Raw genomic sequence first — 230,686 nt, forward strand, 5'->3', positions numbered from 1 at the left:
CAGCGAACTCAGGGGTGGTTTTGCGATTTCGATTTGGCTTGGGATCGGCCCCTCACCCTAGCCCTCTCCCCAGAGGGGCGAGGGGACTGACTGAGGTGTTTGTTCGACGTACATCGACCTGGAAGATTGCAGCGAACTCGGGGGTGGATTTGCGATTTGGGGTCGGCTTGGGATCGGCCCCTCACCCTAGCCCTTTCCCCAGAGGGGCGAGGGGACTGATCGGGGTGTGTATTTGACGTGCATCGACCTGAAAGATTGCATTGAGCTCGGGAGTGGTTTTGCGATTTGGAGTCGGCTTGGGATCGGCCCCTCACCCTAGCCCTCTCCCCAGAGGGGCGAGGGGACTGATCGGGGTGTTTATTCGACGTACATCGACCTGAAAGATTGCAGCGAACTCAGGAGCGGATCTGCGATTTGGAGTCGAACCCAGACTTCGAAAACCGCGAAGATCGGCTCCCTTTCCCCCTCTCCCCCATGGGGAGAGGGTTGGGGTGAGGGGTGGCTGTTGAGCGCACCGCTCATTTCAGATCAAAGGCTGAAGCGTCCAACCATGTTGTTCAGGTCCAGCGCCAGGCGCGACAGTTCGTTGCTCGCCGCGCTGGTCTGATTGGCCCCGGTCGCCGATTGCACCGACAGGTCACGGATGTTCACCAGGTTGCGGTCAACTTCGCGCGCCACTTGCGCCTGCTCTTCGGCGGCGCTGGCGATCACCAGGTTGCGTTCGTTGATTTCGACAATCGCGGTGTTGATCGTGTCCAGCGACAATCCCGCGCCACGGGCGATGCTCAGCGTCGATTCCGCGCGTTCGGTGCTGTTACGCATCGAATCCACCGCGTGCTCGGTGCCGCTCTGAATGCTGCCGATCATCCGCTCAATCTCGCTGGTCGACTGCTGAGTGCGATGCGCCAAGGCCCGCACTTCATCGGCAACCACGGCAAAACCACGCCCGGCTTCACCGGCACGCGCCGCTTCGATGGCCGCGTTAAGCGCGAGCAAATTGGTCTGGTCAGCCAAACCGCGAATCACATCCAGCACTTTGCCGATGTCACGGGATTCGTTCGCCAGGTCGCCGATCAGCGTCGCGGTGCTTTGCACATCAGCGCTCATGCGTTCGATTGCGCTGACCGTTTCCTGCACCAGATCACGGCCATCGCCAGCAGAAGTCGTAGCGTTTTTTGACGCTTCGGAAGTGCTCACCGCGTTGCGCGCCACTTCTTCAACGGCGCTGGTCATTTCATTGACGGCGGTTGCGGCTTGCTCGATTTCGTTGTTCTGCTGAGTCAGGCCCCGCGCGCTTTCGTCGGTGACGCTGTTCAGCTCTTCCGCTGCCGAGGCCAATTGCGTGGCCGAGCCGGAGATCCGTTGCAGGGTGTCGCGCAGTTTTTCCTGCATCTTCGCCATCGCTGCCAGCAAGCGACCGGCTTCGTCCTCGCCATCGACGATGATCGGGCGAGTCAGGTTGCCTTCGGCGATTTCTTCCGCCGCGCCCAACGCATTGGCGATTGGCTTGGTGATGCTGTTAGTCAGCAGCCAGGCAAACAGCACGGTCAGGCCAGTAGCGAAAATCAGCAACGTGATGACCAGATTAAAGGACGACGAATACTGATCAGTCGCTTCTTGATTGGTCTCGGCGATTTGCCGGGTGTTGATCTCCAGCAGTTTCGCCAGCGCGCTATTCACCGCTTCCGAATTGGTCAGCAATTCGGTGTTTAGCATTTTGCGCAGGTCATCGACCTGGTTGGCGCGCGACAGGCTTTTCATCCGGTCTTCGAGTTGGCGGTACTGCGCCAGCAGCTGCACGTATTGATCGTAAGCCGCGCGTTCTTCGGCGCCATCGATCAACGGCTCGTAAACCCGCTGCGCGTCGCGAATCTGCTGATTGCGCGCATCAAACAGGTCCATTGTTTTCTGCTGCACATCGGGTTCGCGGTTGATCAGCAAACGGTACGACAACACCCGCAGGCGCAGGGTCAGTTGAGTGAATTCGTCGAGGCTCTTGATGCTCGGCACGCTGGCGTTGGCGATGTCTTCACCGGCCGCGCGGATCTTGCTCATTTGATTGAGGGCGAACACCCCCAGAATCAACATCAGGCCGCCGATCAGGGCAAAACCGAGGAACGCGCGCGGCGCGATATTCATATTACGAAGGGACATGGAAGTTACCGGGGGAAAGCGCATCCGTGCGGGCTGAGACTGCTGTATGCAGGACTTATCGGTCCTGCGACTAAAGTCTTGAGGCCCTGTGCGTATTTGTCGCACGTGCGGCGCGGCGACGAAGTGCAGGAACCAGATCCGCCAATCACAGTCTTTAAAACTCGCGAGGAAGGTCGCCCGCCAGTGAAATCAAGGCCTTGCGGCCCAATAACCCTGGCATCCGTGGTGACTTTTCTTTATCGTACGCGCCCTTTGAAAAAGCTTGGAAAATCAAAATGTTGGAAGCATCCCTAAGTCAATTGGAACAACTGGTCAGCGACCTGGTGCAACAGAACCAGAGCCTGCTCGGCACCAACCAGACCCTGAGCGCAGAACTGGCCCAGGCCAAGGATGAAAACGAAAGCCTGCAACTGAGCCTGATGGAACAGGAAGAGAAACAAGGCGCCACCGCCGCGCGCATCCAGGCCTTGGTTGAGCGCGTCAGCGCCGGCCCTGTCAGCGCATGAATCCGGGCGCCGCAGGGGTGAAAGTCGTCTCGATCCTGGGGGAGGACTACTCGATCAAGGCACCGGCCGGGGAAGAGCAAACCCTGCTGGACGCCGCCATGATGTTGAAAGCCGCATTGGCCGACACCAAGCGCAAATACCCGACGCTGATCGGTGATCGCTTGCTGGTGCTGGCTGCGATGAACCTGTGCTCGCAGCAGATCGAAATGAAAAAGCAGCACCAACTCGAACTCGACCGTTACCAAGAGCAAGTCAGCGCCACGGTTGAAGTGATCGCCAAGACGATCAATCAGGCCTGATCGGCGTGAGCACAACCAAAGAATAAATTGTCGTTTGGGTTGTATACAATCGGCACGGCTGTTGCAGGGTTTCAGCCACTTATTCTTTGGGGGTGTTCCATGCAGTTCTGGCGACGCAGTATTCAGTGGCAGTTGATTTTGGGGATGGGCACCGCCCTGCTGGTCAGTATTCTGATCGTGATTGGCGTTTATACCCTTGTGGTCAATCGCCTCGCCCAGAGTTATCTGGTCGAGCAGGCCCTGCCGTCAAGCATCGAAGCGATGCGCAACGACATCGAGCGCATCCTCGTTCAGCCCCTCACCGCCGCCAAGGACATCGCCAGCAACAGCATGGTGCGCGACTGGTTGGCCGAGGGCGAAAACGGTGCCCAGACCGACACCTTCGCGAAATACCTGGAAAGCCTTCGCGCCGAGCACAAGGCGTTTACCGCGCTGATCATCGGCACCGCGACCAATCATTACTTCACGGAAAAAGGCCTGGACCGCACGCTCAGCCGATCCAACCCCAAAGACGCCTGGTTCTATACGTTCCTCGACAGCAACCAGCCGCGCACCCTGAATATTGATAACGACACCGCGACCGGAGAATTGGCCCTGTTCATCGACCTTAAAGTCGAGCAGGCCGGCAAAGTCGTGGGCGTTGCCGGGCTCGGTTTGAGCATGAAAGAGCTGTCGGAGCTGATCCACAATTTCAGCTTCGGTGAGCGCGGCAAAGTCTATCTGGTGCGTTCCGACGGTTTGATCCAGGTTCACCCGGAGGCGCAATTCAGCGGCAAGCGTTCTCTCGCCGAACAGATTGGCGCCCCCGCCGCACATGCGGTCATGGGCCATCCCGCGACCTCAAAAGCATCTGCCACCAGTAGCAGTTTTACCCGCGATGGCGAAGATTTCCTGGCGCTCAGCCTGCCGCTGCGCGACCTCGGCTGGACCCTCGTGGCCGAAGTGCCACAGTCGCAGATCTACGCCGAAGCACGCCGCGCCATGTGGATGAGCAGCACGATTGGCCTCGCGGTGGCGCTGGTGTGCCTGCTGCTGGTGGTGTTGCTGGCCCGTGGTTTGGTGCGGCCGATCCGCCAGGTAACAGCGGCGCTGGTAGCAATCGGTAGCGGTGGTGGAGATTTGACCCACAGGTTAGATTCCAGCCGCGCCGATGAGCTGGGCGACCTCGCGCGCGGCTTCAACCGCTTCCTCGACAGTCAGCGCGGCATGATCGGCGAAGTCCTCGCCACCAGCGAACAATTGCGCACCGCCGTCGGCCAAGTGTCGAAAGTGGTGGATAACACCGCCGAGCGTTCCGGGCGTCAGCAGGAAATGACCGAAATGGTCGCCACCGCCGTTCACGAAATGGGCCTGACTGTGCAGGAAATCGCGCAGAACGCCGGCAGCGCTGCCGTCGCCTCGCAAACCGCGCGCGATGAAGCGATGCAGGCGCGCGAAGTGGTTGGCGGCTCGATCCGCCATATCGAAAGCATGTCCGATGAAATCGGCGTTGCAGCGACGGCAGTGGGTGAGTTGGCGCAGCAAGTGGCGTCGATCGATCAAGTGTTGGCGGTGATTCGCGGCATCTCTGAGCAGACCAACTTGCTGGCGCTGAACGCGGCCATCGAAGCGGCGCGTGCCGGCGACATGGGCCGTGGATTTGCGGTAGTGGCGGATGAAGTGCGCACATTGGCGCGGCGCACGCAGTCGTCGACCGATGAGATTCAGCAGATGATCGGCAGCCTCAAGCAGGGCGCGGAGAATGCTGTTTCCTCAATGCATTCGGGCCAGGCTGCGACCGGCACTGGCGTTGAATCGAGCCAGCGCACCGGCACCTCGTTGACGGCGATTACCGGGCAAATCGAGCGCATCAGCGACATGAACCACCAAGTGGCGACCGCGACCGAAGAACAGTCGGCGGTGACCGAAGAGATCAACCGCAACGTGCAAGGGATTTCCGATCTGGCGCGAGCGACGGCCGGGGAAGTTCGCGCGTGTCGTGAGGATTGCCAGATGCTGCAGCGATTGGCCGATGACCTGGCGCGGCAGATGGGTGGGTTTCGGTTGAAGTGAGGTTTGCGGTGTGTCAGTAACGGCTGCCCCCTCACCCTAGCCCTCTCCCCGAGGGGCGAGGGGACTGGCCGAGTTGTTCTTTCGAGTTACATAGACCTGAAATATCGAGTCGAACTCAGGCTCTGAAAACCATGAAGATCGGCTCCCTTTCCCCTCTCCCCGAGGGGGCTGACCGGGTTGTTCTTTCGAGTTACATCGACCTGAAATATCGAGTCGAACTCAGGCTTTGAAAACCATGAAGATCGGCTCCCTTTCCCCCTCTCCCCAGCGGGGCGAGGGGACTGACCGAGTTGTTATTTCGAGTTACATCGACCTGAAATATCGAGCCGAACTCAGGCTTTGAAAACCATGAAGATCGGCTCCCTTTCCCCTTTCCCCGAGGGACTGACCCATGTGTTCTTTCGAGTTACATCGACCTGAAATATCGAGTCAAACTCAGGCTTTGAAGACCATGAAGATCGGCTCCCGTTCCCCTTTCCCCGAGGGACTGAACCATGTGTTCTTTCGATTTACATCGACCTGAAATATCGAGTCGAACTCAGGCTCTGAAAACCATGAAGATCGGCTCCCTTTCCCCCTCTCCCCTTTGGGGAGAGGGCTGGGGTGAGGGGTTGGTTTTCAAGGCAGACGACATTTCTGAAGGTCAGAACCACTCATCCTGCATTCCCAGGCACACATCATCGCGCGCCTCAAGAATCGCCAACTCATGGTGGCAACCCGGCACTTCCCACGTCAGGAAATAGCGCGCCGCTTGCAGCTTGCCTCTATAGAAGCTGACATCCGCCGCATTGCCTTTGGCCAATCCCTCCTCGGCGCGGATCGCCTGTTCCAGCCAACGCCAGCCAATCACCGTGTGCCCGAACACTTTCAGGTACAGCGCCGAATTCGCCAGGCTGCTGTTGACCTTGCCCTGGCCCAGATCGGTCAGCAAACCGATGGTCACCGTTTGCAGGCGCGCGACCAGTTTTTCCAGCGGCTCACGCAGCGCGGTCAGCGATTCATACGCCTGCGCGCGCTCGGCGGTATTGGCGATCAGGCGGATCAGCTGCTTGAGTCCAGCGCCGCCGTTCTGCGCCAATTTACGCCCGAGCAAGTCCAGCGACTGAATGCCGTGGGTGCCTTCGTGAATCGGGTTCAGCCGGTTGTCGCGGTAATACTGCTCCACCGGGTATTCGCGGGTGTAACCGTGGCCGCCGAGAATCTGGATCGCCAGTTCGTTGGCCTTCAGGCAAAACTCCGACGGCCAGGATTTGACGATCGGCGTGAGCAAATCCAGCAGCTCATGCGCCTGCTTGCGCGCCTCTGCGGTTTCCAGTGTGGTGGTGTCATCAAACAACCGCGCCGCGTACAGGCCCAGGTCGAACGAGCCTTCGACGTAGGCCTTTTGCGTGAGCAGCATACGCTTGACGTCGGCGTGCTGAATGATCGCCACCGGCGCGGTGTTCGGGTCTTTGCTGTCCGGCACCCGGCCCTGTGGGCGTTCGCGAGCGTAGTCCAGCGAGTACAGATAACCGGCGTAACCGAGCATTACCGCGCCCATGCCGACGCCGATCCGCGCCTCGTTCATCATCTGGAACATGTAGCTCAAACCGTGGTGCGGCTTGCCGACCAGATAACCCACGCACTCGCCGTTATCGCCGAAGTTCAGCGCGGTAGACGTGGTGCCGCGCCAGCCCATCTTGTGAAAAAGACCAGCCAGCAACACGTCGTTGCGCTGGCCGAGGCTGCCGTCATCGTTGACCAGAAATTTGGGCACGATAAACAACGAAATGCCCTTCACTCCGGCCGGCGCGTCCGGCAATTTCGCCAGCACCATATGCACGATGTTTTCCGAGAGCGGATGGTCGCCGCCGGAGATGAAGATCTTGTTGCCCTTGAGTCGATAGCTGCCGTCAGACGCCGGCTCGGCGCGTGTACGAATATCCGACAACGATGAACCGGCGTGCGGTTCGGTCAGCGCCATGGTGCCGAAGAATCGCCCGTCGATCATCGGTTGCAGGAAGCGCTGCTTCTGCTCCTCGGTGCCGAAACTTTCGATCAGGTTGGCCGCGCCCATGGTCAGGAAGGGGTAGGAGGTGGACGCCGCGTTGGCTGATTGAAAGTGCGCGAAGCACGCTTGCGAGAGCAATGTAGGAAGTTGCATGCCGCCGGCGTCGAAACTTCGCGCAGCGTTGAGGAAACCGGCTTCGAGGAAAGCATCCACGGCGGGTTTCACTTCCGGGATGAGGATCGCTTCACCGTTCTCGTAGCGCGGCTCGTTTTCGTCATTCTTGCGGTTGTGCGGGGCGAAGAACTTCTCGGCGATGCTGCGCGCGGTGCTGATGGCGGCATCGAACGTTTCGCGATTGTGCTCGGCGAACCGCTCACGCTGGGTCAGGCCCTCGGCATCGAGGACTTCATACAGCTCGAAAGCCAGATTGCGGGAACTGAGCAACGTCTCGGACATGTCGGCCTACCTTTTTTGGGAATGGACCGAGTCTAGGCGCGCGCGGGGAGGGCTGAACAGGATGATTGATGAGCGTGATGGTGTGTCGCGGGCAACGCTAATCAAATGTAGGAGTGAGCCTGCTCGCGATGACGGCGGCACATCCAGAACAGATGTGACTGACAGACCGCTATCGCGAGCAGGCTCACTCCTACAGGTTTTGCATTTGATCGTTCCCACACGCGTGGGAACGATCAGTGGCGTGTCAGCCGATAGTCATCAAGCTCGCGTTACCACCCGCCGCAGCCGTGTTAACACTCAACGCCCGCTCAATCACCAGGCGTTCCAGCGCGATGTTGGTTTCGCCTTGCGACAAACCGTGAACCCCGACAATCGCTCCGGCACGTTTGGCCACTTGCTGGCACGCCGCGCGCAATTGGTCGGAATGGCCGTGATGCAGCACCGCATCAAACACCACTTCGTCCTTGCTCCAGTCGGAAACCAGCTTGATCCGCGCCTGAACTTCCTTCGGCAGACGTGCGAACAATGCCTTGGTCAGGTCAGCTTCCGGCCATACTGCCGAACCGCCTACAGCCAAAACCGCCGCCAGTTGCGTGAGCAAATCGCCTTCGACTTCCGCCAGGCACAACACGTGTTCGCGCGGCAGGATCGCGTAGCTGTTGCGTTCGCCAGTCGGGCCGGCGAGCACACGGGTAATCCCGCTCTGCGATTGCGCCGCAAACTGCACGCACAACGCGCTCAGTTCCGCCAGTTTCTGGCTGTCGGCCCAGGCTTGCAGAGCGGTCAGCGGCTTGCTCATGGCATCGCGTAAACGCACGTCCGGGGCAACGATAGCGTCGCCGCGAGCGAAGGATTGTTCGATGGCATCCGTAGGACGAGTCGACAACAGACGGTACAGGTACAGCGGGCCGCCAGCCTTCGGACCCGTACCCGACAAACCTTCGCCGCCGAACGGTTGCACGCCAACCACTGCGCCGACGATGTTGCGGTTCACATAAACGTTACCGGCGTTGACGTTATCGATCACCTTGGCGATGGTCTCGTCGATGCGCGTGTGCACGCCCAGCGTCAGGCCGTAGCCGGAAGCGTTGATCTGGCCGATCAACTGGTCGAGGTCTTTGCGCTTGTAACGAACCACGTGCAGCACTGGACCGAAGATCTCGCGTTGCAGCTCATCGAAGCTTTCCAGTTCGATCAGCGTTGGCATCACGAAGGTGCCGCGTTTGACTTCTTCGCCATCGGCGATGGCCACCTGGTAGACATTGCGACCTTTGTCGCGCATGCCCTGAATGTGTTTCTCGATGCCAGCCTTGGCTTCGGCGTCGATCACCGGGCCGATGTCCACGGACAGACGCTCTGGGTTGCCGAGACGGCATTCAGCCATCGCGCCTTTGAGCATTTCGATGACACGGTCGGCGGAATCTTCCTGCAAGCACAGCACGCGCAGCGCCGAGCAACGCTGACCGGCGCTGTCGAACGCCGAAGAAACCACGTCGATGACCACTTGTTCGGTGAGCGCCGAAGAGTCGACGATCATCGCGTTCTGCCCGCCAGTTTCGGCGATCAGCGGAATCGGCCGACCTTGTGCGTCGAGGCGACCGGCGACGTTGCGTTGCAGCAAACGCGCGACTTCGGTGGAACCGGTGAACATCACGCCTTTGACCCGATCGTCACCGACCAGACGCGCGCCAACGGTTTCGCCACGGCCCGGCAGCAGTTGCAGCACGCCTTCGGGAATCCCGGCTTCAAGCAGCAGACGCACGGCTTGCGCGGCCACCAGCGGGGTTTGTTCGGCAGGCTTGGCGAGGACCGGGTTACCGGCGGCCAATGCTGCAGCGACCTGACCACTGAAGATCGCCAGCGGGAAGTTCCACGGGCTGATGCAGACCACCGGACCCAACGGGCGGTGCGCGTCGTTGCTGAAATCGTTGCGTGCCTGCACCGCGTAATAACGCAGGAAGTCCACGGCTTCGCGCACTTCGGCGATGGCGTTGGCGAAGGTCTTGCCGGCCTCGCGAGCCAGCAGGCCCATCAGCGGCTGAATCTCGCCTTCCATCAAATCGGCGGCACGTTCGAGAATCGCCGCGCGTTCGGCCGGCGGGGTGGCCTGCCAGATCGGCGCGGCGTTCAGGGCGCACTGGATCGCGTTATCAACGTCTTCGACAGTGGCTTCCTGCACATGACCGACCACGTCACGCAGGTCGGACGGGTTGAGCACCGGCGCCGGGGTTTCGGTGCTGGAAACGCAACCGAGCATCGGCGCGGCTTTCCAGTTGTTGTGCGCGGTGGCCAGCAGCGCGCAGGACAGCGAGGCCAAACGATGTTCGTTGGCCATGTCGATGCCGCTGGAATTGGCGCGCTCGGCACCGTACAGGTCACGCGGCAGCGGAATGCGTGGGTGCGGCAGACCGAAACCACCTTCCACGGTAGCCATCTGCTCGATGCTGGCCACCGGATCGGCGACCAACGCCTGAATCGAAATCGACTGATCGGCAATCTGGTTGACGAACGAGGTGTTCGCGCCGTTTTCCAGCAGACGACGTACCAGGTACGCCAACAATGTTTCGTGCGTCCCGACCGGAGCGTACACGCGGCACGGACGATTCAACTTGCCTTCGGAAACTTTGCCTACAACCTGTTCGTAGAGCGGTTCGCCCATGCCGTGCAGGCACTGGAATTCGTACTGGCCGGGGTAATAGTTCTGACCGGCGATATGGTAAATGGCCGACAGGGTGTGCGCATTGTGGGTGGCGAATTGCGGATAGATGACTTCCGGCACCGACAGCAGTTTGCGTGCGCAGGCAATGTAGGAAACGTCGGTGTACACCTTGCGGGTGTAGACCGGATAACCTTCCAGGCCTTCGACTTGGGCGCGCTTGATTTCGCTGTCCCAGTACGCACCTTTCACCAAGCGGATCATCAGGCGATGACGGCTGCGGCGAGCCAGGTCGATCACGTAGTCGATCACGTACGGGCAACGCTTCTGGTAAGCCTGGATGACGAAACCGATGCCGTTCCAGCCAGTCAGTTGCGGCTCGAAGCACAGGCGCTCCAGCAGATCCAGCGACAGTTCGAGACGATCGGCTTCTTCGGCGTCGATGTTCAAACCGATGTCGTATTGCTTGGCCAGCAAGGTCAGCGACAACAGGCGCGGGTACAGCTCTTCCATCACGCGCTCGTACTGCGCACGGCTGTAACGCGGGTGCAGTGCCGACAGCTTGATGGAAATGCCCGGGCCTTCATAAATCCCACGCCCGTGCGACGCTTTGCCGATCGAGTGAATGGCTTGTTCGTACGAGGCCAGGTACTTCTGCGCGTCGTGTTCGGTCAGCGCCGCTTCACCGAGCATGTCGTAGGAGTAACGGAAACCTTTGGATTCAAACTTGCTGGCGTTGGCCAAGGCTTCGGCGATGGTTTCGCCGGTGACGAACTGCTCGCCCATCAGGCGCATGGCCATGTCGACGCCCTTGCGGATCATCGGCTCGCCGCTCTTGCCGATGATGCGGCTCAGCGACGAAGTCAAACCTGTTTCATTGTGGGTGGCGACCAGTTTGCCGGTCAGCAACAAGCCCCAGGTGGCGGCGTTGACGAACAGCGACGGGCTGTTGCCCAGATGCGGATGCCAGTTGCCGGTGCTGATCTTGTCGCGGATCAACGCGTCGCGGGTGCCTTTGTCCGGGATGCGCAGCAGCGCCTCGGCGAGGCACATCAGCGCCACGCCTTCCTGGGACGACAGGGAAAATTCCTGCAACAAGCCCTGAACAATCCCTGCACGGCCGCCAGCACTTTTCTGATTGCGCAGTTTGTCGGCAATCGAGGAAGCGAGTTTGTTGGTGGCTTCAGCCATCGCCGCCGGCAGACGCGCCTGTTCGATCAGCATCGGCACGACTTCCGGCTCAGGGCGACGGTAAGCGGAGGTAATCGAAGCGCGCAAAACCGATTGCGGCAGGATGCTTTCAGCGAATTCGAGGAAGCACTGGTGGGCGTGATCCGTTGGCGCATCGACGGCATCGTCGGCGTCCTTGGTCAAACCGCTCAGCTCGGTCAGGGTTGCACCACCCTCGAGTTTTTCCAGGTAATTGAAAATTGCCTGTTTGATCAGCCAGTGCGGCGTGCGATCAATCGAGGTCGCGGCAGCCTTGAGGCGCTCGCGGGTTGGGTCATCAAGTTTGACCCCAAGGGTGGTGGTAGCCATATTTTTATCCTCATGTTTGCCACGATTGCGTGGCATCAGCTGGCCGCAAGATTAGCTGCGCGCTGTTCGAGGTGCAACCGGGTGCAACCCTTTTTTTGTCGGAATAATAAGCAGCTCGTCAGGAATTAAATTCCGGTACGAACGTACTGCTTCTGCTTGGTGCATTTGCTTCTAGTAAAACTGCCGGACTGCCTTAAAAGGGAGCAAAAACGGGGCATTCGGCGGTAATTCCGACTAGGTGCAACTTATTCTCAAGAAACTGGTTGCACCTTATTTGGATTGTTGAATAGGATTCGCGCCCAAGGTGCAACCGGTCCGATGAGACAGGTGTACCGGCTGATGGCTTTCCTGGGGAAACATCAGTCATAAATGCGCGGAGCTGGAAATCGTCTGATCAAACAGTGTCGTTTGTCGGCGTTTCACACTTCGCCGCTACATAAAAACAAAGCCAGGGCATCCTTCGTATGAGCGTTAGCAATCCAACCCTGATCACGTTCGTGATCTACATCGCAGCAATGGTGCTGATCGGCTTCATGGCCTATCGCTCCACCAACAACCTTTCTGACTACATCCTTGGCGGTCGCAGCCTGGGCAGCGTCGTGACAGCTTTGTCCGCTGGTGCTTCGGACATGAGCGGCTGGTTGTTGATGGGCCTGCCGGGCGCAATCTACATGTCCGGTCTTTCCGAAAGCTGGATTGCCATCGGCCTGATCGTCGGTGCCTACCTGAACTGGCTGTTCGTCGCCGGCCGTCTGCGCGTGCAGACCGAGCACAACGGCGATGCCTTGACCCTGCCGGACTACTTCTCCAGCCGTTTCGAAGATAAAAGCGGCCTGCTGCGGATCATCTCGGCAATCGTGATTCTGGTGTTCTTCACTATCTATTGCGCTTCCGGCATCGTCGCTGGCGCGCGTCTGTTCGAAAGCACCTTCGGCATGTCCTACGAAACGGCGCTGTGGGCCGGTGCTGCAGCGACAATTGCCTACACCTTTGTCGGCGGTTTCCTCGCAGTGAGCTGGACCGATACCGTCCAAGCCACGCTGATGATCTTCGCCCTGTTGCTGACGCCGATCATCGTGCTGCTGGCCACCGGTGGCGTTGACACCACATTCCTGGCCATCGAAGCGCAAGACCCAAGCAACTTCGACATGCTGAAAAACACCTCTTTCATCGGCATTATTTCGCTGATGGGCTGGGGCCTCGGCTACTTCGGCCAGCCGCACATCCTCGCGCGTTTCATGGCGGCGGATTCGGTGAAGTCAATTGCCAACGCGCGTCGCATCTCCATGACCTGGATGATCCTGTGCCTGGGCGGCACCGTCGCCGTCGGTTTCTTCGGTATCGCGTACTTCTCGGCGCACCCGGAAGTGGCCGGTCCTGTGACCGAAAACCACGAGCGCGTGTTTATCGAACTGGCCAAACTGCTGTTCAACCCATGGATCGCCGGTGTGTTGCTGTCGGCCATTCTGGCTGCCGTCATGAGCACCCTGAGCTGCCAATTGCTGGTGTGCTCGAGCGCGCTGACCGAAGACTTCTACAAAACCTTCCTGCGCAAAACTGCTTCGCAAGTCGAGCTGGTGTGGGTCGGTCGCGCCATGGTGTTGCTGGTTGCTTTGATCGCGATCGCGTTGGCGTCCAACCCGGACAACCGCGTACTCGGTCTGGTCAGCTACGCCTGGGCCGGTTTTGGTGCTGCTTTCGGTCCGGTTGTGCTGATCTCGGTGATCTGGAAAGACATGACCCGCAACGGCGCACTGGCCGGGATCCTGGTCGGCGCGATCACCGTGATCGTCTGGAAACACTTTGAATTGCTGGGCCTGTACGAAATCATCCCAGGCTTCATCTTCGCCAGCCTGGCGATCTTCTTCGTCAGCAAAATGGGCGCTCCGACTCAAGGCATGCTGCAACGCTTCGCTGCCGCCGAGAAAGATTTCCGCGTGAACAAGTGACCGGGCAGGGCGTAATGCCCTGATCGTTCGCCAAAAAACGGCCCGCTTCTTTAAAGGAGGCGAGCCGTTTTTTTATGCGCGGTGGCCTGCAAAACCTGTGGGAGCCGAGCTTGCTCGCGATGGCGTCATCCGCCTCGACACAGTCCACAAGCAGCGAATGTCTGTAGCCAAACGTACTGTTTCCTTCAGGAAAATCCTCTAGACAAGTAGGGCAAATCTGATTTCTCTGAGGTCCACTCAACCGCCCTTGATGCTCATGCAGAATCGCTGGCCTTCATTCTGCAGAGACACATCGGATGTTCGCGCCTGCCAATCAACCGCGTTTCACGTTGACCCTCGAAGGCGTCCAGAATGAGCTCAATGTGCTTGAGTTCACGGGCAAGGAAGCCATCAGCCAACCCTTCCATTTTGACCTTGAACTGGTCAGTGAACGGCCCGACCTCGAACTCGAAAGCCTGCTGCACCGTCAGGCATTTCTGAGTTTTGATGCACAAGGTTGCGGTATCCACGGTCAGATTTATCGCGTCGGTCAAGGTGATTCCGGGATACGTCTGACACGCTACCAGGTCACTCTCGTACCGCGCCTGACCTACCTTGGCCACCGCATCAATCAGCGAATCTTCCAGCACAAAAGCGTGCCGGACATCGTCGCGCAAGTTCTCAAGGATCACGGCATCCAGCGCGATGCCTTTGAATTCCAGCTCGGCAGCGACTACGCCGCGCGCGAGTACTGCGTGCAATACGCCGAAAGCGACCTGGCGTTCATCCAGCGCTTGTGCGCCGAGGTCGGCATTCACTTCCACTTTCAGCACAGCGCCGACGGCCATTTGCTGGTGTTCGGCGACGACCAGACGGTTTTCCCGCGCTTGCCCGAACCCACCCTGTACCTGCCCGGCAGCGGCATGGTCGCCAGTGAACCGGCGATCAAGCGTTTCAGCGTGCGAGTGGAAACCCGGACTACAGCCGTTACACGCCGCGACTACAACTTCAAAAAGCCTGGCCTGCAACTCGAAAGCCGCCTCGACAACGAGCAACTACCGGTGCTCGAGGACTACCACTTTCCCGGTCAATTCACCGACCGCGATTACGGCAAAAAACTCACCCAAAGAACCCTCGAACGCCACGGCGCGGACTTCCGTCAGGCTGAAGGCAACAGCGATCAATCGGCATTGGTTTGCGGACATTTCCTGCAATTGGCGGAGCATCCGCGCCAGGCCTGGAATGATCTGTGGCTGATCACACAGATCGAACATTTTGCTCGCCAACCGCAAGTGCTGGAAGAATCCGCCACCGACGACGGAGAATTCCAGGGTTACCGTAATACCTTTCTCGCGACGCCGTGGGACGTTGTCTTTCGTCCGCCGCTGGCGCCGGACAAGCCACGCATGCTCGGCTATCAACCTGCCGTGGTCACCGGCCCCGCCGACAGCGAAATCCATTGCGATGAATTTGGCCGAGTCAAAGTCCAGCTCGCCTGGGACCGCGACGGCCAGCTCAACGAGCACTCCAGTTGCTGGTTGCGTGTGGCCACCGGTTGGGCGCACGACCGTTACGGCAGCGTATTGATCCCGCGCGTCGGCATGGAAGTACTGGTCGGTTTCGTCGACGCCGATGCCGATAAACCGCTGGTAATGGGCTGCCTGCCCAACGCCGCGACGCCGGTACCGCTCGACCTGCCGGCCGACAAAACCCGCAGCATTTTCCGCAGCCAAAGCAGCCCCGGCGGTGGTGGCTACAACGAATTGCGCATTGAAGATCGCAAGGGCGCCGAGGAAATTTACCTGCGCGCCCAGCGAAACTGGACCCAGCACGTACTGAATGATCAACAGGTACAAGTCGATAACGCCCGCAGCATCGTAGTCACCGGCATCGCCCGCCATGAATTGAAGGCCGACGAGCAACGCATCACCCACGGCCAGCGGCAGACCGAAGTGAAACAGGACGACCACCTGCTGGTGAGCGGCGACCGGCACATCCGCGTGGCCAGCCAAACCCTCAGCGCCAGCCAGCAATTCCACCTCAGCGCCGGCCAGCAAGTGGTCATCGACGGCGGCGCCAGCGCAACCATTCAGGCCGGCGGACAGTGGATCAACATCGGCCCCGGCGGCATCTTCAGCAGCGTGCCGATCCAGGTCGGCGGCGCACCAATGGCGGCGCTGGCGGCTGCACCGATTTCACCGGACGTGCCGTTGAAACTCGCAGCGGCCCCGGCGGCGCTGCTGACTGCGGCGCAGGTGATGAGCTTGAAAAGCGATGCGCCGTTTTGTGAGGAGTGTGAGCGTTGCAAGGATGGGATGTGCCCTTCGCCGAACACTTTGACCAGTGGCTCGAAGGCCTCATCCATAGCCCCCGCTTCAACCGTCGAACCGGGTTTCCATATCGTGGAGCAGGGCATGTCGCGGTCTGCGCTTGAGTCGATTTTGTTTGCACAACCGGAGCCGGCGGTGCTGGAGAAATTCAGAAGCCTTAATCCACAGCTCTCCAACTTCACCAAACCCGGTCAATTGATCGTCCTCAGTGATCCGCGCAACACGCAATGCACCCGCGAAGAGGCTTTGCTGATGGAAGCCGCGCAGAAAGTCGATGCGGCACTTGAGCCGTTGAGCGATGCGGAAGCGGAGTTTATGGCGCGGCATCATGGGGAAATCGAATCTTTTCTTTCGCAGGGTTCGACTGGAGTGGGTATTGGGGCGGCGATGTTTGGTAAGCACTTGGGCAACTTGAAGGACACGCTCTTAGAGTTGGAAAACCTCCACAAACGCACTTTCGACAAACACGGAAAACTCCAGGGCGCGGACTTCTTTACCGAGCGCAAGAGATTGATGGGGCAGCTGGATAACAGCCTCGGACCATTGGTGCGCAAGGGTGTGGGTATTGCGGATCATCCAAAACTGAAAAATGCGTTGGGGATCTCAAACCGGAGTCTTGTGCATCACTGGAGTAAGGCTGGAACGGCGGGGGGGATTCCTGGGTATGCGACGCACATTGATGGGGTGAGTAAGGCTGGGAAGGTAATTAAAGTTGGTGGCTGGGTTGGCATTGCATTAGGAGCTTCTGCTTCTGGGCTAAAGGTCAAAGAAACCTGCAAAGTCGGGACGGAAGAAGCTTGCAGGAAGGTGAAGTTCACGGAAGACGGAAAGTTCGGCGGCTCTTTGGCTGGAGGTGCAATTGGGGGCGCGGTTGGTGGTGGGGCTTGTATAGCCATTGGCGCAACTACTGCAGGTATTGGTGGGATTATTTGTGGCCTTGTTTTAGTTGGAGTAGGAACCTCTCTTGGTATCACCGGAGGCGAACTTGTTGGAGAGGACTTGGGAGAGATAATTTATGAGGGAATACATCCGTGAGGACCGAAGCTGAAACGACGATCTTCTTGATTGGCGGTGGAGTGTTTTTTCTATTGGGCTTTTTTATGTTGGTCGTGCAATTGTATTTGTCATATTTCAAGATGAGCGAAATATTGCGCTCTTTGGCTAGGTCAAGAGCTGTCTTAAGTCGACGGTTTATTGTCGGGGGTGATCCTTTTACTAGGTTTTTCATATTGGTGTCGATTGCTCCGCTTCTGATGTTTCCACGGCGGGCCATAAAGCTTGGGGAATTAGATCAAGAAGATTACTTGGAGTTTTCTCCCCGCTTGTTACGAATCATAAAATGCTTTTATTGTCTTGCACATGTGGGTGCCGCAGTTTTGATTGCGTTGTGCTACCTAAGCTTGAAGAGGATTAGATAATGAGGTTTCGTGGTTTAAGTAAATCTCGGAAAGGAAGTCAGTTGGGTAAGGGGCGAAATCGTGCGTGAGGTCACCAAATGAGAACAATACCTGAAACAGTATTTCTATGGGGTGGTTTGGTTCTGATTGCTCTTATTTTGCTGGCTTCACTGGTCTTGCTGTATTTCGCTTATTTCCGTGCCGGAGAAATTGTGAAGAATTTGAGTAATTCTCCAGCTGTCGTTGCTAGAAGCAAATCTTTGGGGTGGGATCCGGCTGGTCGTTTTCTATTCATTAGTTGTGTAGGCACACTTTTCATTTTTTCTAAGAAATCTCTGAAGAGTGGTGATCTCAACACGAAAGATTACAAATGCTTTCCAGTGGGCCTGCGAAGGAGAATTGAAGTTATAAGTATGTTGATGCTTGCGCTCTGCGTGATTGCCATAATTGGCGTGATCATCGGTAAATATAACGGCTGGTTAAAGTAAGTCTGTTTGTAAGGCGCTGCACTGGCTAAGCGCTGGAAGCGCTTTCTAGAGTGGCATCTGCTGGTTCCATAAAGATACTTCTATTGATTGTTGATAACGGCGCACTCGATTCTTCGGGCGCTGCACGGGCGCTCGTCATGAATACAGTAACTCCCAGTCATTGGTTGCAACTTAGTCCTTTGGAAAATGATGAAAAACTGTTCGCAATATTCAGCAACGCCAGCGCGGCCGAGCCATTCAAGGCCTGGCGGCATTCAGTAACTGCTCAAGCCCCGAACCCGATCTGGGCCGGCACCCCCTATGCCGAGTGGGAAGAGGTGATGCCGTATGTAGGAATCGTCACCGCTGGCAGTGAGTTTTTGGAATGGGTCGCCGCTACTGAATCGCCTGACTGGGGCTGGTTGGCGATTTCTTCTGCAAGCCCTGAGGCGCTGGTCGAGCATTTTCGTTCGCTCACCCAGGCGCTGTTGCCCAACGGCGAACCAGTGTTTTTCCGCTTCTGGGATGGGCGTTATCTGCTGCCCATCCTGCAATCCACCGAGGTACGGGCGTCCGAGTTGATGCCGCTGATCGGGCGATGCCTGATCAATGGTCAGGCGTTCGACATCGGTGGTCGCGCGCTGAAAACCTCGCGCGTTTCTCCTTGGTGGCAAGTCCCCGAAAAGTTGCTCGAAGAACTTGCTGCGCAGTCCGCCATCACCCGCATCAACAACTTGCTGAAATGGCTGAGCGAAGACCGCCCGGACTTGTTTGAAGCATTTTCCGACAACGTGTTGCGGCGCAAAGTCGCGAGTTTTCTCGAGGCGCCGGAGCTGCCGCAAGTACCCAAACAAGCCTTGATCGACTACCTGACGGCGGAACTGGATTAATGGATCAGATCACTTATATCGAGCAGGAACTCGACAGCTTTCCGAACACGTTGACGCTCTATCGCGAACAGCTGAAACACTGGTTTATCCGCCTCGCAGACGCGGGAAGTCGCGCCAATGATTTGCCTTCGCTGATGAACATGGAGCGAGTCATAAAACTGGGGCACACCACCACTCTTGTCAGCAGTACCGACGACGACTTTCTCTCCAGTGTTGCGCAATGTCCGAACAGCGGAATTCTCGAAATCGAGAGCAAGTTTGAATCGGTCTACGACATTCCCGTCGGCAACATTCAGGTCGATGTCATCGCGATGGATGGCGGCGAAACAACGCCGATTACGCTCGATGAAAACGGCAAAGGACAGTTCGAAGGGATCGCCGGCAAGTTCTACCGCGTGCATGTTCACAGTGCGATAACGCCCGAGCACGTCGACGAACTTTTCTCTTCTTATGATGGGCTGAACAAGCAACTTGAAGGCTGGTTACGCAAGGAATGGGAGGGCTTCAAACCGCAGTGGTCGCAGCAGTCGGCGTCCGCCTCTCTGGCGGCGACGGGCAGGGGAATGCTCGCCGGTGGATGGGCGGCGATCGTCGGGGTCTGGGATGAAATCGGCGAACTGAGCGACATTCTCAAGGACCCGAATGCTTACCTCGAGAAGCTCGGCGAGAGCGCTGAACAGTTGGTCAAACTGGCTGAAAGTGCGCCGCTGATGATGGAAAAAGCCATGTTGCTGGCCAGCGACGAGGCTGCACTTTTCCTCTTGGTGCGTACAGCGGTTTTATGGCTCGACGCAGTACCGACATCGCAGCTGTTTGAATCGTCTGCCGAGGCAACTGGCAAGTTGATCGTCGGGCTGGTTATCGACTTGCTGATTGGTCTGGTCTTGAGTGTGGTCGGTATCGGCATCGCTTGGCTGACAGTGCGCCTGGTGAGGTACGGCGCGCGAATTTTCCAAGCGGCCATGGGCTTCGTAAGAGCGATGGCCACGATCATCGACAACTTCATGGATTACGTCGACCGCTACAAGAAAGTGGCTGCCCGAGGCGTGGCTGCCGGCCTGAAAAAAGGCCGGATGCAGTTGAACTGGAATGCGCGGCGCAATACGTCGCTAAAACAAGACCCGCGCCACGACGACGCTCCCGATCAAGCGAAAAACCCCAACGGTGACAGCGCTGATTGTGTGCCGCTTACTTGCACTAACAACTGCCCGGTATCGATGGTCACCGGCGAAGAGTTGCTCACGCTTACCGACGGTTCGCTGAATGGAATATTGCCGTTCGACTTCACCCGGCTTTACCGCACCAGTGCCGCTGAGATCGACAGCGGCCTCGGTTATGGTTGGAGTCACAGCCTCGCCCATCGCTTGGAAGTTGATGGCGAACAAGTCGTCTGGATCGACCACGAAAATCGCCGCACAACGTTTCCGCTGCCAAACAGCGCGCGCCCGACGATTCATAACAGCCTTTCGCGAGCGGCGATTTATCTCGGCAATCAACCCGAAGAACTGATCCTTGCCCAGGCCGGTGAAGAAACACGTTTCTTCCACTTCCAGAACGGTTTTCTTACAGCGATCAGCGACGGATACGACAACCGCTTGCGCATCAGTCGCGACCTTTCAGGCCGGATCAAACGCCTCGACAACGGCGCCGGTCGCGCCCTGCTGATGCGCTATGAACGCTCACATCTTGTTGCTATCGATTACCAACAGTTTCGCCCAGCTGAGACCCTCGATCAGGCGTGGCACACCGAACAAACGCTGGCGACTTACGGCTACGACGAGCGCGATCACCTGATCGAAGCCACTAACGCGGCAGGTGAAAGCGAGCGCTACGACTACGACGAGCAACACGTCATCCTCCAACGGCAATTGACCGGTGGGGCGAGTTTCTTTTGGGCGTGGGAAAAGTCGGGCAAGGCTGCGCGATGCGTCCGGCATTGGGCATCTTTTTCACAAATGGACACGCGTTACGTCTGGGATGACGAGGGCAGCGTCACCGTTACCAACGTCGACGGCAGCGAAGAGGTTTACGTCCATGACGACCGCGCGCGGCTGGTGCGCAAAGTCGAATTGAACGGTGGCGAACACCTCAAATCCTACGACGACCAAGGGCGCTTGATCGCCGAGCAGGACGCGCTCGGCGCCATTACTGAATATCACTACGACGAAGTCGGACATCTGGTGGCGCTGATTCCGCCGGCAGATGAACCAACAGCCTACGAATATCGCAATGGATTCCTACACGCACGCTATCGCGGCGACGCGGTGTGGAAGTACCGGCGCAATGCGCAGGGCGATGTCACCGAAGCCATCGACCCTGACGGGCAGATCACCCATTACCACTACGACCCGCAAGGGCGGCTGTTGTCGATCCGTTATCCGGACATTAGTCGTCATGTATTCGTGTGGGATGGCCTAGGGCAACTGTTGGAAGAGACGCTGCCAAATGGTGGTCAGCGGCACTATTCCTACGACGTGCTCGGGCGGCGTATTACTCGGCGTGACGAACATGGCGCTGTCAGTCGTTACCAGTGGGACGCCATTGGCCGACTTATCCACACGACATTTCCTACAGGCGCAACACGCGCCTACAGCTACAACGCCTACAGCCAGATCACCGCCGAGCAGGATGAACTGGGCCGCGTTACCCGTTACGAATACGCCGAAGACCTGCATCTGGTCAGCCGTCGTATCAACCCCGACGGCACTCAGCTCAAGTATCGCTACGACAATGCGCAGCTGCTTCTCACGGAAATCGAGAACGAATCCGGTGAAAAATATCTGCTGGACTACACGCCCAATGGATTGATCCGACAGGAAACCGCATTCGACGGGCAGCGCACGGCGTATGCCTACGACCTCAACGGACACTTGCTGGAGAAAACCGAATTCGGCGACGACGGCTCGACGCTCGTCACCACTTACGAACGCGATGCGGCCGGGCGCTTATTAGTCAAAACGCTGCCCGACGGCAGCAAAGTCGAATACCGCTACGACCGCCTCGGTCGATTGATCGGCGTCGACGACGGCCACGACCATCCGCTGGAATTCGAATACGACCGCCAGGATCGCCTCATCACCGAACACCAAGGCTGGGGCACCTTGCGTTATGGCTACGACGCCTGCGGGCAACTCAACCATTTGCGCTTGCCGGACAACAGCAAACTCGACTACCACCACGCCAAGGGCGGCGCACTCAGCGCCATCGACCTCAACGGCGCGCGGCTGACCACCCACCGATTTGCCTTTGGACGCGAGCACCAGCGCCAGCAAGGCCTGCTGCTCAGCGAATATTCCTACGACGATCAGGGACGATTGAAGGCCCACGCCGTCAGCCAGAAACACCAAGCGCTGTATCGCCGCGACTATGCCTACAGCGCCAACGGCAATCTCGACAGCATCGCCGACACCCGCCACGGCCAACGTAGCTATCAATACGATTCGCTGGATCGCCTGACCCGCGTGCGCCACACCCGCGACGATCCACCGGAAAGCTTCGCCCATGATCCGGCGTGCAACTTGCTGATGCAGGACCGTGCGGGCGCAGCAACAGTGCGGGGCAATCGGTTATTGATGCAGGGGGACCGGCATTACGACTACGACGCCTTCGGCAACTTGATCCGCGAACGTCGCGGCACCGGACTAAAACTCGTCAGCGAATATCGCTACGACTGCCAGCATCGCTTGATCGGCGTCACAACTGCGGATGGCCGCAGCGCAACTTATCGTTACGACGCGTTCGGTCGGCGCATCGCCAAAACAGTCGACGGCAAAACTACAGAGTTCTTCTGGCAGGGCGATCAAGTTGTCGCCGAAAGCAGCCGCGAACATTACCGCAGCTACGTCTACGAACCCGGCACGTTCCGCCCGCTCGCCATGCTCGACGGCAAAGGCCCGCGCAAGGCTTGTCCGTTCTACTACCAACTTGATCAACTAGGCACACCGCAGGAACTGACCGACTACAGCGGCGAAATTGTATGGTCTGCGAAATACAACGCTTACGGTAAAGTCACTCGCCTGACACACGGGGCAGGCGAACAACTTGAACAGCCGCTGCGCTTTCAGGGGCAGTACTTTGATCCCGAGAGCGGGCTGCATTACAACCGCCATCGGTACTATGATCCGGATGTCGGCCGGTACCTGACGCCTGATCCGATCAAGTTGGCGGGTGGGCTTAACCAGTATCAATACACGCCGAATCCGACGGGTTGGGTTGATCCGTTGGGGTTGAGCTGCCCGCCGCCGAAAGCGGCTGGTTGTAAGGTGCCGGGGGATACGACTGGCGCCAGGGTTGATGAGGGCGAGCCGAAGGTCCCAAGTCCAATCTCTCGCCCTCAGGATTTTGGAAACGAAGAAAAGCTAGTTGGGCATTATGAAAAACATGGCGCAGAATTTAAGGCTACGAGTAAGGAAGAGTATTTACTTATAGCGCGTGACGTTGTGAATCAAGGGTCTCGTGTGGAGTACGAGTACAAAGGTCAGCTTCGTGTTGGGTATTTGCAATTAATGGGGAATAATCGAAAAGGGGAGGCCAAATTTGCTTTTGTTGGAACAAATAATAAAAAGGAAATTACGACTTTGCATACGAAAAGTGGAAAAGAGTCTTGGAAAGCTATAAACGGTGATGCTCGTGATAAAACGGTGAGGCCAGTAAATGAATAGTAAATATGCGGCGGTTGTACTGGCAGTAGATCCAATCGTCGAGGAAGAGGTTTTACTGCTCGTAAATGGAATGAAAGTTAAATGCTTTGCGAGCTACTGCCCTGAAAAAGTCGAGGTGGGAGAATCCTATGACGTTGAATTAGATATAGTCCTTGCTGATGATAATCTTATCGTCGCTGCAGAAAAGCGCGCTGACAGATTCGTCGAAATAATAGGCGGCGGCTTCCCCTGCTTTCTGTATGGTTATTTGGACGGAAGTGTCTTCCGTTCCTTCGTTGACTTTATGGGTCAGGAAATCCACTACGACTATCCAGAGTTCAACGAGCAATTCGTAAAGATCAGGGTGGACAGAATTAATGTGTATTTCTGATCAACCAACGCATCTGGCTCTTTTCCGCTTTTATTTTATTTGTAGGCAAATGACAGGGTTTCCAGTTTAAGACGATTTCATTGAAAAGTGAGGGCTTTAGATCCACCCCTCACCCTAACCCTCTCCCCAAAGGGGTGAGGGGAATGAGTGTGATGATCTTCCGGCTGCCGTCGACCTGAACGATCAAGGTGAACTCAGGCTTAGCCAAGCCAAGAGCGCCGCCTAGTGGCCGGTCGCGGTTAACCATCCAAACAACTCGGTCAATCCCCTCGCTCCTTTGGGGAGGAGGTTGGGGTGAGGGGGGAATGGTTCAGGCGCCGTAAATACTAAGCAACATCAAAACATCGCAGCCTTCGGCAGCTCTACGGGCGATTGTGGCCTGGAGTAGCCCGCTCAGCCGCGAAGCCCTGACGTGCGGGCCGGTACAAGGTAAACTTCCCGGCCTTCGCAGGAGCAATCATGAATTATCGTCACGCCTTCCATGCCGGCAATCATGCCGATGTGTTCAAACACCTGACTTTGACCCGCATCATCGCCCTGATGTCGCGCAAGGAGCAGCCGTTTGCCTATCTCGACACTCACGCCGGGATTGGTCTGTATGACCTGCAGGGTGATCAAGCGAGCCGCACCGGCGAGTATCTGGAAGGGATCGCGCGGTTGTGGGATCAGCCGGATTTACCGGCGCTGACCGCCGATTACATGAAGGTGTTGCACGATATGAACCCGGATGGCCGGTTGCGCTATTACCCGGGGTCGCCGGAGTTGGCGCGGCGGCTGACGCGGCCGCAGGATCGGGTGATGCTCAACGAGAAGCATCCCGAGGATGGCGTGCTGCTCAAGGACAATATGGCCGGCGATCGTCGGGTCAAGGTTCACTTGGGCGAGGGCTGGCATGTGCCGCGCGCGATGTTGCCGGTGCAGGAGAAGCGCGCGGTGATGTTGATTGATCCGCCGTTCGAAAAGCTCGATGAGATGCAGCGTTGTGCGGCATCGCTGAAAGAAGCGATTGGCCGGATGCGCCAGACCGTGGCGGCGATCTGGTATCCGGTGAAGGATCAGCGTTTGTTGCGGCGTTTTTATCAGGACCTGGCCGGCACGGGCGCGCCGAAGTTGTTGCGCGTGGAGCTGCTGGTGCATCCACTGGACACGCCGAACAGTCTGAATGGCTCGGGGCTGGCGATTGCGAATCCGCCGTGGGGCCTGGAAGAGGAATTGCGTGAGCTGCTGCCGTGGTTGTCGCAAAAGCTTGGGCAGACCCAGGGCGGGTGGCAGATGGACTGGTTGATTGCTGAGAGCTGATCAGATGTTTTGATGGTGTCTGACCGGACGTCTTCGCGGGCAAGCCTCGCTCCTACAGGTTGAGTGATCTGTAGGGGCGAGGCTTGCCCGCGAAGCATTTCAGCGTCCGAAAATCAGATCGGGCAAGTCACGCCAGTACCGCCAATCCCGCAATACCCTTCCGGGTTTTTCGCCAGGTATTGCTGGTGATACGCCTCGGCGAAGTAGACCGTCGGGGCTTCTTCGATTTCGGTGGTGATTTCGCCTTTGCCAGCCTTGGTCAGCTCAGCCTGAAACACTTGTGCGCTGTGCTTGGCGGCGTCCAGTTGAGTCGGGTTGGTGGCGTAGATCACCGAGCGATATTGCGTGCCGATGTCGTTGCCTTGGCGCATGCCCTGAGTCGGGTTGTGCAACTCCCAGAACATTTTCAGCAGCTCTTGATAGCTGACTTTCGCCGGTTCGTAGACCACCAACACCACTTCGCTATGGCCGGTCAGGCCCGAGCAGACTTCTTCGTACGTCGGGTTTGGCGTGAAGCCGCCGGCGTAACCGACCACCGTGCTTACTACGCCTTCGCGCTGCCAGAACTTGCGTTCGGCGCCCCAGAAGCAGCCGAGGCCGAAGATCGCGAAATCCACGTCAGTCACGAACGGGCCCAGCAGCGGGGCGTCGTGGACGAAGTGGCGTTCCGGCAGGTTCATCGGAGTTTCGCGGCCGGGCAGAGCTTGTTCTTTAGTCGGGAGCACGTTTTTGTTCACCAGGATTTCCGAGCGCAAGACCATCATCAGTCCCCTCAGTCAGGTTGAATGTAAATTGTCAGACACGCAGTTTGCCCAATGATGCCAAGTAAATCACTACAACTGTGGGGGCGAACTGTGGCGAAAGGGCTTGCCCCGGTTGGGCGGGGAAGCAGCCCCAAAATATCTGAGGTAACAAAGATCTTGTGAGTGCTGCACACTCAAACGGGGGCAAGCCCCTCGCCACAGGGATTAGGGTGGTCCACAGGGATTTTGCGGTGTGCTGTCAGGCAATCGGGCCGCGCGGGTAGCGTCGGAGCTTTTCGATCAGCTCGGAGCCGGGGATTGGCCGGTCGAACAGGTAACCCTGGCCGACGTCGCAACGGTGGCGGCGCAGGAACGCCAGTTGCTCGGCGGTCTCGATGCCTTCCGCCACAACCTTGAGTTTGAGGTTGTGCGCCATGGCGATCACCGCTGAGGTGATTTCCATGTCGTCCTGGTTGTCCGGGATTTCGTGGATAAAGCTGCGATCGATCTTGATGATGTCGATCGGGAATTTCTTCAGATAGCTGAGCGACGAATAACCGGTGCCGAAGTCGTCCATGGCCAGGGTCAGGCCCAGACGCTTGAGCTGGTCGAGCTGCAAATGCGTGTCTTCGGTGGCTTCCAGCAGCAACCCTTCAGTCAGTTCCAGTTCCAGCAGATTGGCCGGCAGCGCTTCTTCCTTGAGGATGCTGGCGATGGACGCCACCAGGTCCGGGTCGGAGAACTGCTTGGGCGACAGGTTGATCGCCACTTGCAGATTGCCCAGCCCGGCGGCGCTCAGGTCTTTGCTCATGCGGCAAGCCTGGCGCGCGATCCATTTGCCAATCGGAATGATCAGGCCGGTTTCTTCGGCGACGCTGATGAACTGGTCCGGGCGAATCATGCCTTTTTCCGGATGATTCCAGCGCAGCAACGCTTCCATTCCCAGCAGTCGGCCGCTGCGCAGGCACAGTTTTGGCTGGTAGAACACGTCCAGCTCGTTCTGCGTGAGCGCGCGGCGCAGGTTGTTTTCGACGAACAATTTGTAGCTGGCTTCGGCATTCAGCGCTTCGGTGAACACCTGCACCTGATGTTTGCCGTTAGCTTTGGCCTTGTGCAGCGCCAGACCGGCGTTGCGCATCAACGTCTGCGGATCGCGGCCATGCAGCGGCGCGCAGGCGAGGCCGACGGAACCGGTGACGCTGATCAACTGGTTGTCGACGAACATCGGTTTGTCGAGCGTCGCCAGCAATTGGTTGGCGACTTGCTGGCCGGCGGCGAGGTCGGTGTTGTCGAGCAACACGGCGAATTCGTTACTGGCGAAACGCGCCAGGCTGCCGCTCGGGCTCAAGCTGTTGCGCAGCCGTCGGGACAGGCTGATCAGCAGTTTGTCGCCCGTCTGGTGGCCGAGGCTGTCGTTGATCCGCTTGAAGTTGTCGATGTCCACCAGCAACAGGCTGATCGGCGTATCGCTGTCGCGAGCGAAGCGTTCGTCAAGGTTGCGAATGAATGCAGGACGGTTGCCTAGGTTGGTCAGATTGTCGGTGTAGGCCAGACGCTCGATGCGCTGCTGCGCGAGTTTGGTCTGGGTGATGTCTTCGTAGATGCCGATGTAATGCGTCAGTTCGCGGTTGTCGCCATACACCTTGGAGATCGACAACTGACCCCAGTACGGTTCGAGGTTTTTGCGGCGGCTTTTGAATTCGCCCTGCCAACTGTTGCTTTTGGCCAGCGCCGAGGGCGCGTCGAACAGCAGTTCGCTGAGGTTTTCCAGCGCCGGCAGTTCCGAGAGCATCTGCCCGTGGACTTCTTCGGTGCTGTACTGGGTGATCGCGGTGAAGCTCGGATTGACGTACTCGACCACGCCATCGCAATTGACCAGCAAAAACGCGTTGGCGCTTTGCTCCACGGCACGCTGGAACAGGTGCAGGGCGCTGGTAGCGGTGCGCCGGTTGTGGTTGTTGATGACTTGGGCGAATTGGTCGGCGAGCTCGCCGGCGAAAGCGATTTCGTCCGACTGCCACGCGCGGGTCGCCCCGGTCTGCTCCAGGCACAACACGCCGACCACTTGGCCATCGACGCGGATACTGGCGTCGAGCATGGCGTTGACGTCACGCGGGCGCAGGCTTTCGGCCATGTCGCGGGTGCGCGGATCGCGGATCGCGTTGTGCGCGTCGATGGCGCGGCTGCTGTGCAAGGCTTCGAGGTAGTCGGGGAAGCTGCTGACGTCGATCGGCTCCGGCAGTTGGTATTCCTGCGTGGCGCGGTGATACGCCGAGATTGGCACCAGCATCGAACCTTCAAGGTTCCACAGGCTGGCGCAGTCGATTTGGTAAATGTCGCAGGCGCAGCGAGTGATCAGCTCGGCGGCTTCCTGCAACGAATTGTTGGTGGTGTAGCGCTGACGGGTCAGCAGCAGAATCAGGTCTTGCTGGGCGCGCACGCGGTCCAGGTGCTGCAGTTGTTCCTGCTGCGCACGCTGGTTGAGTTCGAGAGCGATTTGCAGGCGCGAGTTCTGGGTTTCGAGGTCCAGTGTCGGGAGCTGTATTTCACCGTCGAACAAGCCGTCGACAACTAACAGGTAGCCGCGCAACAGGTGTCGATTGTGTTGTTTGTAGGCTTCGCCGAGTTCCAGCAGGCTCAAGGTCCCGGCGGCGGTGTGCAAGGTGTAGCGGACCAGGTAATGCGGGCTTTCGGTGAGTTGTTGCTGGATCGCGTCGTGCAATTGATAGCGCGCTTCGGGCTCCATCAGGCTCGCGTACGGCGAACCGACCAGCGCACAGAGTTCCACCGCCGGCAGGCCGAATTGGCGTTCGCAATTGGGATCGAGGAACAGCAGCGCCCAGCTCGCTTCATTCAGCCGTTCGAAACGCAGCATGCCGAGCCGCGAGGGCACAGGCAACTGCGTCACTACCTCGGCCACCATACGGCTGGCGGCATCGGGTTGGCTCTTCATATGGAGGGAAACTCGCTTCGAATATGCTGATCGCGCCGGGCTTTCGCCCTCGTCACTGTTGCCTGCGGCAAGGTTGCATCATTGCGGCACCGACTGACAAGAGTGATGAAGGCCAAGTGCTATAAGAATATGTCGGCAGGACGAAGGATTTCTCCAGCACCCGGGTGAAAGTAATATTCAAAACGGCGATTTTTGCGACTGGAGAGGCGACCGTGCGGGCTGCTGGTGTAACGGTGTGAGCTAGTGATGCGACTGTGGGTTGATGATGCACCTTTGAATTGATGATGCACCTGTGGGTTGATGACGCACCTGTGGCGAGCGAGCTTGCTCGCGTTTGAGTGCGTAGCGCTCACCGGATTTTGGGGCCGCTGCGCAGCCCGGCGCGAGCAAGCTCGCTCGCCACGGGGTTTGGTTTTGATTACAGCATCTGCATCTGGCGCAATTTCAGTTTCAGCCCCAGTAAGTCACTTCACCGGGGTGTGCAACCTTAACGCAACGCAATACTGATCGATTGCAGCAGCTCGCCATCGCGATCGTGGTAGTTGACGCAGATCCGCTTCGCCTCAACCACCAAATGCGCGAAGTTATCCTGGCTGACCACTTTGCTGGTCAGTTCATGCCGATAGTCGCCGGCCGCCGTTTGCGCCAATGGCTTGTCCAGGATAAACGTCGATTCCCGCGCGTACGGCAGCAGTTTGCTGTTGCACAGCGGCGAGGAGACGATGGTGTGCACTTCGAAATCCGGGTCTGCGCTGTGGGTCAGGCGACTGGTCAGGGAGCCGTGGACATCTCCGGAAATGATGAAGACATTCGGGATGCGCTGCGTACGAATGGTCTCCAGCAGGCGTAGGCGCTGTTCCGGAAATGCCTTCCAGGCATCGTCGCCGAGGCTTTTGCGGTCGGGGTAAAACATCACGCTGGTGACCACAAACTTGACCCGTGCCGGACTGTGGATCAGCCATTTGAGCAGCGCCTCTTCCTGTTCTTTATCGAGAATTCGTCGATTGTCGGCAGACAGGTCGCGCCGGGTCCGGCTATCAGTGACAAACCATTCAATATCGCCCTCAGCAAATTGATACCAATACTGTTGTAGTTGCGGATTGACTTGCCCGTTGGCCAGTAGTCCATGCGCCGGGCTATGGCTGGCTTGATATAACTCGTAAGCGTTCATTGCGTTCTTATAAAGATAATCATCGCTTTTGTTTTTGTTGGCTGGCCAGTTATCTTCAATCTCATGATCGTCGAGGATCATGTAAGTCGCCGTGTTAGACATCAACTTGTTGATGTTCGGTTGGGCAAACGCCGTGCGGTATTTGCTGAGGATCTGTTGATAATCGCGGTCGGGAGCAAAACGGTTCAAGTCATCGACGTAGATCTGGTCGCCAGTCATCAGTGTGGCGCTGATCGGCGGATTGGCCTGTTCGACCAATCGCGAGATCGAGGCGAAAATCCGGTCGCCCAACTGCGGCGCCGACGGTATGCCAGCGGTCATGCGCAAATAGCGGCACGAACCGACGATGTAAGCACGGGGCAGGGTGTGCTTGCTGGAGCGGGTGCGAAAGCGATACACCTCGCGCGGCCATTGCAGTGGCAGTTCTTGCACGGTGTCCACGGTATGCACCGGGCTCATCGGGCTGAGCCAGCCGGTTTGATATTCGTACTCGGTGTCTTCATGCAGGTCATTCAATGCAATGACATCGGACATGTCCCGTTGTGTCCAAAGTCTGGTAAACACACTTTTGGTCCAACGCTCTTCACCTGATCGCCGATAACGTATGCCGGCAAATACCGCTGCATCTTTCTGAGTGTCGCCACGCAAGAATATACGTGCATGGTTAGTTGTAGTGTGACCAATAATCGGGCCGACAGTGGGTTTGAACATATTCGAATCCGTTCGAAGTTTGTGCTAACTAAGCAATTAAGGATGTGGAAGTTCATCTTGAACTTCATGCAACTAAGCCTAGTTACTGACTGGCAAAAAATATCGGGCAGAAGTGGACCGCGATTGTGGTCCAAGTAAGCAGAGGCTGTAGGAAGAAACCCGCATTTATTCAAGGCAAAAAAAAGCCCCGCCAAATTGGCGGGGTTGAGGTACGAGCGTGGCGCTCGGAAAACGTGGAACGCAACGAGCCCTCCGGTGAAGGAGGGCTCGTTTGGGTTTACAGCAGAATGGTGCGGATGTCGGCCAGCAGGTCGCTCAGGCGCTTGGTGAAGCGAGCGGCTGCGGCGCCGTTGATCACACGGTGATCGTAGGACAACGACAGTGGCAGCATCAGTTTCGGCTGGAAGGCTTTGCCGTCCCAGACTGGCTGGATGGTTGCCTTGGAAACACCGAGGATCGCCACTTCCGGCGCGTTGACGATCGGCGTGAAGCCGGTGCCGCCAATGTGGCCGAGGCTGGAAATGGTGAAGCAGGCGCCTTGCATGTCGTCAGCGGTGAGCTTCTTGTCGCGGGCCTTGGCGGCCAGCGCAGCGGCTTCGGCTGCCAGTTGCAACAGGCTTTTCTGGTCGACGTTCTTGATGACCGGTACCAGCAGGCCTTCAGGGGTGTCGACGGCGAAGCCGATGTTCACGTATTTCTTGCGGATGATCGCTTTGCCGCTTGGTGCCAGCGAACTGTTGAAGTCCGGCAGTTCCTTGAGCAGGTGTGCGCACGACTTGAGCAGCAGCGGCAGGATGGTCAGCTTGACGCCAGCCTTCTCTGCGACGGCTTTCTGGGCGATGCGGAACGCTTCCAGGTCGGTGATATCAGCCGAATCGAACTGAGTCACGTGCGGGATGTTCAACCAGCTGCGGTGCAGGCTCGACGCGCCGATTTGCATCAGGCGAGTCATCGGCACTTCTTCGGTTTCGCCGAAACGGCTGAAGTCCACGACCGGAATCGGCGGGATGCCCGCGCCACCGGTTGCGCCGCCAGCGGCCGGTGCTTCCTTGGCCTTCTGCATCATCGCTTTGACGTAAACCTGCACGTCTTCTTTCAAGACGCGACCGTGCGGACCGCTTGGGCTGACCGCGCTCAGCTCGACGCCGAACTCGCGCGCCAATTGGCGAACCGCCGGGCCAGCGTGAACCTTGGCGCCCGGTTTGGCCGGTGCTGCAACCGGTGCAGCGGCTGCCGGAGCAGCAGGTGCAGCGGCGGCTGGAGCGGAAGCAGCAGGTGCAGGAGCTGCAGCAGCCTGGGCCGGTGCAGTAGCAGGCGCAGCGCCTTTGACTTTCAACTTCAGGATCAGGTCGCCAGTACCGACTTCGTCATCCAGCTTGATGGAAACACTTTCCACCACGCCAGCGGCTGGCGATGGAATTTCCATGCTGGCCTTGTCGGATTCCAGAGTGATCAGCGATTGATCAGCCTCGACGGTGTCGCCAGCCTTGACCAGAACTTCGATGATCTTGGCTTTGCCCGACGAACCAATGTCCGGAACATGAATGTCCTGAACGGTGTCGGCGGCCGGTGCGGCAGGCGCGGCGGCTGGAGCAGCAGCGGCGGCCGGAGCCGGCGCAGCAGCCTGAGCTGGCGCGGCAGCAGCAGGGGCCGCAGCACCCGCCACTTCCAGGTCCAGAATCAGGTCGCCGGTGCCGACTTCGTCGTTGAGCTTGACGCTGATGCTCTTGACTACGCCAGCGGCTGGCGATGGGATTTCCATGCTGGCCTTGTCGGATTCCAGGGTGATCAGCGATTGATCAGCCTCGACAGTGTCGCCGACCTTGACCTGGATCTCGATGATCTGAGCCTTACCCGACGAACCGATGTCCGGCACGTGAACCTGCTGAACCGAAGCGGCAGCAGGCGCGGCAGCCGGAGCAGCGGCGGCAGGTGCAGCCGCAGGAGCCGCTTCAGCCTTGGCGGCCGGAGCAGCCGCCGGCGCGTCAGCCGCAGGAGCCGGCGCAGCGTCCCCTTCGACTTCCAGCTCCAGCAACTCGTCGCCTTCTTTCAGGCGATCGCCCAGTTTCACTTTCAGGCTTTTGACGATACCGGCCTTCGGCGCAGGCACTTCCATGCTGGCCTTGTCCGACTCAAGCGTCAGGATGCTCTGCTCGGCTTCGATACGGTCGCCGACCTTCACAAATAGTTCGATTACTTCACCTTCACCGCTGCCGATGTCAGGTACTCGAATGAGTTCGCTCACAGATTGTCTCCTCAGCAGTCCAGTGGGTTGAGTTTTTCCGGGTTGATCCCGAACTTGACGATAGCCTCGGCCACCACCTTAGGTTCGATATCACCACGGTCAGCCAAGGCTTCCAGGGCTGCCAACACCACGAAATGACGATCGACTTCGAAGAAGTGACGCAGCTTTTTACGGCTGTCACTGCGACCGAAACCGTCGGTGCCCAGGACTTTGAATTCCTTGGACGGGACCCACTGACGAATTTGTTCGGCGAACAGCTTCATGTAGTCGGTGGAGGCAATGACCGGACCTTTACGGCCGCTCAGGCACTCTTCGACGTAGCTCACCTGAGGCTTCTGGCCAGGCTTGAGACGGTTGCTGCGCTCGACGGCCAGGCCATCGCGACGCAGTTCGTTGAAGCTGGTAACGCTCCAGACGTCCGCGCCGATGTTGAACTCTTCGCGCAGAATCTTCGCTGCTTCACGGACTTCACGCAGGATGGTGCCGGAGCCCATCAGCTGAACGTGGTGCGCCGCTTCGCGGGTGTCTTCTTCGAGCAGGTACATGCCTTTGATGATGCCTTCCTCGACACCGGCCGGCATGGCTGGCTGCTGGTAGGACTCGTTCATCACAGTGATGTAGTAGAAAACGTCCTGCTGCTCTTCGGTCATCTTCTTCATGCCGTCCTGGATGATCACCGCCAGCTCATAGCCGTAGGTTGGATCAAAGGTGCGGCAGTTCGGGATGGTGCCGGCCAGGATGTGGCTGTGACCATCTTCGTGTTGCAGGCCTTCGCCGTTCAGCGTGGTCCGGCCGGCGGTGCCGCCGATCAGGAAACCACGGGTACGGCTGTCGCCAGCGGCCCAGGCGAGGTCGCCGATACGCTGGAAGCCGAACATCGAATAGAAGATGTAGAACGGCAGCATTGGCTGGTTGTGGCTGGAGTACGAAGTACCGGCAGCGATGAAGGAGCTCATGGCGCCCGCTTCGTTGATGCCCTCTTCGAGGATCTGGCCCTTCTTGTCTTCCTTGTAGAACATCACCTGGTCTTTATCGACCGGATCGTACAACTGGCCGACGGAAGAGTAGATGCCCAACTGACGGAACATGCCTTCCATACCGAAGGTACGGGCTTCGTCCGGGATGATCGGAACGATGCGCGAGCCGATTTCCTTGTCCTTGACCAGTTGCGCGAGGATCCGCACGAAAGCCATGGTGGTGGAAATCTCACGGTCGCCGGAACCGTCAAGGATTGCCTTGAGGGTGTCGAGCGGCGGCGTCGGAATATCGAAGCTCTTGGCGCGGCGCTGTGGCACGAAACCGCCGAGTGCGGTGCGGCGCTCGCTTAGGTAACGGGCTTCGGCACTGTTTGGCTCAGGCTTGAAGAACGGCAGGTTCTCCAGCTCTTCGTCTTTTACCGGGATGTCGAAACGATCGCGGAACAGCTTCAGGCTTTCAACATCAACTTTCTTGGTGTTGTGCGCAGTGTTCTTCGCTTCGCCGGCACCGGTGCCATAACCCTTGATGGTCTTGGCGAGGATGACGGTTGGTTGTTCTTTGTGGTTGACCGCTTCGTGGTAAGCCGCATAGACCTTGTACGGGTCGTGGCCGCCACGGTTGAGTTTCCAGATCTCGTCGTCGGACAGATCAGCAACCATCGCCTTCAGTTCAGGCGTGTTGAAGAAGTGTTCACGAACGAACGCGCCGTCTTTGGCTTTGTAGTTCTGGTACTCGCCGTCGATGACTTCGTCCATGCGACGTTGCAGGATGCCGTCGACGTCTTTGGCCAGCAGTGGGTCCCAGAAACGGCCCCAGATGACTTTGGTCACGTTCCACTGAGCACCACGGAACACGCCTTCGAGCTCCTGGATGATCTTGCCGTTGCCGCGAACCGGGCCGTCGAGGCGCTGCAGGTTGCAGTTGATGACGAAGATCAGGTTGTCGAGCTTCTCGCGGCCAGCCAGCGAGATGGCGCCCAGGGATTCCGGCTCGTCACACTCGCCGTCGCCCAGGAAGCACCAGACTTTCTGCTTGCCTTCAGGAATGAAGCCGCGCGCTTCCAGGTACTTCATGAAACGTGCCTGGTAGATCGCCTGGATCGGACCCAGACCCATGGAAACGGTCGGGAACTGCCAGAAATCGGGCATCAGCCACGGGTGTGGATAGGACGACAGGCCTTGACCATCAACTTCCTGACGGAAGTTGTTCATCTGGTCTTCGGTGATGCGACCTTCCATGAATGCACGGGCGTAAACGCCTGGCGAGGTGTGGCCCTGGAAGTAGATCAGGTCGCCGCCGTGTTCGTCGGTCGGGGCCTGGAAGAAGTAGTTGAAGCCGATGTCATACAGGGTCGCACTGGAAGCGAAGCTGGAAATGTGACCGCCCAGGTCCGAATCTCGCAGATTCGTGCGCATCACCATGGCCATCGCGTTCCAGCGCACCAACGAGCGAATGCGGCGTTCCATGAACAGGTCGCCAGGCATGCGTGCTTCGTGGGTAACAGGAATGGTGTTGCGGTATGGCGTGGTGATGGCGTAAGGCAATTGCGAACCGCTGCGGGTCGCCAATTCGCCCATACGGGTCATCAGATAATGAGCGCGGTCTTCGCCTTCTTTGTCGAGAACCGATTCCAGGGCGTCCAGCCATTCCTGGGTTTCGACGGGATCGAGGTCTTGCATGGCTTGCTCCAGGGCGGAAAGGCTTCCAGAATCGGTTGCCTGAGTTTGCGACTGGCCTTGTGGGCAGACGATATAAATTCTTGGATTGCCGAGAGGTATGTTCCGGCGGCGTGTAGTTTTACTACAAATCATCGGGCATTTCAGCCTTTCGAATGTATAGACGAGTAGTAAAACTACAGATGAATGGCTTGTGGCCTCCGGCTGCGTTGTGAGAATAATCGTTAAGGTTGGTCTTTTGCCAACCAGAAAAGGTGAAAGCTTGATGCTGGCTGCCAAAATAAAAGAAATTTCAGCTATTTCTAACCTTTGTTCGACAGTCGGTCACGTAGCGGCTTTCCAAGAATCACTACATGCAGCCCTTCACACGCCGATCAAGGATAGACCATGACCCTGCCTTCGCTTGCCCAACTGCCTGCCATTCTCCAGCCATTGGTCAGCCGTTCCGATGAGTCGTTCCGCGCGGCCGTCGCTTTATTGGACGACGAACAGGGGCTGTCCACCTGGACGCCTGAACGCTGGGCGCAATTTGCCCGCGTCACCGCCGCCAGCGATTTCGTGATTGAACAGAGTGTTCGTGACCCTTTGATGTTGCTGACGCTGGTGCAGTCCGGCGAATTGGACCGCAGCCTGGCGCCCGGCGAGTTGTGCGCGCAGATCGCCGCCTCGGTGAATGCGGCGCAAACCGAAGATGAACTCGGCCGCGCGCTCCGGCGCCAGCGCACCCGCCATCAAGTGCGCATCATCTGGCGCGACCTGACCCGCCAGGCCGACATGATCCAGACGTGCCGCGATCTCTCGGACATGGCCGATGCGAGCATCGATCAGGCCTATCAGTGGTTGTACGCGCGGCACTGCCAGCAGTTCGGCGTGCCGACCGGGCGACGCAGTGGCGAGCCGCAGCAAATGGTCATCCTCGGCATGGGCAAACTCGGTGCCGTGGAGCTCAATCTGTCGTCCGACATCGACCTGATTTTCGCCTACCCCGAGGGCGGCGAAACCGTCGGCGTCAAGCGCTCGCTGGATAACCAGGAATTTTTCATCCGCCTCGGCCAACGCCTGATCAAAGCGCTGGACCCGATGACCGTCGACGGTTTTGTCTTTCGCGTCGACATGCGTCTTCGCCCCTATGGTTCGGCCGGCGCGCTGGTGTTGAGCTTCAACGCGCTGGAGCAGTATTACCAGGATCAGGGGCGCGACTGGGAACGCTACGCGATGATCAAATCGCGCGTGGTGGCCGGCGATCAAGTGGCCGGCGCGCAGTTGCAAGAGCTGCTGCGGCCGTTCGTTTATCGGCGCTATCTGGACTTCTCGGCGATTGAAGCGCTGCGCACCATGAAGCAGTTGATCCAGCAGGAAGTGCGGCGCAAAGGCATGGCCGACAACATCAAGCTCGGCTCCGGCGGCATCCGCGAAGTCGAATTTATCGCTCAGGCATTCCAGTTGATCCACGGCGGCCGCGACTTGAGCCTGCAGCAACGTCCTCTATTAAAAGTGCTGAGCACGCTCGAAGGTCAGGGTTACTTGCCAACAGCGGTGGTCAGCGAGTTGCGCGAAGGTTACGAATTTTTGCGCTACACCGAGCACGCGATCCAGGCGATTGCCGACCGCCAGACGCAGATGTTGCCGGACACCGAGCAGGATCAGGCGCGAATCGCCTTTATGCTCGGATTCGCCGATTGGGCCGCGTTCCACCAGCAACTTATGCACTGGCGCGGCCGGGTCGCGTGGCACTTTGCGCAGGTGATTGCCGATCCTGATGAAGAGCAAGGCACCGAGGCTGAAGTGGTGGTCGGCGGCGAATGGTTGCCGTTGTGGGAAGAGGAGCAGGACGAAGAGGCTGCTTGCCGACAATTGCAGGAGGGCGGTTTCGTCGATGCCGCCAAAGCCTTGAAAACCCTGGCCGGATTGCGCGGCAGTGCGCAATTGCGGGCGATGCAGCGTCTCGGCCGGGAACGCCTTGATGCCTTTATTCCGCGCTTGCTGGCGCAGGCGGTCGAACACGCCAATCCTGATTTGGTGCTGGAGCGGGTCCTGCCGCTGGTTGAAGCGGTGGCGCGGCGCTCGGCGTATCTGGTGTTGCTCACGGAAAACCCTGGGGCGCTGCGACGTTTGTTGACGTTGTGCGCCGCGAGCCCGTGGATTGCCGAGCAGATCACCCGTTTTCCGCTGCTGCTGGATGAGTTGCTTAACGAAGGCCGTTTGTTCAAGCCGCCCTTGGCGCCGGAATTGGCCGCCGAATTGCGCGAGCGCCTGACGCGTATTCCCGAGGACGACCTCGAACAACAAATGGAAGCCTTGCGCCATTTCAAATTAGCCCACCGCTTGCGCGTCGCCGCCTCGGAAATCGCCGGCAGCCTGCCGTTGATGAAAGTCAGCGATTACCTGACCTGGCTCGCCGAGGCGATTCTCGAGCAAGTGCTGGCGCTGGCCTGGCGGCAGACGGTGGCCAAATACGGCACGCCGCTGCGCAATGACGGCACGTTGTGTGATCCGGGTTTCATCATTGTCGGTTACGGCAAAGTCGGTGGGCTGGAGTTGGGGCATGGTTCCGATCTGGACCTAGTGTTCATCCATGACGGCGATCCGCAGGCTGAAACCGATGGCCCAAAACCTATCGACGGCGCGCAATTCTTCACTCGCCTTGGTCAGCGAATCATTCATTTGATGACCACGCAGACCAACTCCGGGCAATTGTATGAAGTCGACATGCGCCTGCGCCCGTCCGGTGCTTCGGGGTTGCTGGTGAGTTCGCTCGGCGCGTTCGCCCGCTATCAGGAAAACGAAGCCTGGACCTGGGAGCATCAGGCGTTGGTGCGCGCGCGGGTGCTGGTCGGCAGCAAGGATGTCGGCCAGGCGTTCGAGAAGGTTCGCGCGTCTATTTTGGGCAAGGCGCGGGATTTGCCGACCTTGCGCCAGGAGGTCAGCGAGATGCGCGCCAAGATGCGCGATAACCTCGGCAGCAAGAGCACGGCCGCCGGCACTGCGGCAAATGCCTTCGAAGCCTCGGCGCCGTTCGATCTCAAGCAGGACGCCGGAGGTATCGTCGATATTGAATTTATGGTGCAATACGCGGCCCTGGCGTGGTCCGAACAGCACCCGTCATTGCTCCGCTGGACCGATAACATCCGCATTCTGGAAGGGTTGGAACAGGAAGGCCTGATGCCTGCCGAAGACGCCAGCCTGCTGCGCGAGGCCTACAAAGCCTACCGCTCCGCCGCCCACCGGCAGGCGTTGCAGAAGGATCCGGGAGTAATCCCGGGCGACCAGTTCGCGGACGAACGACGGCAGGTATTGCGGATCTGGAAAGAGCTGGGGCTAAGCTGAAACCGTTTATATGCAGCAACGAACACCCCTGCGGAATAGAAATTCAGGCAACACCGACAATCCCCTGTAGGAGTGAGCCTGCTCGCGATAGCGGAGTGACAGTCGACAGTCATGTTGAAGGTGATGACCCATCGCAGGCAGGCCCGCTTTTGCAGTGATTATCGAGGCGGGGAGGCGTATGCCTCCCCGGCTCGTTTTTGGAAACCACATGAAAATTCTGATCGTTGGGCCCAGTTGGGTCGGTGACATGGTGATGGCGCAGACACTGTTTCAGTGCCTCAAGCAGCGCCACCCGCAATGCGAAATCGACGTGCTGGCCCCCGAGTGGAGCCGGCCGATCCTTGAGCGCATGCCCGAAGTGCGCCAGGCCTTGAGCTTCCCGCTCGGCCACGGCGCCCTCGAGCTGGCGACCCGTCGGCGCATCGGCAAATCCCTGGCCGGCCAGTACGACCAGGCGATCCTGCTGCCCAATTCGTTGAAATCGGCGCTGGTGCCGTTCTTCGCCGGCATCCCGAAACGCACCGGTTGGCGCGGCGAATTCCGCTACGGTCTGCTCAACGACGTGCGCACGCTGGATAAAGAACGTTACCCGCTGATGATCGAGCGCTTCATGGCCCTGGCCTACGAACCGGGCACCGAACTGCCGCAACCCTATCCGCGCCCGAGCCTGCGAATCGACCCGGTCACCCGCGAAGCGGCGCTGGGCAAATTCGGCCTGAGCCTCGACCGTCCGGTGCTGGCGCTGTGCCCCGGCGCCGAGTTTGGCGAGTCCAAACGCTGGCCGTCCGAGCACTACGCCAAAGTCGCCGAAACCAAGATTCGCGAAGGCTGGCAAGTCTGGCTGTTCGGCTCGAAAAACGATCACTCGGTCGGCGAAGACATCCGCGCGCGGCTGATTCCCGGCCTGCGTGAAGAATCGGTCAACCTCAGCGGCGACACTTCGCTGGCCGAGGCAATCGACCTGCTGTCCTGCGCCGACGCCGTGGTTTCCAACGATTCCGGGCTGATGCATGTGGCCGCCGCGCTGAACCGGCCGCTGGTCGCGGTGTACGGCTCGACCTCGCCGGGCTTCACGCCGCCGCTGGCCGAACAGGTCGAAATCGTCCGGCTCGGCCTCGAATGCAGCCCGTGTTTCGACCGCACCTGCCGCTTCGGCCATTACAACTGCCTGCGCCAGCTCATGCCGCAACCGGTCAACGAAGCCCTGCAGCGGTTGCAGGGCACTGTGGTCGAGGTCAATTAGTTTGCGGGTTCTGTTGATCAAGACTTCCTCGCTGGGCGACGTGATTCACGCGTTGCCAGCGTTGACCGACGCGGCGCGGGCGATCCCCGGCATCACCTTCGATTGGGTGGTGGAAGAAGGCTTCGCCGAAATCCCGACCTGGCACCCGGCAGTGGGCACAGTCATCCCGGTGGCGATCCGCCGCTGGCGCAAAAACATCTGGCAGACGATCAAGAGCGGCGAGTGGAAACGCTTCAAACAAAGCGTGCGCGCGACGAAATATGACTTGGTGATCGACGCCCAGGGCCTGCTCAAAAGCGCCTGGCTGACCCGTTACGTCAAGGCCCCGGTGGCCGGGCTCGACAAGGATTCGGCGCGCGAGCCGATGGCTTCGCGGTTTTACTCGCGCCGCCTCGCCGTCGGCCGTGGCCAGCACGCGGTCGAGCGCGTGCGTCAGTTGTTCGCGTTGGCGCTGGGTTACGACTTGCCCAAGGGCCTCGGCGATTACGGCCTCAACGTCGAACGCCTGGTCGAATTGCCGCGCAAGAATCCTTACGTGTTGTTTCTGCACGGCACCACGTGGGACACCAAACACTGGCCGGAAGCCTATTGGCGTGAACTCGCCGAACGCGTCGGCCACCTCGGCGTCGCGGTGAAATTGCCGTGGGGCAACCCGGTCGAGAAGGCCCGCGCCGAGCGCATTGCCGCCGGTTTCCGACATGCCGAAGTGCTGCCCAAACTCAATCTCGCCGGGGTCGGCAAAGTATTGGCCGGCGCGCAGGCGTGCGTGGCCGTCGACACTGGTCTCGGTCACCTCGCTGCCGCGCTCGACGTGCCGACCCTGTCGCTGTTCGGCCCGACCAACCCGGGCCTGACCGGCGCTTACGGCAAGGCGCAGATTCACATCGCCAGCGACTTCCCGTGCGCGCCGTGCATGCAAAAGAAATGCACCTATCAACCGACGGCCGAAGACGCCCGTCAGTTTGACCTTAAACGCGAGTGGCCCCTGTGCTTCACGCGTCTGAATCCCCAGCGTGTCGCCAGCCGACTGAGCACGTTGTTACTGGCTGAGGAGCTGCGCTGATGCAATTGGCTTTTGTCCTTTATAAATATTTCCCGTTTGGCGGTTTGCAGCGCGATTTCATGCGCATTGCTCTCGAATGTCAGCAGCGCGGACACCAGATCCGCGTGTACACGCTGATTTGGGAAGGTGACGTGCCGCCGGGTTTCGAAGTGTTGGTGGCGCCGGTCAAGGCGTTCTTCAATCACCGGCGCAACGAAAAACTCAGCGAATGGATGGCCGCCGATCTGGCCAAACGTCCGGTCGATCGCCTGATCGGCTTCAACAAAATGCCCGGCCTCGACGTTTATTACGCCGCCGACGGCTGCTTTGAAGACAAGGCGCAAAACCTGCGCAATTCGCTGTACCGGCGCTGGGGCCGCTACCGGCACTTCGCCGAGTACGAGCGTGCGGTGTTCGCCAAGGACGCCAAAACCGAAGTGCTGATGATTTCCGAGGTGCAGCAGCCGCTGTTCATCAAGCATTACGACACGCCGCTGGAACGCTTTCATTTGCTGCCGCCGGGGATTTCCCAGGACCGTCGCGCGCCGCCGATTGCGCCGCAGATTCGCGCCGAGTTCCGCGCTGAATTCGCACTCAAGGACGACGATCTGCTGCTGGTGCAAATCGGCTCCGGGTTCAAGACCAAAGGTGTCGATCGCAGCCTCAAAGCGCTGGCCGCCTTGCCCGCTGATCTGAAGAAACGCACACGGCTGTTTGTAATTGGCCAGGACGACCCCAAATTGTTCCAGATGCAGAGCGCCACGCTAGGGCTCGGCGACAACGTCACGTTCCTCAAGGGCCGCAGCGACATCCCGCGTTTCCTGTTGGGCGCCGACCTGTTGATCCACCCGGCCTACAACGAAAACACCGGCACCGTGCTGCTTGAAGCGCTGGTCGCCGGGTTGCCGGTGCTGGTCAGTGCGGTGTGTGGTTACGCCCATTACATCGCCGAGGCCGATGCCGGGCTGGTGCTCGATGAGCCGTTCGATCAGGCGCAACTCACGCACTATCTGAGCGACATGTTGAACGACGCAGATGCACGGGCGGCCTGGAGCCGCAACGGTCTGGCCTTCGCCGAGACGGCCGACCTCTATAGCATGCCGCAGCACGCGGCCGATGTGATTCTGGCGGAGCACGCTTAATGAAGTTGATGCTGGCTGAACCGTTCAAAAGCCTGTGGGCCGGACGCGATCCGTTTGCCGAAGTCGAAGGCTTGCAGGGCGAGGTGTACCGCGAGCTCGAAGCGCGCCGGACCTTGCGCACCGAAGTGAACGGCAACGGATTTTTCGTGAAAATCCACCGCGGCATTGGCTGGGGCGAAATCTTCAAAAATCTGCTGACCGCCAAACTGCCGGTGCTCGGCGCGGGCCAGGAATGGAAAGCCATCCAGCGCCTGCAGGAAGTCGGCGTGCCAACCATGACCGCCGTCGCCTATGGCGAGAAGGGCAGCAACCCGGCGGATCAGCATTCGTTCATCGTCACCGAAGAACTGGCGCCGACCATCAGCCTCGAAGACTTCAGCATCGACTGGGTGAAAAACCCGCCGGAGCCGAAACTCAAGCGCGCGCTGATCGCCGAAGTCGCGCGCATGACCGGCATGATGCACCGCGCCGGGGTCAACCACCGCGACTGCTATATCTGCCACTTTCTGCTGCACACCGACAAACCGATGACTGCCGAGGACTTCAAACTCTCGGTGATCGACCTGCACCGCGCGCAGACCCGGCCGAAGATCAACCAGCGCTGGCGCAACAAGGATCTGGCGGCGTTGTACTTTTCGGCGTTGGACATTGGCCTGACTCAACGCGACAAGATGCGTTTTCTCAAAGGCTACTTCCAGCAACCGCTGCGGCAGATTCTCGGCGAAGAAGCCGGCTTGCTCAGCTGGCTCGAAGGCAAGGCCAACAAGCTCTACGAACGCAAACAGCGTTACGGGGATGCGCTCTGATGCCGGGTTGGAAGCTGGACCCGGCTTACAGCGAACTGGCGCAAGACTTCGGCAACCTCGACGCGGTGTTTGCCCTGCAGGGCGAGCGCATGACGTGGGACCCGTTGTCCGAGCTGATTCGCGTCAAGCGCAACGGCGTCAATTACTACGTGAAGCGTTACGTCGGCGCCGGTAAAGGCCTGCGTCGTTATCTGGGCAAGCCGCGGGTGAAAGCCGAGTGGCAAAACCTCAAGCGCTTCGCCAAGTGGGGCATCCCGACCGCTGACGTGGTGGCGTGGGGCCTGGAGCGGCGCGGCGCGGCGTACGATCGTGGCGCGATGATCACCCGCGAACTGCCGAACACCGAAGACCTGTCGGCCCTGGCTGATCGCAATGACCCGAAACTGGCGGACCGCGCCTGGGTCGATGCGGTCAGTCGGCAATTGGCCGGTTACACCCGGACCATGCACGACCATCGCTTCACCCATAACGACTTGAAGTGGCGCAATTTGCTGATCGACGATCAGGCCCGACTGTTCCTGATCGATTGCCCGAACGGCGATTTCTGGCGCGGGTTCTGGCTCAAGTACCGCATCACCAAAGACCTGGCCTGCCTCGACAAAGTGGCGAAGTATCACTTGTCGGCGACCCAGCGCCTGCGCTTTTACCTGCAATACAGCCAACGGCCTCGGCTCAATGCCGCCGACAAAAAACGGATCCGCCACGTGCTGAGATTTTTCGAGGGCCGCGAATGACTGATTTCCTCGCCGCTGAAGACCGCGCGCTCCTCGAGCGCCACGGTCTCGGCACGTTCGACGCGCTGTGGGCCAAGGAGCTCGAAGCAGTTGATGAACCCAACACGGCGGGCGGTGGCTGGAGCAGCGTGTTTCGGCTCGATCTGGAAGGGCAGGGGTTTTACCTCAAGCGCCAGAGCAATTACCTGACGCGGACTTTGCACGCGCCGTTCGGCGAACCGAGTTTCGCCCGCGAATTCCGCAACATTTCGCGTTATCAGCAGATGGGCATTCCAGCGCTGCAAGCGGTGTTTTTCGGCGAGCGCAAAGTCGCTGGCGAAGTCCGCGCGATCCTCCTGACCCGCGCGCTGGACGGCTGGGATGACCTCGATTCGCTGTTGCAGCGCTGGGCTGATTTAAGCGCCGCGCAGCACTCGGCAATTCTCCGTGCCTGCGGACAACTGGCGCGACGCCTGCACGGCGTGCGTCAGGTTCACGGCTGTTTTTACCCCAAGCATATTTTCCTGCGCGCGAGCGGCGACGGTTACGAGGCGCAGTTGATCGATCTGGAAAAGACTCGGCCCTTGTTGTTCGGTCAACGCGACCGCACCAAGGATCTGGAGCCGCTGGTGCGCCGTGCGCCGCAGTGGACGCCAAGCCAGTTGCGCGAGTTATTGGCCAGTTACGTCGAGCAACCCGTCGACAGTCCGCTGGTCGATAGCTGGCTGTCGCGGCTCACCGCGCGCCGCAGTCACAAGGAGACGCGCTGATGCGTTTGTCCGAACTGAAGGACGCCGGCCGTAGCCCGACTTTGCCAATCAACATTTCGCTGGCCGATGCCGCCGGGCCGGCCGATCTGCAATTGCTCAGCTTGTTGCGCGTGCTGCCGGGCCAGCGTTATGTCGGTGCCGGTGTCTGGCGTGGCCGCCCGGTGCTGGCCAAATTGCTGGTCGGCAGCAAAGCCGCGCGGCACTTCCAACGTGAGCTGGACGGCGTGCGCTTGCTCGCCGCGCAGGGCCTGACCACGCCGCTGCTGTTGGCTGATGGCTTGAAGGACGGCGAGGGCGGTTGGCTGCTGTTCGATTTCCTCGAAGGCGCCGAGAGTCTGGGCGAAACCTGGAAACGGGTCGAACACTTGCCGGTGCTCGCCGACATGCAGGGCGCGGTGCTCGCCGAAGCCTTGGGCGCGATCGGCCAAATGCATCGCAAAGGGCTGTGGCAGGAAGATTTGCACCTGGACAATCTGCTGCGTCAGCGCGGGCGGTTGTACCTGATCGACGGCGGCGGCGTCTGTGCTGAAACGCCGGGCCAGCCGTTGTCGCGGCAGAAAGTATTGGAAAACCTCGGGGTGTTTTTCGCCCAGTTGCCGAAGTCGCTGGAACCATTTACCGAAGAATTGCTGGTCTATTACCTGCTCAGTAACGGCGAACATGCGTTGCCGATGGAAGCCTTGCAGAAGCAGATCGACAAGGTTCGGCGCTGGCGTCTACGCGACTTCCTGATCAAATGCGGGCGCGAATGCACGCTGTTCAGCGTCCAGCGCGGCGCGTTTGCTTTGCGGGCGATTCGTCGCGAGGAAGAAGCCGCGATGGTGCCGGTGCTGGAGCAGGCCGATGCCTTGCTCGATCAGGGCCACTTGTACAAAACCGGCGGCGCCGCGAGCGTCGGCAAGGTTGAAGTGGCCGGGCGCACTCTGGTCATCAAACGTTACAACATCAAGGGTTTTGCCCATTGGCTCAAACGCTTCTGGCGCCCGAGCCGGGCCTGGCATTCGTGGCGCGAGGGCAATCGCCTGGCGTTCCTCGGCATCGCTACGCCAAAACCGTTGGCGTTGCTGGAGCAGCGATTTTTGTGGCTGCGCAGCCGAGCTTATCTGGTGACCGAATACTTGCCCGGCCCGGACATCATCGAGCGGTTTGCGCCGTACGTCGAAAGTGGCGCGGCGCCCGAGGCCGAGTTGCTGGCGTTGGATCATCTGTTCGCCGAGCTGATCAGCGAACGCATCAGCCATGGCGATTTCAAGGGCCATAACCTGTTCTGGCACAACGATCGCTGGGCGCTGATCGACCTCGATTCGATGTGTCAGCACAGCTCGGCCAGCAGCTTCGCCCCGGCTTATGCGCGGGATCGCGCGCGGTTCATGCGCAACTGGCCGCCGGGCAGCGCGTTGTATCAAGTGATTGATCAGCGTTTGCCGAAGGACATCGCCAGCGCTGGCTGAATCGGGCCTGCGGCCCATCGCGAGCAGGCTCACTCCTACACTTGGAATGCGTTTCCTGTAGGAGTGAGCCTGCTCGCGATAGGGCCCACCGAGCCAACACAAAACCCGGTCTGCCAACGGAGGACACATTCTAGTGAAATGTCCTACATGATCTGCAGACCCCGTGAACTGTGCCCTGAGTAACCCCAGTGCTAGCTTGTCTGACGATTCCGACAGGCAAATTCAGATGATCAAAATAGCGCTCCTGCTGGTTACGCTTTCAGTGCTTTTGACCGGCTGCGGCACCGCCGTCACGGTCCTGCAAGACGACGCCGACGCCGCCCGCAGCCTCAGAAAACAAAAAACCTACTGCCAATCGATTCCGCGCATCTACAGCGGCCTCGCCTACGGTTTTTGCGTACTCAATGCACCACCCGACCCCACTGGCGTTCTGGTGCCGCTGGTTTTGCTGGATTTAAGCCTGTCAGGGGTTCTGGACACAGTGGTGTTGCCGTACACGATCTATCGGCAGGCAGCGGATGGGAATATCGCGGTGTATTGGCGTCCGGGTCGTGGGTAACTCTCTTGCCTCAACGATCCCTTACTTATGAAAAGACCGACGACGCGGATTCTGCATCGCACCAGCCTGCACCACCGACTGCGAGGTACAGCGACTTCATCATTTATGTCGACGAGAGCGGCGATCATGGAATGCAAAAACTGGACTCAAACTATCCGGTTTTCGTGCTCGCGTTTTGTGTTTTCCATAAGCGGCATTATTGCGAAGCGGTTATCCCGGCACTTCAGAAGTTCAAGTTCGCCCACATGGGGCATGACCTCATTGGTCTGCACGAATTGGAGATCCGAAAAGAAAAGGGAGCCTTCAAAAATTTGTTCAAGTCCAGACAGCACAAGCATGGGTTTCTCGATGAATTGACCCGCATTATCGATACAAGCGATTTTGTCTTGATCAGTTGCGTGATCGACAAAGCCTCCCTGCAAAAAATACACGGCCCCGTTCACAATCCCTACCACGTGGCGCTCGGCTTTTGCCTGGAAGCGCTTTATGAGTTTTTAGGGGAAAAGAACCAGCAGAGTGCGTTGACCCACGTGATATTCGAGCGCCGGGGAAAGAGGGAGGATAGAGAGCTTGCGCTGGAGTTTCGCCATTTATGCTGTGGCTCGAACCGGATAGGCATTTCGCTGCCGTTTGAGCTCGTCTTTGCCACCAAACAGGCAAACTCTACTGGCCTGCAGTTTGCAGATCTTGTTGCGAGGCCGATTGGTATGAGCGTTTTGAGGGCGGGGCAGGACAATCGAGCGTTTGATGTGCTCAAACGCAAGTTCTACTGTCGTGGTGGCCGCAGCAAGGCTGGGGAGGACTTTGAAGATTGGGGTTTAAAGATTTTCCCTGTGCCAGAAAGCGAAAAGCCTCGGTGAAATTCACCAAGGCCAATGCGCCGACCGGGATCCCCCAGTCCGTTTGCGCAAGAGTCTATGTTGAGTTCTTCTGACTGTCAACGCGAGACCCAGCCAGATGCCGCTAGAGGTTTACCGGTGCTTTTACGCTATAATCCCGCCCTTTAGCTGTCTCTCGCTGCTTGCGAGGGCACATTAATTTTTGAGGCGCTTGTCGCCTGCATGCAGACTAAAGAGGCTAGACCCCTGTGGCATTGACGATTCTTGGCCTGTCCGGCGCCCTTAGCCATGATCCTTCCGCAGCGTTGTACATCGACGGCAAGCTGGTCGCGGCGGCGGAAGAAGAGCGCTTCGTGCGCGATAAACATGCAAAGAACCGCATGCCTTACGAATCGGCAAAGTTCTGCCTCGAGCAGGCGGGCATCAAGCCGTCCGATGTCGATGTGGTCGCGATCCCGTTTGCCCCGATCAGCCTGTTCGGCAAAGCGCGCTGGCACTACGCCAAGCGTTACTGGTACGCCCCGGACCGCGCGCTCGACGCGATCCTGATGGGCAACCGTCGCTACAAGCGCTATCGCAACAAGATCGTGTTCTGCCTCGAGCAGCTGGGTTTTGACCCGAAGAAAATCAAGATCGAACCGGTCGAGCACCACCTGGCTCACGCCTCCAGCGCTTACCACTGCTCCGGTTTCAAAGAGAAAACCGCGATCCTCGGCATCGACGGCAAGGGTGAGTACGCCACGACCTTCTTCGGTTACGGCGAAAACGGCAAGATCCACAAGATCAAGGAATTCTTCGATCCCGATTCGCTCGGCGGCCTCTACGGCGCGATCACCGAGTTCCTCGGTTTCGAAATGCTCGATGGCGAATTCAAGGTCATGGGCATGGCGCCGTATGGCGACCCGAGCAAGTACGATTTCTCGCGCCTGGCCTCGTTTGAAAATGGCGAGTTGGTGATCAACACCGACTACGCCAACGTCATCGGCCTGCGTCGTTATAAAGAGAAGGGCAAAGGTTTCTACTTCTCGCCGAAGCTGATCGAGTGGCTGGGGCCGAAGCGCGAAGGCGACATCGCTGACGAGCCGTACATCCATTACGCGGCGAGCATGCAAGCGCTGTTCGAAAAGATCTCGCTGCAGATGATCGACCACTACCTGGGCGACGTGCTCAAGGAAACCGGCAAACTGGCGTTCGCCGGCGGCTGTGCGTTGAACGTCAAACTGAACCAGAAAATCATCGCCCGTGACGACGTCACCGAATTGTTCGTGCAACCGGCGTCCGGCGATGCCGGCACTGCGGTCGGCGCCGCGGCATATGTGTCGCACGCCCGTGGTGTACCGGTCGAGAAGATGGAACACGTCTACCTCGGCCCGTCGTACAGCAACGAAGACGTGATCGCCGCGTGCGCCCGTCACGCGAGCAAACCGACCTGGCGCAAGCTTGAGAACATGCCGGAAAACATCGCCAAGATCATGGTCGATGGCAACCCGGTCGCCTGGTTCCAGGGCCGCATGGAATTTGGTCCGCGCGCACTCGGCGGTCGCTCGATCATCGGTTGCCCGAGTGCCACCGGCGTCGCTGACCGGATTAACCACCAGATCAAGTTCCGCGAGCGCTGGAGGCCTTTCTGCCCGTCGATGCTCGACACCGTTGCACCGCAGATGATCAAGATCGATCACCCGGCGCCGTTCATGACCTTCACTTTTGAAGTCGCAGAGGAATGGAAAACCCGCGTACCGGAAGTGGTCCACGAGGACGGCACGTCCCGCGCGCAGGTGCTCAAGCGCGAATACAACCCGCGTTACTACGACATGATGAAAGCGCTGGAAGTGCTTACCGGCAACGGCGTATCGCTGAACACCTCGCTCAACCGTCGTGGCGAACCGATGATCTGTTCGCCGACTGATGCGTTGAACATGTTCTTTGGCTCTGACCTGCAATACTTGATCATGGAAGACATTCTGGTGGTCAAAGAAGGTGCGGAGGCTTATGACACGCTCGGCTGAACGCCATGTGCTGCAGTTCTGTCACGGCTATGACGGGCCGTTTCTGGACTGTGCCCGGCAGTACGCCACTCTGTTCGCGGGGACTGGCTATCGGGTGACCACGGTTTTTCTGACCGGGGTCGCCGACAGTGAAGTCGCCGCGAGCTGCGCTTCTGACGAAGTGCTGTTCATGGAATACCGCTCCAAGGCCATCCGTGGCCTGAAGCTGGGCGCGATCCGCGATCTGCGCAAGATCGCCGCTTCGCGCAACTTCAGTTTCTGCATCGCACACCGCTTCAAGCCGATCTACATAGCCTTGCTCGGCACCGCATTGCCGGTGATTGGCGTGCACCACGCGTTCGACGACTACGAACGCCGCACACGCAAACTCTTCGCGAATTTTTTCCACAAACGCTTGAGCCTGCTCGGCGTTTCCAATGCGGTGCGCGACGACATCCGCAGTTGCCTGCCGAAATGGCCGGCTGCGCGAATTCAGACGCTTTATAACCGCATCGATGTGCAAGCCCTGCAGGACAGTCACCTGTCCGCGCATGTCGCCCGCCAGGATCTGGGTCTTTCGACCGATGCCTGGGTGGTCGGCAATGTCGGCAGGCTGCACCCGGACAAGGATCAGGCGACGCTGCTGCGCGGTTTTGCCGAGGCATTGCCCGGTTTGCCGGCGAACAGCCAATTGGCGATTCTCGGTATCGGTCGGCTGGAACACGATCTCAAGGAACTCGCGCGCGAGCTGGGCATAGGCGATCGCGTCATGTTCCTCGGCCAGGTGCCCGAAGCCCGGCTGTATTTCCGCGCATTTGATGTGTTCGCCCTCAGTTCCGACAACGAACCGTTCGGCATGGTGCTGCTCGAAGCGATGGCCGCTGGCGTGCCGTTACTCGCCACCGCATGCGGCGGGGCGAAAGAAGTCGTCGAAGGCGTGGGCATTCTGTTCCCGCCGGGCGACGCCGAACATCTGGCCCAAGGGCTGCAGCACCTGGCTGCGATGGATGAGCAACAACGTCGCCAATGCGCCGAGCTGATGCTCGAGCGCTTGCGTGAGCGCTTCAGCGACCGCGCAGTCGGCGATGCTTTCTGGCGTTTGCCACACGTTACCGAACTGGCAAAGAGGGGCTGATGCTCAACCGATTTCAAGGCTGGCGCGAGCGTGGCTGGGCGTCGGTCGACGCCCCGACTTATGCGGCTGCCTGGCAGCGATTTGGCGGCAGCGTCGCCACCCATCCGCTCGTCGTCGAGCGCTTGGCCGCCCTCGCGGGTATCCCGGTGCGCTACCTGGCCTGGGAGCAAAACGGTGAAGTCAAAGCCGCGATCCCGACCTGGGGCCGCGACCTCGCACTGTCCAAGGACGTGCTCAAACGCCGCGGCAAAAAAGGCCTGTTCGACCTCGGCAACGCCGAGCTGATCCTGCCGGCCGCCGCTGATGCCCAGGCACCTTTACGCCATCGCGGGCGTTATCTGTCGGCGCTGAACGAAGGCCGCTTCACTGGCATCAAGTTGCAGACCGAACAACTGGCCATGGCCCGCACCCCCGAAGAACTGTCGAAAAAGTTTCGCTACAACCAGCGCCGCGAACTGCGCCTGCTGGAAGAAGCGGGCGGTGTGGTGCGGCCAGTCAGCGATTTTTCCAGCGCCGAATTGGCAGCGATCTATTGCGATCTGTTTCAGCGTCGCTGGGGTTTCCCGGCGACCGGCGCGGCGCGCATGGGCGAGGTCATCGAGCTGCTGCGCGAACTGCTGATCGGCTCGGTGATTTTCCTCAACGATGCGCCGATTGCCATTCAACTGGTCTACCGCGTCGAGGCGCCAGAGTGGATCAGCGTCGAATACATCAATGGCGGCGTCGACCCTGAAACCCGCGAATTCAGTCCCGGCAGCGTGTTGAGTTTCATCAATACGCAAAGCGCCTGGGAACACGCGCGAGCGCTGGATAAACCGCTGCGGTTTTCCTTCGGTCGCGCCGACCGTGAATACAAGGACCGCTGGTGCAATCCTGTGCCGGTCTTCACCGTATGAGCCCGCCCATGAGCCGCAAACAGCAACTGCTCAAGCGTCATCGTCGCAACAAGCGCGTCGGCCTGCTGATCGCGCTGGTGTTGCTGGTTGTGATTGGCCTGCTGGTGGCCTGGTGGCTGCCATTGGTGTTGGCGATCCTCGGCTGGATCGCGCACGAAGCGTGGTTCGCCGACCATCTGTTCTATGCGCCGTCCGACGATTATCAATACAGCTTTCCGCCGTACACCCAGCGGCCCAAGGTGCATCTGAACGGCGAGCATTTGCGCCTCGACGAAGGTGTGATGCTGGTCGATGACGCGACGTTGGTGTTGGCGCTGCGGATCAAAAGCACATGGCTGGGGCGGTTTTTCGACCCGGTGGTTGAGCTGCTCGGCGGCAATAATCCGGATCGACAGACCTTCGAGCGCGGCGTCAACGGCCTGCGTTATCTGAACCTCAGCGGCCAGTCGCACGTCTTGTCCCAGGGCCAATTGCGGTTGCGCGGGCGCTTCTGCAAGGTGTTCGGCGAGCCGGTGCTGTGGGCTTTCGAGCAAGCGGATTACCGCCGCGAGCGCGTCATGGTCATCGCGCCCCACGCCGACGATGCGGAACTGGCGGCCTACGGTTTGTACAGTCAGGCCAGTGAAGCCTGGATCGTCACCCTGACCGCCGGCGAAATCGAAGCCGAACACTATCAGCAGATGGGCCTGAACAAGGTCGAAGCGGCGCGCCTCAAGGGCCGTTTGCGCGCCTGGGACAGCATTGCCGTGCCGCGTTGGGCCGGCGTGCCGCAAGAGCATTGTGTGCAACTGGGTTATTTCTGCCTGCAACTGGCGGCGATGAAAGCGGCGCCGTCGCAACCGATGGGCTCGCGCGAAGCGGAGCTGGGCGACACGCGGCTGTTTCGCCAGATGAACCCGTTTACCTTGCCCGGCGACGCCGACGGTGCGCCGACCTGGAACAATCTGCTGGCCGATCTGCGCGAAGTGCTGCTGCGCGCACGTCCCGAGGTGATCGTATTGCCGCACCCGACGCTCGATCCGCACCCGGACCACATCTGCGCGCAGGAAGCGGTGCTGGAAGCGCTGCAAGGTCTGGATTGGCAGCCAACCCTGCTCGGTTACGCCAACCATTTGCATGACAACGATCGCTGGCCGATGGGCAATGCCGGCAATGGCATCGCGTTGCCTCCGGCGTTCGATGCGACGCTGGCGATGCAGCCGTGCTGCCTGCCGCTGGCCATCGAGCAGCAGCGCGACAAAGCCATGGCGCTCGGCATGATGCACGACTTGCAACCGCCGCCGCCGTTCAAGCGACGCCTGCGGCGCATCATCCAGCGTTTGCTCGCCGGTCGTGCGCCAGCGGTTTATGGCGAGAACGAATTCTTCCGCAAAGCGGTCAGACGCCATGAATTGTTCTGGGTGCTGAAGCAAAACGAAACGTCTGCACCAAACCCATAAAATACCTCGCGGCTGGCCAGGCCTCCTGGGTCATCGATGCGAACGGTTTCCTCCGGGGAGAGTTATGAGTCAACGGTCCAAGGTTCTGCAATTGCAGCCTGACTACAACGTCAAATCCCATGACTTTGCCGACCTGGCAGAGCAGATCGTCAAGGCCTTGCCTGGCGATCGTTATGAGGTGACTGCGGCGTTCCTGCGCGGCAAACCTGGGCCTGGCGAGGCGGTGAGCCGTGCCGACCGTTCGGTGTATTTCGAGTTTTCCGACAAGTCTCTCAAAGGCATGCGCCTGCGCGCGATGTGGCAGCTGTACAAATTTTGCCGCGCCGAGAAGTTCGACGTGGTGATCTGCAACCGCTTCAAACCGGTGAACATGATGCTGGCGCTCAACCGCTGGCTGAAGGTGCCGCTGTGCATCGGCATCTCTCATGGTTTCGGCGAATACGACCGCTTTTACCGGCGCCGCCAGACCCAGCGCCTGATTGATCGGCACTGGCGTTTTGTCGGGGTCTCGCCAGCGGTCAAACAGTACTTGCTGGACTGCAAGTGCGGGTTTACCGACCAGAACACCTACGCGATCACCAATGCCATCGACATCGAACAGGCTGAAGGCTTGCAGCACAGCCGCGAGCGCGCCCGTGAGTTGTTGGGCATCGATCCGTCGGTGCGTTTGATCGGCGCGCTCGGGCGGCTGGTGCCGATAAAGGGCCACACTTACTTGTTGCAGGCGTTCGCCGCGCTCAAGGACAAGTACCCGAATACACAATTGGCGATTATTGGCGCCGGCCGCGAAGAAGCTAAACTCGCCGCCGAGATCGAGCGCCTGGGCCTTACCGGTCGCGCGCATTTGCTCGGTTTCAAGGAAATCGCCTTGCAGTACATCCGCGCCTTCGATGTCTGGACCATGCCGTCGCTGGCCGAAGGCCTGGGCCTGGCGCTGCTTGAAGGCATGAGCGGGCACTTGCCGGTGATTGCTTCGAAAGTGCCGGCCATGCTGCCGCTGATCGAAGGCGCCGGAGGCCTGGCGATTACCCCCAAAGACGTGCCGAGCCTGACCGCCGCACTGGACACCTACCTCGCGCTGCCCGACGACGAGCTAAGGGCCAAAGGCGAGCAGGCCTTTGCTTATCTGCAAACCGAACACGACATCGAGGTGTTCCGCCAGGAATACCTGAACCTGATTGAATCCGGCCTGGAACAGGCTCGCAAGGAACACAAATGAGCGACGCGCAACCTATCGTCACGGTCATCATCGCGTCGTATAACCACGAACGCTATATCGAGGAAAGCATCCTCAGCGTGGTCAACCAGACCTACTCGAACATCGAGTTGCTGGTGGTCGATGACGGCTCAAAGGATGGCAGCGTCGAGCGCATCAAAGCGTTGCAGGCGCAGCACGGTTTCGATTTTCGGGTGCAGGAAAATCAGGGCCTGACCAACACGCTCAACGGCGCGATTGCGCGCTCAACGGGCAGCCTGATCGTGCCGTTCGGCTCCGATGACATCATGCTGCCGGAGCGTATTGCCACGCAGGTCGCGTACATGGACGGCAAGCCCGAAGTGGGGATCTGCGCCGGCAACATCGAGCTGATCGACGCCGACGGCAATCTCTATCCGGAGAAGCGCCAGCGCCGCGACGTGCCATTCCGGCGCCTGGACTTCGAGGACATGTTCCTCGAACTCAAACCGTATCCGCCGGCCCCGACCCTGATGATTCGCCGTGAGGCGCTGGACAAGGTCGGCGGCTTCGATCCGAATATTCGCCTGGAAGATTTGCTGATCGAGCTGAAGGTGACTCACGCCGGTTATTTCATCGATGGCCTGAACGTGTTGATGGCGCGCTATCGCAAGCACGCCACCAATTCTTACAAGAATCACCGCTTCATGATCGACAACATTCTGCGCACCTACGCGCTGTTCAGCGATCACCCGTTGTATGAGCACGTGCGCTGCAAATTCCTCAGTTCGATGTTCCTCAAAGCCGCGAGTCGCGACCGCAAACTGGCGCGTGAACTGCTGGCGCAGATCCCGTTCAAGTCGTGGAACAAGAAAACCTGGCGCGGCTTGGGACGTTTGTATTTTTCGCCGCTGGAAAAAGACTGAGCACCGCTGCGATCAGGGCAGCGGTGTCGAATAAAGCGATAAGAAGTAGAGCGCGTTGGCGCGCTCCACCGATCAGCTGACCTGGGCCGTGGCGCTGTCCGCCAGCACTTGTTTGTGCAGTCTGTTCACGGCCGCTTGCGAGGCGGTCACGCCATAACCTTGCAGCAACGCCTGGAAATGATCCTCGAACAACCAGCGTCGGTCGGCGGTGTAGCGCTGCATATGGCGCAGATTGCGCTGGCGCAATGACAGGCTCAGCGCCGATGGGTAGAGACGCAGATCGGCGACATCGATCAGGCCGAATTCACCGTCCTCCAGCACCAATACATTGCCCAGATGCAGCGAACGGAAATACACGCCGCGCTCGTGCAACTGCGCCATGAACTTGCCGAAGCGTTCCACCAATGCCTGGCGCACGTCCGGCGCGGTGATTGCTTGCAGCACCTGACGCAGCGTATTGCCCGGCAGCGGCGTGTAATGCACGGCGCTGCTGCCATCATCGAGGCGATACAGGTCGAGGATCTGTGGCGTCGGGAAACCCAGTTCGCGCAAGCGCTCACTGTTGACGGCGAAGCGTTCGGAGTAGGAATTGAAGCTGCCCGATGTGTACCAGCGGCGAGCGCGGAACAGCTTGAGGAAACTGCCATCCTCCAGGCGCAGGACTTTGGGGCCCAGGCCGTCTTCTTCAATCACCCGCGCGTTGGCGGATAGCGACAGGAAGGCCGGCTGCGAGAGTTTCTTGATCGACATCGCGAGCAAGCGGCCGGCGCGCTGGTTGATGCTCAGCGCGGCAATCAGCGCCAGCGGAATCCACAGCAGGAACCAGTGCTCCTTGGGCCGCGAGATAATCCCGCCGCCCTCGGTCAGGCCCGCGCCGATGCCGAAAATCATCCACGTCGAGGCAATGATGAACAGCGGTTGTACGCGATGGCGCCAGCTGCACAGCAGGGCGTAGCCCTGGAAGAACAGCCACGGGATAAGACCGAGAATTCCGACGTAATAAAGCACACCCAAGGCAAAGCTGTGCGGCTCTGAAAGCAAGTAGCCCACGCCCGGATCGACGCTCAGGCTGGCGTCGTAGCCATGGCCGATCCATGGGTGTTCAGCAATTTTCTGCAGGACGATCTGCCAGATCTGCAGACGGTATGAATACCCGCGCTCGAAAATCATGTCGGAGAAAAACATCAGCACTGCCGCACCACTGGCAAGCAGGATGCCGAGCAGCACCACGGAGCGGCGATTCCAGCAAGTGAAGCTCAGCCACAGCGCGGCCAGTGTCAGCGCCACCAGTGGTGTCCGCGAACCGGTCGCGATCACCGCCGTCAGCATGATCAACACTGCCGGAATACTCAGCAAAAGTATCTGCGGGCGCTTGCAGGTCATGCTCAAACTGAGCCAATACGCACAGAAAAACCCGAACAGGTGCGAGCTCAGCAATGGATTGTCGAACGCGCCGCTACCGATCAGCCGCGCACCTGGCGTGTAGATCTGGGCAAACATGTAGAGGTTATAAATCGATGCGATCAGCCCGACGATGGCGGCGCCGAACAGCAACGGTTGAACAATTTCGGTGCGATAGCGGACCAGCAGATAACACCCGGCGAAGAGCATCAGGGTGTGCAGCGGCGCCTTGAATTTACCGGCGAATCTTTCATCGCCCGGGCCCCAAAGCAGGCTGAACATGGCCCATCCGGCGAACACCAGCATCGCGATAAAGATCGGCTCGCGCAGCAACTGCTTGAGCTCGCGCGGGCGCAGGCACAGCGCTATCAGCGAGGGAATGCTGAACAAGCCGTAGTAAAACTTGTGCAGCAGACTGCGATCCGGCAGAAAGAACAGCGAGCACAGAAGCAAGAAATAACCTGCTGGAAGCATCCACAGGCAAATGAAATCGAATACTCGATTGGAAGAGCTGTTTAAACCGCTGAATTGCATGCTGGGAAATTCAATCCTGGAAGTTGATCGGCCGTTCTGGTGATGGCTATCTGATACTGTTTGAGCCGTCTAACAATAACAGCCTTTATGCGTTTGCCAGAACCCCGAAGAAGCTGTGCTAAAGTCAGCGTCCTTTTTATCGACAATCGCGTGATATGACCGACTCCAGTCTCTCCGCAAGCCCATCGAGCTTGAAAATCTACTTCCGCCTGCTCGGCTATGTCCGGCCGTACATCAGTCTGTTTCTGATCAGCATTGTCGGCTTTCTGATTTTTGCTTCGACGCAGCCGATGCTCGGCTACATCCTGAAGTACTTCGTCGATGGCCTGTCCAATCCGCAGGCGGTGCTGTTTCCGAGCGTGCCATACCTGCGTGACCTGCAACTGCTGCAAGCGGTGCCTCTGCTGATCATCGTGATCGCAGCGTGGCAAGGTCTGGGTTCCTTCCTGGGCAATTACTTCCTGGCCAAGGTTTCACTCGGACTGGTTCACGACCTTCGGGTTCAACTGTTCAATAATCTGCTGGTCTTGCCCAACCGATATTTCGACAAGCATAACTCGGGTCATCTGATTTCGCGTATCACCTTCAACGTGACCATGGTCACCGGGGCGGCGACAGATGCGATCAAGGTCGTAATCCGCGAAGGCATGACGGTAATTTTCCTGTTCGCCTCGCTGCTGTTCATGAACTGGAAACTGACGCTGGTGATGATTGCGATCCTGCCGCTGATTGCCGTGATGGTGAGCACCGCGAGCAAGAAATTCCGCAAGCAGAGCAAGAAAATCCAGGTCGCCATGGGTGACGTGACGCACGTGTCTTCGGAAACCATTCAGGGCTATCGCGTGGTGCGCAGCTTCGGTGGTGAAGTCTACGAGCAGAAGCGTTTCCTCAAGGCCAGCCAGGGCAACACTGACAAACAATTGCGCATGACCCGCACCGGCGCGATCTACACACCGCTGCTGCAACTGGTGATCTACAGCGCCATGGCGGTGCTGATGTTCCTCGTGTTGTACCTGCGCGGCGATGCTTCGGCCGGTGACATGATTGCTTACATCACCCTGGCCGGCCTGCTGCCCAAACCGATCCGCCAGTTGTCTGAAGTCAGCTCGACCATCCAGAAAGGCGTGGCCGGCGCGGAGAGCATTTTCGAACAACTGGACGTCGCGCCAGAGGTCGACACCGGCACCATCGAGCGCGATGCGGTCAGCGGTCGCCTGGACGTGCGCAACCTCAGCTTCACCTACCCGGACACTGACCGTCAGGTGCTCAACGACATCAGTTTCTCGGTCGAACCGGGGCAGATGGTCGCGCTGGTCGGGCGCTCGGGCAGCGGCAAGTCGACGCTGGCCAACCTGATTCCACGTTTCTATCACCACGACAAAGGCGAGATCCTCATCGATGGCGTGGAAGTGGAGCAGTACAAGCTGTTGAACCTGCGCAAGCACATCGCCCAGGTCACCCAGCACGTCACGCTGTTCAGCGACACCGTGGCCAACAACATCGCTTATGGCGACTTGGCTGGCGCGCCGCGTGAAGACATCGAGAAAGCGGCGAAAGACGCTTACGCCATGGACTTCATCGCCCAGTTGCCCGAAGGCCTGGACACCCAGGTCGGCGAAAACGGCGTGCTGCTTTCCGGCGGTCAGCGCCAACGTCTGGCGATTGCCCGGGCCTTGCTGAAAAACGCGCCATTGCTGATTCTCGACGAGGCGACTTCGGCGCTGGATACCGAATCGGAACGGCACATTCAGGCGGCGCTGGATCACGTCATGAAGGGCCGCACCACGTTGGTGATCGCCCACCGTTTGTCGACCATCGAGAAAGCCGATCTGATTCTGGTCATGGACCAGGGCAAGATCGTCGAGCGCGGCACGCACGGCGAACTGTTGGCGCAGAACGGCTATTACGCACGCTTGAACGCCATGGGCCTGGATGCCCCGGCGCAAGACATGGCCTGAGCCCGTTGACGGCTATGTAGCCGTCGCGGTCGAAAAATCGCAGCCTGAGGTTTTCGAACCATTACAGGCTGCGATTTTTTGCTTTTGTGTACCTCAATTGTGCCTCGCGGCAGTCACGCCCCAACCCTGTGCTAATATCCCGCCCTTGTTCATTTTGTATGTGGGTTGCTCCATGAAGTTGTCCATGCCGCGATTCGATCAAGCCCCTGTATTGGTGGTCGGCGATGTCATGCTCGACCGTTACTGGCATGGTGGTACCTCACGGATTTCCCCTGAGGCGCCGGTACCGGTGGTGAAGGTCGAACAAATCGAGGACCGCCCGGGCGGTGCCGCCAACGTTGCACTCAATATCGCTGCACTGGGTGCGCCGGCCTCGCTGGTCGGCGTTACCGGCGACGATGAAGCTGCCGACAGCCTCGCCAACAGCCTCGAAGGCGCTGGCGTGCGCGCGTTGTTTCAGCGCATTGCGCATCAGCCGACCATCGTCAAGTTGCGGGTCATGAGTCGTCACCAGCAACTGCTGCGGATCGACTTTGAAGAACCGTTCGCCACTGACGCTCTGGCGCTGGGCGAGCAGGTCGACGAATTGCTGGAAGGCATCAAAGTGCTGGTGCTCTCGGATTACGGCAAAGGTGCGTTGAAAAACCATCAGGTGCTGATCCAGGCCGCCCGTGCCCGTGGCATTCCGGTGCTGGCCGACCCCAAGGGCAAGGATTTCTCGATTTACCGTGGTGCGAGCCTGATCACCCCGAACCTCAGCGAGTTCGAAGCCATCGTCGGCGGTTGCGCCGATGAGCACGAACTGGTGAGCAAGGGCGCGACGCTGATGCACGATCTCGACCTCGGCGCCTTGCTGGTGACCCGTGGCGAACATGGCATGACCCTGTTGCGCCCGGATCATCCGGCGCTGCACTTGCCGGCGCGGGCGCGTGAAGTGTTCGACGTCACTGGTGCCGGCGACACGGTAATTTCGACATTGGCCGCAGCGATTGCCGCTGGCGAAGAACTGCCCCACGCGGTGGCGCTGGCCAACCTGGCGGCGGGTATCGTCGTCGGCAAGCTCGGTACCGCGTGCATCAGCGCCCCGGAACTGCGCCGCGCGATTCAGCGCGAGGAAGGTTCCGAGCGTGGTGTGTTGGGTCTGGAGCAACTGTTGCTGGCGGTCGACGATGCGCGTGCGCACAAAGAGCGGATTGTCTTCACCAACGGCTGCTTCGACATCCTGCATGCCGGGCACGTGACCTACCTCGAGCAGGCGCGCGCTCAGGGTGATCGCTTGATTGTCGCGGTCAACGACGATGCCTCGGTGAGCCGCCTGAAAGGGCCGGGTCGGCCGATCAACAGTGTCGACCGACGCATGGCCGTACTGGCCGGGTTGGGCGCGGTGGACTGGGTGATCAGTTTTGCTGAAGGCACGCCGGAAAACCTCCTGCGCGAGGTCAAGCCGGACGTGTTGGTGAAGGGCGGCGACTACGGGATCGACCAGGTTGTCGGTGCTGACATCGTCAGCGCTTACGGCGGTACCGTTAAAGTGTTGGGGCTGGTTGAAAACAGCTCGACGACGGCGATTGTCGAGAAAATTCGCAGCCACTAATCAAGATTAACTACACCCGTTTCATACAGTGTATGAACGGGTTTTTTTGTGAGGATCACCGTCCAGATGCTATCGGCCGGTATTTAACCTAATGTTTCTAAGCTTTTGTCCCGTGGTAACCGATTTATGAAAGTAATGCTCCTGGTGATGGACGAGCAGCGCGTCATTCTGGATCGCCTGTATGAACTCGTGCAGCAAAACTGCGACGAGTGCGTCATCTATCGCCTGAGCAAAAAGCAGCAGATGAACCTGGGGCCGTTTCTCGCATCGGTCCATTACCAGACTTTTGACCGAGTGGTGATTTTCTCCCGGGTCAAACGCCTGGTGCCTCAACTGCGTGTCTTGAAGTGTATTCCCGGGCTGATTTTTCTTGAGCATGACGCTTATCAGAACTACATGCCCGAGAGTAAATACATGGGCGTTTACTCGCGGTTGTACAGCCGTTTGCCGAGTTCACGTGCGCTGGTTTCCGGGGCTGTGGTGGCGCGTCGCTTGCGCGCAGAAGACATCGACGCGGTGTTCGTTTCCAAGGGTTATGACGAACAGATGCTGCACAACACCGGCAGCGAGCGCGACATTCCGGTGGGTTTTCTCGGCAGTCTGAAAAGCACCGAGTACGCGCACCGAAAGGCATTGCTCAATTCGCTGGCGCGGCGTACCGGAATGCTCGTGACGCGGACCAAGTCCGGCACCGAGTACCTGCAAATGCTCAACCGCATCAAAATCTTCGTCAGTGCCGATATCGGCATGAACGAGTTCATGATCAAAAACTTTGAAGCCATGGCTTGCGGCTGCGTCTTGCTGGCCTGGAGTCAGGGCGAAGAGGACCAGCTGCTGGGTTTCCGTGATATGCACAACACGGTTTTCTACCGCTCTGAAGATGAAGCGGTGGAAAAACTCGAGTTGCTGCAGAACGACCCTGAGCTGACAGCGCGCATCGCCAGCAACGGCCAGGCGTTCGCCGAGAGCCAGTATTCGTTTGCCCGCGTCGGTCGCGCCCTCGCCACTGAAATTCAACGTGAAATGCGCCCGTGGCAGCCGCCTTCAGCGTTCACGCGGTTTTGGGTCAAGTTGCGCTACGGCATGCAGGTGCCGCAGCCGTCATGAACAAACAACCGTCGCAGACGGCTGAAACCCTGGCGCTGGACGCGCTGCCCGGTGGTTATCAATCCATTGAAAATGGCATGCCGCCGGCGCTCAAAGAGTGCCTGCGCAACGCCGCGCGAGTGGTGCTTGTCGCCAATAATCCAGCGATCACCCAAGCCGATTTCGCCGCGCTGAACATCGGCGCGGATGACGTGGTGGTCAGCTTCAACACCTGCGTGCTCGCACCGCTGCTGAGCCCGCACAGCGTGAATCTGTTTGTGCATGGCTTTAACGCGCCGGACGCGTATTTTTTTGGCCTGCCGTATGGCCCCGAAGTGCAGCGGCTGTTCGCGCAGAACCCGGCGCGGTGTTTCACCATGCTGGTCGGCTGCACCGGCGAGATGTGCCCGTTGCCGTCAGTGGCGCTGTATTGGGAGCGCATTCCGCTGCCGCCCTTGTGGCACTACCCGGTCGATCGTCCGGGCGGCAAACGTTACGTCGGCCCGACTACCGGCTTCAACGCGCTGGTACTGCTCGACTGGCTGCGCGGCCACGCCGGTTACAGCTATCAACTGATGACGCTGGGTTTTTCCAACGAAGCCGGCAAGCGCTGGGGCGGGCACGCCTGGGATTACGAGCGCGAATGGCTGCAACAAGCGGACGTCATCGTCACACCGCTGCGCCGTCGCAGTTGGTGGCAGAAACTGTTTAATCGCCAGTGATTACTGATCAACTTTCAAGGGGTGCTGTCGAGTGTTGAATATTGCGGTGGCTTTTTTTGGTATCCCGAGAAATTCGCAAATCTGCTTTCCATCGATTCAAGCAAACGTTCTTGCGCAGTTGCCTGCCGACAGCAACGTGAAGTGCTTCTACCACTTGTACAAAATCGACGAAGTGCAGAACTCGCGTTCCGGCGAACAGGGCTTGTTGGCGGCGGACAACTACGCGCCGTTCGAGACCATGACCGGGCGGCTCGACTCCACCGACGGAGTGCTCGAGCGCTGGGATTTTGAACAAGTGAAAGCGCTCGGCGACACCTGGGCGGATGATTTCGCCTCGCTGCGAAACCTGATTTATCAGCTCAATTCGCTGCACGAAGTGACGACGATGATGGAGTCGTTCAAACCCGATTTTGTCGTGTTCGTGCGCCCGGACAACTTCTTCCATACCGCGCTGCCGACCTACGTGTTCCAGCAACCCGAGGCGCGGCGGTTGAACGCTTACATTCCGGACTGGCAGTGGTGGGGCGGTTTGAATGATCGGTTTGCGGTTTGTGGTCGCGACACTTTTGTCGCCTACGGCAAACGGATCGAACGGATTTTCGATTTCAGCAAAGCCACCGGGCGCAAGTTGCATTCCGAGCGTTTGCTCAAGTTCGCCCTGCAACAGGCTGGAGCGAAGATTTGCACCGTGCCGACCCAGGCATCGCGCGTGCGGATCAGTGGCGCGTTTGCCGAGGAGTCGTTTTCGCCCAAGCGCGGCATGGGCAAACGCGAGAATCGTTATTTCCACTTTTTTGCGCGGTTGCGCACGCTGATCGACAAGCGCCGCGCAGGCTAGAACGGGCCTGCGCCACCACTCGAATGTTACGGTTCCTTGCGCAGACTGCCGCGCACCAGCCGCACCAGACGCAGGGCCTTGACGCTGAGTTTCTTCAAGCCGCGTCGAGGTGCCTTCGGCGCTTCCAGCCCTTGTTGCACCACCCAGTCTTTCCAGCGGATCCGCTCTTCGCGCACGGTCCAGCCTTCCTGAATCGCAAAACTCTCCGCCAGATACAGCCCGCGAGTGCTGGCCGGGATCAGCTTGTCGCGCTTGAGCGTGTACAGCTCGGGCAAAGGCACGCCTTCTTCCAGCGGCATCAAATACAGGTCCGGGCGCTTGCGATCGAGGCGCGCGACCAGTTGATCGCCCTCCAGCCGTTCGTCGACATGAAACAGGCTCAGCGATTTGGCTTCCTTGGGCACGTCGAGGCGCAAGTCGTAGATCAATTGCAGCGATGCCGTGGGCAAATGCACATAAGCGCGCGGACGTTCGATCAACTGCAGATTGGCGCTGCGCACGGGCCGCGCCGCGCCGGACAGCGGCGTCAGGCGAAAGGGCAGCGCTTCGCGATAATGCAGCGCAGACGAGTAGGGCGCCGGCAGCCACGTGTCGTTGAAACGCCCGCCGAGCCAGCCCTCCGGGGTCTCCAGCAGGCACTCTTCGGCAATTTCCTGGATCGCGGTGTGCAGCGGCAGGTTCAGCTCATGCGCCGGCACGTAACCGGAAATCAGCTTGAGCACCACGTCGCCACGGTCCTGCCGACGCTGGCGCACCAGCACCCAATAATCACGATTCTGCCAATGCAGGGTCAGACGCACCGAAACCCCGAGGTTGGCCAGCTCCAGGGCAAAACGCTCGTTGTCGGGCACCGTGACCGGGCGACGGCGTTGCAAGGTCTGGGAGAAATTCAGCGGCATCCCGACGCTTTGATAGCTCAGGCCTTCGGGCGTCGCTTCGACGAATAACGGCAGGGTCTTGAAGTTGCTCGGGTTCTTTCTAATGAGCGTACGCGGCATGTCGGCTCCTGCTTAAGGCCGCGTCGGCGGCATCAGTTTCTACGTAGGACCTTGGCAACGGTCGCGACGTTGTGGGCGAGGTGCAGCGGATTGATGGTCCCGACAATAGCACTGGCAACACCCGGATGTTCAAACAACAACTCGAAGCTGGCTTGCACGGCGTCGACGCCGGGGCTGAGGATGACGTGGCCGCTGGCGAGGGCTTTTTTCACCAGGATCGCTTTGCCATGCGCAGCAGCATAGTCAATGACGGCTTTCTCGCCCTGTTCGTTCAAATTGTAGGTGACCATCGCGCAGTCGCCCTGTTCCAGAGCCTTCAAACCACCCTCGACGGTTTTTCCGGAAAAGCCGAATCCGCGAATCTTGCCTTCCTGTTTCAGCGCCGCGAGCGTTGCATAGACTTCGCTGTCGTTGAGAATCGCCAGGTCGTTGCCGTCGGAGTGCACCAGCACCAGGTCGATAAAATCCGTTTCCAGACGTTGCAGGCTGCGTTCAACCGACAGCCGCGTATGCGCGGCGCTGAAGTCGTGGCTCGACTGACCATCGGCGAACTCTTCGCCGACCTTGCTGACGATCACCCAATCCTGACGCTGGCCGCGCAGCAATGGGCCGAGGCGTTCTTCGCTGTGGCCGTAGGCGGGCGCGGTGTCGATCAGATTGATGCCCATGTTGCGCGCCATTTGCAGGAGCATGCGCGCTTCTTCGTCGTTGGGGATCTGAAAGCCGTTGGGGTATTTCACCCCTTGGTCGCGGCCCAGTTTCACCGTGCCCAGGCCCAGCGGCGAAACCGTCAGGCCGGTGCTGCCCAAGGGACGATGCAAGTCGTGCAGAGTTGGTTGGCTCATGGCAGCAATTGCTCCCAGGCAGGAACGCCCATCGGTGGTTTCGGCAGCTCGGGCAACGGTTGTGTCGGGCCGGGCTGGATGTGGTCGCGGGCGAGGCTGGCGATGACGCGGTCGGCGAAGTCCGGCGCCAGGGCCAGTTTGGTCGGCCAACCGACCAGCAATTTGCCTTGCTCGGCGAGGAACGCGTTGTCTGGGCGGCTCAGGCCCGATTGCAGCGGCTCGGCGCGGTCGACGCGCAGGGTCGCCCATCGCGCAGTGCTGAGGTCGATCCACGGCAGCAATTGGCCAAGTTCTTTTTGCGCGGTGGCAATTTGCTCGGCCGGTTCGCGGGCCACGCCCTCGGCTTCGGCAATGTCGCCGCCCAAATACCAGACCCATTGGCCATCAGCCGCCGGATGGGTGGTCACGGTGATGCGCGGTTTGGTGCCACCGCCCAGGCAGTGGGCGTACAGCGGTTTCAGGCTCGGGCCTTTGGCGATAATCATGTGCAACGGCCGGCGCTGCATGGCCGGGTTGCTCAGGCCCAAAGCTTCGAGCAGCCCGGCGGTGCCGGCGCCGGCGCTGAGGACGATGCGCTGGGCGCGGATGTCGCGGCCATCGACTTTCAGCCCGACCAGCAAACCGGCCTCCAACAACGGCTCGATCACTTGGCCGGCGAGCAAGCCGTCGCCGGCCAGATCGGCGAGGCGCTGGATCAGGCTCGGCACGTCGATCACCAGTTCGGCCAAGCGGTAGACCTTGCCTTTGAAGCGCTTGTCTTGCAGCGCTGGCGGCAGTTGCTCGCCTTTGACCTGATCAACGCGGCCGCGCACGGCTTTACTCGCGAAGAAACTGGTGAGGTTGCCGGCGAGGGTGCCGGGCGACCACAGGTAATGGGCTTCGGAGAGCAGGCGCACGCCGCTGAGGTCGAGTTCGCCGTCACCGGCCAGCGCCTCGCGCCAGCGTCGCGGCATGTCGGCGATGGCCTCCGAAGCGCCGGTCAGCGCACCGTGCAGCGCGTACTTGGCGCCGCCGTGGATGATGCCCTGGGACTTCATACTCTGCCCGCCACCGAGGGTGGCGCTTTCCACCAGCACGGTCGAAAAACCTTGGCGGCGCAGGCGCGCATTCAGCCAGAGGCCGGCGACACCAGCGCCGACAATCAGAATGTCGGTGGAAATAACGGATGGCATGCTGACCTCAGTGTTCAAGACGAGGGCGCAGTATACAGATTCATGCCGAACGCAAACCTTGTAGCAGCTGCCGAAGGCTGCGTTCGAGGACGAAGTCCTCGCCCTCGGTCTCTCTGCAGAATCGCGCCATCAAGATTAACAACGACTTCGCAGCCGAACGCAAACCTTGTAGCAGCTGCCGAAGGCTGCGTTCGAGGACGCAGTCCTCGCCCTCGGTCTCTCTGCAGAATCGCGCCATCAAGGTTAACAACGACTTCGCAGCCGAACGCAAACCTTGTAGCAGCTGCCGAAGGCTGCGTTCGAGGACGCAGTCCTCGCCCTCGGTCTCTCTGCAGAATCGCGCCATCAAGGTTAACAACGACTTCGCAGCCGAACTCAAACCTTGTAGCAGCTGCCGAAGGCTGCGTTCGAGGACGCAGTCCTCGCCTCCGGTCTTTCTGAAGAATCGCGTTGCCAGAGTCAACGACTGCTTCGCAGCCGGACGCAGCCTGCGGCAGCTGCTACATGTACGTCAGTGGCCGGCGGTTTTCGAGAAGAGTTGTATGACCACCACGCCCAGCACGATCAGCGCCATCCCGAGCATTGCCGGCACGTCGAGTTTCTGCCCGTAGATAAACAGTGCCGCGACGCTGACCATCACAATTCCCATGCCGGCCCACACCGCGTACGCCACGCCCACCGGCACGCTGCGCACCACCAGCGTGAGCATCCAGAACGCGATGCCGTAACCGACAATCACCAGAATCAGCGGCAGTGGCGTGCTGAAACCCTTGACCGCTTTCATCGAAACAGTGGCAATCACTTCGGCGCAAATGGCGATGGCCAGGTAGTAGTAAGCGGTCATAGGTAAATCCTCGTCTGAAGTGCTGCTTTCTGGTCCGGCATTCTAGAGACTCCGCAGATGCGGTAAAGTCATTACCTATCGGCTGTGGAGATAGGTTGTGCAATGAACATTCAATGGAATCTTGAGCAACTGCGCCTGTTCGTCAGCGTAGCGGAGCAGCGCTCGTTCTCGGCAGTGGCCCGGGAGCAGCGCAAGGCGCAATCGGCGGTCAGCAGTTCGATTGCGCTGCTGGAAGAAGATTTGGGCGTGAGCCTGTTTGACCGCAGCAGCGGCCGCCAACCCAGGCTCACCGAGGCCGGCAATGCCTTGCTCGAAGAGGCGCGCGAAGTGCTGCGCCAATGCGAGCGCCTGAACGGTCGGGCGCTGGCGATGATGCGTGGCCAGGAAGCGCGGCTGCGGGTGGCGCAAGACGAAGCGATGCCTTATCAGCCGATCATCGAAAGTTTCGAAGCGCTGGCGGACAAATTCCCCAGCGTCGAAGTGCAACTGACCAGCGCCGCGCAGGGCGATGTGGCGCGCAAACTGGTCGAGCGCCGCGCCGATCTGGGTTTGCTGTTTTTCCATGATCAGATCCCCGAAGCGCTGGAGCGGCGGGTGCTGGGCAGCGTCGAAATGGTTACCGTGTGCGGCAAGGGTCATCCGTTGGCGAGCATGGCCGAAGTCGATTGCCAGCAACTGGCGCGGCATCGGCAGTTGCTGATGTCCACCGAATCCAGCGTCTACCCCGGCAGTGAGCCGGCGAGCCCGCAAGTCTGGCGCGCCGACAGTTTTTACGTGATGGCCGAATGGCTGGTGCGCGGCCTCGGCTGGGCGTGGCTGCCGCGCCACGTCGTGCAATACCCGACGTATCAGAATCAGATGGTCGAACTGGTCAGCGAATGGACCCCGCCAGCGCTGGTGGTCGAGCTGGTGTGGCGCCGCGACGAGCCACTCGGGCCAGCCGCGCGTTGGTTGGCAGAACGTTTTGCCGTGCACTTGCAGGCGATCGGCTTAAAAACCGATAAACTCCGCCGCCATGAATAGAACTCTCTACACCGCGCTGTTTTACCTGGGGCTGCCATTGGTAGCGATTCGGCTATGGCTGCGGGCGCGCAAGGCGCCGGCGTACGCCAAACGCATTGGCGAGCGCTTCTCATACGGCTTGCCGACGATGCAGCCCGGCGGCATTTGGGTGCACGCCGTGTCCGTGGGCGAAAGCATCGCCGCCGCGCCGATGATCCGCGCGCTGCTGCAGCGCTACCCGACGCTGCCGATTACCGTGACCTGCATGACGCCGACCGGATCCGAACGCATTCAGGCCTTGTTCGCCAACGAACCGCGCATCCAGCACTGTTATTTGCCTTACGACTTGCCGTGCGCAGCGGCGCGGTTCCTCGATCGCGTGCAGCCGAAACTCGCGGTGATCATGGAAACCGAGCTGTGGCCCAACCACATCCACCAATGCGCCAGACGCGGGATTCCGGTGGCGCTGGCCAATGCGCGATTGTCCGAGCGCTCGGCCAAAGGTTATGGCCGTTTTCGTAAACTCACCGCGCCGATGCTCGCCGAGATGAGTCTGTTTGCGGTGCAAACCGAGGCCGAGGCGCAGCGTTTCCGCGATCTCGGCGCGCGTCCGCAAACCGTCGAGGTGACTGGCTCGATCAAGTTCGACCTGACCATCGACCCAGCGCTGTTGCAACGCGCCGCCGAATTGCGCAGCCAGTGGCAGGCGCAGGAGCGCCCGGTGTGGATCGCCGCCAGCACTCACGAAGGTGAAGACGAAGTGGTGCTGGCGGCGCATCGGCAATTGCTCGCCAATCATCCCGACGCGTTGCTGATCCTGGTGCCGCGCCATCCGGAGCGTTTCAACTCGGTGTTCGAACTGTGCAAACAGCAGGGTTTTGCCACGGTGCGCCGTTCACTGGCCGAACCGGTGAGCGCCGGCACATCGGTGCTGCTGGGCGACACCATGGGCGAATTACTGTTTCTCTACGCGCTCGCCGACAGCGCGTTTGTCGGTGGCAGTCTGGTGCCGAATGGCGGGCATAACTTGCTGGAACCGGCAGCGCTGGCCAAACCGGTGCTGAGCGGTCCGCACCTGTTCAACTTCCTCGAAATCGCCGCGCAACTGCGCAGCGCCGGGGCGTTGGCCGAGGTCGAAGACGCCGAAGGTTTGGCAGTGGGGGTGCAGCGTCTGTTCGAATTGCCGCGCGATGCGCAGCGCATGGCGGAGGCGGGGTTGAGCGTGATGCGGCGCAATCAGGGTGCGTTGCAGCGGTTGCTGGATGGGTTGGGGCGGTTGCTCGATCGGTAAATTGTAGGAGCAACGCTTGCCCGCGATGGACCTTCAAGATCGCCATCGCGGGCAAGCCATGCTCCTACAAAGGTTGACGCTGATTCCGTTGGAGCAACGCTTGCTCGCGATAGCGATTTCAAGGACGCCATCGCGGGCAAGCCGTGCGCTTACTTACCAGGCCGGGCCTTGAGCTGTTCCGCCGCAGCCTTCGCCAGGTCCGGTGGCAGGAAGTCCTTGTCCGGGTTGTAGTCAGCTTTCAGATAACGCGCCAAATCCTGCAGATCCCCCGGGTTCAAAGTGCCTGCGGCTTGCTTCAACCGCAGGTTGTCGAGGATGTAGTCGTAACGCGTGTTGTTGTAGTTGCGCACCGAGGTGTAGAGCTGGCGCTGCGCGTCGAGCACGTCGACGATGTTGCGTGTGCCGACCTGATAACCGATTTCGGTGGCTTCCACCGCGCTCTGGTTGGAGATGATCGACTGCTTGCGCGCCTGCACTTGCTCGACGTCGGTGTTGACCGCGCGGTGCAGGTTGCGGGTGTTTTCCACCACTTGCCGACGCAATTGCTCGCGTTGCTGCTCGGTCTGGTCAAGTCGTGAGTAAGACTCGCGCACCTGCGAGTTGATCAGGCCGCCGCTGTAGATCGGGATGTTCACTTGCAGGCCGACGGTGGTCTGCTCGACGTTGCCGCCATACGGCTGGCCAAACACGCTCGGGTTGCTGAAACCCAGCGCATCGTTGTCACCCTTTTCGTATTTCGCCACCGCATCGAGGGTCGGCGCGTGGCCGGCCTTGCGTTGCTTGAGGGTTTCTTCGGCGGCGCTGACTGCATAGTTGCTGGCGAGCAGGTTGAGGTTCTGTTTCGCCGCGGTTTCGACCCAGGCTTTGGCATCGTTCGGCGCCGGCGGCAGGATCGGCAACGTGTGGACGATGCCCTGAATCGAGTTGTACTGGCGGTTGGTCAGCGTGATCAGCGCTTCAAACGCGTCATCCACCTGACGTTGCGCGAGGATCCGGTTGGCCCGCGCCGTGTCGTAGCTGGCTTGCGATTGCAGCACGTCGGTCTTGTCCGAGAGGCCGACATCGAAGCGCTCGTTGGACTGGTCGAGCTGGCGTTTGAACGCCGCTTCTTCAGCCTTGGTCGAGGCCAGATTGTCCTGGCTGCGCAGCACGTTGAAATAGCTTTCCGCCGCTTGCAGGATCAGGTTCTGCTCGGTCGCCGAGAGTTGCAGCGAGGCTTGCTCGTTGACGTCCTTGGCGGCCTGAAACTGGAACCAGCGATCGGCGCGGAACAGTGGCTGGGCCAAAGTCGCCTGGTAGGAATGAGCATCGCGGGTGGCGGTGCCGGACGGCTGATCGAGCTGGGTGCGCACCGAGCTCAGATTCGCCCCGCCCGACAGGTTCGGCAGCAATCCGGCGCGCGCCTGCGGCACGATTTCTTTCTGGGCGCCATATTGGGCGCGGGCGGCGGCGAGGTCGGCGTTGTTATCCACGGCTTCCTGATAAACACTGACCAGGTCGGTTTTGGTGGATAAGGGCGCTTCAGCGGCCCAGGCCATTCCATTGGAAGCACAAGACACGGCAAGGGCCAGTGAGAGTTTGCGCAGCATGCGGCCATCCCTAAAAAATTACGCTGATAATTTGAGCGCCAAAGGTACGGCGCGCTCCGCGCACGGTCAAGGCGTGGCGCAGCGTAGCGAGTGTAGATGGGCGCACGTTCGGCAACAATCCTGTAATCACGCCATTTATCATGCGGTTCGCACCGGGGTTGGCGTTCTTTGCCGGTTGTGTCTAGACTGGCCGGGTTCTTGTCGGGGTGCCTTGCTATGAGGCTGAGATCGAATAATTTCGGATCCCGTTGAACCTGATCAGGTTAACGCCTGCGTAGGGAACAAGATTTCTCGTCACCCGGCGAGTCCTCTTGTGCTTCGTCCGGGAAGTTGTTCGACAATCGACATTCGATATTCGACAACCCTCGAGCACTGAGCACAGCACCAACAGCATTTTCATCGCTGATTGGTCGCGTCCATTCGTTACAGGTTCGCTCCGACAACAATCCACTGCAGGATGCTGTCTGGAGAGCCCGTGATGACGATAAAACTAAAAAATACGACCAACCTGAGTGACTCGGCCCAAGTCGATCAACAGTCAGTGCAGCCGTTCACCCGTTCGCAAAAAATCTATGTTCAGGGTTCCCGCCCGGACATCCTCGTGCCAATGCGCGAAATCAGCCTCGACGTGACCCCGACCGACTTCGGCGGCGAGATCAACGCGCCGGTGGTTGTGTACGACACTTCGGGCCCGTACACCGACCCCAACGTGATTATCGACGTGCGCAAAGGCCTCGCCGATGTGCGTTCGCCGTGGATCGAAGCCCGTGGTGACACCGAGCGCCTGCCCGGCCTGAGCTCCAACTTCGGCCGCGAACGCCTCGCCGATGCCGAACTGACCAAACTGCGTTTCGCCCACGTCAACAACCCGCGCCGCGCCAAGGCTGGCGGCAACGTGACCCAGATGCACTACGCGCGCAAAGGCATCATCACGCCCGAGATGGAATTCGTTGCCATCCGCGAAAACATGAAGCTCGAAGTGGCGCGCGCCGCCGGCCTGCTCGACCAGCAACACCCCGGCCACAGCTTCGGCGCCAGCGTGCCGAAAATCATCACGCCTGAGTTTGTCCGTGAAGAAATCGCCCGCGGGCGCGCGATCATTCCGGCCAACATCAACCACACCGAACTGGAACCGATGATCATCGGCCGTAACTTCCTGGTGAAGATCAACGGCAACATCGGCAACAGTGCTTTGGGTTCGTCGATCGAAGAAGAAGTGGCGAAACTGACCTGGGGCATTCGCTGGGGCGCGGACAACATCATGGACTTGTCGACCGGCAAGCACATTCACGAAACCCGCGAGTGGATCATCCGCAACTCGCCAGTGCCGATCGGTACTGTGCCGATCTATCAAGCGCTGGAAAAAGTCGGCGGCGCCGCTGAAGACCTGACCTGGGAGCTGTTCCGCGACACGCTGATCGAGCAAGCCGAGCAGGGCGTCGACTACTTCACCATCCACGCCGGCGTGCTGTTGCGCTACGTGCCGCTGACCGCCAAACGCGTGACCGGCATCGTCTCGCGGGGCGGTTCGATCATGGCCAAGTGGTGCCTGGCGCATCACAAGGAAAGCTTCCTCTACACCCATTTCGAAGACATCTGCGAAATCATGAAGGCCTACGACGTCAGCTTCTCGCTGGGCGATGGCTTGCGTCCGGGCTCGATTGCCGACGCCAACGATGCGGCGCAATTCGGTGAGCTGGAAACCCTCGGCGAGCTGACCAAAATCGCCTGGAAACACGACGTGCAAACCATGATCGAAGGCCCGGGCCACGTGCCGATGCAGTTGATCAAGGAGAACATGGACAAGCAGCTCGAGTGCTGCGACGAGGCGCCGTTCTACACCCTCGGCCCGCTGACCACCGACATTGCGCCGGGCTACGACCACATCACCTCCGGCATCGGCGCGGCGATGATCGGCTGGTTCGGTTGCGCGATGCTTTGCTACGTCACGCCGAAGGAACACTTGGGCCTGCCGAACAAGGATGACGTGAAGACCGGGATCATCACTTACAAGATTGCCGCGCACGCGGCGGACTTGGCCAAGGGACATCCGGGCGCGCAGATTCGCGACAACGCCTTGAGCAAGGCGCGCTTCGAATTCCGTTGGGAAGACCAGTTCAACCTCGGTCTCGATCCGGACACCGCACGTTCGTATCACGATGAAACGCTGCCGAAGGATTCGGCGAAAGTCGCGCATTTCTGTTCGATGTGCGGGCCGAAGTTCTGCTCGATGAAAATCACCCAGGAAGTCCGGGAATACGCGGCCAACCAGCGGATTGAAACAGTGGATGCCGAAGTCGCCCAAGGCTTGGCGGAGCAGGCTGAGCGGTTCAAGCAGGAAGGCAGTCAGCTGTACAAGAAGGTTTGATCTGATCCGCAGCGCCAGTCCTCGAGACTGGCGCAGCTCTTGTAGGAGCGAGGCTTGCCCGCGAAGGCGTCATCACATTCAACATCGACGTTGACTGACACACCGCCTTCGCGGGCAAGCCTCGCTCCTACAGAGGATCGATTACAAAAATAATATCCCTCTGAGATAACACCCTTGAGCATTCAACCCAGCACTTATTCCCCTGACATTGCGGTGCCGACCGACAAACGTGTGTTCGGCGGCCGCGATCTGTTTTCCCTGTGGTTTTCCCTCGGCATCGGCCTGATGGTCTTGCAGACCGGCGCATTGCTCGCGCCGGGGCTGGGCTTGTCCGGCTCGTTGCTGGCAATTTTTCTCGGTACGCTGGTCGGCGTGCTGCTGCTGGCCGCCGTCGGCGTGATCGGCAGCGACACCGGCCTGTCGTCGATGGCCGCGCTCAAGCTCAGCCTGGGCAAACACGGCGCGAGCCTGCCGGCAGTGCTCAACTTGCTGCAACTGATCGGTTGGGGCTCGTTCGAAATCATCGTCATGCGCGACGCTGCCAGCCTGCTCGGCGCGCGGGCGTTCAGCGACGGTAGCCTGCTCGCCAATCCACTGCTCTGGACCGTATTTTTCGGTGGCCTCGCGACCCTGCTCGCCGTCAGCGGGCCGCTGACGTTCGTGCGGCAGATCCTGCGCAAGTGGGGCATTTGGCTGCTGCTGGCCGCGTGCATCTGGCTGACCTGGAACCTGTTCGCCAAGGCCGATCTGGCCGCGTTGTGGGCGCAGGCCGGTGACGGTTCGATGCCATTTGCGGTGGGTTTCGATATCGCCATCGCCATGCCGCTGTCGTGGCTGCCGCTGATTGCCGACTACTCACGTTTCGGCAAACGCGCGAAAAACGTGTTTGGCGGCACTGCGATTGGCTTCTTTATCGGTAACTTCTGGCTGATGAGCCTCGGCGTTGCCTACACCCTGGCGTTCGCGCCGAGCGGTGAAGTGAATGCCTTGCTGTTGGCGTTGGCCGGTGCCGGCCTGGGGATTCCACTGCTGCTGATTCTGCTGGACGAGTCGGAAAACGCCTTTGCCGATATTCATTCGGCGGCGGTGTCGAGCGGGATGCTGTTGCGCTTGAAGGTCGAGCACCTGGCGTTGGCCATCGGTGTCATTTGCACGTTGATCGCGTTGCTGGCGCCATTGGCGCAGTACCAGAACTTCCTGTTGCTGATCGGTTCGGTGTTTGCGCCACTGTTCGGCGTGGTGCTGGTGGATCACTTCATCCTGCGCAAACGCAGCGGCCAAGTGGCTTCAGCCGCGTTGCGCTGGCCGGCGCTGCTCGCCTGGCTGGGCGGGGTCAGCACCTATCATTTGCTGGCCAATCTGCATCCGGATGTCGGCGCAACCCTGCCGGCGTTGATCGTGGCAGGGCTGCTGCAACTGGTGCTCGGTCGAGCCTTCAGTTACGGCCGGGAAACAGTTCGGGTCTGAGGATGCCGTTCAGGCGCGGGTAGGGGATCTTCAGTTCGATGTGGCCCAGCGCGTACGGCGCGATGGTGCTGGTTTCGTACTTGAGGATCACCCCACCGTAGGTCAGCGCGACGTTCTGGGTTTTCTGGAACTGCCAGTTCTTCAGGAACTCCGGTTCCTGATCGAGCTTGGTGCTGATCAGCCAGCTGTTGTGCGCCACTTGCGCGGCTTTCCAGAACGCTTCTTCCTGACCCGGCAGCAACATGTCCGACAACGTCAGCACTTTGTGCTGCTGGCGCGAATAGTTGACGAAGCTGCGGCCCGGCGTGCCATGCGCGCCGCCGGTGTCCAGGTAGCTGGAAAACTCGACGATCACCAAGCCGTCATGCTGCTCACGTACTTTGGCTTGCAGGTAACTGCTGGAGCGCGGCTCGGCATTGCGCAGGAATTGGTCGCGATACGCGGCGAGTGTCGGCGCGGCTGGCGCGTCGGCGGAGGTGCGGGTCAATTGCAGCAGGTTTCGCTCAACGATGCCGTCCAGCTGTGGCTCGTCCGGGAATCGCAGGGTATCGATATTCACCAAAGGGCAATCTGCCGTGGTGCAACCCGGTTTCAGGGTTTCCGAGGCATCGCGGGTGGTTTCCAGCGGCGTCCGGTAATTGGGTTGGAACAGGCTTTGGCAGGCGCCCAACGTCAGGGCGATTGCGGCCACGGAGGCGATTTTAAAAAGCGACATGGGCGTCCTTCATAAAACAGGGAAAGGCGAAAAGTTACCGCTTCGACTGTCAACGAAGCAGTCAGTTCGCCACTAAGCTAATTAGAGTTGGTTTCGCCCTCACCGTCTATCCCGCTGATGGTAAAGGGGCTGCATCAACCGCAGTCGCGCGTTAGGATGGCGCGAAAGCGAGGTCGCCAGTCACCACCCGGAACCTCGTTACGGATAAGCAGCACACGAGGATTGTCATGACTGATTTTGCCAACGCCACCCCGACCACCGTTGAGATCGTTCGACGCGAAAAATGCTACGAGGGCTTCTACAAACTCGATCGCCTGCATTTGCGTCACGAATTGTTTGCCGGTGGCATGAGTCGCGAGATCAATCGTGAAGTGTTTGTGCGTCACGATGCGGTTTGCGTGCTGCCTTACGATCCGCAGCGCGATGAAGTGGTGCTGATCGAGCAGTTTCGCGTCGGCGCCATGGGCAAGACGTCCAACCCTTGGCTGATCGAGCTGGTCGCCGGTCTGATCGACAAGGATGAGCAGCCGGAAGAAGTTGCTCACCGCGAGGCGCAGGAGGAAGCTGGGCTGGTGTTCGCGGCGCTGTGGCCGATGACCAAGTATTTCCCGTCACCGGGCGGCAGCAACGAATTCGTCCACTTGTATTTGGGGCGTTGTGAAACCGATGGAGTCGGAGGCCTGCATGGACTGGCAGAAGAAGCGGAAGATATCCGCGTCACGGTATGGGCGTTCGAAGACGCGCTGCAAGCCGTACGCGACGGACGAATTGCCAACGCGGCCAGCATCATTGCTTTGCAATGGCTTGCTTTGAACCGCGCTGAAGTGAGGGGGTTATGGTCGTAAACAAGTTGCGCGATCGCTATCGTGTCGACCTCGCCGGGCTGCAAGCCTCGTGCGAGGCCAACTACGCGCGCCTGATGCGACTGCTCCCGGACATGCGCAGCGAACCCGAGGCGCGGCGCATTGCCGTGACTCAGGGTGATCAGATGCTCGGCGTGCTGGCGCTGGAAGTGCTGCAAGTCTGCCCGTATACCACGACCCTGCAAGTGCGCCAGGAACACAGTCTGCCGTGGTTGCCGGTGCCGCAACTGGAAGTTCAGGTGTATCACGACGCGTGCATGGCCGAGGTGGTCAGCGCCGAACATGCAAGACGCTTTCGGGGCATCTATCCTTATCCGAATGCGGCGATGCATCAGCCGGATGAAAAAGCCCAGCTCAATCTGTTCCTGGGGGAATGGCTGAGTCATTGCCTTGCGTGCGGGCATGAGTACGCGGTTGTGCGTTAGATGTGAACTGTGTCGGGTTCCGCGCTTTCCTCTTTTGACCTTCCCCCAGCATAATTGCGGCTTCTATCCAATTCCGTGATTCAGCCTCGGGAGAACGCCTTGCCCAGCGTATCCACATTGACCACCGCCGATCCGGCGTTGCTGGTGCAGTTATCCGACAGTCATTTGTTCGCCGAGGCGGACGGTTCCTTGCTGGGGATGAAAACGCGCGAGAGCCTGCAACGGGTGATCGAGCTGGTTCGCCAGCAGCAGCCGCAGATCGACTTGATCATTGCCAGTGGTGATATTTCCCAGGATGGGACGTTGGCGTCGTATCAGCAGTTTCGCGATTTGACCCGGCAACTGGATGCGCCGGCGCGCTGGATTCCGGGCAATCACGACGAGCCGCAGGTGATGGCTGAGGCGGCGGTGCAGAGCGCGCTGCTGGAGCCGGTGGTGGATGTGGGGAATTGGCGGGTGACGCTGCTGGATTCGGCGGTGCCTGGCTCCGTTCCCGGTTATTTGCAGGATGAGCAGTTGCAGCTGTTGGCGCGTGCTTTGAGTGAGGCGCCGGAGCGGCATCATTTGGTGTGTTTTCATCATCATCCGGTGTCGATTGGCTGCGCGTGGATGGAGCCGATCGGGTTGCGTAATCCTGAGGCGCTGTTTGCCGTGCTGGATCGGTTTCCTCAGGTGCGCGGCGTTTTGTGGGGGCATGTGCATCAGGAGATCGATCAAATGCGCGAGGGCGTGCGGTTGATCGCCTCGCCTTCGACTTGCATTCAGTTCGAGCCCGGCAGTGAGGATTTCAAGGTCGGGGAACAGGCGCCGGGGTATCGGTGGTTGCGGTTGTTGCCGGATGGCTTGATTGAAACCGGCGTTGAGCGGGTCAGCGGGTTCGACTTCACGGTCGATTACGGCTCCAACGGCTATTGATTGCGGGGCCTCACCCGTTGCCGCGGTGATGGCAACGCCCAAAATCCCCTGTAGCAGTGAGCCTGCTCGCGATTGATTCTCCCCACCACCAACTTCCCCAACCCTATCCCCGATCCCCGCGTCTCCCTGTAAACTCCGCCTCTTTACCCGACGCTCAGGGAGCTCTAATGTCCGGTTCGATCCTTTATATCCACGGCTTCAACAGCGCGCCGGCCTCGAAGAAGGCCAGCCAGTTGATCAATGTGATGGAGCGCCTGGGCCTGAGCGACCACTTGCAGGTGCCGGCCTTGCATCATCATCCGCGCGAGGCCATCGGTCAGTTGAATCGGGCGATCGAGGAGCTTGGGCGGCCGCTGCTGGTCGGCAGCTCACTCGGCGGCTACTATGCGACTCACTTGGCCGAGCAGCATGGCCTCAAGGCGTTGCTGGTCAATCCCGCCGTCAGTCCGCACCGGATGTTTGACGGGTTTCTGGGGACGCAGAAAAACCTCTACACCGATGAATCCTGGGAGTTGACCCACGACCATGTGGCGGCGCTCGCCGAGCTGGAAGTGCCGGCGCCTCGGGATCCGCAGCGGTTTCAGGTGTGGTTGCAGACCGGCGATGAAACGCTGGATTATCGGCACGCCCAGCAGTATTACCGGGCCTGCGCGTTGCGTATCCAGGCCGGCGGCGACCATGGTTTCCAGGGGTTTGCCGAGCGATTGCCGGCGCTGTTGAGTTTTGCCGGCATCGGCGCAGATTTGTATCAGGCGATTGATTTCACGGCACTGTGAACCCTCGCCCCTTTTCATAGAACATTTGACGACGAGACCCCATGGCCACTCCCAGCGCTAGCTCTTATAACGCCGACGCCATCGAAGTCCTCTCGGGCCTCGACCCGGTGCGTAAACGCCCCGGCATGTACACCGACACCAGTCGGCCGAATCACTTGGCCCAGGAAGTCATCGACAACAGCGTCGACGAAGCCTTGGCCGGGCACGCGAGCACGGTGCAGGTCATCCTGCACGCCGATCATTCGCTGGAAGTCAGCGATGACGGGCGTGGCATGCCGGTCGACATTCACCCGGAAGAGGGCGTGTCGGGCGTTGAGCTGATCCTCACCAAACTCCATGCGGGCGGCAAGTTTTCCAACAAGAACTACCAGTTCTCCGGCGGTTTGCACGGGGTGGGTATTTCCGTGGTCAACGCCTTGTCGAACGAAGTCCGGGTGCGCGTAAAGCGTGAAGGCAACGAATACCAGATGACTTTCGCGGACGGTTACAAAAAAACCGAACTGGAAGTGATTGGCACCGTCGGCAAGCGCAACACCGGCACCAGCGTGTTCTTCGCGCCGGACCCGAAATATTTCGACTCACCAAAATTCTCCATCAGCCGCCTCAAGCACGTGCTCAAGGCTAAAGCCGTTCTGTGCCCGGGGCTGCTGGTCAGTTTTGAAGACAAGGCCAGCGGCGAGAAAGTCGAATGGCACTACGAAGACGGTCTGCGCTCGTATCTGGTGGACGCGGTCAACGGTTTTGAACGTCTGCCGGACGAACCATTCTGCGGCAGCCTCGCCGGTAATAAAGAAGCGGTCGATTGGGCGTTGCTGTGGTTGCCGGAAGGTGGCGACAGCGTTCAGGAAAGCTACGTCAACCTGATCCCGACGGCGCAGGGCGGTACCCACGTCAACGGTTTGCGTCAGGGCTTGCTCGATGCGATGCGCGAATTCTGTGAATTCCGCAGCCTGCTGCCGCGCGGTGTGAAACTGGCGCCGGAAGACGTCTGGGAACGCATTGCCTTCGTCCTGTCGATGAAGATGCAGGAGCCGCAATTCTCCGGCCAGACCAAGGAACGCCTGTCCTCGCGTGAAGCGGCGGCGTTTGTCTCCGGGGTGGTCAAGGATGCGTTCAGCCTGTGGCTCAACGCGCACCCGGAAACCGGCATGCTCCTGGCGGAACTGGCGATCAACAACGCCGGCCGTCGTCTGAAAGCGAGCAAGAAAGTCGAGCGCAAACGCGTGACTGCCGGTCCGGCGTTGCCGGGCAAACTGGCGGATTGCGCCGGGCAAGACCCGATGCGTTCCGAGCTGTTTCTGGTCGAAGGTGATTCCGCCGGCGGTTCCGCCAAACAAGCGCGGGACAAGGAGTTCCAGGCGATCCTGCCGTTGCGCGGCAAGATCCTCAACACCTGGGAAGTCGATGGCAGCGAAGTGCTCGCCAGTCAGGAAGTGCACAACATCGCCGTGGCGATTGGCGTCGATCCGGGCTCGGCGGACATTGCGCAGCTGCGTTACGGCAAGATCTGCATCCTCGCCGACGCCGACTCCGACGGTCTGCACATCGCCACGTTGCTGTGCGCGTTGTTCGTCCAGCATTTCCGCCCGTTGGTGGATGCCGGTCACGTCTACGTGGCGATGCCGCCGCTGTACCGCATCGACTTGGGCAAAGAGATTTACTACGCGCTGGACGAAGCCGAGCGCGATGGCATTCTTGATCGTCTGGTTGCCGAGAAAAAGCGCGGCAAACCGCAGGTCACCCGATTTAAAGGTCTGGGTGAAATGAACCCGCCGCAACTGCGCGAAACCACCATGGACCCGAACACTCGGCGTCTGGTGCAGTTGACGCTGGACGATTTCGAAGCGACCTCGGAAATGATGGACATGCTGCTGGCGAAGAAACGCGCCGGTGATCGCAAGTCGTGGCTGGAGTCCAAGGGTGACCTGGCCGAGGTGCTCGGCTGATGCGTTTTGGCTTTGCCCTGGCGTGTGTCTGGCTGCTGGTTTCGGCTACGGCGTCTGCCGAGCCGGCGCCGCAGCTGCGCCTGGTGTCCGAGCATGCCGTCGATGGCATGCGCGGCGGCAACCTGTCGGGGCTGGCGCAATGCGGTCAGGAGCTGTGGACAATTTCTGATCGCGACGACGATCAAATCTACCGTCTTGATACCCGCGCCGAACCCTGGCAGGCCGAAGCTGTGCGCATCGACGTACCGCCGGTGCCCGACAGCGGTTTGCCGCTGGGCCTGAGTTCGCGGACCTGGGCGGCGTCGTTTGTGCGCGGCGGTGATCTGGATTTTGAAGGCATCACCTGCGACAGCGCCGGCAACCGGTACGTCGTCAGCGAATCCCACGCCGCCGTGCTGCAAGTGACACCGCAGGGCGCCGCGTCGTGGCTGAAGATTTCGCCGATGCTGGTGCGCGAAGCCCGGGCCAGCGGCATGTTGCTGCGTTTCAACGCCTTGTTCGAAGGGCTGGCGATCAACCCGGAAGGCAACGCCTTGTGGCTGGCTGCCGAGCGTGAGAGCCGTGGATTACTGCTGATCAAACGTCAGCAAACCGTCTGGGATTGCGACGGTCGCTGCGTGCTGTTGAGTGAAGCAGGGCTGGAAATGCAACCCGCGCAGTTTCCGCGAGCGCGCGCGGTTTCCCGTGATTTTGCCGACTTGTCGTTGTTCAACGGCAAGCTTTTTACCCTCGAACGCAACGCGTTTCAGATCTGTCGACGCGACGCGCTGACGGCGAAAGTCGAGCGGTGCTGGTCGTATGCCGACGAAGCCCTGCATGAGCAACGGCGTTATCCACAGGCCTATGGTCTGGCGGAAGCGCTGGTGGTCAACGCCGACGGTGCCTGGATCGGCATCGACAACAACTTCGGGGTGCGCGCCGACGGTGAAGTTCGTCCGATCGTCTGGCGCTTCGCCGCGCCTGAAGGTGGCTGGGGTGCCAAGCCATGAGCCAGCAGCCGCCGGGCAAACGCGCCGGTCGGGTCTTGATGATTCTCGCCTGGTGCGCGGCGCTGTTTCTGGCGACGCGGTTTTTCGGCCAGTGGGAAGAGCGTCAGCAGAACCCCAACGCCGAGGTCGTTTCACAGCAGGGCGAAGGGTTTATCGAAGTGAAACTGGTGGGCAATCACCAAGGGCATTTTGTCGCCAGCGGCCAGATCAACGGTCAGCGGTGGATTTCATGCTCGACACCGGGGCCACCGATGTGGCGATTCCGGTCAGCGTCGCGCAGCGCTTGAAACTGGAGAAGGGCTTCGGCGTGACCCTGAGCACCGCCAATGGTTTGAGCCAGGGTTACCGAACCCGCATCGATCGGCTGCAACTGGGCGATATCGTGCTGCGTGATGTTCGCGCGCTGGTCGCGCCAGGCCTGGATGGCAATCAGGTGCTGCTCGGCATGAGCGCACTGAACAAACTTGAATTTACCCAGCGCGGTGGCACCATGCTGCTGCGCCAGACCACGAAATAATGAGGCCCGCATGAGCGACTCCCTTGATCTCAGCCTGGACGGTGTAGAGCGCCGGTCACTGGCTGACTTCACCGAAAATGCCTACCTCAACTATTCCATGTACGTGATCATGGACCGCGCCTTGCCGCACATCGGCGACGGCCTGAAACCGGTACAGCGGCGCATCATCTACGCGATGAGCGAGTTGGGGCTGGACGCCGATTCCAAGCACAAGAAATCGGCGCGTACCGTCGGTGACGTGCTCGGTAAATTCCACCCGCACGGCGATTCGGCCTGCTATGAAGCCATGGTCCTGATGGCCCAGCCGTTCAGCTATCGCTACACGCTGGTCGATGGCCAGGGCAACTGGGGTGCGCCGGACGATCCGAAGTCCTTCGCCGCCATGCGTTACACCGAAGCGCGTTTGTCGCGTTATTCCGAAGTGCTGCTCAGCGAGCTGGGGCAGGGCACTGCCGATTGGGGCCCGAACTTCGACGGCACACTCGACGAGCCGCTGGTGTTGCCGGCGCGTTTGCCGAACATCCTGCTCAATGGCACCACTGGCATCGCCGTGGGGATGGCCACCGACGTGCCGCCGCACAACTTGCGCGAAGTCGCGACGGCGTGCGTGCGTTTGCTCGATGAGCCGAAAGCCACGGTCGAACAGCTCTGCGAACACATTCAGGGCCCGGACTACCCGACCGAAGCGGAAATCATCACGCCGCGCGCCGACCTGCTGAAGATGTACGAAACCGGCAAGGGTTCGGTGCGCATGCGCGCCGTTTACCACATCGAGGACGGCGACATCATCGTCACCGCGCTGCCGCACCAGGTCTCCGGGGCCAAGGTGCTGGAACAGATCGCCGCGATGATGCAGGCCAAGCCGTCCAAAGCGCCGCAGATTGCCGACTTGCGTGACGAGTCCGACCACGAAAACCCGTGCCGGATCGTGATCATTCCGGGCGCGCGGAAGAACTTCGATCACGATGCGCTGATGCAGCATTTGTTCGCCAGCACCGAGCTGGAATCGAGCTATCGGGTCAACATCAACATCATCGGGCTCGACGGCAAACCGCAGCTGAAAAACCTGCGCGCGTTGCTGGTCGAGTGGCTGGAATTCCGCGTGCGCACGGTGCGCCGACGTTCGCAATTCCGCCTCGACAAGGTCGAGCGTCGCTTGCACCTGTTGGACGGTTTGCTGATTGCCTACCTCAACCTGGATGAAGTGATCCACATCATCCGCACCGAGGAACACCCGAAAGCCGCACTGATCGCGCGTTTTGCGCTCAGCGAAATCCAGGCCGACTACATTCTCGACACTCGTCTGCGGCAGTTGGCGCGACTTGAAGAAATGAAGCTGCGCGCCGAGCAGGATGAATTGCTCAAGGAACAAGCCAAGCTGCAAGCCTTGCTGGGCAGCGAAGCCAAGCTGAAAAAACTGGTGCGCACCGAGCTGCTCAAGGACGCCGAAACCTATGGCGACGACCGCCGTTCGCCAATCGTCGAACGCGCCGAAGCCAAAGCGCTGACCGAGCACGATCTGCTGCCGAACGAGAAAGTCACGGTGGTGCTCTCGGAAAAAGGCTGGGTGCGTTCGGCCAAGGGTCACGAAATCGACGCGACCGGGCTGTCCTATAAGGCCGGCGATGGCTTCAAAGCCTTGGCGCCGGGACGTTCCAACCAGTTTGCGGTGTTTATCGATTCCACCGGTCGCAGCTATTCGGTGCCGTCGCACACGCTGCCCTCGGCCCGTGGCCAGGGCGAGCCGCTGACCGGTCGTCTGACGCCGCCGCCCGGCGCAACCTTTGAATGCGTGCTGATGCCCGAGGACGATTCGCTGTACGTGATCGCCTCGGATGCCGGCTACGGGTTTGTGGTCAAGGGTGAAGACTTCCAGGCTAAAAACAAGGCCGGTAAAGCGCTGCTGAGCCTGCCGAACAACTCGAAAGTGATTCTTCCGCGCCCGGTGGCCGACCGCGAGAGTAACTGGCTGGCGTCGGTGACGACCGAAGGTCGCCTGCTGATCTTCAAGATCAGCGACCTGCCACAATTAGGTAAGGGCAAAGGCAACAAGATCATCGGGATTTCCGGTGAGCGGGTTGCCAGTCGCGAAGAATATGTCACGGACATCGCTGTGCTGCCGGAAGGCGCCACCCTGGTGCTGCAAGCCGGAAAACGTACCTTGTCACTGAAGGCGGACGACCTCGAACACTACAAAGGTGAGCGTGGGCGTCGCGGCAACAAGTTGCCAAGGGGCTTTCAGCGGGTCGATGCGCTGCTCGTCGAATAACTCAATCAGGCGTCCCAGAGCGCTCGATCTACGATTTAACGCGTAGATCGACGCTTTGGCGCTGGAGTCGGAACGCATATTCACGGATGATATGGCCTTTCAAGCGCCGGCGTGGCCGAGCGTTCTTCATATTTATTGAGTATTTTCACTGTGGTTAGCCTTGTGGCAGCCACCTGGATGGGACGATGACCGCTCTGCGCCTTCCGTTTATTTTGATGCTCGCCGGTGTTCTTGGCCTGGCGGGTTGCAGCACACACCAACCGGTGTCGCTGTATCAGCTGGACAGCGGAAGTCCGGCTCAGCCTGCGCAAAGCGCTGGCATGGCGGTACTGCTGGGCCCGGTAACGATTGCCGATTACCTGCAACGCGAAACGCTGCTGCAACGCCAACCGGACGGCAGCCTCCAGGCCTCAGCCGATGGTCGTTGGGCGGGAAGCCTGTCTTCGGACATCGATCAACTGCTGCTGCGTCAGGTTGCCGGTCATCTGGACAGCCAACGCGTAGTGCTGGCGCCAGCGACATTGGGTTTTGCTCCGGATGTTCAGGTGCTGCTGACCATTACTCGTCTGGATTCGGGTGAGTCGCAACCGGCGATCCTCGATGCGCAATGGCGTTTGATCGACCGTCGTGGTCAGGTTCGCGATAACCGCATCATTCATCTGCAAGAGCAACACGCTGGTGACACGGCGGCGCAGGTGCAGGCGCAAGGTGTATTGCTGCAACGTCTGGCCGAGCAACTGTCGGTGGCGCTGAAACCATTGGCCAACCAGCCGCCAATCGCTGACGCACCGCGTAAAAAGAATCCCAAGCCTGTAGCGCCAGCGGCGGAGCAGGACAAGCAGCCGAAGATCCCAATGGCCTCGCCGATCCGCACCGATATGGAAGTGTTCAGGTTCTAAAGCCTGGATTGACCCGACACAAAGCCTGCAGCGATGCGGGCTTTGTTGTTTCTGCGGATTGACTGATGTGTGCCTGGAACAGGTGTCCGGCTTGAGAGTCACCCCTCACCCCAACCCTCTCCCCACGGGGGAGAGGGGAAAGGGAGCAGATCTTCATGCTGTTCAACACCTGAGTTCGACTCGATATCAGTCCCCTCGCCCAAGGGGAGGGAAAGGGAGCAGATCTTCATGCAGTTCAACGCCTGAGTTCGACTCGATATCCCAGGTCGATGTAACTCGAGAGGACAACCCGGTCAGTCCCCTCGCCCCTTTGGGGAGAGGGTTAGGGAGAGGGGTGGTTTTTGCAGTAAATACAATCCCAGCCCAACAAAAAACCCGCAACCAATCACTTGGCTGCGGGTTTTTTTATAGCAGGGCTTCTACGCCCGGCGTTCGTGCATCCGCGCCAGTTGCCGCTCGAGCATCGATGGATAAGGCTCCATCAACCGCTCCACGCAGCACGCGCCTTCCGGGCTGGCGATCGGGCGGATCCGCGCGCGTTGGCGGATCAAGGCGTCGTCGCTGATCTTGCGCTCTACCAGCAGCAGATTGCGGCTGTGTTGCGACAGCGCCAAGGCGTCCTGCGCCGCTTCGGTCAGCAGCAGATCAATCTGGCTCAAGCCAAACAACTCGTCGCCCAACGTCAGGCCCAATTGCAGTTGCAGCGTGATGCCACTGTCCGCGACTTCAATCTGCAACTGATGGCCCAAGGCGCGGAGCAATTCGCCGCAGCAAATCGCGTTGGTCAGGTAATCGTCGCCGCTGTCTTCGGTGTGGAACAGCATCAGCGTGCTGCCATCGTTCAGCGTGTGCAGCTCGCTTTGATACAGCGAAGCGGCCTGATCGAGACAATCGCGATAGCGCTTCAGCAGTTCCTCAAGGCGCGTGCGCGGCAAGCGACGCAGTTGATCCTGCGCGCCCAACTGCACGGCCAACACCGCGCTGTGCTGCGGAACGTTGGAGATCACCGGTTTTGCCAGGGTTTTCGGCGCGGTATCGACCGCTACGTCGCGCAGATCGGCGAACGGATCTTCGTCGTCATCGTCTTCAACGGTGCTGACCACCTGACGCGGAGCAGGCTTGAGGCCAGCAACCGGTTTGCTCTCGTCGAAGCTCGGATCGCGCAGGTTACGTACTTCGAAGGCTGGATCAGCCTCTTCGTCGTAATCCTCGTCATCGAATTCAGGCTCGGGCGTCGGCTCCGGCTCGCTCGGTTCCGGGGCGAAATTGGCGTGCAACTGACGCGCGAGGTCGCCGATCTCATCCTGGCGCTCAGTGGCCGGGGTGTATTCGTCGATGTTGCGCAGCCACACGCGCAATTGCAGCAGTGGCGTCGAGATATGGCGACCCAGACGCAGGCTCAAGGCGAGCGACAAGGCCAGCAGAATCGCGCTCAAAATGCCCATGCTTTGCAGGCTGATGGTCATCGGCTGCTGGAACTGATCCATGTCCAGGCTGATGCGCAATTGCCCGGCGCTGACATCCTGGAAAGTGATCTTGCTCTCATACATGCCTTCAGCTTCGCCCAGCAGGCTGTGCTTGGGGCGCTGGCCGGACTCGGCGAGGATGCGGTTATCCACGCTATAAATGGCGGCGTGAGCCACCAGTTTATTTTTCGTCAGGTTGTTGAGCAGCACGTTGAGGCTGAGGATGTCGTTGGACACCAACAGCTCGGTGGCCGAGGTGGCGGTCTGCGTGGTCAGGCTTTCGCCCAGCGCATCAGCCTGCTCGTGCATGGCCTGCTTGAACTGCAAACCCATCACACAGGCATAAATCACCAGGGCCAGAGCGACCAGGATCACGTTATGGCTGGCGATGCGCAATGCAATCGGTACACGGCGGTGGCGCAGTGCACGGAAGATCAGCAGGAAGAAGTTATCGGTTTTTACTGGCGTGGGCCGGTTCACTTGAGCTCGGCTCTTTTGTCCGTGAAGTTGACGCGCAGTATAGCGACAGGCCCCAGACCGGCAAAGCGTTGACGGTGCCCGATGGTCACTGAAAGTGGGTAGAATGCGGTTTTTTTCCACCTGCGGGGGTGCGCCTTGCGCGAAATCGTCCTGATAAACATCACGGGAGTCGACCGACCGGGTCTGACTGCGGCCATTACCGGCGTTCTGGCCCAGGGTGGTGTGAACATTCTCGACATTGGTCAGGCAGTGATCCACGACACTTTGTCGTTCGGCATCCTGGTTGAAATTCCTGACACGGAGCAAGGCAAGTCGGTGCTCAAGGACATCCTGTTCAAGGGCTATGAACTGGATCAGCAGGTGCGTTTCACCCCGGTGTCCGAAGAGGATTACCAGCAATGGGTGGGCAACCAAGGCAAAAAACGCCACATCGTTACGCTGTTGACCCGCAAAGTCACCGCCGGGCAATTGCAGGCCGTCAGCTCGATCACCGCCAAGTACGGGTTGAACATCGATCACATCGATCGTTTGTCCGGGCGCATGCCGCTGGACACCCCGGCCGACAAGGGCAAGGGCTGCATCGAGTTTTCGGTGCGCGGCGAAGCGGCGGATTCGCAAGCCTTGCGCGCGGAATTCCTCAGCGTTGCGCAAGAACTGAATGTCGACATCGCATTTCAGGAAGACTCGCTGTTCCGCCGCAACCGGCGCCTGGCGGTGTTCGACATGGATTCGACGCTGATCGAAGCCGAAGTCATCGACGAACTGGCGAAAGCTGCGGGCGTGGGCGAGCAAGTTTCGGCGATCACCGAACGGGCGATGGCCGGCGAACTGGACTTCCGCGCCAGTTTCAAGGAACGCCTGGCGCTGCTCAAAGGCCTCGACGTCAGCGTGCTGGATTCAATCGGTGCTTCGCTGCGCCTGACCGAAGGCGCGGAAACGCTGTTCGCCGAACTCAAGCGTCTGGGTTACAAAACCGCGATTCTGTCTGGCGGTTTTACCTACTTCGCCAAGCAGTTGCAGGCCAAACTCGGCATCGATTACGTGTTCGCCAATGAGCTGGAAGTGCTTGATGGCAAAGTCACCGGCGTGGCGGTCGAGCCGATTGTCGATGCGCAGCGCAAGGCTGATCTGCTGAAAGAATTGGCGCACAAGGAAGGTTTGCGTCTGGAGCAGACCATTGCCGTCGGCGACGGCGCCAACGACCTGCCGATGCTGGCGATTGCCGGTTTGGGCGTGGCGTTCCGCGCGAAACCGCTGGTGAAGCAGTCGGCGAAACAGGCGATTTCCACCCTTGGGCTGGATGGCGTTCTGTATTTGCTGGGTTTCCGTGATCGTGATGGGCAGCTCTGAGATCGTAGTCGCCTAAGCGGGCCTCTTCGCGGGCAAGCCTCGCTCCTACAGGAGATCGCATTGCCCTGTAGGAGCGAGGCTTGCCCGCGAATGCCGCACCGCCATCTCACTGACTCACAACGTCTTCCACAACGAATCAAAATCCTCTTCCGCACCAATCACGCCGCTGCCTGCGGCGTTTTCGGTTCTGCTCGCTTCCAGCGATCGATAGGCGAACTGGTTAAAGCTGTTAGTGCTCGACACCCGCCGATCGAGCCCGGCGCGGCGTTCCTGGCCGTTGGTGTTGATCAGCACTTTATTGCCTTCCTGAAACGGTAGGCGCGGGGCCAGCAGCGTTGCCGGCAGATCAATCGCGCTGATCGCCGGCAGCAATAAACCGCGCAAATACTGGCTGTGATCGTCCCGCGTACGCACCAATTGCAAGCCGCAAGGCTCGGCGTACGGTGCGACCTGCTCGATGCCCATCTGCGTGCCGCCGCCACGCACCTGACGAATCCAGCGCACTACGGCAATGCTCCAACCCTGGCCGGCAGCATCTTCGATGCCGACCATTTCACCGGCCTGCAACTCGGCGGGCACCGCGCCCGGCCAGGCCAGGCAATAACCGCCGGGGCTGTGATTGATCACCGGCAACGCGTAGGTCGGGAAATGCTGGTTGCGGTCGTTGGCCTCGTGGTTGTCGTCATTCTCCAGGTTCGGGTATTCGATTTCCTCGTAAGGCAGCAGCGCGTCAGGGTTTTCCTGCGGCGCGGCGTCGAAGGCGTGGCTCCAGTTGTCTTTGCCGGTGGCGGCCGAAGTTGTCGCGGCGAACTGCGCGCGACGGCCGGCAGGGTTTTTCAGGATGTCGCTGAACGAGCGTTGCCCGCCCAAATAAAAGTGCAGCGCGCTCATGCCGACACACAGCGTCAACGTGCCATTACCGACCGTGCGCTGAAAACTGCGCTCGGCTGCCTGGCCCCACGCCGCGTGCAAATGTTGCAGCGTGTCGAGGTTGAGCCCCGCTGGAATGGGTAACGTCGTGTCGGTCGGGTTGAGCAAGCGCGCTTCGATGGCCGCGACCAGCGGTTGCGGATCGATCCCGAGCAAATTGGCCTGCTGTTCGGCGCGGAACTTGGTCCGGTAGCGCGGGCCGACATCCAGCTCCGGCGCCACCGCAAACAGCTCGTTGCCCTGCTTGCCGGGTTGCAGCTTGATCCAACGGCTCCAGGGTTCCAGCACTTCGGCGAGGCGGGCGATCTGGTTCTGCCGCAGTTGATTGCAGCGCGCCGCGCCCAGCAGCAGAGCGGCGACGTAGGTTTGCTCGAGGGTCAGTTCCGGCGTCTCGCTGGCCAGTTCATCGCGCACCTTTATATGTTGCAGCTTGTGCTGGCAGCCAATTTGATACAGCTGATGCAGCTCCAGCCACACGCCTTCCGGCACCGGGCAATACAACTGGGTCGCGCGGATCAGCGGGCCGTTCAGGCAATGGATCGCCCGTTGCAGCGCCTGAGTGAGCAGCGGCGCGCGGTCCTTGCTGAAACGCGGCGCGACGCGCAGGACGATTTGTTTGTAGCCGATGGCCAAATGGCTTTGCAGCGCCTGACACAGGTTGGCGATCTTGCGCGAACGCTCGTCGAGCACAATCGCTTGATGGAGGAAATGCCGTTCGAGGTGTTTGCAGACGTAATACACCTCGGGCCGGAGCAATTCGAGCAATTGCAGGCGATTGTCGCTGGGGGTGAGCAGTTGGTTAAGTTCGCTCAAACCTTGATACAACTGGCGAGCGGTTTCGCCGATATTGGCTTTCGGCAGATTGGCGATCCAGCGCTTGAGGTCGCGCGGGGTCGGTTCACAGAATGACAGGCGCGAGCCTGCGGGGATCGGGGCGCGTAGCAGCAGCGGGGGTTTGGTCTCATTCATGCCGTGGAAAAACTCCAACCGGGTGATGGATGATGAATGACCTGACTGTAGCAGTTATGGCAGTGAGCAGTATTTCAACATGTGTCTGGCTTTGTAGGAGCAAGGCTTGCCCGCGATGGCGTCCTTAAGGTCGCCTTCGCGGGCAAGCCTCGCTCCCACAGAAGAGCGGCGGGGCTGAACTAGCGGATCAAGCGTTCGGCAAACCCAGCGCCTGGCCCATTTGCACTGGCGAGAGCGCGCCCAGGCCTTCGACCCATTTGACTTGATCCGGGCCAAACAGCACGACCGCAGTCGAACCCAGTTTGAAGCGACCCAGTTCTGCGCCTTTTTCCAGATGAATCGGCGCACGGGCCGCTTCGTCGTAGCGGAAAGTTTTCAGTTCGCGTTTCGGCGGCGTGACCAGCCCGGCCCACACGGTTTCAATCGACGCGACAATCATTGCGCCCACCAGCACCACGGCCATCGGCCCGCGCTCGGTGTCGAAAATGCACGCCACGCGCTCGTTGCGGGCGAACAGTTCCGGGACGTTTTCCGCTGTGGTCTGGTTGACCGAGAAAATCCGCCCCGGAATGTAGACCATTTCGCGCAGGGTGCCGGCCAGCGGCATGTGCACGCGGTGGTAGTCCTTCGGCGACAGGTAAATAGTCGCGAAATCGCCGCCCATGAACGGCGCAGCGTTCGCCGCATCACCACCGAGCAGTTCCAGCACGCTGAAGCTGTGGCCCTTGGCCTGGAACACGCGACCGTGTTCGATCGGGCCGAGTTGGCTGACCGCGCCGTCGGCCGGGCTGAGGATCGCGCCCGGAGTCTGGTCGAGTGGGCGCGCGCCGTCCTTCAAGGCCCGGGTGAAAAATGCGTTGAAATGCTCGTAGGCGGTCAGGTCTTCGACCAGTGCCTGGGACATGTCCACCTGATAACGCTTGGCGAACCACGCAGTAAACGCATTCTTGAACCAGCGCACGCGGCATTCGGCGACGCAGCCGGCCAGTCGCGAGAGCAAGTGGTGAGGCAGCAGGTATTGGCTGAGGATAAACAGACGCTTGTTCATTAACTGTCCTTGAAAAACTTAAATCTCTACGGGCGTGTCGGGATGGTTGCCCCATTCGCCCCAGGAGCCGGCGTAGCCTTTGACCCGCGGATAACCGAGGGATTTGGCCACTAGATAAGTGAAGCCAGACCGGTGGTGAGTCTGGCAGTGAGTGATGATTTCTTTGTCCTTGGTGATCCCGAGCTGTTCGAGGATCTTCGGCATGTCGGTGCGGATGCGCAGGTTGCGCGCCTGATCCATGCCGGCGGTCCATTCAAAATTGACCGCGCCCGGAATGTGCCCGGCCTTGGCGGCGAGGACTTTCTCGCCGGAAAACTCCAGCGGCCCGCGCGCGTCCCAGATCGCCAGATCGGCAGCACCGAGGCGGCTTTGCAGGTATTCGCGGGTGGCGGTCGGTTCGTCGTGCAGCGTCAGCTTCACCGGGCCACCGACGGCGGGCGGGACCTGAATCGACATCGGCATGCCTGCTGCCAGCCAGGCTGGCAAGCCGCCATCGAGGTAGTGATATTTGCTGTGGCCGATCACATCCAGCAACCAGATGAACCGTCCGGCCCAACCGCCACCTTCATCGTCATACACCACGTAAACCGCGTCGGGGTTGTGCCCCAGTTCGCCAAACAAGGCTTCGAGCGCGGCTTTCGGCGGCATCAGGCCGGGCGCCGGTGGCTGGCCCAGTTGCGTGCGTTTGGGGTCGACAAAACGCGCGCCGGGCAGGTGACCTTCGGTGTAACGGGCGCTGCTGGTCAGGTCCACCAGAATCAATTGGCCGGCGTCGAGCCGTGGGAGCAAGTCGCTCGGCTCGATCACCAGCGGCAAGCCAGAGAAGTCAGACATGTGAGGTCTCCAGAGCACAAAGGGAGGGATTGTAGCGCAGGGTCATTGGCCGCGGGTGCTAAAGCTATGCAGGGCTTTTTCGATGCACTGCGCGGTTTTGCCGAAAGCCTGCACGGTAATTTCCGAGAACTGCCCGCCACCCTGGTCCGCCACCACAATCATGATCACCCGGCCATTATTGACCAGCGAGCGCAGCAGCAAGTGTTCGCCGCTGAACTGCGCGCGCAGGCTGGCGGGCAGCAACGCCGAGAATTGCGCATTGTTGGCCGGGGTGATGCGCACTTGCGCCTGCTGCGAAAGCAGACGTTGCAAAACACTGCTTTGGCTGACCTGGAAATTCAGCCCGGCAGCTTCTTTGGGCAGGCCCGCCGTTTGATGCACGCGCAGATTGGCGTGGGTGCGATCGGTCATCAAAATCATCACTCGACGCATGCCGCACGCGACCAGCGCATCGCGGGCAGACGTGGTCAGGTGCATCGCGTTGGTGAATCGACTCGGCTCGACCAGCAGTTCGGCGCATTGTTTGCGCCACTTGGTCAGGTCTTCCGCGTTCGGTGCCGGCGCGGGCAGCAAGCCGGCGTGAACCCGATTTGTCCCCCACGGCCACAGCAGCGAAACCGCCGGGTGCCAAAGGTCCGGCATCGCATGCTGGCGGGCGCTATTGGCGGCTTGCTGGTGCAATTGCTGTTGCACGTCGTCCATCGAAATTTGCAGGTACAGGCTGGTCAGGAACTGCCAGCGCTGACTGTGCGGGCCGTCCCAGGATTGCTGCGCCGACAGCGCCAAGCCGTTGGCCAGCAACACGGTGTTGGCCGGTTGGTTGAGCCAGCGGCGCAGGGTCGGGTCGTCGTCCAGGCGATTTTGCTGGCGCAGCGGATGTTCGCTGTCGCGGGCGATGCGCAGCACTTTCACCAGTTCGCGTTGCTCGGTGAGCAGCAGCCGATAACCCTGCTGCACCCAGATCGGTAGCCGCCACAGGTCAACCAGCGCGAGGCAGATATCCAGCAAACGCACGCCGAATAATTGTTTCTCGACCTTGCGCGCCGACTCGCCTTTATGAATGACGCGCAGCTCCCATTCCTCCAGCAACTTCGGCTGCGCCAGCGCCATCGGCCACAGCGGCGAGAGAAACAGCAGGCTGCCCCAATGAATGTCCTGCCACAGCCGCGCGAGGCGACCGGCGAAAAAACCGTTGGCCTGTTGGGTCGCGTGCTGGCTGATCAACTGCAACTGGCGCAAGGCCTGCGGGATCGCCGATTGCGCTTCGGTAGGCAGGCGATCGAGCAGTTCTTCGGTGCGTTTCAAACCGAGGCGATTGATCGCCACTTCAAGATTTTCCGCGGGCTCGGTCATGCTGCCATGGGTGTGGCGATTGGCTTCGCGAATCACGCTCAACGCCAGGGCCGGGCTGTTCTGCATCAAATCGGCAATCTCGCGCAACGAGCTGCGGTTATTGCGGATGGCTTTGCAGACGCGCTCGTGACTCTCAAGCGGAACCGGCAGGCGCACGCCGTCGAGAAGCTTGATCCAGCCTTCGAGCGTGGTCGGTTTTACCGGTGCATTATTGGTTTCATTAGCCATGGCTGGACGGGATCATCGTTGGCTGCATACACGCCCGGCGCGGGCTAAATTGGCTTTTCGCCTCAACGGGCTATAGTCTGGCGCAGTTTTGCCGATAAGTAGAAGAAGAGATTTTTTAACTTCCGAATATGACCTTGAACCCGACTCAGTAAGTGCTCTCCTACCTATGGCTAAAATAATCGGCATCATCGTCGTATTCGCGAGCGTGCTCGGCGGATACGTGCTTTCTCACGGCAAAATTGCCGCCCTGATTCAACCCTTCGAGGTGATGATTATCGGCGGCGCGGCACTGGGTGCATTCCTCCAGGCCAACCCCGGTTATATGACCATGCACGTGCTCAAGAAATCCCTGAGCATGTTCAGTTCGCGTTTCAGCCACACCTTCTATCTGGAAGTGCTCGGCCTGATCTACGAGATCCTCAACAAGAGCCGCCGCGAAGGCATGATGGCCATCGAAGGCGACATCGAAGACGCCGCCGCGAGCCCGATCTTCGCCAAATACCCGACCGTGATAAAAGACGAACGCATGACTGCATTTGTCTGTGACTACTTGCGCATCATGTCGTCCGGCAACATGGCGCCGCATGAGCTCGAAGGCCTGTTCGACATGGAGCTTTACAGCCTCAAGGAAGACCTCGAGCACCCGTCCCACGCGGTCAACGGCATCGCCGACGCCCTGCCGGGTTTCGGTATTGTGGCGGCAGTTTTGGGCATCGTCGTGACCATGGCTTCGCTGGGTGAAGGCGACCAGGCGGCCATCGGCATGCACGTCGGCGCGGCGCTCGTCGGTACCTTCTTCGGTATTCTCGCGGCGTACGGTTTCTTCGGTCCGCTGGCCACTTCCCTGGCACACGATGCCAAGGAAGAACTGAACATCTACGAAGCCATCAAGGCCTCGCTGGTGGCCTCGGCGTCCGGCATGCCGCCATCGTTGGCGGTGGAGTTCGGCCGCAAGGTTTTGTACCCGGCGCACCGCCCAAGTTTCGCTGAGCTGGAACAAGCGGTTCGCGGGCGTTAAGTCATGGAAAATAACCAGCCGATAATCATCAAGCGCATCAAGCGCATCGCCGGCGGGCACCACGGCGGCGCGTGGAAAATTGCCTTTGCTGACTTCGCGACGGCAATGATGGCGTTCTTCCTGGTGTTGTGGCTGCTGTCCACCGCGACACCGGAGCAGAAGATCGCCATCGCCGGTTACTTCAAAGACCCGGTCGGCTTTTCCGAAAGCGGCACGCCGTACATCATTGATCTGGGCGGCACGCCGACCCTGGCGCCGGAGAACACGCTCAATCCCGAGGTGAAATCCCAGCCGCAACCGGACAAAGTCACGGTCGACACCGATCAGGTCGAAGGCATGGCCGAACAGGTCGAGAAAGAACGTCTGGAACTGCTGCTGCAAGAACTGCAGAACAAGGTCGACGAGAATCCGCAACTGCAGAAATTCAAGGATCAGATCCTGTTCGAAATCACCCCGAACGGCCTGCGCATCCAGATCATGGACGCCGATAACCGGCCGATGTTCGACTCAGGCTCGGCGCGGCTGAAACCGTATTTCGAAGACATTCTGCTGGCGATGGCCGACACCATTAAAGCGGTGCCGAACAAGGTCAGCATCAGCGGCCACACCGACGCCAAGCCGTACATTGGCGCTGGCGATTTCGGCAACTGGGAATTGTCCGCCAACCGCGCCAACGCCGCCCGCCGCGCGCTGGTCGCCGGCAGCTACCCGGAATCGCAAGTGGCGCGAGTAGTCGGTTATGCCTCGTCGGCGCTGTTTGATCGGGAGAATCCGTTCAATCCGGTGAACCGTCGTATCGACATTGTGGTGTTGACGAAGAGGGCTCAAACGGCGATTGAAGGCGCGCAGGGTGCAGACCCTTCGGCAATTCCGGGGCAGGGCGCACCCGGTGAAGCGCCGGGCACGCCAGCCACGCCGGTGGACCCGAACGCCTTGCCTGCGGACAAGCAACCGGTGCCGGCGCATGAGATTCGTGAGCGTCTGAATTTGTTTGACGACGTGGTACCGAAGCCGGGTGACCCGGCGAAACCGGCGGAAACGCCGGCGCAGTGATCGACGGAGAAGCCGACAGCGATGTCGGCTTTTTTCTGCGCTTGATTCCGTGTAGGTGAACACAACTCCAACCGTAGGAGTGAGCCTGCTCGGATAGCTCCCTACCAGCCGACCTGTTTCTCTCAGATGTCCACAGATCCAATTGTGGGAGCGAGCTTGCTCGCGATAGCTTTCTATCAGCCAACTTGTTTGTGTCAGGTGTACATATCCATTTCTGCGGTCACGGCGGCATTGGGTTTCGCTCTTACAGCGAGTCACTTTCGAGAAGCGCGAAAGTAACCAAAGCGCTCTTGCCCCTTTCGTTCGGTGCCTCGCCCAGGCTCGGCATGCCCTCGCTCCGGTCCTGCTCCGTGGGCCCGCCGCCATCGGCCATCCATGGCCGGGGGCGGCTAACCCGGCATCCTTGCCGGGTTGCCCACTGCGCAGAACCTGCGCTCGGCCTCCCGAGGGGGCGGGCACCGCAACAGCACCGCGAGGCGGCCTGATAGCCGACCTGTTCTCGCGGCTGTGCGCAATCCCTGTAGGAGCGAGCCTGCTCGCGATAGCTCCCTACCAGCCGACCTCTTTCTCTCAGATGTACAAAAATCCAATGTGGGAGCGAGCTTGCTCGCGATTACGGCCTGACAGCCAACTTGTATGTGTCAGGTGTACATATCCATTTCTGCGGAATAAGCCGTTTCCAGTTTCAATCGCTGCGCATCTATCCCACTCGCCTCAAAACCCCCGACGTATCCGGTTCTTGAGCTCAGCATGAAACCGATCCGCATTGCTCTTGTTAAACAACTTCGCCGACTCCGCGCCAGTAATCGAATCCAGCATCGAGCGCTTGTTGCTCACCTCGCGATGATACTCATCAATGAAAAAATCAATGTCAGCGCCCTGAACCAGCTTCGGCCATTTATCCAGATATTCCGGCAGTTCACTGTTCCCAGTCTTGAACGAGCAAATCCGCCGATTGCTGATGGTCGCTTCACCGATTTCAAACGGCACCCACCACGATTGCGCGGTTTTGTCCGAGACCACGGCGAGCAAGTGCGTGCATTCGGTGATGTTGCGGGTGATGACGGTAGTGATGTCGTCGGTGGTTTGCGATTCCGCGTCGAGTACGTCGAGGTAGGTTTTGATGCCGGCGCGTTTCAGGCGTTCGTTGAGGGCGATGGCTTGTGGGCGGTCGGTGTGGCGGTAGCTGATAAAGACGGGCATCAGAAGTGTCCCTTGAGCGCGAGTTCGCGGTAGTAGGCGCCGAGTGCGGTGAGGCGGCAGCCGGTTGAGTTGATGGCGGCGTAGTACATGTGCTCGGCGTCCACCGGTTCGATCAGGCTGTGACGGTTGCACTTTTGCAGTTGCGCGAAGACCTCGCCGTGGTCGGGGTCGAAGCTCGGTTCGGTCGGTTCGTAGCTTGGGTCGAGGGCGAAGGTTGATTCGGCCTCGGCGAACCATTCGGGCAATTTGCGCAGGATTTCCTTGGGGATCAGCGGCGAAACTTCTCGCAACGAGATGAATTGCGAAACGTTGGTTTTGAACACCGGGCGCTGTTCCCAGGCGTCGAGGGCGTTGTCGACGAACGCGTAAAGGCTGCCGGGGGTGATCTTGCCGAGGATGTTCGCCGCGCCGCCGTGCAACGCCTGCAGCAGCAAACGAGTGAACACGCCGTGCCCGCCGCCCTCCAGCGCCGATTCCTCTTTTTTGCACGCGGTGAGGATGGTCATGCCTTCGCCCACCACGCTGCTTTCGCTGCGCAGCGCACGCACTTCGCCCGCCGAGCCGCCCTGGCAGCAACCGAGAATGATCACTTTGTTTTTGATTTTTACCGCTTTCGACGCCCAGTTGAGGATGTCGCTGATGCGAATCCCGTCGCGGGCCGTGCGGTAGTCCTGCGGTACCAGCATGCCTTCGTTGGTGTCGTCATCGAAAACCCCATGCCCGGCGAAATACAGCAGCGCCACGCTGCAATCTCCGGAGAACAGTTCGCGGATCTGGTCTTCGAGTTTTCCACGACCCAAGTGATCCTCGGCGGAGGTGAGCACCACGTTCTTGAAATTCGGGTCGCCATTGGCGTCGGTTTTCAGCACCGAAGCCATCGCCATGGCGTCGGCGTTGCAGCCGCTCAAAGAGGAAATGTGCGTGTAATTATTGATGCCGATGAACAGTCCCTTGCGCATCGTCACACCGCCGTTTGTGCGCGAATCGCGCTGACGATGCTGGCGGTATTCCACGCGCACTCGGCGTGAGCGGCGTTGCGCACCACGGCGGAAATCCGTTCGGCACCGAACGGCTTGATCGCGATGATGACTTTGCCCATGCGCTGGGCGATCTCGATTTCCTTGTTGATCCATTTGCTGTAACTGGCGTACATGCCGGCCATGATCAGCACGGCGGAGCACGGCCGGATTTTGTTTTCGATGGCTTCGGTCAACTGCTTGTCGGTGCGCGCACCGACGATCGGGTTGTGCGGCGGAACGGAGAAATTCTTGAAAGTGAATGTAGGGTGGGCGGTCAACAGGCTCACCAGTTTGTCGTGGGCGTCGGAGTAGTTCCACGAGTGGCTGATGAACAAATGATAGGTTTGCATGGCTGTCCCTCGGTGTCGCCAAAGAGCGAAGAGGGCTCGAATGTAGGGGGTTGCGTGACGGTCGCAAGACCTTGGGCGATAAACAGAAAAGCCCTACACGCGGGCGTGCGTAAGGCCTACAGAGAAGTCTGACGTTTAATACGAAGGGGATTTTTTAACAGTAGAACAGATGAACCGCAGCCCGATTGAGTCGGGCCGCGGTTGCGTCTGTTTAGTAGCTGCTTTCCGGCAGACTGGCGATGATCGAGCGGTAGCTGTTCATCCGTTGCTGCTGCACGCGACCTTCTTCCAGCGCCTTGAGCAGGGCACAACCGGGTTCGCGGTCGTGTTTGCAGTCGCGGAAACGGCAGGTGCCGATCAAGTCGTTGAACTCGATAAAACCGGCTTCGACGTCGGCACGGCTGACGTGCCCCAGACCGAATTCACGAATACCCGGGGAGTCGATCAACTCACCGCCACCGGGGAAGTGGAACAGCCGCGCGGTGGTCGTAGTGTGCGTGCCCTGGCCGGACAGCTCGGACAACGGGCCGACGCGGGTTTCGACTTCCGGCAGCAGGCTGTTGACCAGCGACGACTTGCCGACACCGGACTGGCCGACGAACACGCTGATGCGCCCGTCGAGTTGTTCCTGCAATTGCTCCATGCCGTTGCCGTGATGCGCCGACACTTCCAGCACCGGATAACCCAGCGTGCGGTAAACCGCGAGCAAGGCATTCAGCGCGGGGGCGTTCTGCTCATCGATCAAATCGAATTTGTTCAGCAGCAGCAGCGGACGAATCCCGGCGTGCTCGGCGGCAACCAGATATCGGTCGATCAGGTTGGCGTGCGGCTCGGGCAGCGGCGCGAAGACAATCACGATCATGTCGACGTTGGCGGCAACCGGCTTGAGCTGGCCACGGCTGTCCGGGCGGCAGAGTTCGGTTTTGCGCGGCAATTGCGCGACGATGACGCCGATGCCCTGGTTGCCGGCACGCCAGACCACTTGGTCGCCGGTCACCAGTGCAGGCAGGTTGGCGCGCAAGTGACAGCGGAACACCTCACCGGCCAACTCGCCTTCGAGCGCTTCGACTTCGACCTGCACACCGAAGTGCGCGATCACCAGGCCGGTCTGTTCCGGGCCCAGGTCGCCGCCCTCAAGTGCCTCGACGGCCGAAGACTCGCGTTTAGCGGCGCGGGCAGCGCGCTCGCCCTGAATTTTTTCGATGCGCCAGTTTTGACGACGATTGAGTTGGCGTTTGGCCATGGGTGTTCCGTATCAAGAATGCAGCGATTAGGTAAAACGGCCGCGAGTTTAGCACGCCCCGCCGGTTGCCTAGGCTAAACTGCGCAGCATTGCCTAGGAGCCGACACATGCAAAACCCGCAGAATCTGATCTGGATCGACCTGGAAATGACCGGTCTGAACCCTGATACCGACGTCATCATCGAGATGGCGACCATTGTCACCGACAGTGACTTGAACACGTTGGCCGAAGGTCCGGTGATCGCCATTCATCACAGCGACGCGATTCTCGCTGGCATGGATGAGTGGAATACCCGCCAGCACGGCGGCTCGGGCCTGACCCAACGGGTGCGCGACAGCCGCATCAGCATGGCCGAAGCGGAAGCCGAGACCATCGCGTTTCTCGAGAAGTGGGTGCCGAAGGGCAAGTCGCCGATTTGCGGCAACAGCATCTGCCAGGACCGGCGCTTCCTTTATACGCATATGAAATCGCTGGAAAGCTACTTCCATTACCGCAACCTCGACGTGTCGACGCTCAAAGAGCTGGCCGCACGCTGGGCGCCGGACGTGCGCGACAGCTTCCAGAAGGGCAGCACGCACTTGGCGCTGGACGACATCCGCGAGTCGATCGCCGAGCTGCAGCATTACCGCAAGCATTTCATCAAGTTCTGATTGCTGGCGTCTGTTCCGGCCTCATCGCGAGCAAGCTCGCTCCCACATTGGATTGCGTTATCTCTGTGGGAGCGAGCTTGCTCGCGATGGCTTGCTCTGGAACACCTCCGATGCTTGGGCAGATATCCCTCGCCCTCTTCTGGTGCGCCCCCGAAATGGCTAGACTGCGCGCCTTCCTGCAAGGACCGCCGCCATGTTGCTGATGCTCTATCTGATCGCCATCACCGCCGAAGCCATGACCGGCGCGCTGTCTGCCGGCCGTCGCGGCATGGACTGGTTTGGCGTGGTGCTGATTGCATGCGTCACCGCGCTCGGCGGCGGTTCGGTGCGCGACGTGCTGCTCGGCCATTACCCGCTGACATGGGTCAAACACCCGGAATACCTGATCCTGACCTCTGTCGCAGCGATGTTCACGGTGTTTGCCGCGCGTTGGATGCGCCACCTGCGCTCGCTGTTTCTGGTGCTCGACGCCGTCGGCCTGGTGGCGTTCACCCTGATCGGCTGCATGACCGCGCTGGAAATGGGCCACGGCATGTTGGTGGCCTCGGTCAGCGGCGTGATCACCGGAGTATTCGGCGGCATTCTGCGCGACATCTTCTGCAACGACATCCCGCTGATCTTCCGCCGCGAGCTCTACGCCAGCGTTTCCTTCGCAGCGGCGTGGTGCTACATGCTGTGCATTTACCTGCAAATGCCCGGCGAGCAGGCGATTCTGGTCACCTTGTTCGGCGGGTTCCTGCTGCGCCTGCTGGCAATCCGCTTTCACTGGGAAATGCCCAAATTCGTCTACAACGACGAAGCCTGACGCCAACTCCGCCCCTGTAGCAGCTGCCGAAGGCTGCGTCCGGCTGCGAAGCAGTCGTCAAAACTCAATATCGCGCGAGTCCTGCGGCCTCGAACGCAGCCTTCGGCAGCTGCTACATGAGGCCGTGTTGTTTGAGCTCGCTCGACATGTTCGAGAACCAGCGGCGCTTTGAGCTCAGGCGTACTTGATGGCGCACCACTAAGCCTGACGCCAACTCCGACCCTGTAGCAGCTGCCGAAGGCTGCGTCCGGCTGCGAAGCAGTCGTCAATATTGAAATATCGCGCGAGTCCTGCGGCCTCGAACGCAGCCTGCGGCAGCTGCTACATGAGGCCGTGTTGTTTGAGCTCACTCGACATGTTCGAGAACCAGCGGCGCTTTGAGCTCAGGTGGACTTGATGGCGCACCACGAAGCCTGACACCAACTCCGTCCCTGTAGCAGCTGCCGAAGGCTGCGTCCGGCTGCGAAGCAGTCGTCATTATTCAAATATCGCGCGAGTCCTGCGGCCTCGAACGCAGCCTTCGGCAGCTGCTACATGAGGCCGTGTTGTTTGAGCTCGCTCGACATGTTCGAGAACCAGCGGCGTTTTGAGCTCAGGCGTACTTGATGGCGCACCACGAAGCCTGACACCAACTCCGTCCCTGTAGCAGCTGCCGAAGGCTGCGTCCGGCTGCGAAGCAGTCGTCAATATTGAAATATCGCGCGAGTCCTGCGGCCTCGAACGCAGCCTTCGGCAGCTGCTACATGAGGCCGTGTTGTTTGAGCGCCCATTCGACGTGTTCGCGGACCAGTTCTGACGGATATTCGCGCCGCGCCTTCAACGCCTCCAGCACCGGAATGCTTGATGGCGCGTTGCCCAGACCCACCGCCAAATTGCGCAACCAGCGCTCATAACCGGCGCGACGCAGCGGCGAACCCTCGGTGCTGCTGAGAAAGCGCTCCTCGTCCCACATAAACAATTCGGCCAATTCGGCGTTGTCGAGATTGTGCCGTGGCTTGAAGTCGCTTTCGCCGGTCGGGCGGGCGAAGCGGTTCCACGGGCAGACGATCTGGCAATCATCGCAGCCGAATACCCGATTACCGATCAGGGGCCGCAATTCTTCCGGGATCGCGCTTTTCAGTTCGATGGTCAGGTACGAAATGCAGCGTCGGGCGTCGAGCACGTAAGGGCCGACGAAGGCGTTGGTCGGGCAGATATCCAGGCACGCGGTGCAGCGGCCGCAGTGCTCGGTGGCGTGCGGCGGGTCCTCGGGCAACGGCAAGTCGACAAACAGCTCGCTGAGGAAGAAATAACTGCCGGCCTTGCGGTTCAACACCAAGGTGTTTTTGCCGATCCAGCCCAGTCCGGCCTTCTCGGCGATGGCTTTTTCCAGCACCGGCGCGCTGTCGACGAACGCGCGATAACCGAACGGGCCGATGACCGCTTGAATTTTTTCTGCGAGTTGTTGCACGCGTTTACGGATCAATTTGTGGTAATCGCGGCCCAAGGCATAACGCGATACGTAAGCTTTCTCCGGTTGGGCGAGCAATTGCGCCATTTGCGTGTCGCCGGGCAGGTAGTCCATGCGCAGCGAAACTACCCGCAACGTGCCGGGCACCAGTTCTTCGGGGTGCGAGCGTTTGCTGCCATGGGCGCCCATGTACTCCATTTCGCCGTGGTAGCCGGCTTCGAGCCAGCGCTGCAGATGCTGTTCATGCTCGGCGAGGTCCAGGCCGCTGATGCCGACTTGCTGAAAGCCCAGCTCGCGGCCCCAGTCCTTGATGGATTGGGCGAGGGCGGGCAGGTCTGTGGTAATAGCGGGCATGAGACGAGAGAAACCGGAGCTGAGGTGCGTATAATTCTGCCAGACATCGGAGCCCGAAGACGCATGCCGCAGACTAAAGATGATTTACCCGACGCGCTGTACAGCGCCGCGCAAGTGCGAGAGCTCGATGCGAGCCTGATCGCGGCTGGCACGCCGGGCTTCGAATTGATGCAGCGCGCAGCCCGGGCAACATGGCGGGCGCTGGTTCGCCAGTGGCCGACGGCCAGCGAACTGACGGTGCTGGCCGGTCACGGCAACAATGCTGGCGACGGTTATCTGGTCGCCGTGCTCGCGCAGCGCGCCGGTTGGCAAGTGCGCGTGCTGGCGGTCGGCGAACCACAGCGTTTGCAGGGCGATGCGGCTCGCGCATATGCCGAAGCGTTGGCGGAAAAAGTCCCAATCGAAAACGGCTCTGCACAATCCGAATTGCGCGGCATCGTCCTCGACGCCTTGCTCGGCACCGGTTTGACCGGTGAGGTGCGAGAGCCCTACGCCAGCGTGATCGCGGCGATCAATGCCAATGAGCTGCCGGTTGTTGCCGTGGATATCCCCTCAGGCTTGTGCGCCGATACCGGTCGCGTGCTCGGCGTCGCGGTTCGGGCTGATCTGACCGTGACCTTCATCGGTTTGAAAGTCGGCCTGTTTACCGGTGACGCGGCGGATGTCGTCGGTGAACTGGTGTTCAACGATCTGCACGCCGATCCGCAGTTGCTCGCAAACGCCGCCAGCACCGCGCGGCGTCTCAATCCCGGCAACCTTCCGCGTCCGGCGCACCGTGCGCCAACCTCGCACAAAGGCAAGTTTGGCCACGTGCTGCTGATCGGCGGAGATCGTAGTTTTGGCGGCGCGATTTTGCTGAGCGCGCAGAGTGCACTGCGCAGTGGCGCCGGCATGGTTTCGGTGGCGACGCGCAGCGAACATGTGCCGGCGGCGCTGGCGAGAATCCCTGAAGCAATGGTGCTCGGCACCTCGTCGGCCAATCAGTTGATGCAATTGTTGGAAAAGGTTTCCGTGCTGGTGGTTGGCCCGGGCCTCGGGCAGGCTGCGTGGGGTCGCAGCCTGTTATCGGCGGCGGCCAATGCGCCGCTGCCGCAAGTCTGGGACGCCGATGCGCTGAATATGCTCGCCGAGCAGCAGGTAACGCTGCCGAAGGATTGCGTGATCACCCCGCATCCCGGTGAAGCCGCGCGTTTGCTCGGGATCAGCACCGCCGAGGTGCAGGCCGATCGGGCCGCCGCCGCTCATGCGTTGAGCAAAAAATACACAGCTGTGGTGATTCTGAAAGGCGCTGGCAGCTTGATCGCCAGCCCCGATGGACGTTTGTCGTTGTGCCATCAGGGTCACCCAGCGATGGCCACTGCCGGTTTGGGCGACGTGCTCGCCGGACTGGTCGGCGCGTTGCTGGCGCAGGGCATGCAGGCATTCGACGCCGCGTGCCTGGCGGTCTGGCTGCACGCCAACGCAGGTTTGCAACAAGGTAAATTCGGCCGTGGGCTGGCGGCCAGTGATCTGATCCCAGCCATTCGTCAGTTGTTGGAGGAGCAAGCACCGTGTCTGAAGTAACCCTGTACCTGGCTGATGAAGAAGCAATGAGCGCATTCGGTGCGCGTATCGCACGAACCACTCAAGGACACGGTCTGATCTTTCTCGAAGGCGATCTGGGCGCGGGCAAAACTACCCTGTCGCGCGGCATCATTCGTGGTTTGGGGCATGTCGGCGCGGTAAAAAGTCCGACGTTCACTTTGGTCGAGCCCTACGAGATCGGCGACATTCGCGCCTTCCATTTCGACCTGTATCGACTGGTCGATCCGGAAGAACTGGAGTACTTGGGCATCCGCGACTACTTCGATGACGACGCCATGTGTTTGATCGAATGGCCCCAGAAGGGTGCAGGCTTTTTGCCAAAGCCCGACCTGACCATTACCATTACCCCGCAAGACAGCGGGCGTTCGCTGAAAATTTTGTCCCAGGGCTCGCGCGGCGAGTCGTGGTGTGCCGCTTTGGCATTGGAATCCAATTAAATGATGGGGTCAGGTATGCGCTTTCGCGCGATGGTAGCTGCCGTAGGATTGTTGTTTTTGGCGGTAACCGTCGACGCTGTGGCCGAATCGAAGGTCAACAGCGTTCGCCTGTGGCGTGCTCCGGATAACACACGATTGGTATTCGACCTCACGGGGCCGGTGCAACACAGTGTGTTTACCCTGACGTCGCCGGATCGGCTGGTTATCGACATCAATGGCGCGTCTCTCGGGCCGCCGCTCAAGGTCAACAGCGCCAACACGCCAATTACTGCCATGCGCTCGGCGCAACGCACGCCGACCGATTTGCGCGTGGTCATCGACCTGAAAAAAGCCGTGACGCCGAAGAGCTTCACCCTGGCGCCGAACGCGCAGTACGGCAATCGTCTGGTGGTCGATCTGTTCGACAACCCGGCCGATGCCGCGCCGATTCCGGCGCCGACCAACGTCGCGACGGTGGCCCCGGTGCCGGTCACGCCGATTGATCCGCCGGTCAAACTGCCTCCAGCGCCGGCCGGCAAACGCGACATTATTGTGGTGATCGATGCCGGCCACGGCGGCGAAGACCCGGGCGCTTCTGGCTCGCGCGGTCAACGTGAAAAAGACGTGGTACTGGCCATCGCCCGTGAATTGCAGCGTCAGGTCAACGGTATGAAAGGCTTCCGCGCCGAACTGACCCGTACCGGCGACTACTTCATTCCATTGCGCGGCCGTACCGAAATTGCGCGCAAGAAAGGCGCCGACCTGTTCGTCTCGATCCACGCCGACGCCGCGCCTTCCGCCGCTGCGTTTGGTGCTTCGGTGTTCGCCCTGTCGGATCGCGGCGCGACCTCCGAAACCGCGCGTTGGCTGGCCGACAGTGAAAACCGTTCCGACTTGATCGGTGGTGCCGGCAACGTCAGCCTCGACGACAAGGACCGCATGCTCGCGGGCGTGTTGCTCGACTTGTCGATGACCGCCTCGCTGACCTCCAGCCTCAACGTCGGCCAGAAAGTTTTGACCAACATCGGGCGCGTCACGCCACTGCACAAACAGCGTGTGGAGCAGGCCGGGTTCATGGTGTTGAAGTCGCCGGATATCCCGTCGATCCTGGTCGAAACCGGGTTTATCTCGAACGCCAACGAGGCCTCGAAACTCGCCGCCGCGAACCACCAGCAAGCGCTGGCGAGGTCGATCAGCAGCGGCGTGCGCCAGTTCTTCCAGCAGAATCCACCACCGGGCACTTACATTGCATGGCTGCGTGATTCCGGCAAAATCGCCCAAGGCCCGCGCGACCATCGCGTCAGCCCCGGCGAGACGTTGGCGATGATTGCCGTGCGTTATCAGGTGTCCCCGGCCACCCTGCGCAGCGCCAACAATTTGCGCAGCGATGAGCTGAAAATCGGTCAGACCCTGACCATTCCCGGCACCGAACTGGCGGCCAAAGAATGAATCAGGCGCTGACCAACGCTGCTCGGATCGAGCTGCTCAGCCCACGCCTGGCGAACCAGATTGCCGCTGGCGAAGTGGTTGAGCGCCCGGCGTCGGTGATCAAGGAGTTGCTGGAAAACAGCCTCGACTCCGGCGCCAAGCGTATCGATGTCGACGTCGAGTTGGGCGGCACCAAGCTGCTGCGGGTGCGCGACGATGGCAGCGGCATTTCCGCTGACGACCTGCCGCTGGCCTTGGCGCGACACGCCACCAGTAAGATTCGCAACCTCGAAGACCTTGAGCAGGTGATGAGCCTCGGGTTTCGCGGTGAGGCCCTGGCCTCGATCAGTTCCGTGGCGCGCCTGACCCTGACGTCGCGCACCAAGGACGCCGATCAAGCCTGGCAAGTCGAAACCGAAGGCCGGGACATGGCGCCGCGCGTACAACCGGCGGCTCACCCGGTGGGCACCTCGGTGGAAGTGCGCGACCTGTTCTTCAACACCCCAGCGCGGCGCAAGTTTCTCAAGACTGAAAAAACCGAATTCGATCACCTGCAAGAAGTGATCAAGCGCTTGGCGTTGGCGCGTTTCGACGTGGCGTTTCACTTGCGCCACAACGGCAAGACCATCCTCAGCCTGCACGAAGCGCATGACGACGCGGCCCGCGCTCGGCGTGTGGCGGCGATCTGCGGTTCGGGGTTCCTGGAGCAGGCGCTGCCGATCGAAATCGAGCGCAATGGCCTGCATTTGTGGGGTTGGGTCGGTCTGCCGACGTTCAACCGCAGCCAGGCTGACTTGCAGTATTTCTTCGTGAATGGCCGTGCGGTGCGCGACAAACTTGTGGCTCACGCGGTGCGCCAGGCGTATCGCGACGTGCTGTTCAACGGACGGCATCCGACCTTCGTGCTGTTTTTCGAAGTCGACCCGGCGGGCGTCGACGTCAACGTGCACCCGACCAAACACGAAGTACGCTTCCGTGACGGGCGCATGGTCCACGACTTCCTTTACGGCACTTTGCACCGGGCACTCGGCGACGTACGGCCGGAAGATCATCTGGCCGCGCCGGTCGCCACCGCGATCGTCCGCCCAAGCGGAATTGACGCTGGCGAGTTTGGTCCGCAGGGCGAAATGCGTCTGGCGGCCAGCGCGCTGCTGGAGCAGTCGCAAGGCCAGCCGACCTTTAATACGGCAGCGGGCTCGGGCGCGGGTGCCGGTTATCAGTATCAATATTCGCCAAAACCACAGTCCGGCGTGCCGGCGGCTGAGGCGCAGGCTGCGTATCGCGAATTTTTCGCGCCGTTGCCCGAGGCCAATGCGGTCGCGTTGCCGGCCGGACAGGACGATGTTCCGCCATTGGGTTACGCGTTGGCGCAGCTCAAAGGCATCTACATTCTTTCGGAAAACGCCCAAGGGCTGGTGCTGGTGGACATGCACGCCGCGCACGAGCGGATCATGTATGAACGCCTGAAAATCGCCATGGCCAGCGAAGGCTTGAGTGGGCAACCGCTGCTGGTCCCGGAATCCCTGGCTGTGAGCCAGCGCGAAGCCGATTGCGCCGAAGAGAACGCTACGTGGTTCCAGCGCCTCGGTTTCGAATTGCAGCGCCTCGGCCCGGAAACTCTGGCGATCCGGCAGATCCCGGCATTGCTCAAGCAGGCTGAGGCCAATCGGCTGGTCAGCGACGTGCTCGCCGACCTGATGGAATACGGCACCAGCGACCGCATTCAGGCGCACCTCAACGAATTGCTTGGCACCATGGCCTGCCACGGCGCAATCCGCGCCAATCGGCGTCTGGCGCTGCCGGAAATGAACGGCCTGCTGCGCGACATGGAAAACACCGAGCGCAGCGGTCAATGCAACCATGGTCGACCGACCTGGACCCAATTGGGCCTGGACGATCTGGACAAACTGTTCCTGCGCGGTCGTTGATGAGCCAGCTCCCTCCAGCGATTTTTCTCATGGGCCCGACCGCTGCGGGCAAGACCGATCTGGCCATCGAACTGACCAAAGTTCTGCCGTGCGAGTTGATCAGCGTCGATTCGGCGCTGGTTTATCGCGGCATGGACATCGGCACGGCGAAGCCTTCTAAAGAGCTGTTGGCGCAACATCCGCATCGCCTGATCGATATTCTCGACCCCGCCGAGAGCTATTCGGCGGCAGATTTTCGCCGTGATGCGCTGGAGGCGATGGCCGAGATCACTTCGCGCGGCAAAATTCCGCTGCTTGTAGGCGGCACGATGCTCTACTACAAGGCTTTGGTCGAAGGCCTTGCGGAAATGCCGGCAGCTGATCCCGATGTTCGCGCGCAGATCGAAGAAGAGGCTGCGCGCCTTGGCTGGCAGGCCTTGCACGAACAATTGGCGGTGATTGATCCGGTGTCGGCGGCGCGGATTCACCCGAACGATCCGCAACGGCTGAGTCGAGCGCTGGAAGTATATCGCGTGAGCGGTCAGAGCATGACTGAACTGCGCTTGCGACAATCTGCGCAAAGTACTGAAGCAGCGGCTTCGGGACTGCAACAATTACCCTATACTGTCGCGAACTTGGCCATCGCCCCGGCAAATCGTCAGGTACTGCACGAGCGTATTAAACAAAGATTCACAATTATGTTGGAACAGGGATTCATCGACGAGGTCGTAGCCCTGCGTATGAGAAGTGACTTGCATTCAGGGTTGCCGTCCATACGTGCTGTAGGGTACCGACAAGTCTGGGACTACCTGGATGGCAAGCTGACGCAAGCCGAGATGCAGGAGCGTGGAATCATTGCCACGCGCCAATTGGCAAAGCGCCAGTTCACCTGGCTGCGCAGTTGGGCTGATCTGCATTGGTTGGACAGCCTGGATTGCGACAATCTGCCGCGCGCCTTGAAATACCTTGGGACCATCTCCATATTGAGCTGAGTCCTTGCAATTGCCGTCTATCCTTGGGGGTGTGACGGCACAAGCCATCTGTTTACCTATTTTTATATTGAATCCTTAAAGGAGTGCGGCACATGTCAAAAGGGCATTCGCTACAAGACCCTTACTTGAATACTTTACGTAAAGAGAAAGTTGGGGTGTCCATCTACCTGGTCAACGGGATCAAACTGCAAGGCACGATCGAGTCTTTCGACCAGTTCGTCATCCTGCTGAAAAACACCGTGAGCCAGATGGTTTACAAACACGCTATCTCGACAGTCGTGCCGGTTCGTCCAATTCGTCTGCCTAGCGCAACCGAATCCGAAGCAGGTGACGCTGAGCCAGGTAACGCCTGATAGGAGTCTCCTTTGTTCTTTGAGCGCCACGGTGGTGGTGAACGAGTAATCCTCGTTCACTTGGATGGACAGGACCCTGAGGCGCGCGAAGATCCGCAGGAGTTTCAGGAGCTGGCTAATTCGGCAGGCGCCGAGACCGTCGCGTTTGTTAACGTGCCGCGTCATCGGCCAACCGCCAAATACCTGATCGGCAGCGGCAAGGTCGACGAATTGCGCGATCTGGTCCACGCCGAAGAAGCCGATCTGGTCATCTTCAATCACGTCCTCACGCCCAGTCAGGAACGTAACCTCGAACGTGTTTTCGAGTGTCGCGTGATCGACCGTACCGGGCTGATTCTCGATATTTTCGCCCAACGCGCCCGTACTCACGAAGGCAAGCTCCAGGTCGAACTGGCCCAGCTTGACCACATGAGCACCCGGCTGGTTCGCGGCTGGACTCACCTTGAGCGTCAGGGTGGCGGTATCGGTATGCGCGGCCCGGGTGAAACCCAGCTCGAAACCGACCGCCGTTTGCTGCGGGTGCGCCTGCGCCAGATCAAAGGCCGGTTGGAGAAAGTGCGCAGTCAGCGCGAGCAGTCGCGGCGCGGCCGTTCACGTGCGGACATTCCTACCGTGTCCCTGGTGGGCTACACCAACGCCGGCAAATCCACGCTGTTCAATAACGTGACGAAATCCGACGTGTACGCGGCGGACCAGTTGTTTGCCACGCTGGACCCGACCTTGCGCCGTCTGGAACTCGACGACCTGGGGCCTATTGTCCTCGCCGACACCGTGGGTTTCATCCGCCACTTGCCGCACAAACTGGTCGAGGCATTCCGGTCTACGCTCGAAGAGTCGAGCAACTCGGACTTGCTGTTGCATGTGATCGATGCGGCCGAGCCGGATCGCATGTTGCAGATCGAGCAGGTGATGGTGGTGCTGGGCGAGATCGGTGCCCAGGACTTGCCGATCCTCGAGGTCTATAACAAACTCGATTTGCTCGAAGGCGTCGAACCACAAATCCAGCGCGACGAAAGCGGCAAGCCCCAACGGGTCTGGCTGTCGGCGCGTGATGGCAGTGGTCTGGAATTGCTTGAACAAGCCATCGCCGAGCTGTTGGGCACTGATTTGTTCATTGGCACCTTGCGCTTGCCGCAACGTTTTGCTCGACTGCGTGCGCAGTTTTTCGAACTCGGTGCGGTGCAAAAAGAAGAACACGACGAAGAAGGCATCAGCCTGCTGGCCGTTCGCTTGCCACGGATCGAGTTGAATCGACTGGTGAGCCGCGAAGGTTTGCAACCGATGGAATTCCTCGAGCAACACACTTTGCAATAAAAGCCTGAAAAAGCGGTTGTGCCGCGGTGACAGGCATTCTGTAGCATTGGTCGGCGCGCCGTGGGTGCGTCTTTGCTTTATCAGATGGAGAGCGCTATGGCTTGGAATGAGCCGGGTGGCAACTCGAATAATCAGGATCCTTGGGGTGGCAAGCGCCGCAATAACGGCGACCGCAAGGGGCCACCGGATCTCGACGAGGCCTTCCGAAAGCTGCAGGAAAGCCTGAACGGGTTGTTCGGTGGTGGTAAAAAACGCGGCGACGACGGCGGCGGTTCGGGCAGGAGTGGCGGCTTCGGCGGTCTTCTCGGCATCGGCCTCGCCGTGCTCGCGGCAGTCTGGCTGTACAGCGCGGTGTATGTAGTCGACGAGCAGGAGCAAGCCGTGGTGCTGCGCTTCGGCAAGTACTACGAAACGGTTGGCCCGGGCCTGAACATCTACTTCCCGCCGATCGACAAGAAGTTCATGGAAAACGTGACGCGTGAGCGTGCGTATACCAAGCAGGGCCAGATGCTCACTGAAGACGAGAACATCGTCGAAGTGCCGCTGACCGTGCAGTACAAAATCAGCAACCTGCAGGATTTCGTGCTGAACGTCGATCAGCCGGAAATCAGCCTGCAGCACGCGACTGACAGCGCCTTGCGCCATGTGGTGGGTTCCACCGCCATGGACCAGGTCCTGACCGAAGGTCGTGAATTGATGGCCAGCGAAATCAAGGAACGTCTGCAACGTTTCCTCGACACTTATCGCACCGGCATCACCGTCACTCAGGTCAACGTACAGAGCGCAGCGGCACCGCGTGAAGTCCAGGAAGCCTTCGATGACGTGATCCGCGCACGAGAAGACGAGCAGCGTTCGCGCAACCAGGCTGAAACCTACGCCAACGGCGTCGTGCCGGAAGCCCGTGGTCAGGCCCAGCGCATTCTTGAAGACGCCAACGGTTACCGTGACGAAACGGTATCGCGCGCCAAGGGTGAGGCTGATCGCTTTACCAAACTGGTCGCCGAGTACCGCAAGGCACCTGAAGTCACCCGCGAGCGTCTGTATCTGGACACCATGCAGGAAGTCTTCACCAACACCAGCAAGGTTCTCGTGACCGGCAACAAGAATGGCCAGAGCAATCTGCTGTACTTGCCGCTGGACAAGATGATCGACAGTGGCCGCAGCACCAGCGCACCGGTAACGGGCGCGGCCGCCGGCAGCAATGAAGCGAATGCGCGTGCAGCCGCTGATCTGCAACAACAGCAAGCGCGTACCAGGGAGAGTCGCTGATGAGCAATAAATCGCTGATCGCCCTTATTGTCTGCGTCGTCGTGGCGATCGCAGCCTGGAACTGCTTCTACATCGTGGGTCAGACCGAGCGTGCGGTAATGCTGCAATTCGGTCGTGTGGTCCAGACCGATGTGCAGCCGGGCCTGCATGTGAAAGTGCCTTACGTTAACCAGGTGCGCAAGTTCGACGCTCGCCTGATGACGCTGGATGCACCGACACAACGCTTCCTGACGCTGGAAAAGAAAGCCGTGATGGTTGATGCCTACGCCAAGTGGCGCGTGAAAGATGCCGAGCGCTTCTACACCGCAACTTCGGGCCTCAAGCAGATTGCCGACGAGCGTTTGTCCCGTCGTCTGGAATCGGGCCTGCGTGACCAGTTCGGTAAACGCACCCTGCACGAAGTGGTTTCCGGTGAACGTGACGCGTTGATGGCGGACATCACCGCATCGCTGAACAAGATGGCCGAGAAAGAACTGGGCATCGAAGTTGTCGATGTTCGGGTCAAGGCTATCGACCTGCCTAAAGAAGTGAATCGCAGCGTGTTCGAACGTATGAGCACCGAGCGTGAGCGTGAAGCTCGCGAGCACCGCGCCAAAGGTAACGAGCTGGCTGAAGGCATCCGTGCCGACGCCGATCGTCAACGCCGCGTGTTGCTGGCCGAAGCCTATCGTGAATCCGAAGAGGTTCGCGGTGATGGTGACGCCCAGGCTGCTTCGATCTACTCCAAGGCTTACGGTCAGGATCAGGAGTTCTACGCGTTCTACCGTAGCCTGCGCGCCTACCGTGAAAGCTTCGCGAACAAAACCGACGTCATGGTCCTCGACCCAAGCAGCGACTTCTTCCGTTACCTGGAAAAAGCCAAACCTTGATACCGCGTTGACCTGAATCATCCCCGCCTGGCGGCTAAAAACTGCGGCGGGGTGATCCTTTGGGAAAACGTGTGTATGATGCGGCAGCCGGGAAATTCCCGGCTTTTTTGCGTCTGCATGTTTGATTGCTGTTGTTCAGGCAGGCGCCCGAGTTGAATGACTCGACAGGTTTTTCGAGGAAAGTGGTTGGCGAAGCCGATTTCAGGCTTTTCGCCACGTCGTTCTTGCGCGTGGTTTGTGCATGAGCCGACCATTTTCTGCTTCACTCTAGGCTCGCCCGACGGCTGGCCGCCCGGATCATAGGGGAATGGCGTAATGGCAACGGTAGACCGCTGGCTGCTGCCAGATGGCATCGAAGAAGTACTGCCACCAGAAGCGGCGCGCATCGAAGTAGCGCGCCGTCAGGTGTTGGATCTGTTCCAGAGCTGGGGTTACGAGTTTGTCGTGACTCCCCATATCGAGTACCTGGAATCCCTGTTGACCGGCGCGGGCCAGGACCTGGATCTGCGTACCTTCAAGGTTATCGACCCGCAATCGGGTCGGCAGATGGGTTTCCGTGCCGACATTACGCCGCAAGTGGCGCGCATCGATGCGCACACCCTGCGTCGTGAAGGTCCGAGCCGTCTGTGCTACGCCGGCAGCGTACTGCACGCACAACCGCGCGCCTTGTCGTCGTCGCGCAGCCCGATCCAGTTGGGCGCCGAGTTGTACGGCGATGCCAGCCCGAGCAGCGACGTTGAAGTCATCAGCCTGATGCTGGCCATGTTGCAACTGGCCGATGTGCCGGACGTGCACATGGACCTCGGGCATGTCGGCATCTACCGCGGCCTGGCGCGCGCGGCCGGTTTGTCCGGTGAAGTCGAACAGCAGCTGTTTGATGCGTTGCAACGCAAGGCTATCGACGAGGTCATTACCTTGACCGAAGGCCTGCCTGCCGAACTGTCGGGCATGCTGCGCGCATTGGTTGATCTGTGCGGCGGTCGTGAAGTATTGAGCGCGGCCCGCGAGCGTCTGGCGCATGCGCCGGCGCCAGTATTGGCAGCGCTGGAAGACTTGCTGGCGATTGCCGATCGTCTGTCCACGCGTTTCCCGCAATTGCCGCTTTACTTCGACCTGGGTGAATTGCGCGGCTACCACTACCACACCGGTGTGGTGTTCGCGGTATTCGTGCCGGGCGTTGGCCAGTCCATCGCCCAGGGCGGTCGTTACGACGACATCGGCGCCGACTTCGGTCGCGCTCGTCCGGCAACTGGCTTCTCCACCGATTTGAAAACCCTGGTGACCCTGGGGCGTGCTGAGATCGAGTTACCGTCCGGCGGTATCTGGATGCCTGACAGTACGGATGCGGCACTCTGGCAGCAGGTTTGCCAGTTGCGCAGTGAGGGTCAGCGTGTTGTTCAGGCATTGCCTGGGCAACCATTGGCCGCCGCCCGTGATGCGGACTGCGACCGGCAATTGATTCAGCAGAACGGGCTTTGGCAAGTATTGCCGCTGGCTTCTTGAGTTTTCCTGCCGGCGGCTGCCGGCACCAAGTTTGCGCGAATGAGGACAAGTGTTATGGGTAAGAATGTCGTAGTCCTGGGCACCCAATGGGGTGATGAGGGCAAAGGCAAGATCGTTGATCTGCTGACCGAACATGCTGCCGCCGTAGTGCGCTACCAAGGTGGCCACAACGCGGGTCACACCCTGGTGATCGACGGCGAAAAAACCGTCTTGCACCTGATCCCGTCGGGCGTGCTGCGCGAAGGCGTGCAGTGCCTGATCGGCAACGGCGTGGTGGTTGCACCTGACGCCTTGCTGCGCGAGATCACCAAGCTGGAAGAGAAAGGCGTACCGGTGCGCGAGCGCCTGCGTATCAGCCCGTCCTGCCCGCTGATCCTGTCCTTCCACGTGGCGCTGGACCAGGCCCGCGAAAAGGCCCGTGGCGAGCTGAAGATCGGTACCACCGGTCGCGGCATCGGCCCGGCGTACGAAGACAAAGTTGCACGTCGTGGCCTGCGCGTGGGCGACCTGCTGAACATGCCGCGTTTCGAAGACAAACTGCGTGAACTGGTGGATTACCACAACTTCATGCTGGTCGGTTACTACAAAGAGCCGGCCATCGAGTTCGAAAAAACCCTCGCCGAGTGCAAGGAATACGCCGAACTGCTCAAGCCGCTGATGCTCGACGTGACCGCCGAGCTGCACGACCTGCGCCGCGCCGGCAAAGACATCATGTTCGAAGGCGCCCAGGGTTCGTTGCTCGACATCGACCACGGTACCTACCCGTACGTGACCAGCTCCAATACCACCGCTGGCGGCGTTGCGACTGGTTCGGGCGTTGGCCCGATGTTCCTCGACTACATCCTCGGCATCACCAAGGCTTACACCACTCGCGTCGGTTCGGGCCCGTTCCCGACTGAGCTGTTTGACGACGTCGGCGCGCACCTGGCCAAACAAGGTCACGAGTTCGGCGCTACCACCGGCCGCGCTCGTCGTTGCGGTTGGTTCGACGCCGTTATCCTGCGTCGCGCTATCGATGTGAACAGCATCTCGGGCATCTGCCTGACCAAGCTGGACGTACTCGACGGCCTGCAAACCATCAACATCTGTGTCGGCTACAAAGACGCGCAGGGCAATGCCGTTGCGCCGACTGACGCTGACAGCTATGTCGGCCTGCAGCCGGTGTACGAAGAAGTGCCGGGCTGGACTGAATCGACCGTGGGCGCAAAAACCCTGGAAGAGCTGCCAGCTAACGCTCGTGCCTACATCAAACGCGTTGAAGAGTTGATCGGCGCGCCGATCGACATTATTTCGACGGGTCCGGACCGCAACGAAACCATCGTTTTGCGTCACCCGTTCGCTTAATAAATCGTTGATGTAAAAAGCAAAGGCCCCTCATTTGGGGCCTTTGTCGTATCTGTCTGTCAGACGGCACGACCTTTGCTGTGATGTTGAATAAAAGCATCGCTTCCAGTGCGCCATCAATTTAATGGCGCCAAGCAGAGGGATTTTAAGTGTCAGCCATTCTCTCACTGTTACAAAGCCGTCTATTGCGGCCAGTGTTCGTTACTCTTGGTATCGCTCTTTTGGTGCAAGTGCTGGTTGCCGTCGCCCTGACTCGGAGCACGGTGACTGCATTGGAAGCCGATCTGGGTGTGCGCCTCGGCGCCGACAGTCAAAAGCTCTCCGGTGAACTGGAGCAGGCCGGACGTGAAGTCACGTCGAGCCTCGACAGCCTGTCGACCAACACCCGTCAGCGCCTCACGGCGGGTTTGTCGACGCGCCTGAAGGACGAGCAGTCGCAGCTGCGGGCGACGCTGGAAAAAGACCTCAAGGACTCGGCCAATGACATGGCGCAACTGCTGGCCTCGGTCGCACCGCGTGCGATGTGGGACAGCGACGTGCCGACCCTCTCCGAATTCGCCCGTCGCGCCCAGCGCAATCCCAACGTGCTGTTCGTGGTTTACGACGACGCCACCGGCCAACACCTGACGCGCTATTTGAACCGGGAAAACCCGATCAACAAGGCGTTGCTCGAGAAAGGTCAGGGCGAGCGCGCGTTGGATAAAGTGCTGGATGCGGCGAAGAACGATCCCTCGGTTTACTACCTCGAAGCCTCGATCAACCCGAACGGCGTGGAAATCGGCAAGGTCCTGATGGGTGTTTCGACGGCGTCGGTGGAAGCCGATCTGGCGGATCTGGACAAGCGCTTCCTGGCATTGATCGCCAGCAGCGATCAACTGGTCGGCGACAGTCTCAAAGGTGCGGCCGCCGAGAGCGCCACGGCGATGGGCGCGCGTTTGCAGTCGGCGCAAGCCACCGCCGCCGAGATGAAAACCAACACCACCAGCACCGTGCAGGAAGCGGCCAGCACGTTGCGCTGGCGCATCGGCCTGGGCTTGGCGCTCGTCGGTTTCGGCGTGTTGCTGTTGCTCGCGGTGGTGCTGGGCCGTCGCGTGGTCAATCGCCTGAAAATGCTGATTGCGGCCATGGACGATCTGGCGGCGGGCGAGGGCGACCTGACCAAACGCGTACAGATCAACAGCAAGGATGAAATCGGCGACATGGCCTCGGCGGTCAATCGCTTCGTCGACAAATTGCAGCCGATCGTGCGTGAAGCGGGCGATGTGGCCCAGCGCACCGGCGTCGAAATCGGCGCGATGACTTTGCGCAATGCTGGCGCCGATGCGGCGGCGGGCATGCAGCGCGACGAAGTGGCTGAAAGCCTGCGCGCACTGTCGCAAATGGCCGATGAAGCGCAATCGGAAAGCCATGCGATGCAGGCAGCCTTGCAGCAAGTGGTGGATATTCGTCAGGCCACCGACGAAAACACCCGGACATCGGCGAAGGTCGGCAGCCTGATCGAAGCGCTGGCTGGGCAGGTCGATACCGGGGCGAAAGTCATCGAGCGGCTGGCGCTGCAAAGTGAGCAGATTGAAGTGGTGTTGACGGTGATCCACGGGATCGCCGAGCAAACCAACCTGCTGGCGCTGAACGCCGCCATCGAAGCGGCGCGCGCGGGTGAAACCGGTCGCGGTTTTGCGGTGGTGGCGGACGAAGTGCGTGCGCTGGCGAGCAAGACGCAGAGCTCGACGGGCGACATTCAGGCGCACATCGTCGCGTTGCAGCAAGGCGCGCGTGAGGCGGTGGCGGCGATTGGTCAGGCCGGGCGTCAGGCCAGCGAAGGTTTGCTGGTATTGCGTGACAGTGCGCGGCTGCAGCAGTCGGTGCAGGTGTCGGTCGAGCAAGTGCACGCGGCAATCGGCCTCGCGACTCAGGCCGCGGCGCATCAGGCGCAAGGCGCGCAAGCGGTGCGTGGTCGCGTTGAAACCATTCATGCGCAGGCTGAGAAAGCCGCTCAAGCAGTGGTGGAAACCACGGCCAGCGGCAAGGTGCTGGATGGCTTGGCGGCGCAGTTGAAGGCGAGTCTGGGGCAGTTCAGGGCTTAGGATTTGTATTGATTGGGTTGACGCCTTCGCGGGCAAGCCTCGCTCCTACAAGGAATCAGTTATCCCTGTAGGAGCAAGGCTTGCCCGCGAAGCTTTTCAGCGGCTCAAATACATCCGCGTCGTCAGCAGATAAACCGGCAACCCCGACACCAGAATCAACAACGCCGCATAAGGCGCCGCCGCCGCGAACTCGACGTTCGCGGTGTGCGCCCAGACTTCCGTCGCCAACGTATTCAACCCGGTCGGGCTCAACAGCAGCGTCGCCGTCAGTTCCTTCATCGCATCCAGAAACACCAGCGCAAACGCCGCGCCGAGTGCCGGAAAAATGATCGGCAACGTCACCCGGCAAAACGCGCTGAACGACGATGCGCCCAGCGTGCGCGCGGCTTCTTCGAGTTGTGGTGCAGCCTTGTTCAGCGCGGTGCGGATCGGCGCCTGCGCCAGCGGCAGAAACAGCAGCGCATAAGCGATCAGCAACAGCATCGAAGTCTGGTACAGCACCGGCACGTAATGCAGGGCGAAATACACCAGCGTCAACGCAATCACCAATCCTGGCAGCGCGTGCAGCAGATACGGCAAGCGTTCAGCCCAGATCGCCAGTTGGCCTTTGTAACGCACCACTAGCAAACCTACCGGCACCGCCAGCACCAGGCACAGCGCTGCGCCGCCCAGCGATAAGGCGAGTGACGACAGCAACGCTTCGCTGATCGCTGCGACCGGGAAGGCTGCCGAGGACCCGACGGCCAACCAGTACGCCAACATCCCCAGCGGAATGCCGCTGCCAATGATCGCCAACGCCAGGCAATAAACCTGTCCGGCGGCGGCCCACGGCCCCAGTCGAACCTGTTCCGCTCGCCGCGCCGCCCCTTGGCCGGTGCGCACGTGGCGGCCCTTGCCGCGAACGCGCAATTCCAGCCACAACAGCAACAGACACAACGCCAGCAACACCGCCGAGAGCATCGCCGCGTTGGCGTTGCTGAATTCCAGTTCGAATTGTTGGTAAATCGCCGTGGTGAACGTTTGCAGGCCGATAATCGACAGCGCGCCGAACTCGACCAGCATGTGCAACGCAATCAGCAGCGAACCGGCCAGCAGTGACGGCCACAGCAGCGGCAGGGTAACGCGGAAAAACACGCCCCAGCGGTTCTGCCCGAGCGTGCGCGCGGACTCTTCCAGCGATGGGTCGAGATTGCGCAAAGTCGCCGCTACCGGCAGAAAGATCAGCGGGTATTTGGACAGGGTCATCACCAGAATCGCGCCGCCCAGACCCTCGAAATTCGCGCTGAGCGAAACCCAGGTAAAACTGCTGACAAACGCCGGCACCGCGAACGGCAGGCACAGGATCACGCCCCACAAACGCCGTCCCTTCAGATTGCTGCGCTCCAGCAGCCAGGCCAGCGACAGGCCAATCACGCCGCAAGCGACGGTGACGCCAACCATCAGCGACAACGTGTTGCGCAGCAGGCCGAACACATATGGCCGCCACAACAGGTGCAACGCCTCGGCCCAACCCGCTTGCCAGGTTTTCAGCCCGACATACGCCAGCGGCAACAGGCTGAGGATTACCAGCAGCAATACCGGCAGCAGCAACCAGATCGACGGCCGTTTGCGCCGTGGCACATAACCCCCGCGCGCGGCGGGGGCGGTTAACGATGCGCTCATCAGTTCAAGCCAACGTCACGTTCCAGGTCCAGGGCTTCTTCGGCATTGCCGAGGTCGGCCGGGGTGACTTTTGGTGCTTCGAGTTCGCTGAACGGCTTGAGCCCGCGATCCGATTCCATGCCTTTGTGCAGCGGATATTCGGCGGTGGTCTGGGTGATCACGCGCTGACCTTCTTCGCTGGCCATGTAGGCGAGAAATTGCTGAGCTTCTTTTGGATGTTTGCTGGATTTCAGCACGGCTGCACTGGAAACCGTGATCAACCCGCCGACGTCGCCGCCGGTGAAGTAATGCAGTTTCGAATCGAGCTGGCCTTTTTCACGCTGCAGGGCGAACCAGTAATAGTTGTTGACCAGCACCGTGGCGACTTCGCCATTTTCCACGGCTTTCAGGGCAACCATGTTGTTGCTGTAGGTTTTGCCGAAAGCGCGCAGGCCGGTCAGCCATTCTTCGGCGGCATCGCGGCCGTGGACCTTGATGATCGCGACCGCTTGTTCCTGGAAGGCGCCGCTGGTAGGCACGAAGCCGACCTTGCCTTGCCATTGCGGATCGGAGAATTCCATCACCGATTTCGGCAGGTCTTTTTCATCGATCAGTTTCGGGTTGTAGGCGACTACGCGCACGCGGGCAGTGATGCCGATCCAGGTGCCGTTGCTCGCAACGTAGTCTTTGGGCAGCACGGCGAGCGTGGCGGCGTCGGTGGTGGCGAGCAAACCTTGTTCGCCGAGCTTGTTCAGCGGCGGCGACTCTTCGGTGTAGATCACGTCGGCGGGGGAGCGGTCACCTTCCTCGACAACCTGGCTGGCGAGCTGGTTGCTGCTGCCCTTGCGCACGTTGACGTGAATGCCGGTCTTGGCTTCGAAGGCTTTGGCGACAGCGTCACCGACTTCCTTGTGCTGGCCGTTATAAAGAGTCAGGGAAACCGGATCGGCGGCCTGGGTGAGGGGAGTGGCGAGTGCCAGGCCAAGCAGCGTAAAGGTCAGGCCGCGGCGCAGGGTATTTCGAAACATCATTCGCAGGGTTCCTCACTGTCGCATTGCAAAAACTTGAAACAATGATAAACGATATTGTTTCTCAAGTGCGCTTCCCCGGCCTCACATCATTACGTGGGAGCAAAGCTTGCTCGCGATGGCCATTTCGAGGACGCCTTCGCGAGCAAGCTTTGCTCCCACAGAACGCGGCGCTAAAGATTTTTTTGGAGGCCAGAAACGCAAAAACCCGCTTTCGCGGGTTTTTGGTAAATTCCAGATCGACTCTGAAATTTGAATTGGTGCCCAGAAGAAGACTCGAACTTCCACGACCTTGCGGTCACCAGCACCTGAAGCTGGCGTGTCTACCAATTTCACCATCTGGGCAGTATCAACAACGTCGCCGCTGTTGATGTGGCGCACTATACTGAGCGCCTTTTAATCTGTAAACCCCTGATTTGGTTTTAATAATTCAGAAGTCCAGAATGCAAAAACCCGCTTTCGCGGGTTTTTGTGTGAGCCTTGAAATTGATCTAATCTCAAGCTCGAAATTGGTGCCCAGAAGAAGACTCGAACTTCCACGACCTTGCGGTCACCAGCACCTGAAGCTGGCGTGTCTACCAATTTCACCATCTGGGCAGTATCGGCAACGCTAGTGCGTCGTCGATGGCGCGCACTATACGGAGCGTGATTTTAACTGTAAACCCCTGGCATCAAAAAAATCCGGAAAATGTTACCAGCGGCATTTTTTTAAACTTTGCGGTGTCGATAAAGAGCTTTAGATGGCATGTCTGAGCCTGAAATTTCCCGTTTCATTGCGCCTATGCCAAACTAACCCGCATATAGACAAGGTGAAAACTCTCTAATGGCCGATTGGCAGTCCCTCGATCCCGAGGCCGCTCGTGAAGCGGAAAAATATGATAACCCTATTCCTAGCCGCGAACTGATCCTTCAGCACCTTGCTGATCGAGGTTCGCCTGCTAACCGCGAGCAGCTGGTGGAAGAGTTTGGTCTGACCACAGATGACCAGATCGAAGCCCTGCGTCGCCGCCTGCGCGCCATGGAGCGCGACGCTCAACTCATCTATACCCGTCGCGGCACTTATGCGCCGGTGGACAAGCTCGACTTGATCCTCGGCCGCATCAGCGGTCACCGTGACGGTTTCGGCTTCCTCGTCCCGGACGACGGCAGTGACGACCTGTTCATGAGCCCGGCGCAAATGCGTCTGGTGTTCGACGGCGACCGAGCCCTGGCCCGTGTCTCCGGCCTGGACCGTCGCGGTCGCCGCGAAGGCATGATCGTCGAAGTGGTTTCGCGTGCTCACGAAACCATCGTCGGCCGTTACTTCGAAGAGGGCGGCATCGGTTTTGTCGTCGCGGATAACCCGAAGATCCAGCAAGAAGTGCTAGTCACGCCGGGCCGCAACGCCAACGCCAATATCGGTCAGTTCGTTGAGGTGAAGATCACTCACTGGCCGACCCCGCGCTTCCAGCCGCAAGGCGATGTGGTTGAAGTTGTTGGTAACTACATGGCGCCGGGCATGGAAATCGACGTCGCCCTGCGCGCCTACGATATCCCGCACGTCTGGCCTGAAGCGGTGTTGAAAGAAGCCGCCAAGCTCAAGCCTGAAGTCGAAGAGAAAGACAAAGAGAAGCGCATCGACCTGCGCCATCTGCCGTTCGTCACCATCGATGGTGAAGACGCGCGCGACTTCGATGACGCGGTTTACTGCGAAGCCAAACCGGGCAAGCTGCGTCTGTTCTCCGGCGGCTGGAAGTTGTACGTGGCGATTGCCGACGTTTCCAGCTACGTGAAAATCGGTTCGGCGCTGGACAACGAATCCCAGGTTCGCGGCAACTCGGTGTACTTCCCCGAGCGCGTGATTCCAATGCTGCCGGAGCAACTGTCCAACGGCCTGTGCTCGCTGAATCCACATGTCGATCGCCTGGCCATGGTTTGCGAGATGACCATCTCCAAGTCCGGCGAGATGACCGACTACTGCTTCTACGAAGCGGTGATTCACTCCCACGCTCGCCTGACTTACAACAAAGTCAGCGCAATGCTGGAAACGCCGAAACTCACCGAAGCGCGTCAACTGCGCGGCGAGTACAACGACGTTCTGCCGCACCTCAAGCAGCTTTATGCGCTCTACAAAGTGCTGTTGGCTGCCCGTCACGTGCGTGGCGCGATCGATTTCGAAACGCAGGAAACCCGAATCATCTTCGGTACCGAGCGCAAGATTGCCGAAATCCGTCCGACCGTTCGTAACGATGCGCACAAACTGATCGAGGAATGCATGCTGGCGGCCAACGTGGCCACTGCCGAATTCCTCAAGAAGCACGAAATTCCTGCGCTGTATCGCGTTCACAACGGTCCGCCACCGGAGCGTCTGGAAAAACTGCGAGCCTTCCTCGGTGAGCTCGGCCTGTCCCTGCACAAAGGCAAGGACGGCCCGTCGCCGAAGGATTACCAGGCATTGCTGGCGAGCATCAAGGACCGTCCGGATTTCCATCTGATCCAGACCGTCATGCTGCGTTCGTTGAGCCAAGCGGTGTACAGCGCTGATAACCAGGGCCACTTCGGCCTGAACTACGAAGCGTATACCCACTTCACCTCGCCGATCCGCCGCTACCCGGATTTGCTCACGCATCGGGCGATTCGTAGCGTTATCCATTCCAAGCAAGACACCCCGCACGTTCGCCGTGCTGGCGCGATGACCATTCCGAAAGCGCGGATTTATCCGTACGACGAAGCGGCCCTCGAGCAACTCGGCGAGCAGTGCTCGATGAGCGAGCGCCGTGCCGACGAAGCGACCCGCGACGTGGTGAACTGGCTCAAGTGTGAGTTCATGAAAGACCGCGTGGGCGAATCGTTCCCGGGCGTGATCACCGCCGTGACCGGTTTTGGTCTGTTCGTCGAGCTGACCGACATCTACGTCGAAGGCCTGGTGCACGTCACCGCGCTGCCGGGCGATTACTACCACTTCGATCCAGTGCACCACCGCCTCGCCGGTGAACGTACTGGCCGCAGTTTCCGCTTGGGCGACACCGTTGAAGTGCGCGTGATGCGCGTTGACCTCGACGAACGCAAGATCGACTTCGAGATGGCTGAAAAAACCATCAGCGCACCGATCGGTCGCAAGAAACGTGGCACCGAAAGCTCTGCGCCAGCGGCCAAAACTGCAGCCAAGGCTGAGCCGGCACCGGCCAAATCCGGTCGTCGTCCAGCCAAGGAAAAAGCGCCCGAGGCCTATCGCCCGAGCGATGCGGCGGCAAAAAATGCCGAGCTGCGCAAAAGCCGTGAATTGAAACAGGCGCTCTTGTCTGAAGCGAAAAGCGGCGGTAAAGCGGCGTCTGGGGGAAAGACCGGACGGTCGGCGCCTGAAAAGGATGCCGGCGGCAAGCCAGCCAAACCGAGCAAACACCGTAAAGGCCCGCCAAAAGCGGGTTCGGCTCCAGCCGCGAAAAGCGGCGGGGCGCGTAAACCTAAGGCCAAGTCATGAGTCAGTTGGAAAAAATCTACGGCGTGCATGCGGTAGAAGCGTTGCTGCGTCACCACCCGAAACGCGTCAAGCAGATCTGGCTGGCTGAAGGTCGCAGCGATCCGCGCGTACAGACGCTGATCCAGTTGGCCGCTGAAAATCGCGTGGCGGTCGGCAATGCCGAGCGTCGCGAGCTGGACGCCTGGGTTGATGGCGTGCACCAGGGCGTGGTTGCGGACGTGAGTCCGAGCCAGGTCTGGGGCGAGGCGATGCTCGACGAGTTGCTGGATCGCTCCGAAGGTTCGCCGTTGTTGCTGGTGCTCGACGGCGTCACCGATCCGCACAACCTCGGCGCTTGCCTGCGTTCGGCCGATGCGGCCGGTGCGCTGGCGGTGATCGTGCCGAAGGACAAGTCAGCCACGCTGACCCCGACGGTGCGTAAAGTGGCGTGCGGCGCGGCGGAAGTGATTCCGTTGGTCGCAGTGACCAACCTGGCGCGCACGCTGGAAAAGCTCAAGCAGCGCGGCTTGTGGGTTGTCGGCACGGCGGGCGAAGCTGAGCAAAGCCTTTATCAGCAAGACATGACCGGCCCGACCATCCTGATCATGGGCGCCGAAGGCAGCGGCATGCGTCGTCTGACGCGTGATCTGTGCGACTACCTCGTGCACTTGCCGATGACCGGCAGCGTCAGCAGCCTGAACGTTTCCGTGGCCACGGGCGTCTGCCTGTTCGAAGCGCAGCGCCAGCGTAGCGTCAAGGCTGCCTCGAAAAAGTCCTGACACACTGCTTTCTGTGGGAGCAAAGCTTGCTCGCGATAACGGAGCAACATTCAGCATCAATGTTGAATGTTGCGCCCTCATCACGAGCAAGCTCGCTCCCGCAGTAGTTTGTGGCGAGGCAAAAATTGGTGAGCGAACCAACTGTTCAAATAATCACCAATTGCCTTGCACCTCTCCTGTCCCTTCTCTACAATTGCGCCCCTTGCTGTGACGGCAGGCACGCATGTGTCTATCGCAAGCAAGTCCATAAGTGTCATTCACTCCTTGTCTGACCGTTTTTGAACGGCAGGCTACAACCCGTAAGGAGCATTCATGCGTCATTACGAAATCATCTTTTTGGTCCACCCGGATCAAAGCGAGCAAGTCGGCGGCATGGTAGAGCGTTACACCAAGCTGATCGAAGAAGACGGCGGCAAAATCCACCGTCTGGAAGATTGGGGTCGTCGTCAACTGGCCTACGCAATCAACAATGTTCACAAGGCTCACTACGTGATGCTGAACGTTGAATGCACTGGCAAGGCCTTGGCCGAGCTGGAAGACAACTTCCGCTACAACGATGCAGTGATCCGTAACCTGGTCATCCGTCGCGAAGAAGCCGTTACCGGCCAATCCGAGATGCTCAAGGCTGAAGAAAACCGCAGTGAGCGCCGTGAGCGTCGCGACCGTCCTGAGCACGAAGGCGCCGAAAGCGCTGATAGTGATGACAGCGACAACAGCGATAACGCTGACGAGTAATCCACGGACCTTTTGAGGAGCCTATTACATGGCACGTTTCTTCCGTCGTCGTAAATTCTGCCGCTTCACCGCTGAAGACGTGAAAGAGATCGATTACAAAGATCTCAACACTCTGAAAGCCTATGTATCCGAGACCGGCAAAATCGTTCCAAGCCGTATCACCGGTACCAAAGCACGTTATCAGCGTCAGCTGGCCACCGCTATCAAGCGCGCCCGCTTCCTGGCCCTGCTGGCCTACACCGACAGCCACGGCCGCTGAGACCGGGCAGTCGACACGTAGCAAAGGATTGAATGCATGCGCGCCATAGCTGAGTTCATCATGCGAGGCCGCGTGCAGGCCACTCTGGTAGTGGCTGGATGTGCGGCATTGCCGTTGTTGTATTGGTTGGGTGCTGCCGCAGGTTGCCTTGTGCTCCTGCGGCGCGGATTGAAGGACGCCATTGGCGTACTTGCTCTGGGACTGCTGCCGGCCTTGGTCTGGTGGTTTTACTCCGATGACCCACGGGCCCTTCTGGTGCTGCTGGGGTCTTGGAGCCTTGCGTTGGTTTTGCGCGCAAGCGAGTCCTGGAACCGCGTGCTGCTGGTCAGCATAGCGATGGGAGTGGTGTTTGCAGTGGTGCTGGGGACAGCTTTTGCTCCCCAAATCGAGATGCTGGCGCAGGCCTTGATAAAGGTCATGCCGTCGCTACTCGGTGATGTCTACCAGAAGTTGTCGGTAGATGAGCAAGCGCGTTTCGCGTCCCTGATTGCACCGGTCCTGACCGGCCTTATTGCGGCTTTGTTGCAGATCGTCAGTGTGCTGAGCCTGCTTGTCGGGCGCTACTGGCAGGCGTTGTTGTACAACCCGGGTGGTTTTGGTCGCGAGTTTCGCGCCATCCGCTTCCCGCTGGGGCTGGCGATGTTACTGCTGGCGTTCATGCTGCTGGGGCCGAACTTCGGTTCCCAGTTGGCGATGTTGACGCCGTTGTGCAGTGTACCGCTGGTGTTCGCCGGGCTATCCCTGATTCACGGGCTGGTCGCGCAAAAGCGTCTGGCCGGGTTCTGGCTGGTGGGGTTGTACGTAACGCTGTTGCTGTTCATGCAGCTGATCTATCCGTTGCTGGTGGTCTTGGCCATCGTCGACAGCCTGATTGATTTTCGCGGTCGTCTGGCGCCGAAAGACGCCGATAACGCGAACGGTGAAGGTTAAAAGTTAAGAGGATTTTCACATGCAACTGATCCTTCTGGAAAAAGTCACCAACCTGGGCAACCTGGGTGACAAAGTGAACGTTAAGGCTGGTTACGGTCGTAACTACCTGCTGCCTTACGGCAAAGCTACCGCTGCGACCGCTGCCAACGTGGCTGCGTTCGAAGAGCGTCGCGCTGAGCTGGAAAAAGCCGCAGCAGACCGCAAGACTTCGGCTGAAAACCGCGCCGCCCAACTGGCTGAGCTGGAAGTGACTATCACTGCCACCGCCGGTGACGAAGGCAAGCTGTTCGGTTCGATCGGTACTCACGACATCGCTGATGCACTGACCGCCTCTGGCGTTGAAGTGGCAAAAAGCGAAGTTCGTCTGCCGAACGGCACTATCCGCAACGTAGGCGAATTCGACGTAGCCGTGCACCTGCACGCCGAAGTTGAAGCCACCGTACGCGTTGTCGTGGTAGCAGCTTAAGCAGCACTTGATCGGCTGGCGGCTTGTCCGTCAGACGGTTAACATCGGGCACGATCCTGTTTACAGGTCGTGCCCTTTGTCTTTCTGCAGTTCCTGATTCTCCTAATTCTTATTCAACAAGTGGCCATGAACGATATATCCGCTCCTGAGCAATACGATCTGCAAACCGCTGCCCTGAAGGTGCCGCCGCATTCCATCGAGGCCGAACAGGCTGTGCTCGGTGGTTTGATGCTGGACAACAACGCCTGGGAACGCGTGCTCGATCAGGTCTCGGACGGTGATTTCTATCGACATGACCACCGCTTGATCTTCCGCGCCATCGCCAAACTGGCGGATCTGAACTCGCCAATCGACGTCGTGACCCTCGCCGAGCAATTGGACAAGGAAGGTCAAACTTCGCAGGTCGGTGGCCTCGGTTACCTTGGCGAGCTGGCGAAAAACACGCCGTCCGTCGCCAACATCAAGGCCTATGCGCAGATCGTCCGCGCTCGGGCGACGTTGCGCCAACTGATCGGCATTGCTTCGGAAATCGCCGACAGCGCGTTCAACCCGGAAGGGCGCACCGCTGAAGAGATTCTCGACGAAGCCGAACGGCAGATCTTCCAGATCGCCGAGGCCCGGCCAAAAACCGGCGGCCCGGTGAGCGTGAATGACCTGCTGACCAAGGCCATCGACCGCATCGACACCTTGTTCAACACCGACAACGCGATCACTGGCCTGTCCACCGGTTATACCGACCTCGACGGCATGACCAGCGGGTTGCAGCCGTCCGACTTGATCATCGTCGCCGGCCGTCCTTCCATGGGTAAAACCACTTTTGCGATGAACCTGGTGGAAAACGCCGTGTTGCGCAGCGACAAGTGCGTGCTGGTTTACTCGCTGGAGATGCCAGGCGAATCGCTGATCATGCGTATGTTGTCGTCGCTCGGGCGCATCGACCAGACCAAGGTCCGCGCCGGTCGCCTCGACGACGACGATTGGCCGCGCCTGACGTCGGCGGTCAATTTGCTCAACGACCGCAAGCTGTTCATCGACGATACGGCGGGTATCAGTCCTTCGGAGATGCGCGCGCGGACTCGACGTCTGGTGCGCGAGCACGGCGATGTCGCGCTGATCATGATCGACTACCTGCAATTGATGCAGATTCCTGGTTCCGGCGGTGACAACCGGACCAACGAGATTTCTGAAATCTCGCGTTCCTTGAAGGCCCTGGCCAAGGAATTCAACTGCCCGGTGGTGGCGCTGTCGCAGCTCAACCGCTCCCTGGAGCAACGCCCGAACAAACGCCCGATCAACTCCGACCTCCGGGAATCCGGAGCGATCGAGCAGGATGCTGACGTCATCATGTTCGTTTACCGGGACGAGGTTTATCACCCGGAAACCGAGCATAAAGGCATCGCCGAAATCATCATCGGTAAACAGCGTAACGGCCCGATCGGCACGTCGCGGCTGGCGTTTATCGGCAAGTACACGCGCTTCGAAAACCTCGCGCCGGGCAGCTATAACTTCGACGACGAATAATTCTGTCGGCGACTGTCCCGGCCCCATCGCGAGCAGGCTCACTCCTACCTTGGAATTCATTCCCCTGTGGGAGTGAGCCTGCTCGCGATGGCGTCACTGATATTTCCGACCATTACCGTCGGAATTGGTTATTTTTTGTGCTATATTCCGCGCCCGCGAAATTCAATGAAAACCAACACCGGTTATCGACATGATGCAAGCAGCCAAGCCGTTATTTGACTATCCCAAGTACTGGGCCGAATGTTTCGGGCCAGCGCCATTCCTGCCCATGAGCAGGGAGGAGATGGATCAGCTTGGCTGGGATTCCTGCGACATCATCATCGTCACCGGCGATGCGTACGTTGACCATCCGTCGTTCGGCATGGCGATCATCGGCCGGCTGCTGGAGTCGCAAGGCTTCCGCGTCGGGATCATTGCCCAGCCGGACTGGCAGTCCAAAGACGACTTCATGAAGCTCGGCGAGCCAAACCTGTTCTTCGGTGTCGCGGCCGGCAACATGGACTCGATGATCAACCGTTACACCGCCGACAAGAAAATCCGTTCCGACGACGCCTATACCCCCGGTGGCATGGCGGGCAAACGCCCGGACCGCGCGAGCCTGGTCTACAGCCAGCGCTGCAAGGAAGCCTACAAAAACGTGCCGATCGTGCTCGGTGGCATCGAAGCGTCCCTGCGCCGCATCGCCCACTACGATTACTGGCAGGACCGGGTGCGCAACTCGATCCTGATCGACGCCTGCGCCGACATTCTGCTGTACGGCAACGCCGAGCGAGCGATCGTCGAAGTGGCTCAGCGCTTGTCCTACGGGCACAAGATCGAAGACATCACCGACGTGCGCGGCACCGCGTTCATCCGTCGCGACACGCCGAAAGACTGGTACGAAGTCGATTCCACGCGCATCGATCGTCCGGGCAAGGTCGACAAGATCATCAACCCGTACGTGAATACCCAAGACACCCAGGCCTGCGCCATCGAGCAGGAAAAGGGTCCGGTTGAAGACCCGAGCGAAGCCAAAGTCGTGCAGATCCTGGCCAGCCCGAAAATGACCCGCGACAAAACCGTGATTCGTCTGCCGTCGGTGGAAAAAGTCCGTGGCGACGCGGTGCTGTATGCCCACGCCAACCGCGTGCTTCACCTCGAAACCAACCCGGGCAACGCCCGTGCGCTGGTGCAGAAGCATGGCGAGGTCGACGTCTGGTTCAACCCGCCGCCGATTCCGATGACCACTGACGAAATGGACTACGTGTTCGGCATGCCTTACGCACGGGTTCCGCACCCGGCGTACGGCAAGGAAAAGATTCCGGCCTACGACATGATCCGTTTCTCGGTGAACATCATGCGTGGCTGCTTCGGCGGCTGCACCTTCTGCTCGATCACCGAGCACGAAGGCCGGATCATCCAGAACCGTTCCGAAGAGTCGATCATTCGCGAAATCGAAGAGATCCGCGACAAGGTTCCAGGCTTCACCGGGGTCATTTCCGACCTCGGCGGCCCGACCGCGAACATGTACCGCATTGCCTGCAAGAGCCCGGAAATCGAATCCGCGTGCCGCAAGCCATCGTGCGTGTTCCCCGGCATCTGCCCGAACTTGAACACCGACCACTCGTCGTTGATTCAGCTGTACCGCAGCGCTCGCGCCCTGCCGGGTGTGAAGAAGATTTTGATTGCTTCCGGCCTGCGTTATGACCTCGCGGTCGAGTCGCCGGAATACGTCAAAGAGCTGGTAACCCATCACGTCGGTGGTTACCTGAAGATCGCCCCGGAACACACCGAGGAAGGTCCGCTCAACCAGATGATGAAGCCGGGCATTGGCAGCTATGACAAGTTCAAGCGCATGTTCGAGAAGTACACCAAGGAAGCCGGGAAAGAGCAGTACCTGATTCCGTACTTCATCGCCGCTCACCCGGGCACCACCGACGAAGACATGATGAACCTGGCCCTGTGGCTCAAGGGCAATGGCTTCCGCGCCGATCAGGTGCAGGCGTTCTACCCGTCGCCAATGGCCACGGCCACCGCGATGTACCACTCGGGCAAGAACCCGCTGCGCAAGGTCACTTACAAGAGTGACGCCGTGACCATCGTCAAGAGCGAAGAGCAGCGTCGTCTGCACAAGGCGTTCTTGCGTTATCACGACCCGAAAGGCTGGCCGATGCTGCGTGAAGCGCTGACCCGCATGGGCCGCGCCGACCTGATCGGGCCGGGCAAGGCGCAGTTGATTCCGTTGCATCAACCGGCTACCGACAGCTACCAGAGCGCCCGTCGCAAGAATTCGACCCCGGCCGGCAGCCACAAAGTGGCGGGGGAGAAGACTACCAAGATTCTCACCCAGCACACCGGTCTGCCACCGCGCGCCAGCGATGGCGGCAACCCGTGGGACAAACGTGAACAAGCCAAGGCTGCGGCGTTTGCCCGCAACCAGCAGGCCGCCAAGGATCGCAAGGACGCGGCCAAAGGCAAAGGTCCCAAGCCTGCGCGCAAACCGGTCGTGCCCCGCTAAACGCTGAGCGCTGATCACAAAACGCCAGCCTTCGGGTTGGCGTTTTGCATTGTGCGGTGGGTTGATCCGCGCCACAGCGGCGGCGAGCGCTCTACGCTGGCCAACTTGCGCGGCAAACGCTGAATCGGCCTCAGCGCGGCCTCAGCCCCGTCTGCCGCCGACAGAAACATTCCCCGCTCATGTAGTCCAATTCCCCATCACCTGCACCGCCCGCTGTAGGAGCGAGGCTTGCCCGCGAAAGCGATCTATCATCCAAACCACCCTTGGCCGTAAATCCCAATCGAAAAGGAAACCCCATGTTCCCGGTTTCAATCAAAGGCGTCCTGCAGTCACCCGAAGGCCTCATCGTCCTGATACTCAACGAACGTGACGAATGGGAACTGCCCGGCGGGCGCATCGAACTGGGCGAAAGCGCACCGGATTGCCTGGCACGTGAAATCGCCGAAGAGCTGAACGTCGAGGTGGGTGTGGGCGAGCCGCTGGATTCATATCTGTTCGAGGTGATCCCCGGCAAACACGTGTTTATCTCGACCTACCGCTGCCAGTTGGTGGGCGGATTTGTGCCGAAGATCAGTCATGAACACAAGGAGATCGGGCTGTTCGATCCGGCGCAATTGCCGGCCAACCTGCCCAAGGGTTATCGCGATTCGATAAACAAAGCGTTGGGCCTGTGAGGGTCAGCAGCAACGCTGCTGACCCTGGACACAGATCCGGTGAGCCTGATCAGATCATCGGGCTCGGAGGGTCTCAGGCGTCGGGCGCCTGATCTTTCGGTGCATCAACAGCGTCTTCTGCGGCCACTTCACCTTCTGCATCCGGGTTCAGTGCTGCTGCTTCTTCTTCAGCTGTAGCTTTCTTGCGCTGAAGCTTTTCCTCTTTCTTCTGCTCCTTGGCCAAGTCTCTCTGACGTTTGGCGAAGGAATAATTAGGTTTAGCCATGGGCGATCCTCTGGGGTCGAAGGTGAGGTTGAGCGGCGCATATTCTGCCCTGTATCGGGGCCGAGCCGTTAGCTGGGTTTTTGCTCGACCCACTTTGGCACCACTGTCGGCTGCCAGGCATCCAGCGCGTCGAGCAGAATCTGCGGCGATTCGCTCACTTGCAGCATGTCACGGTGTGGTTCGCGAACGAAGCCTTCGCCGACGATATGATCAAGAAAAGCGGTCAATTGGCCGTAGAAACCGTTTACTTCGAGCAAACCGAGCGGTTTGCCGTGGTAACCGAGTTGCCCCCAGGTCCACACTTCGAACAGCTCTTCGAGCGTGCCGAGGCCGCCGGGCAGCGCGATAAACGCGTCGCTGAGTTCGGCCATTCGCGCCTTGCGCGCATGCATTCCGTCCACCACTTCCAGGCGCGTCAGGCCGCTGTGACCGATTTCCTTGTCCTTGAGGCTTTGCGGGATGATCCCGATCACCTCGCCGCCGGCCGCCAATGCCGCATCGGCGACAATCCCCATCAGCCCGACGGCGCCGCCGCCATAGACCAGGGTCAACTTGCGCTCGGCCAATGCGCGCCCGAGGGCGATCGCCGCTTCACGATAAGCCGGGTTGGTGCCGGTGCTGGCACCGCAGAATACACAAACGGACGCTATAGACATGCCTTACTCCATGCTCGGGATCGGCACAGAGTAAAGGCACTGGCGCGTCGCTCCAAGGCTTAAACCTCGCGTTGAATCGTCTCGTAGGTGCCACTGGCGCCGCAGGCATAAGCGGCGAGCAAACTGCATAACAGACCGTTGAATAACATGACAGGCGCTCTGTATAGGTGATGACGACCTGAGGATAGGGCCGCAGCAGAGACCTGGCTGTTAGATTGTGTCGATGAGTGTCATAGCCGCAAAGTTGTATACAATTTTTGACTCAAGTCATAGGAACTTGCGAAGATTTCAGGCAGTCTTCTGTCCATTCCCGATTTCGTTAACCCTGCCTTGGAGATTCACCATGTTTGCCAAACTCGTTGCGGTATCCCTGTTGACGCTGGCCAGCAGCCAACTGATGGCTGCCGAATGCAAGACCACCATCGACTCCACTGACCAGATGACCTTCAACACCAAGGCCATTGAAATCGACAAGAGCTGCAAAACCTTTACCGTTGAACTGACCCACTCCGGCAACTTGCCGAAGAACGTCATGGGCCATAACTTCGTGTTGAGCAAAGAAGCCGACATGCAGCCGATCGCCACTGACGGCTTGGGTGCCGGCATCGACAAGAACTATCTGAAAGAAGGTGATGCGCGCGTCATCGCGCACACCAAGGTTATCGGCGCCAAGGAAACTGACTCGGTAACCTTCGATGTGTCGAAACTCGACGCGGCGGAAAAATACGGTTTCTTCTGCTCGTTCCCAGGCCACATCTCGATGATGAAAGGCACGGTTACCCTGAAGTAATCGAATCGCGCACATAAAAAAGCGTCCACGTGGGACGCTTTTTTTGTGCCTGGCGGTTGACCGCGTCATCGTTCTTCGCGGGCAAGCCTCGCTCCCACATTGGTCCTGTGGACGACACAAAACCCTGTGGGAGCGAGCTTGCTCGCGATGGCGTCGGCACCTACACCGGCACTTATACCGGAACTTGCACCGCCGCAATCACGGCGCGAACGGCATAACCCGTTTGTGATGCGTCTTCCTGTACGTAGCGCAAATAATCTCGAACGCCTCTTGCCGCACCGGCTTGCCGTGCAGAAACGCATCGATCTCGGCATACGTCACGCCATGCGACGCCTCGTCCGGTTTACCCGGCGACAGGTCTTCAAGGTCAGCCGTCGGTACTTTTTCCACCAGCGATTCCGGCGCGCCGAAGCTGCGGGCAATCGCGCGGACCTGATTTTTCACCAGACCGCTCAACGGCGCCAAGTCGCAGGCGCCATCACCGAACTTGGTGAAGAAACCCATCACCGCTTCCGCCGCGTGGTCGGTGCCGATCACCAGGCCCTGAGCGGCGCCGGCGATGGTGTATTGCGCGACCATGCGCATCCGCGCCTTGGTGTTGCCCAACACGAAATCCACCGACACCGCATGCTGGCCTTCGAACGCGGCGACTTCGGCCGCGAGGGCTTTGACCGCCGGGCCGATGTTCACCGTGTGGCGCTCGTCGGGGGCGATGAAATCCACTGCAGCCTGGGCGTCGTTCTCGTCGAATTGCGTTTCGTACGGCAGGCGCACGGCGATGAACTTGTAGTTGTCGTCGCCGCTACTGACGCGCAATTCGCGCATTGCGCGTTGGGCCAACAGCGCCGCCGTCAGCGAATCAACGCCGCCGCTGATGCCCAGCACCAGCGACTTGAGCCCGGAATTGACCAGGCAATCCTGGATAAACGTAATGCGTCGGGCGACTTCCGCCTCGAGCGCCGCTTGATCGGCGAACGGCGGCTGAACCTTGAGCTGCTCAGCAATCTCACGCTGTACGGCTTGCATGAATTCACTCCTTGCTGGGGATACCAGATGGGCTGGAAATGGAGGCAGGTACTTTAAACACGTGTCGCAAATAGGCGACGAAATTCGGGTCTTTGCAGTGCGTCTTGCCCGGCTCATCGGAAATCTTCGCCACCGGCTGGCCGTTGCAGGCGGTCATTTTAAGCACGATGCTCATCGGTTCAACCCCCGGAATATCGCAGGTCAGGTTGGTGCCAATACCGAAACTGACATTGATCCGACCCCGCAACGCACGGAATATTTCCAGCGACTTGGGTAGCGACAGGCTGTCCGAGAACACCAGCGTCTTGCTCATCGGGTCGATGCCGAGCTTGTGATAGTGCGCGATCGATTTCTCGGCCCACAGCACCGGGTCCCCGGAATCATGGCGCAAGCCGTCGAAAAGCTTGGCGAAATACAGGTCGAAATCGCCAAGGAAAGCATCGGTGGTGATGCAGTCCGTCAGGGCGATACCCAACAACCCGCGATATTCACGAACCCAGCAATCCAGCGCAGCAATCTGACTGTCGATCAACCGTGGGCCGAGTTGCTGATGCGCCATGATCCACTCGTGGGCCATTGTGCCCAACGGTTTCATGTCGAGTTCGCGGGAAAGATGCACGTTGCTGGTGCCGACGAAGCGGCCGGGGAAATCGTGTTTAAGCACGTTCACCACTTCTTCCTGCACGCGGTAAGAAAACCGACGTCGAGTGCCGAAATCGGCTACCTGCAATTCGGACAATTCGTCGCTGCTGGCGTTGGCGGTCAACCAGTCGAACTTGCGATAAAGCTGCTCGCGCGCCTGCTCCAGAATGATTTCCCGATAGCGATAGCGGTTCCGTACTTCGCTGACAATCGCCAGCATCGGCACTTCGAACAGAATCACGTGCAGCCACGGCCCGCGCAGACGGATAAACAACTCGCCGTTCTCGATGCCGGTGTAGACGTAGCGCAGGTTGAAGCGAAACAAGCCAAGAAAACGCAGGAAATCCGGCTTCATGAAGCTGATGCGTTCGAGGAAACTCAACTGGTCGGCGCTCAGGCTCAACTCGGCCAATCGCTCGAACTGATAACGAATCTCCGCCAGATACGGGCGCAAATCCTCGCTGTTGCGGCAACGAAACTCCCATTCGACTTCGACGTTAGGGTAGTTGTGCAGCACCGCCTGCATCATCGTCAGTTTGTAGAAGTCGGTGTCGAGCAGGTTCTGCACGATGCGATCGCCAAACACGCTCTCGCTCATAAGGAATTCTCCACGCTGGCCGCGGCCCGTGCTCGCGACGTTTCAGCTGTTTCAATGAATGGGGGCTAGTGGCGCATATCAGTGGTGGGGATTGCCAGCGATTTTTTAGACAGCACTGATTCCGGTGGGGGGGCGAGCTTGTGTGGCGAGGGGGCTTGCCCCCTCGCCACAGGTATCGGATGTGGGCTCAACGTTGCGGCATATCCGGACTATCAATCTGCTCCAGCATCCATTTCACGAAGTCCCGGACCTTGGGCACTTCGGCTGAATGTTCGGGGTACGCCAGGTAATACGCGTCGCTGCTGGGCATTGCGTGTTTCCACGGGATCACCAGTTTGCCGTCGGCGAGTTCCTCTTCCACCAGAAACCGCGGCAGCAGCGCGACGCCGCAGCCGACTTGGGCGGCGCGGATGCACATATAGAAGGTTTCGAAGCGCGGGCCGTGGTAGCTGTGTTCGGTGTGGTAGCCCTGAGTGTCGAACCAGTCGTGCCAGGCTTGCGGCCGCGAGGCGTTTTGCAGCAGGACCAGGTCGGTGAGTTGCGTCGGGTCGGTAAACGGCGTGTCCGGCAGGCTGCCGGGGGCGCAGACCGGCACCAGTTCTTCGCTGAACAGCTTCAGGCATTCGGTGCCGGGCCGCGAGCCTTGGCCGAAGTAGAACGCCAGATCGCTGCGACCCTGGAGCAAATCGTCGGCCTCTTGCTCGCTGCACAGATCCAGATGAATCGACGGATGACGCAGGCGCCAGCCTTTCAGGCGTGGGACCAGCCACCGTGCGCCGAAGGTTGGTGGCGTCGAGACACGCAGGACTTCAGTGTCGCCGCCGTAGGAACGCAGGTAATGCGTGGACATCTCCACTTGCGTGAGGATTTTTCGTACCTCGACCAGGTACAAATCGCCGGCCGGGGTCATTTGCAGGCGTCGGCGCACGCGGCGGAACAGCAGGTGCTGGAGCAGTTCTTCGAGTTGCGCGACCTGTTTGCTGACGGCGCTTTGGGTCAGGTTCAGCTCTTCGGCGGCGCGGGTGAAGCTCAGATGCCGGGTCACGGCCTCGAAACACTGCAGCGCGGTGATCGACGGCAAGTAGCGTTTATTCAGCATGGCTGGTCCTTTTTCTTGTTGCTCTATGCTTTTCTGTTACCGACTGAGGCGAAGCATGAATAAACGGAATGATATCTCGCTTAATGGTCGTTTGTTGGCTCGTCTCGACGGCGCTACAACTACAGGCCTGATCAGTCGTGAATGTGCGGCTGCACGATTTCCGTTTTTCGCTTGAGGAGTGACCCATGGTTGCCGCATTGCTTGATCGTCTTGGTGTGAACCCGGCCCTGTACCAGAACGGCAAAGTGCCGGTGCATTCGCCGATCGATGGCAGCCAGATCGCTGCTGTGAACTGGGAGGGCGCCGCCGAAGTCGAGCAGCACATCAGTCGTGCAGATCATGCGTTCGAGTTGTGGCGCAACGTTCCGGCGCCACGCCGTGGCGAACTGGTGCGGCAACTCGGCGACATCCTGCGTGAATACAAAGCCGATCTCGGTGAGCTGGTGTCCTGGGAGGCGGGCAAGATCACTCAGGAAGGTTTGGGTGAAGTGCAGGAAATGATCGACATCTGCGACTTCGCCGTCGGCCTGTCCCGCCAGTTGTACGGTTTGACCATTGCGTCCGAGCGCCCGGGCCACCACATGCGCGAAACCTGGCACCCGCTGGGCATCGTCGGGGTGATCAGCGCGTTCAACTTCCCGGTTGCGGTTTGGGCCTGGAACACCACGCTGGCGCTGGTCTGCGGCAACCCGGTGATCTGGAAACCGTCGGAAAAAACCCCGCTGACCGCATTGGCCTGCCAGGCACTGTTCGATCGTGTGCTGAAAAACTTCAGCGATGCGCCACCGCACCTGAGCCAGGTTGTGATCGGTGGCCGCGATGCCGGCGAAGCACTGGTCGACGACCCGCGTGTCGCGCTGATCAGCGCCACCGGCAGCACGCGCATGGGCCGCGAAGTGGCGCCGAAAATCGCCGCGCGTTTTGCCCGCAGCATTCTCGAACTCGGTGGCAACAACGCGATGATCCTCGGCCCAAGCGCCGACCTCGACATGGCCGTGCGCGCGATCCTGTTCAGCGCTGTCGGCACTGCCGGCCAGCGTTGCACCACCTTGCGTCGCCTGATCGCCCACGAATCGGTGAAGGAAGAAATCGTCACTCGCCTGAAAGCCGCCTATTCCAAAGTGCGCATCGGCAACCCGCTGGAAGGCAATCTGATCGGCCCGCTGATCGACAAAAACAGTTTCGAAAACATGCAGGAAGCACTGGAGCAGGCCTTGAGCGAAGGCGGCCGGGTGTTTGGCGGCGAGCGTCAGTTGCAGGATCAATTCCCCAATGCCTACTACGTGTCGCCGGCGATTGTTGAAATGCCGGAGCAGAGCGACGTGGTCTGCAACGAAACCTTCGCGCCGATTCTCTACGTGGTCGGCTACCGTGATTTCGCCGAAGCGTTGCGCCTGAACAACGCGGTGCCGCAAGGCTTGTCGTCGTGCATCTTCACCACTGATGTGCGCGAAGCCGAACAATTCATGTCCGACGTCGGCAGCGACTGCGGCATCGCCAACGTCAACATCGGCCCGAGCGGCGCGGAAATCGGTGGCGCATTCGGCGGCGAGAAAGAAACCGGCGGCGGTCGCGAGTCGGGTTCGGATGCATGGCGCGGGTACATGCGCCGCCAGACCAACACCGTGAACTACTCGCTGGAATTGCCATTGGCGCAGGGGATTACGTTCGACTGATCGGCCCCTTCGCGGGCAAGCCTCGCTCCTACAGGTTGTCGACGTTCCGTGATCGTGGGAACGACACTCAACTGTAGGAGCGAGGCTTGCCCGCGAAGCTTTTGCTTTGTTGTTTGTTAGGTTTCTGACTGGAGTCTGGCAATGCCGTTACGCGAAGAGTGTCTGTGGGAAAAACTGACGCCGCAAAGGCCTGACAACGCGGCGCTGAAGGGCGAAGTAACGGTTGATGTCTGCGTCATCGGCGCCGGATTTACCGGGTTGTCGGCGGCGGTGCATTTGCGCGAGGCGGGCAAGAGCGTTTGCGTGCTCGAAGCGCATCGCGCCGGGCAGGGCGGTTCCGGGCGCAACGTCGGGCTGGTCAATGCCGGGATGTGGATTCCCCCGGACGAGATCGAAGCCGGTTTTGGCGAAGCGGTCGGCAGCCAACTCAACCGCATGCTCGGCGCCGCGCCAGCGCTGGTGTTCAGCCTGGTCGACAAATATAAAATCGATTGCCAGTTGCGCCGCGAAGGCACGCTGCACATGGCGCACAACGCCCGTGGCGAAGCCGATTTGCGCAGTCGTGAACAACAATGGAAACGCCGCGGCGCGCCGGTCGAGTTGTTGACCGGGCAAGCCTGCGAACAAGCGACCGGAACCCGGAAAATCGCCGCCGCGCTGCTCGATCGGCGTGCCGGCACGATCAACCCGATGGCCTACACCACCGGGCTGGCCAACGCCGCGAAAAACCTCGGCGCGCAGATGTTCGATCATTCGCCGGTCACTCGCCTCGAACGCCAGGGCCAACGCTGGTCAGTGCAAACTGCGCAAGGCTCGGTGCTCGCCGATCAAGTGGTGATCGCCTCCAACGCCTACACCGAAGGCGACTGGACCGAACTGCGGCGCAATTTCTTCCCCGGTTATTACTACCAAGTGGCCTCGGTGCCGCTGACCGAAGATGCTGCGCAACAGATTCTGCCCGGCGGCCAAGGCTCCTGGGACACGCGCCAAGTGCTCAGCAGCATTCGCCGCGACAAGGACGGGCGGCTGCTGCTCGGCAGTCTCGGCAATGGCAATCAGAAACCGGCGTGGTTCCTCAAGGCCTGGGCCGATCGCGTCCAGCAGCACTATTTCCCTTACCTCAAACCGGTTGAATGGGAATGCACCTGGACCGGTTGCATCGCGTTTACTCCGGATCACCTGATGCGCCTGTTCGAACCGGCGCCGGGACTGGTGGCCGTCACTGGTTACAACGGGCGCGGCGTGACTACCGGGACGGTGGTCGGCAAGGCGTTTGCCGATTATTTGTGTAACGGAAATCCTCAGGCACTGCCGATTCCCTTCGCGCCGATGCAGCCATTGGCCGGTGTCGGCCTGCGCAGCTGTTTATACGAGGCGGGTTTTTCCCTGTATCACGCAGGCCAGTGCCTGCGGATCGTTATCTGACTTGTTGAAATTTGTTGCTGGGAGCGGCGCTTTTTCGCGCAGCGACTAGCCTGTAAAAGGTGCGGGTTGTAGCAGTTGCGCACCAGCAGTGTGCACTTCGGTGACGCACATTGTTACAGGGGGGTTGCACGTCGTTTGGCGCCGCGGTTGCAATGATGGCGCGTGCGGGTTGCGCCTTTTGAAAAATCTGGTTTCACCTTCCGCGGTTTAGACGGTTGCACGCCCAATGAAAATGGGAACGAAACAGTCGAAATAACAAGAAAGCAGCGACTTTTTGAAGAATAAAAAACCGATGGCACGGCCCTTGCTCTGAGCATTCAGAGAAGTCGCAGTGCCAACTAAAAAAAACCTTGGAGCACCACCTCATGTCCCAGACGTTTTACAAAAAAGGCTTTCTGGCCCTCGCAGTGGCAGCTGCGTTGGGTGTTTCTGCGTTTGCACAGGCTGACGTAAAAATCGGTGTGGCGGGTCCAATGACGGGCGCCAACGCGGCATTTGGCGAGCAGTACATGAAGGGTGCACAGGCAGCAGCCGATGCGGTCAACGCAGCGGGCGGCGTCAACGGGGAAAAAATCGTTCTGGTGAAGGGCGATGACGCCTGCGAGCCGAAACAGGCTGTAACGGTCGCCAAGGACCTGAGCAACCAGAAAGTCGCGGGCGTGGTCGGTCACTTCTGCTCCTCGTCGACCATCCCGGCCTCCGAGATCTACGACGAAGCGGGCATCATCGCTATCACCCCAGGCTCGACCAACCCAGCCGTCACCGAGCGCGGCTTGAGCGCAATGTTCCGTATGTGCGGGCGTGACGACCAGCAAGGCATCGTTGCCGGCGACTACATCGTCGACGTGCTCAAGGGCAAAAAAGTGGTGGTGCTGCACGACAAGGACACCTACGGCCAAGGCCTCGCGGACGCAACCAAGGCGCAACTGGCCAAGCGCGGCGTAACGCCTGTGCTGTATGAAGGCCTGACCCGTGGCGAGAAAGACTTCAGCACCATCGTCACCAAGATCCGCGGCGCTGGCGCCGATGTCGTGTACTTCGGTGGTCTGCACCCGGAAGCCGGCCCTCTGGTCCGTCAACTGCGTGAGCAAGGCCTGAAAGACGTCAAGTTCATGTCCGACGACGGCATCGTCACCGACGAACTGGTGACCACCGCTGGCGGCCCGCAATTCGTCGATGGCGTGCTGATGACTTTCGGTGCCGACCCGCGCCTGCTGCCGGACAGCAAGACCGTGGTGGACGAGTTCCGCAAGGCCGGCACCGAGCCTGAAGGCTACACCCTGTACGCCTACGCCTCGGTTCAGACCCTGGCTGCCGCGTTCAACGGCGCCAAATCCAACAGCGGCGAGAAAGCGGCTGAATGGCTGAAGAAAAACCCGGTGAAAACCGTGATGGGCGAGAAGACCTGGGACGCCAAGGGCGACCTGAAAGTCTCCGACTACGTGGTTTACCAGTGGGACAAGGACGGCAAATACCACCAGCTGGAAAAACAGAAGTAAGGGCTGACTCGATCAGCTGAATCCATTGGCTCTTGGCAGGAGTGAGCCTGCTCGCGATGACGGACTGACAGACGACGACTCTGTTGAATGTTCAACCGCTATCGCGAGCAGGCTCGCTCCTGAAGGGGGCGGTGGTGTGCAGCCTGATCCTGACTGACATTGCTCCCACGTATATCTGTATTTTCCTTAGAAGAACCGCACACCCCCGGTGTGCAGGTTCTCACTGCGTGAGATTGCGTTATGGATGGTATTTTCCTGCAGCAACTGGTCAACGGCCTGACCCTCGGGTCGGTCTACGGCCTGATCGCCATCGGCTACACAATGGTCTACGGCATCATCGGCATGATCAACTTCGCCCACGGCGAGGTTTACATGATCTCCGCTTACCTCGCGGCGATCAGTCTGGCTCTGCTGGCTTACTTCGGTATTGAATCCTTCCCGCTGCTGATGCTCGGCACCCTGATTTTCACCATCATCGTCACGGCGGTGTATGGCTGGGTCATCGAGCGTGTCGCCTACAAACCGCTGCGCAACTCGACCCGACTGGCTCCGCTGATCAGCGCCATCGGTATTTCGCTGATCCTGCAAAACTATGCCCAGATCGCTCAGGGCGCCAAGCAACAAGGGGTGCCAACCCTGCTGACCGGGGCGTGGCGCGTCGAAGTCGGCTCAGGTTTCGTGCAACTGACTTACACCAAAATCTTCATTCTGGTCGCAGCGTTTGCCGGGATGGCCCTGCTGACCTACATCATCAAGTACACCAAGCTTGGCCGCATGTGCCGCGCGACCCAGCAAGATCGCAAAATGGCCTCGATTCTGGGGATCAACACCGATCGGGTGATTTCCTATGTGTTCATCATTGGTGCAGCGATGGCGGCCCTGGCCGGCGTGCTGATCACCATGAACTACGGCACATTCGACTTCTACGCCGGCTTCATCATCGGGATCAAGGCGTTCACCGCAGCGGTACTCGGCGGCATCGGCTCGTTGCCCGGCGCCATGCTCGGCGGGATCATTCTGGGGATTTCCGAGTCGCTGTTCTCCGGTCTGGTGAACTCGGACTACAAAGACGTTTTCAGCTTCTCGCTGCTCGTTCTCGTTCTGGTCTTTCGGCCTCAAGGCCTGCTCGGCCGTCCTCTTGTGTCGAAGGTGTAAGCGATGTCTTCAACCACTCAAAAAAGCATTGATGTCAAAAAAAGCCTGGTTGACGCGATTCTTGCCGGCCTTGTTGCCCTGATTGTGTTCGGCCCGATTGTCGGCGTGGTCCTCGACGGCTACGGCTTCAACCTGGAAACCACGCGCGTGGCGTGGATTGTCGCCATCGTCATGGCTGGTCGGTTTGCCCTGAGCCTGTTCCTGCAAACGTCAAAAGGCCTGCGCATTCTCGAAGGCTTTGAAAGCACTGGCTCCGGGGTTCATGTACTGCCGCCCGATTACAAAACCCGACTGCGCTGGATCATTCCGATCCTGATCGTCGTCGCCGTGGTGTTCCCGTTTTTCTCCAACTCCTACCTGCTGGGCGTGGTCATTCTCGGTTTGATCTACGTGTTGCTGGGCTTGGGCCTGAACATCGTGGTCGGTCTGGCCGGGCTGCTCGATCTGGGTTACGTGGCGTTCTACGCGATTGGCGCTTACGGTCTGGCACTCGGTTATCAATACCTCGGCTTGGGCTTCTGGACCGTGCTGCCACTGGCGGCGATCACTGCGGGCCTGGCCGGTTGTATCCTCGGGTTTCCGGTGTTGCGACTGCACGGTGACTACCTGGCCATCGTGACGTTGGGTTTCGGTGAAATCATCCGTCTGGTGCTCAACAACTGGCTGTCGCTGACCGGCGGCCCGAATGGCATGGCGGCACCGTTGCCGACATTCTTCGGCCTCGAATTCGGCAAACGTGCGAAGGAGGGCGGCGTCCCGTTCCATGAGTTCTTCGGCATCGCCTACAACCCGGACGTGAAGTATTACTTCATTTACGCGGTGTTGTTCCTGGTGGTTCTGGCCGTGCTGTACATCAAGCATCGGTTGGTCAAAATGCCGGTCGGCCGCGCCTGGGAAGCGCTGCGTGAAGACGAAATCGCCTGCCGCTCGATGGGCCTGAACCACGTGCTGGTGAAGCTCTCGGCGTTCACCATCGGCGCTTCGACGGCGGGTCTGGCCGGGGTGTTCTTTGCGACTTACCAAGGCTTCGTCAACCCGACCTCGTTCACCTTCTTCGAATCGGCACTGATCCTCGCCATCGTCGTTCTCGGCGGTATGGGCTCGACCATCGGCGTGGTGATCGCAGCGTTCGTGCTGACCGTTGCCCCGGAACTGCTGCGCGGCTTTGCCGAATATCGAGTGTTGCTGTTCGGCATCCTGATGGTGTTGATGATGATCTGGCGCCCGCGTGGCTTGATCCGGATCAGTCGTACCGGTGTGACACCGCGTAAAGGAGTAGCGCCATGAGCGAAGTCGTACTCTCGGTCGAGAAACTGATGATGCACTTCGGCGGCATCAAGGCATTGAGCGATGTCAGCCTGAAAGTCCACCGCAACTCGATCTTCGCCCTGATCGGCCCCAACGGCGCCGGCAAAACCACGGTGTTCAACTGCCTGACCGGTTTCTACAAGGCCTCGGGCGGCAAGATCGAACTCAACGTGCGTGGCCAGCAAACCAACGTCATCCAGTTGCTCGGTGAATCGTTCAAAGCGGTGGATTTCGTTTCGCCGAAATCTTTTCTCAGTCGCATGTACTACAAGATGTTCGGCGGCACCCACCTGGTGAACCGCGCAGGCCTGGCGCGCACGTTCCAGAACATTCGCCTGTTCAAGGAAATGTCGGTGCTGGAAAACCTGCTGGTGGCGCAGCACATGTGGGTCAACCGCAACATGCTCGCCGGCATCCTCAACACCAAGGGCTATCGCAAGGCTGAAAGCGATGCGCTGGACCACGCCTTCTATTGGCTGGAAGTGGTGGACCTGGTGGACTGCGCCAACCGTCTGGCTGGCGAATTGTCCTACGGTCAGCAACGTCGTCTGGAAATCGCCCGGGCCATGTGCACGCGGCCGCAGATCATCTGCCTCGACGAACCGGCAGCGGGCCTCAACCCGCAGGAAACCGAAGCGCTGAGCGCGATGATCCGGTTGTTGCGCGACGAGCACGACCTGACCGTGGTGCTGATCGAACACGACATGGGCATGGTCATGAGCATTTCCGACCACATCGTGGTACTCGACCACGGTATCGTCATTGCCGAGGGCGGCCCCGAGGCGATTCGCAATGACCCGAAAGTGATCGCGGCCTACCTGGGCGCGGATGAAGAGGAAGTGGTGCTATGAGCCAACCCATCCTCGAACTGAAGGATCTGGATGTGTTTTACGGGCCGATCCAGGCCCTGAAAAAAGTCTCGCTGCAAATCAACGAAGGTGAAACCGTCAGCCTGATCGGCTCCAACGGCGCCGGCAAGTCGACCCTGCTGATGTCGATCTTCGGCCAGCCACGGGCGGCGAGCGGGCAAATCATCTACCAAGGCGTGGACATCACCCACAAGTCGTCGCACTACATCGCCTCGCACGGCATCGCGCAATCGCCGGAAGGGCGGCGGGTGTTCCCCGACATGACCGTCGAGGAAAACCTGCTGATGGGCACCATTCCCATCGGCGACAAGTACGCCAAGGAAGACATGCAACGGATGTTCGAGCTGTTTCCACGGCTCGAAGAGCGGCGCACCCAGAGGGCCATGACCATGTCCGGCGGCGAACAGCAAATGCTCGCCATCGCGCGTGCGCTGATGAGCCGACCGAAGTTGTTGTTGCTGGATGAACCGAGCCTGGGCCTGGCGCCGATTGTGGTGAAACAGATTTTCGCGACGTTGCGCGAACTGGCGAAAACCGGGATGACGATCTTCCTGGTCGAGCAGAACGCCAACCACGCGCTGAAGCTGTCGGACCGCGCGTACGTGATGGTCAACGGCGAGATTCGTCTCACCGGCACCGGCAAGGAATTGCTGGTCAACGAAGAGGTGCGCAACGCTTACCTCGGCGGACACTGACGGTACGCTGCTGAGACAGAAAAGCCCCGACGAGCAATCGCCGGGGCTTTTTTACGCCTTCAATACACTGAAAATCCCCCGTAGGAGTGAGCCTGCTCGCGATGGCGTCTTACCAGTCGATATCGCGGCGCCTGAGCCTGCGCATCGCGAGCAGGCTCACTCCTACAGGTGTCCGCGCAGGGCTTTTGCGAAATTGTGGAAAACAATATTCACATGCTCTGAAACCGCGACATAAAGCCGCTGCAAATAGTTGTTTTGTCACGCTTTTGACTTGTCCCCGTTTGCTGTGGAGCTGGCTGTGAATAACGTGGGAGTAGCTGGCTACAGGCCTTGCAAACCGTGGCTTGCAGAAGGATGGTTGTTTTTTGATCAGGCGTTTTTGCGGGACTGACAGCGGCTGTTGTCAACCTTTTTGTTGAGGGTCAAAACGGCCGAATTCGCTGTGGGTCAGCCTGTGGATAAGTCTGTGGTTAAACTCTGGAAAGACTGCGCTGAGGGCCGTCGTTACTGGCTTGGCGCCATCGTTGGTTCGACCGGTCGATCGTGCAAAATGCCATGGGCTACACGGTGGGGTGTTCAGGGTCAAGCGAAAAACTTTCGATTCTGCCCGCAAAGCCTTATACACAGCGGCTTGCAGCTTTTGCACTTGCCCCCAAAGACTGTGGACCGGCCTGTGGATAACGTGCGCGCACATGGCTGCAAGCCACGACGCACAAGGCGTTGCGCCGGTTGATCGTTTTTCGTACAGAAAACTCCCGGCAACAAGGTTGCCGCTGACGGCGCGCGCGGGCATGCTGGCCGCTGATTTTCTATTCCAATGGCTGCCGGTCAGCCGAAGCAAGGAGAACACGATGTCCAACACCCTGTTTATCACCGGCGCAACGTCCGGTTTTGGCGAAGCCTGTGCCCGTCGTTTTGCCGAGGCTGGCTGGAAACTGGTGCTGACCGGCCGTCGTGAAGAGCGCCTTAACGCCCTGTGCGCCGAGCTGTCGAAGCAGACCGAAGTGCATGGCCTGGTGCTCGACGTGCGCGATCGCAAGGCGATGGAGGAGGCGATTGCCAACCTGCCGCCATCCTTCGCCAAGCTGCGCGGGCTGATCAACAACGCCGGCCTGGCACTCGGCGTGGACCCGGCGCCCAAGTGTGATCTGGACGACTGGGACACCATGGTCGATACCAACATCAAAGGCCTGATGTACAGCACTCGGCTGCTGTTGCCGCGCCTGATTGCCCATGGTCGTGGCGCCGGCATCGTCAACCTTGGCTCGGTCGCCGGCAACTACCCGTATCCGGGCAGCCACGTGTATGGCGCGAGCAAGGCGTTCGTCAAACAGTTCTCGGTGAACCTGCGCTGCGACCTGCAAGGCACTGGCGTACGCGTCAGCAATATCGAGCCGGGGCTGTGCGAGAGCGAGTTTTCGCTGGTGCGTTTTGCCGGTGACAAGGAGCGTTACGACGCCACGTACGCCGGCGCCGAGCCGATCCAGCCGCAGGACATTGCCGAGACCATTTTCTGGGTCATGAACGCGCCGGCGCACATCAACATCAACAGTCTGGAGCTGATGCCGGTGAGCCAGAGCTGGGCCGGTTTTGCGATTGAGCGCAATGGTGGCAAGGCGTAAGACCGGGTAACGGCCATCGCGAGCAAGCTCTGCTCCCACAGGTTGGGTGGCGTGCGCCGGGATGGGCACGACCGATAACCCCTGTGGGAGCGAGCTTGCTCGCGATGAGGCCATAACAGGCGACAACCGCACATCAGGTAGACTCCCTGCCCACAACCCAGTTTTCAGAGGAGGCTACGTGAGTAACCGAGGTGAGCAGTCGCTGCTCAAACAATCGACCATCCTGATGTTCGCCGTGGCGATCGCCGGGATCGTGACCGGTTTTGTTTCAGGTGCCCAATCCATCCTGTTCGATGGTTTTTTCTCTTTGATCGCGACCTTCATCAAGGTCCTGATGCTGATCACCGCCAAACTTATCGCCAAAGAAAGTAACCACCGCTTCCAGTTCGGCTATTGGCACCTGGAGCCGATGGTGTTGCTGATCGAAGGCAGTTTCCTGTTCCTGATTGCGATTTACGCGTTCCTTAATGGCGTGTTCGGCATCATCAATGGTGGCCGCGAGATCGAGCTGGGGCTGGTGATCATCTACGCTGCGGTGTTTACCGTGGTTGAGTTCGCCTATTTCTTCTACGTTCGCCATCGCAACCGCAAGCTCAGATCTACGCTGATCCAGTTCGACAACATCAGTTGGCTGGTCGACGCCATGCTCTCGGTCGGGCTGCTGGTGAGTTTCCTCACGGCGCTGCTGCTGACCTCGCAGGGTTACAACGAGTGGGCGGTGTATGTCGACCCGCTGATCCTGATCGTACTGGCGCTGAGCATGCTGCCGCCGGCGTTCAAGATTCTGCGTCCGGCGCTGCGCGACGTGCTGGGGATTGCCCCGGATCAACTCGACGACAAAGTGCGCCAGGTGATGGAAGCGGCGAAGGTCGAGCACGGTTTCGACGACTACAGCTCCTACGTGCAAAAGCACGGGCGGGCGCGGTTTATCGAGATTCACGTGGTGTTGCCGGCGGATTATCCGCTGCAGGGCGTCGGGCAACTGGATGCGTTGCGCGAGGAGATTTCGGCGAAGCTGGGTCAGGCCGATGCGGCGCGTTGGTTGACCATCAGCTTTACCGGGGATCGAAAGTGGATTGCGTGAGGGCTTAGAGACCTCTTCGAGGTCAATCGCGAGCAGGCTCGCTCCCACATTGGAATGCATTTCCCTGTAGGAGCGAGGCTTGCCCGCGAAAGCAATCTGTCAGTCAGCGCAAATACTCGACCAACCCACGATAACACGTCGCCAAATGATAAGGCGTGGTCGAAGGCATGTCCTTGCGGCTGACTTCGCCCGCTTCATCGCGGCATTCGAACCAGCCGCCGACATGCAGGAAACGCTGCTGCAGCGCCTGCAACTGGCGCAGCACCGGCGCTTCGCTGTGTGGGCGCAACGTCAGCGCGCGCAGGTATTCAGCCTGCGCCCAAATACGTTGAGTCGAGTCCTTGGCGCGGCCACCGTCCTGCAGATCAAGCATCGCCAGCACCGCGCCGCTGTGTTCATCGACGCCCAGGCGCTCGGTGAGTGCGAAGGCCCGGTCCAGTGATTCATGCAGCTGCGAACCGCGCAGCAACGGCGAGGACTCCAGCAGGAAATACCACTCGAACTGATGCCCCGGCTCAAACCAGTTGTCCACAGTGCCCAACGGTTTCTCCAGCAACACGCGGGTCTGCGGATCGACAAATTGCTCCTGCATGGCTGTGCATAACTTCAGCAGCGCGTCCTCGGCGCCAGCGTCTTCGCGCACCGACAGCGTGGCGAGGAAGGCTTCGGCCAGATGCATCAGCGGGTTTTGCAGCGGGCCGCTGTGCAGCGACGACCAGTCGCGCTCAAGGCAGGCTTCGTACAGACCGTCGGCCGTGGCAAAACGTTGCGCGATGACTTGCAGCGCGGCGTTGAGCACCGATTCCACCAGTGGCTCGCGCACCTTGTCCCAATAATGGGCGCAGGCGAACAGGATGAAGGCGTGGGTGTAGAGGTCTTTGCGCTGATCCAGCGGCGCGCCTTGCGCATCGATGCTGTAGAACCAGCCACCGTGCTCGGCATCGTGAAAATGCTGCTGCAACGAGCGGAACAGCGCCGCCGCGCGCTCTTCGGCCGCCGGCACTTGGCCAATGAGGCTGGAAAACAGGTACAGCTGACGCGCGCAAGCCATCGCTCGATAGCGCTGCGGCGGCAACGGCTGATGCTCGGCGTCCAGCGCTTCATACGGCAACGCCATGTCAGCGTTCCAGCCGGGACCTTGCCAGAGCGGCACGATCACGTCCTCGAAATGCTGTTGCACCGAGGCGAACAGGGCGGTCAATTCAGGCTGGGAGGCAGAGCGGGAAACAGAAAGCATTGGCTGGCGTCGTCACGGCAGGGGCGATTGCGCGACATGTTAGCAGAGTGAGCGCATTGATCGTTCCCATGCAGAACATGGGAACGATCAGTTGCGGGCAGATAAAAACTCAGCCCGCCAGCAGCCACACCCCGGTCGCCGCCGACGCCGCGCCCGCAACGCGAATCACCGGCGCCGCCGCTGTCGGCAACACGCGCACCAGCGCATAACCCGCCGCGTGCAGCGCCGCAGTCGCCACCACAAAACCGCCGGCATAGGCCCATGGGCTGGACATCTCGGGCAATTCCAGACCATGTGCCACGCCATGAAACAGCGCAAACAACGCCGTCGCACCGACCGCCATGCTCAGCGGCGGACGCACCGCCAGCGCCACGGCCAGGCCCAGCGCCAGCACCGATGCGGCAATCCCGCTTTCCAGCGCCGGCAGTTCCAGCCCTTCAAAACCGAGCATCCCGCCGATCAGCATGGTGCCGACAAACGTGCACGGCAGCGCCCAACGCGCCGCGCCTTGTTGCTGCGCTGCCCACAAACCCACCGCGAGCATCGCCAGCAAGTGATCGAGGCCGAAAATCGGGTGGCTGATCCCGGCGATCAAGCCGTTGTCGCCGTGGCCCGGATGGGCGAAAGCGATCGCCGGAGTCAGCAGCAGGGCGAGGGCGCCGAGGATGCGTTTGAGTGTCATGGAAAAGCTTCCTTGTTGATAAGTCGTGATCAGGCTGCGGTCAGCAAGCCCTGGCGTTCGATGAAAGCGATGATGTCTTCGAGGCCGAGGCCGGTTTTCTGGTTGCTGAAGACAAATGGTTTGCCGTTGCGCATGCGCTTGGTGTCGCTGTCCATCAACTCCAGCGAGGCGCCCACCAACGGTGCGAGGTCGACCTTGTTGATTACCAGCAGATCGGATTTGCAGATCCCCGGTCCGCCCTTGCGCGGCAACTTGTCGCCGGCCGAAACGTCGATCACGTAGATGGTCAGGTCGGATAACTCCGGGCTGAAGGTTGCCGAGAGGTTGTCGCCACCGGACTCGACGATGATCAGGTCCAGCCCCGGAAAGCGCCGGTTCAACTGGTCGACGGCTTCGAGGTTGATCGAGGCGTCTTCGCGGATCGCCGTGTGCGGGCAGCCGCCAGTTTCAACGCCGATGATGCGTTCCGGCGCCAAAGCTTCGTTGCGCACCAGAAAGTCGGCGTCTTCGCGGGTATAGATGTCGTTGGTGACCACGGCCAGGTTATAGCGCTCGCGCAGCGCCAGGCACAGGGCCAGGGTCAGCGCGGTTTTGCCGGAGCCGACCGGGCCGCCGATACCGACGCGCAGAGGTTGTGTGTTCATGTGCTTCTCCAGAAATAAAATAAAGCGCCCTAAGAGCGAAACAGGCGGCTGTACTGGCGTTCGTGGCCCATGCACGCCAGGGACAGGCCGAATGCGGCGCTGCCCACGTGCTGGGGATTGATGCGCGTTGCGTGCTGCTGAGCTTGTTGCAGCAGCGGCAGCAATTGGCTGGTCAGGCGTTGCGCGGCTTGCTGGCCCAGCGGCAGGGTTTTCATCAGCACCGCCAACTGGTTTTCCAGCCAACTCCACAGCCACGCGGCCAAGGCGTCTTGCGGCGTGATGCCCCAGGCGCGTGCGGCTAAGGCCCAGCCAAGTGCCAGATGCGGCTCGGAGCGTTGTTCGAGAAAGGCCCGCGCCGGCAAGTCGAGTTCCGGCAAACCATTGAGCAATTGCTGCAACGAGTAGCCCATCTGGCGACTTTCCTGATGCAGTTCACGGGTTTCGCGACTGGCGCGGTGCTCCTCGCAGCGTTGCAACAGTTCGCACCAATTGTCGTCGGCGGCGGCGACGCAATGCGCGAGCAGCAATGGCGCTTCGAAACGCGCAAGGTTGAGCAACAATTGATCACTGATCCAGCGCCGCGCATTCTCGGCGTCCGTCACGCGGCCGTTATCCACGGCCATTTCCAGGCCTTGCGAATAGCTGTAGCCGCCAATCGGCAATTGCGGACTGGCCAGGCGCAGCAGCGCCCAGGCTGGGTTCATAAACGCACGCCGAACTGGTGCAGTTTCGGCGGATAGTTGAAATCTTCGTCGCCGTGCCGCGAATGATGATGGCCGCCACCGTAGGCGCCGTGTTCCGGTTGGAACGGCGCTTCGATGTTTTCAACATTGGCATTCAGCTGTTCGAGCATGGCTTTGAGCACGTAGTCGTCGAGCAGACGCAACCAGCCGTCACCGACCTGCAACGCGACGTGGCGGTTGCCCAAGTGATACGCCGCGCGGGTCAGTTCGAAGCTGTTGGCGCAGGTGACATGGAGCAGTTGTTCGGGGCGCGCACAAACCCGCACCACTCGGCCATCTTCGGCCTGCAGGCATTCGCCGTCATACAGCGGCGGTTGGCCGCGCTCCAGAAACAACCCGACGTCTTCCTGTTCGGCACTGAAACAGCGCAAACGACTTTTGCTCCGGGCTTCGAAGGTCAGGTGCAACTCGGCGGCCCAGACGGGTTGAGGGTCGATTCTGCGATGAATCACCAGCATCGGAAAGCTTCCAGCAAAGGACAATGCTCTGGTTAGAGCAAGGGGCTTGCCAATCGCACGATCTGTAGGAAAACCCTGACGGAGAATAGTAGTTGTTGCAGGATGTTGCGGGGATTTGAGCGATGTTGGTGCGTGAAGAATTGTTCATGCACCAAATGCGGGAGAAGGGCTAGCGATACTCTGACTGGCAATAACCTGTAGGAGCAGAGCTTGCTCGCGAAAGCGGATTACCAGTCGACATCATTGTTGAATGTGCCGACGCCTTCGCGGGCAAGCCTCGCTCCTACGGTTTTATCTTTTATTCAGTGCTGCCGAGGCCTTGCCAGTGCTTCAGCCCGATAAAGATGAAACGCAATTGCTGCGTAATCTTCGCCTGAGGTGTCAGGTGCTCGGGCAGTGCCTGGACGGGCGGATCAATAATGTCCGGCAAGGTTGCGAACACGCTTTTGACGATAAGGTCGGCCATGACATTCAGCCCGGCGAGGTCCAGATGCTGCAATTTCGGCATCAGCGACAAGTCGGCCGCGAGGTCGGAACTGATGTCTTCGCGCAAACGGCCAATCGCCTGACGCACCGGCATCGAGCCGCCGTACTGCTCGCGGGCGAGAAACAGAAATTGCGAGCGGTTGGCGCTGACCACATCGAGAAAGATCCGCACCGAGGCATCGATGATGCCGCCCATGACAAATTCGTTATGGCGTACCAGGCGGATGGTTTCGCGGAAGGTCTGGCCGACTTCGCTGACCAGCACCAGGCCCAATTCGTCCATATCGGCAAAATGCCGGTAGAAACCGGTGGGCACGATCCCGGCGGTTTTCGCCACTTCACGCAGGCTCAGGCTGCCGAATCCTCGGCCGCACTCCATCAGATGCCGAGCGGCGTCCATCAAGGCGTTGCGGGTCTGTTGTTTCTGTTCGGCGCGGGGCAGCATCGCAAAAGTGTTTTCTGGAGAGGACTGCGGCGCACTCTAGCAAATCGGCTTTGCTGGCGTCGAACGGGAATCAGGGTTTGCAGCGGGGAACGAGGGTGGCGCTATTGAGTGTGGCTATAAAAGGCAAAAGCCCAATCCGGTGATTGGGCTTTTTTTCTGGGCCACCATGGGCTCAGCTCACTGCGCTGTTGCGTTCGATAACACGATCACCACCACCTTCGGCAACGGCTTGGCCTTGTGGGGTTTTGTCGTAGCCATCTTCAACCAGACCTTTTTCTTCAAGACGGTTGCGGCCGTTTTCGGCGACTGCCTGACCTTGAGGAGTTTTGTCGTAACCGTCTTCGGCAACGGACTGGCCTTGTGGAGTTTTGTCGTAGCCATCTTCGGTGATCAAGCCTTTCTCTTTCAGGCGATCATTACCACCTTCAGCGAGGGTCTGACCTTGTGGAGTGCGGTCCGAACCGTCGGCTGCTACGGTGTGGCTGTAAGCCGAGTGGCTGTCTTTGACTTGTGGTGTGGCTTGTTCGGCGGCTGGCAGAGCGAAAGCAGTGCTGGCCAGCATCGAGAGGGTAAGACTAAGCAGTAATTGGCGTTTCATGATGGGTTGCTCCTTGGGAGGGCGATAAATTGGGTACGAGGGCAATGCTACTCTCGATAAGTCGATATAAAAGTTCATAAACGCAATGGTAATAATCAACAGAATTGATTGTTCTGCGCAGAGGCTCTAGATCGGGCGTTTCAGGCGGGCGGTTTTGCACCGAGGTGGGTAGTTTCGACCCATTCGCGCCGCACAACAGTGCGGGACCGGTAACGCTTGAAGCGTGCGCACTGTGTCGGCGGAGGATTATTTCAACGTTAAGCGCCAATCCGGTTAAACCTGAGCGGCGTTTTTCAGTCGTAGATTTCATGGCAGGCCAGTTCTGGCCTAACGTTTCACACATGCGTCGCAGTCAGGGCGCTCAGTCGTATTCAGGAGCCCTGTGCAATGACGCGCACTTCTAAAATAATCACCTGGACCCTTTCCACCCTTGTCGTGCTGTTGGCGATCCTGGTTTTGGTCATCGTGTTCTTCGATTGGAACCGGATCAAACCGCCGTTGAACGCCAAAGTTTCCGAAGAGCTGCACCGACCGTTCGCCATCAACGGCAACCTTGCGGTGGTGTGGCGCCGTGAACTTGATGAGGCCGGCTGGCGCTCATGGGTGCCGTGGCCGCACGTGGTTGCCGAGGACTTGAGCCTGGGCAACCCGGATTGGTCGAAACAGCCGCAGATGGTCACGCTCAAGCGCGTCGAACTGCGCATCTCGCCGCTGGCCCTGTTGGCGCAGCGCGTGGTCATCCCGCGTATTGACCTCACCGAACCCAACGCCGAGCTGCAACGCCTGGCCGATGGCCGCGCGAACTGGACGTTCAAATTCGACCCGAAAGACCCGAACGCCGAGCCGTCAAATTGGGTGGTCGACATCGGCGCCATCGGTTTCGACAAGGGCCACGTCACGCTGGACGACCAGAGTTTGAAAACCCAGCTCGACGTGTTGATCGACCCGCTGGGCAAGCCGATTCCGTTCAGTGACATCGTCGGTGACAAAGCCGCGAAAACTGCCGTGGAGAAGGGCGCAGCGCCGCAGGACTACGCGTTTGCGATCAAGGTCAAAGGCCAATATCACCAGCAGAAACTCACCGGCGAAGGCAAGATCGGCGGTTTGCTCGCCTTGCAGGACGCGGCCAAGCCGTTTCCGCTGCAAGCGAAAGCGCAGATCGCCGATACCCGTGTCGAGCTCGCAGGCACGCTGACTGATCCGCTCAACCTGGGTGCTTTGGACCTGCGGCTGAAGCTCGCCGGCAGCAGCCTGGCCAATCTGTATCCACTGACCGGCGTGACGCTGCCGGATTCGCCGCCGTATGCCACCGACGGTCACTTGATCGCCAAACTGCATGACGCGAACGGCGCGCAGTTCCGCTACGAAGGCTTCAACGGCAAGATCGGCGACAGCGATATCCATGGCGATCTGGCGTATGTCGCCAGCAAACCTCGGCCGAAACTCAGCGGCGCGCTGGTCTCCAATCAACTGTTGTTCGCCGATCTGGCGCCGCTGATTGGTGCCGATTCCAACGCCAAGCAAAAGGCCCGTGGCGGCGAGAGCAAGCAGCCGACGGACAAGGTGTTGCCGGTCGAGGAGTTCAAGACCGAGCGCTGGCGCGACATGGACGCCGATGTCGAATTCACCGGCAAACGCATCGTCCACAGCGAGAAACTGCCGTTCAATGACCTCTATACCCACGTGGTGTTGACCGACGGCGTGCTCAGCCTCGAACCGCTGCGCTTCGGCGTCGCCGGCGGCAAGCTGGATGCGCAGATTCGCCTGAATGGCCGCACCGAACCGCTGGAAGGCCAGGCAAAACTGACGGCACGCGGCTTCAAGCTCAAGGAGCTGTTCCCGACCTTTGAACCGATGAAAACCAGTTTCGGTGAGCTGAATGGCGACGCCAATATCGCCGGGCGCGGCAATTCCGTCGCGGCGTTGTTGGGCAGCTCCAACGGCAAACTGAAAATGTTGATCAATGACGGCGCGATCAGCCGTGAGTTGATGGAACTGGCGGGGCTTAACGTCGGCAACTACGTGGTCGGCAAGATCTTTGGCGACAAGGAAGTGAAGATCAATTGCGCGGCGGCTGACTTTGATATCAAAACCGGCCTGGCGACCACGCAGTTGTTCGTCTTCGATACCGAGAACGCGATTATCTACATCGACGGCAACGCCAACATGGCCACCGAGCAACTGGACCTGACGGTGACGCCGGAATCGAAAGGCTGGCGCTTGATATCGCTGCGTTCGCCGCTGTACGTGCGCGGCAAATTCATCAAACCGGACGCCGGCGTCAAAGCCGTGCCGCTGGTACTGCGTGGCGCGGGGATGGTTGCGTTGGGCGTGATTGCTGCCCCGGCGGCAGGCTTGCTGGCGCTGATCGCACCGAGTGGCGGCGAACCGAACCAGTGCGAGCCATTGCTGCAACAGATGAAAGCAGGCAAGGCACCGGTGACCGTCAAGCCGAGCAAATAACTGGTCTGGATCGTGGGTACGATCATTTTGCGGCGCTCATGAAAACGCCTTCGCGGGCAAGCCTCGCTCCTACAGGTATGGTGTTGACCCTGTAGGAGCGAGGCTTGCCCGCGAAGGCGATCTATCAGGTGTTACAGGTCGTTCAGAATGTCCGCCATGTCATCGGCGTGCTCTTCTTCCTGGGCCAGGATGTCTTCGAAGATGCGCCGAGTGGTCGGATCCTTCTCGCCGATGTACTGGATGATTTCGCGGTAGCTGTCGATGGCGATGCGCTCGGCGACCAGGTCTTCGTAGACCATTTCCTTCAGCGTATTGCCCGCCACGTATTGGGCGTGGGAGTTCTTCGACAGCAGGTCGGGGTTGAACTCAGGCTCGCCACCCAGCTGCACGATGCGCTCGGCCAGACGGTCGGCGTGTTCGGCTTCCTGATTGGCGTGTTCGAGGAATTCCTCGGCGGCCACGTGCGCTTTCACGCCGTTGGCCATGAAGTAGTGGCGCTTGTAGCGCAACACGCAGACCAGTTCGGTGGCCAGCGATTCGTTGAGCAGGCGCAGCACTTCTTCGCGGTCGGCGCTGTAGCCTTCGGTCACGGCACCGTTTTCGACGTTCTGGCGGGCCCGCTGACGCAGGGTGTTTTTGTCAGACAAATGCATGTCGCTCATCTCGATCTCCTGGAGGCTAATCCGGTTTGCGTCACGCCTCTCGGGGACGTGATCGCTACTTAAGATGGGAGTAACACGCGCGGCAGAAAGTTTTATGAAATTGGTCCAGCGGTCAACATTTGTTGACTTGGGTCACGCAGAACGCGCTGTGCCCGACGCCGAAAGTGCTCTCGGTTGGGTAGATCGTGGCCGGGTTGAAACAGGGCGGATGGCATAAACTGCGCGAGCACGCTGGCGATGCCTGGCTGAGGTCTTGCATCGGCTCTGGCGTCATCTCACTGATCACAAGGATGTCCGCCCATGTCGCAAGATTGCGCAACGCGTTACCCGTTGGTGCTGGTCCCGGGAATGCTCGGGTTTATTCGCCTGGTGCTGTATCCGTACTGGTACGGAATCATCGCGGCGCTGCGCCGTGGTGGTGCGGTGGTGATCGCGGTGCAGGTGTCGCCGCTCAATTCCAGCGAGGTGCGAGGCGAGCAGTTGCTGGCGCGAATTGCTGAGATTTTGCGCGAGACCGGGGCGCAGAAGGTCAACTTGATCGGCCATAGCCAAGGCTCGTTGACAGCTCGTTATGCGGCTGCGCAACGTCCGGATCTGGTGGCTTCCGTGACCTCGGTGGCCGGACCGAATCACGGCTCGGAGTTGGCTGATTACCTGCAAAAACATTACCCGGCGGACAGCGCCAAAGGCCGTTTGCTCGGCGTGCTGCTGCGGGTGATCGGCGCGGTGATGGCGCTGCTGGACACTGGTTATCACGGGCCGAAGTTGCCGGTGGACATTCCCGCCTCGCACCATTCGCTGACGACCGCAGGGGTGGCGCTGTTCAATCAGCGTTATCCACAAGGGTTGCCAGACACGTGGGGCGGGCAGGGGCCGGAAGAGGTCAGCGGCGTGCGTTATTACTCGTGGTCCGGGACCTTGCAGCCGGGCAAGACCGATCGCGGCGGCAATTTGTTTGACGGGACCAATCGCAGTTGCCGGTTGTTCGCCAGAACCTTCGTGCGCGAAGCGGGGCATTGCGACGGAATGGTCGGGCGCTACAGCTCGCACCTCGGCACGGTGATTGGCGACGACTTCCCGATGGATCACTTCGACATCGTCAACCAGTCGCTGGGCCTGGTCGGCAAAGGCGCGCAGCCGCTGCGGCTGTTTGTGGAGCACGCCGCGCGGTTGAAAGCGGCGGGGGTGTAAACCGCGTCATCGTTCTTCGCGGGCAAGCCTTGCTCCTACAGGATTTCGGGGATCCCTGTGGGAGTGAGCCTGCTCGCGGTGGCGTCAGGTCAGGCGACGCGAATCCAGACCGCGTCATCGTTCTTCGCGGGCAAGCCTTGCTCCTACAGGTTGTCGGGGATCCCTGTGGGAGTGAGCCTGCTCGCGATGACGTCCGGTCAGGCAACGCGAATCCAGACCGCGTCATCGTTCTTCGCGGGCAAGCCTTGCTCCTACAGGATTTCGGGGATCCCTGTGGGAGTGAGCTTGCTCGCGATGGCGTCAGGTCAGGCGACGCGAATCTTGCGGCCCAGCACTGTTGTCCAGCGCTCGGAAAGTATCACGCCGCCCAGCGTCAACATCCCGCCCACCAGGTGATACATCGCCAATTGCTCATGCAAAACCACCGCCGCGATCAACGCGGTGATGATCGGCAGCAGGTTGAAAAACAGTGTGGTGCGGCTCGGGCCGAGGCGCGCCACGGCTTGCATCCACACCAGCGGCGCGACCATCGACGCCAGCAGGCACGCGTACAGCACCAGCGGAATGTTTTGCGCGGTCAGGCCGATTTTCGGCGACACCGCGAACAGCGGAAACAGCACAATCACCGCCACCCACACCTGCATGTACAGCAACACCAGCGGCGGCAGGCGCAGCTGCCATTTTTTCAGCAAAGTGTTGTAAATCGCGTAGGCCAGCGTCGCGATCAACATCATCGCGTCGCCCAGATTTACCCCGTGTTCAAGCAATACGCCGAGGCTGCCGGACGACACCACCACCAGCACCCCGGCGAACGACAGCACCGCACCGGCCAACGCGCCGGCGGTCAGGCGTTGGCCGAGGCTGATAATCGCCATGGTCAGCGACATCAAAGGCATCAGCGACAGGATGATGCCCATGTTGGTCGCCGAAGTCCGGGTCGCCGCAAAGTAGGCCAGGCTCTGATAAACCGCCATGCCGAGCACGCCGAGGACGAAGATTTTGCCGAGGTTAGCGCGGATCTTCGGCCAGTGCGCGATCACCGGTTTGAGCATGAAAGGGGTGAACAGCAATCCGGCCAGCAGCCAGCGATAGAAACCGATCTCGGCCGGGAAAATCGCCCCGGCCGACATTTTTGTGATCACGGTGTTGCCGGCCCAGATGAAAATGGCCAGCAAGGGATAAGCGTATTGCATCGCAAACAACCAGAACGTAAATGAAGGGCAATTATCCGCTTGTCTGGATGCACGCCTATACTTCGATCCAGACAACCTGCCCCTGATGACGGACAGCATGAGCCGCAAACACATTGATCTTCTGGATTTCCGCGAGCTACCGGCGCCGGTGTACTTCCGCTACGCCGACTTCGACACCCACGAATATGCCGCTGCGCACCGCCACCCGTGGGGCACGCTGGAATATTCCTCCAGCGGCGTGCTGCACATGGAAATCGGCAGCAGCCGGTTCATGTCGCCGCCGCAATACGCGGTTTGGGTACCGCCGCACACCGAGCACAGCTTCTACAGCAACCAGCCGATCAACTACCGCGCGGTGTGCCTGGCGCCGTCGCTGTGCCGGGAGTTGCCGCAGCAAGCGTGCACGCTGGCGATCAGCGACATTCTCAAGGCAATCCTCAAGGACTTCGCCGCCCGCGATGTGAAGATTCCCGAGCAGGACGCCGATGTTCGTCTCGCCCAAGTGCTGGTGGACCAATTGCAGCAGGCGCCCGAGCATGCCTGTTATTTGCCGTACGCCAGCAGTCCGGGGCTGCTCGGGATCCTCGAAGCGTTGCAGGCCGAGCCTAGTGATAACCGGCCATTGGCCGAATGGGCGGCGCAGATTCACGTCAGCGAGCGCACCTTGGCGCGGCAGTTTGTTCGCGAATTGGGCATGAGTTTCGGCGAATGGCGCCTGCGCCTGCGCTTTCTCGCGGCGATCGAAGCGCTCGGCAGCGCGCGCAGCATTCAGGAAATCGCCTTCGACCTCGGCTATAGCAGCGGTTCGGCGTTTATCGCGATGTTTCAACGCCAGGCCGAGTGCACGCCGGAGCAATATCGGCGCAGTCATCTCGACGGCAGGAAGGTGTAACAGGCTTTGTCTACACTCAGGGCGAGGCCGCATCCATCGGTGCGGCAACAAGGAGAAAACTCCATGAAGATGTTGCGTGTGCCTTTGTTGATGATCGGTTTGCTGCTCTGTTCCCAAGGCTTCGCCGCCACCGCCCAGCAGAACAAAATGACCACCTGCAATGCCGACGCTACTGCGAAAAGTCTCAAGGGCGATGAGCGCAAGGCCTACATGAGCACCTGCCTGAAAGCGGCGCCAGCGGCCAATGACGGAAAAGTCCTGACGCCGCAGCAAGAGAAAATGAAAACCTGCAACGCCGACGCCAAGACCAAAGCGCTCACGGGCGATGCGCGCAAAACCTTCATGAGTGATTGTTTGAAGAAAAAGTAAGCCATCCGGATAAGCACAATTCGGTGTGGGAGCAGGTTGCCCGCGAATGCGTCGGGTCAGGCGAATCAGATGTTGAATGTGAGTCTGCCTTCGCGAGCAGGCTCGCTCCTGCATTTGACAGGTTTTGCCGCGGCCGGCGCGGTCCCCTGTAGGAGTGAGCCTGCTCGCGATGGCGTCCGTCAGCTCGCCCTGCACATTTCCTAGTGCTGATCCCGGAACGCTGGCAGACTGCCGGTCCTTTTACGCCGTTCGTTTTGAGGCTGTATGCCAACGTTTTCTCAACGCCAAGTCTTGCTGTTCATCAGTTGGATCATCATTTTCGGTGGGTTGCTGCTGGTGCTGCCGTTGCGCTTGCTGCCAAGCCTGCTGGCCGGTTTGCTGGTGTTTGAACTGGTCAACATGCTCACCCCGCAATTGCAGCGCCTGATCGAAGGTCGCCGCGCGCGGTGGCTGGCGGTGGCGTTGCTCGGCACTTTAGTGGTCAGCGTGCTGGCACTGATCTTCGCTGGCGCGATCAGCTTCCTGCTGCACGAAGCGGAAAACCCCGGCGCCTCCCTCGACAAATTCATGCACGTGGTCGACCGCGCACGCGGGCAACTGCCGCCGTTCATCGACGCCTACTTGCCGGCCAGTGCTGCGGAATTTCGCGTGGCCATCGGCGCGTGGATGAGCAAACACCTCAGCGACCTGCAACTGGTCGGCAAAGACGCCGCGCACATGTTCGTGACATTGCTGATCGGCATGGTGCTGGGCGCGATTATCGCGTTGCAGCGGGTGCCGGACGTGACCAAACGCAAACCGCTGGCGGCCGCGTTGTTCGACCGATTGCACCTGCTGGTCCAGGCCTTTCGCAACATCGTTTTTGCGCAGATCAAGATTTCCCTGCTCAACACCTTTTTCACCGGGATCTTCCTGGCAGTGATCCTGCCGATGTTCGGCATCAAGTTGCCGCTGACCAAAACCCTGATCGTGCTGACGTTCCTGCTCGGCTTGTTGCCGGTGATCGGCAACCTGATGTCGAACACGCTGATCACCATCGTCGGTTTGTCACTGTCGATCTGGGTCGCCGTGGCGGCGCTGGGTTATCTGATTTTTATCCACAAGCTCGAATACTTCCTCAACGCGCGCATCGTCGGCGGGCAGATCAGTGCCAAGTCGTGGGAGTTGCTGCTGGCAATGCTGGTGTTCGAGGCCGCATTCGGCCTGCCGGGCGTGGTGGCGGGGCCGATTTATTATGCGTACCTGAAGAGTGAGCTGAAGCAGGTGGGGATGGTTTGATCAGTTAAAGGTGTAGTGCCTGAGCTGATGCCTTCGCGGGCAAGCCTCGCTCCCACAGGGGATCGCACAAATCCTGTAGGAGCGAGGCTTGCCCGCGAAGGGCGCGACTCGGTTTCGGGTCAGTCCATCGAGCCGTAGCGCTTCATTGCTTCAATCGCCAAACCGCTGCCGATGCTGCCGAAGATGTTCCCTTCAACGTGCCGCGCGTTTGGCAGCATCGCCGAGACGCTGTTGCGCAGCGCCGGAATGCCGCTCGAACCGCCGGTAAAGAACACCGTATCAACCTGATCAACCCGCACGTTGGCGTCGTTCAACAGTTGCGTGACGCTGTTGCGCACGCGCTCCAGCAGATTGTTGATGGCGGATTCGAACAGCGCGCGGGTCAGTTCCACGCTCAGGCCCGGTTCGATACGGTCCAGCGGCACGTGACGGCTGTCGGCGTGGGTCAGCTGAATCTTGGTTTCCTCGACTTCCATCGCCAGCCAGTGCCCGGCGCGCTGGTCGATCAGCTTGAACAGGCGATCGATGCCGCCGGTGTCTTCGATGTCGTAGCGCATGCTGCCCAGCGCCAGGGTCGACTTCTGCGAATACACCGAGTTGATGGTGTGCCAGGTCGCCAGGTTCATGTGGTGACTGGTCGGCATATAGGCGCCGCTTTTCATGCGGCTGCCGTAGCCGAACAGCGGCATCAGGCCTTGCAGGCTCAGTTGCTTATCGAAATCGGTCCCGCCGATGTGCACGCCGCCGGTGGCGAGGATGTCGTCGTGGCGGTTGTCGTGCATGCGCCGCTCCGGCGACAGACGCACCAGCGAGAAGTCGGACGTACCACCGCCGATGTCGACGATCAGCACCAACTCTTCTTTTTCGATGGTCGACTCGTAGTCGAACGCAGCGGCAATCGGCTCGTACTGGAACGAAACATCCTTGAAGCCGATGGCGCGGGCGACATCGACCAAGGTGTTTTCGGCTTCCTGGTCGGCCAACTCATCGTCATCGACGAAAAATACCGGACGGCCCAGCACCACTTCTTCGAATTCGCGGCCGGCAGCGGTCTCGGCGCGTTTCTTCAACTGGCCGATGAATAACCCGAGCAGGTCCTTGAACGGCATCGCCGTGCCGAGAACGCTGGTGTCGTGCTTGATCAGCTTGGAACCCAACAGGCTCTTGAGCGAGCGCATCAGCCGGCCTTCGTAGCCTTCCAGGTACTCGTGCAGCGCCAGCCGGCCGTACACCGGGCGGCGTTCTTCGATGTTGAAAAAGACCACCGAGGGCAGGGTGATCTTGTCGTCCTCCAGCGCGATCAGCGTTTCCATGCCGGGGCGCAGCCAGCCGACGGTGGAGTTGGACGTGCCGAAGTCGATGCCGCAGGCACGGGCTGGGGATGCGTTTTTCATGTCTTTCGAGTTCCGGTTAAAAAACGGCCGCGCAGTGTATGCCAGTGCGGCGAAGATTCGAAGGCCGACTATCCGCTAAATCAACGGTAATAGCGCCTTGATAAGCTGCCCGCATGCCCCAAACTTGTCTGCATCGACCCTGGCAGCCCCGGGATGGTCAAAAGAACCGCCCACCGCTGCCGATAAACTTCTGATGCGCAGCCCGGTCACAACCTTGAGATCGGTCAACCCAGCGGCGACTTATAGGTGCATGCTTGGGGTTCGCGGCGCGATTTTGATAACGGATGGTGATCCTCAGATGGACTTCAAAGACTATTACAAGATTCTCGGTGTGGAGCCGACCGCTGACGATAAGACGATTAAAGCCGCCTATCGCAAGCTCGCGCGCAAATACCACCCCGACGTCAGCAAGGAAAAAGACGCCGAGGAAAAGTTCAAGGACGCCTCGGAAGCTTATGAAGCGCTGAAAAGTGCCGACAAGCGCGCCGAATATGACGACTTGCGCAAATATGGCCAGCACGGCCAGCCGTTCCAGGGTCCGCCGGGTTGGCAGAACCGTGGCGGCGGTGGTTTTGGTGGTGGTCAGGACACGGGCGATTTTTCGGACTTCTTCAGTTCGATCTTCGGCAACCGTGGTCCCGGTTTTGGTGGTGGACAGTCGGGCCGCAGCGCCGGACGTCGAGGGCAAGACGTGGAAATGGAACTCGCAGTATTTCTCGAAGAGACGCTCTCCAACGAATCGAAGAAGGTCACGTTCCAGGTCCCGCAATACAACGCGGCCGGCCAGCACGTCAGCAACACCACAAAAAGCCTCAACGTAAAAATCCCCGCCGGCGTGACCGACGGCGAGCGCATTCGCCTCAAGGGTCAGGGCGCGCCGGGCATCGGTGGCGGCGCCAATGGCGACCTGTTCCTGATCATCCGTTTCGCGCCGCACCCGAAATTTGATGTCGAGGGTGAAAACCTCATCATCACTTTGCCGCTGGCGCCGTGGGAACTGGCGTTGGGCGCTGAAGTGGCGGTGCCGACGCTGACCGGCAAGATCAACCTGAAAGTCCCGGCCGGCAGCCAGAATGGCCAGCGCATGCGCGCCAAGGGTCACGGTTTGCTGAACAAGAAAGGCGAGCGCGGTTTCCTTTTCGTGCAGCTCAAGGCTGTAATGCCGAAAACCTCGGACGACGAAACCAAGGCGTTGTGGCAAGAGTTGGCGAAGAAAGCCGCGTTCGACCCGAGAGAAAATTTTTGATCCGCTAGAACCTGGAGATACTGACGATGAGCAGTCCCCTGATCGTTCAACTGGACATGGCAGAATTCTGTGAGGCGACCGAATTGTCGGACGTCTACGTGATCGAAATCGTCGAACACGGCATCCTCGAACCTCAGGGCTCCGCGCCCAAGGATTGGCGTTTCAACGATTACGAACTGGCCCTGGCCAAACGCGCGGCCAAGCTGCGGCATGATCTGGAGCTGGAGTGGGAAGGCGTCGCGCTGGCGCTGGACCTGCTGGAAGAAGTCCAGCAACTGCGCGCGGAGAACCGCATGTTGAAACAGCGGTTGGGCCGGTTGGTGGTTGAGTAACAGCCCGAATATTGGGGTGTTGGTTCAATTGCCATCGCGAGCAAGCTCGCTCCCACAGGGTTTTGCGGTGTCTGCTGACAACCGAGCCCCCTGTGGGAGCGAGCTTGCTCGCGATGAAGATGGCGCAGCGCTAAAGGTCAAACTCCGCGCGGCAGCACCACGGTAAACAATGTTCCGTCCACTTCGTTGGAACTGACTTCAATCGTCCCGCCATGCGCGCGGACTACTTCCTTGACGATAAACAACCCCAAACCGAGGCTGGTCGACGGCTGCCCGAGTGTTTCGTCAACGCTGCGCACCAGCGGGTCGAAAATCGTCGCAATCGCCTCTGGCGGGATCGGCACGCCAAAGTTATGCACGGTCAGGCGCACGTCCTCGCCTTCGCCCATCAGTTCCACGGTAACGTCACGTTTGTTCGAGCCATGCTGCAAGGCATTGCCGATCAGATTTTGCAGCAGTTGATTGATCCTCCCGCCATCCCACGACCCTCGGGTATCGCCCTTCACCGTGATCGACGGATCGCATTCGGGGTTACCGGCGCAGGCCTGGGCAATCGCCTCGTGCGCGGCATCGGCGAGGTCCATCGGCGCCGGGGCAATTGGCAGGCTCTTGCCGAGCCGACTGCGTACCAGTTCAAGCAGATCGCTGACCATCGCCGCCATGTGCAGCGTGCCGCGCTTGATGTGCTTCACGCACGTCAACGCATTGCTGTCCAGATCGGTTTTGCGCAGGAGCATCTCGGTGGACATGCTCACCGCTTGCAACGGCGCGCGCAGGTCGTGGCCGAGGATCGCCAAGAACATATCGCGCGAATGGTTGACCCGCTCGGCATAAGCGGCGGTCGATTCGGCCAGCGCCTCGTCAATCGCTTCGTTGAAACGGATCATGTCCTGGAAGTAGGCCAAGTTCGGCGTTTTCAAGCTCGCGACCCAAAGGCGAATGACGCAGGCGCGCAAGTGGCGAAACTCTGACGTCATTTGCACCAGATCGAACCCGACGATGTGGCGCAATTCGCCATGGCTTGCGGCGGCCTCGACCAGTTTCGGGGATTTTTCCGGGCCATCGCCCTTGGCCTTCGCGGCCTGCTCTGCGGCGGTCTGCGCGGTGGTCATGTCCCGCGCGGCGGCCAGCAGGATGGCGCGGGCGTGATCGCGCAATGTCGTGCGATCCAGATTGTCGTCAGGGGTGATCGCGCGAGCGAATTCCTCCCATTCATCGACGACACGATCAACCTCTACCACGATGAATTCGCTTAAGCGCATAGAGCAGAATCCTGAGCAGGGACGGCGGAAAGTGAGCAGCATCTTAGCCCCTTATGGCTCAGGGCAACACTGCATAAATGTGAAGGTCGCAGGTGGTATTTATAGAGTGTCGACTTGCTGATTGTCGAAGTGTCCGAGCGGTTCGCCGAGGCAGAATCAATCATCTTTTGAATTATTGTTCAGACGTAATAATCGCTAGCCTGATTATTCAATTGATCATGGACGATTGTTATATGGACGATTCACTTTCCAGCGATGACGCAAGTGTCACTTACACCGCGCAGAGCCGAAACGCCACGCTTACCCGGGAACGCATCCAATCTGCCATTGAAGCCGCACGGGGCCTGGGCCCGCCGACAATCCGGCTGGCCAGCGAGGCGGCGCAAGTCAACTTTCCGGACTGGTATTTGCGGGCCCGAAAGATTGATCGCGAATACTTTGAAGACTTGTTCGGCCGGCGCTGGTTATTGCAGGGGCAACTCGACGAATTGATCGGTGGTTTGCAGCAGGATATACATCAATTTGCCGAGCCGTTATTAACCAAGGCATTAAAAGAAACACTGAACCTCAACCTGGATGTGCGCGCGACGGAGTTGCATCTGTATATCCGCGACACCGTGTTACCGGGTATCGACCTGGGCGCCAGTCGTGTGCGCCAGACCAGCCTGCTGGACGCCGCGTTGCACAATTTCGAGGCCGACGAGGCCAAACCCGACGCCTTTCGCGACGGCTCGGGCATTTTCACCCGTGATGATCAGGGCCAGTTGGTCCGGCATTCGCTGGCGATTGCGCCGTTCGTCACGTTATGCCGACGGCTCGACCTGGGCGCCAAATACCAGGCCCATCTCACTGCAATCCTGCAGCCGCCGGCGGCAGCCGCACGCCGCCAGTTGCAGGAGCAATCGGTCGCCACTGAGAAAGCCGAGTTCGCCTATACGGCACTCCGGGCAGTGCTCAAGGGCGACATTACTTACCACGCCTATGCCTGCCTGCTGAAAGTTCACGATGCGACGCCTGATCGGCGTTTCTACGGCGTGCCGATGCTCAACCATCGACTGTCGCTGATGGGCTTCAAAATCAGCGGCATCACCCTGTTCAGCGCCGTCGCGGAACCGGGCTGGGCGAAAAAAGCCACCGACGTCCTCAGCGGCCCGTTGCTGAAATGGGTGCTGGGCCTCTCCAGGGACGTGCCGATTCTGCCGTCGCAGGATTTGCAGCGGATCCAGTTGCTCAAGGATTTTTTTGCCAATGGGCCAAAAAGTGTCACCGAAGCCATGGCCCGGCAGCAGGACACCTACGCGCAAAGCCATCTGGCCGGCAACCTGATCGTTTACATCCCGGATGACCCCGATCATCCGTTGAAGGAATACGCCTCGTTCACCGAGTTCATGAAAACGCTGGTCAGCCAGTTGCGCCGTCCGCACTACCAGAAATTCTTCAAGCGTTTTGTCCGGCAACAGGACCAGGGCTTATTCATCGCGCGCGCCAGGGAGCGCTTCAGCACCTTCACCTGGCGCCAGCTCGAACCGCTGGACATGGGCCCGTGGTGGCGGCAAACCGCAGTGGAAAATCCTGACCCCGAACCTGTCACCAACGTCATCACTGGCGACCTCTGGAGCAACTTGCACACCAAGCGCCTGAACAAACTGATCGCCGACGCCCGTCAACTTGCCGTGCCCACCGATGACGAAGACGCGCAGAGTCGCTGGAAACGCCTGAGCAGTTATCTGAGCATCGGTTGGAACGTCTTCAACTTCGCCGCCATGCTGGTGCCTGGCGTCGGCGAAGCGGTGCTGGCGGTCATGGCCGCGCAGTTGCTCGAAGAACTCGTCGAAGGCCTCGAAGACTGGCGCAAGGGTGATCGCGATGAGGCGGCGGGGCACCTGGTTTCGGTGCTGATCAACGGCGCGCAACTGGCGATGATGGGCGCCGGGCATGTGCTGCCGGCGCGTGGCTTGACGGCGATCAAACCCTCGCCGGTGCTCGACGGCCTGCGCCCGGTGCAACTGCCCGACGGCCAGCTCAGTCTGTGGCAACCCGACCTGCAGCCCTATGACCTCGGGCCGGTGCTGGCGCAGGATTCGCGCGCCGACGAGCTGGGGTTGCATGCGCATCAAGGCAATCAGGTCTTGAGATTGGAAAATCAGCACTTCAACGTCAGCGCCGACCCGGCCAGCGCTGAGCCTTGCATCGAGCACCCGACGCGCAGCAATGCCTACCGGCCGAAACTGTCGAACAACGGCATCGGCGGTTGGCTGACCGAGCTGGATAAACCGCTGAACTGGGACCCGGACAAAGTCTGGCAACGCCTCGGCCATTCGCTTGAAAAACTGCCGGTCGAGCGCCAGACGCAGATCCGCACCGTCAGCGGTGTGGATCACACAGTGCTGCGCAGGATGTACGCCGAGCAGGAAGCGGCGCCGGCCATGCTCGTCGACACGCTCAGGCGCTTTCAGTTGTATGCCGATGTGCAGGGGTTGGCTGAACAGATCCTTGAGAACAACGTTGCGCCGTCGCTCGAAGGTTTTTTGCCGACGTTCATCACTGAGCTGCCACGCTGGCCGGAATCGAGGGCGGTGGAAGTATTCGACAGCGATGCGTTGTCCGGCGCTTCGAGTAAAAGTGGCAACCTCGACGCCACTGCCGCACAGACCCTGAAAATCAGTCGCGCGCAATTGCGCGCCGGCCAGCTCACCGAGCGGGTGCTCGATGCGCTGGACGAAGACGAAATCCACGCGTTACTGGGGCGGCAGATCTCGCCGCTGCGCGCAGAGCGTCTGAAGGCACTGCGTGCGCGTCTGGCCATGCACGCGGGACGCCAGACGCGCCGAGTGTTTGATTCGATGTACGCGTTGGGCGATGTCAGCGAGCCTCGGCAATTGTTGCTGCAACAGGAGTTTTCGACGCTGCCCGAACCGTTCGCTCGGCAGATTCTGGAGCAGGCCAGCCGCGACGATGTGCAATTCATCGAGCAGAAATCACGCTTGCCGTTGCGCCTCAAGACTCAGGCGCGCGAAGCCTTGCATGAGGTTCGCGTGAGCCGTGCCTACGAGGGTTTGTACCTCGACGGGTTGGCCACGGCGGACAGTGATCGGCTGGCGCTGCACAGCGCGGCGGCGTTGCCCGGCTGGTCGAACAAGGTGCGCATTGAAGTGCGTGAAGGTTCGTTCAACGGCGTTTTGCGCGACAGCGTCGGCGCCGAGGACGCCGCTATCCGCAAGGTATTGGTGGAGAACGGCGATGGTTCATTCGAGGCGCGCGACAGCGCAGACCAGCACTTGCATGGCGCCGATGATCTGTTCGCAGCGCTGCTGCATGCCTTGCCTGACGAGCAGCGCACGGCGCTGGGGTTCGAGATTTCCCAAGGTGCGCAACTCAGGGCCAAAGTGTTCGAACAGCCACTGTCTCGGGAAGTTTTTTCCACTCAGTTGCGCCAGACGCCGCTGCGCAAACCGGCGTATGACCCGCAGACCATGAAGCTGCGTGGCGGCATGCCGAGTGGCTTCCGGTTTATCCCCGGTGAAGCGTTTGTGCGCGATCGTTTGCAGAGTCTGTATCGGGGGTTTGAAGAACTGGATGTTGATCGGATCGTTGATGATTTGTACCGACGCAACATTCCCCTGCAACAGCATGTCACGGCGCTTGAAGATGAGTTCAACACGCTGTGCCATCAGTTGCACCGCTGGCAGGAATCGCCCACCGAAGCCATGCGTTTCAGCCCCGCCGGGGTCGCGCAATGGCAGGCCAGAAATCGCTTGGCGAAGATGCTCCGCCAGTGCTGGCAACGCACCGGCCCGCGCGGCGTCGAAGTGATTGGCGAAGCGCATCCGCAGGCGCTGGATTTTCGTGGCATGCCGATGGATCGGCACCTGCGTACTTTCCCCAGGCTGGAGGCGAATTTCGACCATGTGACCAGCCTCAGCCTGCGTGACACTGGCGTGTTCAGCGGCCAGATGCAGTTCCTCGGCTCGTTCCGAGGCCTGCGGCTGTTGAACCTGGCGGACAATTTGCTCACCGAATTGCCCGAAGAAATCGCCCACATGCGCCACCTCAATGACCTGATACTTGGCCGCAACCAGATCACCCTGACGCCCGACGCCGTGGCGCGGCTGAGGTCGCTGACCGGGTTGCGTTCGTTGTCCCTGTCCGAGAACCCGCTCGGCCTGGCGCCGGACATCAGCCAGATGCGTCATTTGCATGTTCTGCTGCTGGATAACACGCAGCTCGATGGTTTTCCTGTCGGTCTGTTCGGCCGGCCGCGGCCACGTCATTTCTATCTGGACCTGCGCGGTAATCCTGTCAGTCAGGTTGCGCAAGTGGCCCCAGGCTCGGTGAATGCCGAACTGTTGGCGCGCGCCCATATGCAGCGCACGTCACCGCCGATGAGCGATCAGGCGCTGCGGCAGATTGCGCTGTATACCGAGTCGGTCGGGCTCGATCCGCAACGTCTGTATCCGTCTCGCGGGACCGTCGACAGCATTAAATGGGACGAGGGCATCAGCGAGAAACAGTGGCAAGCGCGTCAGCCAATCTGGAACGCCGTGGAAGACGAATTTGGCTCGATGCATTTTTTCGACTTGCTCGAAGACCTCACGGAGACCGCTGATTTTCGCGCGGGCGGCGCTTATCGGGCGGACCTCACGGCCAAGGTCTGGCGGATGTTGGAGGCGATGCACGAGGATGCCGAACTGCGCGAAACGTTGTTCGCCGAAGCCTCGGTGCCGACCAATTGCCGCGACGGCGCGATTCAGGCGTTCAACGATTTCGGGATCCGGGTGCTGGTCCACGAGGCTAAACAGTTGGGCAATCGCGGTTTGATCGAGGCCGAACTGGTGGAGTTGGCCAAGGGCAAATCACGCATCGACAAGGTCAACAGCATCGCCCGCAAACAGGTGGGCGAACGGCTCGCTGCTGGCGAGACACTGCGGCGGGTGAATGCCGAGGGCAATATCGAGGGCACGATCGACGTGCTCGAAGTACACCTCAAATATCTACTCAAACTGGCCGATCGCCTGGACCTGCCCTGGCAGCCGCGCAGCATGCTGTTCGACAACCTCGCCGGGGTCACCGACGTCATGATCAATGACGCCCACGACTATGTGATAGCGGCTGAAGCTGACAATGGTTTGCGCCAGGCGATAGTCGAAGTGGACTTTTGGCAGAGCTTCATTGAGGCCACCCACCGTGCCGAATTCAAGGTGCTGAAGGAGCGCTACCACCACATCACGGCGTTCAAAATCGCTCTGGACGAGCGCGCCGCCGGCGAAGACCTGACACCGCGCGCGCGGGACAAACGCAAAGAACATCTGCGGATTCTCGCGTTTGAACTGGGCAAACCGGAAAGCGCTATCGCGCCCGGCGAAGTGATGACGGATGAGGCCTATGCCGCCGAACTGGCCAGCGTCGAAACGCAGATCAACCAACTGCGCCACACATTGACCCAACGCGCGATGGACATCGCCAAAGTGCAGCGCGAAGAAGCGCCCTGGTAACCATCCCCGCAGGATCACCGCAATCCTGTGGGAGCAAGGCTGGCCCGCGAAGGTATCGGCACATTCAAAATCAATCTTGAATGTGCTGATGCCTTCGCGGGCAAGCCTCGCTCCTACGGGTTTTGGGTGAAGTCAGAACAGGAAGTAACGCTGCGCCATTGGCAGGGATTCGGCCGGTTCGCACCACAGCAACACGCCGTCAGCCTTGACCTGATAAGTCTGCGGATCGACGTCGATGTGCGGCAGGTAATCGTTGTGGATCAGGTCGGTTTTCTGCACGTCGCGGCAGCCCTTGACCACGGCGATTTTCTTCTTCAATCCCAGCGCTTCGGGCAACCCGGCGTCCTGCGCAGCCTGGCTGATAAAGGTCAGACTGGTGGCGTGCAGCGAGCCGCCATAACTGGCGAACATCGGGCGGTAATGCACCGGTTGCGGCGTCGGAATCGAGGCATTGGCATCGCCCATCAGGCTCGCGGCAATCGCGCCGCCCTTGAGAATCAGCGTCGGTTTGACCCCGAAAAACGCTGGGCGCCACAGCACCAGATCGGCCCACTTACCGATTTCGATCGAACCCACTTCGTGGCTGATGCCGTGGGTGATGGCCGGGTTGATCGTGTATTTGGCGATGTAGCGTTTGGCGCGGAAGTTGTCGTTGCCCTCGCCGTCCTGAGGCAACGCGCCGCGCTGCTTTTTCATCTTGTCGGCGGTCTGCCAAGTGCGCGTGATCACTTCACCGACGCGGCCCATGGCCTGGCTGTCAGAGCTGATCATCGAAAACGCGCCGAGGTCGTGGAGGATGTCTTCGGCGGCGATTGTTTCGCGGCGGATGCGGCTTTCGGCGAACGCGACGTCTTCGGCGATGCTCGGGTCGAGGTGATGGCAGACCATCAACATGTCGAGGTGCTCGTCGATGGTGTTGCGGGTAAACGGCCGCGTCGGGTTGGTCGAACTCGGCAGCACATTGGGGAAACCGCAGGCCTTGATGATGTCCGGCGCATGCCCGCCACCGGCACCTTCAGTGTGATAGGTGTGGATGGTGCGGCCCTTGAACGCAGCGAGGGTGGTTTCGACGAAGCCGGACTCGTTGAGCGTGTCGGTGTGAATCGCCACTTGCACGTCGTACTCGTCCGCGACGCTCAGGCAGTTGTCGATGCTCGCCGGGGTGGTGCCCCAGTCTTCGTGCAGTTTCAGGCCGATGGCGCCGGCCTTGACCTGTTCGATCAACGGTTCGGGCAGGCTGGCGTTGCCCTTGCCGGTGAGGCCGATGTTCATCGGGAAAGCGTCGGCAGCCTGGAGCATCCGCGCCAGATGCCACGGCCCGGAGGTGCAGGTCGTGGCGTTGGTGCCGGTGGCCGGGCCGGTGCCGCCGCCGATCATGGTGGTGACGCCGCTCATCAGCGCTTCTTCGATTTGCTGCGGGCAGATGAAGTGAATGTGCGTGTCGATGCCGCCAGCGGTGAGGATCATGCCTTCACCGGCGATGACTTCGGTGCTCGCGCCGATGGCGATGCTCACGTTCGGTTGCACGTCCGGGTTGCCGGCCTTGCCGATGCCGGCGATGCGCCCGTCCTTGAGGCCGACATCGGCTTTGACGATGCCCCAGTGGTCGATGATCAGCGCGTTGGTGATGACGGTGTCGACTACTTGTGCGGCGAGCAATTGGCTCTGGCCCTGGCCGTCGCGGATGACTTTGCCGCCGCCGAATTTCACTTCTTCGCCGTAGGTGGTGAAGTCTTTTTCGACCTCGATCCACAGTTCGGTATCGGCCAGACGGACCTTGTCACCGACAGTGGGGCCGAACATGTCGGCGTAGGCTTGACGGGATATCTTCATCGCAATTCCTTGCACAAATTTAGTGTGGCGAGGGGGCTTGCCCCCGTTCGGGTGCGAAGCGCCCGCAAATTGGGTGATGAGGTTTTTCTGATGAACCGAGGTGACCGGTTTTACGACCGCTGCGCGGCCGAACGGGGGCAAGCCCCCTCGCCACAGGTGCGGTGTCAGTCGAGGTCACCCATGATCCTGCCGGCGAAGCCGAACACGCGGCGATGCCCGGCCAGATCCACCAGTTCAACCTCGCGACTTTGTCCCGGCTCAAACCGAACAGCCGTGCCGGCCGGGATGTTCAGGCGCATGCCACGGCTGGCGGCGCGGTCGAAGGTCAGCGCGTCATTGGTTTCGAAAAAGTGATAGTGCGAGCCGACCTGAATCGGCCGGTCGCCGCTGTTGGCGACTTTCAGGCTGATGGTGCGGCGGCCGACATTGAGTTCGATGTCGCCGGGCTGGATCTGGTATTCGCCGGGAATCATCCATTCACTCCTTGAAGAACTTTGTAATAGAGCGCGGTCGGCCGATAGTTGCCGGCCGGGTCGCACGCGTAATCGGGGATCTGTCCGGCGCGGGTGTAACCCAGCGCCTTGTAGAAATCTTCGGCGGGGGAGCCGGCCTCGGTGTCGAGGTAGAGCATGCCGCGCTTGTGCTGGCGCGCGGCGAGCTCCAGCGCGCTCATCAATTGCTGGCCCAGACCACGGCGCCGCGCCTGCTCGCGCACCAGCAGTTTCTGCACCTCGGCGCGGTTCAGGCCATTGGCTTTCTGGCACAGAATCAATTGCACGCTGGCCTGCACCTGCTCGTCCTTGACCACCACCCACAGCAGCACATTGCCCTTGTTCAGGTTGCTTTCGACCTCGTCGAAATAGGCCCGCGCCTGCGCTGCATCGAGGTCGGCCATGAAGCCGACGCTGGCGCCATAACCCACGGCGTCCAGCAGCAAATCGATCAAACCCTGGCGATAGTGCGCAAAACTTTCAACATTGACGCGACGCAATTGGGCGGCGTTCATCGGTGTCACTCCTTGTTGGCGAGCGGCGGCTCCGCGCCAGGATTGAGGGTCAGTTGCATGAAGGTCAGGTCGAGCCAGCGACCGAACTTGGTGCCCACCTGCGGCATCTGCCCGGTGATGACAAAACCGGCGCGCTGGTGCAGGCGAATAGACGCGGCGTTGCCGCTTTCGATGGCGGCGACCATCACGTGTTTGGCGCAGCCTCTGGCGCGTTCGATCAGTTCGCTCATCAGTTGCGGGCCGAGGCCGTTGCCGCGTTGATCGTTGCGCACGTAGACCGAATGCTCGACGGTGTGGCGAAAGCCGTCGAAGGGCCGCCAGTCACCGAACGAAGCGTAGCCGAGCACGCTGTTGTCCGCGTCGACGATCACCAGAATCGGATAACCCTGAGCTTGCCGGGCACTGAACCAGGCCTGGCGGTTGCCGAGGTCGACGGCCTGTTCGTTCCAGATCGCCGTGGTGTTGAGCACGGCGTCGTTGTAGATGTCGCGGATGGCTGGCAGGTCGGCGTGCAGCGCATCACGAATGTGATAAGTCATGGCGCGGCCTCAAGCGATCGGTTGGTGGACGGTGACCAGTTTGGTGCCGTCGGGGAACGTCGCCTCAACCTGGATCTCCGGGATCATTTCCGGGATGCCTTCCATCACTTGTTCGCGGCTCAGCAGCGTGGTGCCGAAGTGCATCAACTCGGCGACGGTGCGGCCGTCCCGCGCGCCTTCGAGCAGCGCGGCAGAGATGTAGGCCATGGCTTCCGGGTAATTGAGTTTCACGCCGCGCGCCAAACGTCGCTCGGCGACGAGGCCGGCGGTGAAGATCAGCAGCTTGTCTTTTTCGCGTGGGGTCAGGTCCATCGTCGGGGATCCATATCGGCAGTTTTTGTGAGGTTCTTACGGTGTGGGGTGTGTCAATTGAACCACCCCTCACCCTAGCCCTCTCCCCAGAGGGGAGAGGGGACTGATCTCGGTTGTTTTTTATGGCCGGATCAGTCAGCAATATTTTTTGAGCATTTGAGATGTTTAATTGCGACTCGGTCAGCAATATTTTTTGAGCATGTGAAATTTTCAAGTACGACTCGGTCAGGCTCCCTCTCCCCTCTGGGGAGAGGGCGGGGGGTGAGGGGTGGCCTTCAGGTGCTCCATATTCTGGGGGCGAGGGCTTCTCGTCCGAGTAATGCAGGTCTGAGTAAGCGCCACAAATCTATAAGCCAACCCCGTGCCAGCAACGCCTCACAGGCCAAACACCGCGCCACCAGCAATCCCGGCAACTGGGTCAAATCCCCGCGCACCTCGTTGGGCAGCGAGCGACAGATTTCCAGCAGATCGCTGTCGATTTCCCCGGTCACCAGCAACGTCGCAAATACCGGTTGGCCATCCAACCCGATCGGCGAATCAAGCAAACCATCAGCGCCGACAATGCGCTGGCGTTCGTGCCAGAGCAACTGGCCGTCGCGGCGGATGTCCAGCTGCGCCTGAAAATGCCCGAGGTCAAAACGCTCGCCGCTGGCCGGGCGACCCAGCGCCACCACGTCCCAATAGAACAATCGCGCATCGCCCTCAAGCTCAATCGAAGTGCTCAGCTCAGCCTGCGCCGCGCTGAAAATAATCGTCTCCTGCGGCAGCCATTCCAGGGTCGCGCCAGCGGCCACGCGCAATTCCAGTTGCTGATAAGCCGGACCGGCAGCGCGATACCATTTGGCCGCGCCGGGGCTGGTGATTTGTGCCCAGGCCTCGGCGCCGACGCTGGCCGAGATATCCAGCCGATCACCGCCGGCAATCCCGCCCGGCGGATGAACGATGATGTGCTGACACACCTCCGGGCCTTCGGCGTACAGGTGTTTTTGCACGCGCAGCGGGCCTTTGTGGCGACGCTGAACCGGGCGCGTGCTGGCGCCGAAACGCGCGTAGCCGAGCTCCAGCTCGGCGTGCCAACTCGGGGTAAACAGGGCAGTGGGGACAGGTAAATTCATGGTTTTTGATTATCGTCAGGACGCAGCAGATTAGATCGTAACCAGCCCGCGCACACCCTCGGCTTGCATATTTTCACCGCGACCCTGCTGGACGATCTCGCCTCGGGACATCACCAGGTATTGATCGGCCAGTTCGGCGGCGAAGTCGTAAAACTGTTCCACCAGCAAAATCGCCATGTCGCCACGTGCTGCGAGCTTCTTGATCACCGCGCCGATTTCCTTGATCACCGACGGCTGAATGCCTTCGGTCGGCTCGTCGAGAATCAGCAAGCGCGGACGGCTGGCCAACGCGCGGCCGATGGCCAATTGTTGCTGCTGGCCGCCGGACAAGTCACCACCACGCCGTTGCTTCATTTGCAGCAACACCGGAAACAGCTCGTAGATGAACGCCGGGACTTCCTTGGCTTCGCTGCCGGGGAAACGCGACAGGCCCATCAGCAGGTTTTCCTCGACGGTCAGCCGCCCGAAAATCTCCCGACCCTGCGGCACGTAAGCGATGCCGGCGTGCACCCGTTGATGCGGCTTGAGCGTGGTGATCGGCTTGCCTTCCCAATTCACCGCGCCTTCCTTGGCCGGCAACAGACCCATCAGGCACTTGAGCAGGGTGGTTTTACCGACGCCGTTGCGCCCTAGCAGGCAGGTGACTTCGCCGACCTTAACCTCAAACGTGAGGCCACGCAGAATGTGGCTACCGCCGTAATACTGATGCAGCTTGTCGACTTGCAGCATTGGTGAACTCTCCTCAAATCCCTGTAGGAGCGAGGCTTGCCCGCGAAGGGGACCTCAATGCCGCCAAAAGCTTCGCGGGCAAGCCTCGCTCCTACGGGGAGCAAAATCATCTACCGAGATAAACCTCGATCACGCGCTCATTGTCCTGCACCTGTTCCAGCGACCCTTCGGCCAGCACGCTGCCCTGATGCAGCACGGTGACGTGGTCGGCAATCGAGCCGACGAAGCCCATGTCGTGCTCCACCACCATCAACGAATGCTTGCCGGCCAGGCGCTTGAACAGCTCGGCGGTGAACTCGGTTTCGGCGTCGGTCATGCCGGCCACCGGTTCGTCGAGCAGCAGCAATTGCGGGTCCTGCATCAGCAACATGCCGATTTCCAGAAACTGCTTCTGCCCGTGGGACAGCAGCCCCGCCGGGCGATTGACCGAGGTGGTCAGGCGAATCGTTTCCAGCACTTCGGCAATCCGATCCTTCTGCTCGCCGCTCAGCCGTGCGCGCAAACTGGCCCACACCGACTTGTCGGTTTTCTGCGCCAGTTCGAGGTTCTCAAACACGCTCAACGCTTCGAACACCGTCGGCTTCTGGAACTTGCGGCCGATGCCGGCCTGGGCGATTTGCACTTCGCTCATCTGCGTCAAATCGAGGGTTTCGCCGAACCAGGCTTTGCCATGACTTGGCCGGGTTTTGCCGGTGATCACGTCCATCAGCGTGGTTTTGCCCGCGCCGTTGGGGCCGATGATGCAGCGCAATTCGCCGACGCCGATGTACAGGTTCAGATTGTTCAAAGCCTTGAAGCCATCGAAGCTGACGCTGATGTCTTCCAGGGTCAGGATCGTGCCGTGGCGGGTGTCGAGGCCGGGACCGACGCGTTGGCCGAAGCCAATGCTGTCGCGGCTGGTGCCGGCGTCCTTGTTCGGTTCCACCGGGAAAAACGCTGGTTCGAGCATAAATTCCGCCGTCGCAGTGACTCTCATTGTTCACCTCTCTTTTTCAGCAGCCCAATCACGCCCTTAGGCAGGTAAAGGGTCACGACGATGAACAGCGCGCCGAGAAAGAACAGCCAGTATTCCGGGAACGCCACGGTGAACCAGCTCTTCATGCCGTTGACCACGCCCGCGCCCAGCAATGGCCCGATCAGCGTGCCGCGACCACCCAAAGCGACCCACACGGCGGCTTCGATAGAGTTGGTCGGCGACATTTCGCTCGGGTTGATGATCCCCACTTGCGGCACGTACAACGCGCCGGCCAGACCACAGAGCACCGCGCTCAACACCCAGACGAACAACTTGAAACCCCGCGGATCGTAGCCGCAGAACATCAGGCGGTTTTCCGCGTCACGCAGTGCGGTGAGCACACGGCCGAACTTGCTCTGCGCCAGGCGCCAACCGATAAACAGGCTCGCCACCAGCAACAGCACCGTGGCGAAAAACAGCACCGCGCGCGTCCCCGGTTCGGTGATGCCGAAGCCGAGAATGGTGCGGAAATTGGTGAAACCGTTGTTGCCGCCAAAACCGGTTTCGTTGCGGAAAAACAGCAGCATCCCGGCGAAGGTCAGCGCCTGGGTCATGATCGAGAAATACACGCCTTTGATCCGCGAGCGGAACGCGAAAAACCCGAACACCAGCGCCAGCAATCCCGGCGCCAACACCACCAGACACATGGCCCAGAGGAAGCTGCTGGTGCCGGTCCAGTACCACGGCAATTCGGTCCACGACAGGAACGTCATGAACGCCGGCAAGGCATCGCCCGAGGCCTGGCGCATCAGGTACATGCCCATCGCGTAGCCGCCGAGGGCGAAGAACAAACCGTGGCCCAGCGACAGCAGACCGGCATAACCCCAGACCAGATCCAGCGCCAAAGCGACGATGGCATAACAGAGGATTTTGCCGACCAGCGTCAGCGTATACGCCGAGACGTGCAACGCGCTGTCGGCCGGCAACAGTGACAGCAATGGCAGCGCCAGCAGCAGCACAAGAATCACCACGCCCACGGCGAGGGTGACTTTGGGGCCGGCCTTTTGCGAGGCCGTGAGCATCAGGGGCTGGTTCATCAGTCGATCACCCGTCCTTTCAGTGCGAAGAGGCCTTGCGGACGTTTCTGGATGAACAGAATGATCAGCGCGAGGATCAGGATTTTGCCGAGCACCGCACCGATCTGCGGTTCGAGAATCTTGTTGGCGATGCCCAGGCCGAAGGCTGCGAACACGCTACCGGCCAACTGCCCGACGCCGCCGAGCACCACCACCAGGAACGAGTCGATGATGTAGCTCTGGCCGAGGTCCGGGCCGACGTTGCCGATCTGGCTCAACGCGACGCCACCGAGGCCAGCGATGCCCGAGCCGAGGCCGAACGCGAGCATGTCCACGCGCCCGGTCGGCACGCCGCAGCAGGCCGCCATGTTGCGATTCTGGGTGACCGCGCGCACGTTCAGACCGAGGCGCGTCTTGTTCAGCAGCAGCCAGGTCAGCACCACCACGAACAGCGCAAACGCGATGATGACGATGCGGTTGTAGGGCAACACGAGGTTGGGCAGCACTTGAATTCCGCCGGACAACCACGCCGGGTTGGCCACTTCAACGTTTTGCGCACCGAACAGCAAACGCACCAGTTGGATCAGCATCAGGCTGATGCCCCAGGTTGCGAGCAGGGTTTCCAGCGGTCGGCCGTAGAGGTGACGAATCACCGTGCGTTCCAGCGCCATGCCGATCGCGGCGGTGACAAAAAACGCCACCGGCAGCGCGATCAACGGGTAGAACTCGATGGCTTGCGGGGCGAAGCGCTGGAACATCAGCTGCACCACGTACGTCGAGTAGGCGCCGAGCATCAGCATCTCGCCGTGGGCCATGTTGATCACGCCGAGCAGGCCGAACGTGATCGCCAGACCGAGCGCGGCCAACAGCAGGATCGAGCCCAGCGACATGCCGCTGAACGCCTGGCCGAGCAACTCGCCGATCAGCAGTTTGCGTTTGACTTGCGCCAGGCTGGTTTCGGCGGCGGTGCGGACGCCGGAATCGGCTTCGACGCCCGGTTCGAGCAAACCCTCGAGGCGTGTGCGCGCCAGCGGATCGCCGGTTTCACCGAGCAAACGCACGGCGGCGAGGCGCACGGCGGGGTCGCTGTCGACCAGTTGCAGATTGGCCAACGCGAGGCTGAGGGCGGCGTGCACGCTTTCATCTCTTTCGCCAGCCAGTTGCTGGTCGAGGAATTTCAGCTGCGCCGGTTTGGCGCTTTTCTGCAATTGCTGCGCGGCGGCCAGACGGATTTTGGCGTCGGCGGCGAGCAATTGGTGGCTGGCCAGCGCGGTGTCGATCAGACCCCGCAGGCGATTGTTCAGGCGCAGGGTTTTCGGTTGGCCATCGACGGTCAATTCGCCTTGTTGCAGGGCGTTGATCAGTTCGATACGCGCCGGATCGGGCTGCGCTGCCCAGGCTTCCAGAAGCTTGGCTTGCTGCATCGGATTGGCCGCGACAAAGTCTTCGGCGTCGCCGGCAAAAGTGGCCATCGGCAGCAACAATGCGATGGCGAGAATGAGGCGGTAGAGGGCGGTGGGCATTAGTGGTGTCCTGTTCAGCGGCGGCCGATGAGACTGTGTTGGGCTTTGAATCGGCCCCTCACCCTAACCCTCTCCCCAAAGGGGCGAGGGGACTGACCGAGGCGTTTGGCAGACAGGCTGCGACCTGAAAAATCGAGGCGAACTCGGGCTTTGAAAAGCATGAAGATCGGCTCCCTTTCCCCCTCTCCCCAAAGGGGCGAGGGGACTGACCGAGGCGTTTGGGCAGACAGGCTGCGACCTGAAAAATCGAGGCGAACTCGGGCTTTGAAAAGCATGAAGATCGGCTCCCTTTCCCCCTCTCCCTGAAGGGGCGAGGGGACTGATTGAGGTGATTGGCAGACAGGCTGCGACCTGAAAAATCGAAGTGAACTCGGGCTTTGAAAGGCATGAAGATCGGCTCCCTTTTTCCCTCTCCCCAAAGGGGCGAGGGGACTGACCGAGGCGTTTGGCAGACAGGCTGCGACCTGAAAAAATCGAGGCGAACTCGGGCTTTGAAAAGCATGAAGATCGGCTCCCTTTCCCCCTCTCCCCTCTGGGGAGAGGGCTGGGGTGAGGGGTGGATTTCAAGTCTTCCCCAAAACCCGGATCCGCCTCAGTTGCTCTTCACCGCGTAATCCGGCTTTTTGTCGTTGCCATCGATAAACGGGCTCCACGGCTGGGCGCGGATCGGTCCTTCGGTCTGCCACACCACGTTGAACTGACCGTCGGCCTGAATTTCGCCGATCATCACCGGTTTGTGCAGGTGATGGTTGGTCTTGTCCATGGTCAGCGTGTAGCCCGATGGCGCCGCGAACGTCTGCCCGGCCAGCGCTTCACGGACCTTGTCGACGTCGGTCGATTTGGCTTTTTCCGCCGCTTGCGCCCACATGTGGATGCCGACGTAAGTCGCTTCCATCGGGTCGTTGGTCACCGCTTTGTCGGCGCCCGGCAGGTTGTGTTTCTTCGCGTAGGCTTTCCAGTCCGCTACGAATTTCTTGTTCGCCGGGTTCTCGACCGACTCAAAGTAGTTCCACGCCGCGAGGTTGCCCACCAACGGTTTGGTGTCGATCCCGCGCAGCTCCTCTTCGCCCACCGAGAACGCCACGACAGGCACGTCGGTGGCTTTCAAACCCTGGTTGGCCAGCTCTTTATAGAACGGCACGTTGGAGTCGCCGTTGACCGTCGAGATCACCGCAGTCTTGCCGCCGGCGGAGAATTTTTTGATGTTGGCGACGATGGTTTGGTAATCGCTGTGACCGAATGGCGTGTAGACCTCTTCGATGTCCTTGTCCGCCACACCTTTGGAGTGTAGGAACGAACGCAGAATCTTGTTGGTGGTGCGCGGGTAGACGTAGTCGGTGCCGAGCAGGAAGTAGCGTTTGGCGCTGCCACCTTCTTCGCTCATCAGGTATTCCACCGCCGGGATCGCTTGCTGATTCGGCGCCGCGCCAGTGTAGAAAACGTTCGGCGACATTTCTTCGCCCTCGTATTGCACCGGATAGAACAGCAGCCCGTTGAGTTCTTCGAACACCGGCAGCACCGATTTACGCGACACCGAGGTCCAGCAACCAAACACCACGGCGACCTTGTCCTGCGTCAGCAACTGCCGGCCCTTTTCGGCGAACAGCGGCCAGTTCGACGCCGGGTCAACCACCACCGGTTCGAGCATCTTGCCGTTGACGCCGCCCTTGGCGTTGATTTCGTCGATGGTCATCAACGCCATGTCTTTCAGCGAAGTTTCGGAGATCGCCATGGTGCCGGACAGCGAATGCAAAATACCGACCTTGATGGTCTCGGCGGCCTGGATTGTCCAGGTCATGCCCATCGCGGCAATGCTTGCCGTGAGTGTGAAAGCCTTGATCAAGCTGCGACGCTTCATGGTGCGATCTCCGTGAACATCAGTATTTTTTTTGGTTGGCAGAGGCGGACTACTGAAGGCTGTTTTGCAAAGGCTGTGCCCGGTCGGGTTTTGATAGGTAAATGTCGTGTCAGAGCGGTTGCGCGGGGAGGAGGGCGCACCAGAAGAGGACGGAGCGGGGGCGACGGTGCGTCAGGATGCGCCACATCGGGGCGCAGGGCGGCAAATCCCTGTGGGAGCGAGCGATACATATGTACCGCACGCACCGCTCGCAGATTGCTGATCATCCGCGCTCCTCTTCAAGTGAGCAGCGCATGGACAGCACTTCGATTTCTCCCTTGGCCGTCGGCAGCAAGGATTTCCCGGCAATGAGCCCGACCTTCAACAGCGCCGACGACGCCGCCTATTGGGCGCAGTTGCAAATTGGCGGCCGCCGGGACTTGGCCCTCGGCGCGGTGATCGTGCAAAGCGCCAACGGCAAATACCGGGCGACGAGGCCGGTCATCGGCAAGCGCACCTTGTATTTCAGCTTCGACGACTTGCTGGAGAAAGATCCGGCCACCGGGCATTTCTTCGTTCCTGAAGGCTATGTCGGCGTGGCTTATTTCATTGCCCACGCCGCCGATCGTGCTGAACCGCGACGCTTGCACCCGACGTGGACCGAAGAGCAGATCACCCTGTACCTCGGGTTCTTTTTTATCGGACATCTGGTGAGTTTTCTCCAGGATCCGGGGCCGTATGGCCAGCGTCACTACTTGTCCGGGCCGGACGGCTCGCTGATCAAATACGAGTCCACCGAGCCCGGTCGCGAACGGCAATTGCTCACGTCCCAATCCACCACAATCGGCCCGTTCAGCGATATCGAACGGATGATCCAGCGGCTCGCGCAAATCGGTACTTTAAGTGTGCTGGTGGCTAACGCCGCATGGGGTGGGCGCGTCGGCACGGTGCCGGGCAACTGGACGCCGGGCCAACCGGCGGTCAACAGAACCGTGCATGACGACACAATGTTCTACGCGCCGGTCGCCGACTCAAGCAGCCAGGCGATCCTCGCGGCGAGCAGCGTGCTCGCGCTGCTGCCGAATACCGGTTATCTGGGATTTGTCCTGCGCCGCATCAACAGTCGCGAGCGCCTCGCCACTTACCCGATGGCCTCGGCTGCGGCGACCAGCGAGATGTTCCGGGTGTTGCGTTTCGACAACGTCAACACGCTCAAACTCGCCGAGCCAGCGGGTTATGAACTCGACGGCGTGTACTTCATCTCGCGTGCCGATACGCCTGGCAGCGCTGAAGAACCGTGGCTGTCTCAGCGGTTTTTCACGCCGGACGAACTGGCGGCAGGATTGCAGTTCGCGCATGAAAACAGCCATCGACGCGACTATGGCGATGAACTGCGTCTGTACACCGCAACCCGCGACGGCGCGGTGCTGCAATATGACCCTGCGCTCGACGTCGCTGAACGTACACTGCGCGATAACGCAGGCCTCAACCAGCAGTTGCGCAGTGGCGCGCTCAAACCCTCGGACTACGTGCGCAATGTGGCGAGTCATGGCCAATTGTCGGTGATCCACGGCAGTCCGTTGTGGGACGTCGCGGGGCGCGTCGGCGCCGATTGGCAGCCTTACGCCGCAGCGCACAATCTGAGCCCGGTGTTTGTTACGGCGGACGACGCCGCACGCTTCGCCCATCAAGCCATTGGCAGCCTGCGGGATCAGGCGTACGTCGGGTTGATCCTGCAATCGGCGGACAACGGTTTCGTCGCGACATTGCCGGTGCCCGCCTACGGGCCGCGATTTACTTTGGACCGCTTGTGTCCACGCGATGCCGACGGCGCGCCCATCGTGCTGCACAGCACTTATGCGCTGCACGGCATGTACGCCTCGCGCAGGCACGACGGGGCGCGAATGCTCAGTGCCGAAGCAGCGCAAATGTTCACGGATGGCGATATTCGGGCGCTGCTCGATAGCCGTAACAGCGTGATAGTCGCCTATCTCTCTGGAGCAGCCGATAGCCTGCTGGCGTATCGCGGCGATCAGCAAGCGCTGGCGGCGCGTGCGCGGTTGCGAGGACGGCTCGCCACGACCCTGACCGAGCCGCTGACCGTCACCGAGTTGACGACCGAGTTGGCAGGCACCGGCGAAGTAAGCGTAATCGTCGGCAGCGACACGTGGGGCGTGCGCGGCACAGTGCTCGGCGGCGGCGCGCAAAAAGCTGCGCAAGCGCCGCTGCTCGGCGCACGATTTGCCAGCGCTGAATTGACCGTGCTCGACGCTCGAAAACGCGCCCGAGGCGATTATCGCGCGGCCCGTTGCGGGCTCGGTTTTATCCTCAAACATAAAACCCGTGAAGAATACGTGGCCACCGAAACAGTCGCCGCCAATGCCCTGGACCGTTTGAACCACGCCAGCGATTTTGGCGCCCAAGTGTTGATCGACGAATTTCGCACGCACAGCGTGTATTACGCCGCCAGTTGGTTGCCCCGAGACCTGTCCACCGCCGATGGCTGGTTCGCCCGGCATTTCATCGCGCTCAACGACCTGTTCGCAGCGCTTTACGCCGACAACGGCACGCAACGCCTGACCCATCATCAAGACCTCACGTTGTACATCGCCTGCCTCGACGGCGCGTTGTTGCGGTATCGCTTTTCCAGTACTTCGACCTTGTTTGATCTGGCCCAGGGCGGCACGGGCACTGAAGATTTGCTGGCGCTGATGACACGTGACACGCCGCCGTATCGGTCGGTGGTAAACCGAATTGCCACGGGCGGCGAATTGCAGGTGCGGATCACCAGTGAATGCTGGGACGAGCGGGGCGTGGTGGCGGCGCAATGGAAACCCTTTGCGCTGATTCAGCGCCGTCAACTCAGCCCGGTATTCCTCTGGCAGGATGATGCCGTGCTCTTCGCCATGGCTCATATCGGCCCGGACCGCGAGCGCGTCTACGGCGGCCTGGTGCTGCGCCGCAACGATGGCCGATTTGTCGCGACATTGCCGGTCGCAGTGGATATCGAGGACTTTGCGCCGGGTTGGATTCGGCTGGATCAGCTGGTCGATCAAGGCGTATTCCTGGCCGGCAGCACCGTAGTTGCGCGCTATCATTCGCGGCGCCACGTTGAGCCGGTTTTTGCGCTGACCAGCGAACAGCGGGCCTTGTACCTGAACCTGTTTTCCACGGATTTTCTGTCCGCCATCCTGCCGAACTCGATCAACGCCACGCACCTGTCACCGGGCGATGAATACCTGATCGGCCTCGACGGCAGCCTGATTCGTTATCGACTCGGCAACAGCGCGCTCGCCCAGCAACTGAGCGCTTCATTGGCCGCGCCCAGCCTGTTGCAACAGCGGCAAACCCCGCTGGAATTGCAAATGCGCAACGGCACGCTGAAACCAACTGATCTGGTTGATCGGCTGGCGCAGGCCGGTCAGTTGCAGGTGGTTGAGGGCAGCGCGATTTGGGGCAGCCCGCGACGAGTGCTGCAGTGGTCGGGCGTGCACACCTCGGCGCAGTCATTGCTGCGCTTTGCCGTCAGCGAACCGGCGCTGAGCCCGCTGTTCAGCCAGGCCGACGATGCCGCACGCCACGTGAATGGTTTGGCGCAAGAGCGCCAGCAGATGATGTTCGGTTATCTGCTCAAGTCGCTGACCGATGAGTGTTATGTGCTGACGTTGCCCGTGGCCGGCGGTGAGGGCGCGCTGACGCTCGAACGGGTATTTCCCGAGGGTTTGCTGCCGACAGGTTTTGCACTGCACGGCCTGTATTTGCTGGCTCCGACATCTTCGGCCGCCTCATCGATGGACGTTCAGCGCAGCTTTATCTCGGCCGGTGACCTGACTCGGGCACTTGATGCTGTCAGGGTTTCGAGCGCCCAGGCGACGACCTATCTGGGCGTGTATGCGTGCTGCGCCGACGGCGCGTTGTTGCACTACAGCGCCGACCAGACGGCCGCCGAATGGTCGAGTTTCCCGGCGATCATCGCCTACGACAAACAACTGCAGTCAGGTCACGAGTCGTTGCTGGAGTTCGTCCGCAAATTGATCAAGGTCGGTGGTTTGCGTGTGCTGGAGCGCAGTCGTTATTGGTCGCCGCTGCGCGTGGATGCCACCGGTGTGAAAAGCGGAATCGGCGTGGTGCGCTGGCCGAAGGACAAACGACTCGCACTCGGGCCGTTGTTCGCGCATGCCGACGATGCCGCGCGTGCTGCCCAATTCAAACTCGGTCCCTTCACCGACAAGCAATACCTCGGTGCAATTGTGTGCAAACCGGACGCGCAGTTGTGGGCCGCGGTTCAGCCATTGGAGGACAGCCTGGGCAGTCACGCTGCGGCACGGCTGTTTTATTCAGGCCCTGGCGGGCCGATTGCGTCAGTCAGCGGACCGGGCGCGCAACCGCTGTCGATCCCGGTTTTGCCGAGCGGCTTCAAGCTCGCCGCCGTTCATCAGTTTTACAAAGTCACCCGCGTGATCAGCCCAACCAATGCTCAGGAACAACGGCTGATGGACAACCTGGCGCTGGCCGATTTGCGCTTCAGCGTCGAGGTGCTGCAAAAGAATGCGCAACCGGGAGCCTGCTGTTACCTGAGCAGTCGCGGCGGGGCCTTGCTCAAGTTCACGCCGAATTACACCGCCGAAGAAACCCGATTGCTGGATGAAGACATGGGCGCGGATGTCAGTAGTTTTTTCCAGCGACTGACGCGTATCAGCAAGCTTGAGGTGCTGGATGTGGACGCGTATTGGCAGCGTCCGGGACGGGTCGGTTCGTCGCAGGTGCCTTACTCGATTGAGCAGGCACCACTGAAACACGACGAGCTATAGTTTTCGCCAAGCTCAGCGGCGGCGCATCAGGCCGATGAAAAACAGACCGCCAATCGCAGCTGTGGCGACGCCGATGGGCAAGTCTTCCGGGGCGATCAAGGTGCGCGCGGCAACATCGACCCACACCAGGAAGATGCTCCCGAGCAGCACGCACACCGGCAGCAACCGCCGATGTTCGGCGCCGACAAGGCGCCGGGCAATGTGCGGCACCATCAGCCCGACAAAACCGATCGAGCCGCTGATCGACACCAGCACGCCGGTCATCAGCGACGCAATCAAAAACACCCGCAAACGTACGGTGCGAGCATTCAGCCCAAGGGTCACGGCGGTCTGCTCGCCCGCCATCAAGGCGTTCAATGGCCGTGCCATGCCGAGCAATAACACCAGGCCCAGCAACACGCTGGCGGCCGGCACCGCGAGCAATTCCCAGCGGGCCAACCCGAGGCCGCCGAGCATCCAGAACATCACCGCCGAACTGGCGCGATGGTCGCCCATGAACAGCAGCAAATTGGCAATCGCCATCATCACGAACGACACCGCCACGCCGCACAGCAGCAAGCGATCACTGTCCAGCCGGCCATTGCGATTGGCGATCATCAGCACCATCAACATGCTCGCCAATGCGCCGATGAACGCGGCAATCGGCAAGGTCAGCAACCCGACGATATTGCCCACGTGCAGCACCACAATCACCGCGCCCAGCGTCGCGCCGGAGGTGACGCCGAGCAGGTGCGGATCGGCCAGCGGGTTACGCGTCACCGCTTGCAGCACCGCGCCGATCAACGCCAGCCCGGCGCCAACCAATGCGCCGAGCAGCATGCGCGGCACGCGGATCAGCCAGACGATATGTTCCTGCCCGGCGCTCCAACTCTGTTCGCCGAGACCGAAAACCTTGAACAGCAGAATCCGCCACACCACGTCCACCGGCACCCGCGCCGGGCCGAAGCCCAGCGACACCACGCACGACACCAGCAACAGTGCGCCGAGGGCGATCAGCAACAAAGCGTAGCGGCGATTGATCATGGGCGCTGAGGCTCTTTGATCGAAAAGCCTTTGGCCAGAGTTTCCACCGCCAGCACGTTGTCGATGCCCGGCGTGGCTTGCACGTAGGGGATGACGATAAAGCGCTGGTTTTTGATCGCGTCCACCGATTGCAGCGCCTGGTTGTCGAGCAGGAATTGTTTTTTCTGCGCGGCAGTGACTTCGCCGTAATCGACGATGACGATCACTTGCGGATTGCGCTCGACCACGTTTTCCCAATTGACCCGGGTCCAGCTCGCCTCGACGTCGTCGAGAATATTGCGCCCGCCGGCCGCGTCGATCAGCGCTTGCGGCATGCCGAGACGGCCGGAGGTCATGGCCCGATCTTCACCGCTGTCATAGAGAAATACGCGCGGCTTGTTTGCCAGAACGTCTGCCGGAAGGTTTTTGCGCACGGCGGCGACTTTTGTCTGCATGTCGGCGATCAGCGCGTTGGCGCGGTCCTGCACGTCGAAGATTTTGCCGAGGTTGCGCAGGTCGTTGTAGGTGTCTTCCAGGGTCGCGGCCGGGCGCTTCATGACGAACGCGCAGGACTCGGTCAGCTCGTAGACATTGATGCCCAGCGGTTGCAGGGTTTGCGGCGTGAGGTCGCCGCCGACGCGCATGCCGTAATCCCAACCGGCGAAGAAGAAGTCGACGTTGGCATTGAGCAGGGTTTCCACCGACGGATATTTGGCCGCCAGTTCCGGCAAACCGTCGAGCAGCGATTGCATGTCGGGGGTGACCGATTTCCAGCCACTGACGCCGCTGTAACCGGCCATGCTCGGTTTGAGGCCGAGGGCGAGCATCATCTGGGTCATGTTGATGTCGTGGCTGACCGCGTGTTTCGGCGCCTGCTTGAAAGTCACTTCGCGGTTGCAACTCTGCACCGTCAGCGGGTATTTCGTCGCCTCGGCGAACGCGTGGGCGCTGCCCAGTAACAGGGCGACGCAGAACAGGGAACGCACAGTCATGGTTGGGTTATCCAGGTGATTCGTGGGTAGCCGTGGAGGGGATGGTCGTCGATCAACGCTTCGACGCCGAACACCTCGCGCAGCAGCGGCGCGGTGAGCACTTGTTGCGGCGTGCCGCTGGCGACGATGCGCCCGTGGTTGATCACGTACAGCCGATCGCAGAAAGCCGCGGCCAGATTGAGGTCATGGATGCTCGCGAGGGTGCCGATGTTCAGGCGTTTGACCAGTTGCAGCAATTCGAGCTGATAGCGCGGGTCGAGGTGATTGGTCGGCTCGTCGAGGATCAGCAATTGCGGTTGCTGCGCCAGTGCGCGGGCGAGGATCACGCGTTGTTTTTCACCGCCGGAGAGCGTGGCGAAAGCGTGGTCTTCGAAGCCGCTGAGGCCGACCGATGCCAGTGCTTGGGTGGCGAGTTGGCGGTCGTCGAGCGTGTCGCCATCGAACAGGCCTTTGTGCGGCGTGCGGCCCATGGCGACCACTTCATCGACGGTCAGGCCAAAGGCGTCGGGGAATTCCTGCAACACCACCGCAATGCGTTGCGCGCACCAGCGCGAGGATTGTTTCCAGACGTTGTGGTGGTCCAGTTGGACCTCGCCGCTCTCGGGTTTGCTGAAGCGATAGGCGCAGCGCAGCAGGCTGGTCTTGCCGCTACCGTTGGGCCCGATCAACCCGACAAACTCGCCGGCGGCCACGTGCAGCGAGGCATCACGCAGTTGAAACTGGTGATGACAATGGCCGTGGCCCAGGGGTGTCCAGGCGAGGTTAGTGAGGTTGAGCGAGGTCATGCAGGTTTCCGTTGGGTGGTGATTGTGATTGCTATGTGTGTCAGTTGAATAGGTCCCCTCACCCTAACCCTCTCCCCAAAGGGGCGAGGGGACTGACCGAGGTGCTCTTGGATCTTCATCGACCTGAAAAACCGAGTCGAATTCAGATTCAGAAAAGCCCCCGATCGGCTCCCTCACTCTCCCCAAAGGGGCGAGGGGACTGACCGAGGTGTTCTTTGGATCTACATCGACCTGAAAAACCGAGTCGAACTCAGGTTCTGAAAAACCGAGTCCTACTCAGATTCAGAAAAGCCCCCGATCGGCTCCCTTTCCCCCTCTCCCCTCTGGGGAGAGGGTTGGGGTGAGGGGTGGCTTTTGAATCAAAAGGTGTAATCAGCGGTAACGAAAAACGACCGTGGTTCGCCGAGGATCCACTGCTGGCCGTCATTGTATTGGCTTTGCGCGTACTGGCGGTCAAACAGATTGTTCACCTGCAAGCCCAGCGTGGTATCGCGCAGGGCTTTCCAGGACAGCGTCGCATCGACCACGGTGTAGCTCGGCAGTTCGTTGCGGTTGGCCATGTCGGCGTATCGCGCATCGACATATCGCACGCCCGCACCGGCCTGCAGCTCATCGCTGAGCGCTTTGCTCAGCCACAGATTGGCCGTGCGCCGGGGCACGTCCACCGGCCGATTGCCGTTGCGCGACGCCGGGGCACCACCGAGCATTTCTTCGAAATCGTCGTACTTGGCTTTGACGATTGCGGCGTTAGCCTGCAATTGCCAAGCGTGCGGCAGTTGCAGATCCAGGCTCGCTTCCAGGCCATTTGACGACTGTTGGCCGACCTGTTGTTTGAGCGTCGGATTGCTCGGGTCGTCGGTCAGCAATTTCTTTTTGACGATGCGATACGCCGCCAGCGTGAACTCGCCGCGCTGATCCCAGAACAATTGCTTCATGCCGATTTCGCTTTGCCGAGCGCTCGCCAAGTCGTATTGCTGCTGGCCCGGGCTCAGGGAAATCAGCCCGCCGACACCATCGGTGCTGGTCGCCAGTTGGCCGTAAAACGAAGTATCCGGGGTCAGCGCAAACACCAGACCGGCCTTCCAGTTATTGCCGGTCAACGTCTTGTCGCTGCGGCTATCGTTGGTCAGATCCGTACGGTCGATGTGCACATAATCGCGGCGCACGCCGGTCACCAGCGACCAGCGCTCGCTCAGTTGCGTACGGTTTTCGGCGAACACCGACATCTGTTTGGTCGTCGACTGAAACTGGCCACGGTACGGGTTACTGCTTTCAAATTGCCCCGGTTGCGGGTGATACAGATCCAGCGCTTGGCCGTTCGGCAGCACGTCGTTGAACGGCGAATTGCTTTCGAGCTGGAAGCGGATGCGGTTGTAATCGACGCCGGTCACCGTTTGGCTGTCGAGGCCGAACAGGCTGTGCTTGAAGGTAAACGTCTGCCGGTCGCCGAGCTGCTCCTGCGTGTGGCCGATGCCGAAATAACCACTGCGGCTCAATTGTTGAGTGTCGGGGTCGAAGTTGTAGTTTTCGGCGTTCTGCCAGCGGCGTTGGGCCTTGAGGTAATACAGCTCGTTGCTCGAACTGACATCATCGGAAATCTGCCAGTCGCTGGTCAGCCGCGTCCATTGATCGTTGTAGTGCTGCTGGTCGTTGCTGACGTTGTAATTCTTGTCGCGCAGGCTGTGCTTGAAGCGGCCATTGATCAGCGGCGTGCCGAAATAATTCATCGGTTTCTGATCGCCGTAATCGTGTGCCAGGGTGAACGCCAAATCGTCCGTCGCCTGCCAGCGCAGGGCCGCGCTGATGAAGTCGCTGGCGGCGTCGCCACGGTCGATCCAGCCATTGCTGCGCAGGCGATTGAGGTTCAAGCGATAGCTCAAGGTGTCGGTCAGCGAACCGCCGCTGTCGAACGCTTGCTGCTGACTGTCGTAGGAGCCGTAGCCGAGGCGCAGGTGGTTTTCGATCTCGCCGGCGAAAGGCTTTTTCGGGATCACGTTGACCACCGCACCGGTCGCGCCCTCGCCATACAACACCGACGCCGGCCCGCGCAGCACATCGACGCGCTCCACCGACCAGGTATCGACCGGGAACGTGCCGGTGCCCATGCCGGCGTATAGGCGGTTGCCGTCGAACAACTGCATCACCGAACTCTGCCCGGTAAACCCGCGCGCCGACAATGAGGTGCCGCCATCACCCGGCGTGCCTGTGCGGCTGATCCCGGTGCTGCGCGATACCGCGTCCTGCACGCTGCGATCCCCGCGCGCGCGGACCTGCGCGCCGCTCAGGCTTTCGACACTGGCCGGGGTTTCCAGCGCCGTCAGATTCAGCCGCGAACCGGCGGTGGTCGGCGTGTCGAGGTGCACCGTTTCGTCATCAACCAGCGGCGCGGTGATGGTGCCGGTAGGCAAGGTCAGCGCTTCGGCGCAAGCATGATTATTGATGGCGAGCAGGCAAAGGCTGGACAAGAGGTACTTGTTCATCGGGGCGGTGAATCACTTCTGCAAAAGAAAACCCGCGACGTTCCTGTCGCGGGCGGGGCGGTGCATTGACGTATACAGCAACACTGAAAATGACCGGGCAATAAGCGCGCGGATTGTACAGATCCCTCTAAAACGCGCATCTCGGCTGTTTCATGATCAAGGTGAGGCAGGTTCAGGTTGGCGATTGAAGCGCGACAGCACCACCCGATCCAGCAGCCAAACCACAATCAGCGAGGCGCCCACCAACGGGAATATCACCGCCAGCGCGAACATGATGACCATCGCGGTTTTCCATTTCGGCAGGTCGTGGCGCAGTGGCGGCACCCCGAGTTTTCCGCTTGGGCGACGTTTCCACCAGATCACCACGCCGCTGACGGCGCTGAGCAGAATCATCAGGCAGATCAGCATCACCACGATCTGGTTGAACACGCCGAACATCTTGCCTTCGTGCAGCATCACGCCGATTTCAGTGGCGCGGGCGACGGTGTTGTAGTGCTCGAAGCGCACATCGGCGAGGACCTTGCCGGTGTATTGATCGACGTGCAGCGTGGCGTCGTTGCGCGGGTCGTCGGCGAACACGGCGATGGTGAATACGCCGGTGGCGGTGGTCGGCAGGGCAATGCTGTAGCCCGGTTCGACCTGGCGTTGTTGGGCGATGTTTTGTACGTCTTGCAGGCTGATGGTCGGCGCTGCGGGCCCGACCGGTGCGGCGCCGTGGGCCATGTGTTCGGCGTGATCACCGGACATTGGCATCGGCGTGTTTTCCATCGCCCAAGGCACGGTCTGGCGGGTCGCGGTGTTGAGGCTGCGGGCCTCGACGTCGGACTTCGGCACGTCGTTCCACATCGCTGCAGGAAAGGTGTTCCAGAGGTCGGCGTATTGCTTGCCCCAGAAGCCGGTCCAGGTCATGCCGCTGAGCAACATCACCAGCAAAAACACTGCGCCCCAGAACCCGGTTACTGCGTGCAAATCGCGCCACAGCACGCGACCGCGACTGCGCATGCGTGGCCACAGCACGCCGGCGTATTGCCCGCGCGGCCACCAGAGGAAAACCCCGGACACCACCAGCACCACGCCCCAACCGGCAGCCAATTCGACCAGCCGATCACCAACGGTGCCGATCATCAATTCGCCGTGAATCGAGCGTGCGAGCGCTTGCAGGTTTTGCTTCGCGTCCTGCTCGCCGAGGATGTCGCCGTGGTACGGATCGATGAAGACGTTGAGTTCGTTGCCGGCATTGATCAGGACAAATTGGGCGCTGCGCTCGGCGTTGACCGGCGGCAGGTATTGGGTGATCTGGCCCTGTGGATAAGCGTTTTTGACGCGCTTCATCAGTTCATCGGCGGACACCGTGTGGTGGCCGGCCGGGACGTTCATGAGACTGCCGTACATCAGCGGATCGAGTTGCGGTTTGAACAGGTAAATCAGGCCGGTCAGGGCCAGCATCACCATGAACGGCGCGACGAATAGCCCGGCATAAAAATGCCAACGCCAGGCCAGGTTGTAGAAATTCGGTTTGGGCTGTGTCATCACGTGTGCTCCGCTTGGCTTGGATCTTGTGTTGTTTCACCGCAGTCCCTGTGGGAGCGAGCAAGCTCGCTCCCACAGGTTTTGCATACTGTTAAAAGCTCATATCCACCTTGGTCCAGAGCGTGCGCCCCGGTTCGTTGATGGCTTGCGGGTCGTTGGCCGGGTAGCCAAAACCGGCGTTACCGGCCAGGTTCAAATGCTCGGCGTAATTCTTGCCGAACAGGTTGTCGACGCCGCTGCTGACCTTCCAGTGCTTGTTGATGCGGTACGCGCCATTCAGCGAGAACACGCCGAAACCCGAGCTCTTGTCGAAGTCCTTGCCGACCACGTTGCCCTTGTTCCGGTCGATGCGATTTTGCGCTGCGACCACACGCCACAACGCCCCGGCGCTCCAGTTTTGTTCGCTGTACGTCAGGCCGAAACGCGCGTCCAGCGGCGGCATCTGCGGCAATGCGGTGCCATCGCTGCTGTTCTTGCCCCATGCGTAAGCGAGCGTCGCGTCAGCCTTCCAGTTATCGCTCAGGTTGTACGCGGCGCCGAGTTCGCCGCCCATGATCCGCGCGTCGATGTTCTGCGCTTGCGAAGTCGCGCCCATCATCCCCGGCGTGTAGTTGAACAGGATGTAATCGCGCACCTGGCCGACGTAAGCCGAGGCCCAGGCTTCAAGATCTGCGGTTTTGTATTGCAGGCCGACATCCAGCTGAGTGGTCTTTTCCGGTTTGATCGAATCGAAGGCATTCACTGAACCGGCAGGCCCCGAGTTCGGCGAAAACAGTTCCCAGTAATCCGCGAAGCGCTGACTGTGACCGAGGCCGGCATACAGCGTGGTCGGGCTGTCGGCGAGGTCATGCTCGTAGCGGACAAAACCGCTGGGCAGGGTGTCGGCGCGGGTGTCGTCCGCGGTCGGATTGGCCCGTGTCATCATTCCCGAACCGCTGGTCTGCCGATAATCCTTGGCCGAAGCGCGGTCCAGGCGCGCGCCGGTGATCAGCCGATCGCGTTCGGCGGCGTACCAGGTCAGTTCGCTGAAAACCCCGTAGTTGTGGAAGTCGGCGTCCTTGCTGTACGGCAGGTTTTTATAGGTGTCGATGCCCATGCTGCTGCGCTGGCGGTGTTCGTTGGTCTGCGCGTCGATGCCGCTGATCAACTGCACATCGGCCCAGCGCCAGGTGGCTTTGATCCGCGCGCCGAGCGTGCGACGGTCGACGTTGGAAGCCATCGGCCCAGCCATCATGCCGGTGCCGGACGGCGTGCGCAGGGTGTAGTTGTCCATGACGTGATCGGCGTAGTTGTAGTAGACCTGCGCCTCGACCTTGTCCAGCACCTCGCCGATGTTGGACTTTTCGAAGCGCAGACCGAGGCTTTCGCGTTTGAACTGCGAACCGTCCATGCCGCGCCCGGCGTAACGCGCTTCACCGTCGCCCTTGCCGGCGGTCAGCTCCAGCAAGGTGTCGGCGTCGGGCGTCCAGCCCAGCGCGACGTCGCCGTTCCATTTGTTGTAGCGCGAGGCAACGGTGTCGTTGTTGCCGTCGCTGTAGTCGTCGGAATGCGCGGTGTTGCCGATCACCCGCACGTAGCCCAAAGGCCCGCCCGCCGCTGCGTCGACGACTTTGTCGAAGCGGCCGTTGGAGCCGGCCAATACGCTGGCATTCACCCGCGTGCCGAGTTCGCCGAAGCTTTCCGGGTCACGGTCAAACAGGATCGTGCCGGCCGAGGCACCCGGTCCCCAGAGCACGGTTTGCGGGCCTTTGATCACGGTGAGTTTGTCGTAGGTTTCCGGTGAAATGTACGACGTCGGCGCGTCCATCCGGCCAGGGCAGGCGCCGAGCATCATGCTGCCGTTGGTGAGGATGTTCAGCCGCGAACCGAACATGCCGCGCAGCACCGGATCGCCATTGGTGCCGCCATTGCGCACCAGCGCGAAGCCGGGAATGGTCTTCAGGTAATCGCCGCCATCGCTGGCCGGCACCGGTTGGCGCGGGTCCTTGGGATTGGTAACGATGGTCAGCGGCGAACTCGGGGCGATTGCGGTGATGACCGTCGGGCTTAGTTCTTCGGCGTGGCCGGCGTGATCATCGGCCAAGACCATCGGGCTCAGCATTACCCCGCACAGGACGGCGGAGACGTGGATGCAGCTAAAAGGCGAGTAGCGAAAACGGGTGTAGCAAAAACGTGTGTCAGCAGAAAACCTGGACATGACAATTTCCATCGAACAGTCGTAAACGACACGGCCGGCAAGCTGCGTGAGTCCTTGTAGAAGCGGGCTCGTGTGGCGAGGAGGCTTGCCTCCGTTCGGCTGCGAAGCAGTCGTGAAACCAGTGCACGCGGAGCACCGGATGCACCGCAGTCAGAGGTTTGGGGACCGCTTCGCGATCCAACGGGGGCAAGCCCCCTCGCCACAAAAGCCCGTTGCCACAGGGTTACTTCAGTTGTCTGCAAACCGTGTGAGATCGGGTGAGTGTTTACGCGACGATGGGCGGCGCGCGGGTGCGGGCGCCGGGGAAGAACGTTGGCCGGGCGTGACCCAAGCGAGGGGAGGGTGTGGTGAAAGTGTTGGCGGGTGGTGTGTCAAAAGCGACGAAAGTCTGCCCGCCGGTCAGCGCCGGGCAGTTGAACAGCAGACTGCAATAACCGCATTTCTCCCACAGCGCATGGTGCTCGGCAGCGGGCGGGCAATGTTCGGCGGTTGGTTGCTGCGCGTGTTCGCCGTGGACATCCGCGCCCATGTCCATCGACATGCTCATGTCTTTGGACATGGACATGGACATCGAGGTCATTGCGGCGGCGCGTTGATCCATCGGCATCGACTGAGATATCAGCGGTCCGATGAAGATCATCAGCATGGCGAACAGGCTGATCCAGCTCCCGCGCGTCAGGCTTAACGTCTGATGGCGATGGGCGGAGGTCCTGGCGCGAGGCGGGCGCATGGCGTTATCGGCTCAGGTGCTTACTGGGCGTGCGCGTGCATTTGCGCGTCTTGCGGCGGCTGCTTCTGCACCGTGACTTCAACCGTCAGGTCGCCGGACTTCTCGAAATGCAGGGTCAAGGGGAAGCGTTTGCCGTCAGTCAACAGGCTGCGATCCTTCAGGTCCAGCAGCATCACGTGATACGCCATCGGCGCAAACCTGACCTCGCCGCCGGCCGGGATTTCAACGCTAGGCACTTGCTGCATTTTCATCAGGTCGTTCTGTTTTATGTGCTCATGCAGCTGCGCTTGCGCCGCAATCGGCGAATCGACGCTGAGCAAACGGTCGGCGGTTTTCCCGCTGTTGTGAATCACGAAATAAGCCGCGACGGTCGGCGCGTTGGGCGGCAGTTCCTGCGACCACGGATGAGCGATTTGCAATTCGCCGGCCTTGAAATCATCAGCATTGGCGAAGCAGGCAGGCAGCAGCAACGCGGCCAGAACGATGAGTTTGTTCAACATGGCAGATCTCCAGGACGATTCAAAACGCAGGTCGATTGCGAGAAGGAATCACCCCAGAGGGGAAGCGCGGGGATTGAGACTTGGCCATTGCTGGCGCGGTGTCGGCGTGTCGAGCGTCGCCGCGGGCTGGGTTTGATGGCCCTCGAACCGGGCGAAATACAGCTGCGGCACATGCCCCGGCAACGCAACCAACGGTGCCGAGCCGGAGCAACACCAGCAATGCTGCATGTTGGAGTGATCGTCATTCTGCGGCGTTGGCTGGTCAGTCGGACCGATTGATATAGCGACCATTTTGCTGCCGCTGGAGGTGCAAAAACTGCCCCACAATATTTGTTCGGCGGGTGACTTCGCCGACTGCGCCATCGCCCCGGTCATCGGCATGGCGAGCATATTGAACAGCACTGCAAAGCAGGCGATCCAGGCAAATGCGAGCCGTTGTCGGGACATGAGACAAATCCGGTGGGTGGACGATCAGGCGCGGCTATTTAGCCTGATCAGGGCCGATAAGTAAAAAAGCGGTGTGCGGTGTGGTGTCGCAGCATGCTTTCAAAGAGTGTAGCGGCTTCAATTCGGATTGCCTGGGCGAGTTGCGGGGCACTTGGCGTTCTGCGTCGTCAGTCGAATCGCCTTCGCGAGCAGGCTCGCTCCCACATTGATTGCATGACACTAAGAGCTACTGTGGGAGTGAGCCTGCTCGCGAAGGCAGTAGGTGCCGTTCGCAGCTTTCAGCGCAGTCCATGTTCAGTCAGAGCCCAAAGGATTTCATCTGCCGAACCAAACTCCCGATCAACCGCCGCCAACACCGGCCGCTTCAACACCAGCACCGGCACTCCGCGCTCGCGGGCCACTTCGAGTTTCGGCTCGGTGGCGGTGCTGCCGCTGTTTTTGCTGATGAGCACGTCGATCTGACGGCGTTGGAACAGCTCGCGTTCGTCCTCGAGCAGGAAAGGGCCGCGCGCGCCGATGATTTCGCATCGCTCGTTGCCGGGGTAAACGTCGAGGGCGCGTAGTGTCCAGAATTGCTCCGGGGGGATGTCGTCGAGGTGCTGCAAGGGCTCGCGGCCGAGGGTGAATAGTGGTCGACGAAAGGGCTTTAGCGCCTCGATCAGTTCGGCCCAATCGCTGACTTCGCGCCAGTCATCACCAGCCTGTGGCTGCCACGCCGGGCGGCGCAACGCCCAGCATTGGATGCCGTTCAATTGCGCGGCAGTCGCGGCGTTCTGGCTGATTTGCGCGGCGTAAGGGTGGGTGGCGTCCAGCAGCAGATCAATCCGTTCATCGCGGATGAATTGCGCCAGGCCTTCAGCCCCGCCGTAACCACCAACACGCACCTGGCAGGTCAAATCCGTCGGCACCCGACCGACACCGGCAAGACTATAGATGTGCTGCCGCCCCAGCGTCCGGGCAATCGCCAGCGCCTCCGTCACACCACCAAGCAACAACACACGTTTCATCAAAAACTCCTGCATGGCAAAGCAAAAACAGCAACCAACCCAACCCCCGTGGCGAGCGAGCTTGCTCGCGCCGGGCTGCGCAGCGGCCCCAAAGATTTGCCCAGCGGCATAAATCCTGTGAGTGCTGCGCCCTCAAACGCGAGCAAGCTCGCTCGCCACGGGTGCTCATTGGCCGGGAGGTTTACGTCAACTTCCAGCCTGGTCCGACAGCCAAATCTTGGCAGTGCACAAAAAACAACGACCAACCCAACCCCCGTGGCGAGCGAGCTTGCTCGCGCTGGGCTGCGCAGCGGCCCCAAGGATTTGCGCAGCGGCAAAAATCCTGTGAGTGCTGCGCCCTCAGACGCGAGCAAGCTCGCTCGCCACGGGGGCTCATCGCTCGCCACGGGTGCTCAGTGGTCAGGGGATGCCTGCATGCCCGACTATCCCGCCCTGACGATCGATCGCGAACACTTCGACCTGAACCTGCGCCGGCACCACGCTGCGGGCAAACTCCAACGCGTGTCGGCACACTTGGTCGCCCAGCGCGATTCCCGCCGCGCTGGCCATGGCCAGCGCCTGTTGGCTGGTGTTGGCGGCGCGGATCGATTGCTGCAACACCTCATCGGCGCCAATCGCCGCTGCCCATTGCGCCAGTTGCGGCAGGTCGATGCTGGAATGGCGACTGTGCAAATCCATGTGGCCGGCCGCCAGTTTGCTGATCTTGCCGAAGCCGCCGCAGATGCTCAACTTATCCACAGGCACGCGGCGCAGGTGTTTAAGGACCGCGCCGACAAAGTCACCCATTTCGATCAGGGCGATTTCCGGCAGGTCGTAGACCCGGCGCATGGTGTCTTCGCTGGCGTTGCCGGTGCACGCGGCGATGTGCTGATAGCCGTTGGTTTTGGCGACGTCGATGCCTTGGTGGATCGAGGCGATGTACGCCGCGCAGGAAAACGGCCGGACGATGCCGCTGGTGCCGAGGATCGACAAACCGCCGAGAATCCCCAGGCGCGGATTCATGGTTTTCAACGCCAGCGCCTCGCCGTTCTCGACGTTGACCGTCACCTCAAAACCACCGCCATAGCTCAACTCCGCAGCCAGCGACGTCAGATGATCGGTGATCATTTTGCGCGGCACCGGATTGATCGCCGGTTCACCGACATTCAACACCAGACCCGGCCGGGTGACGGTGCCGACGCCCCGGCCAGCGATAAAACGAATCCCCGGCGCGGCGCCCAGGCGCACGTGCGAGTAAAGCAACGCGCCGTGGGTCACGTCCGGGTCGTCGCCGGCGTCCTTGATCGTTCCAGCCTCGGCGCCGTCATCGTGCAAACGGCAGAACTCCAGGCGCATCTGCACTTGCTTGCCTTTGGGCAACACGATCTGCACCGCGTCCGCCGCCAAGCCGCTGAGCAACAGGCGTGCGGCGGCTAGGCTGGTGGCGGTGGCGCAGCTGCCGGTGGTCAGGCCGCTGCGCAGGGGCGCGGGTTGTTCGGCGGTTTCGTCACGCATCGAACGGCTTCGTCACGTCGAGCAAAGTGATCGGCAGTGCCTGGCGCCAAGTATCGAACTCGCCCAAAGGCTGGGCCTGGGCGACGTGGATGCGCGTCAGCTCGCCGCCATGCTGTTCGCGCCAGGCCATCAAGGTCATTTCACTTTGCAGGGTCACGGCGTTGGCGATCAATCGACCGCCAGGTTTGAGCGCCGCCCAACAGCTGTCGAGCACGCCCTCGCGGGTGACGCCGCCACCGATGAAAATCGCGTCCGGGCGTTCGAGCCCGGCCAAAACGTGCGGCGCGCTGCCGCGAATCAATTGCAAACCGGGCACGCCAAGCGCGTCGCGGTTGTGTTCGATCAAGGCTTGGCGGCCATCATCGGCCTCGATTGCCAGTGCGCGGCAGCTCGGGTGCGCGCGCATCCATTCGATGCCGATCGAGCCGCTGCCGGCGCCGACGTCCCACAGCAGTTCGCCGGGTATCGGCGCGAGGCGGGCGAGGGTGATGGCGCGGACATCGCGCTTGGTCAGTTGCCCGTCATGTTTGAACGCTGAGTCCGCCAGACCGGCGAGGCGTGACAGGCGCGCGGTGCCGGGTTCGGCGCGGCACTCGATGGCGATCAGGTTGAGGTCGGCAATATCAGCAACCGCCCAATCAGCCGCGACACCGTCGATGCGCCGTTCCGCCTCGCCGCCCAAATGCTCCAGCACGGTCATTCGGCTGGGGGCAAAACCGCGCTCGCGCAACAGCTCGGCAACCGCCGCCGGGCTGCTGCGGTCATTGCTCAACACCAGCAAACGCACGCCGCTGAACAGCTGCGCATTCAGGGCCGCCACCGGGCGGGCGACCACCGACAGCGTTACCACGTCCTGCAACGGCCAGCCCATGCGTGCCGCCGCCAGCGAGCAGGATGACGGCGCCGGCAGAATCAGCATCTGCTCGGCCGGCACCTGACGCGCGAGGCTGGCGCCGACGCCGAAGAACATCGGATCGCCGCTGGCCAGTACGCAAATCGCTTCGCCAGCGTGCTCCAGCACCGGCGCCAGGGAAAACGGACTCGGCCACAATTGCCGCTCGCCGCGAATGCACACCGGCAACAAATCCAGTTGGCGCTGGCCACCAATGATCCGCGAAGCGCCCAGCAGAGCCCGTCGAGCGTGCTTGCCCAGGCCCTTGAAACCGTCTTCACCGATACCTACTACTGTCAGCCAGGGCTGCATCTGCCGTCCTCAAAAATAGTCCTGAAACGGACTGATCCGACGGGCAGGCTTTTCATGCCGTCGAACAAAGCAGGCATAATACCGCGCCTTCGCCCGCGAAGCGCCTTCGCCACTCTGCCGGTCTGCCCTTTGAACCCACGTCCGTTGTCCTGCGCCCTACGCCCCTCGGCTTGCCCGGGGTTGCTGCGTATTGTCCAGGCGCTGGATGGCGGGATTTGCCGGATCAAGTTGAATGGCGGCGCGCTCAGTGCCAATCAGGCTGATGCAGTCGCCGCTGCCGCCGAGCGTTTTGCCGCTGGCGTAATCGAGGCGACCAACCGCGCCAACCTGCAGATTCGCGGGATTGGCCGCGAACAGACGCCGCTGATCGACAGCCTGCTGGCTGCCGGATTGGGCCCGCGCACGGCGGCGGGCGATGACGTGCGCAACCTGATGCTCAGCCCCGGCGCCGGCATTGATCGGCAAATGCTGATCGATACGCGGCCCTTGGCCGAACAGATTCTTGGCAGCCTGCAAAGCCATCCGCGTTTCCATGAGCTGAGCGCCAAGTTCGCCGTGCAACTGGACGGCGGCGAAGCGCTGGCGATGCTCGAACATCACCATGATTTGTGGCTGAGCGCGGTTGAACAGGATGGCGAATACCTGCTCGCGTTTGGACTGGCCGGCTGCCCAAGCGATACGGCGATTGCTGCGGTGCCATTGGCGCAGGGGCACGCGCTGGTGATCGCGGTGCTTGAGTTGTTCCTCGACCTGGCGCGCCCCGAGCAGACGCGCATGCGGCATTTGCTCGGCGAGTATCCGCTGGCAGATTTCGTCGCAGCACTGGCCGAACGCGTGCCGCTGCTGCCCGTCGATTACACGCCGCGCATTGCCAGCGCTGTGCACATCGGCGCGCACCCGCAGGGGCAGACCGGGCGTGTGTATGTCGGCGCGGTGCCGCCGCTGGGCCGGCTCGATCCGGCGATGCTGCGCGGCGCGGCGCGATTGGCTCGCCAGCACGGCGACGGCACGTTGCGTTTCACCCCGTGGCAAAGCCTGTTGCTGCCGAACATCGCCGAAAGCGCCGCCGCTGAAGTTATCCACAATCTGGAAAAACTCGGTCTGCGTTGTTCCACCGCCGACGCGCTGGCCCACGTGATCGCCTGCACCGGCGCCGCTGGTTGCGCCAAAGGCCTGGCCGAAACCAAGGGCGATGCGCTGCAACTGGCGGCGCTGCTGCAACGGCATGGGCAAATTCTCGATGTGCACCTGTCCGGCTGCGCGCGTTCCTGCGCCGCCGCGCACCGTGCGCCAGTGACCTTGCTGGCGGTTTCACCGGGTCATTACGACCTCTATTTTCGCGATGCAACGTTGCCGGGATTCGGCGCGTTGCACGCACGCAACCTTACTATTGAAGCGGTCGCGAGTTTGCTCGACGACCACTCACGGAGCCCCCTAGATGCTTGATTACATCCGCGACGGTCAGGAGATCTATCGCAACTCCTTCGCGATCATTCGTGCCGAGGCCAACCTGGCGCGCATTCCCGCCGACCTGGAAAAACTCGCTGTGCGGGTGATCCACGCGTGCGGCATGGTCGAGGCCATCGACGGTCTGCAATTCTCCGAAGGCGCCGGCAAGGCTGGCCGCGCGGCGCTGGCCGCCGGGGCGCCGATCCTCTGCGATGCGCGGATGGTCAGCGAAGGCGTGACCCGCGCGCGCCTGCCGGCGAACAATCAGGTGATCTGCACCTTGCGCGATGACGGCGTCCCGGAGCTGGCCCGCGAGTTGGGCAACACCCGTTCCGCCGCCGCGCTGGAGCTGTGGCGCCCACACCTGGAGGGTAGCGTGGTGGTGATCGGCAACGCGCCGACCGCGCTGTTTTACCTGCTGGAAATGCTCGATGCCGGCGCACCCAAACCGGCGCTGATTCTCGGCTTCCCGGTCGGTTTTGTCGGCGCCGCCGAATCCAAGGCGATGCTCGCAGCGGACAGTCGCGGTGTGCCGTTCGTGATCATGCAGGGCCGGCTCGGCGGTAGCGCCATGGCCGCCGCTGCGGTGAATGCCCTCGCCACGGAGGTCGAATGATGCAGCAACCTGGACGCTTGATCGGCCTCGGTGTCGGCCCCGGTGACCCGGAACTGATCACCGTCAAAGCCCTGCGCCTGCTGCGCGAGTCGCCGGTGGTCGCGTACTTCGTCGCCAAAGGCAAAAAGGGCAATGCGTTCGGCATCATCGAAGCGCATTTGCAGGAAGCGCAAAACCTCTTGCCGCTGGTTTACCCAGTGACCACCGAAGCGCTGCCGGCGCCGCTGTCCTACGAACAAGTGATCAGCGATTTCTACGACAGCGCCGCCGAGCAACTGGCCGAGCATCTGGACGCTGGCCGTGACGTTGCGGTGATCTGCGAAGGCGACCCGTTCTTCTACGGTTCCTACATGTATTTGCACGACCGTCTGGCCGAACGTTACGTCGCCGAAGTGGTGCCCGGCGTCTGCTCGATGCTGGGTGGCGCGTCGGTGCTGGGGGCGCCGCTGGTGTATCGCAATCAGAGCTTGTCGGTGTTGTCCGGCGTGTTGCCGCACGAAGAGCTGAAACGGCGGCTGGCGGATGCCGACGCGGCGGTGATCATGAAGCTGGGACGCAACTTTCCCAAGGTGCGTCAGGTGCTCGAAGAACTCGGTTTGGCCGAGCGCGCGCTGTACGTCGAGCGCGCAACCATGGCCAATCAGAAAATCGTCGCGCTGGACCAAGTCGAGCCGATGTCCTCGCCGTACTTCTCGCTGATCATCGTCCCCGGTGAACGGTGGCAAGGGTGAGCGGCCGTCCTATTCCGGCGATTGTCATCCTCGGCAATGGCAGCCTCGCCACCGCGCGACGAATTCAGCAGCACTACCCGGACGCGATGATTTATGGACTGGCGGGGCGCGTCGACGGCGCCGACCGCAGCTATCAGGAATTCGGCGCGACCCTGCGCGAACTCTATCAACAGGACACGCCGATCATCGCCCTGTGCGCCGCCGGGATTGTTATCCGCACGTTGGCGCCGTTGTTGCTGGAGAAGGGCGCCGAGCCGCCGGTACTCGCCGTCGCCGAGGATGGCAGCGCGGTGGTGCCGCTGCTCGGCGGGCTCGGCGGGGTCAACCTGCTGGCGCGCGAAATCGCTGCGGCGCTGCAGGTTTCGCCAGCGATTACCACCAGCGGCGAATTGCGTTTTGGCACGTGCCTGCTCAACCCGCCGAGCGGTTATGCCTTGGGCGATCTGGAGTTGGGCAAACGCTTCGTTGCCGATTTGCTCAGCGGCGAAACCGTGCGCATCGAAGGCGCGGCGCCGTGGCTGGCCGATGCGCAATTGCCGCAGGATTTGCAGGCGCGACTGGCGATTCATGTCGGGCATGCCGCGCGGCAAGCGGATGCCAATGAACTGCTGATCTATCCGCGTAATGTGCTGGTGGCGTTGACGGCTGGCTCGGCGCACGCCATTCGCGCGGCGTTGCACCAGGCCAATATCGCCGTGCAATCGCTGGCCTGCTTGTTGGCCGATGAAAGCGACATGGCCAACCCGACGTTGCGCGAAGCGGCGCTGGAATTGGGCGTGCCGCTGCGCTTCAAGCCGCGTTCCGGCAGCGTGCTGGAGCTGGCACGAAGCGCCGTGAGCGCGCCGCTGAGTGAAATTACGCTCAACGATTCGCTGGCCATCGTGGTTGCGGCCGAGCCGTTTGATCCGCTGCTGATCGGCCGTGCGCGCGGGCGTCTCGCGGTGATCGGCCTCGGCCCCGGCGCTGCCGAACTGATGGTGCCGGCAGTCAAAGCCGAACTGGCGCGCGCCAATGACGTACTCGGTTACGAAACCTATGTGCGCATGGCCGGGCCGTTCCGCGCCGATCAAGTGCTGCACTGCACCGACAACCGCGAAGAGATGCAGCGTGCCCGCCACGCCTTCGAACTCGCGGCGCAGGGGCGCTCGGTGGTGGTGGTGTCGTCCGGTGATCCGGGCGTGTTTGCCATGGCTGCGGCGGTGCTCGAAGCGTTGCACGAGTCGAGCGATACCCACTGGCACAACGTCGAACTGGAGATACTGCCCGGCGTCTCGGCATCGCTGGCCACGGCGGCCCAGGCCGGTGCGCCGTTGGGTCACGACTTCTGCGTGATGTCGCTGTCGGACAACCTCAAGCCGTGGTCGATCATCGAAAAACGCCTGGACCTCGCCGCGCAGGCTGACCTGGCGTTGGCGTTCTACAACCCGATCTCGCGTTCGCGGCCGTGGCAATTGGGCCGTGCGCTGGAGATCGTCGCGCAGCACCGCACGGCTGAAACGCCGGTGGTATTGGGGCGTGACATCGGCCGGCCGGGGCAGACCTTGCGCGTGACCACGCTCGGCCAATTGACCGCGGATCAAGTGGACATGCGCACGATGGTGCTGATCGGTTCATCCACCACATGTGTGTTCCCGCGCGCCGGCGGCGGGGAGTGGGTGTATACGCCGCGCTGGTATGGCGACAAGCCTTGCGGCTGACGCAAAAAACCAACGCCTCTTCGGAGGCGTTTTTTTTGCTCTAATATTTCGTACTTATTAGATGGCAAGTTGCCTTGGTCGAAGTTTCAAGTTGTGTAGACATTTGTTGAATATCTTTGGGGTTTGATAAGCGCGACCCAAATAGTTAGTTTGGCGGCAGCGCGAATCCCGTCGGTCGAGTCGGATAGCCAGTTAACCAATCGCACTCAACTATTATTTTCTGATGAACTTGTTTCAAGCGTTGCCTTGCGGAGCTTGAATGCTTCGCCTGTGCGTGAATGTTTTGCTTTGTTAATTGTGGATGCTCAATCATGAGTCAACAGGAAGTTGTAAGCGGTGATGAATACGTCGGTATTGCCGATCTATTGGAACGTTCGATGCTGGAGCGCGTACTTGAGCCTTATCACAACAACGCACTGTATGCCGCGATCTTTCGTTACTACGACGGTTGCATCGACGCGCCGGACGACCAGAGTTTGCAGCGTCCACTCGCGCTGTTGAAAGAAGCCCTGGCGACACTGTTGCCGCCAGTGCGCCGACGGCGTGGTTCCGAACAGTCGCAGCCGGCCGATGGCGGTGATGGGGCGATTCTCGGTATTCATCAGAAGGTCAGCGATTACGGCGAACGTGTTGCGACCAGTGTCGATACCCTCAGAAGCACACTGCCCGCCGTCCCGAAGAAATTGCACTTTGTGTGGCTCGGCGGCGGTGTCGGGGAAATTCAGCGTGATTACATCAAGGTCTGGGAGCAGGTGATGGCACGCGATGGCTATCAAATGATGTTGTGGTATGACGCCGACGGACTTCTTGCCTACGAAATCCACCGGGTCATTGTTCAGGCGGCCAAGGCCAGCGCAATGGCTGCGGGCGGCGTGACGCTTGCCAATCCAAGGGATTTGCGCGATTTGTACATCGAGCGGCTGATCCCGCTCAAAGAGCAGCTGTTCATTCATTTGCAGAGAGCGCAGGCCTCGGGCCGCAGTGCTGACGAGGCGCGCATCCAACTGTTGGTCCACGGTTATGGCCAGGATGAAGTTGCACTGCGGGCGTTGCGTGAAAAACATGCAAACAATATGGCCGCGATGCAAAGCAAGGATCTGCTGTTGCGCGACCTGAGCAAAGTTGCCGGGCCGTTGCGGGTGGCGGATATCTATCAACGCGAACTTAATTTGCGTGGCAACTTTGCCGGGGCGTCGGACGTGGTGCGCGCTGAAGTTCTCTACATTGAGGGTGGGTTGTACAGCGATGTGGATAATCTTCCGCCGCTACTGGAAACAATCGGCGGCGTAAATATCAGCCAGTTTGGCGAAGACGCTCGGCTGGGCGTCTTGCAGTTATTGTTGGATAACAATCCAGACTGGATGCCAGGTCGGCAAAAACTTGCGCAGCGTTACACCCGTTATTTTGATTCGATTCCGCAGGAGCACCGGGCGGCACTTCTGACCTATGCGCAAAGTGCTCCGCAGTTGCACGAGGTTTTCCAATTGCCGGAGAACATTCTGGTGCGGCCAGATGGTCTGCGTGCCGTGGCCGTCGGCGGCGCCGTCAGCAACAGTTATATGGCGGCCCACGCGGGTTCCAGATCGCTTGGCGCGGTGATTGATCGTTACCTGATCAACTACGAGGTTGTAAAAAATACCTCGCGGCGTGCGGTGGAGCAGAACATCAGTCCTGCGGATAATCCGGCCATGTTGAAGCTGGCATTGGCGGCGGCGGCCGAACTGTTCGGTCCGTTGCACGAACTGCCCGACATAGAGGAGTTTTCTGTCGAAGAGATGGCCCAGGGAGCCGCCGACTATTACAGCGATGGGGTTATTCCCGGCAGCGAAAGCACGATCTATCTGACCGGGCCAATCGCGATGATTGAAGGGGTCGGTGATTACGAGAAAAGCAACCTGACGCCGAGGTCTGCCGAGGAGCTGCGCCTGCTCATCGGCATCAAGGGCAACAGCGCCGTCAATCGGCAAACCGAGGAAGAACAGGACCATTCATGGAAGGAGCAGGCGCCGTCGGCCCATGAGTGGCTGGTGGCTGAGCAGGCACGCTGGCAGGAGGGCAATTTCCAGACGCGTTACAAGGGCGACCTGGCGCAGTTACTCAACCGCCACAGCATCGAGTTCGACGCCGGATGGCCGTTGATCGAAGGCCGGCACGTGCTGTCCAGCGCCATCCTTCAGCAGTTGCTCAATCACCTTGGCGCGCCGTTTCTGCGGGCGATGAGCGAGGGCAGTGATGCTCTGGTGACGTTCGACACATTGTTGCCGCTGAGCTTTGATGATCGCCAGGCGATCCTCGCGCAGGACACCAGGACGTTTGCGCCGGCGCCACCCAGCGACGCGACGACGCAAGCTCTTTCCATCATCGAAGTGCTCGAACGTATTGCCAGTCAATCGATGCCCATCGAGCAACTGACTTCTGCTCAACGCTTGCAACTGGGCCAGTTGCTTGGCCTTGCCTCGCTGGACAATCGCAGCTTCGCCGCGGTTGCCGGCGAGCTCGACAACCTGGCCAATAAAATCAGCGATAAAGGCATCGCCGGTCGCTACGCGGTGATTGAGGAACAGCTCTACAAGTACAAGTCGAGCGAGTTCGTGGCCGGGCTTGCTTCAACGGGCAGGAGGCCGGCAGAGCATGGCGAAACTGCGTTGATGCTGAAAAAAAACGCCATCGAAAAGCCTCTGAGCCTGCGTCAGTGGGGCGCGGCGGGGGCGCGTATTCAACAAATGGCGCGGGACGAGTTTCGTGAGCAACTGGTGGTGCGCGCCGGTGAATTGATGGACGGATTTAACGTCGGGACCACCAAGTTTGTGCCTCAGGATCTATTGTTCGATGGTTTCGGCGACACCATCGGGCGGCGCTGCTACCCGCTGGTGCTGGCGATGGCGGCCGCCGCCGCGCGGGGCGACGCGGCGATCACAACGTTGCGCGAACGGTTTTTCATGAGCGTGGTGGCGCCAGAAGACATCGACTCGCGCACATTCGTGCAGGCCATTCACGAGCTGCACAGTGTGCAGGAGCACGATGTCGGCAACGTGCTGGGACGCTCGACGCTGCGCCAAGTGGTGGATCTGCTGGCGTTGCGCACGACCACCAGCACGTTGTTGCTCAACTCCGACAATCACTCGATGTTGCTCGCCAGGACCTGGGTCGGTGAAGTGAACACTTATCACTTTTATGATCCGAACCTGGGGATTATCGGCTTCAGCAATCCTGAAGACATGCACAGCGCGCTCAAGGGCTTTTTTGAAGAGCGCGGTATGGCGGTTTTTTATGGTGCTTATGGCGAACCCACGCAGCCAAGCTTTGATCTGATCGAATTGCACGGTGAGCAGATCGCGCAGACTCAATTGTCGTCCGGCCTGCTCGTCGAACAGGTGTTGTTGCCCGGCGAATTGAAGGGTGTTCCCGCCGCCGATGTGCGCAATCGGCTGGCCAGCGCTCGGGGCGAATCATTGCTGCACAACCCGAAACTGGGCAAGAGCCTGATGTCGCTCGACAGCCACTGGTGGGGCGAACAGATCAATCAGGCGAGCAGCGAACTGCTGACTGCAAATGGGCTCACGCCCGACTTTATTCCGGTATTTGAAACCCTCGAAATCGCTCCCGACGGCGGCTATCACCTGACGATGATCAAACCGCAAAAAAACGCAGGCGCCGAGCAAACGGTTCAGGTCAGCACCAACGATCCGCGCTTTCTGCGGATCAAAAACCACCTGACCGAACTGTTTGAAAAATTGACCGCGCGGCGCCTCAATCCGCTCGACCCGACTGGCGCCGGCGCGGTGCACACGCTCAACGCCGGGTTTGCCATTCAGGCCTTGATGAACGCCTTGCGCGGTCGCGAGGGCGAAGCACGCAGTTTGACCCTCGCGGTGCGCCTGCATGCTTACGTCAACTATGCGCAGTTGCTCCACGGTCTGGTCAGCGACATGGCCGGCATCGTCAATCTGGTACGCCAGGGATTGGCCCAGGAACGGCTGATTGCGCAGGCCAGTTCCACGGCGGTCGGCGAAGCGTTCGGGCATGTGGCGGGTGAAGGCGTCGGCACGGTATTGGGGCTCGTCAATGTCGGGTTCGATATTTACCAGTTGAGTGAATCGGACAACGACGCCGACGTCGCGCGATTCGGCACGCAACTGGCCTTCGACTCAGCGAGTGTGGTGCTTGGCGCAGCGGCCATGGGCGCAGGGTTGGCGTCGGCAGCCACGGCGGCAGCGTTTCTCGGCGGCGCGTCAGTGATCATCGGGGGCTTGGCGGTGGGTATCGGGGCGTTGGCTGAGGGCTTTTCCCAAGTGGCCGAAAGGTCGAAGCAGGTCGGGATATTTTTCCACGAACTGGACCAAGCCTATCGTGGCCCCGCTTTCACTTGGAACACGCACCAGAATGCCTGGCAGGCGCACCCCCGGCTGATGATCAAAGGCATCAACTTGCGTGATGGCCGGGTGTTCTACGACAGTCAGCGACTGTTTCCATTGCGCGATCATTTTGGCGTGCCGGATTTCGACGTGGACTACGGGCGAGCGATCAATGTGCGGCAAAGCCTTGGGCTACCAGGAACGAGCAAATTCGCGCCTGCGCCTGACGAGGTGATCATCCTGCCGTGCACACCGCAAACGTTTTACGGCTACGACTATCACTCGCTACCCTTCGCGTTGCAGCGCCATGACCTCGGTTTTGATGTCGCCCGTCGTCTGGAGAAGAGAAACGCCCAGGGCAATTGGCAATTCCGCTTCTCGTTTTATTCGTTCCCGGGCGAATACATTGTTCAGGCGATCCATCCGGTTTTTCAGCCCGACAGCCCGACATTCATTCAAGTGGTGCTCGACGATGTGCCCCGCACACTGGTGGTGCCGATGCTGCTCAAGAGCTGGCAGGGGCAGATCGTTTATGAAATTGAAGCAGGTGATGCAGCGGGCCGGTTGATGCTCAATCAAGGCGTCAACGTGATGCTCAAATCGCAGTTGTCGAAAACCTTGCACTGGACACTGCTGGCGCCATGGGCAACGGAAAGCGACGTGCAATTGCTCCCCGGCGCAGGCTTGAAAATTGGCGACGTGACTATCAGCTACAGCGGCAAAGCGCTCTTCGACTTCACTTTGCACCTGGCGGGCAACACCAGGTTTGTCGTCGATCCGCGCCGCAAAGTGCTGCTCCTTCAAGAGACCGCCGAGCAGCCGGGCACGTCGGCACCGGCACTGCAAAAGCACTTCAAGGAACTGGCCCGCGAACATCGGCTGGAGCTGCCGTTTACCCCTGTGCACAAGTTTCTGGTGCCATTCGATGACCCGGCAGAGGAGCGCTTCACCACGGCCTATTACGACGCGGGCGAAGAGCGCTTTTTGTACATTCAGGACGACGATGCGTTGGTCCCGGAAAACCCGGTATTGGGCGCAGTGGTGGATGGCTCGGCGTATTTCTACCATCCGCAGGGTGTCGAGATTTACCAGACCGACGTGGTCAGCGGGCTGATCATCCATCGCTATCGGCTGATGCTGCGGCCCGGCGAATCGACGGTAAAGCAATGCGTTGCGGTGCCGGGCGGCGGCGTCCGGGTGGTGCAGCATTTTGCACAAGACGGACAAGGCTTGACCCTTGACTATTTGCTGACTGACGAAGGGGTATTCCTGACCTCGCTGACGCGCGAAGTCGATCACACGCTCGAAGATATCCTCGGGCAAGCGCCATTGCTGGCTGACTGGAAATCCTTGCTGGGCGATTACATCGCATGGCCGAACGTGCCTTCTGAATACCGTTTCGAAACCTCAATCTGGCAATTGGCGGTGTTCGTTTCGATTCACTGGAAACCGGACGCGAGCAGCTCCGACATGAGCTGGGTGCGCAGCAGCGATGGTCTGATCATTCGGCCACTGCCGCAGCGCGGGCATGCGCGCGGCTGGCGTGATTCTGACACGGACAAAAACCAGTCAAACCTGCTGGCGCCGGGCGGGGCCGAGGGCGACGTATTTGCCGTCTATACCCGCGACAGCCCGCGCCTGTGCGTGCAGCGCTGCGTGATTGTTGACGAACAGGTCAACGTAGCAATCGAATGGAAGACTCTGGCCGATCTGAAAAATGTGCTGGCCACCGAGGAGGGCTGCGTGGCGCTGACGGAGCAAGGGGTGTTCTACGAGCTGACGGCGCAGGGCGAATTGCAATTGGCAGGGGTGAACGAAGTCTGGTTCAAGGAGCGCCCGCAATGGTGGGCGCAGCTGCCGGCGCTGGTGGCTGAAGCGCCTTTCAGCACGCTGACGCTGATCGGCTTGAGCAATGCCAGCGGCGATGCGCGGTTGTGCGCCTGGTATGTCGAAGGGCGCTTGCTGCTGGCGGATCTGGGCGGCGGCACGGCGGTGCGCTTGCTCGGGGTTACCCCGGATAACGCCGCCGCGTGGTTGTTTGATGTCAGCCGTGGGCAGATTTGTCGGCAGGTATTTGTGCCCGAAGTGACATTGGCGGTGGCTTTTGGTGATGGTTCGCAATTGTTGGCGGCTGACGCGTTGCCGGCAGCGCAATCGCTGTGGACCGAATGGTTGTTCAGCGACGTCAAACGCTCGGGCGCTGGCCTGCTCGCCACGACCGTGGAAGGTCTGCAGATGCAACTCAATCATCAGGAGCCGGCGTTGCTGGTCGGCGTTGATCGTCAATGGGCGCGCGAACACGCCGCAGCGCTGGCCGAGCAGCTGAAGGCGCTGGCGGCTGACTCGCCGCGATGTGCGCCGTTGCTGACGGTGGCGAGTGCGGGCGGCCAGCAATGGTTTGTCACAGGCACTGGACGCTTGCTTGAAGCGGCCAGCCTGGCCCATCCCGAAGTGACCGTTGCGGTGGGTACGCAGCAGCAGAACAACGTGTTGTTGTTCGATGCTGCCGACGGATTGCTGCGTCGTTATCCGCTGCACGCTGTGCTCGGGCCGCTCAGCTATCTGCAACGCGACGCCGAACTGCTGACCGTGGACAGTGCGCAGACGCTGGATGATCTGCTGCCGCTGATTCCCGATGATGTCAGCACGCTGATTCTGCGTTTGGGTGGCGAAGGCACGGTTTGCCGATTGTCACAGGACGTCTGGCGTCGCCTCGAGTCAGTGATCATTGATTGCCGACCTTCGCTGGGAGGCTCGGCGTCCGCAAGCTCGGCGGCCGCTGCGGCGAAACTCGAATGGAGGCTGGATACGCCTGCGGGATTGATCATCAATCTGGTGGATGAACACGTGGTCATCCTCGATCCGGACACTTGTCACAGCCTGATCCTGCGCGAAGCCAATGCTACCGATGTGACGCTGCGCGGGGACATGGTGCTGGCCATCAGTGGTTATCAGCCTTTCACTGTTGCTTCAATGGTCACGCTGCTGGCGGACCGGTCAAATGTCAGTAGTGGAGAATTGCTCAATGCAGTGATCGCCCGACTAGCGAAAGTAACAGCGCTGCCGGTCTGAGTCATAACGTTTGCCCCTTCACAGCGGTTGCGTGTGAAGGGGCTTTTTAGTGTGCGTTATACCGTGGCGCGCTTTCTTCTCAGGGCAAAACGCTGCATGACTTTTTCACGAAGTTTTTTTGCCATCAACGCTCGCCGGGTGGCAAGTATCGCGCGATCAAGTTTCAGAAAAGCGCTTTGCTGCACCAGTACGGCGGTTTGTCGTTGCCATGGCCAAAACATAAAGTTGCTGTTTTTTGTGCCGGCATCCAACGACAGGTTGAATACCGCGATGTTCAAGTTGCCAGCGCTGTCATAACGCGCGGGCACTACTTGGAAGCGCTGACCTTCAAGACTTTCCTTGTCCAGCGAATAGATGGCTGGAGTGTCTGACTTGAATGCGCCAAGGGTGTCGATCATGGCATTGCCCTGGCGCGGGTCATTGATCGCTTGTGCCTTGCGCACCAGGAAATCCGCCACGCTCCCGGAGATGTCCGAGCGCGTGCGGGTGGTGATGGCGCCCTCGTGCAGCGACCAACCGAGGAACATCAGCGTGCGCACGTACTCTTCGAGCCAGCCTTGTGCATTGGCAAAACGGTAGTGCGCAAGGTCAGCCGATTGAGTGGCGATATGGGTGGAGTCAGTCAAATCATCGAAGTCTTGAAGCGTGAGTTCGCCGATACATGAAATAAGGTTAGGGCCCGTCACCAGTCCGGACGGTAGTTCATTAGTCATAAGTCGCTCCTGAAGCTAAGTGCAATTGATAGCGTTGACAGAACATTACTGTTGTCAGTGAAACTCAAAAGCTTACAGGGGTAGATCCAGAGCGCGAATAAAGAGTGCCAATTAAAATCAGTCTTGATATGTAGGTCTTTATTTATCGATATTGTCTGTTAATTACATATAAGGAATTCAATTTTGGTTAGTCTGATTGCGCGCGGTTGAGTTAGTTTTGTTGGGTGCCCAAGAGGCCGTTACTTAATTTGAATGGAAGTTCTGATATGTTGAATATGGATATCATGGAAAGTAATGCGAACGTTGACGTTTGTACTGATCGGGTGCTGGCACGCATCCGTAGTCGTAAAGCATCGTTGCTGCCAATGCTCCGCGCCCGGAGCCTTGCAGTCACTTCCGAAGCCAAACCGAGCAAAGAACTGAATGCCGTCGTGCTGGCAAATACCCTGGTGGGTTATGGCGATAATATTTCGCTGGATAACATGGCGATTATTGAAAACCTGATCAAGTTTTCGAAGTTGGAAGCGACTTTCGAAGTGCCGGGTGATGATCCACGAGCGTGGTACATGGCGTTTCTGACTTGCATGGACGAATCGGGCTGTTTCGTTGCCGATATGAGTTACAACGCTTACAAAAAGAGTTCGATGCAGTTGACGATGGAGAACATTGTTGTCGATATCGTCCAGGCCGGCGTTGCTGCCGCGAAGACCGCCATCCCCGCAGCTGCCGTGTTGAGCGCAATTGCTGACACCACCCTGGATTCGATGAAAAAGACCCCTGAAGCCATCAATCTGTTCAACCGTGAAGTGATCAGCAGTCAAGGCGTCCGGCTGGCGATCATGCCGTGCGACCAACTGGCTAACGGCATTATCCTGACTTCGTTGTCGTCGATTGACAGCCTCGGTGGCAGCAAGGAAACCAACCCGCTGTTCTTCAATTGGAAAACCGCCGGCCGCGATTTCTTTCAGGGCAGCACTTACATCACGTTTAACCCGACGCGTTATGCGCCACTCAAAGCTGAACTCGAAGAGTATCTGGGCCAATACTACAAAGCTGCGCTGAACAAACGCTTTCAGCGACGCAGAAATGCAATCAGCTAAGTAACGCAAAGCAATAAACAACGAGGCTGAAGGTTAATAACCTTCAGCCTTTGCGCTTTTACGGGACCAGATAACCTCTGACGCCGGTAAAGATAATCTGCGCCGCGAGCGCGCAGACAAACAGGCCCATCAGGCGGCTGACAATCTGCAAACCCTGATCACCGAGAATCCGCTCGATGCGATTGGACATATACAGCACCACACCGACGGTCAGGCTGGCCAACGCGATACTCAGAATGGCCGTGAGTTTGTCGTCCCAGTGGGGCTGGCTCACGCCCATCACCAGCAGCGCACCGATGGTGCCGGGGCCGACGGTCAGCGGAATGGTCAGCGGCACGATGGTCACGTCTTGCTGCACGTTGTCGGTCTGTACCGCCGATTTGCCTTGCGCCATGCCCAGCGCCGAGATGAACAGCACGCTGCCGGCGCCGATGCGGAAGGCGTCCACGGTGATGCCGAACACACTGAAAATCACCCGCCCGAACAGGTACAGCAAAACGCTGGAGACCAGGGTCGCGGTCGCGACTTTCCAGGCCAGGCGTCGTTGTTCCTTGCGCGAATAACCGCGAGTCAGGCTGATGAAGCAGGACAACACGAAGAACGGGCTGTAGAGCACCAGCATCTTCAGGTAAACACTGAACAACACATGGAGCATGGGGACGGGCTCACTGGCTGGGGAAGTCGAGGCGCAGTCTATCAGGCGCATTGGCGCCTGTCGGCTCAGGAGGTTTGTGTGGTCGCGCGGCTCTGCTGATCACGCTGCGCAACCCAGTGTTCGATCAACTCGCGCAGTTGCGACAACTCCACCGGTTTGGCCATGTGCCCGTCCATGCCGGCCTGGCGCGCGCGTTCTTTATGCTCGGCGAGGATATGCGCGGTCAGCGCCACCACCGGCGTGCGGATTCGCTGGTTGCCGACTTCCCACGCGCGCAATTGCTGGGTTGCGGAAAAACCGTCGAGGATTGGCATTTCGCAGTCCATCAGCACCAGGTCGTAACGCTGCGCTTTCATCGCTTGCAGGGCTTCTTCGCCATTGCTCGCGGTGTCCGGTTGCAGGTTGAGCTTGCCGAGCATGCCGCGAATCACCTTGGTCGAGATGCTGTTGTCTTCGGCCACCAGAATGCGGAAATCGCTGGGCACCTTGACCGGCAAGGTCGGGCCGCTGGGCAGGTTATGCGTGACGGCGAGGCCTTTGTTGCGTTGGGTCAACTCGTCCGCGAGGGTGGTCTTGAGCGTGTAGCCGGCCACCGGTTTGGCGAGGATGCGTTTGATCCCCGAGTTGCGCGCGATGATCTTGCTCGGCGCATTGCTGATGCCAGTGAGCATGATCAGCAGGATGTCGTGGTTCAGGCTCGGGTCTTCCTTGATCTTCGCCGCCAACTGCATGCCGGTCATGCCGGGCATGTTCTGATCGAGCAACACCACGTCGAAATAATCACGCAGATGCGCTTTGGTGCGCAGCAGCGCCAGCGCTTCTTTGCCGGACGGCACCGCGCTGACATTGAGGCCCCAGGCGCTGCACTGCTGCACCAGCACTTTGCGGCAGGTGTCGTTGTCGTCGACCACCAGCACGCGCGCGCCTTGCAGCGGGCTGTCGAGATCGGAAGTCGGATGTTCGAGGCGATCCGGGTCCAGCGGCAAGGTCAGCCACAACGTGCTGCCCTGAGTGCTGCCGCTCTTGATGCCGAACTCGCCTTGCATCAGGCGAATCAGCTGACGGGCGATCACCAGTCCCAGATTGCCGCCCAGACGGGTGGCCGACAGGAAGTTCTTGCTGTGCAGCTCGGCGTGCATCAGCGCATCGCGTTCTTCGGTGTCCATCGGCAAACCGCTGTCCTGCACGGCAATGCGCAAACGCGGTTTGGCGCTGCGGTCGTCGAGCGCAACGACGATGAGGATTTCGCCTTCGTCGGTTTTCTTCAGGGCGTTTTCCAGCAGGCTCAGCAGCGTCTGGCGCAGGCGTGTGGGGTCGCCGCTGATGACGCGGGGCACTTGCGGCTGAATGAAGCTGATCAGCTCGACGTTCTGCTGTTCAGCCTTGGCGCGGAAAATACTCAGACAATCTTCGATCAACGCATTCAGGTCGAATTGCACGTCATCCAGCTCGATCTGCCCGGATTCGAGTTTGGAAATGTCGAGAATCTCGTTGATCAGGGTCAGCAGCTCGTTGCCGGCGCTGTGGATCGTCTGCACGTAATCGCGTTGCTTTACTGACAGCGGCGTGCCCAGCAACAACTCGGTCATGCCCAGCACGCCATTCATCGGTGTGCGGATTTCGTGGCTGATCTTCGCGAGGAATTCAGCTTTGGCGTTGATCTCGGCGTTGCTCGCCGCCAAGTCGCGGCTGACGCTGAAACGGTCTTCGGTGATGCTGCGATGGCGTTCGAACAGCGCCACGCTCATCAGCAAACCGCTGACGCAGATGAACACCAGCAGAATGATGATCAGGCCTTGCGGCGGCACCAGCGTCAGCCCCAGCAGCGCCGGCAGGATGATCAGCGCGCCGATGTTGAACACCACCATGCCGGCGACGAACAGCCGCGCCGGGCGATAGCCTTTTTGCCAGTGATAAGCGCTGACGAACAACATGCTCAGGCCGGCGAGCGCGACCAGCAGGTAAGTAATGATGTTCAGCGGCAAGGTGTTGACGAACAGCAGCAGCAACCCGCAGACCACGGTAAACAGAATGTCGCCCAGCAGCAGTTTGTTCAGCGGATGCGGGCCGAGCGGGGAAAAGAACCGATAGGCAAACATCAACCCGCACGGCGCGGTCAGCAACAGCGCAAGGTAGGCGCCCGGCGTCTGGATCGCGTGCCAGTTCGGCAGCCACGGCCCGGCGAGGTTGAGCAGCAGGATCACGCTGAGCATCAGCAGCAATTCGCACGCCGCCAGCCATAAACTGCTGCGCGAGCGGGTGTAGGCGAAGCGCACGAAGTTGTGCAGGATCAGCATGCCGATGCAGCCGAACAGCAGTCCGTAGACCAGCGTGAGGTTCTGATTGGCCGCGCTGTTCACCGCCGCTTGCAGGGTGATGTACGGCCGCAACTGATGTTGCGAAACCAGGCGCACGTAGACATCGAGCGGTTTGTCGGCTTGCGGCAGTGGCAACATGAAGTCGCTGCTCGGCAAAGGCCGATTGGCTTGCGGTTGTTGGGTGCCAGTGTTGAGTTGCTCGACCAGCGTGTCGCCGTCCAGCACATACAGATTGAGGTGCGACAGGTCGGGAGCGAACACGCGCAGCAATTGCTCATGTTTGCCCGGCGCCAGTTTGAAGCGCAGCCATAACGCGCCGTCGGGCTCGGCCGCGGTGAGGCGGTCGAGTTCGATCGGGCTGAATTGATTGGTGTAGCGGGCGGAACGGATATCGCTGAGCGCCAGGTCGCCCTGTTCGTCGAGCAATACCGACCAGGCACTGCCTTGCGCGGCCTGGGCCGGGAGCATGCAGAGCAAGGTCAACAGAGTGACGGTAAGACCTATGGCAATCCTGAGCCAGCGCACGGCGAAATCCCTTCGTAGGTTGATGCCAGATTATTACTATGCGCGGCCCCGGAATAGTCCGGCAAGGGCCTCAAGCCCTTGCCTGGCCGAATGGCTGGCTTATTCCTGAGTTTCGCCGCGCTCGCGGGCAATGGCGCGGTAGCCAATGTCCTTGCGATAGAAGCTGCCTTCCCAATCGATCTTCGCCGCCAGTTTGTACGCCTGCTGCTGCGCCGCATCAACGCTGGCGCCCATCGCCGTGGCGCAGAGCACCCGACCACCGGCCGTTACCACTTGTCCATCCTTGAGCGCAGTGCCGGCGTGGAAGACTTTACCTTCCAGTTGCGCCGCTGCGTCCAGACCGTTGATCGCCACGCCTTTAGCGTAGTCGCCCGGATAGCCGCCTGCCGCCAGAACGATGCCGACGCTCGGGCGCGGATCCCATTGCGCTTCGACCTTGTCCAGGGCCTGCGCCAGGGCAGCTTCGACCAACAACACCAGGCTCGATTGCAAGCGCAGCATCACCGGTTGGGTCTCAGGGTCGCCGAAACGGCAGTTGAACTCGATAACTTTTGGGTTACCGGCTTTGTCGATCATCAGCCCAGCGTAGAGGAAACCGGTGTAAACGTTGCCTTCATCGGCCATGCCGCGCACGGTTGGCCAGATCACCAGCTCCATGACGCGCTGGTGCACATCGGCAGTCACCACCGGGGCAGGGGAGTAGGCACCCATGCCGCCAGTGTTCGGGCCAGTGTCGCCGTCGCCGACGCGTTTGTGGTCCTGGCTGGTGGCCATCGGCAAGACGTTCTTGCCGTCGACCATGACGATGAAGCTGGCTTCTTCGCCATCGAGGAATTCTTCGATGACCACGCGCGAACCGGCGTCGCCGAAAGCGTTGCCGGCGAGCATGTCGCGCACGGCGTCTTCGGCTTCGGCCAGGGTCATGGCGACGATCACACCTTTACCGGCGGCCAGGCCATCGGCCTTGATCACGATCGGTGCGCCTTTTTCGCGCAGGTAAGCCAGGGCCGGCTCGATTTCGGTGAAGTTCTGGTAATCGGCGGTCGGGATCTTGTGACGCGCGAGGAAATCCTTGGTGAACGCTTTCGAGCCTTCCAGCTGCGCCGCGCCAGCAGTCGGACCGAAGCAATCGAGGCCACGCGAGCGAAACAGATCGACCACGCCAGCGACCAGTGGCACTTCCGGGCCGACGATGGTCAGGGAAACGTTCTTCTCGGCGAAATCGGCCAGTTGCTCAAGTTCCAGCACGTCGATGGCGACGTTTTCGCACTTGGCTTCAATGGCGGTGCCAGCGTTGCCCGGTGCAACAAAAACTTTCTGCACACGCGGATCCTGAGCCACTTTCCAGGCCAGTGCGTGTTCACGGCCACCGCTGCCAATGATCAAAACATTCATTTCAAAAAACCTCGGTTGTGGGAGCACGGCTTGCCCGCGATGGCAATCTCGAGGACGCCATCGCGGGCAAGCCGTGCTCCTACAGGTCTGCGCATAGCAGGCCTGATGATATTAGTGACGGAAGTGGCGCATGCCGGTGAATACCATGGCGATGCCGGCTTCATCAGCCGCAGCAATCACCTCGGCGTCACGCATCGAACCACCCGGCTGGATCACCGCAGTGATACCAACCTTGGCCGCATTGTCCAGACCGTCGCGGAACGGGAAGAACGCGTCGGAGGCCATGACCGAACCGGCGACTTGCAAGCCAGCGTGTTCAGCCTTGATCGCGGCAATCCGCGCCGAGTTCACGCGGCTCATCTGGCCCGCGCCGACACCGATGGTCTGGCGATTTTTCGCGTAGACGATGGCGTTGGATTTAACGTACTTGGCGACTTTCCAGGCAAAGATCAGGTCGTTGATCTCTTGCTCGGTCGGGGCGCGTTTGGTCACGACTTTCAGGTCTGCGCTGCCGATCATGCCGATGTCGCGGCTCTGCACCAGCAAACCACCATTCACGCGTTTGTAGTCCCACGCGGCGGCGCGGTCAGCTGACCACTCGCCGCAGGACAGCAAGCGCACGTTGGCTTTCGCCGCGACGATGGCGCGGGCTTCTGCGCTGACGGATGGGGCGATGATCACTTCGACGAACTGGCGCTCGACGATGGCTTTGGCGGTTTCAGCATCCAGTTCGCGGTTGAACGCGATGATGCCGCCGAACGCCGATTCGGTGTCAGTGGCGTAAGCCAGTTCGTAGGCCTGACGGATACCGCCCTCGGCGTCCGGGCTCACCGCCACGCCGCACGGGTTGGCGTGCTTGACGATCACGCAGGCGGGTTTGACGAAGCTCTTCACACATTCCAGCGCGGCGTCGGTGTCAGCCACGTTGTTGTACGACAGCTCTTTGCCTTGCAGTTGGGTCGCGGTGGCGATGCCGACTTCGGCAGGCTTGGTTTCCACGTAGAACGCCGCGCTCTGGTGCGGGTTCTCGCCGTAGCGCATTTCCTGAGCCTTGACGAATTGGCTGTTGAACGTACGCGGGAACTCGCTGCGACCTTCGGTGCTGAGGGTTTCAGCGCTCTGGTTCACGGTGCCCATGTAGTTGGCGATCATGCCGTCGTAGGCGGCGGTGTGTTCGAAAGCCTTGAGCATCAGGTCGAAGCGCTGCGCGTAAGTCAGGCCGCCGGCCTTCAGGCCTTCGAGCACGCTGGCGTAATCGCTGGCATTCACCACGATGGCCACGTCTTTATGGTTTTTGGCTGCCGAGCGAACCATGGTCGGGCCGCCGATATCGATGTTTTCGATGGCGGTCGGCAGGTCGCAGCCAGGCTTGTTGATGGTGGCTTCGAACGGGTAAAGATTGACTGCAACCAGGTCGATCGGCTTGATGCCGTGTTCGTTCATGATCGCGTCGTCGATACCGCGACGACCGAGGATCCCACCGTGGATTTTCGGGTGCAGGGTCTTCACCCGACCGTCCATCATTTCTGCGAAACCGGTGTAGTCCGCGACTTCCACTGCGGCAACACCGTTGTCGCGCAGCAGCTTGAACGTTCCGCCGGTGGAGAGGATCTCGACGCCCAGAGCTTCAAGCTCCTTGGCGAACTCGAGGATCCCGGTCTTGTCGGAAACGCTGATCAAGGCGCGGCGGATCGGCAGGCGGGTAGTCTGGTCGGTCATTTCAATTTCCATCAAAAGCAAAGGAGTCAGCAAAAAAGGCGACCGTTTTTACGCGGGCGCCTTTCTGGTTTGATTGAATGCTTACAGCAAATCGTACTGCTTGAGTTTCTTGCGCAGCGTGCCTCGATTGAGTCCGAGCAGCTCGCTGGCCTTGGTCTGGTTGCCCTTGACGTAGTTCATCACGCATTCGAGCAGGGGCGCCTCGACTTCGGAGAGCACCAGGTTGTACACATCCGTGACGGCAGCGCCCTCAAGGTGGGCGAAATAATTGTGCAGCGCCTTCTCGACACTCCCGCGAAGGGTCTGACCTTCTTCGCTCGGCGTATTGAGGTGCTGTTTCAAATTCACGTTGTCGCTCACGGGTGTTGTTCCACTCACTAAAGTCTCGGTCATCATCGTCATGCGGCCACCTCGTCTCCGTCCCCTGTCAGGCTCTTGTAACGTTCGGCGAAGTAGCCCTGAACGTTGGCGCATTGTGCTTCCGTATCTTCCAAACGATTGAAGTGGGCGCGAAACTCCCTGGCGCCCGGCAAGGTTGCGAGATACCAGCCCACATGCTTGCGGGCAATCCGTACGCCCATCACGTCTCCATAGAAAACGTGCAGCGCAGCCAGATGCTCTAGCAGAATGCGTTCCACCTCGATCAATGCCAGCGCCGGGAGTTTTTCGCCGGTGCGCAGGAAGTGATCGATCTCACGAAAAATCCACGGCCGCCCCTGGGCAGCCCGGCCTATCAACAGGCCATCGGCACCGGTCGCGTCGAGCACGTACCGGGCCTTCTCGGGTGAATCGATGTCGCCATTGGCAAACACCGGCATCGACACGGCCTGCTTGATCGCGGCAATCGTGTCGTACTCGGCTTCGCCGGTGTACAGGTCGGCACGGGTGCGGCCATGCACCGCCAGCGCCGTGATCCCGGCCTGCTCGGCGATCTTCGCCACGGTCAGGCCGTTCTTGTTGTCGCGGTCCCAACCGGTGCGGATCTTCAAGGTCACCGGCACATCAACCGCAGCCACGACGGCCTGCAGGATCTCGGTCACCAGTGCTTCGTCTTTCAGCAACGCGGAGCCGGCGGCCTTGTTACAGACCTTCTTCGCCGGACAACCCATGTTGATATCAATAATCTGTGCGCCCAGTTCGACGTTGGCCCGGGCCGCATCCGCCAGCATCTGCGCATCGCCACCGGCGATCTGCACCGAGCGTGGCTCGGGATCACCTTCGTGAATCATGCGCATCCGCGATTTGCGGGTGTTCCACAAGCTCATGTCGCTGGTGACCATTTCCGAGACTACGAGCCCTGCGCCCAGTCGCTTGCACAGCTGACGAAAGGGCTGGTCGGTGACGCCCGCCATTGGGGCGAGGATCAAGCCGTTGTGCAATGTATATGGACCGATGCGTACCGCCGACATAGGACTTCCCTGTTGTGGGGCCGGATCATTAGAGTTCGAAAAAGGGTTGGCATGATACCCGCTCTCGATGACTGGATAAAGGCTGAATTGAACAAAATCTGAACAGTTATTTTGTTATTGCCAGCAGTTCTGTCCGGGCGGGTGCAGTCAGAAATACGACGTCAATGCGCGAGCACTGAACCGTTTCACTCGGGCGAATGGAAGCTCAGGCTGTAGTTCACCGCTTTTGGACCTGGATCGAGAATATCCAGCGCGATGTGGATTGGCGTTTGCGGCGGCATTTCCGCCATGCCTTCGAGGTCGCCATTCAGGTATTCGCCGGGTTTGAAGCGACGACTGGCGATCAAGTGACCGTTGAGGTCGGCGAAGCGCAGTTCCAGCAAGGGAAATGGCTGGGAGAACGTCGCGCGGTTGTAGATGATCGCGTCCACCACCAGCGCGCCGCTGAAGTCCGGATGGCTGCGCACCACCAGATTGCTGCTTTTGACTTTGGCGATGTCGACCTTGGACGGCACTGTGCAACCGAGGCTTGGGCACAATTGCTGGAACCACGGGCGGTATTGGTCCTGACGGGCCATTTCGTCGAAATGGTAAGCAATGTATTGGCCGGCAAGTGCGACGGCGGCGAGCACGATCAACGCCAGCCACAACATCCGTCGGCCCCACGGCGAGCGGCGTTTTTGCCAGCCGAGTTGCAGCGGGTCGTCGCTGAGGTCGCTCAGGGCTTCGTCACGTTCGGTCGCGGCGCTGCGTTCGTGGCGTTTGCGCAGCGGCGCGATCGGCGGCAGGTCGTCGTCAACGGCATCGGTGGCCGACAGACGATCGTGGCGCTGGGGTTTATCGAGCGGATCATTCAGGCGCAGGTGCGACAGCTGCGGCACTTGCGGCTCGTCGTCCAGATCGACCGGTTCCAGCGAGAACGAAGGTTCGGTGCGCGAGTGCTTGCCTGGTTCTGGCGGCGTTTGCCGTTGTTCGACGTCGAGCGCTTGGGCGCGGTCCGCTGCCGATTCGCTGAAGAGGCTGTCGGACCACGGTTCATCGTCGTGCTCGATAGAATCGCGGCGCGCACTCAGACCGTTCTCGCGGCGCTGGCCGATATCCTTGACGGGCTGGATTTCGCGCTGTTCGAGCCGCGCCAGTTCCTGATCGAGGTCGAGCGTGTCGAGGTCCATCTCGGTGGCTGACCATTGCTTTTGGCTGATGGCCCGCACCGGCGGTTCGACGACGCTGGCGTCGAGCGCTTTCTCCGCATCCTTGCCGGCCTGCTGCTCAAGCAGTTGCTTGGCGGCGTTGAACACCTGCAAACAGGAGCCGCAGCGAACTACCCCACGGGCCACGCTCAATTGAGCATGGCTGACGCGGAAGCTGGTTTGGCAATGCGGGCATTGGGTGACGAAGCTGTCGGTCATGCGGCGATCCGGATTATGCAGGCGCTCATTCTAGCGCCGACGGCCAGTGATGCGCACCCAGCCATCGCGATTGGCAATCGGGTCCAGATCGAAGTCTTGCGCGTAAGCCTTGGCGACGTCCTCGCCTTGCTCGGCAAGAATCCCCGACAGCGCCAGACGCCCACCGGGCTTGACCAGGCTGGACAGTTGCGGCGCCAGCGACACCAGTGGGCCGGCCAGAATATTGGCGACCAGCACGTCGGCCTGCACCTGCGGCAGATCTTCCGGCAGGTACAGCGGGAACAGTTCTTCAGCGATGTGGTTGCGCCCGGCGTTGTCGCGCGAAGCTTCCAGCGCTTGCACGTCGATGTCGGTGCCGACCGCTTGCCTGGCGCCCAGCAACAGGGCAGCGATCGCCAGAATCCCCGAGCCGCAACCGAAGTCGAGCACGTTGCAGTCTTTCAGGTCCTGGCCGTCAAGCCATTCCAGGCACAGTGCGGTGGTCGGGTGAGTGCCGGTGCCAAACGCCAGGCCCGGATCCAACAGCAGATTCACCGCATCCGGCTCCGGCGCGGCGTGCCAGCTCGGCACAATCCACAGACGCTCACCGAAACGCATCGGCTCGAAACCGTCCATCCAGCTGCGTTCCCAATCCTGGTCTGCAATGATTTCGCTGTGATGTTCGGGCAGCGGACCGCCGGTCAGCAGTTCCATGTGCGCCAGCACGCTGGCAGCCTCGGTGCCGTCCTCGAACAGCGCCAGCAAATGCGTGTGCGACCACAGCGGCGTGGTGTTGAGTTCCGGTTCGAAGATCGGCTGATCCTCGGCGTCCATAAAGGTCACCGACACCGCGCCCACTTCAAGGAAAGCGTCTTCGTAGGTTTCGGCTTGTTCTGGGCTGATGGCGAGACGGACTTGCAGCCAAGGCATGGCGGGCACCTTTGAAAAATATTGATTGCAGCCTAGCGGGCTGCGAGAAGCGCGCAAGTTTACGCGACCACAGAGGGTTTGTGGGAGTGGACAGCTCCGAATGCCGCTCAGTTGAAACGCTATACCCCTGTAGCAGCTGGCGAAGCCTGCGTTCGGCTGCGCAGCAGTCGTAAACCCTGAGTGAGTGGTCTTCCTGAAACACCGCACTGCCTCTATTCACGACTGCTTCGCAGCCGAACGCAGGCTTCGCCAGCTGCTACATGAGGCTGTTGCGGTTGATATGAAACCTGCAGAAACAACAAAGCCGCTCGAAAGCGGCTTTGTTGGTCTGGATCACGTCTTAATGCTGGATGCCCAAATTATTGGCTTTTTGCCATCTCATCCCTTTGCTGGTTGCTCGGTAGCGTTGCAATCGGCTGTTGGGCTGATTAGGTAGCGTCATCTCGACAACTCCGACCGCAATGGCTGGAAGTATGTAGGCCTTGCGAAAATGCTCGGCGTTTTTCAGGTGCAGGGTGGTTTGAAGTTCCTGTCTGCTCATAGCGCCAACTAGCACCTTCAGCAGAGCGGCGACTTCCATGGCGACTTCCACGGTGACTTCCATGGTGACTTCCATGTTTACTGCGTCAGAGCTGCGCGATTGGGGATGTGCGGGCAGGCGCACGACATAGGAAATTCTGTCATCGTCGGTTTCAAACAGCGGGGCGGGTGAGCCGTTGGCGGCCATAACCTTGAGTATTTTGGGGATTCCGGTGGAACGGCCTTCGGTCAGATCCAGCTCTTTCAAAAATCCCCCAATGCGCCGGTTGCGATAGCGGCGGCTTACCGCGCGGCCGGTCCTCAGATCTTCCAGGCGGATCGAGCGATCAGGCCCGGGGAAACTCAGGATCACCAGCTCGTCATGGCTGATGCGAACCTCGATCGGTTCGCGCTCTTCATAAGACCGGTGATAAACGGCATTGACCAGCGCCTCTTCAATCGCGGCGTAGGGGAAGTTCCAAACTCGTGTTGCTTCAGCAGTGTCCGGATGCTTGATGATTGTTTGATGCAAATAATTGCGCTGGATTTACGCCAGCGCCTCGCGAGTGATGGTTGCCAGCGGGCCCTTGAAGACTTTTTCGTCAAAGCGGTCACCACCAGCGCCCTCTGGAAACCACAGCACATCTATTTGCGTACCGGGAAAAAACCCTTCCGGGGTGTTGTTGAAGAACATCAAGCCGACATTTTTCGGCCATGGCGACTCGGTCGGCCCGCCTACCACGTTCATTTGGCGGCCCAATGCCTCGATGCTCAGCTCGTCGGCATCCTGCGCGAGGGCACTTCCGATTTCTCGCAGGAAGTTGTGCATCAGTGTTTTGGAGAGGTCGCTCATACGCGCTTTTTGGTGGAAGCGGTCATCGAAAGGCACCTTGGCAGCAAGGCTCAATAACTCCTGTTCGATTTCACCCTTGGCTTCAACTGTGCTGGTGTAGCGGCGGATGTAGTAATGCAGGCTTCGATGCTTGGCGGTCACTGCTGCCGGAGCTTTGTATGGGCGGTTTTGTCCTCCCGGTGCCCACAACACGATCAGATTGCGGCCTTCAACTCTTTCGACGCTCAATACTGGAAAGTAAGAGGGTTGAATCAACTGGCACGCTTCCAGCAGTTCGAGCTGGATTTTGTCGATTACATGATCGGCCAGCCCTTTCGGAGGGAAGATCGGCTGGCCGTTGGCATCGCAGTCTTGCCCAATCACCACATACCCGCCGCCCAGGTTTTCAAAGTCATTGGCAAAGGCGCAGAGCGTGCGAATGATCGGATCAGGATTCCAGCCTGTCTTGTATTCGATTCGTTCGCTTTCCACTGTCCGCTGGCGCAAGAGATCGTTGAGATTGATGGGCAGTTTTCCGGGCATGGGCAGGCTCTGGTTCGTCAACGTTGTGTTGAGTAGAGCGCGAGTATAGCCAGCCTCGACGCTCCAATAACGAGCAGTTAAATGGATGAAACCTGCAGAAACAACAAAGCCGCTCGAAAGCGGCTTTGTTGGTCTGGATCACGTCTTAATGCTGTTCGGCCAGCTTGTGTTCCAGGTAGTGGATGTTGACTCCACCTTTGCAGAAGCCTTCATCACGGACCAGATCGCGGTGCAGCGGGATGTTGGTTTTGATCCCGTCGACGACGATTTCGTCCAGTGCATTACGCATGCGCGTCATGGCTTCTTCACGGGTTGCGCCGTAGGTGATCAGCTTGCCGATCAACGAATCGTAGTTCGGCGGAACCGCATAACCACTGTACAGATGCGAATCGACGCGAACGCCGTTGCCGCCCGGAGCGTGGAAATGCTTGACCGTGCCTGGGCTCGGCATGAAGGTTTTCGGGTCTTCGGCGTTGATCCGGCATTCAAGTGCGTGACCGCGGATGACGACGTCTTCCTGGGTGTACGACAGCTTGTTGCCAGCGGCGATGCTGAGCATCTCCTTGACGATGTCGATGCCGGTGACCATTTCCGAAACCGGGTGCTCAACCTGAACGCGGGTGTTCATTTCGATGAAATAGAACGCGCCGTTCTCGTACAGGAACTCGAAAGTGCCGGCGCCACGGTAGTTGATGTCGATGCACGCCTTGACGCAGCGGGCGAGGACTTCCTGGCGCGCCTTCTCGTCGATGCCCGGTGCCGGCGCTTCTTCGAGAACCTTCTGGTGACGACGTTGCAGCGAGCAATCGCGGTCGCCCAGATGGATGGCGTGGCCCTGACCGTCGGAAAGTACCTGGACTTCCACGTGACGTGGGTTGGTCAGGAATTTTTCCAGATAGACCATCGGGTTGCCGAACGCCGCGCCTGCTTCGGAGCGGGTCAGTTTGGCCGAGTCGATCAGGTCTTCTTCTTTATGCACAACGCGCATGCCGCGACCACCACCGCCGCCAGCGGCTTTGATGATCACCGGGTAACCGACTTCGCGACCAATGCGCAGAGCGGTTTCTTCGTCTTCCGGCAGTGGGCCGTCAGAACCCGGAACAGTCGGCACGCCGGCAGCGATCATGGCGTGCTTGGCCGAAACCTTGTCGCCCATCAGGCGAATGGTGTCGGCTTTCGGGCCAATGAAGGCAAAACCGGAGTTCTCGACCTGTTCGGCGAAATCGGCGTTTTCCGCGAGGAAACCGTAGCCTGGGTGAATGGCGGTAGCGCCGGTCACTTCAGCTGCGGCGATGATCGCCGGAATGTGCAGGTAAGACTTTGCAGCCGATGCCGGACCGATGCAGACGGATTCGTCCGCCAGACCCAGGTGCATCAGCTCTTTGTCAGCCGTGGAATAAACGGCGACGGTCTTGATGCCCATCTCTTTGCAGGCACGCAAGATCCGCAGGGCGATCTCACCGCGGTTGGCGATCAGAACTTTTTCCAACTTCGCAGTCATCAAAGTCTCTCCGCGGTTCAAACGATGGTGAACAGGGGTTGGTCGTACTCAACCGGCTGGCCATCTTCGACGAGGATGGATTCGATCACACCGCTGGTTTCAGCTTCGATGTGGTTCATCATCTTCATGGCTTCGACGATGCACAGGGTGTCGCCTTTCTTCACGGTCTGGCCGACTTCAACGAAGGACGGCGAGGACGGCGAAGACTTGCGGTAGAACGTGCCGACCATCGGCGAACGGGCAACAGTGCCGTTCAGCACGGGTGCGGCCGGTGCAGCAGGGGCGGCGGCAGCAACCGGGGCAGCAGCGGCAGGCGCTGGGGCCGGAGCGTGCATTGGCGCAGGAGCGTAATACTGCTGAGCCGGGGTCTTGCTGTGACGGCTGATGCGAACGGACTCTTCGCCTTCCTTGATCTCGAGCTCGTCGATGCCGGACTCTTCCAGCAATTCGATCAATTTCTTAACTTTACGGATATCCATGAATCATCAACTCCCAAGGGTCGGTCAGGGGCGTTTAACGCTTGTGGTTCAAGCCGTTGCCGGTCTTTCAAGCTGTTCCAGGGCGGCCTCCAGGGCCAGTCGATAACCGCTGGCGCCAAGGCCGCAGATCACTCCCACCGCTACGTCGGAGAAGTAAGAGTGATGGCGGAAAGGTTCGCGTTTGTGCACGTTAGACAAATGCACTTCGATGAATGGGATGCTCACCGCCAGCAGCGCGTCACGTAATGCGACACTTGTGTGAGTAAATGCTGCTGGATTGATCAGAATGAAGTCCACACCTTCGCCGCGAGCAGCGTGGATGCGGTCGATCAATTCGTACTCGGCGTTGCTCTGCAAGTGCAGCAAATGATGGCCGGCTTCACGGGCACGGCGTTCCAGGTCCTGGTTGATCTGCGCCAGTGTCGTAGCGCCATAGGTGCCCGGTTCGCGGGTGCCGAGCAAATTCAGGTTGGGTCCGTGCAGAACCAGTAGCGTTGCCATCTGCTGTTCCTTGTTATTCAGGTGCAATTGTCAGAGTGCAGTTGTCAGAACCCGGCGACTATGCCGCAAAGCCTTTGTGACTGTCCAGTTCTATGCAATAGCCAGCACGATGGCCGATGTTTGCGCAAAATTTGTGACTGCCTGATTAAATCCGGTCATTTGCCTTCGCGACACGTTCGGCGAAGTCCTGCGCATTGATCTCGCCGATCACCCGCTCGTCGGTGAGTTCGGCGCCGTCCTTGCCGAAGAACATCAACGCTGGGGGACCGAACAATTTGTAGCGGTCGAGCAGTGTTCTTTGCTCGGCGTTGCTGGCGGTGATGTCGAAGCGGATCAGCCGATAACCTTGCAGCCGTTCGACGACTTTCGGGTCGTTGAGCACTTGGTGTTCGATGACTTTGCAACTGATGCACCAGTCGGCGTACCAGTCCAGCAGCAGCGGCGTGCCGGAGGATTTCGCCTCAGCGAGCGCGTGATCGAGGTCGGCCGGGGTGGTCACGGTTTGCCAGTTACTGGCCGACGGCGCCGCCCCGTTGCTGGCTACTGCCGCGGTCCGGCCGAGCGGATTGAGCACATCGCCCTGACCGCTGAACGCGCCGTACCAGCAAGCCATTGCGTAAAACAGCAGAAACAAGCCAAGCAATTGGCCGAGGCGTTTGCGCGGTGGTTTGTAGACGAACTCCAACGCGCCGAGGAACAGACCGACGCCGCCCCACAGCAAACCGACCAGCAGCAATGTGACTTGGCCCGGTACGACACGGCTGAGCAAGCCAATCGCCAAGGCCAGCAGCAAGACGCCGATCGCGTTTTTCACATAGATCAGCCATGGGCCGCTTTTCGGCAGCCACGCCGCGCCGCCGGTCGCAACCAACAGCAGCGGGGT

Annotated in this window: 174 protein-coding genes, 2 tRNA genes, 3 pseudogenes and 1 riboswitch (1 of these 180 only partly in view); of the genes and pseudogenes, 95 read left to right on the plus strand and 84 right to left on the minus strand. The window is 60.2% G+C overall.

Features of this window, described 5'->3' with window-relative positions; genetic code table 11:
* Positions 1–528: 528 nt before the first annotated feature.
* Positions 529–1,401: a methyl-accepting chemotaxis protein gene (locus FBY12_RS28190; protein WP_371927502.1), complete on the minus strand. Its 873-nt coding sequence runs from the start codon at positions 1,399–1,401 to the stop codon at positions 529–531.
* A pseudogene (locus tag FBY12_RS28195) lies at positions 1,384–2,178 on the minus strand (MCP four helix bundle domain-containing protein); the annotation flags it as partial. The pseudogene FBY12_RS28195 and the gene FBY12_RS28190, both read right to left, overlap by 18 nt.
* 251 nt (positions 2,179–2,429) lie before the next feature.
* Here FBY12_RS28195 and FBY12_RS19810 point away from each other — a divergent pair.
* The 3 genes from FBY12_RS19810 (at position 2,430) to FBY12_RS19820 (ending at position 5,011) form a co-directional block, all read left to right on the plus strand.
* A complete protein-coding gene (locus FBY12_RS19810) occupies positions 2,430–2,660 on the plus strand; it encodes a hypothetical protein (protein ID WP_054053207.1) in 231 nt (76 codons plus the stop codon).
* The gene (locus tag FBY12_RS19815; RefSeq protein ID WP_145255173.1) at positions 2,657–2,959 is read left to right on the plus strand and encodes a cell division protein ZapA; all 303 of its coding nucleotides are present in this window, start codon (positions 2,657–2,659) and stop codon (positions 2,957–2,959) included. Before FBY12_RS19810 ends, FBY12_RS19815 begins: the two co-directional genes overlap by 4 nt.
* A gap of 99 nt (positions 2,960–3,058) precedes the next feature.
* Entirely contained in the window at positions 3,059–5,011 is a 1,953-nt protein-coding gene (locus tag FBY12_RS19820) for a methyl-accepting chemotaxis protein (protein WP_145255176.1), read from the plus strand.
* A gap of 643 nt (positions 5,012–5,654) precedes the next feature.
* On the opposite strand, the gene FBY12_RS19825 is transcribed toward FBY12_RS19820, so the two are convergent.
* Together FBY12_RS19825 and putA are read right to left on the minus strand one after the other, a co-directional pair.
* Positions 5,655–7,457 carry an acyl-CoA dehydrogenase gene (locus FBY12_RS19825; protein WP_145255179.1) on the minus strand — a complete coding sequence of 601 codons (1,803 nt, stop codon included), beginning with the start codon at positions 7,455–7,457 and terminating at the stop codon, positions 5,655–5,657.
* Positions 7,458–7,701: 244 nt separating this feature from the next.
* Positions 7,702–11,652, minus strand: coding sequence for a trifunctional transcriptional regulator/proline dehydrogenase/L-glutamate gamma-semialdehyde dehydrogenase (putA, locus tag FBY12_RS19830; RefSeq protein WP_101207691.1), 3,951 nt, complete (start codon positions 11,650–11,652; stop codon positions 7,702–7,704).
* A gap of 464 nt (positions 11,653–12,116) precedes the next feature.
* On the opposite strand from putA, the gene putP reads away from it, so the two are divergent.
* The 7 genes and pseudogenes from putP to FBY12_RS19865 all read left to right on the plus strand — a co-directional run bounded on the left by putP (position 12,117) and on the right by FBY12_RS19865 (position 24,994).
* A complete protein-coding gene (gene putP / locus FBY12_RS19835; protein WP_145255182.1) occupies positions 12,117–13,601 on the plus strand; it encodes a sodium/proline symporter PutP in 1,485 nt (494 codons plus the stop codon).
* Positions 13,602–13,897: 296 nt separating this feature from the next.
* A pseudogene (locus tag FBY12_RS19840) lies at positions 13,898–15,907 on the plus strand (type VI secretion system tip protein VgrG); the annotation flags it as partial.
* Between the two features lie 1,498 nt (positions 15,908–17,405).
* Positions 17,406–17,795, plus strand: a complete 390-nt coding sequence (locus FBY12_RS19845; RefSeq protein WP_145255184.1) for a hypothetical protein — start codon at positions 17,406–17,408, stop codon at positions 17,793–17,795.
* A 137-nt stretch (positions 17,796–17,932) separates the two neighbouring features.
* Positions 17,933–18,664 (plus strand): DUF4123 domain-containing protein, encoded by a 732-nt coding sequence (locus tag FBY12_RS19850; RefSeq protein WP_145255570.1) that lies wholly within the window; start codon positions 17,933–17,935, stop codon positions 18,662–18,664.
* Positions 18,664–23,325, plus strand: a complete 4,662-nt coding sequence (locus tag FBY12_RS19855; protein WP_145255188.1) for an RHS repeat-associated core domain-containing protein — start codon at positions 18,664–18,666, stop codon at positions 23,323–23,325. The genes FBY12_RS19850 and FBY12_RS19855 overlap by 1 nt, the downstream gene beginning before the upstream one ends.
* Positions 23,318–23,695: a hypothetical protein gene (locus tag FBY12_RS19860; protein ID WP_145255191.1), complete on the plus strand. Its 378-nt coding sequence runs from the start codon at positions 23,318–23,320 to the stop codon at positions 23,693–23,695. The genes FBY12_RS19855 and FBY12_RS19860 overlap by 8 nt, the downstream gene beginning before the upstream one ends.
* A 459-nt stretch (positions 23,696–24,154) precedes the next feature.
* Positions 24,155–24,994, plus strand: a complete 840-nt coding sequence (locus FBY12_RS19865; RefSeq protein WP_121734294.1) for a 23S rRNA (adenine(2030)-N(6))-methyltransferase RlmJ — start codon at positions 24,155–24,157, stop codon at positions 24,992–24,994.
* 113 nt (positions 24,995–25,107) lie between these two features.
* On the opposite strand, the gene msrA is transcribed toward FBY12_RS19865, so the two are convergent.
* The 5 genes from msrA to aceE all read right to left on the minus strand — a co-directional run bounded on the left by msrA (position 25,108) and on the right by aceE (position 35,474).
* The gene (gene msrA / locus FBY12_RS19870) at positions 25,108–25,755 is read right to left on the minus strand and encodes a peptide-methionine (S)-S-oxide reductase MsrA (RefSeq protein ID WP_145255573.1); all 648 of its coding nucleotides are present in this window, start codon (positions 25,753–25,755) and stop codon (positions 25,108–25,110) included.
* Positions 25,756–25,996: 241 nt separating this feature from the next.
* On the minus strand, positions 25,997–28,690 hold the full coding sequence (locus FBY12_RS19875) for a GGDEF and EAL domain-containing protein (protein ID WP_121757411.1): 2,694 nt from the start codon (positions 28,688–28,690) through the stop codon (positions 25,997–25,999).
* 487 nt (positions 28,691–29,177) lie between these two features.
* On the minus strand, positions 29,178–30,572 hold the full coding sequence (locus FBY12_RS19880; RefSeq protein WP_145255194.1) for an alkaline phosphatase D family protein: 1,395 nt from the start codon (positions 30,570–30,572) through the stop codon (positions 29,178–29,180).
* 277 nt (positions 30,573–30,849) lie between these two features.
* Positions 30,850–32,817, minus strand: coding sequence for a dihydrolipoyllysine-residue acetyltransferase (gene aceF / locus FBY12_RS19885; RefSeq protein WP_145255197.1), 1,968 nt, complete (start codon positions 32,815–32,817; stop codon positions 30,850–30,852).
* An 11-nt stretch (positions 32,818–32,828) separates the two neighbouring features.
* Complete coding sequence (aceE, locus tag FBY12_RS19890; RefSeq protein WP_121732840.1) at positions 32,829–35,474, minus strand: pyruvate dehydrogenase (acetyl-transferring), homodimeric type; 2,646 nt, start codon at positions 35,472–35,474, stop codon at positions 32,829–32,831.
* A gap of 384 nt (positions 35,475–35,858) precedes the next feature.
* On the opposite strand from aceE, the gene glnE reads away from it, so the two are divergent.
* From glnE to FBY12_RS19970, 16 genes are all read left to right on the plus strand, one after another.
* Positions 35,859–38,798 (plus strand): bifunctional [glutamate--ammonia ligase]-adenylyl-L-tyrosine phosphorylase/[glutamate--ammonia-ligase] adenylyltransferase, encoded by a 2,940-nt coding sequence (gene glnE, locus FBY12_RS19895; RefSeq protein WP_145255199.1) that lies wholly within the window; start codon positions 35,859–35,861, stop codon positions 38,796–38,798.
* Between the two features lie 208 nt (positions 38,799–39,006).
* Entirely contained in the window at positions 39,007–40,041 is a 1,035-nt protein-coding gene (gene waaF, locus FBY12_RS19900) for a lipopolysaccharide heptosyltransferase II (RefSeq protein WP_145255202.1), read from the plus strand.
* Position 40,042: 1 nt separating this feature from the next.
* On the plus strand, positions 40,043–41,104 hold the full coding sequence (gene waaC, locus FBY12_RS19905) for a lipopolysaccharide heptosyltransferase I (protein WP_092274300.1): 1,062 nt from the start codon (positions 40,043–40,045) through the stop codon (positions 41,102–41,104).
* Entirely contained in the window at positions 41,104–42,225 is a 1,122-nt protein-coding gene (locus FBY12_RS19910) for a glycosyltransferase family 4 protein (RefSeq protein ID WP_145255204.1), read from the plus strand. The genes waaC and FBY12_RS19910 overlap by 1 nt, the downstream gene beginning before the upstream one ends.
* Positions 42,225–43,031, plus strand: coding sequence for a lipopolysaccharide core heptose(I) kinase RfaP (gene rfaP, locus FBY12_RS19915; RefSeq protein WP_145255206.1), 807 nt, complete (start codon positions 42,225–42,227; stop codon positions 43,029–43,031). Before FBY12_RS19910 ends, rfaP begins: the two co-directional genes overlap by 1 nt.
* Entirely contained in the window at positions 43,031–43,765 is a 735-nt protein-coding gene (locus tag FBY12_RS19920; RefSeq protein WP_121732844.1) for a lipopolysaccharide kinase InaA family protein, read from the plus strand. Before rfaP ends, FBY12_RS19920 begins: the two co-directional genes overlap by 1 nt.
* Entirely contained in the window at positions 43,762–44,514 is a 753-nt protein-coding gene (locus FBY12_RS19925; protein WP_145255208.1) for a lipopolysaccharide kinase InaA family protein, read from the plus strand. Before FBY12_RS19920 ends, FBY12_RS19925 begins: the two co-directional genes overlap by 4 nt.
* Positions 44,514–45,965, plus strand: coding sequence for a lipopolysaccharide kinase InaA family protein (locus FBY12_RS19930; RefSeq protein WP_145255211.1), 1,452 nt, complete (start codon positions 44,514–44,516; stop codon positions 45,963–45,965). The genes FBY12_RS19925 and FBY12_RS19930 overlap by 1 nt, the downstream gene beginning before the upstream one ends.
* Positions 45,966–46,191: 226 nt before the next feature.
* The gene (locus FBY12_RS19935) at positions 46,192–46,524 is read left to right on the plus strand and encodes a YceK/YidQ family lipoprotein (RefSeq protein ID WP_121732847.1); all 333 of its coding nucleotides are present in this window, start codon (positions 46,192–46,194) and stop codon (positions 46,522–46,524) included.
* Positions 46,525–46,529: 5 nt separating this feature from the next.
* Complete coding sequence (locus FBY12_RS19940; protein WP_145255214.1) at positions 46,530–47,384, plus strand: DUF3800 domain-containing protein; 855 nt, start codon at positions 46,530–46,532, stop codon at positions 47,382–47,384.
* A 227-nt stretch (positions 47,385–47,611) separates the two neighbouring features.
* Entirely contained in the window at positions 47,612–49,369 is a 1,758-nt protein-coding gene (locus FBY12_RS19945; protein WP_092274275.1) for a carbamoyltransferase, read from the plus strand.
* Positions 49,353–50,483 (plus strand): glycosyltransferase, encoded by a 1,131-nt coding sequence (locus tag FBY12_RS19950; protein WP_145255217.1) that lies wholly within the window; start codon positions 49,353–49,355, stop codon positions 50,481–50,483. The genes FBY12_RS19945 and FBY12_RS19950 overlap by 17 nt, the downstream gene beginning before the upstream one ends.
* The gene (locus FBY12_RS19955; protein WP_145255220.1) at positions 50,483–51,379 is read left to right on the plus strand and encodes an antimicrobial resistance protein Mig-14; all 897 of its coding nucleotides are present in this window, start codon (positions 50,483–50,485) and stop codon (positions 51,377–51,379) included. The genes FBY12_RS19950 and FBY12_RS19955 overlap by 1 nt, the downstream gene beginning before the upstream one ends.
* 8 nt (positions 51,380–51,387) lie before the next feature.
* Entirely contained in the window at positions 51,388–52,818 is a 1,431-nt protein-coding gene (locus FBY12_RS19960; RefSeq protein ID WP_145255223.1) for a PIG-L deacetylase family protein, read from the plus strand.
* Positions 52,819–52,882: 64 nt separating this feature from the next.
* The gene (locus FBY12_RS19965) at positions 52,883–54,037 is read left to right on the plus strand and encodes a glycosyltransferase family 4 protein (protein ID WP_145255226.1); all 1,155 of its coding nucleotides are present in this window, start codon (positions 52,883–52,885) and stop codon (positions 54,035–54,037) included.
* Positions 54,034–54,918, plus strand: coding sequence for a glycosyltransferase (locus FBY12_RS19970; protein ID WP_145255229.1), 885 nt, complete (start codon positions 54,034–54,036; stop codon positions 54,916–54,918). Before FBY12_RS19965 ends, FBY12_RS19970 begins: the two co-directional genes overlap by 4 nt.
* A 72-nt stretch (positions 54,919–54,990) precedes the next feature.
* Here the strand turns inward: FBY12_RS19970 and FBY12_RS19975 are convergent, their stop codons facing one another.
* Positions 54,991–56,853, minus strand: a complete 1,863-nt coding sequence (locus FBY12_RS19975; protein ID WP_145255232.1) for a bifunctional O-antigen ligase/aminoglycoside phosphotransferase family protein — start codon at positions 56,851–56,853, stop codon at positions 54,991–54,993.
* A gap of 155 nt (positions 56,854–57,008) precedes the next feature.
* On the opposite strand from FBY12_RS19975, the gene msbA reads away from it, so the two are divergent.
* From msbA to FBY12_RS20000, 5 genes are all read left to right on the plus strand, one after another.
* Positions 57,009–58,811, plus strand: coding sequence for a lipid A export permease/ATP-binding protein MsbA (gene msbA / locus FBY12_RS19980; protein ID WP_121732854.1), 1,803 nt, complete (start codon positions 57,009–57,011; stop codon positions 58,809–58,811).
* A 172-nt stretch (positions 58,812–58,983) separates the two neighbouring features.
* Positions 58,984–60,405 carry a bifunctional D-glycero-beta-D-manno-heptose-7-phosphate kinase/D-glycero-beta-D-manno-heptose 1-phosphate adenylyltransferase HldE gene (gene hldE, locus FBY12_RS19985; protein WP_092274247.1) on the plus strand — a complete coding sequence of 474 codons (1,422 nt, stop codon included), beginning with the start codon at positions 58,984–58,986 and terminating at the stop codon, positions 60,403–60,405.
* A gap of 126 nt (positions 60,406–60,531) precedes the next feature.
* Complete coding sequence (locus FBY12_RS19990) at positions 60,532–61,512, plus strand: glycosyltransferase (protein WP_145255235.1); 981 nt, start codon at positions 60,532–60,534, stop codon at positions 61,510–61,512.
* Complete coding sequence (locus FBY12_RS19995; RefSeq protein WP_145255238.1) at positions 61,509–62,213, plus strand: hypothetical protein; 705 nt, start codon at positions 61,509–61,511, stop codon at positions 62,211–62,213. Before FBY12_RS19990 ends, FBY12_RS19995 begins: the two co-directional genes overlap by 4 nt.
* 31 nt (positions 62,214–62,244) lie before the next feature.
* Positions 62,245–63,051 (plus strand): hypothetical protein, encoded by an 807-nt coding sequence (locus tag FBY12_RS20000; protein WP_145255240.1) that lies wholly within the window; start codon positions 62,245–62,247, stop codon positions 63,049–63,051.
* 26 nt (positions 63,052–63,077) lie between these two features.
* On the opposite strand, the gene FBY12_RS20005 is transcribed toward FBY12_RS20000, so the two are convergent.
* The 4 genes from FBY12_RS20005 to FBY12_RS20020 form a co-directional block, all read right to left on the minus strand.
* Positions 63,078–64,049, minus strand: a complete 972-nt coding sequence (locus FBY12_RS20005) for a metal ABC transporter ATPase (protein ID WP_092274236.1) — start codon at positions 64,047–64,049, stop codon at positions 63,078–63,080.
* A gap of 32 nt (positions 64,050–64,081) precedes the next feature.
* Positions 64,082–64,894 carry an aldo/keto reductase gene (locus FBY12_RS20010; RefSeq protein ID WP_145255243.1) on the minus strand — a complete coding sequence of 271 codons (813 nt, stop codon included), beginning with the start codon at positions 64,892–64,894 and terminating at the stop codon, positions 64,082–64,084.
* Positions 64,891–66,066 carry an FAD-binding oxidoreductase gene (locus tag FBY12_RS20015; protein WP_145255246.1) on the minus strand — a complete coding sequence of 392 codons (1,176 nt, stop codon included), beginning with the start codon at positions 66,064–66,066 and terminating at the stop codon, positions 64,891–64,893. Before FBY12_RS20015 ends, FBY12_RS20010 begins: the two co-directional genes overlap by 4 nt.
* A 511-nt stretch (positions 66,067–66,577) precedes the next feature.
* Entirely contained in the window at positions 66,578–66,910 is a 333-nt protein-coding gene (locus FBY12_RS20020; RefSeq protein WP_008027887.1) for a multidrug efflux SMR transporter, read from the minus strand.
* Between the two features lie 102 nt (positions 66,911–67,012).
* Between FBY12_RS20020 and FBY12_RS20025 the strand changes: the two genes are divergently transcribed.
* Both FBY12_RS20025 and waaA read left to right on the plus strand, forming a co-directional pair.
* Entirely contained in the window at positions 67,013–67,933 is a 921-nt protein-coding gene (locus FBY12_RS20025) for a LysR family transcriptional regulator (RefSeq protein WP_101208350.1), read from the plus strand.
* Positions 67,926–69,203 (plus strand): lipid IV(A) 3-deoxy-D-manno-octulosonic acid transferase, encoded by a 1,278-nt coding sequence (waaA, locus tag FBY12_RS20030; protein ID WP_145255248.1) that lies wholly within the window; start codon positions 67,926–67,928, stop codon positions 69,201–69,203. Before FBY12_RS20025 ends, waaA begins: the two co-directional genes overlap by 8 nt.
* A gap of 149 nt (positions 69,204–69,352) precedes the next feature.
* Here waaA and FBY12_RS20035 read toward each other — a convergent pair whose 3' ends face one another.
* Complete coding sequence (locus FBY12_RS20035) at positions 69,353–70,792, minus strand: TolC family outer membrane protein (RefSeq protein ID WP_145255251.1); 1,440 nt, start codon at positions 70,790–70,792, stop codon at positions 69,353–69,355.
* A gap of 192 nt (positions 70,793–70,984) precedes the next feature.
* A riboswitch (TPP riboswitch) is annotated at positions 70,985–71,090 on the plus strand.
* A gap of 180 nt (positions 71,091–71,270) precedes the next feature.
* Between FBY12_RS20035 and thiC the strand changes: the two genes are divergently transcribed.
* Together thiC and cytX are read left to right on the plus strand one after the other, a co-directional pair.
* Positions 71,271–73,160 carry a phosphomethylpyrimidine synthase ThiC gene (thiC, locus tag FBY12_RS20040; protein WP_121732864.1) on the plus strand — a complete coding sequence of 630 codons (1,890 nt, stop codon included), beginning with the start codon at positions 71,271–71,273 and terminating at the stop codon, positions 73,158–73,160.
* 174 nt (positions 73,161–73,334) lie between these two features.
* The gene (gene cytX, locus FBY12_RS20050; RefSeq protein ID WP_145255254.1) at positions 73,335–74,627 is read left to right on the plus strand and encodes a putative hydroxymethylpyrimidine transporter CytX; all 1,293 of its coding nucleotides are present in this window, start codon (positions 73,335–73,337) and stop codon (positions 74,625–74,627) included.
* On the opposite strand, the gene FBY12_RS20055 is transcribed toward cytX, so the two are convergent.
* Positions 74,596–75,342: an RsiV family protein gene (locus FBY12_RS20055; protein ID WP_092274211.1), complete on the minus strand. Its 747-nt coding sequence runs from the start codon at positions 75,340–75,342 to the stop codon at positions 74,596–74,598. The genes cytX and FBY12_RS20055 overlap by 32 nt on opposite strands.
* Before the next feature lie 227 nt (positions 75,343–75,569).
* On the opposite strand from FBY12_RS20055, the gene FBY12_RS20060 reads away from it, so the two are divergent.
* From FBY12_RS20060 to FBY12_RS20100, 9 genes and pseudogenes are all read left to right on the plus strand, one after another.
* Positions 75,570–76,187: an NUDIX domain-containing protein gene (locus tag FBY12_RS20060; protein WP_092274208.1), complete on the plus strand. Its 618-nt coding sequence runs from the start codon at positions 75,570–75,572 to the stop codon at positions 76,185–76,187.
* Positions 76,178–76,630: a DUF1249 domain-containing protein gene (locus FBY12_RS20065; RefSeq protein WP_092274206.1), complete on the plus strand. Its 453-nt coding sequence runs from the start codon at positions 76,178–76,180 to the stop codon at positions 76,628–76,630. The genes FBY12_RS20060 and FBY12_RS20065 overlap by 10 nt, the downstream gene beginning before the upstream one ends.
* A gap of 99 nt (positions 76,631–76,729) precedes the next feature.
* Positions 76,730–77,545, plus strand: a complete 816-nt coding sequence (gene cpdA / locus FBY12_RS20070) for a 3',5'-cyclic-AMP phosphodiesterase (protein ID WP_145255257.1) — start codon at positions 76,730–76,732, stop codon at positions 77,543–77,545.
* Between the two features lie 167 nt (positions 77,546–77,712).
* Positions 77,713–78,321, plus strand: coding sequence for a YqiA/YcfP family alpha/beta fold hydrolase (locus FBY12_RS20075; protein ID WP_092274199.1), 609 nt, complete (start codon positions 77,713–77,715; stop codon positions 78,319–78,321).
* A 41-nt stretch (positions 78,322–78,362) separates the two neighbouring features.
* Positions 78,363–80,267 carry a DNA topoisomerase IV subunit B gene (parE, locus tag FBY12_RS20080; RefSeq protein WP_145255260.1) on the plus strand — a complete coding sequence of 635 codons (1,905 nt, stop codon included), beginning with the start codon at positions 78,363–78,365 and terminating at the stop codon, positions 80,265–80,267.
* Complete coding sequence (locus FBY12_RS20085; protein WP_145255263.1) at positions 80,267–81,256, plus strand: esterase-like activity of phytase family protein; 990 nt, start codon at positions 80,267–80,269, stop codon at positions 81,254–81,256. Before parE ends, FBY12_RS20085 begins: the two co-directional genes overlap by 1 nt.
* Positions 81,253–81,773: pseudogene (locus FBY12_RS20090) on the plus strand (TIGR02281 family clan AA aspartic protease). Before FBY12_RS20085 ends, FBY12_RS20090 begins: the two are co-directional and overlap by 4 nt.
* Before the next feature lie 10 nt (positions 81,774–81,783).
* Positions 81,784–84,042, plus strand: a complete 2,259-nt coding sequence (gene parC, locus FBY12_RS20095; RefSeq protein ID WP_145255266.1) for a DNA topoisomerase IV subunit A — start codon at positions 81,784–81,786, stop codon at positions 84,040–84,042.
* Between the two features lie 185 nt (positions 84,043–84,227).
* Positions 84,228–84,941 carry a membrane integrity-associated transporter subunit PqiC gene (locus tag FBY12_RS20100; protein WP_121732870.1) on the plus strand — a complete coding sequence of 238 codons (714 nt, stop codon included), beginning with the start codon at positions 84,228–84,230 and terminating at the stop codon, positions 84,939–84,941.
* Between the two features lie 419 nt (positions 84,942–85,360).
* On the opposite strand, the gene FBY12_RS20105 is transcribed toward FBY12_RS20100, so the two are convergent.
* Positions 85,361–86,887, minus strand: a complete 1,527-nt coding sequence (locus tag FBY12_RS20105; RefSeq protein WP_145255269.1) for an AhpA/YtjB family protein — start codon at positions 86,885–86,887, stop codon at positions 85,361–85,363.
* Between the two features lie 135 nt (positions 86,888–87,022).
* On the opposite strand from FBY12_RS20105, the gene serB reads away from it, so the two are divergent.
* The gene (gene serB / locus FBY12_RS20110) at positions 87,023–88,237 is read left to right on the plus strand and encodes a phosphoserine phosphatase SerB (RefSeq protein WP_145255272.1); all 1,215 of its coding nucleotides are present in this window, start codon (positions 87,023–87,025) and stop codon (positions 88,235–88,237) included.
* Between the two features lie 114 nt (positions 88,238–88,351).
* Here the strand turns inward: serB and FBY12_RS20115 are convergent, their stop codons facing one another.
* From FBY12_RS20115 to FBY12_RS20130, 4 genes are all read right to left on the minus strand, one after another.
* Entirely contained in the window at positions 88,352–90,136 is a 1,785-nt protein-coding gene (locus FBY12_RS20115; RefSeq protein ID WP_145255275.1) for a molecular chaperone, read from the minus strand.
* Between the two features lie 187 nt (positions 90,137–90,323).
* On the minus strand, positions 90,324–91,184 hold the full coding sequence (gene asd, locus FBY12_RS20120; protein ID WP_121732874.1) for an archaetidylserine decarboxylase: 861 nt from the start codon (positions 91,182–91,184) through the stop codon (positions 90,324–90,326).
* 18 nt (positions 91,185–91,202) lie between these two features.
* Positions 91,203–92,018: a thiosulfate sulfurtransferase gene (rhdA, locus tag FBY12_RS20125; protein ID WP_145255278.1), complete on the minus strand. Its 816-nt coding sequence runs from the start codon at positions 92,016–92,018 to the stop codon at positions 91,203–91,205.
* 42 nt (positions 92,019–92,060) lie between these two features.
* Positions 92,061–93,599, minus strand: a complete 1,539-nt coding sequence (locus FBY12_RS20130; protein ID WP_145255282.1) for an HDOD domain-containing protein — start codon at positions 93,597–93,599, stop codon at positions 92,061–92,063.
* Positions 93,600–93,765: 166 nt separating this feature from the next.
* On the opposite strand from FBY12_RS20130, the gene motA reads away from it, so the two are divergent.
* Together motA and motB are read left to right on the plus strand one after the other, a co-directional pair.
* Positions 93,766–94,617: a flagellar motor stator protein MotA gene (gene motA / locus FBY12_RS20135; protein WP_121732877.1), complete on the plus strand. Its 852-nt coding sequence runs from the start codon at positions 93,766–93,768 to the stop codon at positions 94,615–94,617.
* Positions 94,618–94,620: 3 nt separating this feature from the next.
* Positions 94,621–95,670, plus strand: coding sequence for a flagellar motor protein MotB (motB, locus tag FBY12_RS20140; protein ID WP_145255285.1), 1,050 nt, complete (start codon positions 94,621–94,623; stop codon positions 95,668–95,670).
* Between the two features lie 714 nt (positions 95,671–96,384).
* Here the strand turns inward: motB and FBY12_RS20145 are convergent.
* The 4 genes from FBY12_RS20145 to rsgA all read right to left on the minus strand — a co-directional run bounded on the left by FBY12_RS20145 (position 96,385) and on the right by rsgA (position 99,485).
* On the minus strand, positions 96,385–96,873 hold the full coding sequence (locus tag FBY12_RS20145; RefSeq protein WP_121732880.1) for a toll/interleukin-1 receptor domain-containing protein: 489 nt from the start codon (positions 96,871–96,873) through the stop codon (positions 96,385–96,387).
* A complete protein-coding gene (locus tag FBY12_RS20150) occupies positions 96,873–97,832 on the minus strand; it encodes a caspase family protein (RefSeq protein WP_145255288.1) in 960 nt (319 codons plus the stop codon). Before FBY12_RS20150 ends, FBY12_RS20145 begins: the two co-directional genes overlap by 1 nt.
* Positions 97,833–97,834: 2 nt before the next feature.
* A complete protein-coding gene (locus FBY12_RS20155; protein ID WP_092274150.1) occupies positions 97,835–98,242 on the minus strand; it encodes a TIR domain-containing protein in 408 nt (135 codons plus the stop codon).
* Positions 98,243–98,453: 211 nt separating this feature from the next.
* Positions 98,454–99,485, minus strand: a complete 1,032-nt coding sequence (gene rsgA / locus FBY12_RS20160; RefSeq protein WP_028621995.1) for a small ribosomal subunit biogenesis GTPase RsgA — start codon at positions 99,483–99,485, stop codon at positions 98,454–98,456.
* Positions 99,486–99,592: 107 nt separating this feature from the next.
* Here rsgA and orn point away from each other — a divergent pair, with 107 nt between their 5' ends.
* Positions 99,593–100,135: an oligoribonuclease gene (orn, locus tag FBY12_RS20165; protein ID WP_054053345.1), complete on the plus strand. Its 543-nt coding sequence runs from the start codon at positions 99,593–99,595 to the stop codon at positions 100,133–100,135.
* A gap of 193 nt (positions 100,136–100,328) precedes the next feature.
* On the plus strand, positions 100,329–100,940 hold the full coding sequence (locus FBY12_RS20170) for a trimeric intracellular cation channel family protein (protein ID WP_092274147.1): 612 nt from the start codon (positions 100,329–100,331) through the stop codon (positions 100,938–100,940).
* 739 nt (positions 100,941–101,679) lie between these two features.
* On the opposite strand, the gene queG is transcribed toward FBY12_RS20170, so the two are convergent.
* Positions 101,680–102,744, minus strand: coding sequence for a tRNA epoxyqueuosine(34) reductase QueG (gene queG, locus FBY12_RS20175; RefSeq protein ID WP_121732882.1), 1,065 nt, complete (start codon positions 102,742–102,744; stop codon positions 101,680–101,682).
* A gap of 63 nt (positions 102,745–102,807) precedes the next feature.
* On the opposite strand from queG, the gene FBY12_RS20180 reads away from it, so the two are divergent.
* The 12 genes from FBY12_RS20180 (at position 102,808) to FBY12_RS20235 (ending at position 117,807) form a co-directional block, all read left to right on the plus strand.
* Positions 102,808–104,307, plus strand: a complete 1,500-nt coding sequence (locus FBY12_RS20180; RefSeq protein WP_145255291.1) for an NAD(P)H-hydrate dehydratase — start codon at positions 102,808–102,810, stop codon at positions 104,305–104,307.
* Positions 104,295–104,765 carry a tRNA (adenosine(37)-N6)-threonylcarbamoyltransferase complex ATPase subunit type 1 TsaE gene (tsaE, locus tag FBY12_RS20185; protein WP_121732884.1) on the plus strand — a complete coding sequence of 157 codons (471 nt, stop codon included), beginning with the start codon at positions 104,295–104,297 and terminating at the stop codon, positions 104,763–104,765. The genes FBY12_RS20180 and tsaE overlap by 13 nt, the downstream gene beginning before the upstream one ends.
* Positions 104,766–106,193: an N-acetylmuramoyl-L-alanine amidase gene (locus FBY12_RS20190; RefSeq protein ID WP_145255294.1), complete on the plus strand. Its 1,428-nt coding sequence runs from the start codon at positions 104,766–104,768 to the stop codon at positions 106,191–106,193.
* A gap of 8 nt (positions 106,194–106,201) precedes the next feature.
* Entirely contained in the window at positions 106,202–108,100 is a 1,899-nt protein-coding gene (gene mutL / locus FBY12_RS20195) for a DNA mismatch repair endonuclease MutL (protein ID WP_178111785.1), read from the plus strand.
* Complete coding sequence (miaA, locus tag FBY12_RS20200) at positions 108,100–109,071, plus strand: tRNA (adenosine(37)-N6)-dimethylallyltransferase MiaA (protein WP_092274128.1); 972 nt, start codon at positions 108,100–108,102, stop codon at positions 109,069–109,071. The genes mutL and miaA overlap by 1 nt, the downstream gene beginning before the upstream one ends.
* A gap of 92 nt (positions 109,072–109,163) precedes the next feature.
* Positions 109,164–109,424: an RNA chaperone Hfq gene (gene hfq / locus FBY12_RS20205; RefSeq protein ID WP_007902656.1), complete on the plus strand. Its 261-nt coding sequence runs from the start codon at positions 109,164–109,166 to the stop codon at positions 109,422–109,424.
* 12 nt (positions 109,425–109,436) lie between these two features.
* The gene (gene hflX / locus FBY12_RS20210) at positions 109,437–110,738 is read left to right on the plus strand and encodes a ribosome rescue GTPase HflX (protein WP_145255300.1); all 1,302 of its coding nucleotides are present in this window, start codon (positions 109,437–109,439) and stop codon (positions 110,736–110,738) included.
* Between the two features lie 96 nt (positions 110,739–110,834).
* Entirely contained in the window at positions 110,835–112,007 is a 1,173-nt protein-coding gene (hflK, locus tag FBY12_RS20215) for an FtsH protease activity modulator HflK (RefSeq protein ID WP_145255303.1), read from the plus strand.
* Complete coding sequence (gene hflC, locus FBY12_RS20220; RefSeq protein WP_092274119.1) at positions 112,007–112,876, plus strand: protease modulator HflC; 870 nt, start codon at positions 112,007–112,009, stop codon at positions 112,874–112,876. The genes hflK and hflC overlap by 1 nt, the downstream gene beginning before the upstream one ends.
* A 315-nt stretch (positions 112,877–113,191) precedes the next feature.
* On the plus strand, positions 113,192–114,379 hold the full coding sequence (locus tag FBY12_RS20225; protein ID WP_092274115.1) for an ATP phosphoribosyltransferase regulatory subunit: 1,188 nt from the start codon (positions 113,192–113,194) through the stop codon (positions 114,377–114,379).
* Between the two features lie 54 nt (positions 114,380–114,433).
* Positions 114,434–115,723, plus strand: a complete 1,290-nt coding sequence (locus FBY12_RS20230) for an adenylosuccinate synthase (protein ID WP_109503663.1) — start codon at positions 114,434–114,436, stop codon at positions 115,721–115,723.
* A 149-nt stretch (positions 115,724–115,872) separates the two neighbouring features.
* A complete protein-coding gene (locus FBY12_RS20235) occupies positions 115,873–117,807 on the plus strand; it encodes a methyl-accepting chemotaxis protein (RefSeq protein ID WP_145255306.1) in 1,935 nt (644 codons plus the stop codon).
* Between the two features lie 96 nt (positions 117,808–117,903).
* Here FBY12_RS20235 and FBY12_RS20240 read toward each other — a convergent pair whose 3' ends face one another.
* The 4 genes from FBY12_RS20240 to FBY12_RS20255 form a co-directional block, all read right to left on the minus strand.
* Entirely contained in the window at positions 117,904–119,469 is a 1,566-nt protein-coding gene (locus FBY12_RS20240; RefSeq protein WP_121732886.1) for an iron ABC transporter permease, read from the minus strand.
* Positions 119,469–120,479, minus strand: a complete 1,011-nt coding sequence (locus FBY12_RS20245; protein WP_092274101.1) for an iron ABC transporter substrate-binding protein — start codon at positions 120,477–120,479, stop codon at positions 119,469–119,471. Before FBY12_RS20245 ends, FBY12_RS20240 begins: the two co-directional genes overlap by 1 nt.
* A gap of 255 nt (positions 120,480–120,734) precedes the next feature.
* Positions 120,735–120,821, minus strand: a tRNA-Leu gene (locus tag FBY12_RS20250).
* 165 nt (positions 120,822–120,986) lie between these two features.
* Positions 120,987–121,073, minus strand: a tRNA-Leu gene (locus tag FBY12_RS20255).
* A 226-nt stretch (positions 121,074–121,299) separates the two neighbouring features.
* On the opposite strand from FBY12_RS20255, the gene rnr reads away from it, so the two are divergent.
* The 9 genes from rnr (at position 121,300) to FBY12_RS20300 (ending at position 131,776) form a co-directional block, all read left to right on the plus strand.
* Positions 121,300–123,936, plus strand: coding sequence for a ribonuclease R (gene rnr / locus FBY12_RS20260; protein ID WP_145255309.1), 2,637 nt, complete (start codon positions 121,300–121,302; stop codon positions 123,934–123,936).
* A complete protein-coding gene (gene rlmB, locus FBY12_RS20265) occupies positions 123,933–124,694 on the plus strand; it encodes a 23S rRNA (guanosine(2251)-2'-O)-methyltransferase RlmB (RefSeq protein ID WP_092274094.1) in 762 nt (253 codons plus the stop codon). The genes rnr and rlmB overlap by 4 nt, the downstream gene beginning before the upstream one ends.
* 312 nt (positions 124,695–125,006) lie before the next feature.
* A complete protein-coding gene (gene rpsF / locus FBY12_RS20270; RefSeq protein WP_003217491.1) occupies positions 125,007–125,429 on the plus strand; it encodes a 30S ribosomal protein S6 in 423 nt (140 codons plus the stop codon).
* 28 nt (positions 125,430–125,457) lie between these two features.
* Entirely contained in the window at positions 125,458–125,688 is a 231-nt protein-coding gene (rpsR, locus tag FBY12_RS20275) for a 30S ribosomal protein S18 (protein ID WP_002551829.1), read from the plus strand.
* Between the two features lie 36 nt (positions 125,689–125,724).
* Entirely contained in the window at positions 125,725–126,618 is an 894-nt protein-coding gene (locus FBY12_RS20280) for a hypothetical protein (RefSeq protein ID WP_121732888.1), read from the plus strand.
* 19 nt (positions 126,619–126,637) lie between these two features.
* Complete coding sequence (gene rplI, locus FBY12_RS20285; RefSeq protein WP_054044100.1) at positions 126,638–127,084, plus strand: 50S ribosomal protein L9; 447 nt, start codon at positions 126,638–126,640, stop codon at positions 127,082–127,084.
* Positions 127,085–127,210: 126 nt separating this feature from the next.
* Positions 127,211–128,605: a replicative DNA helicase gene (gene dnaB / locus FBY12_RS20290; RefSeq protein WP_092274083.1), complete on the plus strand. Its 1,395-nt coding sequence runs from the start codon at positions 127,211–127,213 to the stop codon at positions 128,603–128,605.
* Positions 128,606–128,798: 193 nt separating this feature from the next.
* Positions 128,799–131,102, plus strand: coding sequence for a YgiQ family radical SAM protein (locus FBY12_RS20295; RefSeq protein WP_121732936.1), 2,304 nt, complete (start codon positions 128,799–128,801; stop codon positions 131,100–131,102).
* A gap of 296 nt (positions 131,103–131,398) precedes the next feature.
* Entirely contained in the window at positions 131,399–131,776 is a 378-nt protein-coding gene (locus tag FBY12_RS20300; RefSeq protein WP_145255313.1) for an NUDIX domain-containing protein, read from the plus strand.
* Positions 131,777–131,849: 73 nt separating this feature from the next.
* On the opposite strand, the gene FBY12_RS20305 is transcribed toward FBY12_RS20300, so the two are convergent.
* Both FBY12_RS20305 and FBY12_RS20310 read right to left on the minus strand, forming a co-directional pair.
* A complete protein-coding gene (locus tag FBY12_RS20305; RefSeq protein WP_092274076.1) occupies positions 131,850–132,041 on the minus strand; it encodes a hypothetical protein in 192 nt (63 codons plus the stop codon).
* Positions 132,042–132,109: 68 nt separating this feature from the next.
* Entirely contained in the window at positions 132,110–132,697 is a 588-nt protein-coding gene (locus tag FBY12_RS20310) for a TIGR00730 family Rossman fold protein (protein WP_145255316.1), read from the minus strand.
* 343 nt (positions 132,698–133,040) lie between these two features.
* Here FBY12_RS20310 and azu point away from each other — a divergent pair, with 343 nt between their 5' ends.
* Positions 133,041–133,487 carry an azurin gene (gene azu, locus FBY12_RS20315; protein WP_145255319.1) on the plus strand — a complete coding sequence of 149 codons (447 nt, stop codon included), beginning with the start codon at positions 133,041–133,043 and terminating at the stop codon, positions 133,485–133,487.
* Between the two features lie 198 nt (positions 133,488–133,685).
* Here the strand turns inward: azu and nadE are convergent, their stop codons facing one another.
* The 3 genes from nadE to FBY12_RS20330 all read right to left on the minus strand — a co-directional run bounded on the left by nadE (position 133,686) and on the right by FBY12_RS20330 (position 136,852).
* Positions 133,686–134,513, minus strand: coding sequence for an ammonia-dependent NAD(+) synthetase (gene nadE / locus FBY12_RS20320; RefSeq protein WP_145255322.1), 828 nt, complete (start codon positions 134,511–134,513; stop codon positions 133,686–133,688).
* 4 nt (positions 134,514–134,517) lie between these two features.
* Positions 134,518–135,753, minus strand: coding sequence for a nicotinate phosphoribosyltransferase (gene pncB, locus FBY12_RS20325; RefSeq protein ID WP_101208199.1), 1,236 nt, complete (start codon positions 135,751–135,753; stop codon positions 134,518–134,520).
* Between the two features lie 187 nt (positions 135,754–135,940).
* The gene (locus tag FBY12_RS20330; RefSeq protein ID WP_145255325.1) at positions 135,941–136,852 is read right to left on the minus strand and encodes a LysR family transcriptional regulator; all 912 of its coding nucleotides are present in this window, start codon (positions 136,850–136,852) and stop codon (positions 135,941–135,943) included.
* 185 nt (positions 136,853–137,037) lie between these two features.
* Between FBY12_RS20330 and FBY12_RS20335 the strand changes: the two genes are divergently transcribed.
* The 9 genes from FBY12_RS20335 (at position 137,038) to FBY12_RS20380 (ending at position 148,185) form a co-directional block, all read left to right on the plus strand.
* Complete coding sequence (locus FBY12_RS20335) at positions 137,038–138,528, plus strand: aldehyde dehydrogenase family protein (protein ID WP_145255327.1); 1,491 nt, start codon at positions 137,038–137,040, stop codon at positions 138,526–138,528.
* A 141-nt stretch (positions 138,529–138,669) separates the two neighbouring features.
* On the plus strand, positions 138,670–139,953 hold the full coding sequence (locus FBY12_RS20340; protein WP_101208197.1) for an FAD-binding oxidoreductase: 1,284 nt from the start codon (positions 138,670–138,672) through the stop codon (positions 139,951–139,953).
* 365 nt (positions 139,954–140,318) lie between these two features.
* Positions 140,319–141,452 carry a branched-chain amino acid ABC transporter substrate-binding protein gene (locus FBY12_RS20345; RefSeq protein WP_092274048.1) on the plus strand — a complete coding sequence of 378 codons (1,134 nt, stop codon included), beginning with the start codon at positions 140,319–140,321 and terminating at the stop codon, positions 141,450–141,452.
* Between the two features lie 240 nt (positions 141,453–141,692).
* Complete coding sequence (locus tag FBY12_RS20350; protein ID WP_121732896.1) at positions 141,693–142,607, plus strand: branched-chain amino acid ABC transporter permease LivH; 915 nt, start codon at positions 141,693–141,695, stop codon at positions 142,605–142,607.
* Positions 142,608–142,610: 3 nt separating this feature from the next.
* The gene (gene livM, locus FBY12_RS20355) at positions 142,611–143,894 is read left to right on the plus strand and encodes a high-affinity branched-chain amino acid ABC transporter permease LivM (protein WP_092274042.1); all 1,284 of its coding nucleotides are present in this window, start codon (positions 142,611–142,613) and stop codon (positions 143,892–143,894) included.
* On the plus strand, positions 143,891–144,766 hold the full coding sequence (locus FBY12_RS20360; RefSeq protein WP_092274039.1) for an ABC transporter ATP-binding protein: 876 nt from the start codon (positions 143,891–143,893) through the stop codon (positions 144,764–144,766). Before livM ends, FBY12_RS20360 begins: the two co-directional genes overlap by 4 nt.
* Positions 144,763–145,479 carry an ABC transporter ATP-binding protein gene (locus FBY12_RS20365; protein WP_145255330.1) on the plus strand — a complete coding sequence of 239 codons (717 nt, stop codon included), beginning with the start codon at positions 144,763–144,765 and terminating at the stop codon, positions 145,477–145,479. Before FBY12_RS20360 ends, FBY12_RS20365 begins: the two co-directional genes overlap by 4 nt.
* Positions 145,480–146,330: 851 nt before the next feature.
* Positions 146,331–147,101 carry an SDR family oxidoreductase gene (locus tag FBY12_RS20375; RefSeq protein ID WP_121732899.1) on the plus strand — a complete coding sequence of 257 codons (771 nt, stop codon included), beginning with the start codon at positions 146,331–146,333 and terminating at the stop codon, positions 147,099–147,101.
* 178 nt (positions 147,102–147,279) lie between these two features.
* Positions 147,280–148,185 (plus strand): cation diffusion facilitator family transporter, encoded by a 906-nt coding sequence (locus FBY12_RS20380; protein ID WP_145255333.1) that lies wholly within the window; start codon positions 147,280–147,282, stop codon positions 148,183–148,185.
* A 103-nt stretch (positions 148,186–148,288) separates the two neighbouring features.
* On the opposite strand, the gene FBY12_RS20385 is transcribed toward FBY12_RS20380, so the two are convergent.
* The 7 genes from FBY12_RS20385 to FBY12_RS20415 form a co-directional block, all read right to left on the minus strand.
* Positions 148,289–149,422, minus strand: coding sequence for an AGE family epimerase/isomerase (locus FBY12_RS20385; protein WP_145255336.1), 1,134 nt, complete (start codon positions 149,420–149,422; stop codon positions 148,289–148,291).
* Between the two features lie 109 nt (positions 149,423–149,531).
* The gene (locus FBY12_RS20390) at positions 149,532–150,104 is read right to left on the minus strand and encodes a HupE/UreJ family protein (protein ID WP_145255339.1); all 573 of its coding nucleotides are present in this window, start codon (positions 150,102–150,104) and stop codon (positions 149,532–149,534) included.
* 29 nt (positions 150,105–150,133) lie between these two features.
* On the minus strand, positions 150,134–150,748 hold the full coding sequence (gene ureG / locus FBY12_RS20395) for an urease accessory protein UreG (RefSeq protein WP_092274021.1): 615 nt from the start codon (positions 150,746–150,748) through the stop codon (positions 150,134–150,136).
* A gap of 29 nt (positions 150,749–150,777) precedes the next feature.
* Positions 150,778–151,452 carry an urease accessory protein UreF gene (locus tag FBY12_RS20400; protein ID WP_145255342.1) on the minus strand — a complete coding sequence of 225 codons (675 nt, stop codon included), beginning with the start codon at positions 151,450–151,452 and terminating at the stop codon, positions 150,778–150,780.
* Positions 151,449–151,949 (minus strand): urease accessory protein UreE, encoded by a 501-nt coding sequence (ureE, locus tag FBY12_RS20405; protein ID WP_145255345.1) that lies wholly within the window; start codon positions 151,947–151,949, stop codon positions 151,449–151,451. Before ureE ends, FBY12_RS20400 begins: the two co-directional genes overlap by 4 nt.
* 298 nt (positions 151,950–152,247) lie before the next feature.
* On the minus strand, positions 152,248–152,880 hold the full coding sequence (locus tag FBY12_RS20410; protein ID WP_121732905.1) for a TetR family transcriptional regulator: 633 nt from the start codon (positions 152,878–152,880) through the stop codon (positions 152,248–152,250).
* A gap of 172 nt (positions 152,881–153,052) precedes the next feature.
* Positions 153,053–153,478, minus strand: coding sequence for a hypothetical protein (locus FBY12_RS20415; RefSeq protein WP_121732906.1), 426 nt, complete (start codon positions 153,476–153,478; stop codon positions 153,053–153,055).
* A gap of 387 nt (positions 153,479–153,865) precedes the next feature.
* Here FBY12_RS20415 and FBY12_RS20420 point away from each other — a divergent pair, with 387 nt between their 5' ends.
* Positions 153,866–155,941 (plus strand): AsmA family protein, encoded by a 2,076-nt coding sequence (locus FBY12_RS20420; RefSeq protein WP_145255348.1) that lies wholly within the window; start codon positions 153,866–153,868, stop codon positions 155,939–155,941.
* A 131-nt stretch (positions 155,942–156,072) separates the two neighbouring features.
* On the opposite strand, the gene FBY12_RS20425 is transcribed toward FBY12_RS20420, so the two are convergent.
* The gene (locus FBY12_RS20425; protein ID WP_121732908.1) at positions 156,073–156,603 is read right to left on the minus strand and encodes a bacterioferritin; all 531 of its coding nucleotides are present in this window, start codon (positions 156,601–156,603) and stop codon (positions 156,073–156,075) included.
* 300 nt (positions 156,604–156,903) lie between these two features.
* On the opposite strand from FBY12_RS20425, the gene FBY12_RS20430 reads away from it, so the two are divergent.
* Positions 156,904–157,794, plus strand: a complete 891-nt coding sequence (locus FBY12_RS20430; protein WP_145255351.1) for a triacylglycerol lipase — start codon at positions 156,904–156,906, stop codon at positions 157,792–157,794.
* 305 nt (positions 157,795–158,099) lie between these two features.
* Here FBY12_RS20430 and FBY12_RS20435 read toward each other — a convergent pair whose 3' ends face one another.
* On the minus strand, positions 158,100–158,987 hold the full coding sequence (locus FBY12_RS20435) for a DMT family transporter (protein WP_145255354.1): 888 nt from the start codon (positions 158,985–158,987) through the stop codon (positions 158,100–158,102).
* A 97-nt stretch (positions 158,988–159,084) separates the two neighbouring features.
* On the opposite strand from FBY12_RS20435, the gene FBY12_RS20440 reads away from it, so the two are divergent.
* The 3 genes from FBY12_RS20440 (at position 159,085) to FBY12_RS20450 (ending at position 161,526) form a co-directional block, all read left to right on the plus strand.
* Entirely contained in the window at positions 159,085–159,879 is a 795-nt protein-coding gene (locus tag FBY12_RS20440; RefSeq protein WP_178111778.1) for a helix-turn-helix transcriptional regulator, read from the plus strand.
* Positions 159,880–159,942: 63 nt separating this feature from the next.
* A complete protein-coding gene (locus FBY12_RS20445) occupies positions 159,943–160,248 on the plus strand; it encodes a PsiF family protein (protein WP_092273991.1) in 306 nt (101 codons plus the stop codon).
* A 264-nt stretch (positions 160,249–160,512) separates the two neighbouring features.
* Complete coding sequence (locus tag FBY12_RS20450; RefSeq protein WP_121732912.1) at positions 160,513–161,526, plus strand: AI-2E family transporter; 1,014 nt, start codon at positions 160,513–160,515, stop codon at positions 161,524–161,526.
* Between the two features lie 119 nt (positions 161,527–161,645).
* On the opposite strand, the gene FBY12_RS20455 is transcribed toward FBY12_RS20450, so the two are convergent.
* Positions 161,646–162,920: an Hsp70 family protein gene (locus FBY12_RS20455; RefSeq protein WP_092273985.1), complete on the minus strand. Its 1,275-nt coding sequence runs from the start codon at positions 162,918–162,920 to the stop codon at positions 161,646–161,648.
* Between the two features lie 298 nt (positions 162,921–163,218).
* Here FBY12_RS20455 and FBY12_RS20460 point away from each other — a divergent pair, with 298 nt between their 5' ends.
* Together FBY12_RS20460 and FBY12_RS20465 are read left to right on the plus strand one after the other, a co-directional pair.
* Positions 163,219–164,166, plus strand: a complete 948-nt coding sequence (locus tag FBY12_RS20460; protein WP_145255360.1) for a DnaJ C-terminal domain-containing protein — start codon at positions 163,219–163,221, stop codon at positions 164,164–164,166.
* Positions 164,167–164,192: 26 nt separating this feature from the next.
* Positions 164,193–164,498 (plus strand): chaperone modulator CbpM, encoded by a 306-nt coding sequence (locus FBY12_RS20465; RefSeq protein WP_092273979.1) that lies wholly within the window; start codon positions 164,193–164,195, stop codon positions 164,496–164,498.
* Between the two features lie 137 nt (positions 164,499–164,635).
* Here FBY12_RS20465 and FBY12_RS20470 read toward each other — a convergent pair whose 3' ends face one another.
* Positions 164,636–165,760, minus strand: coding sequence for a sensor histidine kinase KdpD (locus FBY12_RS20470; protein ID WP_145255363.1), 1,125 nt, complete (start codon positions 165,758–165,760; stop codon positions 164,636–164,638).
* Positions 165,761–165,993: 233 nt separating this feature from the next.
* Here FBY12_RS20470 and FBY12_RS20475 point away from each other — a divergent pair, with 233 nt between their 5' ends.
* Positions 165,994–171,252 (plus strand): NEL-type E3 ubiquitin ligase domain-containing protein, encoded by a 5,259-nt coding sequence (locus tag FBY12_RS20475; protein WP_178111779.1) that lies wholly within the window; start codon positions 165,994–165,996, stop codon positions 171,250–171,252.
* Positions 171,253–171,384: 132 nt separating this feature from the next.
* Here the strand turns inward: FBY12_RS20475 and ureC are convergent, their stop codons facing one another.
* From ureC to urtA, 11 genes are all read right to left on the minus strand, one after another.
* Positions 171,385–173,085 (minus strand): urease subunit alpha, encoded by a 1,701-nt coding sequence (ureC, locus tag FBY12_RS20480; protein ID WP_145255369.1) that lies wholly within the window; start codon positions 173,083–173,085, stop codon positions 171,385–171,387.
* Between the two features lie 164 nt (positions 173,086–173,249).
* Positions 173,250–173,558 carry an urease subunit beta gene (locus tag FBY12_RS20485; RefSeq protein ID WP_092273970.1) on the minus strand — a complete coding sequence of 103 codons (309 nt, stop codon included), beginning with the start codon at positions 173,556–173,558 and terminating at the stop codon, positions 173,250–173,252.
* Complete coding sequence (locus FBY12_RS20490; protein WP_145255372.1) at positions 173,555–174,091, minus strand: N-acetyltransferase; 537 nt, start codon at positions 174,089–174,091, stop codon at positions 173,555–173,557. Before FBY12_RS20490 ends, FBY12_RS20485 begins: the two co-directional genes overlap by 4 nt.
* Before the next feature lie 5 nt (positions 174,092–174,096).
* Entirely contained in the window at positions 174,097–174,630 is a 534-nt protein-coding gene (locus FBY12_RS20495) for a GNAT family N-acetyltransferase (RefSeq protein WP_145255376.1), read from the minus strand.
* A gap of 9 nt (positions 174,631–174,639) precedes the next feature.
* Positions 174,640–174,942, minus strand: a complete 303-nt coding sequence (ureA, locus tag FBY12_RS20500) for an urease subunit gamma (RefSeq protein WP_033055605.1) — start codon at positions 174,940–174,942, stop codon at positions 174,640–174,642.
* A 275-nt stretch (positions 174,943–175,217) separates the two neighbouring features.
* Positions 175,218–176,057, minus strand: coding sequence for an urease accessory protein UreD (locus FBY12_RS20505; RefSeq protein ID WP_145255379.1), 840 nt, complete (start codon positions 176,055–176,057; stop codon positions 175,218–175,220).
* Between the two features lie 30 nt (positions 176,058–176,087).
* Positions 176,088–176,786 (minus strand): urea ABC transporter ATP-binding subunit UrtE, encoded by a 699-nt coding sequence (gene urtE, locus FBY12_RS20510; protein WP_145255382.1) that lies wholly within the window; start codon positions 176,784–176,786, stop codon positions 176,088–176,090.
* Between the two features lie 106 nt (positions 176,787–176,892).
* Positions 176,893–177,762, minus strand: a complete 870-nt coding sequence (gene urtD / locus FBY12_RS20515; RefSeq protein WP_121732922.1) for an urea ABC transporter ATP-binding protein UrtD — start codon at positions 177,760–177,762, stop codon at positions 176,893–176,895.
* Positions 177,759–178,838, minus strand: coding sequence for an urea ABC transporter permease subunit UrtC (gene urtC, locus FBY12_RS20520; protein ID WP_121732923.1), 1,080 nt, complete (start codon positions 178,836–178,838; stop codon positions 177,759–177,761). The genes urtD and urtC overlap by 4 nt, the downstream gene beginning before the upstream one ends.
* Positions 178,838–180,340 carry an urea ABC transporter permease subunit UrtB gene (gene urtB, locus FBY12_RS20525; protein WP_092273949.1) on the minus strand — a complete coding sequence of 501 codons (1,503 nt, stop codon included), beginning with the start codon at positions 180,338–180,340 and terminating at the stop codon, positions 178,838–178,840. Before urtB ends, urtC begins: the two co-directional genes overlap by 1 nt.
* A 592-nt stretch (positions 180,341–180,932) precedes the next feature.
* On the minus strand, positions 180,933–182,198 hold the full coding sequence (urtA, locus tag FBY12_RS20530) for an urea ABC transporter substrate-binding protein (protein ID WP_121732925.1): 1,266 nt from the start codon (positions 182,196–182,198) through the stop codon (positions 180,933–180,935).
* A gap of 176 nt (positions 182,199–182,374) precedes the next feature.
* Here urtA and FBY12_RS20535 point away from each other — a divergent pair, with 176 nt between their 5' ends.
* Positions 182,375–186,988: a hypothetical protein gene (locus tag FBY12_RS20535; RefSeq protein WP_256663341.1), complete on the plus strand. Its 4,614-nt coding sequence runs from the start codon at positions 182,375–182,377 to the stop codon at positions 186,986–186,988.
* Between the two features lie 12 nt (positions 186,989–187,000).
* Here the strand turns inward: FBY12_RS20535 and FBY12_RS20540 are convergent, their stop codons facing one another.
* The 12 genes from FBY12_RS20540 to cbiE all read right to left on the minus strand — a co-directional run bounded on the left by FBY12_RS20540 (position 187,001) and on the right by cbiE (position 201,356).
* Positions 187,001–188,011 (minus strand): iron ABC transporter permease, encoded by a 1,011-nt coding sequence (locus FBY12_RS20540; protein WP_145255385.1) that lies wholly within the window; start codon positions 188,009–188,011, stop codon positions 187,001–187,003.
* Complete coding sequence (locus tag FBY12_RS20545) at positions 188,008–188,982, minus strand: ABC transporter substrate-binding protein (protein WP_145255388.1); 975 nt, start codon at positions 188,980–188,982, stop codon at positions 188,008–188,010. Before FBY12_RS20545 ends, FBY12_RS20540 begins: the two co-directional genes overlap by 4 nt.
* A complete protein-coding gene (locus FBY12_RS20550; protein WP_145255390.1) occupies positions 188,979–189,767 on the minus strand; it encodes an ABC transporter ATP-binding protein in 789 nt (262 codons plus the stop codon). Before FBY12_RS20550 ends, FBY12_RS20545 begins: the two co-directional genes overlap by 4 nt.
* A gap of 359 nt (positions 189,768–190,126) precedes the next feature.
* Positions 190,127–192,247 (minus strand): TonB-dependent siderophore receptor, encoded by a 2,121-nt coding sequence (locus tag FBY12_RS20555; protein ID WP_145255393.1) that lies wholly within the window; start codon positions 192,245–192,247, stop codon positions 190,127–190,129.
* Positions 192,248–192,403: 156 nt separating this feature from the next.
* Positions 192,404–193,777 carry a PepSY domain-containing protein gene (locus FBY12_RS20560; protein ID WP_145255395.1) on the minus strand — a complete coding sequence of 458 codons (1,374 nt, stop codon included), beginning with the start codon at positions 193,775–193,777 and terminating at the stop codon, positions 192,404–192,406.
* A gap of 91 nt (positions 193,778–193,868) precedes the next feature.
* Positions 193,869–195,974, minus strand: a complete 2,106-nt coding sequence (locus FBY12_RS20565) for a TonB-dependent copper receptor (protein WP_145255398.1) — start codon at positions 195,972–195,974, stop codon at positions 193,869–193,871.
* 265 nt (positions 195,975–196,239) lie between these two features.
* Entirely contained in the window at positions 196,240–196,704 is a 465-nt protein-coding gene (locus FBY12_RS20570; protein WP_145255401.1) for a DUF2946 domain-containing protein, read from the minus strand.
* 20 nt (positions 196,705–196,724) lie between these two features.
* Entirely contained in the window at positions 196,725–197,204 is a 480-nt protein-coding gene (locus FBY12_RS20575; RefSeq protein WP_121732933.1) for a copper chaperone PCu(A)C, read from the minus strand.
* Positions 197,205–197,252: 48 nt separating this feature from the next.
* On the minus strand, positions 197,253–197,651 hold the full coding sequence (locus FBY12_RS20580; RefSeq protein WP_145255404.1) for a DUF2946 domain-containing protein: 399 nt from the start codon (positions 197,649–197,651) through the stop codon (positions 197,253–197,255).
* A 278-nt stretch (positions 197,652–197,929) separates the two neighbouring features.
* Entirely contained in the window at positions 197,930–198,658 is a 729-nt protein-coding gene (locus FBY12_RS20585) for a cobalt-precorrin-6A reductase (RefSeq protein ID WP_145255407.1), read from the minus strand.
* A 399-nt stretch (positions 198,659–199,057) separates the two neighbouring features.
* Positions 199,058–200,152, minus strand: coding sequence for a cobalt-precorrin-5B (C(1))-methyltransferase (locus FBY12_RS20595; RefSeq protein ID WP_145255410.1), 1,095 nt, complete (start codon positions 200,150–200,152; stop codon positions 199,058–199,060).
* A complete protein-coding gene (gene cbiE, locus FBY12_RS20600) occupies positions 200,145–201,356 on the minus strand; it encodes a precorrin-6y C5,15-methyltransferase (decarboxylating) subunit CbiE (protein ID WP_145255413.1) in 1,212 nt (403 codons plus the stop codon). Before cbiE ends, FBY12_RS20595 begins: the two co-directional genes overlap by 8 nt.
* A gap of 54 nt (positions 201,357–201,410) precedes the next feature.
* Between cbiE and cobG the strand changes: the two genes are divergently transcribed.
* From cobG to FBY12_RS20625, 5 genes are all read left to right on the plus strand, one after another.
* A complete protein-coding gene (cobG, locus tag FBY12_RS20605) occupies positions 201,411–202,802 on the plus strand; it encodes a precorrin-3B synthase (RefSeq protein ID WP_145255416.1) in 1,392 nt (463 codons plus the stop codon).
* Positions 202,795–203,421, plus strand: coding sequence for a precorrin-8X methylmutase (locus tag FBY12_RS20610; RefSeq protein ID WP_145255419.1), 627 nt, complete (start codon positions 202,795–202,797; stop codon positions 203,419–203,421). Before cobG ends, FBY12_RS20610 begins: the two co-directional genes overlap by 8 nt.
* The gene (locus FBY12_RS20615) at positions 203,421–204,152 is read left to right on the plus strand and encodes a precorrin-2 C(20)-methyltransferase (RefSeq protein WP_121757306.1); all 732 of its coding nucleotides are present in this window, start codon (positions 203,421–203,423) and stop codon (positions 204,150–204,152) included. The genes FBY12_RS20610 and FBY12_RS20615 overlap by 1 nt, the downstream gene beginning before the upstream one ends.
* Entirely contained in the window at positions 204,149–205,849 is a 1,701-nt protein-coding gene (gene cobJ, locus FBY12_RS20620; protein ID WP_145255422.1) for a precorrin-3B C(17)-methyltransferase, read from the plus strand. The genes FBY12_RS20615 and cobJ overlap by 4 nt, the downstream gene beginning before the upstream one ends.
* A gap of 311 nt (positions 205,850–206,160) precedes the next feature.
* The gene (locus FBY12_RS20625; RefSeq protein WP_178111780.1) at positions 206,161–213,276 is read left to right on the plus strand and encodes a TcdA/TcdB pore-forming domain-containing protein; all 7,116 of its coding nucleotides are present in this window, start codon (positions 206,161–206,163) and stop codon (positions 213,274–213,276) included.
* Between the two features lie 56 nt (positions 213,277–213,332).
* On the opposite strand, the gene FBY12_RS20630 is transcribed toward FBY12_RS20625, so the two are convergent.
* Positions 213,333–213,989, minus strand: a complete 657-nt coding sequence (locus tag FBY12_RS20630; protein ID WP_145255427.1) for a hypothetical protein — start codon at positions 213,987–213,989, stop codon at positions 213,333–213,335.
* A gap of 266 nt (positions 213,990–214,255) precedes the next feature.
* On the opposite strand from FBY12_RS20630, the gene FBY12_RS20635 reads away from it, so the two are divergent.
* A complete protein-coding gene (locus FBY12_RS20635) occupies positions 214,256–215,089 on the plus strand; it encodes a hypothetical protein (protein WP_256663342.1) in 834 nt (277 codons plus the stop codon).
* A gap of 58 nt (positions 215,090–215,147) precedes the next feature.
* Here the strand turns inward: FBY12_RS20635 and FBY12_RS20640 are convergent, their stop codons facing one another.
* The 14 genes from FBY12_RS20640 to FBY12_RS20700 form a co-directional block, all read right to left on the minus strand.
* The gene (locus FBY12_RS20640) at positions 215,148–215,744 is read right to left on the minus strand and encodes a MarC family protein (RefSeq protein WP_092273891.1); all 597 of its coding nucleotides are present in this window, start codon (positions 215,742–215,744) and stop codon (positions 215,148–215,150) included.
* Between the two features lie 65 nt (positions 215,745–215,809).
* Positions 215,810–218,587, minus strand: a complete 2,778-nt coding sequence (locus FBY12_RS20645) for a hybrid sensor histidine kinase/response regulator (protein ID WP_145255430.1) — start codon at positions 218,585–218,587, stop codon at positions 215,810–215,812.
* A 99-nt stretch (positions 218,588–218,686) separates the two neighbouring features.
* Positions 218,687–219,982 (minus strand): phosphoribosylamine--glycine ligase, encoded by a 1,296-nt coding sequence (gene purD / locus FBY12_RS20650; RefSeq protein ID WP_145255433.1) that lies wholly within the window; start codon positions 219,980–219,982, stop codon positions 218,687–218,689.
* Between the two features lie 111 nt (positions 219,983–220,093).
* Positions 220,094–221,701, minus strand: a complete 1,608-nt coding sequence (gene purH, locus FBY12_RS20655; RefSeq protein ID WP_121733750.1) for a bifunctional phosphoribosylaminoimidazolecarboxamide formyltransferase/IMP cyclohydrolase — start codon at positions 221,699–221,701, stop codon at positions 220,094–220,096.
* Between the two features lie 81 nt (positions 221,702–221,782).
* Positions 221,783–222,103, minus strand: a complete 321-nt coding sequence (fis, locus tag FBY12_RS20660; protein WP_007907419.1) for a DNA-binding transcriptional regulator Fis — start codon at positions 222,101–222,103, stop codon at positions 221,783–221,785.
* Complete coding sequence (gene dusB, locus FBY12_RS20665) at positions 222,100–223,110, minus strand: tRNA dihydrouridine synthase DusB (protein WP_101208434.1); 1,011 nt, start codon at positions 223,108–223,110, stop codon at positions 222,100–222,102. Before dusB ends, fis begins: the two co-directional genes overlap by 4 nt.
* A 185-nt stretch (positions 223,111–223,295) precedes the next feature.
* Positions 223,296–224,519 carry a DUF3426 domain-containing protein gene (locus FBY12_RS20670; protein WP_145255436.1) on the minus strand — a complete coding sequence of 408 codons (1,224 nt, stop codon included), beginning with the start codon at positions 224,517–224,519 and terminating at the stop codon, positions 223,296–223,298.
* 30 nt (positions 224,520–224,549) lie between these two features.
* Complete coding sequence (gene prmA / locus FBY12_RS20675) at positions 224,550–225,428, minus strand: 50S ribosomal protein L11 methyltransferase (protein ID WP_121733748.1); 879 nt, start codon at positions 225,426–225,428, stop codon at positions 224,550–224,552.
* A gap of 340 nt (positions 225,429–225,768) precedes the next feature.
* Complete coding sequence (locus FBY12_RS27935; RefSeq protein WP_256663343.1) at positions 225,769–226,479, minus strand: Fic family protein; 711 nt, start codon at positions 226,477–226,479, stop codon at positions 225,769–225,771.
* Between the two features lie 15 nt (positions 226,480–226,494).
* A complete protein-coding gene (locus FBY12_RS27940; protein WP_256663344.1) occupies positions 226,495–227,322 on the minus strand; it encodes a helix-turn-helix domain-containing protein in 828 nt (275 codons plus the stop codon).
* Positions 227,323–227,467: 145 nt separating this feature from the next.
* Complete coding sequence (gene accC / locus FBY12_RS20685; RefSeq protein WP_121733747.1) at positions 227,468–228,823, minus strand: acetyl-CoA carboxylase biotin carboxylase subunit; 1,356 nt, start codon at positions 228,821–228,823, stop codon at positions 227,468–227,470.
* Positions 228,824–228,840: 17 nt separating this feature from the next.
* Entirely contained in the window at positions 228,841–229,302 is a 462-nt protein-coding gene (gene accB, locus FBY12_RS20690) for an acetyl-CoA carboxylase biotin carboxyl carrier protein (protein ID WP_121733746.1), read from the minus strand.
* Between the two features lie 48 nt (positions 229,303–229,350).
* Positions 229,351–229,803, minus strand: coding sequence for a type II 3-dehydroquinate dehydratase (gene aroQ / locus FBY12_RS20695; RefSeq protein WP_092273864.1), 453 nt, complete (start codon positions 229,801–229,803; stop codon positions 229,351–229,353).
* A gap of 145 nt (positions 229,804–229,948) precedes the next feature.
* A protein-coding gene (locus tag FBY12_RS20700) for a protein-disulfide reductase DsbD (RefSeq protein WP_145255439.1) crosses the window boundary here: on the minus strand, positions 229,949–230,686 show its end. It continues 1,026 nt past the right edge of the window; 738 of the gene's 1,764 nt are visible here — the last part of the coding sequence; its start codon lies off the right edge, out of view; its stop codon occupies positions 229,949–229,951.

Source organism: Pseudomonas sp. SJZ131, from assembly GCF_007828705.1.
Classification (GTDB): Bacteria; Pseudomonadota; Gammaproteobacteria; order Pseudomonadales; family Pseudomonadaceae; genus Aquipseudomonas; species Aquipseudomonas prosekii.

Coding starts and splice junctions, on each gene's coding strand:
- FBY12_RS20075 (WP_092274199.1), top strand. CDS start 77,713: ATGTCCGGTTCGATCCTTTATATCCACGGCTTCAACAGCGCGCCGGCC.
- FBY12_RS20310 (WP_145255316.1), bottom strand. CDS start 132,697: ATGTCTATAGCGTCCGTTTGTGTATTCTGCGGTGCCAGCACCGGCACC.
- motA (WP_121732877.1), top strand. CDS start 93,766: ATGGCTAAAATAATCGGCATCATCGTCGTATTCGCGAGCGTGCTCGGC.
- FBY12_RS20450 (WP_121732912.1), top strand. CDS start 160,513: ATGCCAACGTTTTCTCAACGCCAAGTCTTGCTGTTCATCAGTTGGATC.
- FBY12_RS20455 (WP_092273985.1), bottom strand. CDS start 162,920: ATGAAAAACGCATCCCCAGCCCGTGCCTGCGGCATCGACTTCGGCACG.
- FBY12_RS20585 (WP_145255407.1), bottom strand. CDS start 198,658: ATGAAACGTGTGTTGTTGCTTGGTGGTGTGACGGAGGCGCTGGCGATT.
- FBY12_RS20635 (WP_256663342.1), top strand. CDS start 214,256: ATGTTGAATATGGATATCATGGAAAGTAATGCGAACGTTGACGTTTGT.
- FBY12_RS20245 (WP_092274101.1), bottom strand. CDS start 120,479: ATGATGTTTCGAAATACCCTGCGCCGCGGCCTGACCTTTACGCTGCTT.
- FBY12_RS20445 (WP_092273991.1), top strand. CDS start 159,943: ATGAAGATGTTGCGTGTGCCTTTGTTGATGATCGGTTTGCTGCTCTGT.
- parE (WP_145255260.1), top strand. CDS start 78,363: ATGGCCACTCCCAGCGCTAGCTCTTATAACGCCGACGCCATCGAAGTC.
- FBY12_RS19975 (WP_145255232.1), bottom strand. CDS start 56,853: ATGCAATTCAGCGGTTTAAACAGCTCTTCCAATCGAGTATTCGATTTC.
- pncB (WP_101208199.1), bottom strand. CDS start 135,753: ATGAGCGAGAGCGTGTTTGGCGATCGCATCGTGCAGAACCTGCTCGAC.
- FBY12_RS20350 (WP_121732896.1), top strand. CDS start 141,693: ATGGATGGTATTTTCCTGCAGCAACTGGTCAACGGCCTGACCCTCGGG.
- FBY12_RS20005 (WP_092274236.1), bottom strand. CDS start 64,049: ATGCCGCGTACGCTCATTAGAAAGAACCCGAGCAACTTCAAGACCCTG.
- dnaB (WP_092274083.1), top strand. CDS start 127,211: ATGAACGATATATCCGCTCCTGAGCAATACGATCTGCAAACCGCTGCC.
- FBY12_RS20415 (WP_121732906.1), bottom strand. CDS start 153,478: ATGAAACGCCAATTACTGCTTAGTCTTACCCTCTCGATGCTGGCCAGC.
- FBY12_RS20630 (WP_145255427.1), bottom strand. CDS start 213,989: ATGACTAATGAACTACCGTCCGGACTGGTGACGGGCCCTAACCTTATT.
- FBY12_RS20170 (WP_092274147.1), top strand. CDS start 100,329: ATGTTGCTGATGCTCTATCTGATCGCCATCACCGCCGAAGCCATGACC.
- FBY12_RS20295 (WP_121732936.1), top strand. CDS start 128,799: ATGCAAGCAGCCAAGCCGTTATTTGACTATCCCAAGTACTGGGCCGAA.
- FBY12_RS20360 (WP_092274039.1), top strand. CDS start 143,891: ATGAGCGAAGTCGTACTCTCGGTCGAGAAACTGATGATGCACTTCGGC.
- ureA (WP_033055605.1), bottom strand. CDS start 174,942: ATGGACCTGACCCCACGCGAAAAAGACAAGCTGCTGATCTTCACCGCC.
- FBY12_RS20565 (WP_145255398.1), bottom strand. CDS start 195,974: ATGTCCAGGTTTTCTGCTGACACACGTTTTTGCTACACCCGTTTTCGC.
- hflK (WP_145255303.1), top strand. CDS start 110,835: ATGGCTTGGAATGAGCCGGGTGGCAACTCGAATAATCAGGATCCTTGG.
- FBY12_RS20575 (WP_121732933.1), bottom strand. CDS start 197,204: ATGTTGAACAAACTCATCGTTCTGGCCGCGTTGCTGCTGCCTGCCTGC.
- FBY12_RS20625 (WP_178111780.1), top strand. CDS start 206,161: ATGAGTCAACAGGAAGTTGTAAGCGGTGATGAATACGTCGGTATTGCC.
- FBY12_RS20230 (WP_109503663.1), top strand. CDS start 114,434: ATGGGTAAGAATGTCGTAGTCCTGGGCACCCAATGGGGTGATGAGGGC.
- FBY12_RS20375 (WP_121732899.1), top strand. CDS start 146,331: ATGTCCAACACCCTGTTTATCACCGGCGCAACGTCCGGTTTTGGCGAA.
- FBY12_RS20440 (WP_178111778.1), top strand. CDS start 159,085: ATGAGCCGCAAACACATTGATCTTCTGGATTTCCGCGAGCTACCGGCG.
- FBY12_RS19925 (WP_145255208.1), top strand. CDS start 43,762: ATGACTGATTTCCTCGCCGCTGAAGACCGCGCGCTCCTCGAGCGCCAC.
- FBY12_RS20085 (WP_145255263.1), top strand. CDS start 80,267: ATGCGTTTTGGCTTTGCCCTGGCGTGTGTCTGGCTGCTGGTTTCGGCT.
- rplI (WP_054044100.1), top strand. CDS start 126,638: ATGCAACTGATCCTTCTGGAAAAAGTCACCAACCTGGGCAACCTGGGT.
- rhdA (WP_145255278.1), bottom strand. CDS start 92,018: ATGTCTGACTTCTCTGGCTTGCCGCTGGTGATCGAGCCGAGCGACTTG.
- FBY12_RS19930 (WP_145255211.1), top strand. CDS start 44,514: ATGCGTTTGTCCGAACTGAAGGACGCCGGCCGTAGCCCGACTTTGCCA.
- FBY12_RS19995 (WP_145255238.1), top strand. CDS start 61,509: ATGAACAAACAACCGTCGCAGACGGCTGAAACCCTGGCGCTGGACGCG.
- FBY12_RS20280 (WP_121732888.1), top strand. CDS start 125,725: ATGCGCGCCATAGCTGAGTTCATCATGCGAGGCCGCGTGCAGGCCACT.
- FBY12_RS19970 (WP_145255229.1), top strand. CDS start 54,034: ATGAGCGACGCGCAACCTATCGTCACGGTCATCATCGCGTCGTATAAC.
- FBY12_RS20505 (WP_145255379.1), bottom strand. CDS start 176,057: ATGAATTTACCTGTCCCCACTGCCCTGTTTACCCCGAGTTGGCACGCC.
- putP (WP_145255182.1), top strand. CDS start 12,117: ATGAGCGTTAGCAATCCAACCCTGATCACGTTCGTGATCTACATCGCA.
- hflC (WP_092274119.1), top strand. CDS start 112,007: ATGAGCAATAAATCGCTGATCGCCCTTATTGTCTGCGTCGTCGTGGCG.
- FBY12_RS20540 (WP_145255385.1), bottom strand. CDS start 188,011: ATGATCAATCGCCGCTACGCTTTGTTGCTGATCGCCCTCGGCGCACTG.
- FBY12_RS19810 (WP_054053207.1), top strand. CDS start 2,430: ATGTTGGAAGCATCCCTAAGTCAATTGGAACAACTGGTCAGCGACCTG.
- FBY12_RS20010 (WP_145255243.1), bottom strand. CDS start 64,894: ATGAGCCAACCAACTCTGCACGACTTGCATCGTCCCTTGGGCAGCACC.
- FBY12_RS19990 (WP_145255235.1), top strand. CDS start 60,532: ATGAAAGTAATGCTCCTGGTGATGGACGAGCAGCGCGTCATTCTGGAT.
- FBY12_RS19850 (WP_145255570.1), top strand. CDS start 17,933: ATGAATACAGTAACTCCCAGTCATTGGTTGCAACTTAGTCCTTTGGAA.
- FBY12_RS20240 (WP_121732886.1), bottom strand. CDS start 119,469: ATGAGCGCATCGTTAACCGCCCCCGCCGCGCGCGGGGGTTATGTGCCA.
- hldE (WP_092274247.1), top strand. CDS start 58,984: ATGAAGTTGTCCATGCCGCGATTCGATCAAGCCCCTGTATTGGTGGTC.
- FBY12_RS19820 (WP_145255176.1), top strand. CDS start 3,059: ATGCAGTTCTGGCGACGCAGTATTCAGTGGCAGTTGATTTTGGGGATG.
- FBY12_RS20055 (WP_092274211.1), bottom strand. CDS start 75,342: ATGTCGCTTTTTAAAATCGCCTCCGTGGCCGCAATCGCCCTGACGTTG.
- FBY12_RS20545 (WP_145255388.1), bottom strand. CDS start 188,982: ATGACTGTGCGTTCCCTGTTCTGCGTCGCCCTGTTACTGGGCAGCGCC.
- miaA (WP_092274128.1), top strand. CDS start 108,100: ATGAGCCAGCTCCCTCCAGCGATTTTTCTCATGGGCCCGACCGCTGCG.
- purD (WP_145255433.1), bottom strand. CDS start 219,982: ATGAATGTTTTGATCATTGGCAGCGGTGGCCGTGAACACGCACTGGCC.
- ureG (WP_092274021.1), bottom strand. CDS start 150,748: ATGAACACACAACCTCTGCGCGTCGGTATCGGCGGCCCGGTCGGCTCC.
- FBY12_RS19910 (WP_145255204.1), top strand. CDS start 41,104: ATGCAATTGGCTTTTGTCCTTTATAAATATTTCCCGTTTGGCGGTTTG.
- FBY12_RS20065 (WP_092274206.1), top strand. CDS start 76,178: ATGGTCGTAAACAAGTTGCGCGATCGCTATCGTGTCGACCTCGCCGGG.
- FBY12_RS20470 (WP_145255363.1), bottom strand. CDS start 165,760: ATGCGCTTAAGCGAATTCATCGTGGTAGAGGTTGATCGTGTCGTCGAT.
- FBY12_RS20410 (WP_121732905.1), bottom strand. CDS start 152,880: ATGCTGCCCCGCGCCGAACAGAAACAACAGACCCGCAACGCCTTGATG.
- FBY12_RS20150 (WP_145255288.1), bottom strand. CDS start 97,832: ATGCGCAAGGGACTGTTCATCGGCATCAATAATTACACGCACATTTCC.
- FBY12_RS20430 (WP_145255351.1), top strand. CDS start 156,904: ATGTCGCAAGATTGCGCAACGCGTTACCCGTTGGTGCTGGTCCCGGGA.
- rpsF (WP_003217491.1), top strand. CDS start 125,007: ATGCGTCATTACGAAATCATCTTTTTGGTCCACCCGGATCAAAGCGAG.
- nadE (WP_145255322.1), bottom strand. CDS start 134,513: ATGCAAGCCGTACAGCGTGAGATTGCTGAGCAGCTCAAGGTTCAGCCG.
- FBY12_RS20580 (WP_145255404.1), bottom strand. CDS start 197,651: ATGTCCCGACAACGGCTCGCATTTGCCTGGATCGCCTGCTTTGCAGTG.
- FBY12_RS20495 (WP_145255376.1), bottom strand. CDS start 174,630: ATGACTTATCACATTCGTGATGCGCTGCACGCCGACCTGCCAGCCATC.
- FBY12_RS19875 (WP_121757411.1), bottom strand. CDS start 28,690: ATGAAGAGCCAACCCGATGCCGCCAGCCGTATGGTGGCCGAGGTAGTG.
- parC (WP_145255266.1), top strand. CDS start 81,784: ATGAGCGACTCCCTTGATCTCAGCCTGGACGGTGTAGAGCGCCGGTCA.
- FBY12_RS20490 (WP_145255372.1), bottom strand. CDS start 174,091: ATGAACGCCGCCCAATTGCGTCGCGTCAATGTTGAAAGTTTTGCGCAC.
- FBY12_RS20305 (WP_092274076.1), bottom strand. CDS start 132,041: ATGGCTAAACCTAATTATTCCTTCGCCAAACGTCAGAGAGACTTGGCC.
- urtC (WP_121732923.1), bottom strand. CDS start 178,838: ATGAACCAGCCCCTGATGCTCACGGCCTCGCAAAAGGCCGGCCCCAAA.
- urtE (WP_145255382.1), bottom strand. CDS start 176,786: ATGCTGCAAGTCGACAAGCTGCATCAGTATTACGGCGGTAGCCACATT.
- FBY12_RS20420 (WP_145255348.1), top strand. CDS start 153,866: ATGACGCGCACTTCTAAAATAATCACCTGGACCCTTTCCACCCTTGTC.
- FBY12_RS20670 (WP_145255436.1), bottom strand. CDS start 224,519: ATGACCGACAGCTTCGTCACCCAATGCCCGCATTGCCAAACCAGCTTC.
- FBY12_RS20035 (WP_145255251.1), bottom strand. CDS start 70,792: ATGCTGCGCAAACTCTCACTGGCCCTTGCCGTGTCTTGTGCTTCCAAT.
- waaA (WP_145255248.1), top strand. CDS start 67,926: ATGAATAGAACTCTCTACACCGCGCTGTTTTACCTGGGGCTGCCATTG.
- prmA (WP_121733748.1), bottom strand. CDS start 225,428: ATGCCTTGGCTGCAAGTCCGTCTCGCCATCAGCCCAGAACAAGCCGAA.
- FBY12_RS20560 (WP_145255395.1), bottom strand. CDS start 193,777: ATGACACAGCCCAAACCGAATTTCTACAACCTGGCCTGGCGTTGGCAT.
- rsgA (WP_028621995.1), bottom strand. CDS start 99,485: ATGGCCAAACGCCAACTCAATCGTCGTCAAAACTGGCGCATCGAAAAA.
- FBY12_RS20555 (WP_145255393.1), bottom strand. CDS start 192,247: ATGAACAAGTACCTCTTGTCCAGCCTTTGCCTGCTCGCCATCAATAAT.
- aroQ (WP_092273864.1), bottom strand. CDS start 229,803: ATGGCAACGCTACTGGTTCTGCACGGACCCAACCTGAATTTGCTCGGC.
- cbiE (WP_145255413.1), bottom strand. CDS start 201,356: ATGCAGCCCTGGCTGACAGTAGTAGGTATCGGTGAAGACGGTTTCAAG.
- azu (WP_145255319.1), top strand. CDS start 133,041: ATGTTTGCCAAACTCGTTGCGGTATCCCTGTTGACGCTGGCCAGCAGC.
- FBY12_RS27940 (WP_256663344.1), bottom strand. CDS start 227,322: ATGCCCGGAAAACTGCCCATCAATCTCAACGATCTCTTGCGCCAGCGG.
- FBY12_RS28190 (WP_371927502.1), bottom strand. CDS start 1,401: ATGGCGAAGATGCAGGAAAAACTGCGCGACACCCTGCAACGGATCTCC.
- FBY12_RS19860 (WP_145255191.1), top strand. CDS start 23,318: ATGAATAGTAAATATGCGGCGGTTGTACTGGCAGTAGATCCAATCGTC.
- cobG (WP_145255416.1), top strand. CDS start 201,411: ATGCCGTCGAACAAAGCAGGCATAATACCGCGCCTTCGCCCGCGAAGC.
- FBY12_RS19965 (WP_145255226.1), top strand. CDS start 52,883: ATGAGTCAACGGTCCAAGGTTCTGCAATTGCAGCCTGACTACAACGTC.
- FBY12_RS20615 (WP_121757306.1), top strand. CDS start 203,421: ATGCAGCAACCTGGACGCTTGATCGGCCTCGGTGTCGGCCCCGGTGAC.
- asd (WP_121732874.1), bottom strand. CDS start 91,184: ATGAACAAGCGTCTGTTTATCCTCAGCCAATACCTGCTGCCTCACCAC.
- dusB (WP_101208434.1), bottom strand. CDS start 223,110: ATGTCGGCGGTACGCATCGGTCCATATACATTGCACAACGGCTTGATC.
- FBY12_RS20025 (WP_101208350.1), top strand. CDS start 67,013: ATGAACATTCAATGGAATCTTGAGCAACTGCGCCTGTTCGTCAGCGTA.
- msrA (WP_145255573.1), bottom strand. CDS start 25,755: ATGGTCTTGCGCTCGGAAATCCTGGTGAACAAAAACGTGCTCCCGACT.
- FBY12_RS20535 (WP_256663341.1), top strand. CDS start 182,375: ATGCGCCACATCGGGGCGCAGGGCGGCAAATCCCTGTGGGAGCGAGCG.
- FBY12_RS20300 (WP_145255313.1), top strand. CDS start 131,399: ATGTTCCCGGTTTCAATCAAAGGCGTCCTGCAGTCACCCGAAGGCCTC.
- FBY12_RS20225 (WP_092274115.1), top strand. CDS start 113,192: ATGGCAACGGTAGACCGCTGGCTGCTGCCAGATGGCATCGAAGAAGTA.
- FBY12_RS20145 (WP_121732880.1), bottom strand. CDS start 96,873: ATGCCCGTCTTTATCAGCTACCGCCACACCGACCGCCCACAAGCCATC.
- FBY12_RS20595 (WP_145255410.1), bottom strand. CDS start 200,152: ATGCGTGACGAAACCGCCGAACAACCCGCGCCCCTGCGCAGCGGCCTG.
- FBY12_RS20570 (WP_145255401.1), bottom strand. CDS start 196,704: ATGCGCCCGCCTCGCGCCAGGACCTCCGCCCATCGCCATCAGACGTTA.
- fis (WP_007907419.1), bottom strand. CDS start 222,103: ATGACGATGATGACCGAGACTTTAGTGAGTGGAACAACACCCGTGAGC.
- motB (WP_145255285.1), top strand. CDS start 94,621: ATGGAAAATAACCAGCCGATAATCATCAAGCGCATCAAGCGCATCGCC.
- FBY12_RS20330 (WP_145255325.1), bottom strand. CDS start 136,852: ATGCTGAATAAACGCTACTTGCCGTCGATCACCGCGCTGCAGTGTTTC.
- FBY12_RS19880 (WP_145255194.1), bottom strand. CDS start 30,572: ATGTTCAAACCCACTGTCGGCCCGATTATTGGTCACACTACAACTAAC.
- FBY12_RS19955 (WP_145255220.1), top strand. CDS start 50,483: ATGCTCAACCGATTTCAAGGCTGGCGCGAGCGTGGCTGGGCGTCGGTC.
- waaF (WP_145255202.1), top strand. CDS start 39,007: ATGAAAATTCTGATCGTTGGGCCCAGTTGGGTCGGTGACATGGTGATG.
- urtA (WP_121732925.1), bottom strand. CDS start 182,198: ATGAAGCGTCGCAGCTTGATCAAGGCTTTCACACTCACGGCAAGCATT.
- FBY12_RS20475 (WP_178111779.1), top strand. CDS start 165,994: ATGGACGATTCACTTTCCAGCGATGACGCAAGTGTCACTTACACCGCG.
- urtB (WP_092273949.1), bottom strand. CDS start 180,340: ATGCCCACCGCCCTCTACCGCCTCATTCTCGCCATCGCATTGTTGCTG.
- thiC (WP_121732864.1), top strand. CDS start 71,271: ATGACGATAAAACTAAAAAATACGACCAACCTGAGTGACTCGGCCCAA.
- glnE (WP_145255199.1), top strand. CDS start 35,859: ATGACCCTGCCTTCGCTTGCCCAACTGCCTGCCATTCTCCAGCCATTG.
- FBY12_RS20130 (WP_145255282.1), bottom strand. CDS start 93,599: ATGGCTAATGAAACCAATAATGCACCGGTAAAACCGACCACGCTCGAA.
- FBY12_RS20190 (WP_145255294.1), top strand. CDS start 104,766: ATGATGGGGTCAGGTATGCGCTTTCGCGCGATGGTAGCTGCCGTAGGA.
- ureC (WP_145255369.1), bottom strand. CDS start 173,085: ATGAAGATATCCCGTCAAGCCTACGCCGACATGTTCGGCCCCACTGTC.
- FBY12_RS20345 (WP_092274048.1), top strand. CDS start 140,319: ATGTCCCAGACGTTTTACAAAAAAGGCTTTCTGGCCCTCGCAGTGGCA.
- rfaP (WP_145255206.1), top strand. CDS start 42,225: ATGAAGTTGATGCTGGCTGAACCGTTCAAAAGCCTGTGGGCCGGACGC.
- FBY12_RS20385 (WP_145255336.1), bottom strand. CDS start 149,422: ATGCTTTCTGTTTCCCGCTCTGCCTCCCAGCCTGAATTGACCGCCCTG.
- putA (WP_101207691.1), bottom strand. CDS start 11,652: ATGGCTACCACCACCCTTGGGGTCAAACTTGATGACCCAACCCGCGAG.
- FBY12_RS20340 (WP_101208197.1), top strand. CDS start 138,670: ATGCCGTTACGCGAAGAGTGTCTGTGGGAAAAACTGACGCCGCAAAGG.
- livM (WP_092274042.1), top strand. CDS start 142,611: ATGTCTTCAACCACTCAAAAAAGCATTGATGTCAAAAAAAGCCTGGTT.
- FBY12_RS19960 (WP_145255223.1), top strand. CDS start 51,388: ATGAGCCGCAAACAGCAACTGCTCAAGCGTCATCGTCGCAACAAGCGC.
- FBY12_RS20390 (WP_145255339.1), bottom strand. CDS start 150,104: ATGACACTCAAACGCATCCTCGGCGCCCTCGCCCTGCTGCTGACTCCG.
- msbA (WP_121732854.1), top strand. CDS start 57,009: ATGACCGACTCCAGTCTCTCCGCAAGCCCATCGAGCTTGAAAATCTAC.
- FBY12_RS20020 (WP_008027887.1), bottom strand. CDS start 66,910: ATGACCGCTTACTACTACCTGGCCATCGCCATTTGCGCCGAAGTGATT.
- FBY12_RS20155 (WP_092274150.1), bottom strand. CDS start 98,242: ATGCAAACCTATCATTTGTTCATCAGCCACTCGTGGAACTACTCCGAC.
- queG (WP_121732882.1), bottom strand. CDS start 102,744: ATGCCCGCTATTACCACAGACCTGCCCGCCCTCGCCCAATCCATCAAG.
- FBY12_RS20060 (WP_092274208.1), top strand. CDS start 75,570: ATGACTGATTTTGCCAACGCCACCCCGACCACCGTTGAGATCGTTCGA.
- orn (WP_054053345.1), top strand. CDS start 99,593: ATGCAAAACCCGCAGAATCTGATCTGGATCGACCTGGAAATGACCGGT.
- purH (WP_121733750.1), bottom strand. CDS start 221,701: ATGACCGACCAGACTACCCGCCTGCCGATCCGCCGCGCCTTGATCAGC.
- urtD (WP_121732922.1), bottom strand. CDS start 177,762: ATGAGAGTCACTGCGACGGCGGAATTTATGCTCGAACCAGCGTTTTTC.
- FBY12_RS20460 (WP_145255360.1), top strand. CDS start 163,219: ATGGACTTCAAAGACTATTACAAGATTCTCGGTGTGGAGCCGACCGCT.
- FBY12_RS20640 (WP_092273891.1), bottom strand. CDS start 215,744: ATGCTCCATGTGTTGTTCAGTGTTTACCTGAAGATGCTGGTGCTCTAC.
- FBY12_RS19825 (WP_145255179.1), bottom strand. CDS start 7,457: ATGTCCGAGACGTTGCTCAGTTCCCGCAATCTGGCTTTCGAGCTGTAT.
- FBY12_RS19950 (WP_145255217.1), top strand. CDS start 49,353: ATGACACGCTCGGCTGAACGCCATGTGCTGCAGTTCTGTCACGGCTAT.
- FBY12_RS20335 (WP_145255327.1), top strand. CDS start 137,038: ATGGTTGCCGCATTGCTTGATCGTCTTGGTGTGAACCCGGCCCTGTAC.
- FBY12_RS20610 (WP_145255419.1), top strand. CDS start 202,795: ATGCTTGATTACATCCGCGACGGTCAGGAGATCTATCGCAACTCCTTC.
- FBY12_RS20100 (WP_121732870.1), top strand. CDS start 84,228: ATGACCGCTCTGCGCCTTCCGTTTATTTTGATGCTCGCCGGTGTTCTT.
- FBY12_RS19865 (WP_121734294.1), top strand. CDS start 24,155: ATGAATTATCGTCACGCCTTCCATGCCGGCAATCATGCCGATGTGTTC.
- FBY12_RS20425 (WP_121732908.1), bottom strand. CDS start 156,603: ATGAGCGACATGCATTTGTCTGACAAAAACACCCTGCGTCAGCGGGCC.
- aceE (WP_121732840.1), bottom strand. CDS start 35,474: ATGCAAGACCTCGATCCCGTCGAAACCCAGGAATGGCTGGACGCCCTG.
- rnr (WP_145255309.1), top strand. CDS start 121,300: ATGGCCGATTGGCAGTCCCTCGATCCCGAGGCCGCTCGTGAAGCGGAA.
- FBY12_RS20550 (WP_145255390.1), bottom strand. CDS start 189,767: ATGACCTCGCTCAACCTCACTAACCTCGCCTGGACACCCCTGGGCCAC.
- FBY12_RS19935 (WP_121732847.1), top strand. CDS start 46,192: ATGATCAAAATAGCGCTCCTGCTGGTTACGCTTTCAGTGCTTTTGACC.
- rlmB (WP_092274094.1), top strand. CDS start 123,933: ATGAGTCAGTTGGAAAAAATCTACGGCGTGCATGCGGTAGAAGCGTTG.
- FBY12_RS20465 (WP_092273979.1), top strand. CDS start 164,193: ATGAGCAGTCCCCTGATCGTTCAACTGGACATGGCAGAATTCTGTGAG.
- ureE (WP_145255345.1), bottom strand. CDS start 151,949: ATGCTGGTGATTCATCGCAGAATCGACCCTCAACCCGTCTGGGCCGCC.
- FBY12_RS20400 (WP_145255342.1), bottom strand. CDS start 151,452: ATGAACCCAGCCTGGGCGCTGCTGCGCCTGGCCAGTCCGCAATTGCCG.
- accC (WP_121733747.1), bottom strand. CDS start 228,823: ATGACTGCGAAGTTGGAAAAAGTTCTGATCGCCAACCGCGGTGAGATC.
- FBY12_RS20015 (WP_145255246.1), bottom strand. CDS start 66,066: ATGCCATCCGTTATTTCCACCGACATTCTGATTGTCGGCGCTGGTGTC.
- FBY12_RS19920 (WP_121732844.1), top strand. CDS start 43,031: ATGCCGGGTTGGAAGCTGGACCCGGCTTACAGCGAACTGGCGCAAGAC.
- FBY12_RS20115 (WP_145255275.1), bottom strand. CDS start 90,136: ATGAATGAGACCAAACCCCCGCTGCTGCTACGCGCCCCGATCCCCGCA.
- accB (WP_121733746.1), bottom strand. CDS start 229,302: ATGGATATCCGTAAAGTTAAGAAATTGATCGAATTGCTGGAAGAGTCC.
- FBY12_RS20365 (WP_145255330.1), top strand. CDS start 144,763: ATGAGCCAACCCATCCTCGAACTGAAGGATCTGGATGTGTTTTACGGG.
- FBY12_RS20435 (WP_145255354.1), bottom strand. CDS start 158,987: ATGCAATACGCTTATCCCTTGCTGGCCATTTTCATCTGGGCCGGCAAC.
- FBY12_RS19815 (WP_145255173.1), top strand. CDS start 2,657: ATGAATCCGGGCGCCGCAGGGGTGAAAGTCGTCTCGATCCTGGGGGAG.
- FBY12_RS20180 (WP_145255291.1), top strand. CDS start 102,808: ATGCCGCAGACTAAAGATGATTTACCCGACGCGCTGTACAGCGCCGCG.
- FBY12_RS19855 (WP_145255188.1), top strand. CDS start 18,664: ATGGATCAGATCACTTATATCGAGCAGGAACTCGACAGCTTTCCGAAC.
- FBY12_RS20485 (WP_092273970.1), bottom strand. CDS start 173,558: ATGATTCCCGGCGAATACCAGATCCAGCCCGGCGACATCGAACTCAAT.
- hfq (WP_007902656.1), top strand. CDS start 109,164: ATGTCAAAAGGGCATTCGCTACAAGACCCTTACTTGAATACTTTACGT.
- FBY12_RS19845 (WP_145255184.1), top strand. CDS start 17,406: ATGAGAACAATACCTGAAACAGTATTTCTATGGGGTGGTTTGGTTCTG.
- rpsR (WP_002551829.1), top strand. CDS start 125,458: ATGGCACGTTTCTTCCGTCGTCGTAAATTCTGCCGCTTCACCGCTGAA.